187 protein-coding genes, 1 tRNA gene and 2 pseudogenes are annotated in these 216,685 nt (G+C 72.2%); 114 read left to right on the top strand and 76 right to left on the bottom strand.

Going from position 1 to position 216,685, the window contains the following annotated elements:
• Positions 1-452 precede the first annotated feature (452 nt).
• Together AC0I8G_RS09930 and AC0I8G_RS09925 are read right to left on the bottom strand one after the other, a co-directional pair.
• Positions 453-1,640, bottom strand: a complete 1,188-nt coding sequence (locus tag AC0I8G_RS09930) for an MFS transporter (RefSeq protein WP_471729760.1) — start codon at positions 1,638-1,640, stop codon at positions 453-455.
• Positions 1,637-2,044 carry a MarR family winged helix-turn-helix transcriptional regulator gene (locus tag AC0I8G_RS09925; protein WP_471729759.1) on the bottom strand — a complete coding sequence of 136 codons (408 nt, stop codon included), beginning with the start codon at positions 2,042-2,044 and terminating at the stop codon, positions 1,637-1,639. Before AC0I8G_RS09925 ends, AC0I8G_RS09930 begins: the two co-directional genes overlap by 4 nt.
• A gap of 177 nt (positions 2,045-2,221) precedes the next feature.
• On the opposite strand from AC0I8G_RS09925, the gene AC0I8G_RS09920 reads away from it, so the two are divergent.
• From AC0I8G_RS09920 to AC0I8G_RS09855, 14 genes are all read left to right on the top strand, one after another.
• On the top strand, positions 2,222-3,001 hold the full coding sequence (locus AC0I8G_RS09920; protein WP_471729758.1) for a BtpA/SgcQ family protein: 780 nt from the start codon (positions 2,222-2,224) through the stop codon (positions 2,999-3,001).
• A 29-nt stretch (positions 3,002-3,030) separates the two neighbouring features.
• Positions 3,031-4,209 carry an SIS domain-containing protein gene (locus AC0I8G_RS09915; protein WP_471729757.1) on the top strand — a complete coding sequence of 393 codons (1,179 nt, stop codon included), beginning with the start codon at positions 3,031-3,033 and terminating at the stop codon, positions 4,207-4,209.
• The gene (locus AC0I8G_RS09910; RefSeq protein ID WP_471729756.1) at positions 4,202-5,068 is read left to right on the top strand and encodes a carbohydrate kinase family protein; all 867 of its coding nucleotides are present in this window, start codon (positions 4,202-4,204) and stop codon (positions 5,066-5,068) included. Before AC0I8G_RS09915 ends, AC0I8G_RS09910 begins: the two co-directional genes overlap by 8 nt.
• Entirely contained in the window at positions 5,065-5,787 is a 723-nt protein-coding gene (locus AC0I8G_RS09905) for an aspartate/glutamate racemase family protein (RefSeq protein WP_471729755.1), read from the top strand. The genes AC0I8G_RS09910 and AC0I8G_RS09905 overlap by 4 nt, the downstream gene beginning before the upstream one ends.
• The gene (locus AC0I8G_RS09900; RefSeq protein WP_471729754.1) at positions 5,784-7,304 is read left to right on the top strand and encodes an amidohydrolase family protein; all 1,521 of its coding nucleotides are present in this window, start codon (positions 5,784-5,786) and stop codon (positions 7,302-7,304) included. The genes AC0I8G_RS09905 and AC0I8G_RS09900 overlap by 4 nt, the downstream gene beginning before the upstream one ends.
• Positions 7,301-8,206, top strand: coding sequence for a polysaccharide deacetylase family protein (locus AC0I8G_RS09895; RefSeq protein WP_471729753.1), 906 nt, complete (start codon positions 7,301-7,303; stop codon positions 8,204-8,206). Before AC0I8G_RS09900 ends, AC0I8G_RS09895 begins: the two co-directional genes overlap by 4 nt.
• A complete protein-coding gene (locus tag AC0I8G_RS09890; protein WP_471729752.1) occupies positions 8,203-9,951 on the top strand; it encodes an oligopeptide/dipeptide ABC transporter ATP-binding protein in 1,749 nt (582 codons plus the stop codon). Before AC0I8G_RS09895 ends, AC0I8G_RS09890 begins: the two co-directional genes overlap by 4 nt.
• The gene (locus tag AC0I8G_RS09885) at positions 9,948-10,808 is read left to right on the top strand and encodes an ABC transporter permease (protein WP_471729751.1); all 861 of its coding nucleotides are present in this window, start codon (positions 9,948-9,950) and stop codon (positions 10,806-10,808) included. The genes AC0I8G_RS09890 and AC0I8G_RS09885 overlap by 4 nt, the downstream gene beginning before the upstream one ends.
• A 5-nt stretch (positions 10,809-10,813) precedes the next feature.
• Entirely contained in the window at positions 10,814-11,740 is a 927-nt protein-coding gene (locus AC0I8G_RS09880) for an ABC transporter permease (protein ID WP_471729750.1), read from the top strand.
• Between the two features lie 62 nt (positions 11,741-11,802).
• Positions 11,803-13,401 carry an ABC transporter substrate-binding protein gene (locus AC0I8G_RS09875; protein WP_471729749.1) on the top strand — a complete coding sequence of 533 codons (1,599 nt, stop codon included), beginning with the start codon at positions 11,803-11,805 and terminating at the stop codon, positions 13,399-13,401.
• 88 nt (positions 13,402-13,489) lie between these two features.
• Entirely contained in the window at positions 13,490-14,149 is a 660-nt protein-coding gene (locus tag AC0I8G_RS09870) for a GntR family transcriptional regulator (RefSeq protein ID WP_380258502.1), read from the top strand.
• A 32-nt stretch (positions 14,150-14,181) separates the two neighbouring features.
• Complete coding sequence (locus AC0I8G_RS09865; protein ID WP_471729748.1) at positions 14,182-14,970, top strand: MOSC domain-containing protein; 789 nt, start codon at positions 14,182-14,184, stop codon at positions 14,968-14,970.
• Positions 14,963-15,913: a PDR/VanB family oxidoreductase gene (locus AC0I8G_RS09860; RefSeq protein ID WP_471729747.1), complete on the top strand. Its 951-nt coding sequence runs from the start codon at positions 14,963-14,965 to the stop codon at positions 15,911-15,913. The genes AC0I8G_RS09865 and AC0I8G_RS09860 overlap by 8 nt, the downstream gene beginning before the upstream one ends.
• Before the next feature lie 34 nt (positions 15,914-15,947).
• Entirely contained in the window at positions 15,948-16,580 is a 633-nt protein-coding gene (locus AC0I8G_RS09855; RefSeq protein ID WP_471729746.1) for a superoxide dismutase, read from the top strand.
• Positions 16,581-16,590: 10 nt separating this feature from the next.
• Here the strand turns inward: AC0I8G_RS09855 and AC0I8G_RS09850 are convergent, their stop codons facing one another.
• Complete coding sequence (locus AC0I8G_RS09850; protein WP_471729745.1) at positions 16,591-17,052, bottom strand: hypothetical protein; 462 nt, start codon at positions 17,050-17,052, stop codon at positions 16,591-16,593.
• Between the two features lie 61 nt (positions 17,053-17,113).
• On the opposite strand from AC0I8G_RS09850, the gene AC0I8G_RS09845 reads away from it, so the two are divergent.
• Positions 17,114-17,944 carry an alpha/beta fold hydrolase gene (locus AC0I8G_RS09845; protein WP_471729744.1) on the top strand — a complete coding sequence of 277 codons (831 nt, stop codon included), beginning with the start codon at positions 17,114-17,116 and terminating at the stop codon, positions 17,942-17,944.
• On the opposite strand, the gene AC0I8G_RS09840 is transcribed toward AC0I8G_RS09845, so the two are convergent.
• The 4 genes from AC0I8G_RS09840 to AC0I8G_RS09825 all read right to left on the bottom strand — a co-directional run bounded on the left by AC0I8G_RS09840 (position 17,932) and on the right by AC0I8G_RS09825 (position 22,398).
• On the bottom strand, positions 17,932-18,723 hold the full coding sequence (locus tag AC0I8G_RS09840; RefSeq protein ID WP_471729743.1) for an amino acid ABC transporter ATP-binding protein: 792 nt from the start codon (positions 18,721-18,723) through the stop codon (positions 17,932-17,934). The genes AC0I8G_RS09845 and AC0I8G_RS09840 overlap by 13 nt on opposite strands.
• Entirely contained in the window at positions 18,720-19,682 is a 963-nt protein-coding gene (locus AC0I8G_RS09835) for an amino acid ABC transporter permease (RefSeq protein ID WP_471729742.1), read from the bottom strand. Before AC0I8G_RS09835 ends, AC0I8G_RS09840 begins: the two co-directional genes overlap by 4 nt.
• Positions 19,679-20,611, bottom strand: a complete 933-nt coding sequence (locus tag AC0I8G_RS09830) for an ABC transporter substrate-binding protein (protein ID WP_471729741.1) — start codon at positions 20,609-20,611, stop codon at positions 19,679-19,681. The genes AC0I8G_RS09835 and AC0I8G_RS09830 overlap by 4 nt, the downstream gene beginning before the upstream one ends.
• A gap of 101 nt (positions 20,612-20,712) precedes the next feature.
• Entirely contained in the window at positions 20,713-22,398 is a 1,686-nt protein-coding gene (locus AC0I8G_RS09825; RefSeq protein ID WP_471729740.1) for a DUF7800 domain-containing protein, read from the bottom strand.
• A gap of 106 nt (positions 22,399-22,504) precedes the next feature.
• Between AC0I8G_RS09825 and AC0I8G_RS09820 the strand changes: the two genes are divergently transcribed.
• The gene (locus tag AC0I8G_RS09820; protein WP_380259904.1) at positions 22,505-23,146 is read left to right on the top strand and encodes an AAA family ATPase; all 642 of its coding nucleotides are present in this window, start codon (positions 22,505-22,507) and stop codon (positions 23,144-23,146) included.
• Between the two features lie 16 nt (positions 23,147-23,162).
• On the opposite strand, the gene AC0I8G_RS09815 is transcribed toward AC0I8G_RS09820, so the two are convergent.
• From AC0I8G_RS09815 to AC0I8G_RS09800, 4 genes are all read right to left on the bottom strand, one after another.
• Positions 23,163-23,765 carry a GDSL-type esterase/lipase family protein gene (locus tag AC0I8G_RS09815; RefSeq protein WP_471729739.1) on the bottom strand — a complete coding sequence of 201 codons (603 nt, stop codon included), beginning with the start codon at positions 23,763-23,765 and terminating at the stop codon, positions 23,163-23,165.
• 125 nt (positions 23,766-23,890) lie between these two features.
• Positions 23,891-27,706: a multifunctional oxoglutarate decarboxylase/oxoglutarate dehydrogenase thiamine pyrophosphate-binding subunit/dihydrolipoyllysine-residue succinyltransferase subunit gene (locus AC0I8G_RS09810; protein WP_471729738.1), complete on the bottom strand. Its 3,816-nt coding sequence runs from the start codon at positions 27,704-27,706 to the stop codon at positions 23,891-23,893.
• Positions 27,707-27,795: 89 nt separating this feature from the next.
• Positions 27,796-28,971, bottom strand: a complete 1,176-nt coding sequence (locus tag AC0I8G_RS09805; RefSeq protein ID WP_471729737.1) for a sensor histidine kinase — start codon at positions 28,969-28,971, stop codon at positions 27,796-27,798.
• Positions 28,968-29,735, bottom strand: coding sequence for a response regulator transcription factor (locus tag AC0I8G_RS09800; RefSeq protein WP_471729736.1), 768 nt, complete (start codon positions 29,733-29,735; stop codon positions 28,968-28,970). Before AC0I8G_RS09800 ends, AC0I8G_RS09805 begins: the two co-directional genes overlap by 4 nt.
• Positions 29,736-29,852: 117 nt before the next feature.
• Between AC0I8G_RS09800 and AC0I8G_RS09795 the strand changes: the two genes are divergently transcribed.
• Complete coding sequence (locus tag AC0I8G_RS09795; protein WP_471729735.1) at positions 29,853-31,298, top strand: GuaB1 family IMP dehydrogenase-related protein; 1,446 nt, start codon at positions 29,853-29,855, stop codon at positions 31,296-31,298.
• Between the two features lie 10 nt (positions 31,299-31,308).
• On the top strand, positions 31,309-32,124 hold the full coding sequence (locus AC0I8G_RS09790) for an alpha/beta fold hydrolase (protein ID WP_471729767.1): 816 nt from the start codon (positions 31,309-31,311) through the stop codon (positions 32,122-32,124).
• 149 nt (positions 32,125-32,273) lie between these two features.
• Here AC0I8G_RS09790 and AC0I8G_RS09785 read toward each other — a convergent pair whose 3' ends face one another.
• The gene (locus AC0I8G_RS09785) at positions 32,274-32,429 is read right to left on the bottom strand and encodes a hypothetical protein (protein WP_328292282.1); all 156 of its coding nucleotides are present in this window, start codon (positions 32,427-32,429) and stop codon (positions 32,274-32,276) included.
• 227 nt (positions 32,430-32,656) lie between these two features.
• Here AC0I8G_RS09785 and AC0I8G_RS09780 point away from each other — a divergent pair, with 227 nt between their 5' ends.
• Positions 32,657-33,370, top strand: coding sequence for a haloacid dehalogenase type II (locus AC0I8G_RS09780; RefSeq protein WP_471729734.1), 714 nt, complete (start codon positions 32,657-32,659; stop codon positions 33,368-33,370).
• A gap of 1 nt (position 33,371) precedes the next feature.
• Here AC0I8G_RS09780 and AC0I8G_RS09775 read toward each other — a convergent pair whose 3' ends face one another.
• Complete coding sequence (locus tag AC0I8G_RS09775) at positions 33,372-35,681, bottom strand: putative bifunctional diguanylate cyclase/phosphodiesterase (protein ID WP_471729733.1); 2,310 nt, start codon at positions 35,679-35,681, stop codon at positions 33,372-33,374.
• A gap of 241 nt (positions 35,682-35,922) precedes the next feature.
• On the opposite strand from AC0I8G_RS09775, the gene AC0I8G_RS09770 reads away from it, so the two are divergent.
• Positions 35,923-36,783: an alpha/beta fold hydrolase gene (locus AC0I8G_RS09770; protein ID WP_471729766.1), complete on the top strand. Its 861-nt coding sequence runs from the start codon at positions 35,923-35,925 to the stop codon at positions 36,781-36,783.
• The gene (locus AC0I8G_RS09765) at positions 36,780-38,582 is read left to right on the top strand and encodes a putative bifunctional diguanylate cyclase/phosphodiesterase (protein ID WP_471729732.1); all 1,803 of its coding nucleotides are present in this window, start codon (positions 36,780-36,782) and stop codon (positions 38,580-38,582) included. Before AC0I8G_RS09770 ends, AC0I8G_RS09765 begins: the two co-directional genes overlap by 4 nt.
• Positions 38,583-39,083: 501 nt before the next feature.
• On the opposite strand, the gene AC0I8G_RS09760 is transcribed toward AC0I8G_RS09765, so the two are convergent.
• On the bottom strand, positions 39,084-41,318 hold the full coding sequence (locus AC0I8G_RS09760; RefSeq protein WP_471729731.1) for a LamG domain-containing protein: 2,235 nt from the start codon (positions 41,316-41,318) through the stop codon (positions 39,084-39,086).
• 274 nt (positions 41,319-41,592) lie between these two features.
• Between AC0I8G_RS09760 and AC0I8G_RS09755 the strand changes: the two genes are divergently transcribed.
• Positions 41,593-42,132, top strand: a complete 540-nt coding sequence (locus tag AC0I8G_RS09755; RefSeq protein ID WP_471729730.1) for a prepilin-type N-terminal cleavage/methylation domain-containing protein — start codon at positions 41,593-41,595, stop codon at positions 42,130-42,132.
• A 134-nt stretch (positions 42,133-42,266) separates the two neighbouring features.
• Here the strand turns inward: AC0I8G_RS09755 and AC0I8G_RS09750 are convergent, their stop codons facing one another.
• The 3 genes from AC0I8G_RS09750 to AC0I8G_RS09740 form a co-directional block, all read right to left on the bottom strand.
• Complete coding sequence (locus AC0I8G_RS09750; RefSeq protein ID WP_471729729.1) at positions 42,267-43,412, bottom strand: signal peptidase I; 1,146 nt, start codon at positions 43,410-43,412, stop codon at positions 42,267-42,269.
• 83 nt (positions 43,413-43,495) lie between these two features.
• A complete protein-coding gene (locus tag AC0I8G_RS09745; RefSeq protein WP_471729728.1) occupies positions 43,496-45,157 on the bottom strand; it encodes a GGDEF domain-containing protein in 1,662 nt (553 codons plus the stop codon).
• Complete coding sequence (locus AC0I8G_RS09740; RefSeq protein WP_471729727.1) at positions 45,154-46,494, bottom strand: hypothetical protein; 1,341 nt, start codon at positions 46,492-46,494, stop codon at positions 45,154-45,156. Before AC0I8G_RS09740 ends, AC0I8G_RS09745 begins: the two co-directional genes overlap by 4 nt.
• Before the next feature lie 246 nt (positions 46,495-46,740).
• On the opposite strand from AC0I8G_RS09740, the gene AC0I8G_RS09735 reads away from it, so the two are divergent.
• The 4 genes from AC0I8G_RS09735 (at position 46,741) to AC0I8G_RS09720 (ending at position 50,242) form a co-directional block, all read left to right on the top strand.
• Entirely contained in the window at positions 46,741-47,376 is a 636-nt protein-coding gene (locus tag AC0I8G_RS09735; protein WP_471729726.1) for a TasA family protein, read from the top strand.
• A 54-nt stretch (positions 47,377-47,430) separates the two neighbouring features.
• A complete protein-coding gene (locus AC0I8G_RS09730; protein ID WP_471729725.1) occupies positions 47,431-47,646 on the top strand; it encodes a hypothetical protein in 216 nt (71 codons plus the stop codon).
• A 188-nt stretch (positions 47,647-47,834) separates the two neighbouring features.
• A complete protein-coding gene (locus AC0I8G_RS09725; protein ID WP_328292275.1) occupies positions 47,835-49,193 on the top strand; it encodes a hemolysin family protein in 1,359 nt (452 codons plus the stop codon).
• Entirely contained in the window at positions 49,190-50,242 is a 1,053-nt protein-coding gene (locus AC0I8G_RS09720; protein ID WP_471729724.1) for a hemolysin family protein, read from the top strand. The genes AC0I8G_RS09725 and AC0I8G_RS09720 overlap by 4 nt, the downstream gene beginning before the upstream one ends.
• A 51-nt stretch (positions 50,243-50,293) precedes the next feature.
• Here the strand turns inward: AC0I8G_RS09720 and AC0I8G_RS09715 are convergent, their stop codons facing one another.
• On the bottom strand, positions 50,294-50,656 hold the full coding sequence (locus AC0I8G_RS09715) for a PRC-barrel domain-containing protein (protein WP_380259913.1): 363 nt from the start codon (positions 50,654-50,656) through the stop codon (positions 50,294-50,296).
• Between the two features lie 119 nt (positions 50,657-50,775).
• Between AC0I8G_RS09715 and AC0I8G_RS09710 the strand changes: the two genes are divergently transcribed.
• The gene (locus AC0I8G_RS09710; protein ID WP_471729723.1) at positions 50,776-51,648 is read left to right on the top strand and encodes a hypothetical protein; all 873 of its coding nucleotides are present in this window, start codon (positions 50,776-50,778) and stop codon (positions 51,646-51,648) included.
• Between the two features lie 59 nt (positions 51,649-51,707).
• Here the strand turns inward: AC0I8G_RS09710 and AC0I8G_RS09705 are convergent, their stop codons facing one another.
• The 4 genes from AC0I8G_RS09705 to AC0I8G_RS09690 are packed head-to-tail and all read right to left on the bottom strand — an operon-like array spanning position 51,708 to position 55,729.
• Positions 51,708-52,646 (bottom strand): NAD(+)/NADH kinase, encoded by a 939-nt coding sequence (locus tag AC0I8G_RS09705; RefSeq protein WP_328292271.1) that lies wholly within the window; start codon positions 52,644-52,646, stop codon positions 51,708-51,710.
• Positions 52,647-52,656: 10 nt separating this feature from the next.
• Positions 52,657-53,565, bottom strand: coding sequence for an ABC transporter ATP-binding protein (locus AC0I8G_RS09700; protein ID WP_471729722.1), 909 nt, complete (start codon positions 53,563-53,565; stop codon positions 52,657-52,659).
• Positions 53,565-54,638 carry a FecCD family ABC transporter permease gene (locus AC0I8G_RS09695; RefSeq protein ID WP_471729765.1) on the bottom strand — a complete coding sequence of 358 codons (1,074 nt, stop codon included), beginning with the start codon at positions 54,636-54,638 and terminating at the stop codon, positions 53,565-53,567. The genes AC0I8G_RS09700 and AC0I8G_RS09695 overlap by 1 nt, the downstream gene beginning before the upstream one ends.
• A 20-nt stretch (positions 54,639-54,658) precedes the next feature.
• On the bottom strand, positions 54,659-55,729 hold the full coding sequence (locus AC0I8G_RS09690; protein WP_471729721.1) for a FecCD family ABC transporter permease: 1,071 nt from the start codon (positions 55,727-55,729) through the stop codon (positions 54,659-54,661).
• Between the two features lie 286 nt (positions 55,730-56,015).
• Between AC0I8G_RS09690 and AC0I8G_RS09685 the strand changes: the two genes are divergently transcribed.
• From AC0I8G_RS09685 to hrpB, 3 genes are read left to right on the top strand one after another with little or no spacing between them, the layout of a single operon-like run.
• Positions 56,016-57,659 carry a DEAD/DEAH box helicase gene (locus AC0I8G_RS09685; RefSeq protein WP_471729720.1) on the top strand — a complete coding sequence of 548 codons (1,644 nt, stop codon included), beginning with the start codon at positions 56,016-56,018 and terminating at the stop codon, positions 57,657-57,659.
• 24 nt (positions 57,660-57,683) lie between these two features.
• Positions 57,684-58,499, top strand: a complete 816-nt coding sequence (locus AC0I8G_RS09680) for a hypothetical protein (protein WP_471729719.1) — start codon at positions 57,684-57,686, stop codon at positions 58,497-58,499.
• 4 nt (positions 58,500-58,503) lie between these two features.
• Positions 58,504-61,014 (top strand): ATP-dependent helicase HrpB, encoded by a 2,511-nt coding sequence (hrpB, locus tag AC0I8G_RS09675; protein WP_471729718.1) that lies wholly within the window; start codon positions 58,504-58,506, stop codon positions 61,012-61,014.
• Here the strand turns inward: hrpB and AC0I8G_RS09670 are convergent.
• Positions 61,006-61,515: a phosphoribosyltransferase gene (locus tag AC0I8G_RS09670; RefSeq protein ID WP_471729717.1), complete on the bottom strand. Its 510-nt coding sequence runs from the start codon at positions 61,513-61,515 to the stop codon at positions 61,006-61,008. The two genes, hrpB and AC0I8G_RS09670, sit on opposite strands and share 9 nt — an antisense overlap.
• Positions 61,516-61,568: 53 nt before the next feature.
• On the opposite strand from AC0I8G_RS09670, the gene AC0I8G_RS09665 reads away from it, so the two are divergent.
• Together AC0I8G_RS09665 and AC0I8G_RS09660 are read left to right on the top strand one after the other, a co-directional pair.
• The gene (locus tag AC0I8G_RS09665) at positions 61,569-62,693 is read left to right on the top strand and encodes an FAD-dependent oxidoreductase (protein WP_471729716.1); all 1,125 of its coding nucleotides are present in this window, start codon (positions 61,569-61,571) and stop codon (positions 62,691-62,693) included.
• Between the two features lie 37 nt (positions 62,694-62,730).
• Complete coding sequence (locus AC0I8G_RS09660; protein ID WP_471729715.1) at positions 62,731-63,222, top strand: glutathione peroxidase; 492 nt, start codon at positions 62,731-62,733, stop codon at positions 63,220-63,222.
• Positions 63,223-63,232: 10 nt separating this feature from the next.
• On the opposite strand, the gene AC0I8G_RS09655 is transcribed toward AC0I8G_RS09660, so the two are convergent.
• The gene (locus AC0I8G_RS09655) at positions 63,233-63,922 is read right to left on the bottom strand and encodes a SprT-like domain-containing protein (protein ID WP_471729714.1); all 690 of its coding nucleotides are present in this window, start codon (positions 63,920-63,922) and stop codon (positions 63,233-63,235) included.
• Positions 63,923-64,054: 132 nt separating this feature from the next.
• Positions 64,055-64,126 (bottom strand) — tRNA-Arg (locus AC0I8G_RS09650).
• A 117-nt stretch (positions 64,127-64,243) separates the two neighbouring features.
• Here AC0I8G_RS09650 and argS point away from each other — a divergent pair.
• From argS to AC0I8G_RS09530, 24 genes are all read left to right on the top strand, one after another.
• Positions 64,244-65,908 carry an arginine--tRNA ligase gene (gene argS / locus AC0I8G_RS09645; RefSeq protein ID WP_471729713.1) on the top strand — a complete coding sequence of 555 codons (1,665 nt, stop codon included), beginning with the start codon at positions 64,244-64,246 and terminating at the stop codon, positions 65,906-65,908.
• A gap of 14 nt (positions 65,909-65,922) precedes the next feature.
• Positions 65,923-67,314 (top strand): diaminopimelate decarboxylase, encoded by a 1,392-nt coding sequence (lysA, locus tag AC0I8G_RS09640; RefSeq protein ID WP_471729712.1) that lies wholly within the window; start codon positions 65,923-65,925, stop codon positions 67,312-67,314.
• An 84-nt stretch (positions 67,315-67,398) separates the two neighbouring features.
• Positions 67,399-68,706, top strand: a complete 1,308-nt coding sequence (locus AC0I8G_RS09635; RefSeq protein WP_380161456.1) for a homoserine dehydrogenase — start codon at positions 67,399-67,401, stop codon at positions 68,704-68,706.
• Complete coding sequence (gene thrC, locus AC0I8G_RS09630) at positions 68,706-69,797, top strand: threonine synthase (protein ID WP_380259927.1); 1,092 nt, start codon at positions 68,706-68,708, stop codon at positions 69,795-69,797. The genes AC0I8G_RS09635 and thrC overlap by 1 nt, the downstream gene beginning before the upstream one ends.
• A 68-nt stretch (positions 69,798-69,865) precedes the next feature.
• A complete protein-coding gene (thrB, locus tag AC0I8G_RS09625; RefSeq protein ID WP_471729711.1) occupies positions 69,866-70,798 on the top strand; it encodes a homoserine kinase in 933 nt (310 codons plus the stop codon).
• Between the two features lie 345 nt (positions 70,799-71,143).
• Complete coding sequence (rho, locus tag AC0I8G_RS09620) at positions 71,144-73,324, top strand: transcription termination factor Rho (protein ID WP_471729710.1); 2,181 nt, start codon at positions 71,144-71,146, stop codon at positions 73,322-73,324.
• A 136-nt stretch (positions 73,325-73,460) separates the two neighbouring features.
• Positions 73,461-73,679 carry a 50S ribosomal protein L31 gene (rpmE, locus tag AC0I8G_RS09615; protein WP_471729709.1) on the top strand — a complete coding sequence of 73 codons (219 nt, stop codon included), beginning with the start codon at positions 73,461-73,463 and terminating at the stop codon, positions 73,677-73,679.
• Positions 73,680-73,772: 93 nt separating this feature from the next.
• Positions 73,773-74,840, top strand: a complete 1,068-nt coding sequence (prfA, locus tag AC0I8G_RS09610; RefSeq protein WP_471729708.1) for a peptide chain release factor 1 — start codon at positions 73,773-73,775, stop codon at positions 74,838-74,840.
• 132 nt (positions 74,841-74,972) lie between these two features.
• Positions 74,973-75,458, top strand: coding sequence for an ArsR/SmtB family transcription factor (locus AC0I8G_RS09605; RefSeq protein WP_380161459.1), 486 nt, complete (start codon positions 74,973-74,975; stop codon positions 75,456-75,458).
• A gap of 4 nt (positions 75,459-75,462) precedes the next feature.
• On the top strand, positions 75,463-76,539 hold the full coding sequence (locus AC0I8G_RS09600; protein ID WP_471729707.1) for a serine hydrolase domain-containing protein: 1,077 nt from the start codon (positions 75,463-75,465) through the stop codon (positions 76,537-76,539).
• A 20-nt stretch (positions 76,540-76,559) separates the two neighbouring features.
• Positions 76,560-77,420, top strand: a complete 861-nt coding sequence (gene prmC / locus AC0I8G_RS09595; protein ID WP_471729706.1) for a peptide chain release factor N(5)-glutamine methyltransferase — start codon at positions 76,560-76,562, stop codon at positions 77,418-77,420.
• Between the two features lie 67 nt (positions 77,421-77,487).
• Entirely contained in the window at positions 77,488-78,222 is a 735-nt protein-coding gene (locus AC0I8G_RS09590) for an L-threonylcarbamoyladenylate synthase (RefSeq protein WP_471729705.1), read from the top strand.
• Positions 78,219-79,403 carry an MraY family glycosyltransferase gene (locus AC0I8G_RS09585; RefSeq protein WP_471729704.1) on the top strand — a complete coding sequence of 395 codons (1,185 nt, stop codon included), beginning with the start codon at positions 78,219-78,221 and terminating at the stop codon, positions 79,401-79,403. Before AC0I8G_RS09590 ends, AC0I8G_RS09585 begins: the two co-directional genes overlap by 4 nt.
• A 146-nt stretch (positions 79,404-79,549) precedes the next feature.
• Entirely contained in the window at positions 79,550-79,987 is a 438-nt protein-coding gene (locus AC0I8G_RS09580; protein WP_471729703.1) for a hypothetical protein, read from the top strand.
• Entirely contained in the window at positions 79,984-80,223 is a 240-nt protein-coding gene (locus AC0I8G_RS09575) for a hypothetical protein (RefSeq protein WP_471729702.1), read from the top strand. Before AC0I8G_RS09580 ends, AC0I8G_RS09575 begins: the two co-directional genes overlap by 4 nt.
• An 88-nt stretch (positions 80,224-80,311) precedes the next feature.
• On the top strand, positions 80,312-81,100 hold the full coding sequence (gene atpB, locus AC0I8G_RS09570) for a F0F1 ATP synthase subunit A (protein WP_471729701.1): 789 nt from the start codon (positions 80,312-80,314) through the stop codon (positions 81,098-81,100).
• Positions 81,101-81,164: 64 nt separating this feature from the next.
• Entirely contained in the window at positions 81,165-81,374 is a 210-nt protein-coding gene (atpE, locus tag AC0I8G_RS09565) for an ATP synthase F0 subunit C (protein WP_471729700.1), read from the top strand.
• 47 nt (positions 81,375-81,421) lie between these two features.
• Positions 81,422-81,991 (top strand): F0F1 ATP synthase subunit B, encoded by a 570-nt coding sequence (locus AC0I8G_RS09560; protein ID WP_471729699.1) that lies wholly within the window; start codon positions 81,422-81,424, stop codon positions 81,989-81,991.
• The gene (locus tag AC0I8G_RS09555; protein ID WP_471729698.1) at positions 81,988-82,818 is read left to right on the top strand and encodes a F0F1 ATP synthase subunit delta; all 831 of its coding nucleotides are present in this window, start codon (positions 81,988-81,990) and stop codon (positions 82,816-82,818) included. The genes AC0I8G_RS09560 and AC0I8G_RS09555 overlap by 4 nt, the downstream gene beginning before the upstream one ends.
• Positions 82,819-82,928: 110 nt before the next feature.
• On the top strand, positions 82,929-84,566 hold the full coding sequence (gene atpA, locus AC0I8G_RS09550; RefSeq protein WP_471729697.1) for a F0F1 ATP synthase subunit alpha: 1,638 nt from the start codon (positions 82,929-82,931) through the stop codon (positions 84,564-84,566).
• A gap of 69 nt (positions 84,567-84,635) precedes the next feature.
• A complete protein-coding gene (locus AC0I8G_RS09545) occupies positions 84,636-85,544 on the top strand; it encodes a F0F1 ATP synthase subunit gamma (RefSeq protein ID WP_471729696.1) in 909 nt (302 codons plus the stop codon).
• Between the two features lie 65 nt (positions 85,545-85,609).
• The gene (gene atpD, locus AC0I8G_RS09540) at positions 85,610-87,067 is read left to right on the top strand and encodes a F0F1 ATP synthase subunit beta (RefSeq protein ID WP_471729695.1); all 1,458 of its coding nucleotides are present in this window, start codon (positions 85,610-85,612) and stop codon (positions 87,065-87,067) included.
• A 3-nt stretch (positions 87,068-87,070) separates the two neighbouring features.
• Complete coding sequence (locus AC0I8G_RS09535) at positions 87,071-87,340, top strand: F0F1 ATP synthase subunit epsilon (RefSeq protein WP_328292238.1); 270 nt, start codon at positions 87,071-87,073, stop codon at positions 87,338-87,340.
• A gap of 19 nt (positions 87,341-87,359) precedes the next feature.
• Positions 87,360-87,800 (top strand): DUF2550 domain-containing protein, encoded by a 441-nt coding sequence (locus tag AC0I8G_RS09530; RefSeq protein ID WP_471729694.1) that lies wholly within the window; start codon positions 87,360-87,362, stop codon positions 87,798-87,800.
• 14 nt (positions 87,801-87,814) lie between these two features.
• On the opposite strand, the gene AC0I8G_RS09525 is transcribed toward AC0I8G_RS09530, so the two are convergent.
• Positions 87,815-88,141, bottom strand: coding sequence for a hypothetical protein (locus AC0I8G_RS09525; protein WP_471729693.1), 327 nt, complete (start codon positions 88,139-88,141; stop codon positions 87,815-87,817).
• 391 nt (positions 88,142-88,532) lie between these two features.
• Here AC0I8G_RS09525 and AC0I8G_RS09520 point away from each other — a divergent pair.
• Positions 88,533-88,820 (top strand): annotated as a pseudogene (locus tag AC0I8G_RS09520) (STAS domain-containing protein); the annotation flags it as partial.
• 80 nt (positions 88,821-88,900) lie between these two features.
• Here the strand turns inward: AC0I8G_RS09520 and nucS are convergent.
• Positions 88,901-89,596 carry an endonuclease NucS gene (gene nucS / locus AC0I8G_RS09515; protein ID WP_471729692.1) on the bottom strand — a complete coding sequence of 232 codons (696 nt, stop codon included), beginning with the start codon at positions 89,594-89,596 and terminating at the stop codon, positions 88,901-88,903.
• Positions 89,597-89,812: 216 nt separating this feature from the next.
• On the opposite strand from nucS, the gene AC0I8G_RS09510 reads away from it, so the two are divergent.
• Genes AC0I8G_RS09510 through AC0I8G_RS09500 form a run of 3 tightly spaced genes read left to right on the top strand, consistent with a single transcriptional unit; the run spans position 89,813 to position 91,900 of the window.
• A complete protein-coding gene (locus tag AC0I8G_RS09510; RefSeq protein WP_380161470.1) occupies positions 89,813-90,115 on the top strand; it encodes a hypothetical protein in 303 nt (100 codons plus the stop codon).
• A 23-nt stretch (positions 90,116-90,138) separates the two neighbouring features.
• Entirely contained in the window at positions 90,139-91,200 is a 1,062-nt protein-coding gene (locus AC0I8G_RS09505) for a threonine aldolase family protein (protein ID WP_471729691.1), read from the top strand.
• Entirely contained in the window at positions 91,193-91,900 is a 708-nt protein-coding gene (locus AC0I8G_RS09500) for an alpha/beta hydrolase (RefSeq protein WP_471729690.1), read from the top strand. Before AC0I8G_RS09505 ends, AC0I8G_RS09500 begins: the two co-directional genes overlap by 8 nt.
• On the opposite strand, the gene AC0I8G_RS09495 is transcribed toward AC0I8G_RS09500, so the two are convergent.
• Positions 91,894-92,970: a hypothetical protein gene (locus AC0I8G_RS09495; protein ID WP_471729689.1), complete on the bottom strand. Its 1,077-nt coding sequence runs from the start codon at positions 92,968-92,970 to the stop codon at positions 91,894-91,896. The two genes, AC0I8G_RS09500 and AC0I8G_RS09495, sit on opposite strands and share 7 nt — an antisense overlap.
• A gap of 95 nt (positions 92,971-93,065) precedes the next feature.
• Between AC0I8G_RS09495 and AC0I8G_RS09490 the strand changes: the two genes are divergently transcribed.
• Positions 93,066-93,407, top strand: coding sequence for a thiamine-binding protein (locus AC0I8G_RS09490; protein ID WP_380161474.1), 342 nt, complete (start codon positions 93,066-93,068; stop codon positions 93,405-93,407).
• A 20-nt stretch (positions 93,408-93,427) separates the two neighbouring features.
• Here AC0I8G_RS09490 and AC0I8G_RS09485 read toward each other — a convergent pair whose 3' ends face one another.
• Complete coding sequence (locus tag AC0I8G_RS09485) at positions 93,428-93,880, bottom strand: DoxX family protein (RefSeq protein WP_471729688.1); 453 nt, start codon at positions 93,878-93,880, stop codon at positions 93,428-93,430.
• Between the two features lie 275 nt (positions 93,881-94,155).
• Here AC0I8G_RS09485 and AC0I8G_RS09480 point away from each other — a divergent pair, with 275 nt between their 5' ends.
• From AC0I8G_RS09480 to AC0I8G_RS09470, 3 genes are read left to right on the top strand one after another with little or no spacing between them, the layout of a single operon-like run.
• A complete protein-coding gene (locus tag AC0I8G_RS09480; RefSeq protein ID WP_471729687.1) occupies positions 94,156-94,806 on the top strand; it encodes a hypothetical protein in 651 nt (216 codons plus the stop codon).
• On the top strand, positions 94,803-95,801 hold the full coding sequence (locus AC0I8G_RS09475; protein ID WP_471729686.1) for a DUF8094 domain-containing protein: 999 nt from the start codon (positions 94,803-94,805) through the stop codon (positions 95,799-95,801). Before AC0I8G_RS09480 ends, AC0I8G_RS09475 begins: the two co-directional genes overlap by 4 nt.
• A gap of 38 nt (positions 95,802-95,839) precedes the next feature.
• Positions 95,840-96,802 (top strand): co-chaperone YbbN, encoded by a 963-nt coding sequence (locus AC0I8G_RS09470; protein WP_380259952.1) that lies wholly within the window; start codon positions 95,840-95,842, stop codon positions 96,800-96,802.
• Here the strand turns inward: AC0I8G_RS09470 and AC0I8G_RS09465 are convergent.
• Positions 96,799-98,490: an ABC-F family ATP-binding cassette domain-containing protein gene (locus tag AC0I8G_RS09465; RefSeq protein WP_471729685.1), complete on the bottom strand. Its 1,692-nt coding sequence runs from the start codon at positions 98,488-98,490 to the stop codon at positions 96,799-96,801. The genes AC0I8G_RS09470 and AC0I8G_RS09465 overlap by 4 nt on opposite strands.
• 209 nt (positions 98,491-98,699) lie before the next feature.
• On the opposite strand from AC0I8G_RS09465, the gene AC0I8G_RS09460 reads away from it, so the two are divergent.
• Positions 98,700-100,103, top strand: coding sequence for a serine hydrolase domain-containing protein (locus AC0I8G_RS09460; protein WP_471729684.1), 1,404 nt, complete (start codon positions 98,700-98,702; stop codon positions 100,101-100,103).
• A 15-nt stretch (positions 100,104-100,118) separates the two neighbouring features.
• Positions 100,119-101,558 carry an aromatic amino acid ammonia-lyase gene (locus AC0I8G_RS09455; protein WP_471729683.1) on the top strand — a complete coding sequence of 480 codons (1,440 nt, stop codon included), beginning with the start codon at positions 100,119-100,121 and terminating at the stop codon, positions 101,556-101,558.
• Positions 101,559-101,607: 49 nt separating this feature from the next.
• Here AC0I8G_RS09455 and AC0I8G_RS09450 read toward each other — a convergent pair whose 3' ends face one another.
• Positions 101,608-102,609, bottom strand: coding sequence for a LacI family DNA-binding transcriptional regulator (locus AC0I8G_RS09450; protein WP_471729682.1), 1,002 nt, complete (start codon positions 102,607-102,609; stop codon positions 101,608-101,610).
• A 142-nt stretch (positions 102,610-102,751) separates the two neighbouring features.
• On the opposite strand from AC0I8G_RS09450, the gene AC0I8G_RS09445 reads away from it, so the two are divergent.
• From AC0I8G_RS09445 to AC0I8G_RS09435, 3 genes are read left to right on the top strand one after another with little or no spacing between them, the layout of a single operon-like run.
• Positions 102,752-103,663, top strand: coding sequence for an amidohydrolase family protein (locus AC0I8G_RS09445; protein ID WP_471729681.1), 912 nt, complete (start codon positions 102,752-102,754; stop codon positions 103,661-103,663).
• A 2-nt stretch (positions 103,664-103,665) separates the two neighbouring features.
• On the top strand, positions 103,666-104,208 hold the full coding sequence (locus tag AC0I8G_RS09440; RefSeq protein ID WP_471729764.1) for a cysteine dioxygenase: 543 nt from the start codon (positions 103,666-103,668) through the stop codon (positions 104,206-104,208).
• A gap of 9 nt (positions 104,209-104,217) precedes the next feature.
• The gene (locus tag AC0I8G_RS09435; protein WP_471729680.1) at positions 104,218-105,051 is read left to right on the top strand and encodes an MBL fold metallo-hydrolase; all 834 of its coding nucleotides are present in this window, start codon (positions 104,218-104,220) and stop codon (positions 105,049-105,051) included.
• A gap of 9 nt (positions 105,052-105,060) precedes the next feature.
• Here the strand turns inward: AC0I8G_RS09435 and AC0I8G_RS09430 are convergent, their stop codons facing one another.
• On the bottom strand, positions 105,061-106,554 hold the full coding sequence (locus tag AC0I8G_RS09430; protein WP_471729679.1) for an aromatic amino acid lyase: 1,494 nt from the start codon (positions 106,552-106,554) through the stop codon (positions 105,061-105,063).
• A 206-nt stretch (positions 106,555-106,760) separates the two neighbouring features.
• Here AC0I8G_RS09430 and AC0I8G_RS09425 point away from each other — a divergent pair, with 206 nt between their 5' ends.
• From AC0I8G_RS09425 to AC0I8G_RS09405, 5 genes are all read left to right on the top strand, one after another.
• On the top strand, positions 106,761-107,741 hold the full coding sequence (locus AC0I8G_RS09425; RefSeq protein WP_471729678.1) for an ABC transporter ATP-binding protein: 981 nt from the start codon (positions 106,761-106,763) through the stop codon (positions 107,739-107,741).
• Positions 107,738-108,394, top strand: coding sequence for an ABC transporter permease (locus AC0I8G_RS09420; RefSeq protein WP_328292214.1), 657 nt, complete (start codon positions 107,738-107,740; stop codon positions 108,392-108,394). Before AC0I8G_RS09425 ends, AC0I8G_RS09420 begins: the two co-directional genes overlap by 4 nt.
• Position 108,395: 1 nt before the next feature.
• Positions 108,396-109,145 carry an ABC transporter permease gene (locus AC0I8G_RS09415; protein ID WP_328292213.1) on the top strand — a complete coding sequence of 250 codons (750 nt, stop codon included), beginning with the start codon at positions 108,396-108,398 and terminating at the stop codon, positions 109,143-109,145.
• Positions 109,142-110,077 (top strand): ABC transporter substrate-binding protein, encoded by a 936-nt coding sequence (locus AC0I8G_RS09410; RefSeq protein WP_471729677.1) that lies wholly within the window; start codon positions 109,142-109,144, stop codon positions 110,075-110,077. The genes AC0I8G_RS09415 and AC0I8G_RS09410 overlap by 4 nt, the downstream gene beginning before the upstream one ends.
• A gap of 87 nt (positions 110,078-110,164) precedes the next feature.
• Positions 110,165-111,139, top strand: coding sequence for an SDR family NAD(P)-dependent oxidoreductase (locus tag AC0I8G_RS09405; RefSeq protein ID WP_471729676.1), 975 nt, complete (start codon positions 110,165-110,167; stop codon positions 111,137-111,139).
• Positions 111,140-111,240: 101 nt separating this feature from the next.
• On the opposite strand, the gene glgB is transcribed toward AC0I8G_RS09405, so the two are convergent.
• From glgB to AC0I8G_RS09385, 4 genes are read right to left on the bottom strand one after another with little or no spacing between them, the layout of a single operon-like run.
• The gene (gene glgB, locus AC0I8G_RS09400) at positions 111,241-113,439 is read right to left on the bottom strand and encodes a 1,4-alpha-glucan branching protein GlgB (RefSeq protein WP_471729675.1); all 2,199 of its coding nucleotides are present in this window, start codon (positions 113,437-113,439) and stop codon (positions 111,241-111,243) included.
• A gap of 36 nt (positions 113,440-113,475) precedes the next feature.
• Positions 113,476-114,879 carry a maltokinase N-terminal cap-like domain-containing protein gene (locus tag AC0I8G_RS09395; protein WP_471729674.1) on the bottom strand — a complete coding sequence of 468 codons (1,404 nt, stop codon included), beginning with the start codon at positions 114,877-114,879 and terminating at the stop codon, positions 113,476-113,478.
• A complete protein-coding gene (treS, locus tag AC0I8G_RS09390) occupies positions 114,876-116,612 on the bottom strand; it encodes a maltose alpha-D-glucosyltransferase (protein WP_471729673.1) in 1,737 nt (578 codons plus the stop codon). Before treS ends, AC0I8G_RS09395 begins: the two co-directional genes overlap by 4 nt.
• Before the next feature lie 2 nt (positions 116,613-116,614).
• Positions 116,615-118,657, bottom strand: coding sequence for an alpha-1,4-glucan--maltose-1-phosphate maltosyltransferase (locus AC0I8G_RS09385; RefSeq protein WP_471729672.1), 2,043 nt, complete (start codon positions 118,655-118,657; stop codon positions 116,615-116,617).
• A 135-nt stretch (positions 118,658-118,792) separates the two neighbouring features.
• Between AC0I8G_RS09385 and glgP the strand changes: the two genes are divergently transcribed.
• The 6 genes from glgP to AC0I8G_RS09355 all read left to right on the top strand — a co-directional run bounded on the left by glgP (position 118,793) and on the right by AC0I8G_RS09355 (position 125,785).
• The gene (glgP, locus tag AC0I8G_RS09380) at positions 118,793-121,357 is read left to right on the top strand and encodes an alpha-glucan family phosphorylase (RefSeq protein WP_471729671.1); all 2,565 of its coding nucleotides are present in this window, start codon (positions 118,793-118,795) and stop codon (positions 121,355-121,357) included.
• Positions 121,358-121,781: 424 nt separating this feature from the next.
• Positions 121,782-122,828, top strand: coding sequence for a substrate-binding domain-containing protein (locus AC0I8G_RS09375; protein WP_471729670.1), 1,047 nt, complete (start codon positions 121,782-121,784; stop codon positions 122,826-122,828).
• Positions 122,829-122,902: 74 nt separating this feature from the next.
• Positions 122,903-123,928, top strand: coding sequence for an ABC transporter permease (locus tag AC0I8G_RS09370; protein WP_471729669.1), 1,026 nt, complete (start codon positions 122,903-122,905; stop codon positions 123,926-123,928).
• Positions 123,925-124,710 carry an ATP-binding cassette domain-containing protein gene (locus AC0I8G_RS09365; RefSeq protein ID WP_471729668.1) on the top strand — a complete coding sequence of 262 codons (786 nt, stop codon included), beginning with the start codon at positions 123,925-123,927 and terminating at the stop codon, positions 124,708-124,710. The genes AC0I8G_RS09370 and AC0I8G_RS09365 overlap by 4 nt, the downstream gene beginning before the upstream one ends.
• On the top strand, positions 124,707-125,108 hold the full coding sequence (locus AC0I8G_RS09360) for a universal stress protein (RefSeq protein WP_380259972.1): 402 nt from the start codon (positions 124,707-124,709) through the stop codon (positions 125,106-125,108). The genes AC0I8G_RS09365 and AC0I8G_RS09360 overlap by 4 nt, the downstream gene beginning before the upstream one ends.
• A gap of 53 nt (positions 125,109-125,161) precedes the next feature.
• Positions 125,162-125,785 (top strand): nucleoside/nucleotide kinase family protein, encoded by a 624-nt coding sequence (locus AC0I8G_RS09355; RefSeq protein WP_471729667.1) that lies wholly within the window; start codon positions 125,162-125,164, stop codon positions 125,783-125,785.
• Here AC0I8G_RS09355 and AC0I8G_RS09350 read toward each other — a convergent pair.
• The 3 genes from AC0I8G_RS09350 to add (AC0I8G_RS09340) form a co-directional block, all read right to left on the bottom strand.
• On the bottom strand, positions 125,719-126,846 hold the full coding sequence (locus AC0I8G_RS09350) for a LacI family DNA-binding transcriptional regulator (protein ID WP_471729666.1): 1,128 nt from the start codon (positions 126,844-126,846) through the stop codon (positions 125,719-125,721). The two genes, AC0I8G_RS09355 and AC0I8G_RS09350, sit on opposite strands and share 67 nt — an antisense overlap.
• Before the next feature lie 135 nt (positions 126,847-126,981).
• A complete protein-coding gene (add, locus tag AC0I8G_RS09345) occupies positions 126,982-128,013 on the bottom strand; it encodes an adenosine deaminase (RefSeq protein WP_471729665.1) in 1,032 nt (343 codons plus the stop codon).
• Complete coding sequence (gene add, locus AC0I8G_RS09340; RefSeq protein WP_471729664.1) at positions 128,010-128,987, bottom strand: adenosine deaminase; 978 nt, start codon at positions 128,985-128,987, stop codon at positions 128,010-128,012. Before add (AC0I8G_RS09340) ends, add (AC0I8G_RS09345) begins: the two co-directional genes overlap by 4 nt.
• A 32-nt stretch (positions 128,988-129,019) precedes the next feature.
• Here add (AC0I8G_RS09340) and AC0I8G_RS09335 point away from each other — a divergent pair, with 32 nt between their 5' ends.
• Entirely contained in the window at positions 129,020-129,604 is a 585-nt protein-coding gene (locus AC0I8G_RS09335; RefSeq protein ID WP_471729663.1) for a TetR/AcrR family transcriptional regulator, read from the top strand.
• On the opposite strand, the gene AC0I8G_RS09330 is transcribed toward AC0I8G_RS09335, so the two are convergent.
• Positions 129,577-130,977, bottom strand: a complete 1,401-nt coding sequence (locus tag AC0I8G_RS09330) for an NtaA/DmoA family FMN-dependent monooxygenase (RefSeq protein WP_471729763.1) — start codon at positions 130,975-130,977, stop codon at positions 129,577-129,579. The two genes, AC0I8G_RS09335 and AC0I8G_RS09330, sit on opposite strands and share 28 nt — an antisense overlap.
• A gap of 375 nt (positions 130,978-131,352) precedes the next feature.
• Here AC0I8G_RS09330 and AC0I8G_RS09325 point away from each other — a divergent pair, with 375 nt between their 5' ends.
• Genes AC0I8G_RS09325 through AC0I8G_RS09310 form a run of 4 tightly spaced genes read left to right on the top strand, consistent with a single transcriptional unit; the run spans position 131,353 to position 135,106 of the window.
• The gene (locus tag AC0I8G_RS09325; RefSeq protein WP_380259978.1) at positions 131,353-132,456 is read left to right on the top strand and encodes an ABC transporter substrate-binding protein; all 1,104 of its coding nucleotides are present in this window, start codon (positions 131,353-131,355) and stop codon (positions 132,454-132,456) included.
• 60 nt (positions 132,457-132,516) lie between these two features.
• Entirely contained in the window at positions 132,517-133,380 is an 864-nt protein-coding gene (locus tag AC0I8G_RS09320; RefSeq protein ID WP_328292196.1) for an ABC transporter ATP-binding protein, read from the top strand.
• On the top strand, positions 133,380-134,240 hold the full coding sequence (locus tag AC0I8G_RS09315) for an ABC transporter permease (RefSeq protein ID WP_471729662.1): 861 nt from the start codon (positions 133,380-133,382) through the stop codon (positions 134,238-134,240). The genes AC0I8G_RS09320 and AC0I8G_RS09315 overlap by 1 nt, the downstream gene beginning before the upstream one ends.
• Positions 134,240-135,106 carry an ABC transporter permease gene (locus AC0I8G_RS09310; RefSeq protein ID WP_471729661.1) on the top strand — a complete coding sequence of 289 codons (867 nt, stop codon included), beginning with the start codon at positions 134,240-134,242 and terminating at the stop codon, positions 135,104-135,106. The genes AC0I8G_RS09315 and AC0I8G_RS09310 overlap by 1 nt, the downstream gene beginning before the upstream one ends.
• On the opposite strand, the gene AC0I8G_RS09305 is transcribed toward AC0I8G_RS09310, so the two are convergent.
• Together AC0I8G_RS09305 and glgX are read right to left on the bottom strand one after the other, a co-directional pair.
• Positions 135,048-135,770 (bottom strand): alpha/beta fold hydrolase, encoded by a 723-nt coding sequence (locus AC0I8G_RS09305; protein WP_471729660.1) that lies wholly within the window; start codon positions 135,768-135,770, stop codon positions 135,048-135,050. The genes AC0I8G_RS09310 and AC0I8G_RS09305 overlap by 59 nt on opposite strands.
• Entirely contained in the window at positions 135,767-137,947 is a 2,181-nt protein-coding gene (glgX, locus tag AC0I8G_RS09300; RefSeq protein WP_471729659.1) for a glycogen debranching protein GlgX, read from the bottom strand. Before glgX ends, AC0I8G_RS09305 begins: the two co-directional genes overlap by 4 nt.
• Positions 137,948-137,980: 33 nt before the next feature.
• Between glgX and AC0I8G_RS09295 the strand changes: the two genes are divergently transcribed.
• Positions 137,981-139,225: a cysteine desulfurase family protein gene (locus AC0I8G_RS09295; protein ID WP_471729658.1), complete on the top strand. Its 1,245-nt coding sequence runs from the start codon at positions 137,981-137,983 to the stop codon at positions 139,223-139,225.
• Positions 139,225-140,307, top strand: a complete 1,083-nt coding sequence (mnmA, locus tag AC0I8G_RS09290; protein ID WP_471729657.1) for a tRNA 2-thiouridine(34) synthase MnmA — start codon at positions 139,225-139,227, stop codon at positions 140,305-140,307. The genes AC0I8G_RS09295 and mnmA overlap by 1 nt, the downstream gene beginning before the upstream one ends.
• A gap of 77 nt (positions 140,308-140,384) precedes the next feature.
• Here mnmA and AC0I8G_RS09285 read toward each other — a convergent pair whose 3' ends face one another.
• Positions 140,385-141,650, bottom strand: coding sequence for an ROK family protein (locus AC0I8G_RS09285; protein ID WP_471729656.1), 1,266 nt, complete (start codon positions 141,648-141,650; stop codon positions 140,385-140,387).
• A 359-nt stretch (positions 141,651-142,009) separates the two neighbouring features.
• On the opposite strand from AC0I8G_RS09285, the gene AC0I8G_RS09280 reads away from it, so the two are divergent.
• Positions 142,010-143,617, top strand: a complete 1,608-nt coding sequence (locus AC0I8G_RS09280) for a GH39 family glycosyl hydrolase (protein ID WP_471729655.1) — start codon at positions 142,010-142,012, stop codon at positions 143,615-143,617.
• A gap of 596 nt (positions 143,618-144,213) precedes the next feature.
• Here AC0I8G_RS09280 and AC0I8G_RS09275 read toward each other — a convergent pair.
• The 6 genes from AC0I8G_RS09275 to AC0I8G_RS09250 all read right to left on the bottom strand — a co-directional run bounded on the left by AC0I8G_RS09275 (position 144,214) and on the right by AC0I8G_RS09250 (position 151,663).
• Positions 144,214-145,797 (bottom strand): Na+/H+ antiporter, encoded by a 1,584-nt coding sequence (locus tag AC0I8G_RS09275; RefSeq protein WP_471729654.1) that lies wholly within the window; start codon positions 145,795-145,797, stop codon positions 144,214-144,216.
• A 644-nt stretch (positions 145,798-146,441) separates the two neighbouring features.
• The gene (locus AC0I8G_RS09270) at positions 146,442-147,425 is read right to left on the bottom strand and encodes a LacI family DNA-binding transcriptional regulator (protein ID WP_471729653.1); all 984 of its coding nucleotides are present in this window, start codon (positions 147,423-147,425) and stop codon (positions 146,442-146,444) included.
• Positions 147,426-147,517: 92 nt separating this feature from the next.
• Entirely contained in the window at positions 147,518-148,537 is a 1,020-nt protein-coding gene (locus tag AC0I8G_RS09265; RefSeq protein WP_471729652.1) for a LacI family DNA-binding transcriptional regulator, read from the bottom strand.
• A 76-nt stretch (positions 148,538-148,613) separates the two neighbouring features.
• Entirely contained in the window at positions 148,614-149,759 is a 1,146-nt protein-coding gene (locus AC0I8G_RS09260) for an ABC transporter substrate-binding protein (protein ID WP_471729651.1), read from the bottom strand.
• Between the two features lie 150 nt (positions 149,760-149,909).
• Entirely contained in the window at positions 149,910-150,731 is an 822-nt protein-coding gene (locus tag AC0I8G_RS09255) for a carbohydrate ABC transporter permease (protein WP_471729650.1), read from the bottom strand.
• Complete coding sequence (locus AC0I8G_RS09250) at positions 150,728-151,663, bottom strand: carbohydrate ABC transporter permease (protein WP_471729649.1); 936 nt, start codon at positions 151,661-151,663, stop codon at positions 150,728-150,730. Before AC0I8G_RS09250 ends, AC0I8G_RS09255 begins: the two co-directional genes overlap by 4 nt.
• 191 nt (positions 151,664-151,854) lie before the next feature.
• On the opposite strand from AC0I8G_RS09250, the gene AC0I8G_RS09245 reads away from it, so the two are divergent.
• From AC0I8G_RS09245 to AC0I8G_RS09230, 4 genes are all read left to right on the top strand, one after another.
• Positions 151,855-154,446 carry a beta-galactosidase gene (locus AC0I8G_RS09245; protein ID WP_471729648.1) on the top strand — a complete coding sequence of 864 codons (2,592 nt, stop codon included), beginning with the start codon at positions 151,855-151,857 and terminating at the stop codon, positions 154,444-154,446.
• Complete coding sequence (locus AC0I8G_RS09240) at positions 154,410-157,025, top strand: family 78 glycoside hydrolase catalytic domain (RefSeq protein ID WP_471729647.1); 2,616 nt, start codon at positions 154,410-154,412, stop codon at positions 157,023-157,025. Before AC0I8G_RS09245 ends, AC0I8G_RS09240 begins: the two co-directional genes overlap by 37 nt.
• Positions 157,026-157,520: 495 nt before the next feature.
• Positions 157,521-159,404: a carboxylesterase/lipase family protein gene (locus AC0I8G_RS09235; RefSeq protein ID WP_471729646.1), complete on the top strand. Its 1,884-nt coding sequence runs from the start codon at positions 157,521-157,523 to the stop codon at positions 159,402-159,404.
• A 206-nt stretch (positions 159,405-159,610) separates the two neighbouring features.
• Complete coding sequence (locus AC0I8G_RS09230) at positions 159,611-159,751, top strand: hypothetical protein (RefSeq protein ID WP_471729645.1); 141 nt, start codon at positions 159,611-159,613, stop codon at positions 159,749-159,751.
• Positions 159,752-159,859: 108 nt separating this feature from the next.
• Here AC0I8G_RS09230 and budC read toward each other — a convergent pair whose 3' ends face one another.
• Together budC and AC0I8G_RS09220 are read right to left on the bottom strand one after the other, a co-directional pair.
• Positions 159,860-160,633: a meso-2,3-butanediol dehydrogenase gene (budC, locus tag AC0I8G_RS09225; RefSeq protein WP_471729644.1), complete on the bottom strand. Its 774-nt coding sequence runs from the start codon at positions 160,631-160,633 to the stop codon at positions 159,860-159,862.
• A 574-nt stretch (positions 160,634-161,207) separates the two neighbouring features.
• Positions 161,208-162,536 carry an epoxide hydrolase family protein gene (locus tag AC0I8G_RS09220; protein ID WP_471729643.1) on the bottom strand — a complete coding sequence of 443 codons (1,329 nt, stop codon included), beginning with the start codon at positions 162,534-162,536 and terminating at the stop codon, positions 161,208-161,210.
• Between AC0I8G_RS09220 and AC0I8G_RS09215 the strand changes: the two genes are divergently transcribed.
• The gene (locus AC0I8G_RS09215; RefSeq protein ID WP_471729642.1) at positions 162,484-163,095 is read left to right on the top strand and encodes a TetR/AcrR family transcriptional regulator; all 612 of its coding nucleotides are present in this window, start codon (positions 162,484-162,486) and stop codon (positions 163,093-163,095) included. The genes AC0I8G_RS09220 and AC0I8G_RS09215 overlap by 53 nt on opposite strands.
• Before the next feature lie 239 nt (positions 163,096-163,334).
• Here the strand turns inward: AC0I8G_RS09215 and AC0I8G_RS09210 are convergent, their stop codons facing one another.
• The 6 genes from AC0I8G_RS09210 to AC0I8G_RS09185 all read right to left on the bottom strand — a co-directional run bounded on the left by AC0I8G_RS09210 (position 163,335) and on the right by AC0I8G_RS09185 (position 172,615).
• A complete protein-coding gene (locus AC0I8G_RS09210) occupies positions 163,335-164,000 on the bottom strand; it encodes a response regulator (RefSeq protein WP_471729641.1) in 666 nt (221 codons plus the stop codon).
• Positions 163,997-165,286: a sensor histidine kinase gene (locus AC0I8G_RS09205; protein WP_471729640.1), complete on the bottom strand. Its 1,290-nt coding sequence runs from the start codon at positions 165,284-165,286 to the stop codon at positions 163,997-163,999. Before AC0I8G_RS09205 ends, AC0I8G_RS09210 begins: the two co-directional genes overlap by 4 nt.
• 97 nt (positions 165,287-165,383) lie before the next feature.
• Positions 165,384-166,934, bottom strand: a complete 1,551-nt coding sequence (locus AC0I8G_RS09200) for an alpha/beta fold hydrolase (RefSeq protein ID WP_471729639.1) — start codon at positions 166,932-166,934, stop codon at positions 165,384-165,386.
• A gap of 596 nt (positions 166,935-167,530) precedes the next feature.
• Positions 167,531-169,429, bottom strand: coding sequence for a putative bifunctional diguanylate cyclase/phosphodiesterase (locus AC0I8G_RS09195; protein WP_471729638.1), 1,899 nt, complete (start codon positions 169,427-169,429; stop codon positions 167,531-167,533).
• An 86-nt stretch (positions 169,430-169,515) separates the two neighbouring features.
• Complete coding sequence (locus tag AC0I8G_RS09190; protein ID WP_380259821.1) at positions 169,516-170,745, bottom strand: DUF445 domain-containing protein; 1,230 nt, start codon at positions 170,743-170,745, stop codon at positions 169,516-169,518.
• Positions 170,746-170,926: 181 nt separating this feature from the next.
• The gene (locus tag AC0I8G_RS09185) at positions 170,927-172,615 is read right to left on the bottom strand and encodes an alpha/beta hydrolase (RefSeq protein WP_471729637.1); all 1,689 of its coding nucleotides are present in this window, start codon (positions 172,613-172,615) and stop codon (positions 170,927-170,929) included.
• A 160-nt stretch (positions 172,616-172,775) separates the two neighbouring features.
• On the opposite strand from AC0I8G_RS09185, the gene AC0I8G_RS09180 reads away from it, so the two are divergent.
• The 5 genes from AC0I8G_RS09180 to AC0I8G_RS09160 are packed head-to-tail and all read left to right on the top strand — an operon-like array spanning position 172,776 to position 179,459.
• Entirely contained in the window at positions 172,776-173,798 is a 1,023-nt protein-coding gene (locus AC0I8G_RS09180; protein WP_471729636.1) for a uroporphyrinogen decarboxylase/cobalamine-independent methonine synthase family protein, read from the top strand.
• Positions 173,791-174,330: a GNAT family N-acetyltransferase gene (locus AC0I8G_RS09175; protein WP_471729635.1), complete on the top strand. Its 540-nt coding sequence runs from the start codon at positions 173,791-173,793 to the stop codon at positions 174,328-174,330. Before AC0I8G_RS09180 ends, AC0I8G_RS09175 begins: the two co-directional genes overlap by 8 nt.
• 50 nt (positions 174,331-174,380) lie before the next feature.
• Positions 174,381-176,483, top strand: a complete 2,103-nt coding sequence (gene ligA, locus AC0I8G_RS09170; protein ID WP_471729634.1) for an NAD-dependent DNA ligase LigA — start codon at positions 174,381-174,383, stop codon at positions 176,481-176,483.
• Entirely contained in the window at positions 176,480-178,249 is a 1,770-nt protein-coding gene (locus AC0I8G_RS09165) for a DUF262 domain-containing protein (RefSeq protein WP_471729633.1), read from the top strand. Before ligA ends, AC0I8G_RS09165 begins: the two co-directional genes overlap by 4 nt.
• Complete coding sequence (locus tag AC0I8G_RS09160) at positions 178,227-179,459, top strand: type II toxin-antitoxin system HipA family toxin (RefSeq protein ID WP_471729632.1); 1,233 nt, start codon at positions 178,227-178,229, stop codon at positions 179,457-179,459. The genes AC0I8G_RS09165 and AC0I8G_RS09160 overlap by 23 nt, the downstream gene beginning before the upstream one ends.
• A gap of 141 nt (positions 179,460-179,600) precedes the next feature.
• Here AC0I8G_RS09160 and AC0I8G_RS09155 read toward each other — a convergent pair.
• Both AC0I8G_RS09155 and ddaH read right to left on the bottom strand, forming a co-directional pair.
• Positions 179,601-179,830, bottom strand: a pseudogene (locus tag AC0I8G_RS09155) (MarR family transcriptional regulator); the annotation flags it as partial.
• 82 nt (positions 179,831-179,912) lie between these two features.
• Complete coding sequence (gene ddaH, locus AC0I8G_RS09150; RefSeq protein WP_471729631.1) at positions 179,913-180,764, bottom strand: dimethylargininase; 852 nt, start codon at positions 180,762-180,764, stop codon at positions 179,913-179,915.
• 98 nt (positions 180,765-180,862) lie between these two features.
• Here ddaH and AC0I8G_RS09145 point away from each other — a divergent pair, with 98 nt between their 5' ends.
• From AC0I8G_RS09145 to gatB, 5 genes are all read left to right on the top strand, one after another.
• Positions 180,863-181,306 (top strand): Lrp/AsnC family transcriptional regulator, encoded by a 444-nt coding sequence (locus AC0I8G_RS09145; RefSeq protein WP_328292182.1) that lies wholly within the window; start codon positions 180,863-180,865, stop codon positions 181,304-181,306.
• A 79-nt stretch (positions 181,307-181,385) separates the two neighbouring features.
• A complete protein-coding gene (locus tag AC0I8G_RS09140) occupies positions 181,386-183,629 on the top strand; it encodes a putative bifunctional diguanylate cyclase/phosphodiesterase (protein WP_471729630.1) in 2,244 nt (747 codons plus the stop codon).
• Positions 183,630-183,640: 11 nt separating this feature from the next.
• The gene (gene gatC / locus AC0I8G_RS09135) at positions 183,641-183,940 is read left to right on the top strand and encodes an Asp-tRNA(Asn)/Glu-tRNA(Gln) amidotransferase subunit GatC (RefSeq protein ID WP_380259811.1); all 300 of its coding nucleotides are present in this window, start codon (positions 183,641-183,643) and stop codon (positions 183,938-183,940) included.
• Positions 183,937-185,481, top strand: a complete 1,545-nt coding sequence (gene gatA / locus AC0I8G_RS09130; RefSeq protein ID WP_471729629.1) for an Asp-tRNA(Asn)/Glu-tRNA(Gln) amidotransferase subunit GatA — start codon at positions 183,937-183,939, stop codon at positions 185,479-185,481. The genes gatC and gatA overlap by 4 nt, the downstream gene beginning before the upstream one ends.
• On the top strand, positions 185,478-186,995 hold the full coding sequence (gene gatB / locus AC0I8G_RS09125; RefSeq protein WP_471729628.1) for an Asp-tRNA(Asn)/Glu-tRNA(Gln) amidotransferase subunit GatB: 1,518 nt from the start codon (positions 185,478-185,480) through the stop codon (positions 186,993-186,995). Before gatA ends, gatB begins: the two co-directional genes overlap by 4 nt.
• Positions 186,996-186,997: 2 nt before the next feature.
• On the opposite strand, the gene bla is transcribed toward gatB, so the two are convergent.
• Both bla and AC0I8G_RS09115 read right to left on the bottom strand, forming a co-directional pair.
• On the bottom strand, positions 186,998-187,912 hold the full coding sequence (gene bla, locus AC0I8G_RS09120; RefSeq protein WP_471729627.1) for a class A beta-lactamase: 915 nt from the start codon (positions 187,910-187,912) through the stop codon (positions 186,998-187,000).
• On the bottom strand, positions 187,909-188,511 hold the full coding sequence (locus tag AC0I8G_RS09115) for a DedA family protein (protein WP_471729626.1): 603 nt from the start codon (positions 188,509-188,511) through the stop codon (positions 187,909-187,911). The genes bla and AC0I8G_RS09115 overlap by 4 nt, the downstream gene beginning before the upstream one ends.
• 171 nt (positions 188,512-188,682) lie before the next feature.
• Here AC0I8G_RS09115 and AC0I8G_RS09110 point away from each other — a divergent pair, with 171 nt between their 5' ends.
• From AC0I8G_RS09110 to AC0I8G_RS09080, 7 genes are read left to right on the top strand one after another with little or no spacing between them, the layout of a single operon-like run.
• The gene (locus AC0I8G_RS09110; protein WP_471729625.1) at positions 188,683-189,060 is read left to right on the top strand and encodes a hypothetical protein; all 378 of its coding nucleotides are present in this window, start codon (positions 188,683-188,685) and stop codon (positions 189,058-189,060) included.
• Positions 189,061-189,071: 11 nt separating this feature from the next.
• A complete protein-coding gene (locus tag AC0I8G_RS09105) occupies positions 189,072-189,590 on the top strand; it encodes a methyltransferase family protein (protein ID WP_471729624.1) in 519 nt (172 codons plus the stop codon).
• A gap of 30 nt (positions 189,591-189,620) precedes the next feature.
• A complete protein-coding gene (locus tag AC0I8G_RS09100; RefSeq protein WP_471729623.1) occupies positions 189,621-190,199 on the top strand; it encodes an RNA polymerase sigma factor in 579 nt (192 codons plus the stop codon).
• Positions 190,196-190,798, top strand: a complete 603-nt coding sequence (locus AC0I8G_RS09095; protein ID WP_471729622.1) for a hypothetical protein — start codon at positions 190,196-190,198, stop codon at positions 190,796-190,798. Before AC0I8G_RS09100 ends, AC0I8G_RS09095 begins: the two co-directional genes overlap by 4 nt.
• A gap of 39 nt (positions 190,799-190,837) precedes the next feature.
• Complete coding sequence (locus AC0I8G_RS09090) at positions 190,838-191,386, top strand: PadR family transcriptional regulator (RefSeq protein WP_471729621.1); 549 nt, start codon at positions 190,838-190,840, stop codon at positions 191,384-191,386.
• Positions 191,371-192,039 (top strand): ABC transporter ATP-binding protein, encoded by a 669-nt coding sequence (locus AC0I8G_RS09085; RefSeq protein WP_471729620.1) that lies wholly within the window; start codon positions 191,371-191,373, stop codon positions 192,037-192,039. Before AC0I8G_RS09090 ends, AC0I8G_RS09085 begins: the two co-directional genes overlap by 16 nt.
• Complete coding sequence (locus tag AC0I8G_RS09080) at positions 192,036-193,541, top strand: FtsX-like permease family protein (protein WP_471729619.1); 1,506 nt, start codon at positions 192,036-192,038, stop codon at positions 193,539-193,541. Before AC0I8G_RS09085 ends, AC0I8G_RS09080 begins: the two co-directional genes overlap by 4 nt.
• A gap of 142 nt (positions 193,542-193,683) precedes the next feature.
• Here the strand turns inward: AC0I8G_RS09080 and AC0I8G_RS09075 are convergent, their stop codons facing one another.
• Positions 193,684-194,847, bottom strand: a complete 1,164-nt coding sequence (locus tag AC0I8G_RS09075; protein WP_471729618.1) for a PQQ-dependent sugar dehydrogenase — start codon at positions 194,845-194,847, stop codon at positions 193,684-193,686.
• Positions 194,848-194,902: 55 nt separating this feature from the next.
• On the opposite strand from AC0I8G_RS09075, the gene AC0I8G_RS09070 reads away from it, so the two are divergent.
• The gene (locus AC0I8G_RS09070) at positions 194,903-195,820 is read left to right on the top strand and encodes a 2-hydroxyacid dehydrogenase (RefSeq protein WP_471729617.1); all 918 of its coding nucleotides are present in this window, start codon (positions 194,903-194,905) and stop codon (positions 195,818-195,820) included.
• Here the strand turns inward: AC0I8G_RS09070 and AC0I8G_RS09065 are convergent.
• From AC0I8G_RS09065 to AC0I8G_RS09035, 7 genes are all read right to left on the bottom strand, one after another.
• Complete coding sequence (locus AC0I8G_RS09065; protein WP_471729616.1) at positions 195,787-196,512, bottom strand: sirohydrochlorin chelatase; 726 nt, start codon at positions 196,510-196,512, stop codon at positions 195,787-195,789. The genes AC0I8G_RS09070 and AC0I8G_RS09065 overlap by 34 nt on opposite strands.
• Positions 196,509-197,546 (bottom strand): uroporphyrinogen-III synthase, encoded by a 1,038-nt coding sequence (locus AC0I8G_RS09060; protein ID WP_471729762.1) that lies wholly within the window; start codon positions 197,544-197,546, stop codon positions 196,509-196,511. Before AC0I8G_RS09060 ends, AC0I8G_RS09065 begins: the two co-directional genes overlap by 4 nt.
• A gap of 80 nt (positions 197,547-197,626) precedes the next feature.
• A complete protein-coding gene (cobA, locus tag AC0I8G_RS09055) occupies positions 197,627-198,844 on the bottom strand; it encodes a uroporphyrinogen-III C-methyltransferase (RefSeq protein ID WP_471729761.1) in 1,218 nt (405 codons plus the stop codon).
• 26 nt (positions 198,845-198,870) lie between these two features.
• Positions 198,871-199,185, bottom strand: coding sequence for a Rieske (2Fe-2S) protein (locus AC0I8G_RS09050; RefSeq protein WP_380259796.1), 315 nt, complete (start codon positions 199,183-199,185; stop codon positions 198,871-198,873).
• Positions 199,182-201,794, bottom strand: coding sequence for a nitrite reductase large subunit NirB (nirB, locus tag AC0I8G_RS09045; RefSeq protein ID WP_471729615.1), 2,613 nt, complete (start codon positions 201,792-201,794; stop codon positions 199,182-199,184). Before nirB ends, AC0I8G_RS09050 begins: the two co-directional genes overlap by 4 nt.
• A gap of 1 nt (position 201,795) precedes the next feature.
• On the bottom strand, positions 201,796-202,143 hold the full coding sequence (locus tag AC0I8G_RS09040) for a molybdopterin oxidoreductase (RefSeq protein ID WP_471729614.1): 348 nt from the start codon (positions 202,141-202,143) through the stop codon (positions 201,796-201,798).
• A gap of 14 nt (positions 202,144-202,157) precedes the next feature.
• Positions 202,158-203,558, bottom strand: a complete 1,401-nt coding sequence (locus AC0I8G_RS09035) for an MFS transporter (RefSeq protein ID WP_471729613.1) — start codon at positions 203,556-203,558, stop codon at positions 202,158-202,160.
• A 198-nt stretch (positions 203,559-203,756) separates the two neighbouring features.
• On the opposite strand from AC0I8G_RS09035, the gene AC0I8G_RS09030 reads away from it, so the two are divergent.
• On the top strand, positions 203,757-207,719 hold the full coding sequence (locus AC0I8G_RS09030) for a molybdopterin-dependent oxidoreductase (RefSeq protein WP_471729612.1): 3,963 nt from the start codon (positions 203,757-203,759) through the stop codon (positions 207,717-207,719).
• Here AC0I8G_RS09030 and AC0I8G_RS09025 read toward each other — a convergent pair.
• The 5 genes from AC0I8G_RS09025 to AC0I8G_RS09005 form a co-directional block, all read right to left on the bottom strand.
• A complete protein-coding gene (locus AC0I8G_RS09025; protein WP_471729611.1) occupies positions 207,713-208,072 on the bottom strand; it encodes a hypothetical protein in 360 nt (119 codons plus the stop codon). The two genes, AC0I8G_RS09030 and AC0I8G_RS09025, sit on opposite strands and share 7 nt — an antisense overlap.
• A 31-nt stretch (positions 208,073-208,103) precedes the next feature.
• Positions 208,104-209,063 (bottom strand): hypothetical protein, encoded by a 960-nt coding sequence (locus AC0I8G_RS09020; protein WP_471729610.1) that lies wholly within the window; start codon positions 209,061-209,063, stop codon positions 208,104-208,106.
• Between the two features lie 85 nt (positions 209,064-209,148).
• Entirely contained in the window at positions 209,149-210,720 is a 1,572-nt protein-coding gene (locus tag AC0I8G_RS09015; RefSeq protein ID WP_471729609.1) for a glycosyltransferase family 2 protein, read from the bottom strand.
• The gene (locus tag AC0I8G_RS09010) at positions 210,717-211,796 is read right to left on the bottom strand and encodes a HEAT repeat domain-containing protein (RefSeq protein WP_471729608.1); all 1,080 of its coding nucleotides are present in this window, start codon (positions 211,794-211,796) and stop codon (positions 210,717-210,719) included. Before AC0I8G_RS09010 ends, AC0I8G_RS09015 begins: the two co-directional genes overlap by 4 nt.
• A complete protein-coding gene (locus tag AC0I8G_RS09005; protein ID WP_471729607.1) occupies positions 211,793-212,179 on the bottom strand; it encodes a response regulator transcription factor in 387 nt (128 codons plus the stop codon). The genes AC0I8G_RS09010 and AC0I8G_RS09005 overlap by 4 nt, the downstream gene beginning before the upstream one ends.
• A 111-nt stretch (positions 212,180-212,290) precedes the next feature.
• Here AC0I8G_RS09005 and AC0I8G_RS09000 point away from each other — a divergent pair, with 111 nt between their 5' ends.
• Positions 212,291-215,119 (top strand): response regulator, encoded by a 2,829-nt coding sequence (locus AC0I8G_RS09000; RefSeq protein WP_471729606.1) that lies wholly within the window; start codon positions 212,291-212,293, stop codon positions 215,117-215,119.
• A 330-nt stretch (positions 215,120-215,449) separates the two neighbouring features.
• On the opposite strand, the gene AC0I8G_RS08995 is transcribed toward AC0I8G_RS09000, so the two are convergent.
• Both AC0I8G_RS08995 and AC0I8G_RS08990 read right to left on the bottom strand, forming a co-directional pair.
• The gene (locus tag AC0I8G_RS08995) at positions 215,450-215,842 is read right to left on the bottom strand and encodes a hypothetical protein (RefSeq protein WP_471729605.1); all 393 of its coding nucleotides are present in this window, start codon (positions 215,840-215,842) and stop codon (positions 215,450-215,452) included.
• 125 nt (positions 215,843-215,967) lie between these two features.
• Positions 215,968-216,174: a hypothetical protein gene (locus AC0I8G_RS08990; RefSeq protein WP_471729604.1), complete on the bottom strand. Its 207-nt coding sequence runs from the start codon at positions 216,172-216,174 to the stop codon at positions 215,968-215,970.
• Positions 216,175-216,373: 199 nt separating this feature from the next.
• Here AC0I8G_RS08990 and AC0I8G_RS08985 point away from each other — a divergent pair, with 199 nt between their 5' ends.
• Complete coding sequence (locus tag AC0I8G_RS08985; RefSeq protein WP_471729603.1) at positions 216,374-216,631, top strand: hypothetical protein; 258 nt, start codon at positions 216,374-216,376, stop codon at positions 216,629-216,631.
• The last annotated feature ends 54 nt before the right edge of the window (positions 216,632-216,685 follow it).

Below are 216,685 nucleotides of genomic sequence, written 5' to 3'. Positions count from 1 at the left end.
CGAGTACGAGACCATCATGACCTCGTCGGTCGCTCTGACCGCGTGACGTAGCTGTCACCTGATCATGCAGCAGACCCGAGATCGAACGCCGCGCCAGCAGTCGATGCCCCCGCTCGCCTCGTCAGTCGACGCGGATCGGGATGCGAGTCCCGTCGCTGATGCGTTCACCCGGCAACCCGTGCGCACCCGCGCCGGTGCTGCAGCCCGCGCACCTGGGTGGCGTAGGACGCGGTAGCCCTGACCTGGAGGGCGGCCAGGGCGCGTTCGTCGTTCTCGAGGGCGGTGATGACGTCGATGAGTTCGGCAGGGGCAGGCCGGCGTCGATGCGGAACTCGAGGCCCGCGAGCCGTTCGGCGAGACCGGCCACAGGTCGATGGAAGCCGAGCGGGTCGCTCGCAACAAGAGCACATCACGTGCAGTGCAAGACAAGGACAGACAGCAGGGTTCTTGGTTCAACTGTGCCAGGAGCGTCCGACACGACTGCCCCAGCTTCGCCGGGTCGTCCACAGGATCGCCGCCGCGGCGCTCAGTCCACCGACGACCACGGAGAACCCGGGCGACGTGAACTGCGCGAGGGACCCTGTCCGCAGGTTCCCCAGACCAGGTCCGGCGACCCCGACGACACCTTCCAGCGCGCTCACCCGCCCGAGCACCTCGTCCGGTGTGTGCAGTTGCACGAGGGAGCCGCGCGCGATGACCGAGACCGTGTCGGCGGCCCCGGCCACGACGAGCAGCAGCAGGGACGGTGCAGGGGAGTCGACGAATCCGAAACCGGCCAGGGCGAGACCCCACGCGACGCCGCCTCCGACGACGAAGCGCACCGGCCGCGCCGAGCCGGTGATCCGGGAACTCAGCAGACCCGCGAGCACTCCGCCCACGGCGAGGGCGGTCAGGAGGAAGCCGAACCTCGACGCGTCGCCGAACCGGGCGGCGGCGATCTCCGGGAACACGGCCACGGGCATGGCCAGGACGGTGGCCAGCAGGTCGCAGAGCAGGACGGTCCGCAGCACGGGCCGCCGCCACACCTCCGACATCCCGGCGAACGGCGAGACCCGGGCGGAACTCGCGCGAACTCCCGGCAACCTGCGGAGCAGGAACAGCGCCGTCAGGGACACGATCGCGTCGACGAGGAACGCGGGTGCGGGTCCGGTGCTCGCCAGCAGGAGCGCCCCGAGCACGGGGCCGCCCAGCAGGGCGACCTGGAACGACAGGTGCAGGAGGGCGACCCCCGCGGGGACGAGGTGGTCGGGGAGCAGCCGGCGCAGGAACGTGCGTCGGGCGGGAGCGCCGCACGACGTCGCGACGGTCTGCAGGACCACGAGGCAGAACACGGCGCCGACCCCTCCCCGGGCCGACGCGGCGGCCAACCCCAGCGCGGCGACGGCCGAGACCGCCGTGGTCGCGAGGACGACGCTCCTCCGGTCGAACCGGTCGGCCAGGGTTCCGCCCACGAGGTTGCCGGCCACGGTGGCTGCGGCGCTCGCCGCCCCGACCAACCCCGTCAGCACGGTGTTCCCCGTCTCCGTCTGCACCTGGAACAGCAGGGCGGTGCCGGCGAGCTGGGCGGTCGTCCCCGTCGCGGTGGAGGAGGCCCAGAGGTTCCGGAAACCCCGGTGGCGCAGCGGCCGGAGGTCGATCACAACCGGCGGGCGATCCGCTCGCCGAAAGGGGTGCGGGCCAGGGCCGCGTGCATCTCGTCGACGCTCTGCTGCAGGGGGTGCGCGATCTCGGCCTGCAGTTCGTCCCAGGCCGCCTCGGTGGCCCGCCACTCCGCGTCCAGGAAGTCCACGACGGAACGTGCCGCGTCGGTGAGGTCGACGCTCCGGGTCCGGGCGTCGGCGCCGGGGGAGGAGCGCACCAGGCCTGCCGTCCGCATCGCCGCGACGGTCTGGCTCATCGCCGACTGGGTCACGTCGACGGCGCCGGCGAGGGCCCGCACCGTCATCGGCCCGGCGTGGTGCAACCGCAGCAGCGGGAGGACGAACCGCGGCCGGACGTGCCCCATTCCGCGCTCGACGTAGAGCCGGGCGATCTCGTCGTCCATGGCGGCAAGCAAGCGCAGGACGGGTTTCGGGCCGGAGGGTTCCAAGGTCGGGTCGGAAGGTGTCACAGCACTGATACAACAGCACTGTCACACCTGGCGGCAACCCGCCGAACGGGAATTCCAGGTGTTACGCAGATGAAACCTCCACGAAACCTCTCCTGGTATACCGTCCAGCTCGTGTCCTCCTCGTTCCGCCTCGTCGGGGTCTTGCACCTGCCGCCGCTGCCCGGTGCCGTCAACTACGCCGGCACTCCCGTCCGCGAGATCGCCGCTCGCGCCGTCGAAGATGCCCTTGCCCTGCAACGGGCCGGCTTCACCCACGTGATGGTCCAGGACGCCAGCGACATGCCGCAGGCCGTCCGGGTCGACGCTCCCACCGTCGCCGCGCTCTCGGTGGTGGGTGCCGCCGTGACCAACTCGGTATACCTCCCCGTCGGGGTCGTCGTGGGCCACAACGACGGACCGAGTGCCGTCGCGATCGCCCACGCCGTCGGAGCCAGGTTCGTGCGGGTGAAGGTCCTCACCGGGGTCTCGATCGGCCCGACCGGCTGGATCGAGGGCTGCGCGCACGACGTCGCCGCCGTGAGGCGGCGGATCGGCGCCGACGTCGAGGTCTGGGCCGACGTCCACGAGGCCACGAGCCTCGCCCTCGCCTCCACCCCCGGGTGGGCCGCCCGGGAGGCCCGGGACTTCGGCCGCGCCGACGTCCTCGTCGTCACCCGCGACAGCGGCGTGCCCGACGCCCTCACCGACATCGCCGAGCTGCGCGAGCTCGTCCCCGACGTCCCCTTCGTCGTCGGCGGGCGCGTCTCCCTCGCCACCATCGACGCCACCGTGGCCGGTGCGGACGGCGCGATCCTCGGCAGCGCCATCAAGCGCTCCAGCGCCCCCGACGCCCGCGTCGACCCCGAGGTCGCCGCCCGCTTCGGCGCCGCACTCCCGACGGGAACCCCGTGAACGACCGAGCCAGCCAGACGGAGCCCCCTGTGACCAGCACGCCCCCCAGCCCCTTCATCGGCCCGGACAGCCCCCTCGACGCCCGCCAGCAGGAGGTCGTCCAGCGCGTCTCCGCCGCCGAGCACGCCTCGATCGTGGCCCTGCCCAGCGACCACCCGCTGGACCCGAAGCGCCGGGCCCGCGACGAGGCCACCTACCCGGAACTCCTGGCCCAGCCGGCACGGATCCGGGAGACCCTCGCCGCCAACGACGCGGCTCTCGACGAGCTCGCCGGGCTGATCGCCGGGCACGACCTCGACCGCGTGTTCGTCACCGGTGCCGGGGACTCCCTCGCGGTCGCCATCGCCGCCCGCCAGACGCTCGAGCAGATGCTCGGCGTCCCCTGCGAACCCGCGCAGAGCCTCGACCTGGCCTACTACCTCGCGCCCCTGCTCACCCCGCGCAGCCTGGTCATCGCCCTCTCCAGCTCCGGTGAGACGACCCGGACCGTCGAGGCCGCCCTGGTCGCCCAGCACGCCGGCGCCCTCACGGTCGCGATCACGAACACCCCGGGTTCGACGCTGGACGCCGAGTGCGGCCGGACCCTGCTGCTCAAGGCCACGCGGGTCGGCTGGCCCACCCAGTCCTCCACGACGGCCCTGGCGCTGCTCCTCGACCTCGCCGTCCGGGTCGGTCGGACCACCGGCCGGCCCGGGGCGGAGGAACTCGCGGCACACCTCGAAGCCATCCCGGACCTCATGGAACGCGTCATCGCCGACGTCGAGGAACCCCTCGCGGTGATCGCCGAACGGGAACGGGACGCCGACACGTTCCTGTTCTCGGCGGCCGGCCCGAGCTGGGGTTCCGCCGTCATCGGCGCGGCCAAGGTCAAGGAGTGCACCCCCGACCACGCCGAGGCGGTCCAGGTCGAGGAGTTCCACCACTACAACTCCCTCAAGGCGGGGGAGCCGATCTGGATCATCGCGCCGGCCGGCCCCTCGGTGCCGCGCGCCGTGCACACCGCCGCCGAGGCCAAGCGGTTCGGGGGTCGCGTCTACGTCATCACCACCGAGGGGGTGGCCGGGTTCGACGAGGTCGCGGACCGGGTGATCACCGTTCCGGCGGTCCCGGAGGCGCTCAGCCCGCTGGTGACCGTCCTCCCCGCGCAGCTCACCGGCTACCTCCTGGCCATGGCTCAGTTCCGAGCAGCGGAGAACCCCGGTGACTGACGCGTCGCTGCTCTGCGTCGGGAACCTCACGATCGACGACCTCGTCATCGACGGACGGGAGACGACCGCCCTCGGCGGCGACGCCCTCTTCGCCGCGCTCGCCGCGCGTCGCACGCTCACCGACGTGCGGATGCTGGCGCCGATGGGTTCCGACCTGCCGTCGACGTTGCTGGGAACCGTCGCGGAACTCGGCATCAGGGTGGAGGCCAGCCGGCCGCGGACCATCCCGACCGTGCGCAACCGCGTCGAGTACGCCGCCGACGGGTCGCGCACCTGGCACCTGCTCTGCGGTGAGGAGGCCTTCGACGTCCTCTCCGTGTACCCCGAGGACGTCACGGGTGACGCGCTGTCCGCGGACGGGATCCTCGTCTCGGCCATGAGCCTGCGTTCCCAGCTCACCCTGGGGCCGTGGCTGCGCGCGCAGACCGGCGCGACGATCTACCTGGACCTGCAGGAGGACTACGTCGCGGGGAACGAGCGGGAACTCCTGGACCTGCTGGCGACCTGCGACGTGTTCCTGCCCAGCGAGGTCGAGGCCGTCGCCCTGGCCGGGACGACCGACCTGGAGCGGGCGGCGGAGATCTTCCGCGACGCCGGCCCGGACGTCGTCGTCGTCAAGACCGCCGAACGCGGCTGCGTGATCGCCACCGCCGACCGGACGGTCCTCCTGCCGACCGAGGCCGTCGTGCCCGTCGACTCCACCGGAGCGGGCGACGCGTTCTGCGGGGGTTTCGCCGCGGCGCACGTCGCCGGTGCCGATCCGGTCGAGGCGGCGGGCGCGGGTGCCGCCGCGGCCCGGGTCGCGATCGGCGGCCACGGCGTCGCCGGTCTCCTCGCCGATCTGGGGAGCCTCGCGTGAGCCACGTCCGGATCCTGAACCCGAACACCAGCGTCGCCATGACGGAGGCCGTGCTCGCGGCGGCCCGTGCCGTCGCCCGCCCCGGCACGCACGTCAGCGCCACCTGCTCCCGCCGCGCCCCCGCCACCGTCGAGACCCACGTCGACGAGGTGTTCGGCGCCGCCGGGATCCTCGAACAGGTGGAACGGGGTGAACGCGACGGCGTCGACGGCTACGTGATCGCCTGCTTCGGGGACACCGGTCTGCCGGCCGCCCGGGAACTCGCCCGGGGACCCGTCGTCGGCATGACGGAGGCCGCGCTGCAGGCCGCCTCGCTGCTCGCGCACCGGTTCAGCGTCATCACCATGCCGCCGCGGACGATCGCCATGACGGACCGCGTCGTGCAGGAACTCGGGTTGGCGCACCGCTGCACCGTCCGTGCCGTCGACGTCTCCGTCGCGGAGATCGAGACCGGCGCCGGGCCCGCCTTCGACGCCTTCGCCCGCGAGGCCCGCGAGACCCTCGTGGCGGAGCGGGCCGAGGCCGTCGTGCTCGGCTGCGCCGGCCTCACCGATCTCGTCGACGGTCTGCGCGCGGCCCTGGGGGTTCCCGTGATCGACGGCGTCGCCGCCGCGACCACGGCGCTCGAAGGGTTGCTCGCGCAGGGCCTCACCACCTCCCGGGCGAACACCTGGGCCGAACCCGTCGGTTCCCCGGCCACGAGCGAGGTGTGGGGATGAGCGTCCTGTTCACCGACGTCCTGGTCTGGGCCCCCGCCCAGCCCTCGGCGATGGTCGGCCCCACCGACCTCCTCGTCGACGGCGACGTCATCGCCGCGATCGGGGAGCAGGCGCGGGGACTCGCCCCCGCCGACGCCCGCACCGTCGACGGCGCCGGCCACCACGTCCTCGTCCCCGGTCTGGTCAACGCGCACTTCCACTCGCCCGCCAACCACCTCAAGGGCGCGTTCCTCAGCCGTCCGCTCGAGACGTTCATGCTCTACGAGTCCCCCGCCGACCCGGCCCTGACGCCGACCCCGCGGGAGGCGTACCTGCGCACGATGCTCGGCGCCCTGGAGATGCTGCGCACCGGGACGACGAGCGTGCAGGACGACGCGTTCCTCATGCCCACCCCGGACCCCGAGATCATCGACGCGGTCATGCAGGCCTACGCCGACAGCGGGATCCGCGCCTCCGTCGCCCTGGACCAGCCCGAACTCCCCGACGCGGACAAGCTCCCGTTCCTGACCGGGGCCGACGAAGGTTTCACCCAGGCGTTGAACACCCCCGCCCCGGCCGCGGCCCCGGAACTCCTCGCGGCCTACGACCACCTCGTCGGGAACTGGCACGGGAGCCACGGCGGCCGGCTCACGGCCGCGGTCTCGATCTCCGCCCCCCAGCGGGTCAGCCCCGAGTACTTCGCGGCCCTCGACGACCTCAGCCGCCGCCACGACCTCCCGTTGTTCGCCCACTTCCTGGAGACCCGGGTGCAACGGGCGCTCTCGGTGCCGGGCACCGGGCAGGAACGCTTCGCCGGCCGCAGCCTGGTCCGCTACACGGCCGACCTCGGGCTGCTCAGCGAGCGGGTCAACGTCATCCACGCCGTGTGGGTCGACGACGACGACCTGGACCTCATCGCCGACGCGGGCGCCGTCGTGGCCCACAACCCCGTGAGCAACCTGCGCCTGGGCAGCGGGGTCATGCCGTTCCGGGCCATGCGCGAGCGGGGCATCCCGATCGCGCTCGGCGTCGACGAGGCGATCTGCGACGACACCGTGAACACCTGGGGCGTCGTCAAGGCCGCGGGGCTCGTGCACAACGTCTCGGGGCTCGACGCCGAGGACTGGCCCAGCACCACCGAGGTCCTCGAGGCCCTCTGGGAGGGCGGTGCGGCGGCCATGCGCCAGACCGGCCGGATCGGTCGCGTCGACGTCGGCGCCCAGGCCGACCTCCTCCTGCTCGACCTGCACGCCCCCGCGTTCACCCCCTTCAACGACCTCCGCGGTCAGCTCGTCTACTGCGAGAACGGCGGCAGCGTCGCCATGACCCTCGTCGCCGGTCGCGTCGTCGCCGAGGCCGGTCGCGTGGTCTCCGTGGACGAGACCGAACTGCTGGCGGAGGCGCGTGAACTGCACGCCGCCCGTCTTCCCGCTCTCCAGCGCACGTGGGCCGCGGCCGACGCCCTGCTCCCGGCCTACGACGCCGTGGTCCGCCGGGCCGCCCGCACCGACGTCGGAATGAACAGGTGGATCGCATGACGCACGACGAGGAGTCTCCCGGCCACGCCGTCTGGGACTACCAGCCCATCACCGCCGCCCCCGGCCCGGACTGGCCGGACGGCCGTCGCCTGGCCGTCTACGTCGCGCTCGGTCTCGAGGAGTACCGGTTCGGCGCGGGCCGCACCGAGGACATCGTCCCCGAGGTCGGCGCCCCCGACCTCGTGAACACCTCGTGGCGCGACTACGGCAACCGCGTCGGTGCGTTCCGGCTGCTGGAACGCCTCGAGCGCGCGGGGATCCCGCCGACCGTCCTGCTGAACACCGCCCTCTACGACACCGCCCCGGAACTCCTCGAGACCGCGCGGCGCCTCGGTGCGGAGTTCGTCGGCCACGGGATCTCCAACTCCGACTCCCTCGAGGGGATGTCCGCCGCCGGCGAGGCGGACTACCTCGCGGCCGTCGCCGCCCGCATCGCGGCGGAGGAGGGAACCGCGCCCGGCGGCTGGTCCAGCCCCTGGCTGACCCACACGACCTCGACGCTCGACAACCTCGTCGCCACCGGGTACCGGTACCTGCTCGACCTGCGCCTGGACGACCGGCCGGTACCGATCGCGACGGTGTCCGGGTCGATCCTCGCCCTGCCCTACGCCCTGGAGGTCAACGACAGCACGACCGTCGTCGGCCGCGGCGCCTCGGCCGGGGAGTTCGCCGACATGATCGTCGACGAGTTCGACGAACTGCTGGAACGCTCCGAGGAGCAACCCCTGGTCATGAGCGTCGTCCTGCACTCGTTCATCTCCGGTGCCCCGTTCCGGTTGCGCGCCCTGGACCGGGCGTTGCGGCACCTGAGCGCCCACCGCGACCGCGTCTGGTTCACCCAGCCCCGGGCGATCGCCGCGCACCTGCGTGCGGCGCAACGGGTCGGGGGAGGAGTCGCGTGAACCCCACGGCCACCGTGCGGGACCTGCACGTGTCCCTGGAACGCGACGGCGTGCGCTCCGAGGTGCTGCGCGGCGTCGACCTCGACATCGCCCGCGGTGAGATCGTCGGCCTCGTCGGGGAGTCCGGTTCGGGCAAGAGCATGCTCGCGCTGAGCGTCCTCGGGCTGCTGCCCGACGCCGCCCGCCCGCACGTCACGGGCGAGGTGCGGGTCTTCGACACCGACATGGCCCACGGCACGGAGACCGCACGGCGCCAGGCCCGGCGCAGTGCGCTCGGGGCGATCTTCCAAGACCCGATGACCTCGCTGAACCCGACGATGCGCGTCGGCCGCCAGATCGTCGAAGCCGGTCAGGACCGTCCGGGGGCGATCGCCCTGCTGGGCGCGATGGGTGTCCCCGAACCCGAACTGCGGTTCCGGGTCTACCCGCACGAACTCTCCGGAGGTCTGCGCCAGCGCGTCATGGCCGCGATCGCGATGGCGGGGCGTCCCGCCCTCGTCGTCGCGGACGAACCGACGACGGCGCTCGACGTCACCGTGCAGGCCCAACTGCTCGACCTGCTGCGCGAACTGCGCGACGACCACGGCTGCAGCGTCCTGCTCATCACCCACGACCTCGGCGTGGCCGCGCAGATCGCCGACCGCATCGCCGTCATGTACGCGGGCCGGTTCGCCGAGGTGGGCCCCACCGAGCAGGTGCTGAACCAACCCTCGCACCCCTACACGGCGGGTCTGCTGCGGTCGCGGCTCTCGCTGCAGGTCGCCAAGGACCGCCGGCTGCCCACGCTGACCGGCGACACCCTGACCCCCGCGGAACGTCTGCACGGCTGCGCCTACCGCGGCCGCTGCCCGCTGGCGGTGGCGCGCTGCACCACCGACACCCCGGACCTCGACGCCTCCCGGCCGAGCGCGGACCACGGCGCCGCGTGCTGGTTCCCGACCGAGGACGTGGCGCGGTCCGTGACCGTCGCGGCGACCGCCCCGGTGCGGGCCGCGCGGGTGTCGGACGACCTCGCGGTGCTCCTCGAGGACGTCGTCTGCACCTACACCGTCGGTCACGGGCGCCGGCGCCGCAGCGTCGAGGCCGTGCGCGGGGTGGGTTTCGGGGTCCCCGCGGGGGAGGCGCTGGCCATCGTGGGCGAGAGCGGCTCCGGCAAGTCGACGATCCTGCGAGCGATCGCGGGCCTCGTCCCCGTCCGCTCCGGGCGCATCACCGTCGCCGCGGGCGGCGCCCAGATGGTGTTCCAGGACGCCGGGTCCTCGCTCACCCCGTGGCTGAGCGTGGGGGAGACGCTGCGGGAACGCCTCGCCCCGCTGCGACTGGGGCGCGCCGAGGCCGACCGCCGGGTCGCGGCGGCCCTCGAGGCCATCTCGCTGCCGGCCTCGCTCGCCCGCTCACGACCCGCGGACCTCTCCGGCGGGCAGCGCCAGCGGGTCGCCCTGGCCCGGGCGACCATCCTGCGCCCCGCCGTGCTGCTCTGCGACGAACCGACGAGCGCGCTGGACGCCTCGCTCGCCGCCACCACCCTGAACCTCATCCGGGACATGCGGGAGGAGCTCGCCATGACCGTCCTCTTCGTCACCCACGACCTCGCGGTCGCCCGGCTGATGGGGGACCGCATCGCCGTCGTCGAAGCGGGCCGGATCGTCGAGCTCGGGGACGCCGACGCGGTCATCGGGAACCCCCGCGAGCCCTACACCCGGGCGCTCGTCGCCTCCGTCCCCGAGATCGGGGTGGTCGCGTGAGCTCCGTCCTGGTCACCCGCCGGCTCACGGTCCCGGTCGTCACCGGCCGCGGTCGCAGCGGCCGTCGGCTCGCCTGGTTCCTCGTCGCCCTGCTGGGCGCGCTGACCGTCCTCGCGGTGTTCGCCCGGTTCCTGGCCCCGGCGGCCCCGATCCAGCCGGTGGCCGCCCCGCAACTGCCCCTCGGGTCGGCGGGCAACCTGCTGGGCACCGACTCCATCGGCCGCGACATCCTCTCCCGCACCCTCTTCGGCCTGCAGACCTCGTGGTTCTCCGCCCTCGCCGTCGTCGCGATCGGGTTGCTCGTCGGTGGGGTCGTCGGGGTCGCGTCGGGGGTGGCCGGCGGCTGGGTCGACACGGTGCTGATGCGCCTCACCGACCTGTTCCTGGCGCTGCCCTCGACGCTGGTCGCCATCGCGCTCGTGGCGGCGCTCGGGCCGGGTCTGCGCAACACCCTGCTCGGGATGTCGATCGTCTGGTGGCCCTACTACGCCCGGTTGATCCGGTCCGAGGTCCGCTCGATCGTCACCCGCCCGCACGTCGAGGCCGCCCGCGTCGCCGGAGTGGGCCGGGCCCGCCTCGTCCTGCGCCACGTCCTGCCGGGGGCGGTCCCCACCGCCGTCGTCACCGCCAGCCTGGACATCGGCAACGTCGTCCTGCTGCTCGCCGGACTCTCCTTCCTCGGCCTGGGACAACCCTCGCCCGCCGCGGAACTCGGGGCGGACACCGCCGCGAACACCCAGCTCCTGCTCAGCGCGTGGTGGGTCCCCGTCGTCCCCGGCGCGGCGGTCCTGCTGCTCAGCCTCGTCGCGAACCTCGCCGGCGACGGCATCCGCACCCTGCTCGGAACCCGGAGGTGAACCCCGTGCTGCGCTTCGTGGTCCGTCGGCTCGGTGCGCTGCTCGCCGTGCTCCTCGTCCTCAGCGCCGTCGTGTTCGCGCTGCAGCAGATCTCTCCCGGGGACCCGGCCCGGGCCGCGCTGGGGGCCAACGCCTCCCGCGCGGCCGTCGACGCCGAGCGCCACCGCCTCGGCCTCGACGACCCGTGGCCCGTGCAGTTCCTGCGGTTCCTCGGGCACGCCGTCCGGGGGGACTTCGGCACCTCCTACCGGACGCACCGCCCGGTGGCGACCGACCTCGCGTCGGCGTTCCCGGCGACGCTGGAACTGGTGCTGGCCTCCTTCGTCGTCGCCCTGCTGCTCGCGACCCTCTTCGCGGCCTCGGCCGCGTTGCGCTGGCGGTTCGCCGGCGTCTACCGCGGGGTGCTGCTGGTGGCCGCCACGGCTCCACCGTTCCTGCTGGCGCTGGCCGGGATCATCCTGTTCTACGCCCGGCTGGACTGGCTCCCGGGGTCCGGGCGCGGTGAGGGCGGTCCCGGGTCGGAACTCCAGCACCTCGTCCTGCCCGCCACCGTGCTGGCCATCGCCCCGGCGCTGGCGATCGGCCGGATCCTGCGGTCGGGGTTGGAGACCACCCTGGCCGCCGACCACGTCCGCACCGCCCGGTCCAAGGGACTGGGGGAGGCGAGCGTCCTCGCGCGGCACGTGGTCCGCAACTCCATCGGCCCGTCGGTGTCGATGGCGGGCCTGCAGCTGGGTTTCCTCTTCGCCGGGACCGTCGTCGTCGAGAAGGTCTTCAGCTGGCCCGGGATGGGGAACTACCTCGCCAACAGCATCCCGACCTCGGACTACCCCGCCATCGCCGCCGTGACCCTCGTCCTCGGCGCCGTCTACGTGGTCGTGAACATCCTCGCCGACGTCCTCCAGACGGCGGCGGACCCGCGTCTCGCCTGAGACCCGGGCCGTTCACCACCCCACCCCGTCCACTCCCTCCACCCCCCACCTGAGGAGAACCCATGAGGTTCAGCTCGTTCAGCCGGCGGACGCGCACGTTGCTGGCCACCGCCGCCGCCGTCCCGCTGATCGCCCTCTCCGCCTGTTCCGGCGGGGGCAGCGACGACCAGGGAGCCGCGAACGCCGCCCCCACCGACGGGACCCTGACCGTCGGTCTGCTCGGGGACATCGGCCAGCCGCCGGACCCGGACGTCTACTACGCCAACAACGGGCTCGCGATCGTCCTCAACACCTACGAGGGGCTGGTGCAGTACGCGAACGACAAGGACTCCGTCGAGATCGCGCCGCGGCTCGCCACGTCCTGGGACGTCAACGCGGACAACACCGTCTACACGTTCCACCTGCGTGACGGGGTGACCTTCCACGACGGGACCCCCTTCACCTCGGCCGCGGTGAAGGTCGCCTTCGACCGTCGCATCGCCGTCGAAGGCGGAGCGGCGTACATGGTCGAGGGCGTCCAGGACGTCGCGACCCCCGACGACCTCACCGCCGTCGTCACGCTCAAGGCGCCGAACTCCGCGTTCCTGGACTACCTCGCCTCGCCGTTCGGGCCGAAGATGGAGTCCCCGACCGCGTTGCAGAGCAACGCCGGGTCCGACGACGCGCAGACCTACCTGCAGACCCACGACGTCGGCACCGGGCCCTACACGATCTCCGACGCGCAGCCGGGGACGTCCTGGACGCTGAAGCAGTACGACGGGTACTGGGGCGACAAGTCGCCGTTCGCGACGGTGAAACTCCCCATCTACTCCGACGTCTCGGCCCTGCAGCTGGCCTTCGACCAGGGGGACGTCTCGGCCGTCGTCGCCGCGCTGCCGTCCTCCAGCCTGAAGAAGTACGAGAAGTCCACCGACTACGCCAGCTACATGCTCCCGACCCTGCAGTCCGCGCTCGTCACGCTCAACCCCTCGAAGGACTTCTTCAAGGACCGGGACGCGCGGCTGGCGTTCCTGCAGAGCATCGACCAGAAGTCCCTCGTCGACCAGGTCCTCGGCAGCCGGTCCGAGCCGGCGACCACTCTGTACGCCAAGGGCATGATCCCCGGGGGAGCGGACAAGCAGGAACTCGGCTACGACCCGAGCATCCTGACCGCCTACGCCAAGACCCTGCCGGCGGGAACGGCCATGACCATCGGTTTCGCGAGCGGGAACACCAACGCGGAGCAGATGGCGAACATCCAGGCCGCGAAGCTCCAGGCGCTGGGCGTCAAGGCGACCGCGGTGTCCTACCCGACGTCGCAGGTCTTCGGCTGGATCAACGACCCCACGCAGGGGCCCGACGCGTTCTTCGACGGCAACAACGGCCCCGACGGTGGTTCCCCGTACATGTGGGGTCACGTGTTCTGGGACGCCTCCGGCGGGATCAACTACTTCGGGTGCGAGGTCGCCGACGTCAACGCCCAGCTCGACCAGGCGGTCGCCACCGGCGACGACGCCCTCTACGTCAAGGCCGCGGAGGAGTACGCCAAGACGGGGTGCTACTACAACCTCTCCTACAACAAGGACTGGGTCCTCGCCCAGAAGTGGCTCACCGGGGTGGCCGCGTCGCACAACATCGGAGCCAACGAGCTGGACTTCAGCAAGCTCGGCCTCGAGAAGTAGATCGCCCTCGGACCACTAGGTTCGACGCGACGGCCCGGTCCACGGACCGGGCCGTCGCGTTCGAGACGACCCCGGAAGAACAAGGTTGATGACTGCCGCACCCAGTGAGCCGCCCTCGCTCTCCCGCCAGATCCACGCGCGGTTGCGCGAACTCATCATCCGCGGGGACTACCCCCAGGGCCACAAGCTCGTGGAACGCCGCATCGGCGAGGAACTGGGCGTGTCCCGGGTTCCGCTGCGCGAGGCCGTGCCGATGCTGGAGATGGAGGGTTTCGTCGTCACCTCCCCCCAGCGCGGGGCGGTGGTGACGACCTGGAGCACCCGGCTGGTCAACGACCTCTTCGACCTGCGGGAGGTGCTCGAGGTGGGTGCGGCCGGCCACGCCGCCCGGGCCGTCGCCGCGGGTGCGTCGACCGCGGCGCTGGAGGACGCCCTCGAGCACTCCCACCGCGTCGTCGAGGAGGGTGACCCGTACCGCATCGCCGAGGCGAGCACCCGCTTCCACGAGGTCGTCGTCGAGATGACGGGCAACGTGCTGATGCAGGCCTCCATGCGGTCGGTGTCGGGGCGGGTCCAGTGGCTCTTCCACCTGACCTCCGAGCTGGACGTCCACAACGCCTTCCAGGACCACGTCGAACTCGCGGCGGCGGTCACCAGAGGTGACGTCCGGATGTCCGAGGCCCTGGCCTTCGCCCACATCGAGCGGGACCGGGAACCGTCGCTGGCCGTCCTGCGCCACGAGCGCTGAGGGGCGCCCCGGACACTCGCTACCCTGGGGTCGTGGCAGCGCGCGTCGAGGGGCTCTTCGTCTACCCGGTCAAGGGCATGACGCCGCAGCCGCTCACCCACGTCGACCTGACCGCCGGGTGCGGGGTCCCCTTCGACCGCACGATCGCGTTGGCCCGGCCGGGCGGGGCCTACGAACCCGGGCTGGGGCACGGCATCTCCAAGCGGGAGTTCTTCGTGCTCGTCGCCGAGGCCCGCCTCGCCGGGCTGAGCACCCACCTGGAACCGACGTCGGGCGTCTACACCGTCGACGTCCGCGGCCACCGGGTCCTCACCGCCGACCTGGGCACCGACGATGGACTGGCGGAGCTGCGGAGCTTCTACGCCCGCGTCCTCGACCTGCCGCCGGGCACCGAACCCGTGGTCGCCCGCGAGCCGGGACGCCGGTTCACCGACACGGCGCACGGCTCCGACCGCGCGATGGAGTTCGTCTCCTTCGTCAACCTGGAATCGGTCCGCGACTTCGCCGCCCGCGTCGGGCACGACGTCGACCCGCTGCGGTTCCGCGGCAACGTCCACCTCGAGGGTCTGGCGGCGTGGAGCGAGTTCGACCTCGTCGGCCGGGAGTTCACCTTCGGCGACGTCCGGTTCCGCGGTACCCAGCGGACCGTCCGGTGCGCGGCGACCGAGGTCGAGCCCGGCACCGGGAAGCGGGACCTGCCCGTCCCGCAACTGCTCTCGACCACCTACGGCCACGAGTTCATGGGTTTCTACGCCGAGGTCCTCGACGGCGGGACCCTGCACGACGGGGCCGAACTCACCGTGGGAGCACTCGTTGGCTGACGTCCTGGACCTGCTCGTCGCCGAACGCACCGACCTCACCCGCGACGTCACCCGGTTCGTCCTGCGCGATCCGGCCGGGGGAGCGCTGCCCGGCTACCGCGGCGGCGCCCACGTCACCGTGACCACCCCCGCGGGCCCGCGCCGCAGCTACAGCCTCGTCGACGCCGGTTCCCGGGCTCCGCACGAGTACGCGATCTGCGTGCGTCGCGACGCGGGCGGCCGGGGTGGTTCCGTGAGCCTGCACGACGACGTCCGTGTCGGCGACGTCCTCGAGGTCACCTGGCCCGCCAACAACTTCGCCCTCAAACGGGCGAAGCGCTACCTGTTCATCGCCGGCGGCATCGGCATCACCCCGATCCGCGCGATGGTCGGTGAACTGCGGGCCCGCGGCGGCGCGGAGATCGAGGTCCTCTACCTCAGCCGCAGCGCGGAGGACACGGCGTTCCTCGACGAGTTCAGCGCCGACGGGTCGCTGCTGCACCACAGTTCCACCCACGGCCGCCTCGACCTGTGGCCGTACCTCGCCGACCCCCACGGCGGCGACGCCTCCGACACCCGCGTCTACTGCTGCGGGCCGACCGCGCTCATCGACGAGGTCCTCGCCCTGACGATGCACTGGCGCCCCAGCCGGATCCACGTCGAGGACTTCGCCGGCGTCGACGCCCTCGGGGGTCGTCGGGTCCCGTTCACCGCCGTCTGGGAACCCACCGGGGCCCGGGTCGAGGTTCCCGCCGACCGCTCGCTGCTGAGCGCCCTGCGCACCGCGGGTCTCGACGTCGACTCCTCCTGCGAGTCGGGCAGCTGCGGCACCTGCCGACTGGGTCTCGTGGCGGGGGAGGCCGACCACCGCGACCTCGTCCTGACCCAGGACGACCGTGCCCGCTTCGTCATGCCGTGCGTCTCCCGGGCGCTCACCGACGAGATCACCGTCGCCCCCGCTTGACCTCCAGCGCACTGGAGGAGGCAGGGTCGTCCGCATGGCGATCACGACTGGCTACACGCTTCCGGACCTTCCCTACGACTACTCCGCGCTCGAACCCCACATCTCCGGGGCGATCATGGAGCTGCACCACGACAAGCACCACGCCACCTACGTGGCCGGGGCCAACACCGCCCTGCAGAAGCTGGCCGAAGCCCGCTCCAGCGACGACTTCGCCACCGTGAACCTGCACGAGAAGAACCTCGCGTTCAACCTCGGCGGCCACGTCAACCACTCCGTCTTCTGGCCCAACCTCAGCCCCGACGGCGGCGACAAGCCGGTCGGTGAGCTCGCCGCGGCCATCGACGACAGCTTCGGCTCCTTCGAGGGCTTCCAGAAGCACTTCACCGCCACCGCGCTGGGCATCCAGGGCTCCGGCTGGTCGATCCTGGCCTGGGACTCCATCGGGCAGAAGCTGGTCAACGTCCAGCTCTACGACCAGCAGTCCAACATCGCCCTGGGTCTGGTGCCGGTGCTGGTGCTGGACATGTGGGAGCACGCCTTCTACCTGGACTACAAGAACGTGAAGCCGGACTACGTCAAGGCCTGGTGGAACGTCGCGAACTGGGCGGACGCGGCCTCGCGCTTCGAGCGTGCGCGCACCCAGACCGTGGGCCTCATCGTCCCCTGACCGCTGCGGTTCAGCGGGAGCGGCGCCAGGCCTCCAGGGCCTCGCGCTGCTCCTGCAGCGCCTGCCTGCCGCCGGCGGTGAGCGTCGTGCGCATCGACGCGTCGATCGTGACCAGGCCGCCCGAGCGGTCCAGCACGGTCAGGACCTGCCCGAGCCGGGCCGGGTTCCCCGTGGGGCGCCCGACGCGGACGCTCTCGACCTGCGCGCGTTCCAGCCGGCGGGTGGAGAGGACGTTGTGGACGGTCAGCGTGGACCCCGACGTCGTCGCCCGGGCCCGCACCGAGCGGAGCACGAGGGCCTCGCCGACGAGGAACATCACGACGATCACCGCGACCCCGCCGGGCTGCCCCCCGCGGACGGCCTGGACGGCGAACGTCGACAGCAGAGCGAGCCAGACGACGCCGAACAACCCCAGGTAGAGGCGCCAGCCGAGGGGCACGCGCAGGTGGACGGGGTGCGGGGAGGACGTCACGGGGGACATCTCAGCACGTCAGGCTAGGCTTCCCCGCCCTCGGAGTGGCACGCTCACTCGTGTGGACACGTTGACGACGGACCGCATCGCCGGCCTCGCCGTGCGCCGGACGGGAACCGGCGAACCAGTGCTCGCCCTGCACGGGTCGGGCGGCGGGTTGCACACCTTCGCCCCGCTCGCCCGGGCACTGCCCGACTTCGAGGTGTGGCGCTGCGCGCGGCGCGGGTACCCACCGAGTCCTGACGCGCGGGGCACCCGCACCTTCGTCCAGGAAGTGCACGACGTCCACGACCTGCTGGCCACGATCCGCGCGGTCACCGAGTCCGACGTCCACCTCGTCGGGGTCGGCTACGGCGCGAGCCTCGCCCTGCACACGGCCCTGGCGGAACCCGCGGGGATCCGCTCGCTGACGGTGATCGAGCCGCCGCTGCTGCTGGTCGGTCCGCACCTGCAGGGGGTCCTCACCCGCTACCGCGGCCTCGTCGCCGACCGCGACTTCCGCGCGGCCGCCGACCTGTTCGCCCGGGAGGTCACCCTGACCCCGGAACCCGTCCTGGCCGCGTTGTCGACGCTGGCCGACCCGGACCCGGTGGCCGCGGCCCGCGAGGCCGTGGGCTGGACCCACGACCTCGAGGCCCTGGCCGCCGACGAGGTCGACACCTCCCGCTGGTCGGTGCTGGCCGACCTCGACCTGCCGATCCTGCTGGCCCAGGGGGAGCGGAGCCGTCCCCCGCTGCCCGCCGGGATGGACGCGCTCGCGGCGGCCCTCCCGCACGCCCGTCGGGTCGTGTGGGAGGACCGGTCGTCCGTCACCGGTGGAGTCGCCGGTGCCCCGGAACTCGTCGCCGCGAGCCTGCGGGAGTTCTTCCGGGTCCTGCCTCAGTCGTCCTGATGGGCGCGCATCCGGGCCAGGAAGGTCCGGGTGCGTTCCTCCTTCGGGTTCCCGATGACCTCGGCCGGGGTGCCGCGTTCCACCACGACCCCGCCGTCCATGAAGACGACCTGGTCGGCGACGTCGCGGGCGAACGCGACCTCGTGGGTCACGACGACCATCGTGGTCCCGTCGGCGGCGAGTTCCCGCATGACCTGGAGGACCTCGCCGACGAGTTCCGGGTCCAGCGCCGAGGTCGGCTCGTCGAAGAGCATGAGCTTCGGCTGCATCGCCAGCGCCCGGGCGATGGCGACCCGCTGCTGCTGCCCCCCGGAGAGCTGCGAGGGGTAGTTCTGCGCCCGGTCGGCCAGGCCGACCCGTTCCAGCAGGACGTCGGCGCGTTCGTGGGCCTGCTTCCGGCTCAGACCCCGGACCCTGATGGGGGCCTCGACGACGTTCTCCAGCGCGGTCAGGTGCGGGAAGAGGTTGAACCGCTGGAACACCATGCCGATGTCGCGGCGCTGCGCGGCGATCCGCTTGTCGGTCAGCCGGTGCAGCCGGCCGTTGCGCTCCTCCAGGCCGACGAGGTCGCCGTCGACCCAGATCCGGCCACCGTCGATGCGTTCCAGGGAGTTGATGCAGCGCAGCAACGTCGTCTTGCCCGAACCCGACGGCCCGAGCAGGCAGACGACCTCACCGGAGTTCACCTCGAGGTCGATGCCCTTGAGGACCTCGACGTGGCCGAACGCCTTCGAGACGTTCAGCGCCTTGACGAGCGGGGTCACCAGGGGGGTGCTCACTTCGCACCCCCCGGGCCCAGCGAGACGCCCGCGGCGGCCGGGCGACGGCGGGGCTGGCCGCCGTAGCCGCGACCGAACCGGCGTTCCAGGAAGTACTGGCCGACCATGAGGATGGACGTCGCGATGAGGTAGTACAGGACGGCCGCCATGTTGCCCGCCATCACCTGGTAGGTCTGGTTCTTGATCTGGCCGACCCGGAAGAACAGTTCGGCCTGCACGGGGATCGCCGCGAGCAGAGAGGTGTCCTTGAGCATGGCGATGACCTCGTTGCCCGTGGGCGGCACGATGACGCGCATCGCCTGCGGCAGCACGATGCGCCGCATCGAGAGCCGCTTCGACATCCCCAGCGCCGCGGCCGCCTCGTGCTGGCCCTCGTCGACGCTGAGCAGCCCGGCGCGGGCGATCTCGGCCATGTAGGCGGCCTCGGACAACCCGAGGCCGACGATGCCGCCGAACACGCTGCCGAACAGGGCGAAGAGCGTCGTCTGGCTCACGGTCAGCAGCCGCAGGTCCGGGGTCCCGAACCAGTGCGTCAGCAGGAAGTCGAAGGGGAACCCGATCGAGAACCCCGTCGCGAACAGCGCGCCGATGCCGCCGGTGATCGAGAGCAGCACGTAGCGCGGGATGGCCCGGTAGAACCAGGTGAACGCCCACGCGACGCCGGAGAGGACCTTGTTGTCCGAGAGTCGCAGGACCGCGAGCAGCACCCCGCCGAGCACACCGATGACCATGGCGCACACGGTGGTGAACAACGTCCCGACCAGGAAACCCCGGATGACGATGTTCTGGTTCATCACCTGGAGGGTGAAGGGCCAGTCGAACGAGTCGTTGGTCGCCAGCAGGTGCACCAGCATGAGCGCCAGCACGGCGACGACGGCGATCGCGACCCAGCGCCAGGGGTGCCGGACCTCGACGGCGTCGATCCGTCCGGGGCGCTCCTCCGAGGAGTTCGTGCTCACGACACGGAGGGGTTGACCGGGAACTCCGTCACCGCACCCGAGGCGCCACCCCAGTTGTCCAGGGCGGCCTTGTAGCTGCCGTCGGCCGCGATCGCGGTGAGGGCCTTCGAGATCGCGTCGGCCTCGGAGGTCTGGTCCTTCGGGGTGACGATGCCGTAGGGCGCGGCGTCGTAGATGTCCCCGGCGAGTTCCAGCTTGTCGCCGGTCTGCTTGACGGCGTACGCCGAGATCGGGGAGTCGGCGAGCATCGCGGCCGCGCGACCCTGGACGACGGCGGTCGTCGCGTCCTCCTGGGAGTCGAAGGACAGGACGGTGATGGTCGGCTTGCCCGCGTCGGTGCAGGCCTTGATGCGGACCGGCAGGTCGTCGTCGGACTGGGTGGTGTTCGACTGCACCGCGACGGTCTTGCCGCAGGCGTTGGCGGGGTCGATGCCGTCCGGGTTGCCCTTGGCCACGACCCACTGGGTGCCGGCGTTGTAGTACTGGACCATGTTCACCTGGGCGAGGCGGTCGGCGTTGATGGTGAACGACGAGATCGCGATGTCGTAGCGGTTGCTGGTGACGCCCGTGATGAGGGAGTCGAAGCTCGCGTTGGAGTACTCCACCTTGACGCCCAGCTTGGCGGCCACGGCGTTGAGGACGTCGATGTCCATGCCCTTGACCGTGTCGCCGTCGAGGAACTCGTTCGGCGCGTACTCGGCGTTGGTGCCGACCCGCAGCGTCCCGGTGTCCTGCACCGACTGCGGCAGCATCGCCTTCAGCGCGGCGTCGGCGCTGCCGGTCGCGCTCACGGCCGCGGAGCTGGTGGTGGAGGAGGAGTCGCTGGGCGAGAGCGAGTCCGACCCGCAGCCGGTCGCGGTCAGACCGAGGACGGCCAGGGTGCCGAGGGCCCCCAGGAACGGGCGGCGGGCGGTGGGACGAACGGGCACGGGAAACCTCCGTTGGCGGGTGTCGAGCGGACACAGTGTGGACCACGTGGCCGGGGGATGAAGCACCGTGTCCGGTGCCGCGCCCGTTCGTAACGCACTTGTCACACGGCGCGCAACGACCGGGTGAGCGTCCGGCGCAGGCGCGGCAGGCCCTGGCTGCGCCCGGCGTGGTCCACTTCGACTCCCGCGGGGCCGTCGGGGTCGAGCACGACGGTCATCACACCGTTGTCGAACCACGGGCCGTGCTCGACGTCCCAGCGCACGTCGGGCTCGCGCACCCCGGCCAGCAGGGCCAGCCCGCGGATGAACCCGCGGACGGGCGCGCGGTCGAGGATCCGGTTCGCGACCTTCATCCCGCGTTCCAGCGGGTTGCGGAACGGCGACATCACCAGCTGGTGGATCGCGGTGCGTCCCGCGTCCACCCCGGGGACGTGGACCTGCGCGGTGTAGCTGCAGTGCACGTCGCCGGAGAGCAGCAGGACGCTCGCGGGGGGCTGCTCGCGCCGGCCCACCTCGCCCAGCAGCGTCACCAGCTCGACGAACGAGCGGTGGAAGGCGGCCCAGTGCTCGAGGTCGGCGGCCTGGCGCAGCTTCTCGCCCCACGCCGCGGCCCGGGCGCCCCAGCGGCCGTCGGCGACGGCCGCGTCGAACGTCTCGGCGTGGTGGATCCCGTGCAGCAGGAACGCGGGCAGCGTGGTGGCCAGCAGCAGGTGCTGCACCGGCTCCTCGCGGTCCACGCCGAGGGCCTGGGCGCGCACCCACTCCCACTCCTGGGCGTCGGTGATGTGGCGGTCGTCCGGGTCGAGGCGGCGCGCGCAGCGGGAGTCGATGGCCACCAGCCGGGTCGCGCCGAGGTCGCGCGAGAAGCTCCAGCGCGCGCTGGCGGGGTCCGCGTCGGCGGTCGCGGCGAACTCGTCGAGGACCGCGTCGCGTTCGGTGTCGTCCTCGATGTCGCGCAGCACCCGCCAGAGCCGGTCCTGCGCGAGGTCCTCCGGGGAGAGGTTGCCGAGGTGCTGGTAGATCCAGTAGCTCGCGAACGCGCCCTTGACCCGGTCCTCCCACCACGGCCGCTCGCTGACCTGGCGACGCCACACGTCGGAGGTGTTCCAGTCGTCGCGCAGGTCGTGGTCGTCGAGCAGCATGCAGGTCGGGACCGTCGAGAGCAGCCAGCGGACCGCCTCCGGGCCCCAGGTCTCGTGGTAGAGCCAGGTGTACTCCTCGAAGTCCCCGATCTCGTCGCGGACCTCGCGCGCCCCCTCGGGGCGGCCCTCGTTGCGCTCGCGCAGCCGGTCGACGATCCCGGGGTTGGGGTCGTCGGCGTAGACCTGGTCACCGACGAAGAGCAGCAGGTCCGGGCGCGGCGTCTCGGGCTGGTCGACCATCCGCCGGGCCAGCGCGGAGAGCGCGTCGACCCCGACGAGGGCCGTGGACTCCTCCCCGTCGTCCCCGGCGCGGCGGCACGACCCGAAGGCGAGGCGCAGTTCGTCCCCGGGCGCGGGGGTGCTGATCCACGACGCGGGCCACGAGGACCCCACGAGCGGCCAGACGCCCACGTCGTCGACGCTGACCGTGTAGGGCAGCGACTGGCCCGTCGGCAGCCCGTCGACCACGACGAGGGCGAAGTGGTGTCCGTGCAGGCTCAGCGTCCGGTCCCCGCCCCGCACGGTGGAGCCGTCGGGCAGGGTGACGTCGACGGTGACGGACCCGGGGGAGTCGACCTCCACCCAGACCGTGGCTCCCGTCGCATCGACGTGGCGCAGGATCGGTCCGAGCAGGAGTTGGGGCACCGGGCAATCTTGGACCATGCCGAGAGGTCCGCGACTCGTACGCCGTGTCCACCGTCGCCCGGATGCCGAGGTCGACGGCACTGCGTGGCCGGACTCGATACCCGCTGTGACGCAACTGCTCACCGAGGGCCTGGACCTGCCCGCCGGGGTGACGTTCCTCGTCGGGGAGAACGGGGCGGGGAAGTCGACGCTGGTCGAGGGGATCGCCGAGGCCCTCGAGGTCCACGCCGAGGGCGGGTTGCGCCGCCACGCCCCCGGTCGGGCGGAGGCCGCCGTGGACGCCTCGAGCCTCGGGTCCCGGCTGGAGGTCGTGCGCGGCGTCGCGAAGGCCCGGGAGGTGTTCTTCCTCCGCGCGGAGACGATGCACCGCTTCTACAGCTTCCTGCGCGACGCCGGGTCGCCGGCGCACTCGAACCTGCACGAGATGAGCCACGGGGAGTCGTTCCTCGACGTCGTCGGCGCCCCCTGGATGCGTCCGGTCGGGATGCTGCTGCTCGACGAACCCGAGTCGGCGTTGTCGTTCCGGAACTCCCTCGTCCTGGGCGCCTCGTTCGCGCAGATGGCGGCGGAGGGCAAGCAGGTGCTCTGCGCGACGCACTCACCGGTGCTGACGGCCCTGCCCGGCGCCCGCATCCTGCAGGTCGACGAGCAGGGCCTCACCCGCGTCGACTGGGAGGACCTGGCGATCGTGAAGGACTGGCGCTTCTTCCTCGATGCGCCGCAGCGCTACTGGCGCCGGGTCCTGTGAGTCGTCGCGTGAGCCGTCACGGCTGCGGGACGCCCAGCCAGTCGTACCACCCGCTGTGCAGCACCAGCCACGCCAGCAGCCCGTAACCGGCCTGGCCCGGGTGGATCCCGTCGGAGGCGGCGAGGTCGGCGTACCAGTCCTCGTGCTCGGCGAGCGGGGAGAAGGTGTCGACGTAGGAGATCCGGCGGCGCGCGCAGACGTCGGCGAAGGCGTCGGCGAGGTCACCGATGCGTTCGTTGCGCTCCGCCTCGGAGACCGGCGTCGGGCCGACGACGAGGGTCGGCAGACCGCGGGCCTCGCACTCGTCGAGGACGTTGGCCAGGTTGAGGCGGCTGCGGGCCAGCGTCGTCCCGGCGTCGAGGTCGGCGTGGCCGAGGCCGACGACGAGGCGGTGCTCGTCGCCGCCGACGAAGCGTCGCGAGGTCTCCTCGCGCCAGCGGTTGTTCAGGTCCGTCGTCGTCTCGCCCGGCACGCCGAGCGGGAAGAGGGTGATGTCGCGATCGTCGCGCGGGGTGCGGGCCGACACGCGGCCGACCCAGCCGAGGGCGCGGGGGTCGCCCACACCGGTGACGAACTCGTCGCCGACGAGGCACACCCGCACGTCGTAGCGGCCGTTCACTTCAGGTCCTCGCTCACGCGGGTGGTGCTCCTCATCAGGGGGTCGTGCCACGAATGACTGGCGGGGCAGGCCGAGGATAGTCGCTGCCGGGGACCCCGCTGCGCTCGCCGGGCACCACGCGGCGATCAGCGGTTGAACGCCTCTTCGACGATCTGGCGCTGCTCGGCTTGGTGGCGCTTGGCCGAACCGGCGGCCGGAGAGGCGGAGGCGGGACGCGAGACGAGGCGGAGCTTCGCGTTCAGCGACGGGAAGAGACCCATCGCGACGTGCCACCAACCGCCCTGGTTCGCCGGTTCCTCCTGCACCCAGACCGCTTCCGCGTTCGGGTACTGCCCGAGGACGCGGACGGCCTGGTCGACCGGGAGCGGCGCGAGCTGCTCGAGGCGGACGATCGCCGTCGTCGTGTCCTGGCGCGCGGTGCGCTCGGCGAGGAGGTCCCAGTAGACCTTCCCCGAGCACATCAGCACCCGGGTCACCGCGGCCGGGTCCAGTCCGCCCTGGTCGTCGATGACCTCCTGGAAGGTCCCCGAGGTGAAGTCCTCCACGGAGGACTGCGCGGCCTTCAGCCGGAGCATCGACTTCGGGGTGAAGACGACCAGCGGGCGGCGCGGGCGGGCGTAGGCCTGACGGCGCAGCAGGTGGAAGTGGCTCGCCGGGGTCGAGGGGACCGCGACGGTCATGTTGTCCTCGGCGCACATCTGCAGGAACCGCTCGATGCGACCCGAGGAGTGGTCCGGACCTTGGCCCTCGTAGCCGTGCGGCAGCAGCAGCACGACGGAGGAGTGCTGGCCCCACTTCTGCTGGCCCGCGACGATGAACTCGTCGATGACCGTCTGCGCGCCGTTGAAGAAGTCGCCGAACTGCGCCTCCCACAGGACGAGCGCGTCGGGACGTTCCACCGAGTAGCCGTACTCGAAGCCCATCGCGGCGTACTCGGACAGCAGCGAGTCGTAGATCCAGAACTTGCCCTGCTCCTGGCCCTCGCGGCCCAGGTAGAGCAGCGGGGTCCACTCGTCGCCCGTGACGCGGTCGGTGAGGACGGCGTGACGCGAGACGAACGTGCCGCGGCGGGAGTCCTGGCCGGCGAGGCGGACGGGGGTGCCCTCCATGAGCAACGACCCGAAGGCGAGCAGCTCGCCCCAGCCCCAGTCGATCCCGCCGTCGGTGGACATCTGCTCGCGCTTGTCGAGCAGCTGCCGCAGCTTGGGGTGGACGGTGAACCCCTCGGGCGGGTTCGACTGCACCTGACCGATGTGCTTGAGCACCGCCGCGTCCACCGCCGTCGGGTGGGTCCTGGCGGGGGTCCGCGCGTCGGCCTCCTGCGCGGCCGGCTTCTCCAGCCCGCCGCGGCTGTCGCCGTCGACGGGACCGGACTTGGACTCCTTGGTCTCGGCGAAGGCGCGCTCGAGCTGGGCGGAGTAGTCGCGCAGCGCCTCCTCGGCGTCCTCGACGGAGATGTCGCCGCGGCCGATGAGCTGCTCGGTGTAGCCCTTGCGGACGCTGCGCTTCTTCTCGATGAGGTTGTACATCAGCGGCTGCGTCATCGAGGGGTCGTCGCCCTCGTTGTGACCGCGGCGGCGGTAGCAGACCATGTCGATGACGACGTCCTTCTCGAACGTCTGACGGAACTCGAAGGCCAGCTGCGCCACCCGGACGCAGGCCTCCGGGTCGTCGCCGTTCACGTGGAAGATCGGCGCCTGGATCATCCGGCCGACGTCGGTGCAGTACACCGAGGACCGCGAGGACGCGGGGGCGGTGGTGAACCCGACCTGGTTGTTGATGACGACGTGGACGGAACCGCCGGTGCGGTAGCCGCGCAGCTGGGAGAGGTTCAGCGTCTCGGCGACGACCCCCTGACCGGCGAACGCCGCGTCACCGTGGATGAGGACCGGCAGGACGGGGAAGGTCTTGCCCGCCATGTTGATCCGGTCCTGCTTGGCGCGCGCGACGCCCTCGAGCACGGGGTCGACGGCTTCGAGGTGGGAGGGGTTCGCGGCGACGTAGACCTTCGTCTGCTCGCCGTCCTCGCCCGTGAAGGTGCCCTCGGTGCCCAGGTGGTACTTCACGTCCCCGGAACCCTGGACGGTGCGCGGGTCCTGCATGCCCTCGAACTCGCGGAACACCTGCGAGTAGCTCTTGCCGGCGATGTTGGTCAGCACGTTGAGGCGACCGCGGTGGGCCATCCCGAGGCAGACCTCGTCCATGCCGTTCGTCGCCGCGCGGGACAGCAGCGCGTCCAGCAGCGCGATGACGGACTCGCCGCCCTCGAGGGAGAACCGCTTCTGCCCCACGTACTTCGTCTGCAGGAACGTCTCGAACGCCTCGGCCGCGTTGAGGCGGCGCAGGATCCGCAGCTGCTCCGCCGCCGACGGCTTCGCGTAGGGACGCTCCACCCGGTCCTGGATCCACTTGCGCTGGTCCGGTTCCTGGATGTGCATGTACTCGATGCCGACGGTGCGGCAGTAGGAGTCGCGCAGCACCCCGAGGACGTCGCGCAGCTTCATGTGCGCCTTGCCGCCGAAACCCCCGGTGGGGAACTCGCGGTCGAGGTCCCACAGCGTCAGGCCGTGGGTCTCGATCTCGAGGTCGGGGTGGATCCGCTGCTCGTAGGACAGCGGGTCGGTGTCGGCCATGAGGTGACCGCGCACCCGGTAGGCGTGGATCAGTTCGACGAGACGGGCCGTCTTGTTGATCTGGTCGTCGTGGCTGATCGAGATGTCCGGCGTCCAGCGGATCGGCTGGTAGGGGATGTGCAGCGCCTGGAAGACGCGGTCGTAGAACCCGTCCTCGCCCAGCAGCTTCGCGTGCACGATCCGCAGGAACTCACCCGAGCCGGCGCCCTGGATGATGCGGTGGTCGTAGGTCGAGGTCAGCGTGATGACCTTGCTGACCGCGAGGCGGGTCAAGGTCTCCTCGCTGGCGCCCTGGTACTCCGCGGGGTACTCCATGGCCCCGACGCCGATGATCGCGCCCTGCCCCTTCACCAGGCGCGGGACGGAGTGGACCGTCCCGATCGTGCCCGGGTTGGTGAGGCTGATCGTCGTGCCGGCGAAGTCGTCCGCGGTGAGCTTGCCGCCGCGCGCGCGGCGCACGACGTCCTCGTAGGCGGTCCAGAACTCCGAGAAGTTCTTGCCGCCGGAGTCCTTCACCGCGGGCACCATCAGCTGCCGCGTGCCGTCGGGCTTGGGGAGGTCGATGGCGATCCCGAGGTTCACCTGGGCCGGCTGCAGCACAGCCGGTTTGCCCTTGGCGTCCGTGGTGTAGGCCGCGTTCATCGACGGCATCGTCGCCAGCGCCTCGACGACGGCGAACCCGATGAGGTGGGTGAAGGAGACCTTCCCGCCCCGGGCGCGCTTGAGGTGGTTGTTGATGACGATGCGGTTGTCGACCAGCAGCTTCGCCGGGATCGCGCGCACGCTCGTCGCGGTGGGGACCTCGAGGGAGTCCTCCATGTTGCTCACCACGCGCGCGGCGGGGCCGCGCAGCGGGGTCACCGTGTCGGTGCGGGGGGCTGCGGGTGCGCTGTCCGTGACGGACACGTCCTTGGTCACGACCTTCGGTTCGGTCTTCGTCGGCTGGGGGGCCGGCGCCACGACCGCCTTCTCGGGGGCCTTCTCAGCGGCTTTCGGCGCGGGCGCCGGCTCCGGGGCCTTCGCCGTGGCGGGGGACTGCGAGGTCGTCGCGGGAGCACTCACCGCGGGGGTCGTGCTCGTGGCGCCGTTCGCGTGCCCGTTGCTCGTGCCGTTCGCGCCGGCCGGAGCGGCCTGGGTGGTGCCTGCGGGGCTGTCCGCGGGGGAGTAGTCCGCGAAGAACTCCCACCACGCCTCGTCGACGGAGAACTTGTCGGCCAGGTACTGCTCGTACAGCTCGTCGACGAGCCACTCGTTCGGGCCGAACGTCGCTGCGATCTTGTCCTCGTGGTGCGAGGGCTGTGGAGGCACGGCGTTGTCGCCTTCTTCCTCAAGGTTGTCATCCGACTGCGGGCGCTGCTCCACCCTATCCCCGTGTGGTATGCGCCCGCCGCCCGCCCTCAGCTCGACGCTGCGGCTTTGGTCACACCCGGTGACGTGTCCGTAACCCTGGGCAGGTTGACGTCGATCCGGCACCCGCCCTCCTCCGGGGTCGGCGCCACCCGGATCGTCCCGCCGTGCAACTGCACGGCCCAGCGCGCGATGGCCAGGCCGAGCCCCGTCCCGCCGTCGGTGCGCGCGCTCCCGCGCTGGAACCGCTCGAACACCCGCTCGCGGTCGGCGTCCGGGATCCCCGGCCCCTGGTCCTGCACGCTGATCCGCACGACCTGCCCCGCGTCACCCACCGGGTGCGCCGAGACGAACACCTTGCCGCCGGGCGGGGAGTGCCGCGACGCGTTGTCCAGCAGGTTCGCCACCACCTGGTGCAACCGCGCCGAGTCGACGTAGACGTCCAGCCCCCGCGGCTCCACGTCCAGGACGAACTGCACGTCGCGGCCCGTCATCGACATCGCCCGCGTCGCCTGGCCCAGGAAGGGCTCCAGGGCCAGGTCCTCGCGGTCCAGCGACACCGCCCCCGCGTCCAGGCGGGACAGGTCCAGCAGCTGCTCCACCAGCCGGCCCAGGCGCTCGGTCTGGGCCAGTGCCGTGTTCAACGTCTCGTGGTCCGGCTCCGAGACCCCGTCCACGAGGTTCTCCATCACCGCGTGCAGCGCCGACACCGGCGTCCGCAGCTCGTGGCTCACGTTCGCGACGAGCTCCCGGCGCTCGCGGTCGACGGCCTCGAGGTCCTCGGCCATCCGGTTGAACGCGTCGGCGAGTTCGCCGACCTCGTCGTTGGAGGTGGAACGGACCCGCCGGGAGTAGTCACCCCCGGCCATCGCGCGGGCCGCGGCCGTCATGTCGCGCAGGGGGGACGTCATGCCCCGCGCCAGCACCTGGGTGAAGACGAGGGTCACGACGATGGCGATGGGCAGGGTGTAGCGGGGTCCGATGTGGATCTCGGCCAGCCGCAGCCCGCTCCACACCAGCAGGGCGGCCACCGTCACCGAGGCCCCCACCAGCACGGCCAGCTTCGTCTTGATCGAGTGGACCGGGTCGAGCGGACGCACGTCCGGCCACGGCCGGCGCGTCGCCGTCCGGGCCGCACCGGCGCGGGCGTCGTGCGCCGCGCCGGTGATCGGGATCGGACCGGTGAGGCCGGTGCCCTGCAGGGGTTCGGGCGTCCGGGAGCTCACGGGGTCTCCTGACCACCGGTGGGTTCGAAGGCGTAGCCGACACCGTGGACGGTGCGGACGAGGTCGGCGCCCAGCTTGCGGCGCAACGCCTTCACGTGGCTGTCCACGGTCCGGGTGCCCGAGGCGTCGGCCCAGTCCCATACCTCCTCGAGCAGCTTCTCGCGGGTCAGGACCGTGCGCGGGGACTCCGCCAGGCAGACCAGCAGGTCGAACTCCGTCGGCGTCAGGTGCACCTCCGCGCCCGCGCGGCGGACCCGGCGCTGCGCGCGGTCGATCTCCAGCTCGCCGTCGGAGACGGGGAAGCGCATGGCCTCCGCCGAGGGGACGGGGGCGCCGACGAGGGCGCGTGCCCGCTCCACCCGGCGGACCAGGCCGTTCACCCGGGCCACGAGCTCACGCATCGAGAACGGCTTCGTCATGTAGTCGTCGGCCCCGACGCCGAGGCCGACGAGCTTGTCCGTCTCGTCGTCGCGGGCCGTGAGCATCAGCACCGGCACCGGACGGGCGGCCTGCACGCGGCGGCAGACCTCGAGCCCGTCGAAACCGGGGAGCATCACGTCGAGGACGACGACGTCGGGGTTCACCCGCTCGCACAGCTCGACGCCGCTGGGGCCGTCCCCGGCGGTCTCGACGGTGTAGCCCTCCGCGCGCAGGCGGCGCGCGACGGCGTCGGCGATGGTGGGCTCGTCCTCGACGACGACGGCCGTCCGCGGCGGCTGCTGGCCCTGCCCGCCCTGGGGTGCGGACGTGGTTCCGATGCTCATACCGCTCAGGGTAGGACGGCCGGGCGTCGCCGAACCCGGACGCGGCCCGGACGCCCGCTGTGTCCACGAGGCCTGCACAGGCTCTCCGCGAGGGAGGGGTCGGCCTAGGCTGTGCCCGTGCACTTCCTCGACGGCTCCCGGCCCGAGCACGACCTCACCTACAGCGACGTCTTCCTCGCCCCGTCGCGGTCCACCGTGACCTCCCGGCTCGACGTCGACCTCGCCACCGGTGACGGGACCGGGACGACGATCCCCGTCGTCGTCGCGAACATGACGGCCGTGTCCGGGCGCCGGATGGCCGAGACGATCGCCCGCCGCGGCGGGATGGCCGTGCTGCCGCAGGACCTGCCCCTCGACGTCGTCGCCGAGGTCGTCGCCTGGGTCAAGGCCCGCCACCCCGTCTTCGAGACCCCCGTCGTGCTGCACGAGCACGACACCGTCGCCGACGCGCTGAACCTGCTGCCCAAGCGCTCCCACGGCGCCGCCGTCGTGCTCGACGCCGACCGGCACGTGCTGGGTGTCGTCACCCCCGCGGACTGCGCCGACGTCGACCGCTTCACCCAGGTCGGCACGGTCATGAGCACGAAACCCGTGAGCATCGAGGCCGCGGTGGCCGAGGCCGACCTCGAGGCCGCCTTCGCCACGCTGCACGACTCCCGCCGCAGGTTCGCCCCCGTCGTGCGCGACGGGGTCCTCGTCGGGGCCCTCACCCGGACCGGCGCGCTGCGCTCCACCGTCTACACCCCGGCCCTCGACGCCCACGGCCGGTTGCGGATCGCCGCCGCCGTCGGCATCAACGGCGACGTCGCGGCCACCGCGAAGGCCTTGCTGGACACCGGGATCGACACCATCGTGGTCGACACCGCCCACGGCCACCAGGAGAAGATGCTGGAGGCGCTGCGCGCCGTCCGCGGCCTCGACCCGCAGGTCCCCGTCGTCGCGGGCAACGTCGTCACCGCCCAGGGCGTCCGCGACCTGCTGGAGGCCGGCGCGGACATCGCGAAGGTCGGCGTCGGCCCCGGCGCGATGTGCACGACCCGGATGATGACCGGCGTCGGGCGCCCCCAGTTCTCCGCCGTCCTCGAGTGCGCCGCCGCGGCCCGCGAGCTCGGCGGGCACGTCTGGGCCGACGGCGGGGTCCGCCACCCGCGCGACGTCGCGCTCGCCCTCGCCGCCGGGGCCAGTCAGGTCATGGTCGGCTCCTGGTTCGCCGGGACCCACGAGAGCCCCGGCGACCTCGCCCACGACGCCGCCGGCCGGGCCTACAAGGAGAGCTTCGGGATGGCCTCGGCCCGCGCGGTCGCCGCCCGCACCCGGGCCGACACCCCGTTCCAGCGCGCCCGCAAGGGACTCTTCGAGGAGGGCATCTCCTCCTCGCGCATGCACCTGGACCCCGCCCGCCCCGGCGTCGAGGACCTCCTCGACCAGATCACCTCCGGCGTGCGGTCCTCCTTCACCTACGTCGGTGCGCGCTCGGTCGCCGAGTTCGCCGAACGCGCCGTCGTCGGGATCCAGTCCTCCGCCGGGTACGACGAGGGTCGCCCGCTGCCTGCGGGGTGGTGACCTCCCCGTGATGCTCGAAGGCGTGCGGCGGGCGGACGGTTCGCCCGTCGACGTCGTCACCTCCGGCACCGGACCGGGTCTCGTCCTCGTGCACGGCGTCCGCGGGTCGGGCGACTACGCGAAGCTCGCCGACCGCCTCGGCGCCCGGTTCACCGTGCACCGCTACGACCGCGAGGCCGTCGGCCGCGCCGGGGAGCGCTACGCCGTCGCCGACGACGTCGCCCTGCTCGGATCGTTGCTGACCCGCACCGGAGCGAGGCTCGTCCTCGGCCACGGCCTCGGCGGTCTCGTCGCCCTGCTCGCCACGGCCGGGCTGCTGGAGCGCAGCATCGACCGCGTCGCGGTCTACGACGCCGTCCTGCCCATCGACGGGTCGGTTCCCGAGGAAGCCCTCGAGCAGGCCGCCCGGGCGCTCGCGACGGGTTCCCCCGACCTCGCCCTCGCCCACCTGGACCGCCACCTGCGGTCCTCCTCGCAGGCCGTGCGGTCGGAGCGGGTGCAGCGACTGCTCGGCGGGGTGCTGGCCCGGACCGAGTGGGGACGCTCCACCGCGGCCCGGCTGCCGCAGGTCCTCGCCGAGACCCGCGCCGGGCTGCAGTTCGACGGCCCCGCCGACGTCTACGCCGGTCTGCCCGCCCGCGCCCTGCTGCTCTTCGGGGAGAGGAGTCCCCAGCACTTCGGCACCGCGGCGCTCGCGATGGCCGAGGCCGTCCCGACCGCGACCGCGCTCGTCGCGGGTGGCTGCGGCCACGACTCCCTGCTGCGCGCCGCGCGGCGCTGCGTCGCGCCGATCGAGACGTTCCTGCTGGGGGACACCCTCTTCTGAGCGCCGGAGGGGCGACCGGGCTTCTGAGCGCCGGAGGGGCGACCGGGCTTCTGAGGGTTGCCGCGGTGACCGGGCGAGGTTGCCGTCACCGTCGTCCGGCACCTCGTCGTCAGCCCTCGGTCGTCAGCCCTCGCCCAGGCGTTGGGAACTCAGAACCAGTGCTTGCGGCCCGCGATCTCACGCCCGGCCGCGCCCAGGATGGCCAGGACCGCGCCGATCACGAGCAGGACGACCCCGATGGTGGTGAGGATCGAGATCTTGGCGAGCAGACCGACGATGAGAAGGACGATGCCCAGGATGATCATGTGGTGCCTCCAGGTGGGGGGATGAGCCTTGATCACACCGCGTGGGAGCCGGATCGGCGAACTGAGACGCCGTACCGACGTCTCTGAGCGCTTGATTCACCCCATCGCTCGGAACTGCGACGCAGGGTGATCGCCCGAGCACGGAGATGTACGACGGCTACCGTCGCGAGCGCGCGGGGCCCGTCGGCCGGAGGATGACTCCGGTGTCCCCGGTGAAGGAGTCCCCCGTGAGCCCGACCCCGTCCCCCTCGGTGATCGTCTTCGACGTCAACGAGACGCTCTCCGACCTCGCTCCGCTGGCCGAGCGGTTCCTCGCGGTGGGTGCCCCCGCGCACCGGGCCCCGCTCTGGTTCGCCACCGTGCTGCGCGACGGGTTCGCCCTGAGCACCGTGGGGGACGCGCGCCCCTTCGCGCAGCTGGGCGCCGAGGCCTTGCGGACCCTGCTGCACGACGTCGACCTCCGGAAGGATCCGGCCGCGGGTCTGGACGGCAGCCTGGAGAGCGCGGTCGAGCACGTGCTGGACGGGATGGGCCGGCTGCCCCTGCACCCCGACGTCGTCGACGGTGTCCGGGGTCTGCGGGCGGACGGCCACCGACTCTTCACCCTGAGCAACGGCTCGGTCCGGGTGGGGGAGCAGTTGCTGACGGCGGCCGGCGTGCGGGAGGAGTTCGAGGCCGTGCTGTCGGTGGAGGACGTCGGGGTGTGGAAGCCGGCGCCCGCCGCGTACGAGCACGTCCTGCGCGTCAGCGGGGCCCGGGCGGAGGAGTCGCTGCTCGTCGCCGTGCACCCGTGGGACGTGGACGGGGCGGCGCGGGCGGGGCTGGGCACGGCCTGGATCGACCGCCGCGGCACTCCGTACCCGGCGTCGTTCACCTCCCCCCGGGTGCACGCGAGGGGTCTGGTGGACCTGCGGGCCCGGCTCGCCGCCGGGGAGCGGTGAGTCACCCGGCGGTCGACGACACCTCGGCGGCCGCCGGCGAGCGGGTGGTGGACCCGTCGCGGTGGGTCAGGTACCGCGCGGCGAAGTCCGCGGCGGGGACGGGGCGGGAGAAGAGGTAGCCCTGGGCGTAGCGGATGCCGAGCGCGAGGAGCTCGTCGCGCTCCGCAGTGGTCTCCACGCCTTCGGCGATGACCTGCAGGCCGAGGTGGTCGGCCATGGCGGTGACGGCCGCCACGATCTCGGAGCGCTCCAGCACGTCGTCCTGCCGTGGTGCCCCGGTCGCGTCGGCGTCCGGGCGGGGGAAGGCGCTGACGAGCGACCGGTCGAGCTTGAGGACTTGGATCGGGAAGCGGCGCAGGTAGTCCAGCGAGGTGTAGCCCGTGCCGTAGTCGTCGAGGAGGACGAGGATCCCGGCGTCGTGCAGTGCGCGCAGCGAGGTGGCGGCGGGACCGGCACCGGCGACCTCGTCCTGCTCGGTGATCTCGAGGCGCACCGAGCTGGTGGGCACCCCGGCGTCGGCCAGCACCGCCAGGACGCTGGTCGCCAGAGCGGGGTCGTCCAGGCTCGCACCGGTCATGTTCACGCTGACCGGCAGGACGGGGCGGCCCTCGTCCTGCCACCGGCGCAGGTGGTGGACGGTGGCGCGCAGGACCGCGGTGTCGAGCTGGGTGTCGAGGTCGTTGCTCCCGACCAACCCCAGGAAGGCGTCGGGGGCGAGCAGACCGTGCACCGGGTGGCGCCACCGGATCAGCGCCTCCGCGCTGACGGCGTCGCCGCTGAGCAGGTCGACGACCGGTTGGAAGTGGACCTCGAGCCGGCCGACGTCGGGGTCCTGCGCCAGCAGCTGGCGGACGTCGTTGCTCAGGGCGTAGCGGGCGCTGACCTCGGCCCGCATGTCGGGGTGGAAGGTGGCGGCCCGTCCACCACCGGCGGTCTTGGCGGCGTACATGGCGATGTCGGCGTGGGTGAGCAGCTCGGCGAGGTCGGCGGTGGCGGGGAGCGCTCCGGTGGTCCCCGTCGTGGCGAGACCGATGCTCACCCCGACCCGGATCTGCAGGGCTCCCACGACCAGCGGGGCGCGCAGGGCGTGCAGGAGCCGGTCCGCGACGGCGTCCAGGTGAGCGGGTGCGGTGAGGACGACGAACTCGTCGCCACCGAGACGGGCGGGGACGCCGTCGCCCGCGGTGGCGGCCAGCAACCGGTCGCGCACGGCGAGGAGGAGCAGGTCGCCGACGTCGTGGCCGTGGGTGTCGTTGACCTGCTTGAACTCGTCGACGTCGAGCAGCAGCAGGCCGACCGGTGTGCTCCGCTGCTGGTGGGCCCGGGCCAGCCCGCGACGGTTCGCGAGGTCGGTCAGGGGGTCGCGTTCGGCGAGGTGCTCGGTGGCCCGCAGCACGCGGGCCGCGCGCACCAGGCACAGGCCCGCCACGAGGGCGCCGGTCACGGGGATGACCCAGGGCGGCAGCCCATGCGTCGCGCCGCCCCCACCGCCGTGGTGCGCGGTGGTGATCCAGGCGAGGGCGGCGGGGGCCAGGACCAGCGGGAGCAGGCCCAGCAGAGCGGTGGAGGCGGACCGGCGGCGGGTGAAGGTGGCGGGATCGAAGACCGCCCGCATGCTCGGGTGCGTCGCGGCGCACGCCGGCGCCAGCACCGCGAGGGTTCCCAGCAACCCCTGCGCGCTGCCGGCCTCCGCCAGCCGGCTGTTCTCCACCGCGGTGGAGAGGTCGTAGGCCAGGGAGAGCAACCCCCCGGCGAGCAGCAGGTGCGAGGCCGGGGCCAGGCCGGTGCTCGAGACGGCGAACTTCACCAGGGCACCCAGCAGGACGATGTCCACGCCGGCCACCAGGACGAAGTAGGGGGTCATCGTGCCGAGCGTGGCGAGCTGGGCGGCGACGGTGACCAGCACGGCCACCACGACGACGACGTCGAGCGCAGCGCCCGGGCTGCCCGCGCCCGCGCGGCCGCGGTGGCGGGCGGCCAGCTGCGCCATGTGGGCGACGACGACGACGCCGAGGACCTGACCCGTCCCCATGCAGACCAGGACCAGGGGGTGGTGCCGGCCGAGCACCTCCCCGGCCGTGAAACCCCCGGCCCAGGAGGTCAGCATCGCGGCGACGACCGTCCAGGGCCAGGCGCCCCGGTGGTGCCGGTGGCGACCTCGCAGGACCAGCAGGGGGGCGGTCCAGACGGCCACGAGCATCACGGGTGTGCGCAGTTGCGGCACGATCAGCGCCGCCAGGCAGACCGCCGCCACGACCAGCAGCAGGAGCCGGGTCGTCCGATCCGCAGGCTGGCTCGCGTCACCGATCACGGTGGATCGTCGGCCGCCGGAGCAGGGTGCTGAAGCGTTTCGATCGTGTCGGCCGATCGGAGGGTCCGGCCGTCCCGCGCTCAACCGCCGGCTGGTTCCGGCCGACAACTCCTCGACGCCGACCACTCGTGAGGTTCCCGTGCACCACCCGACCACCCCTCCCGACCACCCCGCGCGAACGGTCCTGCCCCGCCGTGCCGGTCACGTCGTGTCGAGCACGCCGCCGGCGCCGGTGGCCACGGTGCCCGACGCGGCCGCCGTCCTGACCCGGCACTGCGTCACCGAGGTCGGGGACCCGCACGGGCCGGTGCTGCTGCTGGCCCACGGGTTCGGTGCCGGTCAGCTGGCCTGGACGCGGCTGCTGCCCTTCTTCGAGGACCACCGGGTCGTCCTGTTCGACTACGCCGGCTCCGGGGGCACTCGGCTGGCCGACTTCGACCACGAGCGCCACGCCGAGCTGGGCGGGTACGCCCAGGACCTGCTGGAGGTCTGCGCGGCGCTGGACCTGCGCGACGTGCACGTGGTCGCCCACTCGGTCAGCGCGATGATCGCGCTGCTGGCCGCGGCCGCCCAACCGGACCGGTTCGCCTCCCTGGCCCTGCTCGCGCCTTCCCCCCGCTACGTCGACGACCCCGCGAGCGGCTGGGTCGGCGGCTTCAGCCTGGAGGACATCCACGAACTGCTGGAGTCCCTGGACAGCAACTACTACGCCTGGTCCGCGGCGATGGCGCCGGTGGTCATGGGCACCCCCGGGTCCCCGGACCTCGAGGCCGAGCTGACCGAGAGCTTCCTGGGTACGCACCCGGACGCCGCCGCGACCTTCGCGAGCGCGATCTTCCTCAGCGACTCCCGGGACGTGCTGGGGCGGGTGGAGCAGCCGACGCTGGTGCTGCAGTGCCGCCACGACGCCCTGGCCCCGGTGGAGGTCGGGGCCGCGGTGGCCGCGGCGTTGCCGCGCGGTCACCTCGTGGCGCTGCAGGCCACCGGGCACTGCCCGCACATCAGCGCGCCGGCCGAGACCGCCGCCGCGCTCCGCGCGCACCTGGACCGCCACGCTCGCCACGACGCGTCCGGTGCGACCCGTTGCGAGGAGCCGTCGTGACCGACCGCACGCTCGCGACCTGGGTCGAGCCGGCCACCGGGTCGGAAGCGCTGTGGTGGCGCCACTCCCCGTGCGCCCACCTCGTGCTGGACCCCGGGACCGGTCTCGTCCTGGCCGCGAACGACACCTTCACGGCGTGGTCGGGGCTGTCGCGCGAGGACGTCGTCGGGACGGTGTTCGCCCGGCTGCTGCCGGTCGGCGACCGCATCGTGTGGACCACGCACAGCCTGCCGAAGCTGACCACCACCGGACGCGTCGACGAGAGCGCCGTGCAGGTCCTGGGCGCGGGTGGCGTGCGGCACGCGGCGTTCCTCAGCGCGACCTCCCTGGACCGCGCAGGTGCCCCCGCCGCCGGCGCGGGGCCGGTCCTGATCGCCCTCTTCGCCGCCCGGGAACGCCGCCGCTACGAGCAGGAGCTGCTGGCGTCCAAGCGGACGGCGGAGACGTCCGAGGCCCGGCGGGCCGCCGCCGAACGCCACCTGCAGCACCTGGTCCACCACGACCCCGTGACCGGCCTGCTGAACCGCACCGGCCTGCAGGCGGTCCTGGCCGAGGCTCTCGGCAGCGCGGGGGACGAGCCGGGTCGAGCGACGGTGCTGTTCCTGGACCTCGACGGGTTCAAGGCCGTCAACGACAGCGTCGGGCACGCCGGTGGCGACGAACTGCTGAAGGTGCTCGGTGCGCGGCTGCGGGCTGCGGTGCGCGAGAGCGCGGTCGTGGCGCGCTTCGCCGGTGACGAGTTCGTCGTCCTGGAACACCTGCGCGACGAGGACGAGGCGGTCGCCCTGTGCCGCCGCCTGCTGGCCGAGCTCGCGGCACCGGTCGTCGTCCACGGGGTGGAGGTCGTCCTCTCCGCGAGCGCGGGCATCGCCTTCGCCGACCCCCTGCCCGCCGACGGGGACGCCGCGCGAGCGGCCGACGACGTCCTCCGCCGGGCCGACACCGCGATGTACCGGGTCAAGGACAACGGCCGCAGCGGCTGGGCCGTGCACGACCCGCAGGCCGGGGACGCGACCGCGGACCGCCTGCGGCTGCTGCAGGAACTGCGTGCCGCCCTGGCCGAGGGCCAGCTGCGTCTGCACTACCAACCCCGTGTCCGCCTCGTCGACGGGGTGACCACCGGGGTGGAGGCGTTGATCCGGTGGGAGCACCCCACCCGGGGGCTGCTCGGCCCGGCCGCGTTCATCGACGTCGCCGAGAACGCCGGGTTGATCCGCGAGGTCGGCGCCTGGGTGCTCGACACCGCGGTCGCGCAGGCCGCGGTGTGGAACGCCAGGTCCACCGCCGAGTCCAGCGCCGGGACCTCGAGCGGCGCGGGCGTCCAGATGAGCGTCAACATCTCGGCCCGGCAGCTGAGCGACCCCGACCTCATGCTTCTGGTGACCTCGGCGCTGGCCCGCCACGGCGTGCCGGCCTCGCAACTGGTCCTGGAGATCACCGAGACGGCGCTGATGACCGACCCGGTCGCGGCCGAGACCACGCTGAGCGCCCTGGCGGCCCTGGGCGTCCGGATCGCGATCGACGACTTCGGCACCGGCTACGCGAGCCTGACCTACCTGCAGCGCTTCCCGGTGCACGAGCTGAAGATCGACCGCTCCTTCGTCGAGTCCCTGGTCGAGCGTCCCGCCGACCGGGCGATCGCGGGGGCCTGCGTCCACCTCGCCCGTGCCCTGGGGCTGGACTGCGTGGCGGAAGGGGTCGAGACCGCCGAGCAGCGTGACGTCCTCCTCGAGCTCGGCTGCGACCTGGCCCAGGGGTACCTCTTCAGCCGGCCCCGACCCGCGGGCGCCCACCCCTGAGCGGGCCGAGGTCACGGCTGCTGCACCGGGTGGCGAAGGGGGTGCCTCAACGCGTGGTCCACGTCACTCCGGCAGGACGAGGGGCCGGGCCCACCGTCTGCGCTGCGGGTCCACCTGGGCGACCGGGCCGCTGCTGAAGGTCCTCGACGGCAGCGTGGACTGGTGCCTGCGCCGCGATCTCGCCGACGTCGACCACCTCGTCGTGGTCGACGGAGCGCACGGGGACGAGGACCCCGAACGTCACGTCGGGGTGGCGCTCCAGCGTGGACCGGTGGTGGGCACCGACCGCGCCCTCGACCGCCGGCGTCGTGCAGACCGAGCCAGGCGAACCCGTCCTCGTGGTGCGCGGTCTCCAGCGCCGTCGGCATGTCGTCCACGGTCGATCGGCGCCCGTCGGAGTGGGTCACGCCGCCGGTAGTCGGCGACGAGGGGCGTCGATCGTGAGCCCTGTCCCCCAGCGGTCCCGCCCGCGGCGGGGCCTCCCACCGCCAGGCGGTGGTCTCAGAAGTTGGAGAAGGCGTGCTCGGCGATCCGCTGGGCCGACAGCACCGTGGGGTGGACGGCGATCTCGTCGATGCTGCCGAGGAAGGCGTTGGTCGTCGGGCTGGGGGACCAGCCCGACACCTGCGCCCCGCCCCAGCGCCAGTAACCGGTGTAGCTGGTGGGCGTGACGGCGGCCCCGGCGGCGGAGGAGACGATCAGGTCGCCGTCCGCGTACAGCTTCATGGCGGGGACCCCGGCGGCCGGTGCCGCGGTGAACGTAGCCGCGACGTGGTGCCACGCCCCGTCGTTGTAGGGCTTCGCCGCGGGGCTGGTCAGCTGCGTGTTGGGCGTGCCGGCGACGACGAAGCTCAGCCGGCCGTCGTCGGCCAGGAAGACCATGCGGTCGGAGTTCATCCCGCTCATCGCCGTCGTCGAGGAACTGAGACCCAGGATCTGACCGCCGGTGGTCGTGGTGGTCCGGAACCAGCACTCGATCGTGAACGTGGTGGGGTTGAGAATGGAGAGGCCGTTGTAGCCGCCCTCGACGCCCTGGTAGGCGGTGCCCGTGCGGGTGGCGAGGCCCTGGTCGGTCCCGGTGAGGGCACCGGGGACCGCGGCCGTGGAACGCGCCGGGTCGGCGGCGAGGGTGGCGACCTGGGTCGCGGTGAGGGCGCGAGGGTAGGCGGAGACCTGGTCGGTGTAGCCGGAGAACGATCCGGTCCAGCCGCCGTTCGACCAGGCCCGGCCCAGCTGCAGACCACCGGTCGTCGCCACGGTGGCCGGGTGCGAAGCCGGCGTCCCGACGACGGTGCCGTTGACGTAGAGGGTGAGCGTCTGCGCGGTGGCGTCGTGGACGGCGGTGAGGTGGTACCAGGTGTTCGAGGTCACCGCGGTGGTGCTGCTCGTCTGGTCCACGGTCGGGCTCGCGGAGTCGGTGCGCGCCATCGCGAAGACCCAACGGTAGACGCCGCTGCCGACGTCGTCGTACTTGAGGACGAAGCCGCTCCCGGTGGTTCCCTTCTGGCTGAGCACCGTGGTCGCTACCGTGCTGGAGTTCGGCTTCACCAGCGCCGACACGGTGAAGCTCGCCGCGGTGTCCACCGGGTTCGCCGTCGTGGAGACGTAGCCGTTGGTGGTCCCGTCCAGCTTCACGGCGCCGCTGCTGCGTCCGGCGTAGTTCGGGGTCGCCCCGCTGCCGAAGGTCCCGGTGGCACCGTTGCCGGTCACGTCCCTCGTCGTGGTGCCCTTCTCCTCGTCGAAGCCCCACTGCAGGCCCGGGACACCGGCGTAGAGGGCGTCGACGTCGGAGGCGGACAGCGCCCGCTGGTAGGTGACGACCTCGTCCAGGCCGCCCTTCCAGTAGTTCACCGGGTTCCCGCCGCCCGTCTGGCGGCCCGCGACGAGGTTCCCCGCCGCCTTCCAGCCCGTCCACGTGGTGGACGTGCCCAGCGCGTTCTGCGGCGAGCCGTTGACGTAGAAGGTCCTCGTGGTGGTGCTCGCGTCGTACACGACGGCGAGGTGCGTCCAGGTCCCGGCGACCGCGGAGCCGGCGGGGGACTGCGTGGCCGACACCCCGGCCGAGGTGGTGTCGGCGGTGGTGGTGCGCAGTTCCCAGCAGGTGCAGCTGTTGCGGAACATCATGCCGAAGCCGCTCTGCGCGGAACCCTCTACCGCCAGGGCGGCGACGTCGTTGCCGGTCGCGGCGAGGTTGACCCACACCGCGGCGGTGAAGCTCTTCGAGGTGTCCAGCACCCCCGCGGCGCCTTCCACGTAACCGCCGGCCGACCCGTCCAGCAGGACCCGGCCGCCGGTGCGTCCACTACCCGCCGTCAGCGACGCGGTCCCCTTAAGGACCCCGGAGTCGACCGCGCCGGATGAGTCGGCGGCAAAGGTCGTGTCCCCGTTGAACCGCCACCAGGTCGTCGGGCCGTTGGAGGCACCGTTCAGCGTGCCCGGGTGGTTGCCCGCCGCGGCGTCGGCCACCGCCGGGGTGGCGGCGGCGGAGACGGCGTCCTCGCCCGGGTGGTACAGGGTCGGGGCGTCCTGTCCGACGAGGGCTGGGAAGGACGGGAAGACGGCCGCCGAGGCGACGCTGCTGGTGGCGGTCGTGCTCGTCGCGGTGAAGGTGGCGCCGGCCTCCCCCGGGAGGGCCAGGGTGGCGAGGAGCAGCGCGGCCACCGGCGCGACCCGGGCCCAGCGACCACCACGGCGTCGGGCCGCGCCGGTGCACCGGTCGAGGACCACCTTCGTCACGCGCCGCACCGTGCACCTTCCGTACCTGGGGGCCAGTCGCCGGTGTGAGCACTCCCCGCCGACGGTGAGGTGCCACGACGGCACGGCTCACCAGCGTGCATCGACACGACGGCGCCCCGCCTGAAGGGCGGACCCCGGGCAGGCCCCTGCCGGTCACCCCGCGGCGGGCCCGGGCTCCGCCGCGGTCATGCCGGACGGGTGGAGGGGATCCAGGACGCCTCCCGGGGTGCCGAGGGAACCGGGACAGCACTCGACGTCCCTCCTGAGGAGAACCGTGAACCGCCGAACCCGCCCCGTCGGTGACGACGGCGGCTTCACCCTGATCGAGCTCCTCGTGGTGATGATCATCATCGGGATCCTCGCGGCGATCGCCGTGCCGATCTTCCTGAACCAGCGCAAGGTGGCCTGGGGGACGGCTGCCGCCGCCGACGCCCGGTCGGCGGCCACGCTCGTCGTGTCCGCCTCGGAGGACAGCAACGTCTTCCCCGACGTGACCTTCCGCGACGACGCGGCCATCGCCGCGCTCCCCGCACCCCTGAACGAGTTCCGGCGCACGCCCTCGGTGGGCACGGCGGTCAAGGGCATCGCCGAGAACGCCGGCGGCACCGGCCCGGCGGGCTTCTGCGTCATCGCCTACCACGACCGGGCCCGGGCCTGGACGATGTACGACAGCGTCGTGGGTCCCGTGGCCCGCAACTTCGACGTGGGGACCCTCACCTCCAAGGCGGAGACCCCGCTGCTCTCCTCCCCGACGGCGCCCTGCAAGCGGCTGCGTTCCAGCTGGTCCGACCTCATGAACGCCTCACGCGGGTGAGCGGTTCACGCCGCTGAGGGCCTCCGGACCGAGGCTTCGTGGTCGAGCCCGATCGTGCCGTCGCCACCACCTGGACGTCGACCGGGGACCCGGCCCGCGGCGGCACCGGGCGTCCAGCGGGAGGGCGACCGGGATCAGGTGTTCTGCGCCTCCACGACGAGCCCGAAGGTGCTGGTCTGGCTCCGGGCGACGTTGGCCCCCCGCAGCTGGAAGGTGACGCGGTACACGTGGGTCTGCCCTGCGGCCGTGGGCGACCAGGAACCCACCCCGCTCGCCCAGGTGGTCTGGGCGAGGAAGGTGTTCAGGCGGCCGGTGAAGAGGGTGGAGGTGGCGGTGAACCCGGTGCAGTTCGCCGTCGCGGCGGCCGTCCCCTCCTGGATCGTCGTCTGGAGGTAGGGGGCGAGGGTGCCCGTGGATCCCGTCGCCGCGCGCAGCTTCACGGTGGCCCCGAGCGAGCCGTCGTAGGTGGCGGTCAGGCACGCCTCCGCGGAGTCGCCAGGGATCCAGCCGCTCACGGAGAACAGCGCGGTGGAGGGGGAGGAGCTCACCGCGACCGTCCCGGCCGTGAAGCTCTTCGTGCTGCTGGACGCCGTCACCCGGGTGAACGTGGCTTCGGCTCCGGGGGTCACGGCGAACGGTGCGAGGAGGGCCAGCGCACCGGCGACGGCGCTGACCGGCACCGTGCGACGGAACCGGCGGCGGGTCGCGCGGGGTTCGTCGTCGCGGGGTTCGTCGTCGCGGGGTTCGTCGTCCTCGGCCTCGCCGCGGGGGAGGACCAGCACGGTGCTCGCCCCGAGCAGCACGATGCCCAGCGCGATCAGCCGCGGCAGGTCGTGGGTCTGCCACCAGAAGCGGGGGAGACCCACGAAGGGGATGCGCAACCGTCCGAGGCCCTCGACCGCGGAACGTGCCAGGGGGGTGCTGTCCGCGGTGGCGTTCGCGTCGCCGCGGGTGATCAGCCGCCCCTCGTCGTCGACGGAGTCGACCCGGTGGACGAGCGTGCGGTGCACGCCGCTGGGGTCCGGGAACAGGACCACCTGCCCGGGGACGACGTCGTCGCCGTCGACGGGTGAGGTGACCACCACGTCCCCGACGCGCAGCTGGGGAGTCATCGAACCGCTGACCACGACGCTGGACTTCCAGCCGATGACCAGCGGCGCGCTCGACCACAGCAGCAGGCCGGCGATCGTGACGAGGACGGTACCGGCGACCACCTGGGCCGCGGCGTCGACGAGCACCCGGACCCGCCCCGCGCGGGGTCCTTCAGATGGACGCGTCACCCGCTGGTGGTCGACGGACTCGGCCTCGACCTTGAGCGCACCAGGTCGGGGCGCGGACCCCGCGGCCGGCCCCGACCGGCGTCTCACCCGCCGGCGGGAGCGGTCGCGCGGGGCTCGCTCGACGAGCTCGCCGAGGGGGGACCCGACACCCGGTTCCGCCCCGCGGCCTTCGCGGCGTACAGCGCGGCGTCGGCCGCGGCGACCACCGCGCGGACGTCCGCGCCGTCGCGGGGGAAGGTCGCCACCCCGAGGCTGGCGGTGATGGCCACGGGGGCGCCCTCGGCCGTGGCGATGCCGCGGCGCAGGCGGTCGGCGACCCGCAGGGCCTCCTCGTGCGTCGTCCGGGGCAGGACGACGCAGAACTCCTCCCCGCCGTAGCGTGCCGCCGTGCACCCCTCGCGCACGGAGGCTCGCAGCACCGCGCCGACGGCCCGCAGGGCCTGGTCGCCGACGGGGTGACCGTGGGTGTCGTTGAGGGCCTTGAAGTGGTCGAGGTCGAGCAGCACGACCGAGCAGTCGGTCCCCGCGGTGGTGGCCCCGGTCAGTTCTTCGACCAGGGCGCCGTCGAGCGCCCGCCGGTTCAGCAGGCCCGTCAGGGCGTCGGTGGTGGCGGCGGCGGTCAGGCGCGCCATCAGGGCGGTGCGGGCCAGGGCCTGGCCGGCGTGCGCCGCGGCCTGTTCCAGGGTGGCGACGGCCCGCCGTTCCACCCGGTTCCTCGAGGTCCCCAGGGACAGCAGCGGCGTACGCCGACGACCCCCGAGGTGCTCGACGACGAGCACACCGGTGACCTCGCCCCCCGGCATGAGCGGCACCACCACGAGGTTGCGCGCGCCCGGCAGCGTCCGGGTCAGCCACTCGTCGTGGCAGGCGTCGAGTCGCCGGGCGAGCAGGGTGCGGCGCGTGGCGAGGGCCTGCGCAGGCAGGGAGTGCACGGGAAGCCCGCCCCGGGGCGGACCGGGAGGCCGGCCACCGTCCGGGGCCCCGCCGACCACGACGGCGTCCCGACCGGGGGCGGCCGGGTCCAGGACCTGCACGAGCGCGCGGGTGGCCAGCAGGTCCCGCTGGGCCAGCTGCGACAGCAGGGTGGCCACGGCCGTCGTGCCGTCGGCGAACTCCAGGTCGAGGGCGAAGCGCCGCAGCACGTCGCTGTCGTAGCGCCGCCGGCGGAGTTCGCGTTCGTTCACGGCGGCGAGGACGGCCGTCATGAGCGTGAGTCCCCACAGCACCCCCAGCTGCAGCAGGTAGTCGGTGGTGGCCGAGCGCAGCACCGGTGCGCCGAACACCCCGACGGTGTCGGCCTCGATGACCACCAGCAGCGTCAGCGAGTGCCACAGCGCCAGCTTCACGCCCGTGCGGAAGGACGCGATGAGGGTCAGTCCCACGGCGTGCAGGACGACGACGTACCCCATCGCGCCGTCGAAGCCGTCCAGGCAGCGGAAGGCCCAGGCGAGGTAGACGCCGTCCGCGAGCAGGGTGACGCCCAGGCACCAGAGGGCGACCTGTCGCGGCAGGCGGGCGAGGGGGACACCGAGGGCCACCGCCACGGCGCAGGCCACGGCCGGCCCCAGCAGCTCGTGGAAACCGCCGGTGCGGTCGGCGGGCAGGAGCCACCACCCGAGGAGGGGCAGTGCGGTGACCACCAGCCGGAGCGCGCTGACCCAGCGCAGGCGGTCGACCAGGCTCACCAGGGCGGCGGCCGGGGTCCGCGGGGTCGACGGGCCCGAGGGCCTCCTGATGGCGTTCACGATCGTCCTCTCGGATCCGGGCGGGGTGGGGTGGGGTCCTCGTCGAACTCGCCGTCGAACTCCAGCCAGCGGTCAGGGTCGAAGTCGACGTCCTCGTCCCGGCGCAGCGGGGCGAGGGCGAGCTTGGGGTCGTCGCGGTCGAGCCGGTTCTGGATCGCGAGGAAGATCAGGACGAGCAGCAGGAGCAACAGCGGGAATCCCGCGCTGTCGGCCACGGCGTGCAGCAGCGCGCGGACGGTGGGGTTCACGGGGAGCGCGTCGACGAGGCCGCGGACAGCGCCGGCGCCCGGGAGGCGGGCGAAGATGCCACCGTCCTGGTCCCCGGCGCCCCGTCCGACCGGGCCGGCGCCGGCCGTCGTGCCCGGGGTGGGCGCCGAGGCGGGCACGACGGCCGGTGCCGGCCCGGTCGTCGCGGGGGTCGACGGATCGCCGGAGCTCACCCCGGGGTGGGCCGTCGGGGACGCGGAGGAGCCCCCACCGGTCCACGGGGTGGCCGCGGACGGGGTGGGTACCCGGCCGGGACCCGTGGCCGACCGCCCGGGGGCCGACGGGAGCCCTGTACCAGTGGTCGGAGCGGTGGTCGGAGCGGTGGTCGGAGCGGTGGTCGGAGCGGTGGTCGGCTGCACCGTGGGCACGGTCGGCGACGGTCCCGGGATGACGGGGTCGGTTGTCGGGTCCGAGGGGGTGGGGGAGGTCGGCCCCGCCGTCACGGGGCCGGTGGCCGGTGGGGTCGAGGGCACGGGCACGGGTACGGGGTCGACGGCCACCGAGGATGCGCTGACCGACCACACGAAGCGGGCGCTCGCGCCGGCCCCCTGCGCGGTGGAGGTGGGCGCGAGGTCCGCGGTGATCCGGTAGCGCGTGCTGCTGCTCCCGGCGGGGCGGACGGCGCCCTCGGCGATCCCGCCGCCGGCGCTCGCCGACGTCCGCGCGAGGTCGGTGAGGGTGCCGGTGAAGGAGGTGGTGGCCGTCGTGGCTGCGCACCCCACCCCGCGGAGGGCCGGTCCCTCCTCGACGGTCAGGACGAGGTCCGTGGCGAGCGCCCCCGTGACGTCGGCCACGACGAGGTGGACGGGGGTCGCGGTGGGGTCCACGGCGTCGACGGCCACGTCGATGCACGCCTGCACGGGACGGCCCGGAGCCAGGGCCCCCGGGGGGAAGAGGGCGCCCGAGGCGCCCTGCAGCCGGAGGTCCACCGACGTCGGGGTCGCCTGGGCGGAGCCGGAGGTGAGGTTGCCGGTGGCCACGGCCACCAGCGCCGCCGCGGCGGCCAGCGGGAGGACCGTGGCGGGTCGGGGGTGGTCCCACAGGTCGCGCAGTGCACGCGATCGCCGCACCCCATCGACCTCCTGGACCGGGGCACCCGTCCTGGTGGGGGTGCCTGTGCGGGGACGACGAGCCCGCCGATCCCTCCGGCCAGGTTGTCGGCACGCGAGCGGCGTCCTGTGAATAGCCCGAACGGGCGCGCACCTGAACGGGTGCGAAAGCTTGAGTCGCCGCCTCGCGGATCCGAAGACCTCTGCATCTCCAGTCGTGAAGCGGTTGAACCACCAGCCGCGCGACTGTCGACCGTCAGGACCGTCATGACCGTCAAGAAGCGCCGCAGTGCGTTGATCCTCGCTCTACCCCTGGGCCTCGTGGTCAGCGGCGCTCTCGTCTACCAGTCCTCCTCGGCCGCGTTCACCGCCACCGCGACGACGGCGCAGGAGTCCTGGACCGCCGGCACGGTGGTCCTCTCCAGCAACTCGTCCACCTCGCTGCCCTGGACGGCCGTGGCCGGGCTCGCACCCGGTTCGACGGACACCAGGTGCGTCGTCGTCGACTACACCGGGAACCTGAACGCGAACATCTCCCTCTACATCACCGGGTACGCCGTGACCCACACCGCCAGCGTCGAAGCGACCAACCTCGAGGACTTCCTGCAGTTCACGGTCAAGGGCGTCGACGGCAGCCACGGCGACAGCGCCGGTACCTGCGACGGGACGGTCGGCGGGGCGGCCCAGCTGTTGTCCCCGGCGATCAACGGGGACACGGCGAAGGCGCTCAGCACCAGCCGCACCACCTTCGCCACCGGCAGCCAGACGGGGACCGTCACCGCCGGGGCGAGCCACCACTACGTCACGTACCAGATCACCTACACGGTGGCCCCCGGTGCGGACAACACCGCCCAGGGGGACAACGTCAAGCTCAACTTCCAGTGGGAGGCGCAGAACGTCTGACCGGCGGCACCGCCACGGGTCGTCGCGACCCCGGGCAGCCCTCACACTGTCGTCATGGCGCGACAACCGTGGTGGCGGGCGACGAAGACGCTCGAGCAGTCCAAGCGGTCCGGGATCGTGTACCTGGCCCTCGCCGCGCTGGCGTGGACGGTGACCCACGACGGCGGCCCCTTCATGCTGCTCGTCAAGATCGCCTTCACCGTCGCGGGGCTCTACTTCCTCGCCGCCTGGTACGTCCGGCGTTCCCGGGAGCCGGAGGACGCCGGTTAGCCGTCTCCGGGCCCGTCGGGTCCCGGCCGTGACCGCGAATCCGCCCCGCCGCTCCAGCCGCGGGCCAGGGGTCCCTCGTCTACGCTTCGTGGTGCCATGAGTTCAGATGCCCGGGTCGATTCCGACCCTCCCAGTACCAGTCACCATCCACACCCGGCGTCGCCCGGAGAGCCGTGCGGGGACCACCCGTGCTGACCGAATGGCTCCTCCTGCTCGTCGGGGTCGTCCTCACCCTCGGCACCGCGGTCTTCGTCGCGGCCGAGTTCGCGTTCGTCACCCTCGACCGGTTCACCGTCGAGAAGGCCGTCGAGGACGGCGACAAGCGCGCGGCCGGTGTCCTCCCCGCGCTGCGCACGCTCTCCACCCAGCTCTCCGGCGCCCAGGTCGGGATCACCCTCACCACTCTGCTCGTCGGGTACCTCACCGAACCCTCGCTCGCCTCCCTGCTGAACGGGCCGCTGACCTCCCTCGGCCTCGGTGAGACGCTCGCCGACTCCGTCGCGGGCGTCGTCAGCGTCGTCGTCGCGGCGGCGTTCTCGATGGTCGTGGGGGAACTCATCCCCAAGAACCTCGCCCTCAGCGTCCCGCTCGCGACGGCCGGCGTCGTCGCCCCGCTCCAGCGCGGTTTCACCTGGGCCACCGGGCCGTTGCTGAAGGTCCTCAACGGCAGCGCGAACTGGTTCCTGCGCCGCATCGGGGTCGAACCCCAGGAGGAGCTCTCCGGCGCGCGGTCCGCGCGCGAGCTCGCGGCCCTCGTCCGCCGCTCCGCCGACATGGGGACCCTCGACGAGGGGACCGCGAACCTCATCAGCCGGTCCCTGCTCTTCGGGGACCAGACCGCGGCCGACGTCATGACCCCGCGGGTGCGGATGGAGGCGATCCGCCTCGACGAGACCGCCGCCGACGTCGTCTCCCGCGCCCGGACGACGGGCCACTCCCGCTTCCCGGTCACCGGGGACGACGACGACGACATCCGCGGCGTCGTGCACGTCAAGGCCGCCGTCGCCGTCCCGCCGGACCGTCGCCACGACGTCCCGGCCGCCGCCCTGATGGCCGACGCGCGCCGCGTCCCGGACTCCCTCACCCTCGAACCGCTGCTGGTGCAGTTGCGGCAGAAGGGGTTGCAGCTCGCGATCGTCGTCGACGAGTACGGCGGCACGGCCGGGGTCGTCACGCTGGAGGACCTCATCGAGGAGATCGTCGGTGACGTCTCCGACGAGCACGACCGCGACCGCGGGGGCCTGCGCCAGCACCGCGACGCGTCCTGGACCGTCCCCGGCCTCGCCCGACCCGACGAGGTCCGCGACGCCACCGGGGTCGAGGTCCCCGACGACCCCGCCTACGAGACCCTCGGAGGGTTCGTCATGTCCCGCCTCGGCCGGATCCCCACCGTCGGCGACGAGATCGAGCTCGACGGCGCCGTCCTGCGCGTCGCGCGGATGGAGGGCCGCCGCGTCGAGCGGCTGCGCCTGCGCACCCGCCAGATCACCCTGGCGGACGCCGTCCAGGCCGCCGACGCCGGCATCGCCGCGGGAGGTGCCCGGTGAGCGCCCAGGCCTCGCTGCTCCTCGCCGTCGTCCTGCTGCTGGGCAACGGGTTCTTCGTCGGCGCCGAGTTCGCCGTGCTCTCCGCCCGGCGCAGCCAGATCGAGCCCTTGGCCCAGACCAGCGCCCGGGCGCGTTCGGCGCTGGTGGCCATGGAGCACGTCTCGCTCATGCTGGCCACCTGCCAGCTCGGCGTGACGCTGTGCTCGCTGGGCCTCGGTGCGGTCGCCGAACCGGCGCTCGCGCACCTGCTGGAGCCGTTGTTCCACGCGGTGCACCTGCCGGAGTTCCTGCTGCACCCGGTCTCGCTGGTCATCGCCCTCTCGATCGTGACGTACCTGCACGTCGTCGTCGGCGAGATGATCCCGAAGAACCTCAGCATCGCCGGTCCCGACCGCGCGGTGCTGCTGCTCGCGCCGCCGCTCGTGACCCTCGGGCGCGTCATCGGCCCCGTCATCCGCGCCCTCAACGGTCTGACCAACGCGGCCCTGCGGGCGCTGGGCGTGGAACCCAAGGACGAGGTCGCCAGCGCGTTCACCGTCGAGGAGGTGCAGTCCATCGTGGCCGAGAGCCGCCGCGAGGGGACCCTCGACGACAGCGGCGGTCTGGTGGCCGGGGCCCTGGAGTTCTCCGAGAGCACGGTCGGCGACATCGCCGTCCCGTTCGCGCAGCTGCGCACGCTCTCGCTCGGCGCGTCACCGGCCGACGTCGAGGCGCTCGTGGCCCGGACGGGGTACTCGCGCTTCCCGGTGCTGGACCACGACGGGGAGCTGCACGGCTACCTGCACCTCAAGGACATCCTCTACGCCGACCCCCACGAGCACCCGGAGCGGTACCACCAGGCCGTGCCGGAGAAGCGGATCCGTCAGCTCGGCACCCTGGGGGACACGGAGGAGGTCGAGGACGCCCTCGCGTCGATGCGCCGCAGCGGTGCCCACCTCGCGCGGGTCGTGGACGCCGCCGGGACCGTCACCGGCATCGTCTTCCTCGAGGACGTCCTCGAGGAGCTCGTCGGCGAGGTCAGCGACGCCATGCAGCGCGCCCGGGTGTGACCCGGTCCGTGGTCCCGCGGTCGTTCACCGCGGGACCACGGACCAGGGGCGTCAGCGGCGGGCGAGGCGGCGGCCGCTGGGGGTGTCCAGCGGCACGTAGTCCATCCCGTAGTGGACGTAGATCTTCGGCTCGTCGTCGGGACCGAGCTCCTCGTCGGTGCCGAACGACGGGGCGGCCTTGACGTTCTCCTTGGAGAACGCGACCCGGATGTCGTGGCGACCGACGGCCGCACCGTCCAACGGGATCAGGACGGCCTTCTTGAAGCCCATCAGACCGGTCTCGACCGAGGCGAACAGCCACTCGTCGGTGGCCGCGTCGACGTAGACCGAGGCGAGGGTGCCGATCTTCGCGTCGCTGACGTCGAGGACGGGAGCGCCCTTCCACTGGTTCAGGTCCTGGACGAGGATGCTCATGGCCACACTGTGGCCGACGGCGATCACGACCGCTACCGGGGGGCGGGGCGAGCCTTCACAGGACTCACCCCGGGGCTTGCCAGGACCCACCGGAACCGGATGGGACGATGGGTCACGGCATGAGCGAACAGACCCCTGAGCGGACCACCCTGACCATCAACTGGGCGCAGATCGCCGGCGGCGCCCTCGCGGCCGTCACCTCGGCGTTCCTGCTGGCCGGGCTGAAGAGCCTCGGCTCCTACGGCACCCTCGTCGGCGCGGCGATGGGCAGCGTCATCGCCTCGACGGCCGCCGCGATCTACGGGCACTACCTCAACGTGAGCCGGGCCCGGCTCGCGGAGGCCGCCCGTCGCGCGCGGACGCGCCACCCCGGGCCGTCCCCGGTGCCCCCGGCCCAGGACGAGCACCCCGACAACCCGGCCCCGCCCGTACCCGGCGAGGACGACCCGACACCGCCGCCGGCGCCGGTTCCCCCGCCCCGCAAGCGGTTCCGGCCGGCCCACGCGGTGCTCCTCGGGGTCGTGGCGTTCGTGCTGAGCGTGGGCGGGATCTTCGTCTTCGAGCAGCTGAGCGGGCAGAGCGTCGCCGCGGAGCGCCAGGGGTCGACGGCCACGGTGAACTCCGGGATCGTGGGCAACGAGATCACCAGCACGCCCTCGACTCCCACCGAGACCCCCTCGCCGACCGAGACCGCGACGAGCACGGACACCGCGACCAGCACGGACACCGCGACGAGCACCGCGACGGCGACCGACAGCCCGACGAGCTCCGGGACGGCCACCGACGACCCGACCTCGAGGAGCACGGCGACGAGTTCCTCGTCACCGACCGGCAGCGGGTCGTCGTCCAGCAGTTCCTCGAGCAGTTCGTCCTCGGGCGAGGCGACCGCTCAGCAGGACGCCGCCGCCGTGGCGACACCGACCTCGGACAGTTCCGACGCCGCCCTCAGCCGGCCCGGCGGAACCCCCACGACCGACCCCACCGCCGGCTGAGCGGGCCCCCCGATCCGTGATCCCGCTGGGTCTCCCCGCGAGATCACGGGTGGGAGGGGTCAGCGGGAACGCGTGGACTCGTTGGGCCGCATCTCCTTCGGGACGAGCTCGAGCATCTCGTCCGGGAGCAGCGGCAGGTCGAGCAGGCTGAGCTTCACCCGGGACCGACGCCCGTGGCCCGCGGCGTCGAAGCGGATGACGTGCCCCGCGTCGCGTTCGGCGCGGACCTCGATGACCGACCCCGGCAGCAGCTCCCCGGAGGCGATCCCGTCGATCTCGACGACGGGCGGCCCGGAGGACTCCAGCAGTTCGATCCGGACGGTCTCCTCCACCCCGAGCACGATGGGCCGGGCGATGCCGGACATCGGCGCGACCGGCGTCACCAGCAGGGTGTCGGCGCCGGGGGAGACGACCGGACCGCCGGCGGCGTAGCTGTAGGCCGTCGAGCCCGTCGGGGTCGCGAGGACGATCGCGTCGCAGCGCAGGTAGCCGATGCGCTGACCGGCGACCGACAGCGCGGCCGTCACCGTCCCCCGCCCCGGGGTGCGGGCCAGGGCGATGTCGTTGAAGGCCACGGCCTGCTCGAGGGTGTCGCCCGTCCGCAGTTCGGTGCGCAGGCACAGGTGCGGTTCGACGGTGAAGTCCCCGGCGGCGATGCGTTCCAGCGCGCCGGGCAGTTCGCGGGGTTCGAGCTCGACCAGGAACCCCAGGTGACCGAGGTTCACCCCGAGCACCGGCACCCCGCGGGCGACGACGAGGCGCAGCGCGCCCAGCATCGTGCCGTCCCCACCGAGGCTGACGACGGCGTCGACGGTGGAGGCGAACTCGTCCTCGCCCACCCCGAGGACTCCCGCGGGCAGCCGGGTGACGTCGGTCCGCAGCCCGACGACCTCCTTGCCGTGCTCCGCGGCCCAGGCCACCACGAGGTCGGCCTCGGCGGAGGTGTCGCGCACGGGGTGGACGACGAGGCCGAGTCGTCCGACCGTTGCGGGCTGCATCCCCGACACGCTAAACGCCTGCGCCCCCGACACGTCCGGCAGGGCGTGCCTCGGGCGACCCGGCGACGTGGCCGCGGGTGGCGGCGTCCTGGCCGAGCCGGCTCGTCCGGGCCCGGGGGACGACCAGCGGGGTGCCCGTCTCGGGGTCGGGGATGACGACGCAGGGCAGGCCGAAGACGTCCTCGATGAGCTCGCTGGTGACGATCTCGTTCGGGTCGCCCTGGGCCACGACCCGGCCCTCCTTCAACGCCACGAGGTGGGTCGCGTAGCGGGTGGCGTGGTTGAGGTCGTGCAGGACGGCGACCATCGTGCGGTCCTGCTCCTCGTGCAGGCGCGCGCAGAGGTTCAGGACCTCGATCTGGTGGGCGATGTCGAGGTACGTCGTCGGCTCGTCGAGCAGCAGGATCGGGGTCTCCTGGGCCAGGGCCATCGCGATCCAGACCCGCTGGCGCTGCCCGCCGGACAGTTCGTCCACGCTGCGCTCGGCGAGGTCGGTGACCTGGGTGGAGGCCATCGCCGCGTCGACGGCGCGTTCGTCGTCCTTCGACCACTGCCGCAGCAACTTCTGGTGCGGGAAGCGGCCGCGGGCGACCAGGTCGGCGACGGTGATGCCGTCGGGGGCCGTCGCCGTCTGCGGCAGCAGCCCCAGCCGGCGGGCGACCTCCTTGCTGGGCAGCGAGTGGATCTGCTCGCCGTCGAGGAACACGGTGCCCTTCCGGGGCTTCAGCATCCGGGCCAGGGCCCGCAGCAGCGTGGACTTGCCGCAGGCGTTCGGGCCGATGATGACCGTGAAGGACCCGTCGGGGATCTCGATCCCCAGGTCCTCGGTGATGGTGCGATCGTCGTAGGCGAGGGTCAGGTTCTCGCCGCGCAGACGGTTCCGGGTCACGTCGTTCCGTTCTCTCGCAGTCGGGGCCATCAGCCGCGGCCCCGTCGCCACTGGGTGGCCAGCAGCCACGCCAGGTAGAGGCCACCGACGGCGCCGGTCACCACCCCCACGGGCAGCTGGGTCGGCGCGAAGAGGCGCTGCGCCACGAAGTCGCTGACCAGCACCATGAGCGCCCCGGTGAGCCCCGCGGCCACCAGTCCGGACCCGACGGCGCGGGTCAGTCGCCGGGCCACCTGCGGGGCGGCGAGGGCCACGAAGGCGATCGGGCCCGCGGCCATCGCGGCCAGCGCCGTCATGGCGGTGGCGACGACCAGGACGGTCGACCGGGTGCGGCCGACGTCCACCCCGAGGGCGCGCGACGCGTCGTCGCCGAGGTCCAGCATGGTCAGCGAACGGCTGCTCAGCAGCGCGATCGGGACCAGGACCGCCAGTCCGAGGCCCAACGGGGTCGCCTGCTCCCAGCCGCGGCCGTTGAGCGAACCCGTGATCCAGACCTGCGCCTGCTGGGCGTCCTCGACGCGGGAGCGGGTCAGCAGGTAGTCGTTGACGGCCTGCAGCACCGCGGTGACACCGATCCCGACGAGGATCAGCCGGTAGCCCTGGACCCCGCCGCGGCTGGAGAGGAGGTAGACGGCGACGGCCGTCACCCCGCCCCCGATCAGGGCGCCGAACGCGGTCTGGCTGCCGCCGCCCTGGAGGACCAGCAGGACGACGAGGGCCCCGGTCACGGCGCCGGAGGTGAAGCCGATGACGTCGGGGGAGCCGAGCGGGTTGCGCGTGACGAGCTGGAACACCGCACCGGCCATCCCGAGGGCGAGACCGACGAGCAGCCCCGTCACGACCCGCGGCAGCCGCAGACCCAGCACGATGAACCCGTCCGCCCGGCTGCCCTGGCCGAGGAGCGTGCGGACGACGTCCGGCACCGAGATCGGGTAGTCGCCGGTGGTGAGGCTGAGCGTCACCACGCCGGCGAGCGCCGCGAGCAGACCGAGGCAGACGAGCAGGCTGCGTCCCTCGATCCGCAGCGAGACCCCGCGCCCGGCCCGGACGGTGCGACCCTTCCGGGCCTGGTCGGCGGTCCGCAGCGGGGGCACGCTCGCCAGTCTCTCCGACGTCCCCGCGCTCACAGCTGGGCCAGCCGACGACGCCGGACGAGCGCGACGAGGACGGGCGCCCCGAGCACCGCGGTCACGATGCTGACCTCCAGCTCCCCGGGCCGGACCACGATCCGGCCCAGGACGTCGCCGAACAGCAGCAGCGCCGGCGCGACGACGCAGGAGAGGGGGAGGACCCAGCGCTGGTCCGGTCCGGTCAGGGCGCGCACGACGTGCGGCACGGCGAGACCGACGAAGGCGATGGGGCCCGCGGTGGCCGTGGCGGCCCCGCAGAGCAGGGTGACGGCGAGCGCCGTGAGCACCCGGGTCCGGGTGACGTTCGCGCCCAGCGCCCGGCCCGAGTCCTCGCCCAGCGCGAGGGCGTTCAGGGCCCGGGACTGGGTGAGGGCCAGCAGGATCCCGACCGCGAAGAACGGCAGCATCTGCCAGAAGGTCGTCATGTCGTGCCCGGCCAGCGAGCCGACCTGCCAGAACCGGAACCGGTCGAAGGTCGTGGTGTCGAGCAGCACCTGCGCGCTGGTGTAGGCGTACAGCGCGGCCGAGATGGCGGTGCCGGCCAGGGCGAGCCGGACGGGGGTCGCCCCGCCGCGGCCGGTGGCGCCGAGCAGGTAGACCGCGACCGAGACGACCGCAGCGCCGAGCATCGAGGCCCAGACCAGCTGCAGGCGCGAGGTCAGGCCGAACACGGCGAGCGCCGTGACCATGGCAGCGGCGGCGCCGGAGTTCACGCCCAGCAGGCCCGGGTCGGCGAGCGGGTTGCGCGTCAACGCCTGCATGAGTGCCCCGGACAGGCCCAGGGCGGCGCCGACGACGATGCCGATGAGCGTGCGGGGGATCCGTAGTTCCCGGACGACGAGGACGTCCTGGGAGCCACTGCTGCCGTCGGTGAGTGCGCGCAGGACCGTGCCCAGCGGGATCTCGCGCGACCCGATCGCGAGGCTCGCGAGCACGGCCAGGCCGAGCAGGGCGCAGGCGAGGAGCAGGGCGAGGGGGCGGTTCACCCGCCGCTTCGCCGGAGCCGGCCCGGTGCGCGCGGCGGCCGGCGGCGGCGCACTCGTGGAGGTGGACGAGGTGGACACGGAAGTGAGGTTAGCCTCTCCACCCTCCGGCCCGAAACGTGTGTCCCCGACCCCCACGACCCCGGATCGTGACGCTCCCTTCCTGTGATCGCGGGGGGCGCTGCCGATGGGAGGGGGCGACGGTCGGTAGGATGGTCGTCGGCGGACGCCAGTGCGTCCGCGGTCGAGTGTTCAGCACCGAGCCCCAGGGGCCGGAGCGCAGGTCCCTCGCACGGCCTCCGGGCCGGCGGGTGTGGTCGGGCACCACGGCCACTTCCCGTCGTGTCCGTCCTCCGAGAGGCTCCTTGTGAACTCGTCCGCGTCCCGCGGCCCCCGCACGTCCAGCTCCACCCCCCGCACCGAGGGTTCGGTGCCGCCGCCGCGCCGGCGTCGTCGCGCCAGCGGTTCGGGCACCGCGACCGACCAGGCCGCGCAGCAGTCCCGCAGCCGCCAGAACCCGAACCAGAGCCCGAACCAGAGCGCGAACCAGGCCCCGCGCCAGGCGTCCGCCGAGCGCGTCCCGGCCCAGCGCCCCGTCCAGGCCTCGAGCGGCGCCGAAGGCTTCTCCGACACGGCCGTGGAGATCGTCGAGGACGGGCGCAGCTTCGCCGACCTCTTCGTCCCCCAGCCCCTCGTCGACGTCCTCGCGAGCACCGGCGTGATCAGCCCGTTCCCGATCCAGACCGCGACGCTGCCCGACTCGATGGCCGGTCGCGACGTCCTCGGTCGCGGTCGCACCGGCAGCGGCAAGACCATCGCGTTCGCGCTGCCGCTGGTGACCCGTCTCGCCGCCTCGACCCGCCCGCGCCGCAGCAAGCGCCCGCGCGCGCTCGTCCTGGTCCCGACCCGCGAGCTCGCCAACCAGGTGTCGGCGACCGTGACGCCGCTGGCCCACGCCCTCGGCCTCAGCACCACCGTCGTCTTCGGTGGCGTCGGACAGAACCCGCAGGTCAACGCGCTGCGCGACGGTGTCGACGTCCTCATCGCCTGCCCCGGCCGGCTCGAGGACCTCATCCGCCAGGGGCACTGCCAGCTCGACGCCGTCGAGGTCACCGTCCTGGACGAGGCCGACCACATGGCCGACCTGGGCTTCCTGCCCGGCGTGAAGCGCCTGCTGGACGCGACCCCCGTGGTCGGTCAGCGTCTGCTGTTCTCGGCGACGCTGGACAACGGCATCGACGTCCTGGTCAAGCGCTACCTCTCCGAGCCCGTCGTGCACTCCGTCGACCCGGCCGTCGCGCCGGTCTCGACCATGGAGCACCACGTCCTCGAGGTCGCCGCCGACGGGAAGAACTCCCTGGTGCGCGAACTGGCGGCGGGGGAGGGCCGCACGGTCCTCTTCACGCGGACGAAGCACGCGGCCAAGAAGCTCGCGAAGCAGCTGACCGCGAGCGGGATCCCCGCCGTGGACCTGCACGGGAACCTCAGCCAGAACGCCCGCGAGCGCAACCTCGGTGCGTTCTCCGACGGCTCGGTGAAGGTCCTCTGCGCCACCGACATCGCCGCCCGCGGCATCCACGTGGACGACGTCAGCATCGTCGTGCACGTCGACCCGCCGACCGAGCACAAGGCGTACCTGCACCGCTCCGGGCGCACCGCCCGCGCCGGTGCCGGTGGTCTCGTCGTGACCGTCGCGACGCCCGACCAGCGGGGTGACGTCCGGACCCTGGCCCGCCAGGCCGGCATCTCGCCGCAGTGGACGAACGTCTCCGCGCAGCACGAGCTCGTCGGCCGTCTCGTCGGCCCGGCCGCGGCGCACGTCGACCCGGCGGACTCGCCGGTGCCGACCGCCCCGGCCCAGCCGCAGCCCCAGCGTCGGGCCAAGACCCCGACGCGCCAGCCCGTGGCCCGTCGGGGCGCGGCACCCGCCGCGGAGGCGACCGGGGCTCCCCGCCGTCGCCGTCGTGGTGGTCACGGTCGCGGGCCCGCCACGGGCGGTCCGGCGAACTGAGGCTTCCCGCCCTAGATTGCTGAGGTGGGCGGGGCGGGTGGGGTGGGCAGGCCGGGGTCGCCCAGCTGGTGGGGCTACAGCCACCCCCACAGCCGCGCCGCGGCCCACCTGTTCTTCTGGCTCCTCGTCGCGGGTGTCCTCGGAGCCCTCTGGTGGTGGTTCAAGGGCCGGCACGCGCCGGTCCGGCCGGCGGCGATCCGCATCCTGCAGGGGGTCGTCGCCGGACTGGCCGTCACCTCGATCCTGCTCGGCACGGCCTGGCGCAGCGTCACCGACCTCGGTGCCGCTCCCGTCTGCGCCGCGCCGCCGGGGGAGGAGTGGGGCTCCACCGCCGACGTTCCCGACCTCACGCCGTCGCTGTTCGCGCAGAAGGTCGCGACCTGGCCCGAGACGGGTCTGGCCATGCTCTACGCCGACGCCCGCGGTCTCACCGTGTGCCGCTACGCGGCCGCCGACTACTACGTCGGGGTCGTCTCGAAGGCGGTGGCCGGCAAGCGCACGGTGAACTTCGGGGACATGGTGATCTCCCCGCGCTTCCCCACGGTCCCCTCCGACGCGGCGAACCTCGCCGAGCACGAGTCGCACCACCGACCGCAGTGGGCGGTCGCCACGTTGCTCGCCGGCCCGGCCGCCTTCCCGGTCGCCTACGGCGTCGACGACTTCTTCTTCCCCGGGGCCCGCAACCACTTCGAGCGCCTCGCCGGTCTCCAGCTCGGGGGCTACGTCGACGTCGGCCACGGACCCGTCCTGGGGGACCGTCAGGTCGTCGCGCTCGTCGTCGTCGGGCTCGGTCTGGGGGCGGTGCCGCTCCGGCGGGTGCGGTCACGGCAGGCAGGATGAGCGGGTGCCGCCCCTCGTCCCGTCGATCCCCCACCACCTGCTCTCGGCCCTGCCCGTCGCGGCGGTCCTGCCCGAACTGATCGACGCGCTGCGCTCCCGGGGGACCGCCGTCCTGCAGGCCCCGCCCGGCACGGGCAAGACGACGCTGGTGCCCCTCGCGCTGGCCGACGCACGCACCGGGAAGGTCGTCGTCGCCGAACCCCGCCGGGTCGCCGCCCGAGCGGCCGCGGCCCGGATGGCCTCGCTGCTCGGCGAGCCGGTCGGGGCCACCGTGGGCTACGCCGTCCGCGGTGAGCGCAAGGTCTCCGCGGACACCCGCGTCGAGGTCGTCACCACGGGACTGCTGCTGCGGCGCATGCTGCACGACCCCGAACTGCCCGGTGTCGCCACCGTCCTGCTCGACGAGGTCCACGAACGGCAGCTCGACGCCGACCTGGCGCTCGGGTTCGCCCTGCAGGCCCGGGACCTGCTCCGCGAGGACCTCTGGCTGCTGGCCGCCTCGGCCACCCTCGACGTGCCGCGCCTGGCCGCGCTGCTGGACGGCCCCGTCGTGACCGCGACCGCACCCGTCCACCCGCTCGAGGTGTCCTGGTGCCCGCCGCCGCGGCCGGTGCGACCGCCCGAGGGCCTCCGCGTCGACCCGGCACTGCTGGACCACGTCGGCAGGCTCGTGGGGCGGGCCCTGGAACGCGACGGTGACGTGCTGGTCTTCCTGCCGGGGGCCGGGGAGATCCGTGCGGTGACCAACCGCTTGCAGCGCAGCGCCTCCCTCGCCGACGTCGACCTCGCCGAGCTCAGCGGCGGCCGGTCCGGGGCCGAGCAGGACGCCGCGCTCCGGCCCGGTCCCCGGCGTCGGGTCGTGCTCTCGACCGCCGTCGCCGAGTCGTCGCTGACCGTCCCGGGGGTCCGGACCGTCGTCGACGCGGGGCTCGCCCGCGTCCCGCGCATCGACCACGCCCGGGGCTTCGGCGGTCTCGACACGGTCCGGGTCTCGCGCGCCTCGGCCGACCAGCGGGCCGGTCGCGCGGCCCGCGAGGCCCCCGGCACGGTGCTGCGCGCCTGGTCCGCCGCCGACCACGGACTGCTGCTCGCCCACACCCCGCCGGAGATCGCGACCGCTGACCTGACCGGGTTCGCGCTGCTCACGGCGGGCTGGGGCGACACCGACGGGCTGCCCCTGCTCGACCCGCCGCCCGCCGGCCCGCTCGCGGCGGCCCGGGAGGCGCTGGAACGGCTGGGGGCGCTCGCGGGCGGACGGATCACCCCCTCGGGCCGGGCGATGGCCGAGGTCGGGCTGCACCCGCGCCTGGCCCGGGCCCTGCTCGACGGGGCCGGGTGGGTCGGGCCCCGGACGGCGGCCGAGGTCGTCGCGCTGCTCTCGGAGGACTCGCTGCTGCGCGGCGGTGACGACCTCGTCGCGTCGTGGCGGGCGGCGGAGGGGGACCCGGTGTGGCGGCGGGAGGTGTCCCGGCTGCGCTCCTCGGTGCCCTCGACGCACACGACGCCCCCGGGGTCCGGGCGCGGCGGTTCCACCGGCCTGCCCCGCGACCTCGCTGCGGCGGTCGTCGTCGCCCTCGCCCACCCGGAACGCGTTGCCCGGCAACGCACCCCGGACGGTGTCGCGTACGCGACGACGGGCGGAACGGGGGTCGAGGTCGCCCCGGGCAGCGGGCTGCGCGCCGCCCCGTGGCTCGCGGTCGCCGTCGCCGACCGCGCCCCCGGGCGGGCCGCCGCCCGCGTCCGCTCGGCGGCGCCGCTGACCGAGGACCTCGCCCGTTCCGTCGTGGGGGTCGAGGTCCGTGACGAGGTCGTCTGGCGCGACGGGGACGTCGTGGCCCGCCGGGTCGAGGGGGTCGGGGCGGTGGAACTGGCCGCCCGGCCGCTGCCGCACCCGCCGGCCGAGCTCGTGGCCGCGGCCGTCGCCGACGGGATCCGCCGGGAGGGGCTGCGTCTGCTGTCCTTCGGGGCGGGGGCGGCGTCGTTGCGCTCCCGGGTGGCGTGCTGCCGCGCCGCGCAGGGCGGTCCCTGGCCCGAGCTCGGGGACGAGCACCTGCTCGCCACCCTCGACCAGTGGCTCGGTGCCCAGCTGGCGGATGTCCGCTCGCGGCGCGACCTCGCCCGGATCGACGTCGTCGCGGCCCTGCGGGCGCAGCTGCCCTGGCCGCAGGCCGCCCGCCTCGACGAGCTCGCCCCGGTGGACCTGCCCGTGCCGAGCGGGCGGTCGGTGCGACTCGACTACACCGACCCGGCCGCCCCGGTGCTCGCCCTGAAGCTGCAGGAGGCCTTCGGGTGGAGGGCCACGCCACGCCTGGTCGAGGGCCGGGTGCCCGTGGTGCTGCACCTGCTCTCACCCGCCGGTCGGCCGCTGGCCGTCACCGCCGACCTGGAGTCGTTCTGGCGCAACGTCTACCCGTCGGTCCGGGCCGAGAACCGGGCCCGCTACGCCAAGCACCCCTGGCCGGAGGACCCGCTCACCGCCGTCGCGACGGCGCGGACGAAACCCCGCTCAGGCTGACGCGGAGCGCCGCGCGACCTCGGGGACCGGTCCCTCCGAGGACCACGGGAAGTCGATCCACCGGTCGGTCTCGCGCCAGGAGTACTCCGGCGCCAGCCGGGTGGTGGGCTTGCGGTAGACGACGACGGAACGGGCCCTGATCCCGGCGTCGGCGCACATCCCCACCACGACGGCGAGGGTCCGGCCGGTGTCGGCGACGTCGTCGACGACGAGGACCTCGCGGCCGGCCAGTTCGGCCAGGTCCACGGAGGGCGCCAGCACGACCGGTTCGGGCAGGCGGGAGTCGACGCCGGTGTAGAACTCGACGTTGATGGTCGCGGTCTCCTTGACCTCCAGCGCGTAGGCCAGCCCGGCGGCCAGCGGCAGCCCGCCGCGGGCGATCCCGAGGATCACCTCGGGGCGGTAGTCCGTGTCGGCGGCGATCGTGGAGGCGAGTTCCCGCACGGCCTCCCCGAAGGTCGACCAGGTGAGCACTTCGCGGGCGGAGGCGTCGGACGTCACCCGGGGAGGCTAGTCGACCCCCTCGCCCCGCCCGGGCTCCGCTGCCCGGGCCGATGGCGAGCGCAGAACCGGCCCCGGCGCATACGATCACTGACTGTGACGACTCGAGACCGGGTGGGTGGCGGGTGAGCCCCGCGCTGTCGACGGTCGACGTCGTCGTCATCGGTGCCGGGCAGGGCGGGCTCTCGGCCGCCTTCTTCCTCGACCGGGCCGGGCTCGACCCGGGTCGCGGCTACGTCGTCCTCGACGCCGACGACGAACCGGGGGGCGCCTGGCGCCACCGCTGGTCCGGCCTCACCATGGACCGCGTCAACGGCGTCCACGACCTGCCGGGTTTCCCGCTGGGGGCCGTCGACCCGACCGCACCGGCCCGCGAGGTCGTCCCCGCCTACTTCGCCGAGTACGAGCTCCGGCTCGGGCAGCCGGTCCGTCGACCCGTCGTCGTGCAGGAGGTGCGACCGGCCGGGGCCCGCCTCGTCGTCGACTCCACGGCGGGCAGCTTCGCCGCCCGCGCGGTGATCAACGCCACCGGCACCTGGACGAGACCGTTCTGGCCCACCGCTCCCGGGCGCGAGACCTTCCGCGGCCGGCAGCTGCACACTGCCGACTACCCAGGCCCGCGGGACTTCCTGGGGCAGCACGTCGTCGTCGTCGGCGGCGGGATCTCCGCCGTCCAGCACCTCGAGGACCTCTCCGGTCTGGGCATCGCCACGACCTGGGTCACCCGGCGCGAACCGGACTTCCGCGACGACTTCGACGTCGAGGCCCGTCGAGCGGCCGTGGAGGTCGTGGCCCAGCGGGTGGCGGCGGGGGAGCCGCCCGGTTCGGTCGTCTCGGCGACCGGGTTGCTGCTCACCCCGGAGGTCGCGGCGCTGCGCGACCGCGGCGTCCTCAAGCGCCACCCCATGTTCGCCCGCGTCGTCCCCGACGGGGTCCGCTGGGCCGACGGCTCCGAGCAGGCCGCCGACGTCATCCTGTGGGCCACCGGGTTCCGGCCCGCGGTCGACCACCTGCGCCCCCTGAAGCTGCGGGAACCGGGCGGCGGGATCCTCGTCGACGGCACGCGCGCGGTCCGTGAACCGCGGCTGCACCTCGTCGGCTACGGACCCTCGGCCAGCACGATCGGCGCGAGCCGGGCGGCCCGCGAGGCCGTGCGCGAGGTCCTCGCCGGCCGGTGAGGTCCTGCGGCTCCCGACCGCGGGGTACGTTCCGGCCATGACCTCGCCCTTCGACACCCCCCTCACCTCGCTCACCGGTGGCGCGCTCGACCCCGCGCAGTTCGCCGGCAAGGCCGTGCTCGTCGTGAACGTCGCCTCCCGCTGTGGTTTCACCCCGCAGTACGAGGGGCTGGAGAACCTCCAGAAGGAGTACGGCGACCGCGGGTTCACCGTGCTCGGGGTGCCCTGCAACCAGTTCAAGGGCCAGGAGCCCGGGTCGGAGGAGGAGATCGCGGAGTACTGCTCCGCGACCTGGGGCACGACCTTCCCGATGACCGGGAAGGTCGAGGTCAACGGCCCGGGCCGCGACGCGCTGTACACCGCGCTGGTCGACACCGCGGACGCCGAGGGTGCGGCCGGCGACGTGGCCTGGAACTTCGAGAAGTTCCTCGTCTCGCCCGCGGGTGAGGTCGTCGGTCGGTTCCGCTCGCGGACCACGCCCGAGGACGCTGCGCTGCGCTCCGCCGTCGAGGCCCAGCTCCCCGCCTGACCCCCCTCCCTCACCGTCCCCGCACCGGCTGAGCCAGCGGGAACGGGACGGTGAGCACACCGCGTCCGACCTGGACGTGGTACCGGGTCCGACCGAGCTTCACGATGCGGCCGGTGGCTCCGGCGAACCGCCCGACGCCCCCGACCCGCACCACCGAACCCACCGGCAGGTGCTGCGGCGCAACGACTCCGGAGGGACCGGCCTGCAGGCGGGCCCACTCCTGCCGGTAGCCGGGCGTCATCTCCGTCAGCGGGACCTCGCGGCCGCGGTGGCTCCAGCGCAGCACGTTGGCCGGGTCGAAACCCCCCGCGCACCTCCCGCACGCCACCACCCGGCTCGGCCGCTGGTGACGGGTCACGACGTGCCCCGCGCGGCAGGTCCCCGACCAGGGACCGTCGGGCCGGGGCGCGGAGGACAGCCGCCGGGCCGAGCAGCCGATGCGTCGGGCCGTCGCCCGCCACACCGCGTCGTGACCGTGGTGCGGACCCACCAAGGCGTGCGCGATCTCGTGCAGGATCGTGTCCCGGACCTCCTCGGGCGAGTGCAGCGCGGTCAGCGGTGCGCTCAGCCCGATCTCGCGCCGGTCCGCCCGGCACACCCCCGCCCGCGTCTTCGCGCGGTCCAGCACGACGCTCCAGCCGGTCAGTCCGTGCTCGGCGAGCAGCCTCCGCGCCACCACCACCGCGTCCTCCACGTCCACCCGCGCATCCTCTCCCTCGACCCGGGGAGGCATCCGAGCACGGAGCTCCGACACGACCGGCTCGGCGGACCAGAACGAAGACCGGAACGACGAAGAGGACCCCGCACGTCAGTGCGAGGTCCTCTGCTGCTGTGCCCCCGGCAGGACTCGAACCTGCGCACACGCCTCCGGAGGGCGATGCTCTATCCGCTGAGCTACGGGGGCCCGCGGTGCCCTGCGAACACTACCAGCGCCTCCGGGCCCGCTCCGACCACGCCCCGGACCCCCTGCGCCGAACGGGGCGGACCGTGGGGACCTCACGCGCCGGTAGGCTTGACCCCCGTGACTCCCGCCGAGCTCTCAGCTGCCCTGAGGGACGCCCTGACCGCGGCCGTGACCGCCGGAGAGCTGTCCCTCGACCCCGCCGACGTGCCGGCCGAGGTCCGCGTGGAGCGTCCGAAGAACCGCGATCACGGTGACTGGGCGACCAGCGTCGCCCTGCAGCTGGCCAAGAAGGCCGGCGTGCCCCCGCGCGACGTCGCCACGCTGGTCCAGCAGCGACTGCTCACCGTCGAGGGCGTCAAGGCCGTCGACATCGCCGGCCCGGGCTTCCTCAACATCACCCTCGACGCCGCGGCCGCCGGCGAACTGGCCCGCGGCGTCGTGACCGCCGGTGCGGCCTTCGGTCGGGCCGCCACCCCGAGCGGGGAGCGGATCAACCTCGAGTTCGTCTCCGCGAACCCGACGGGCCCCATCCACCTCGGCGGGACCCGCTGGGCCGCCGTCGGCGACTCCCTGGCCCGCGTCCTCGAGGCCGGCGGTGCGACCGTCACCCGCGAGTACTACTTCAACGACCACGGCGCCCAGATCGACCGGTTCGCCCGCTCGCTGCTGGCCCGCGCCAACGGCGAACCCGCCCCCGAGGACGGCTACGGCGGCGGCTACGTCTCCGACATCGCCGCCGCGGTGGTGGCGAAGGTGCCGGGGACGATGGACCTCCCGCGCGAGGAGCAGCAGGAGACCTTCCGCCGCGAGGGCGTGGAGCTGATGTTCGCCGAGATCCGGGCGAGCCTCGCCGAGTTCGGCGTCGAGTTCGACGTGTACTTCCACGAGGACTCCCTGCACGCCTCCGGGGCCGTCGACCGCGCCGTGCAGAAGCTGCGCGACCTCGGCCGCATCTACGAGTCCGACGGTGCGACCTGGTTGCGCACCAGCGACTTCGGCGACGACAAGGACCGCGTCGTCCTCAAGAGCGACGGCAACCCGGCCTACATCTCCGGGGACCTCGCCTACTACCTCGACAAGCGCGAGCGCGGCTTCGACCGCTGCGTGATCATGCTCGGAGCCGACCACCACGGCTACGTCAACCGGATGATGGCGATGTGCGCCGCGTTCGGGGACACCCCGGGCGTCAACCTCGAGATCCTCATCGGCCAGATGGTGAACCTCGTCAAGGACGGCGTCCCGCTGCGGATGAGCAAGCGGGCGGGGACCGTGGTGACGATGGAGGACCTCGTGGAGGTCGTCGGCGTCGACGCCGCGCGCTACTCGCTGGTGCGTTCCAGCGTGGACTCCAGCATCGACATCGACCTCGACGTCCTGACGAAGCGCAGCAACGACAACCCGGTCTTCTACGTCCAGTACGCCCACGCCCGCACGGCCAACGTCGCGCTCAACGCGGCCACCGCCGGGGTGCGCCGCGAGGACGCCTTCGAGCCCGCGCTGCTGACCGACGAGACCGAGTCGCTGCTGCTGGCCGCCCTCGCGGAGTTCCCCGCCGTGGTGGCCCGGGCGGGGGAGCTGCGTGAACCGCACCGCGTGGCGCGCTACCTCGAGGAGCTCGCCGGGCGGTTCCACAAGTTCTACGACGCGTGCCGGGTGACCCCGCGCGCCGACGAAGAGGTCACCGACGTCCACCGGACGCGGTTGTGGCTCAACGACGCCACCCGGCAGGTGCTGGCCAACGGCCTGACCCTGCTCGGTGTCTCGGCGCCGGACCGCATGTGATGGAGAGGATCTGAGTGGCGAACATCGCCGTCGTCCCGGCCTGGCTCACGCCGCCCGCGGACGTCAACGAACTGCTCCCGCAGCTGTGGGCGCGCACCGTCGGCCGCGACGAGGCGGGGGCCCTGCACGTGGGGGGCACCGCGGTCGGTGACCTCGCCCGGACCTACGGGACGCCGCTCTACGTGGTCGACGAACTCGACTTCCGCTCCCGGGCGGTCGCCTTCCGCGACGCCTTCGCCGACGCCTTCGCCGACCTCTGCGGCGGTGCCGACGTCTACTACGCGTCGAAGGCGTTCATCGCGACGGGCATCGCCCGCTGGATCGCCGAGGACGGGCTGCACCTCGACGCCGCCTCCGCCGGAGAGCTGGACCTCGGCCTCCGGGGCGGGATCCTGCCCGGGCGGATCGCGTTGCACGGCAACAACAAGTCGCGCGCCGAGATCTCCGCCGCGCTCGAGGCCGGCGTGGGGCGCATCGTCCTGGACTCCCTCGCGGAGATCGACCTCGTGGCCGACCTGGCCCGCGAGCGCGGTGTCGTCGCGCCCGTCATGCTGCGCATCACGGTCGGGGTGGAGGCGCACACGCACTCGTACATCGCGACCGCCCACGAGGACCAGAAGTTCGGGTTGTCGCTGGCCTCGGGCCGGGCCGAGGCCGCCGTCGCGAAGATCCTGGCCCGTCCGGAGCTGCACCTGCTGGGTCTGCACAGCCACATCGGCTCGCAGATCTTCGACATGGGCGGGTTCGAGGTCTCGGCCCGTCGACTGCTCGAACTGCACCAGAAGGTCGAACGCGACCACGGGGTGGAGCTGCCCGAGATCGACCTCGGTGGCGGCTACGGGGTGGCCTACACCTCCGAGGACAAACCGCTGCAGCCGGTGGAGATCGCCGGCCGCCTCGCCGAGATCGTCGCCCGCGAGTGCCTCGTGCAGGGCATCGCCGTCCCCCGCGTGTCGGTCGAACCCGGTCGCGCGATCGCGGCGCCGAGCACGTTCACCCTCTACGAGGTCGGCACGACCAAGGAGGTCGAGCTCGAGGGCGGCACCCGTCGCCGCTACGTCTCCGTCGACGGCGGCATGAGCGACAACATCCGCACCGCGCTCTACGACGCGGACTACTCCGCGACCGTCGCCTCACGCGCCTCCACCGCCACGGGCGTGCTCTCGCGCGTCGTCGGGAAGCACTGCGAGAGCGGCGACGTCGTCGTGCGGGACGAGTTCCTCCCCGAGGACACCACGGCGGGCGACCTGCTCGCGGTCCCCGGCACCGGGGCCTACTGCCGGAGCATGGCGAGCAACTACAACCAGGTGCCCCGCCCGGCCGTGGTGGCCGTGCGCGACGGGGCCGCGAAGGTCCTGGTGCGCCGCGAGACGCCCGAGGACCTGCTCGCGCTCGATGCCGGGTGAGCGGCGGTCGCCCGGACCGCCCGGTCCGGCACAGGTGAGAGGGTGGGGCCGGAACGTGCTGGACGAACTGAGGGGACTGCTGCGGTGGAGCCGGTGAAGGTCGCGCTGCTCGGGTGCGGTGTCGTGGGCACCGAGGTCGCGCGACTGCTGAGCACGCAGTCCGCCGAACTCGCGTCGCGCGTCGGTGCACCGCTGGAGCTCGTGGGGATCGCGGTGCGCCGCCTCGGCCGCGACCGCGGTCTCCCGATCGACCCCTCGTCGTTCACGACCGACGCGGAGGAGCTCGTCACCCGTGCCGACGTCGTCATCGAGGTCATCGGCGGGATCGAACCCGCCCGCGGGCTCATCCTGCGCGCGATGGAGCACGGCGCGTCGGTCGTCACGGCCAACAAGGCGCTGCTCGCCGCCGACGGCCCCACGCTGTACGAGGCGGCGGCCAAGAACGGCGTCGACCTCTACTACGAGGCCTCCGTCGCCGGGGCGATCCCGCTGCTGCGCCCGATGAAGGAGTCGCTCGCCGGTGACCGCGTCACCCGCGTGCTCGGCATCGTCAACGGGACGACGAACTACGTCCTGGACCAGATGGACACCACCGGCATGGGCTTCGCGGAGGCCGTCGAGCAGGCGCAGGCCCTGGGTTACGCCGAGGCCGACCCGACCGCCGACGTCGAGGGCTTCGACGCCGCCGCCAAGGCCGCCATCCTGGCCTCGCTGGCCTTCCACACCCGCGTCAGCCTCGACGACGTCCACCGCGAGGGGATCACCGAGGTCAGCGCCGCCGACGTGCGGGCCGCCCAGCTCCAGGGCTGCGTCGTGAAGCTGCTGGCCATCTGCGAACGCGGCGTCGACGCCGAGGGCAACGAGGCCGTCTCGGTGCGCGTGCACCCGGCGATGCTGCCGCGCGGGCACCAGCTCGCCGGCGTGCGCGGCGCGTTCAACGCCGTCTACGTCGAGGCCGAGTCCGCCGGTCAGCTGATGTTCTACGGCCCCGGCGCGGGGGGTCAGCCCACCGCCAGCGCGGTCATGGGCGACGTCGTCGCCGTGGCGCGGCACAAGGTCGTCGGGGGTCGCGGGCCGGGGGAGTCGGCCTACGCCCAGCTCCCCGTGCAGCCGATGTCCGAGACCGTGACGCGCTACCACGTGCGCCTCGACGTGGCCGACAAGCCGGGCGTCCTGGCCCAGGTGGCCGGCGTCTTCGCCAAGCACGACGTCTCCATCGAGGCCGTGCAGCAGCGCCAGGTGCCCACCGAGGACGGCGGTCGTGCCGTCCTGGTCGTGGTGACGCACAGCGCACCCGACGCCGCCCTGTCGACGACCGTCGACGAGCTCGAGCAGCTGGACATCGTGGACTCCGTGGCCGGCGTGCTGCGGGTCGAAGGAGGGGACGCCTGATGGCGCACGTGTGGCGGGGTCTCATCGAGGAGTACCGGGACCGGTTGCCGGTGACCGACTCGACCCCGGTGGTCACCCTCGGCGAGGGCGGCACACCGCTCGTGCCGGCGTTGGTGTTGTCGGAGAAGGCCAAGGGCCGGGTCTACCTCAAGGTCGAGGGCTGCAACCCGACGGGTTCCTTCAAGGACCGCGGCATGACGATGGCCATGACCCGGGCCAAGGAGCTCGGGGCCGAGGTCGTCGTCTGCGCCTCCACCGGCAACACCTCCGCCTCGGCGGCGGCCTACGCCGTCGCCGCGGGCATCCGCTGCGCCGTGCTCGTGCCGGACGGCAAGATCGCCCTGGGCAAGCTCTCGCAGGCCGTGGCCCACGGAGCGACGCTGCTGCAGGTGGACGGCAACTTCGACGAGTGCCTGACCCAGGCCCGCAAGCTCGCCGAGGCCTACCCCGTCGAGCTGGTGAACTCGGTCAACCCGTACCGCATCGAGGGGCAGAAGACCGGCGCCTTCGAGGTCGTCGACGTCCTGGGTGACGCCCCGGACATCCACGTGCTGCCTGTCGGCAACGCCGGCAACATCACGGCGTACTGGAAGGGCTACACCGAGTACGCCGCCGACGGCATCGCGACGAAGACCCCGAAGATGTGGGGCTTTCAGGCCGCCGGCGCCGCGCCGATCGTCAACGGTCACCCCGTCGACGAGCCCGAGACGATCGCGACCGCCATCCGCATCGGTCACCCCGCGTCCTGGACGGGGGCGACCACCGCCCGCGACAGCTCCGGCGGGCGCATCGGCGCCGTCACCGACGACCAGATCCTCGCCGCGCACCGCTGGCTCTCGGCCCGCGAAGGTGTGTTCGTCGAGCCGGCGTCCGCCGCCGGTGTCGCCGGCCTGCTCGCCGCGATCGAGGCCGGCGAGGTCGAACCGGACCAGACCATCGTGATCACCGTCACCGGGCACGGTCTGAAGGACCCCCAGTGGGCCCTCGAGCTCGCCGGCGAGGGTGCCGACGGCAAGCGGCACGCCGTGCAGCCGGTCCGGGTGCAGCCGGACGCCGTCACCATCGCCCGGGCCATGGGCCTGGACGTCTGAGCGCGCGGGTGTCGACCTCCCCACGGACGTCCGTCCCCACCCGGACGCGTGCGCTCACCCCGTTGCCCGTGGGGACGGCCGTCCTCGTCGAGGTCCCGGCCACCAGCGCGAACCTGGGCCCCGGCTTCGACGCGTTCGGCCTGGCCCTGGACCTGTGCGACGAGGTGCGCGCCGAGGTGGGGTCCCCAGGGGTCCGGGTGCGCGTCGAGGGCCAGGGCGCCGAGGCCCTGCCCACCGACGGCCGGCACCTGGTGGCGCGGGTCCTGCTCGAGGAGCTGGCCGCCGCCGGCTTCTCCGCTCCCGGGCTGGACCTGCTCTGCCGCAACGTGATCCCACACGGCCGGGGTCTGGGCTCGTCGGCCTCGGCGATCGTCGCCGGCCTCGCCGCGGCCCGCGCCCTGCTGCGCGCCGCCGGGGTCGTGCAGGAGAGCGACGTCCAGACCCGGCAGCGGTTGCTGACCGAGTCGACGCGCCGCGAGGGACACCCCGACAACGCCGCTCCCGCCGTGCACGGCGGGTTCACCATCGCCTGGACGCGGGGTGAGGACCCGACGCACCCGGACGCCGTCTCCTCGGTCCGCCTGCCCGTGCACCCCGACGTGCGGGCCGTGGTCTGCGTGCCCGCCGAGGAGCTCGCGACGTCGCGTGCCCGGGCGCTGCTGCCCGCGACGGTGCCGCACGCCGACGCCGCGCTGACCGCGGGTCGTGCGGGCCTGCTGGTGCACGCCCTGACCTCGGACCCGTCGATGCTCTTCGACGCGACCGAGGAACGCCTGCACCAGGCGCAGCGCGCACCCGCGATGCCGCGCACCGCTGAGCTCCTCGCCGCCCTGCGCGTCGAGGGACTGGCGGGGGTCGTCTCCGGGGCCGGACCCAGCGCGTTGACGTTGACGACGGCCGACCGGGTGGCCGACGTCGAGCGCATCGCGGCGTCGCGGGGAGGCTGGGACGTGCACGACCGCCCCGTGCACCAGCGCGGCGTGCAGTGGCGCGTGGATTGAGACGCACTGCAGGACAACGGGTGCAGACGTCGGCTCGGTTCGTGCGCACGACCCGCCGCCGCGTCCGAACGGGGGACGTGGAACGTCCGGCGGCCCCACGGTGTTAGAGTCGTGGACAGCACTCACGGGCAGGGCACTGGAGTCGTACCCACTTCGCACCTCGTTGTCGGGTCGTCTGCAGTTTCATCTCCTCCCTGCTCTCGAGCGCGTCTCCACGTCTGATGTGCGCCCCTCCGCGCGACCGTGGATTCCCATTCCTGCCCGATCGGGCAGTCATCGCGACACCCCGGACCCGGTTCGGCCGGCTCTGCAGGTCAGTCGCTCCGACGAGGGGGAAGGACCTTCGTGACCGACACCACAGACATCGCTGCCACCGACGGCGCGACCGCCGACGCGCCTGCGCGCCGTACCGGCAGCCTCTCCGCCCTGCGACTGCCGCAGTTGCAGTCGCTCGCCGCGGAACTCGGCATCTCGGGCACCGCCCGGATGCGCAAGGTGGACCTGCTCGCGGCCATCCGCGAGCACCAGTCCGTCGTGCCGCAGCGCGGGGGCCGTCCGGCCGCCGCCGCCGAGACGAGCACCCAGACCACCACCCAGACCGCTGAGGCCGGCGCGTCGCAGGCCCCGGTCGCCGCTGCGGCACCCGAGGTCCCCGCCGCTGCTGCGGTCGAGGCCCCCGTGGCGGAGGAAGCTCCCGCCACCCGCCCGCCCCGGACCCGGTCCCGTCGTGCGAGCTCGTCCGCCGGCGCTCCGCCGGTCGCCGAGCCCGCTGCTCCCGTGGCGTCCGAGACGCCCGCGCAGCCGGCCGTCGAGGTGCCCGCCACGCGCAACGAGCCGACGCTGGACGACTTCGTCGGGTCTCGCGGCGAGAGCCGCCCGGAGCGCCAGGAGCGCACCGAGTCCCAGGACGGCACCCCGCGCCTGTCCCGCCGTGAGCGGGCCCGTCGTGACCGGGTGCGCGAGCCCGACCAGCAGGTCGAGCTGCCGAACATGCCCCGCCGCGGCGAGAACAGCGCCCCCGAGGCCGAGCAGCGCCCCGAGCGCGCCCGGTCCGAGGCCCGCACGGAACCGCGCGTGGACCGCGAGCCGCGCGTGGACCGCGAAGCCCGCGAACCGCGGGTGGACCGCGAGCCGCGCGTGGAGCGTTCCGAGCGCACCGACCGTCCGGAGCGCCAAGAGCGCACCGACCGTCCCGAGCGCACCGAGAACCGCCCCGAACCCCAGGCGGCGTCGACCAACGGCCCCAGCGCGGGCTACGACGACGACGAGGCCGGTGGCCGTCGTGGCCGTCGCAACCGCTACCGCGACCGCAAGGGTCGCCGGGGCGGCCGTGAGGGCGCGCCCGGCGCTCCCGAGATCGACGAGCAGGTCAACGAGGACGACGTCCTGCTGCCCGTCGCGGGGATCCTCGACGTCCTCGACAACTACGCGTTCATCCGCACCTCCGGCTACCTCGCCGGTGCGAACGACGTGTACGTCTCGCTCGGCCAGGTGAAGAAGAACAACCTGCGCCCCGGCGACGCCGTCACGGGTGCCGTCCGTCAGCCCCGCGAGGGCGAGCAGACCGGCGCGCGGTCGAAGTACAACGCGCTCGTCCGCGTCGACACCGTCAACGGTGCCCCGCCCGAGCAGGCCCGCAACCGGCCGGACTTCGCCAAGCTCACGCCGCTCTACCCGCAGGAACGTCTGCGCCTGGAGACCGAGCCCAACGTCCTGACGACGCGCATCATCGACCTGATGTCGCCGCTCGGGAAGGGCCAGCGCGGCCTCATCGTGGCCCCGCCGAAGGCCGGCAAGACGATGGTCATGCAGGCCATCGCCAACGCCATCACGACGAACAACCCCGAGTGCCACCTCATGGTCGTGCTCGTGGACGAGCGTCCTGAAGAGGTCACCGACATGCAGCGGACGATCAAGGGTGAGGTCATCGCCTCCACCTTCGACCGTCCCGCCGCCGACCACACCGCGGTCGCCGAACTCGCCATCGAGCGGGCCAAGCGCCTCGTGGAACTCGGCAACGACGTCGTCGTGCTGCTCGACTCGCTGACCCGCCTGTCCCGCGCCTACAACATCTCGGCGCCCGCCAGCGGCCGGATCCTCTCCGGTGGTGTCGACGCCTCGGCGCTGTACCCGCCGAAGCGCTTCTTCGGTGCGGCCCGCAACGTCGAGAACGGCGGCTCGCTGACGATCCTGGCCTCCGCCCTGGTGGAGACGGGTTCGAAGGCCGACGAGGTCATCTTCGAGGAGTTCAAGGGCACCGGGAACATGGAGGTGCGTCTGTCCCGCCAGCTGGCGGACAAGCGCATCTTCCCCGCGGTCGACGTGCCGGCCTCCGGTACCCGTCGCGAGGAGATCCTCATGTCCCGCGAGGAGCTGGCGACCGTCTGGAAGCTGCGTCGCGTCGTCACCGCGCTCGACGCGCAGGCCTCCATCGAGCTCCTGCTCGACCGCCTCAAGAAGACCCGCAGCAACCTCGAGTTCCTGCAGCAGGTCCAGAGCTCGACCCCCTTGGTGAACAAGGACTGATCGGGAATGCCCTCCGGGGCCGTCGGGTTCCACTACCCGGCGGCTCCTGTGGGAGACTGCTTCGACACCGCAGGTACCGGCTCACGCCAGCACGAACGGCGACCCGGCACCGACTGAGCGCTATGAGGAGATCACCATGAAGGCCGGAATCCACCCGGACTACGTCGAGACCCAGGTCACCTGCACCTGTGGCGCGACGTTCACCACCCGCAGCACCGAGAAGAGCGGCGAGATGCGCGCCGACGTGTGCAGCGCCTGCCACCCCTTCTACACGGGCAAGCAGAAGATCCTGGACACCGGTGGCCGCGTGGCCCGCTTCCAGCAGCGCTACGGCAAGAAGACCGCCGACCAGTAGCCCGCTCACAGCGCCGGTCCCACCGCTTCCACGAGACGCGGAGGGGCCGGCGCTGTCGCGTTCCCGTCCGCACCTGACCCCTGGAGCTCCTGCGTGTTCGAAGCCGTGACCCCACTGCTCGACGAGCACGCCGAGCTGGAACGCCGGCTGGCCGACCCGTCCGTGCACGCCGACGCCGGACTGGCCCGCACGCTCGGGCGCCGCTACGCGGAGCTGGGGGCGGTCGTCCAGGCGCACGCCACCTGGCGCACCGCGCTCGACGACGCCGAGGCCGCCCGCGAGCTCGCCGCCGAGGACGCCGCCTTCGCCGCGGAACTGCCCGCGCTGCAGGAGGCCGCGGACGAGGCCGCCGAGAGGCTGCGCCGGTTGCTGCTGCCGAAGGACCCGGACGACTCTCGCGACGTGATCCTCGAGATCAAGGCGGGGGAGGGCGGGGAGGAGTCCGCGCTGTTCGCCGCCGACATGCTGCGGATGTACCTGCGCTACGCCGAGAAGCACGGCTGGGTGACCGAGGTCATCGATGGCACCCCCAGCGACCTCGGGGGGTGGAAGGACGTCTCGGTGGCGCTGAAGACACGCGGCGCGGCGGCCGAAGGGGTCTGGCACCGGCTGAAGTACGAGGGCGGGGTCCACCGCGTCCAGCGCGTCCCCTTCACCGAGTCCCAGGGTCGCGTCCACACCTCCGCCGTCGGGGTCCTCGTGATGCCGGAGGCCGAGGAGGTCGAGGTCACCATCGACGCCAACGACCTGCGCGTCGACGTCTTCCGCTCCTCCGGCCCGGGCGGGCAGAGCGTCAACACCACCGACTCCGCCGTCCGCATCACGCACCTGCCGACGGGGGTCGTCGCCAGCTGCCAGAACGAGAAGTCGCAGCTGCAGAACAAGGAGTCCGCGATGCGGATCCTGCGGGCCCGCCTGCACGCCGCGGCCCAGGAGGCCGCCGACGTCGAGGCCTCTGCGGCGCGCCGGTCCCAGGTCCGCACCGTCGACCGCTCCGAACGCATCCGGACCTACAACTACGGCGAGAACCGCATCGCCGACCACCGGACGGGCTTCAAGGCCTACAACCTCGACACCGTCCTCGACGGCGACCTCGACCCGGTCATCCAGTCGGCCATCGACGCCGACGAGGCCGCGCAGCTCGCCGTCTCCGACGTCTGACACCCCTCGTCTCCCGCGGAAACAACACTTTCCGCCCTGCGAAGCACGTTTCGAAGGGCGGAGAGTGTTGTTTCCGCGCGACCTCAGGTACGGATCCTTCCCAGTGAGTACGGAAGTGCGTAGGATCTACGCATGGACGACGAACGGTGGGACGTCCTCGAGAAGCGCATCGCGGCCCTGGAGGCCCGAGCGGCCGACGGGGCGGACCTGCGCGAGACCGACGAGTTCTGGGCTCTGCGCGAGCTGAAGCGGCGGGCGGAGGGACGGTCCCACGTCCTCTTCACCGGCAGCCTCACGCTGCCCACGGGTGCGCACTACGAGTGGCAGGAGACCGTCGAGGTCTCCTCCCTGCTCGCGGCGGACCCCACGGGGGCCGTCGCCGTGCTGTCCGCGCTCGCGCACCCCGTCCGCCTGCAGCTGCTGCACCGGGTGCTGCACGGCGGACGCACCGTCGCGGAACTCTCCGAGGGGCTCGGCACGTCCGGGCAGCTCTACCACCACCTGCGTCAGCTGGTCGCCGAAGGCTGGCTGGCCACCTCGGGACGGGGCGTCTACGACGTCCCGCCGGCGCGCGTCGTCCCGCTCGTGACCCTGCTCGCCACGGCCGGATTGAGGTAACCCCATGCCCGTCAACGTGTCACGCCGTTCCAGGCCCACCCTCTTCGTCGTCCTCGCGGCGGCGCTCGTCGCCGGCCTGAGCGCCTTCACCCCCGCGACACCACCGACGCCCACGGCCGACAGCACGGGGGATCCCGCGCTCGCCCGGCGGTTGCGCCTCGCCGTCGGGGACCTCCCGGGCCAGGGGTTCGCCGTGGCCGCGGGGGACGGGTCGACATCGGCGCAGGCAGCGATCGGGGAGGCTTCGCCGGGTCGTCCCCTCACCGCCACCACGCCGCAGGAGATCGGCTCGGTCACGAAGTCGATGACGGGTCTGCTGTTCGCCGACGCCGTCGAGCGGGGGGAGGTGACCTCGGCGACGACGCTGGGGGAGGTCTACCCCGGTCTCCCGGGAGAACTGGCGGTCACGACCCTGACCGAACTCGCCACCCACACGTCGGGCCTGCCGCGCCTGAGCACCCGCGCGCAGCTGCGGAGCCTCGTCACGAACCTCACCTACGGAAATCCGTACGAGTGGGACACCCCCGGGTCGTTGCTGTCCGACGCCGGTTCCACGTGGCTGCGGACGCCGCGCGGGGAGTTCTCCTACTCCAACCTCGGGTACGCCCTGCTCGGGCAGGCGCTGGCCGTGCGGGCGGGTGTTCCGTACCCGCAACTGCTGACCGACCGCGTCCTCGCGCCGCTGGGGATGACCGCCACCGTCGCCGCGCCGGACCCGCTGCCCGCCGGTCGGGCGCTGGAACGGGGTGCCGACGGGCGGCGGACCACCCCCTGGAGCTCCACGGGCAGCGTCCCGGCGGGGATCGGCGTCTACTCCACCGCCGCGGACCTGGGTCGGCTCGCCGCCGCGGCGGTCTCCGGCGACGTGCCCGGCTCGGCCGCGTTGGCCGGGTGGGGCTGGTTCCCGGCGGAGGTCGACGGGCGGACGCTGCTCGGCAACAACGGGGCGACGTACGGGGTCCAGAGCTCGATCTGGCTCGAACCCGCCTCCGGCCGTTGGGTCGCGGTCACCTCGCCCAGCGGGTCGGCCGGCGTGGACACCCAGACGATCGCGTTCCGACTGCTCGGGATCGACGTCTGACCTGCCCGTAGGGTCGGGACGTGCCGAGCGACGTGAGGGAACTGCTGCGCGACGCCGAGCAGCGACTGGCCACCGCGGGGGTGGTGTCCGCCCGCGCGGACGCCGAGGTCCTCCTGGCCCACGCGCTGCGCGTCGACCGCTCCCGCCTCGGGGTCCTCCTCGCGTTGCGCGAGAGCGTCGAACCGGGGACCTTCGAGCACCTGCTCGACCAGCGCGAGCAGCGCGTTCCGCTGCAGCACCTCACGGGCCGCGCCGGGTTCCGCGAGCTGGACCTGCACGTCGGGCCCGGGGTGTTCGTCCCGCGCCCCGAGACCGAGACCGTCGCCCAGCTCGCCGTCGACGAGACGAGGCGCCTGGTCGCGGCGGGGGAGTTCCCCACCGTCGTCGACCTCTGCACCGGGTCCGGCGCGATCGCCCTGGCCGTCGCGACGGAGGTGCCGCGGTGCGCCGTGCACGCCGTCGAACTCGATCCCATGGCGCACGCCTGGGCGCGGCGCAACGTCGACGAGTTCGCCCCGCGGGTGGACCTGCGCGAAGGGGACGCCGCCACCGCCTTCGCCGACCTCGACGGCGAGGTGGACGTCGTCGTGAGCAACCCGCCCTACGTCCCGCCGGGTGCGGTCCCCGTCGACGCCGAGGTGGCGCGCCACGATCCGGAGATCGCGCTCTACGGCCTCGGCGACGACGGACTGCTCGTCCCGCGCCGGGTCGTGGCGGCCGCCGCCCGGTTGCTGCGGCCGGGGGGCTACGCGGTGGTCGAGCACGCCGAGGTGCAGGAACGGTCGGCGCGGGAGATGTTCTCGGCGTCGCTGTGGCAGGACGTCGGCAGCCACCGCGACCTCACCGGCCGTCCTCGCACGACCACGGCCCGTCGTCGCTGAGCGTCGACACCCCGCCGATCCCGCCGCTGTCGTCCTCCCCGTGGCCGACAGTGGGAGACTCCTGCGTGTGAGGCCCCCGTTCGATTGCGCCGACCCCGTCATCCGCGAGCGCGGTCTGTCCGCAGCGCACAACGCCGTGAAGCGCGGTGAGGTGGTCGTGCTGCCCACCGACACCGTCTACGGCATCGGCGCCGACGCGTTCAACCCCGCCGCGGTGCAGCGACTCCTCGAGGCCAAGGGACGTGGCCGCAACATGCCGCCACCCGTCCTCGTGCCCGAGACCCGGACCATCGACGGCCTGGCGTCGTCCATCCCGTTCGCCGTCCGCGAGCTGATCGACGCGTTCTGGCCCGGTGCCCTCACCATCGTCTGCCGCGCCCAGCCCTCGCTGAGCTGGGACCTGGGGGACACCAACGGCACGGTCGCGCTGCGGATGCCGCTGCACCCCGTCGCCCTGGAGCTGCTCAAGCGCACCGGCCCGATGGCCGTCTCGAGCGCCAACCTCTCCGGCCACCCCGCCGCGAACCTCGTCACCGAGGCCGTCGAGCAGCTGGGGGAGTCCGTCCGGGTCTACCTCGACGGTGGTCCGGCGACGAAGGGTGCGCCCTCGACGATCGTCGACGCCTCCGACGGACCGCTGCGGGTCCTGCGCGTCGGGGCGATCTCGGAGGCGGAGCTGCGCGCCGCGGTGCCCAAGGGCTGGGTCGAGCTCGACGAGCCCGACGCCGATCCCGAGGTTGACCCCGAGCCTCGGCTCGAGACCGAGGGAACCGGAGCGAGCGCACCGCAGACGAGCGGATGAGGGCCTACCTCCTCGTCATCGTCGTGGCCGCGGCCGTCACGTACCTGACGACACCCCTGGTGCGGCGCCTCGCCCAGCGCGTCGGCGCGATCACCCCGCTGCGCGACCGCGACGTGCACTCGGTGCCCGTGCCGCGGATGGGCGGGGTGGCGATGTTCTTCGGGATGGTCGCCGCCCTGGTCGTGGCGAGCCAGGTGCCGTTCCTCTCCCGCGTCTTCCACGCCGACCCCGGACCGCTGTGGGTCCTCGTCGGCGCCGGGGTGGTCTGTGCCGTCGGCGTCGCCGACGACATCGTCCAGCTCGACGCCGTCACCAAGCTGGCGGGGCAGGTGCTCGCCGCCGGGATCATGGGCTGGCAGGGCGTGAGCCTGCTGCAGCTGCCGATCGGCGGGGTCACCCTGCTCTCGGGCCGGACCATGATGATCATCACGATCCTCGTGGTGCTCGTGTCGGTGAACGCGGTGAACTTCGTCGACGGCCTGGACGGTCTCGCCGCCGGCATCGTCGGGATCGGCTCGATCGCCTTCTTCGGCTACTCCTACGCCCTGCAGCGGGGCAGCGCGCCCGACGACTTCTCCTCCCTCGCCACGCTCATCGCGGCGATCACGGTCGGGGTGTGCCTCGGCTTCCTGCCGCACAACTTCCACCCGGCACGCATCTTCATGGGTGACTCCGGGTCGATGATGCTCGGTCTGCTGATGGCGAGCTCGACCATCGCGGCGACGAGCACGGTCGACCCCGAGGCCGTGGCGAGCGAGAAGATCGCGCCCGCGTTCTTCCCGCTGCTGCTGCCCATCGCGGTCCTGCTGGTCCCGTTCAGCGACATGGTCCTGGCCGTCGTCCGCCGCACGCGGGCGGGCAAGGCGTTCTGGCACCCCGACAAGAAGCACCTGCACCACCGGTTGCTGCAGCTCGGCCACTCCCACCGCGTCGCCGTCCTCGTCATGTACTCGTGGGCGGCGTTTCTGAGCTTCGGGGTGGCCTCCTCGGCGTTCCTCCCGCTGACCCAGGCCTTCGCCGTGGCCTTCGCGGCCGGCTGCGTCGTGCTGGCCCTGACGTTCCTGCCCGTGTACTGGCGACGCAACCGACGGATGGTGGACCCCGTGAACCCGACGGTGAGCGACGAGGAACCCACGCAGGGTGCCGTTGCGGCACCCACGTCCGAGACTTCCCGCACGTGAGCCCGGACGGTCCACGACGTGACGTAGGAGACCCTTCCGCTCGTGATAGCTTTCACGAAGTCTCCCCGGAACGTGACCAACATCCCGGGGTTGCCGCCAGTGAGCCTGTCCCACCGGACGACCCGCCGACGACGGAAGAGAAACCTTTGAGCACCAGCACCGACGCAGGAGTCCAGGCCGCCGAGGCCTTCGGCATCCTGCTCCGCCGCGCGTCCGCGGTGTCGGGTGCGGTCGCTCTGGTCTGCGTCGTCGTCGCCTGGATCTGGCGGGGGAGCGCCTCGGGGCTCTCCGCGCTGATCGGCGGGGCCATCGTCGTCGCGTTCTTCGGAGCCCGCCTGGTGGTCATGGCCAGGGTCACGCGGGCCCGGCCCCAGCTGATCATGATGACCGCGATGGTCGTCTACTCGGTCAAGGTGGTCCTGCTCGGCATCGCGATGCTGCTGCTCACCCGGGTCGACGGGATCTCCGGTCCCGCGCTGGGGTTCACCGTCATCATCACGGCGGTCGTGTGGCTGGCCGCCGAACTCCGCGGCTTCATGAAGCTGCGGATCCCCATCTTCATGACGGACGAGGTCCAGAAGTGAGCCTCGCCAAGCCGTCCGACGCGCCGTCGGCCATGCCGACGGACGCCGGCAACGGCATCACCGAGAAGATCGCCTGGAGCATCACGTCCTACCTGATCTCCGGCGCGCTCATGGGCGCGCTGGCGGGTTGGGGCCTCGACCACCTGCTCGGAACCCACTTCATCGTGGGCATCGGTCTCGTCGTCGGCAAGGCGTTGACTTTGTACTACGTGTGGCTCCGGTACGGTACGCACTGACCGCGAGACGCCCGATCACTGTTCAGGGGGCCACGCGGCCGGCACTCCGGCCCCGTACCCACGATGAAGTTCGCACGGAGGAGTTGACGTGAGCCTGCCCCTGCTGGCTGCCGCGGAGCACGGGTTCACCCCGCCCAACGCAGAGATGTTCTGGCAGCCCCTCATCGGGAGCGGTCCGTTCGCGATCACGCGTCCGGCCATCGTCTTCGCGCTGTCGGCCGTGCTGATCATCTGGTTGCTGCTCGCCGGTACCAAGCGCCTCGCCGTCGTCCCGGGCAAGAAGCAGATGGTCGTCGAGGCCGCCTACGGCTTCGTGCGCAACTCGATCGCCCGGGAGTGGATCGGCAGCAAGGACTTCCGCAAGTACGTCCCGCTGCTCTTCACCTTCTTCTCGATCATCCTCGTCAACAACCTGTTCGGCGTCATCCCGCCGATCCAGTACCCGACGATGTCGCGCGTCGCCTTCCCGCTGGCGCTGACGATCATGCTGTACCTGACCTACCACGTCGTGGGCATCCGCAAGAAGGGCTTCGCCGCCTACTTCGCCGGCGTCGTGCCGCACGGGCTGCCCAAGCCGATCATCCCGCTGGTGTTCTTCCTCGAGGTGCTGTCCATCCTCGTGATCCAGCCGGTGACGATCACGCTGCGGCTCTTCGGGAACATGTTCGCCGGTCACCTCATCCTGGTGCTCTTCATCTCCGGCGCGGAGTACATGTTCATCGACGGCGGGATCGGGCTGAAGATCGTCGGCATCCCGACCATCGTCATGGCCTTCGTCCTCACCCTCTTCGAACTCTTCGTCGAGTTCCTCCAGGCGTACGTCTACACGATGCTCGCCGCCTCGTTCATCGCCAGCGCCCTCGCTGACGAGCACTGACCAGCCCCACCCAGACCTCCGGGGCGCGGCGTGCGCACCGGCTACGAAAGGAAGACGCAGGACCATGACTGGCTCCCTCGCCATCGTCGGCTACGGCCTCTCCGCCATCGGCCCGGGCATCGGCATCGGCCTCATCTTCGCGGCCTACATCAACGGCGCCGCGCGTCAGCCTGAGGCCCGCGGCATGCTGCAGAGCATCGCGATCCTCGGCTTCGTCCTCGCGGAAGCGTTGGCCATCTTCGGCATCGCCCTCGCCTTCGTCTTCCAGGGCTGACGAGCCACCACAGGCTCGTCCACTCGTCCTAGTCCGAAGGAGGAATCGTGCTCGTAGCAGCCTTCGCTGCAGCAGGTGAAGAGGTCGTCGAGGGCAACCCGACGTACCCGATCCTGCCGCACCTCGGCGAGCTCATCGTCGGCATCATCTTCGCGATCATCATCTACGCGGTGGTCGCCAAGAAGGTCGTCCCGCGCCTCGAAGCCATGTACGAGGAACGGCGTGCCGCCATCGAGGGCAACGTCGAAAAAGCGGAGCGGGCGCAGGAAGAAGCTGCCGCCGCTCTCGCCGAGTACAAGGCTCAGCTCGCCGACGCCCGCGTCGAGGGCAACCGCATCCGTGAGGAGGCGCGCCAGCAGGGTGCGCAGATCCTCGCCGAGATGCGCGAGCAGGCTCAGGCCGAGTCCGAACGCATCACCACCGCGGCGCGCGTGACCATCGAGGCCGAGCGCGTCCAGGCCACGGCGCAGCTGCGCGCGGAAGTCGGTCGCCTCGCGACCGACCTCGCGGGTCGCATCGTCGGGGAGTCGCTGCAGGACTCCGCTCGTCAGAGCGGCGTCGTGGACCGGTTCCTGGCCGACCTCGAGCGCAACGAGTCGGGAGTGACCTCCCGATGAGTGGTGAGCTCGACTCCGGCGTCGCGAAGGCGAGCCTCGCTGCCGCGCAGCGGGTGCTCGACCAGCAGTTGGCGGCCGAAGGGGCCGACGCGGGCAAGACCGGCGAGGACCTCTTCGCCGTCACCAGCCTGCTCGACTCCTCGGTCGGCCTGCGCCGGGCGTTGACCGACCCCTCCCGCGAGGGTTCGGCCAAGGCGGACTTCGTCCGCCGCACGCTGTCCGGCCGGATCACCCCGGCTGCTCTCGAGACCGTCGTCGCGCTGGCCTCGGCCCGCTGGACGGCGGGTCGCGACCTGTCCGACGCCACCGAACGGCTCGCCGTCGTCGCGGTCGTCACCCAGGCCGAGAAGTCGGGGCACCTGGACGCGCTGGAGGACGAGCTCTTCCGGTTCTCGCGGACCATCGCCGGCAACGCGGCCCTGCGCGACGCGCTGGCCGACCGCACGGCCCCCGACGCCAACCGCGCGTCGCTGGCCTCGCGGTTGCTGCTCGGCAAGGCCTCGCCCGAGACCGTCCAGCTGGCCCGCCGGGTCGCGACCTCCCCGCGGGGTCTGCGCGCCGAGCACCTGCTGGAGGACTGGGTCGAGGTCGTGGCCCGGCGCCGCGAGCAGCTCGTGGCCCACGTGGTCTCGGCCGTCCCGCTGAGCGAGAACCAGCGCGAGCGGCTCGCCGCCTCGCTCTCGCGCCAGTACGGCCGGGCGATCCGCATCAACGTCGACGTCGACCCCCACTTGGTGGGGGGCCTGCGCGTCAGCGTCGGCGACGACGTCATCGACGGGTCGATCTCGACTCGCCTCGACGAGGCCCGTCGCCGCCTGGCCGGCTGACCACCCGCCGAACACCGCTCCCGCGCATCGCGGGGGACAATGGACTTCGAGAACCGCACGATCGACCTGACAGTCGACACCGCACGACCGACAAGGAGAGCAGGGCTTCCATGGCCGAGCTGACCATCCGCCCGGAGGAGATCCGGGACGCTCTCGACGCCTTCGTGGCGTCGTACGACCCCGGTACCGCCGCGCGTGAGGAAGTCGGCCGCGTGACCGACGCGGGCGACGGCATCGCCCACGTCGAGGGCCTGCCCTCGGTCATGGCGAACGAACTGCTGCGCTTCGCCGACGGGACCCTGGGCCTGGCCCAGAACCTCGACGTGCGCGACATCGGTGTCGTCGTCCTGGGCGACTACGCCGGCATCGAGGAGGGCCAGGAGGTGCACCGCACCGGCGAGGTCCTCTCCGTGCCCGTCGGTGACAACTTCCTCGGCCGGGTCGTGGACCCGCTGGGTGCTCCGATCGACGGTCTCGGCCCGATCGAGGCCGAGACCCGCCGCGCCCTGGAGCTGCAGGCCCCCTCGGTCATGCAGCGCCAGGAGGTCCGCGAACCGCTGCAGACCGGCATCAAGGCGATCGACGCGATGATCCCGGTCGGCCGTGGCCAGCGTCAGCTGATCATCGGCGACCGCCAGACCGGCAAGAGCGCCATCGCGATCGACACGATCATCAACCAGAAGGCCAACTGGGAGAGCGGCGACCCGAAGCAGCAGGTCCGCTGCATCTACGTCGCCATCGGTCAGAAGGGCTCCACGATCGCCGCGGTGCGCCGCAGCCTCGAGGAGGCCGGCGCGATGGAGTACACGACCATCGTCGCGGCCCCGGCGTCCGACCCGGCCGGCTTCAAGTACCTCGCCCCCTACACCGGCTCCTCCATCGGGCAGCACTGGATGTACGGCGGCAAGCACGTCCTCATCGTCTTCGACGACCTGTCGAAGCAGGCCGAGGCCTACCGCGCCGTGTCGCTGCTGCTGCGTCGTCCGCCGGGCCGCGAGGCCTACCCGGGTGACGTCTTCTACCTGCACTCCCGCTTGCTGGAGCGTTGTGCCAAGTTGTCCGACGAGCTCGGTGGCGGGTCCATGACGGGCCTGCCCTTCATCGAGACCAAGGGCAACGACGTCTCGGCGTACATCCCGACCAACGTCATCTCGATCACCGACGGCCAGATCTTCCTGCAGTCGGACCTGTTCAACGCGAACCAGCGTCCGGCCATCGACGTCGGCATCTCGGTGTCCCGCGTCGGCGGCGCCGCGCAGACGAAGGCCATCAAGGGCATCTCCGGCACGCTGAAGCTGGACCTCGCGCAGTTCCGCGCGATGGAGGCGTTCGCGATGTTCGCCTCCGACCTCGACCAGGCCTCGCGCAACCAGCTCGCCCGGGGCGCCCGCCTCGTCGAGCTGCTCAAGCAGCCGCAGTACACGCCGTTCTCCCTCGAGGAGCAGGTCGTCTCGATCTGGGCCGGCACCACCGGTCAGCTCGACTCCGTCGACGTCTCCGACATCTCCCGCTTCGAGCGCGAGTTCCTGGAGCACGTCAAGCGGAACCACGCCGAGCTCATGCAGGGCATCCGCGAGACGAAGCAGTTCTCCGACGGCGCCAAGGACGAGCTCAAGAAGGCCGTCGACGCCTTCAAGCCCCAGTTCTCCGCGGGCAAGCAGGACGCGGCCGTCCCCGGCGACGAGGACCACGGCGCGACCGACGCGGACGACATCTCGCAGGAGCGGATCACCACCCAGAAGCGCTGACGCGCTCCTGGCAGATCACGCAGCACGACCCCAGCAGGGACCGAGCGGAGCAAGGAAGAGGAGCAGGACATGGCAGGCCAGTTGAGGGCCTACCGGCGGCAGATCCGCTCGGTCCAGGCGACCAAGAAGATCACTCGCGCGATGGAGCTCATCGCCGCGTCGCGGATCATCAAGGCGCGGGCGAACGTCGCCGCGTCGACCCCGTACGCCCGGGCGCTGACCCGGGCGGTGTCGGCGGCGGCGTCGAACTCCTCGCTCGACCACCCGTTGATCACCGAGAAGTCCGAGGTGAAGCGCGCGGCAGTGCTGCTCTGCTCCTCCGACCGCGGGCTCGCCGGGGCCTACTCCTCCAACGTCCTGCGCGAGGGGGAGCGGCTCACCGCGACCCTGCGCCAGGAGGGCAAGGAGGTGGCGCCCTACCTCGTCGGGCGCAAGGCGGCGTCGTTCTACAACTTCCGTCGCCGCGCGGTGGTCGAGGCGTGGGCCGGCTTCACCGACTCGCCCAGCTACGAGGACGCCAAGACCATCGGCGACCGCCTCGTGACCGACTTCGGCAAGGAGTTCGCGAACGGGGGTGTGGACGAGATCCACGTCGTCTACACGCACTTCGTCAGCATGGTCACGCAGGAACCCCGGGTCATCCGGCTCCTGCCGCTGGAGGTCGTCGAGGGCGTGGAAGCACCCTCGGAGGGTGACCTGCAGCCGCTGTACGAGTTCGAGCCCAGCGCCGACGCGGTCCTGGACGCCCTGCTGCCGCAGTACGTGAACAGCCGGATCTACAACTGCCTCCTGCAGGCGTCGGCGTCCGAGCTCGCCGCCCGCCAGCGGGCCATGAAGAGCGCGACGGACAACGCGGACGAGCTCATCAAGAAGTTGACCCGGTTGGCGAACAACGCCCGCCAGGCCGACATCACCCAGGAGATCAGCGAGATCGTCGGCGGCGCCGACGCGTTGGCCTCCTCCGGCTCGCGCGCCTGACCTCGCGCTCGGCCCCCACCCACTTCAGCACCAACGCACGCGACGAAGGAAGCCCGAGGAGCGACATGACCGCCACCGTCAACGAAGCGCCGAGCAGCACCAGCAAGGGTGCGACCGGACGCATCGCCCGAGTCATCGGCCCCGTCGTCGACGTCGAGTTCTCGGCCGACACGATGCCCGAGCAGAACAACGCCCTCACCACCGAGGTGACCATGGGCGGGCTGACCCAGACCGTGACGCTCGAGGTGGCCTCCCACCTCGGCGACAACATGGTGCGGGCCATCTCCCTCAAGCCGACCGACGGCATGGTCCGCGGGGCCTCCGTCGTCGACACCGGTGCGCCGATCTCGGTCCCGGTGGGCAACGTGACGCTGGGCCGCGTGTTCAACGCCATCGGCGAGTGCCTCAACCTCGAAGAGGGCGAGAAGCTCGAGGTCACCGAGCGCTGGCCGATCCACCGCAAGGCGCCGAACTTCGACCAGCTCGAGTCCCGGACCACGATGTTCGAGACCGGCATCAAGGTCATCGACCTCCTCACTCCCTACGTCCAGGGTGGGAAGATCGGCCTCTTCGGTGGTGCGGGCGTCGGCAAGACGGTCCTCATCCAGGAAATGATCCAGCGCGTCGCCCAGAACCACGGTGGTGTGTCGGTGTTCGCCGGTGTCGGCGAGCGCACCCGCGAGGGCAACGACCTCATCGGCGAGATGGCCGAGGCCGGCGTCTTCGACAAGACGGCCCTCGTCTTCGGCCAGATGGACGAGCCGCCGGGCACGCGTCTGCGCGTGGCCCTGTCCGCTCTGACGATGGCGGAGTACTTCCGCGACGTGCAGAACCAGGACGTGCTGCTCTTCATCGACAACATCTTCCGGTTCACCCAGGCGGGTTCGGAGGTGTCGACCCTGCTGGGCCGCATGCCCTCCGCCGTGGGTTACCAGCCGACGCTGGCCGACGAGATGGGCACCCTGCAGGAGCGCATCACCTCGACCCGCGGTCACTCGATCACCTCGCTGCAGGCGATCTACGTCCCCGCCGACGACTACACCGACCCGGCGCCGGCCACGACGTTCGCGCACCTGGACGCCACGACCGAGCTCTCCCGCGAGATCGCTTCGCGCGGTCTGTACCCGGCCGTGGACCCGCTGACCTCCACGTCGCGCATCCTGGACCCGCTCTACATCGCGCAGGACCACTACGACACCGCGGTGCGCGTGAAGCAGATCCTGCAGCGCAACAAGGAACTCCAGGACATCATCGCCATCCTCGGTGTCGACGAGCTGTCGGAGGAGGACAAGCTGACGGTGAGCCGTGCCCGCCGCGTGCAGCAGTTCCTCTCCCAGAACACCTACATGGCCGAGAAGTTCACCGGTGTCGAGGGTTCGACGGTCCCGCTCAAGGACACCGTCGAGAGCTTCAAGCGCATCGCGGACGGCGAGTTCGACCACGTCGCCGAGCAGGCCTTCTTCAACGTCGGTGGCCTCGAGGACGTCGAGCGCAAGTGGGCTCAGATCCAGAAGGAGAACTGACCCGTGGCGCTGCAGGTCGAACTGGTGGCCGCCGACCGCTCCGTGTGGTCGGGCGAGGCCTCGCTGGTCCGCGCCCGCACGGCCGAGGGTGAGATCGGCATCATGGGTGGCCACGAGCCGCTGCTGGCCATCCTCGCTCCCGGCGACGTGGCCATCACCGGCTCGGGCTCGGAGGGGATCACCGCCACCGTCAGCGGCGGGTTCTTCTCGGTCGACCACGACAAGGTGACGATCGTCGCCGAATCCGTCGAGGTCGGCGCCGGAACGCGCTGAGAACGACCGAGGACGACGCGTGCACGAGTTCCTGCTCTCCCTGGAGATCGCAGGAGCCTGTGCGGTCCTCCTCCTGGTCGTGCTCGTCGCGGTCGTCCTGCGGCGGCGTCGGTTGACGTCGCGGCTGGGCACCTTCGACTGCTCCATCCGCCAGCCCAGAGGTTCCCGCCGTCGGTGGGCCCTGGGTGTGGCGCGGTACGAGACCGACCGTCTCGACTGGTACCGCACGTTCTCGTTGTCCCCGCGCCCGTCGTGCACCTACGCACGACGGGCGCTCGGCGTGACCCTCTTCCGCGAGGCCGAGGGTTCCGAGCTCATCGCCGTGCAACCCGGCGCGATGGTCGTCGAGTGCCGCCACGAAGGCGTGGAGATCGAACTCGCGATGTCGCACGACGCCTACACCGGCTTCGCGTCCTGGTTGGAGTCCGCCCCGCCCGGGCAGGGCGTGAACGTCGCCTAGGGCGCCACCCCTCGTCAGGTGCGCGGACCTTTGAGGATCTGGCGCGCCAACCCCGCCTCGTTCGGGAAGACCATGACCCGCGGCCCCTCCGTGGTGGGGGCGAGCGTCGCCCGGATCCCGGCGTCCACGAGGGTGCGGCGCTGCACCTCGGCCTCGACGAAGGTGCCGGGGGAGGAGACCACCTCGAGCAGGCCGTAGTCGTCGCTGGCGCCCTGCTGGGGGCGACGTTCGACGAGCGAACGGCCGTGCGAGAACGTCCACCGCAACAGCAGCACCAGCACCCCGACGACGACCAGGGCGACGCTCGGCCCGAGGGCGTAGTGGTAGCTGGTCAAGTTCACGCCCCCATCATCCCCGCCGTGTCCAGCGCTGAGGCCCCACCGCGCACCCCCGCGTCCCCGGAAGGTCACCGTCTGGCAACGGCGGAGAAAATGACCACTCAGCGGTACCCATTGGTGGCAGAGTGTGTTCGCGGGATGCTCGTTCGTCCCGGTGGCCCCAGGAGTCACACGCACGTTCCTCGCGAGCGGTACGTGTGACTTCGCCCCTGGGTGCAACCGGAGAGCGGCGTCCTGCGTCAGACCGGCGACGATCACGACGACACGACGATGATCACGACCGGCGTCCTCGGGGGAGGAACACATGGCGATCGGAATCGCGACAGCGCCCAGCGCGGCGGACGACGTGGCAGCCCGCAGGGCGGCCCGTTCGGCACCCGGCCTGGGGGCCAGCGTGCGGGAGGAAGTCCACGGCCAGGTGGTCCACGTGGTGGGCCGCCTCGACGTGCACACCGTCCCGGACGTGCGCTCGGCCCTGCACGCGGCGGTCGACGCCGGTGCGGGTGAACTCGTCGTCCACGTGGACGGCATCGTGGTGGCCGACGCCACCGGCCTCGGGGTCTTCGTGGGGGCGCACCGCCGCGCCCTGCGGGTCGGACGCCGTCTGGTCCTGCGCGACGTCCCGCTGCCGGCCCTGCGCCTGCTGCGGGTCACGAAGCTGCACCTGGTCCTGCAGGTCGACGACGAGGTCCTGAGCGCCCAGGAACGCGCCGCGGTCCGTCGCGCCCGCGCCGAGGCGATCCTGCGCCCGCAGGAAGCCGCTCAGAACAGCCGCGAGTCCACGTCGTCGATGCCGCGCAAGGCGTCGTAGTCCAGGACCACGCACCGGATGCCGCGGTCGCTCGCCAGGGTGCGGGCCTGCGGCTTGATCTCCTGCGCCGCGAAGACCCCGGTCACCGGGGCGAGCAACGGGTCGCGGTTCATGAGCTCGAGGTAGCGGGTGAGCTGCTCGACGCCGTCGATCTCGCCGCGACGCTTGATCTCGATCGCCACCGCGGTCCCGGCGCCGTCGCGGGCCAGGATGTCGACGGGACCGATGGCGGTCATGTACTCGCGCCGGACGAGGCGGTAGCCGTCGCCGAGCGTCGTGATGTGCTCGGCGAGCAGCTTCTGCAGGTGGGCCTCGACCCCGTCCTTGACCAGGCCGGGGTCCACCCCGAGCTCGTGCTCGCTGTCGTGCAGCACCTCGTGGATCGACACGATCAGGCGGTCGTCGGTCTTGGCGTGCTGGACCGTCCACGTCTGCGTGACGCCGATCTCGCGGGCGTCCTCCTCCGGCACGGAGAAGGTCAGCCTGGCCGGAGGGCTCATCCAGTTCAGGGGTTTGTAGGAGCCCCCGTCGGAGTGGACGAGGACGCTGCCGTCCGCCTTCACGAGCAGGAGCCTCGTGGCCAGGGGCAGGTGGGCGGTGAGCCGGCCCGCGTAGTCGACGGAGCACCGGGCGATGACGAGACGCACGAGGAGCGAGCTTACGAGACGCGGTGGCCCCCGCCCGACGGGTCGCTGCTCCCGCCGGCGACCCGTCGCGGGCGTGGGTGTAACGAATCGGGGCGCTCGCGCGACTACCCGTCGAACCGAGCGTGGCCACGGTGGTGTGGAGGGGACACCACCGCGGCAGCGCCCGGTCCGCAGCGAGGAGGCTCACCTCCGGGGGAGTCCGCGGGGTTTGAGACGATGTCGTCCGTGCCCCGCTCGAACCGCCGCCGGCCCGACCCGCCGCCGCGCACCCCGCTCGGCGCGGGAGTCGACCGCACCGTCTCGGGCAGCGACGGCGACTGGGTCGTGCGCGAGCTCCGCGGGACGTCCTCCACGAAGACCTACCGGTGTCCCGGCTGCACCCAGGAGATCCCGCCCGGGGTCCCGCACCTCGTGGTCTGGCCCTCCCGCGGCACGTTCAGCCCGGCCGACGGGGCCACCGAACGGCGGCACTGGCACCGCGCCTGCTTCGACGCCCGTGGACGCCGCGGCAGCTGGTGACGACCGCCGGGTACCGTGCCAGCGTGATCCCCCTCCACGACCCCGCCGTCCGTGGTTTCGCCAGCGACAACGCCGCCGGCATGCACCCGGAGGTCCTGGCCGCGCTGAGCAGCGCCAACGGTGGCCACGTCGTCAGCTACGGCGGTGACCCCTACACCCGCGCCCTGCAGGAGAGCCTGCGCGGCCACTTCGGCCCCGACGTCGTGAGCGCCGTCGTCCTCACGGGCACGGGTGCCAACGTGACGGCCCTGCAGGCCCTCACCCAGCGCTGGGAGTCCGTCCTCAGCTCCGACCAGGCCCACGTCCTGCACGACGAGGCCGGTGGTCTCGAGCACGTCGGTGGGACCAAGGTCATCGCCCTGCCGACCCGCGACGGTCTCGTGGACCCCGCCGACGTCGAACGTGCCGTCAGCGCGGCCGACAGCCTCATGCGCGCGCCCGTCGGCGCCCTGACGTTGACGCAGAGCACCGAACTGGGCACGGCCTACTCGCTGGAGCACCTCAGCGACCTCGTGGCCGTCGCGCACCGGCTCGGGGTCAGGGTCCACGTCGACGGCGCCCGGCTCTCCAACGCGGCCGTCTCCCTCGGGGTCGGTCTGGGCGAGACGACCACCGCCCTCGGGGTCGACGCGGTGTCGCTGGGCGGGACGAAGAACGGCGGGGGTTTCGCCGAGGTCGTCGTCGTCCGCGACCCCGCGACCGCGCCCGGCCTCGCGCGGCTGGTGAAACCCAGCATGCAGCAGTCCTCCAAGACCCGGTTCGTCTCGGCGCAGCTGCTCGCGCTGTTCGGCACCGACCTCTGGCAGCGCACCGCCGCGACGGCCAACGCCGCCGCCGCCCGGCTGGCCGCGGCCGTCACCACGACGGGGGTCGTGCTGACCCGCCCGGTGCAGGCCAACGCCGTCTTCGCGGAACTCCCGGCCGCCGTCGCCGCCCGCGCCGCGGCGCGGGTCCCCTTCCACGTCTGGGACCCGGAGTACTCCGAGAAGGGCGTCGAGGTGCGCCTCGTCGCGAGCTTCGACACCACCGACGGCGACGTCGAGAACTTCGCCGCGGTCCTCACCGAAGAACTCGCGCGTGACTGAGATCCGTTCCGAGACGGTCCTCCCCGCGCGTCGCGAGGACGTCGAGCTGCACACCGCCGACGGACTCACCCTCGTCGGCGAACTCGCGCTGCCGCTGGACCGCGAACCCGTCGCGACCCTGGTGACCCTGCACCCGCTACCCACCGCGGGGGGCTTCATGGACAGCCACGTGCTGAAGAAGGCGTCCTACCGGTTGCCCGCGCTGGCCGACCTCGCCGTGCTGCGCTTCAACACCCGCGGCACCACCAGCCCGCGGGGGACGAGCGAGGGGCGCTTCGACGCGGGCGACGGCGAGCGGTTCGACGTCGCGGCGGCGCTGGAGTTCGCGGAGTTCCGCGACCTGCCGCACGTGTGGCTGCTGGGCTGGTCCTTCGGGACGGACCTGGCCCTCGTCCACGGCCGTGACCCGCTCGTCGAGGGGTTGATCCTGCTGTCCCCGCCGTTGCGCTGGTCCACGCCGGGCGACCTCGAGGCCTGGGCGGAGTTCGGCCGGCCGGTCACGGCGCTCGTCCCGGAGTTCGACGACTTCCTGCGCCCCGACCAGGCGCGGGAGCGGTTCGCGCCGCTGCGGCAGGCCGAGATCGTCCCCGTCGAGGGGGCGAAGCACCTGTGGGTGGGGGAGAACTCGGTCCGCCGCGTGCTGGACGAGGTGGTCGCGCGGGTCAACCCCGCGCGCTCACCCCTGCCCACCGACTACTGAGCCGGCGCCTCGACCTCGCGCACGTCGACGGCGCGGACGTCGGTCTTGGGGCCCAGGCCCAGCAGACCCCGCAGGTCGTCGAGCTGATCGGTGATCTGGTCGCGCTGTTGCATGAGCTCGTCGACCTGCATCTGCGCGCTGGTGCGGCTCTGCTCGGCGTGCTCGCGGGCGGAGTCCACCATGTGCTGGGCCCGTGAACGCGCGTCGGCCAGCAGTTCGTCGGACTCCCGGCGTGCCGTCTCGGCCCGCAGGGCGGCCTGGGCGATCGCGTCGGCGCGGATCGACTCGGCCGCCTCGACGGCTTCGTGCGCCCGTTCCTCGGCCTCGACGGCGCGCTGCTCGGCTTCGGCGATGCGGGCCGCGGTGCGCGCGGCGGCGACCTCGAGGCGCATCCGGTCCTCCTCGGCGGCCTGTTCGCGGGCTGCGGCCAGGGCCAGTTCCTGCTCGCGCACGGCGGCGTCGGTCGAGGAGCGCAGCTCGATGACCTCCCGCTCGACCTGCGCGCGCAGCGCGGCGACCTGGCGTTCCGTGGCGGCGAGCGCCTCGGCGGCCTCGTGCTGGGCGCTCGCGGTGACCTGGTCGGCCGTGCGGTGCGCCGAGGCGGTGAGTTCGGCGGCGGTGCGCTGGGCGGCCTCGACCATGCCGTCGGCCTGGTGCTTGGCCCGGGACACGATCTCCTCGGCGTCCCGGCTGGCCTCGCCGGTGCGGCGACGTGCGTCCTCGTCGGCCTGGTTGCGCGTCGAGGACGCCTCGGCCCGGGCCTCTTCGCGCAGCCGGTCGGCGTCGCGGCGGGCCGAGCGCAGGATCTCCGAGGACTGGTCCTCGGCGAGGCGCAGCAGCTTCTCCATCCGGGAGCCGAGGCCCGCGTAGGAGGGCTTCTCGTGCTCGCGGATCTCCTTGAGGGCGTCGGCGAGCTGTTCCTCGGCCGAGCGGAGCTCGTGGTCGCGCTGGGCGACCCGGGCTCGGGCTTCGGCGAGGGAGTCGTCGAGGTGCTGCAGGCGTGCGTCGACCTGACTGCGGTCGTAACCGCGGACGACGATGCTGAACGCCTCGTGGGAGTCGGTGGACACCGTGGGGACCTCCGGCCGGATCGGAAAGGACGTCCGCAGCGTAACGGCGGGACGTCCCGCTGCGGGCGGGACACGGCGGGTCTAGGTTGCCCAGGGTGATCGTCGCCTTCTCCGTCGCCCCGTCCGGTGGTCCCGCCCCGCTGGGAGGTGAACCGGACTCCGTGAGCGCGGCCGTGGCCGACGCCGTGCTCGTCGTGCGCAACTCCGGTCTGCCGCACCGCACCGACTCGATGTTCACGAGCATCGAGGGGGACTGGGACGAGTGCATGGACGTCGTGCGCCGCGCCTGCGAGGCCGTCGGCAAGCACGGTCCCCGGGTCTCGCTGGTGCTCAAGGCCGACATCCGTCCCGGCCACACGGGGGAGATGACGGGCAAGCTCGACCGCCTCGAGGCGGCCGTCGAACGGGCCGAGGGGGAGGCCGGCCGCGGCCAGTGACCGCGGCCGGCCCGTGATCCTCAGCGGCGGCGGAACACCGCTGCGTCGAGGCTGAACCGGCCCGCGCCGGTGAAGACGAACACCAGGCCGAGGGCGGCGAAGAGCAACGCGTTCTCGCCGTTCACCTGACCGTCGACGAGGAAGCCCTGCGGGGCGTGCGCGAGCACCCAGACCCCCACCATCTGCACGAGCAGCAGGGTGCCCGCGGCGCGGGTGAGCAGGCCGAGGACCAGCAGCGAGCCGAGACCGACCTCGCCCAGGATCATCAGCCAGCCCGCGACGTCGGGTGCGGGGACGTCGAGCGAGGCGGCCATCCCGGTGGCCGTCCCGGGGTCCGACAGCTTCGGGACGCCGTGGACGAGGAGCAGCACTCCGGCGGCGAGCCGCAGGGCGAGCAGGCCGATCGAGACGGCGGCGGTGGTGCGCACGACCTGGGGACGGTCGGTGCGGGCGGCGGTGGACGTGGTGGTCATGGGTCGTTCCTCTGCGTCGGGAGGGAGTCGTTCGGGCTGAGTGGCTCAGTCACTGGTTCCGGCTCTTCGGGCGGGCACGAGGTCGTGGTGCACTCCCGTCACGACGCGGCGGGCCCCGGGGTTCACCGCGTCGGGAGTGGTCTGGACCACACCGCGTCGGCGGCGGCCGGGGTCGCTCGCGGGAACGGAGCACGCGTGCCCGACCCGTAGGGTGGCGCAGGCCCCCACCCTCGACTCCTCGACCCGATCCGCCCCGCCACGACGAAGGACCCGACGTGAGACGCCTGCTCGCCTGGCTCCTGCTCGCCCTGGGACTCGCCTGCGGTGTCGCCGGGGCCCTGGCCCTGACCGTGTTCGCCCCGGCCGACCGGATCGACGTCACCCGGACCGGCGACGATCCGGGCGTGGCCGTCGTCAGCGCTCCCGGCGTGCTCGACCTCAGCGGCTCCGAGGTGCGGCTCGGCGCCTCCGGCGGGAAGGAGGTCTTCCTCGCCGTCGCCCGCGCCGACGACGTGACCGCCTGGCTCGCCGACGCCGCCCACACCGAGGTGACGGGGGTCGGGGGTGACCTCGGCGACCCGGTGGCCGTGGCCGCCACGTCGGGCACCGGCGCGGCAGCCGACCCCCGCTCCGCCGACATCTGGCTGGCGAGCGCGAGCGGCGCCGACTCCGCGCAGCTCACCTGGTCCACCGCGGCCGACCGTGACTACGCCGACGCCGGGGGAGTCGTCGTGTTCGCCGCGACGGACGGCACCTCCGCTGCCCCGCAGCGGGTCTCGTTCAGCTGGGCGGCCGAGGGCCGGGCCGCCGAGAACCCCGCGGGAGTGCCCCTGGTCGTCGCGGGGTGCGTCCTCGTGCTGCTCGGCGCGATCGGGGCGCTGCTCCGTCCCCGCACCACCCGACCCGGAGCCCGGAGGCGCGCGTGAGGACCCGAGTTCGACGCCCCCTCCGCCTGTCGGTGGCGCTGTCCGTGGGGCTGCTCACCGGCTGCGCCCAGCTGCCCGTCGTGACCGCGCCGGCCGGCAGCGACCGGGAGCCCCTCGTCGTGCAGCCGGTGCAGGCCAACCGGATCGTCGAGGCCGCCGGCACCGTCCTGGCAGCGGCCGCCGACCCCGCGACGGTCGACCTCACCGCGCTCGCCACCCGCGTCAGCGGCCCGGAACTGGACCTCCGCACCGCCGCGCACACCATCGCCGTCGCCGGTGCCACGCCGCCGCCGAGCGGAGGGGCGGACGAGTTCAGCGCCCTCACCTCGATCCTGCCGCGCCAGGAGGCCTTTCCCCGCTGGTTCGCCACCGTCACCGACGCCGGCGCCGACCAGTCCCCCTCGCTCGTCGTCTTCCGCTCGCCCTCCGCGCGCGAGCCCTACACGGTGTGGGCGACGCCGTCGCTGCTCCCGGGGGCCTCGCTGCCGACGCTGGCCGCACCCGCCGGCGGCGTGGCCGCCGTCGCCGCCGGCGAGACGACGAACCTGCCGCTCAGCCCGCAGGCCGCGGCCGAGCACTACGCCGACGTCCTCACCCACGGTGGGGAGAGCCGGTACGCCCCCGAGTTCGCCGACGACGCCTACCGCGGCGAGGTGGCGAACGCGGCGCAGACCGAGTCCGCGGCCCTCGACGCCGCCGGCGGCAGCTTCACCCAGGAACGTTCCGTCCTGCCCGACGGGGTCCTCGGGGTGCGCACCCGCGACGGCGGCGCCCTCGTCGTCGCCGCGTTCTCCTGGTCCACCACGTCGGCGGGCCCCGCCGACGGACGCAGCGGGACGCTGGAACCGGCGCTCGCCGCCCTGGCCGGGACGAAGGACGCGCTGAGCGCCACGGTCGTGCACCGGGAGGTCGTCGTCCTGAGACTCCCACCGGGACAGGGACAGGCGCTCGCCCTGGCCGCCGAGAGCGGTCCCGTGTCGGTCACCGTCCAGTGACTTCGGCCCGGTGAGGGCCTCGTGAGAAGGTGACCGGCATGACTCAGCAGCCGACTCCTCCCGGCGCCCAGCTCAACCTGCGCGGAGCGGTGGACCTCGGTGCCCTGGCCGCTCGCAACACCCGTCGCGAGGAGGTCGCCCGGCGTGCCGCCGCCGACCCCGACGCCGTGGCCCCCCGGTCCTCCTTCGTCGTGGACGTGACCGAGGAGACCTTCACCGACGTCGTGCAGCGCTCCGTCGAGGTCCCCGTGCTCCTCGACCTGTGGGCCGAGGGCTACGACCAGGGCTCGGAGGCCCTGCAGACCCTGGTCGAGGAGTACGCCGGGGCGTTCCTCCTCGGCCGCATCGACGCCCAGGCCGAACCCCAGCTGGCGCAGTCCCTGGTGCAGTCGTTGCAGGCCAAGGCGATCCCGCTCGTCGCGGCCATCGTCAAGGGCCAGCCGATCCCGCTGTTCACCGGGTCCTACCCCAGCGCGGAGGAGATCCGCCCGGTGCTGGAGGAGGTCCTGCGCGTCGCCGAGGCGAACGGGGTGACCGGCCGTCTCGAGGGCGACGTCGAGGTGGCCGAGGAGCCCGCCGCCCCGCCGCTGCCGCCCCTGCACGCGGAGGCGCTCGCCGCCGTCGACGCGGGCGACTACGACGCCGCGGCCGCCGCGTGGCAGAAGGCGCTCGCGAACGACCCGCGCGACACCGCGGCGACCGAGGGCCTGGCCCGGGTCGGCGTGCTGCGCCGGGTCCACGGGGTCGACCTCGCCTCCGCCCGCGCCGGGGCCGCCGCGGCCCCCGACGACGTCGCCGCGCAGCTGGTCGTGGCCGACCTCGACCTCGTCGGCGGCCACGTCGAGGACGCCTTCGACCGCCTGCTCGGGATCGTCCAGCGGACCGTCGGCGAGGAACGCGACCTCGCCCGCACCCACCTCGTGGAGCTCTTCGCCGTCGTCGGCCCCACCGATCCCCGCGTCGTCAAGGCGCGCCAGGCGCTCACCCGCGCCCTCTTCTAGTCCGCCAGGCAGTCCCGGTTCGCCAGGCCGTTCCGCACCCGCGTCTCCACGGCGTCGGCCACCGCCGGCGCCGTGAGCGTGGAGGTGTCGAGGACCCGACCGCGGAACGTCGCGCGGAAGCGCCGGTCGTGGCTGACCACGACCACCGCGCCGGCGAAGGCGTCGATCGCGGCCTCGAGCTCCTCGACCAGTTGCGGGGCGAGGTGGTTGGTCGGTTCGTCGAGCAGCAGGACGTCGTGGCGGTCGGCCAGCAGGCGCGCCAGGTCGAGGCGGCGGCGGCCCCCGGTCGACAGCTTCCCGACCGCGACCCCGAGGCGTTCCCGGTCGAAGAGCCCCATGCCCAGGAGTCGGCGTGCGTTGTCCTCGGGAGTCCCCGGACGGCCCGTCGCGAACGTCGCGAGCACCGAACGATCCAGGTCCGCGTTCGTGGGGTCCTGACGGAGCAACCCGATCCGGCCCCGCCGTCGCACCGACCCCGTCGCCGGCTCCAGCACCCCGGCGAGGACGTCGAGCAGGGTCGACTTCCCGCTCCCGTTCGGACCGGTGATCAGCAACCGGTCGCTCCGTCCGAGGTGCACGTCGACGCTCGCCAGCCGTCCGGGGACGGAGACCCCCTCGGCGTGCAGCGACCCGCGGGTCGACGCGGACCCGGGCGGGGCGGTGAACCGCAGCGGGTCGGGTGGTCGGGGGACCTCGTCCTCGTGCAACCGCCGCAGCTTCTCGGCGTTGGACCGGACCCGCGACGCCAGTGCCTCCTGCACCCGCCCACCCTTGAAGTCGTACTGCATCTTGTCGTTGTCCTTGCGGTCCCGCTGGTGGTTCACGGTGCGCGCCACCGCGTCCCCGGTGCTGCCGAGCCGTTCGACCTCGGTCTCCCACTCGGCCCGGGCCGCTTCCCAGCGTCGCCGCTCGGCGGCCTTCGCGACGAGGAAGTCGCCGTAGCCGCCGGGGTAGCGCTTCGCCCCGGTCTCGTGGTGCGGGTCGACCTCGACGAGTTCGCGCGCGACGGCATCGAGGAACTCCCGGTCGTGGCTGACGACGACCGTGGTTCCCCACCGGGAGCGGAGGTGGTCCTCCAGCCAGTGGGCGGCGTCGTCGTCGAGGTGGTTGGTCGGCTCGTCCAGCAGCAGGACCTCCGGCGCCGCGGCCAGCAGCGCGGCCAGGTGCAGCCGGGACCGTTGCCCGCCCGACAACGTGGCGAGTTCGCGGGACCGGTCGAGGAACGGCAGGCCCAGGCCGGCCAGCGACTGCTCCACCCGGACGTCGGCGTCGTAGCCGCCGCGGAGTTCGAAGGCCGTCTGGACCTCGCCGTACTCGGTGAGGACCTCGTCGAGGTCACCGCCCGCGGCCATCCGTCCCTCGAGGTCGACCATCCGACGCTGCAGGGTGCGCAGGTCGGCGAGGGCCGCGTCGAGCACCTGCCCGACGCTCGTGCGCGAGGGGGCGCCGGCGTCCTGCGGCAGGTGGCCGATGCCGCCCTCCGCGGTCGCGACGACCCGGCCGGAGTCGGCGGGTTCGGCACCGGCGAGGACGCGCAGCAGGGTGGACTTGCCGCAGCCGTTCTCGCCGATCACCCCGGTGACCCGACCGGGGGAGAAGGCGAGGGTGAGGGAGTCGAGCACGACGACGTGGTCGTAGCTCTTGGTGACCTCGCGCAGGGCGAGGGAGGTCGTGGTGACGAGAGGCACGGGGGCTCCAGGGACGTACGCCGAAGGAGGACCCGCGCGACGGCAGCGGGTCCGGGGGATCGGGCACGTCAGACGAGCACCGCAGAGGCTCCTCGGGTCGGCAGCAGGACGAGGTCGATGCTGCTCCCGCCCGGCCGACGGTCGCAACCTCTTTTTCAGGGGTCCGGGGGCGATCGGGGAGGTGCGGGGCCGAGTCGTAGAGTCGCCCCGTGAGCACCGAGGCCACCACCGTCCGCCCCTCCGAGGGTCCCTCCGCAGGTTCCACGTTGCCGCGGACGTCGCCGTCCGCCCAGGGGGTCGACGCACGCGGCATCGCCGCCTTCGTCGACGCCCTCGAGAACACCCCCGGCGTCGAACCGCACAGCCTGCAGGTCCTGCGTCACGGCGCGGTCGTCGCGGAGGGGTGGTGGGCGCCCTACGCGCCGCAACGGCCGCACCTGCTGTACTCCCTCAGCAAGAGCTTCACCTCCACCGCCCTGGGTTTCGCCGTCGCCGAAGGGCTCGTGGACCTCGACGCCACGGTGCTCTCCTACTTCCCCGAGTTCGACGCCGAGGTCACCGACGACCGGGCCCGGCGGATCCTCGTCCGCCACGTCGCGAACATGGCCAGCGGCCACCGCGAGGAGACCCTCGAGCGGGCCCTGCAGCACCCCTCGGGCGACATCGTCCGCGGCTTCCTGCAGATTCGGCCCGACGAGGAACCGGGCACGCTGTTCTGCTACAACCAGCCCTGCACCTTCTCGGTGTCGGCCATCGTGCAGCGCCAGTCCGGCCAGGGGCTGCTGGAGTTCCTGCGCCCGCGGCTGCTCGAACCCCTCGGCATCGACCCCGCCGGTGTCGGCTGGTTGCTCGACGGGCAGGACCGCGAACTCGGGTTCTCGGGTTTCCACGCCCAGACCGAGGCGATCGCGAAGCTCGGCCAGCTCTACCTGCAGCGCGGGGTCTGGAACGGCGAACGGTTGCTGCCGGAGGCCTGGGTCGCCGAGGCGACGCGCTCGCACATCGACAACTCCTCCTTCAACACCAACCCCGACTGGGGGCAGGGGTACGGGTTCCAGTTCTGGATGGCCCGCCACGGCTACCGCGGGGACGGGGCCTACGGGCAGTTCTGCGTCGTGCTCCCCGAACAGGACGCCGTCGTGGCGGTCACCTCGCAGAGCCCGGACATGCAGGCCGTCCTCGACGCCCTCTGGGAGCACCTGCTGCCGGCCCTGGACGCCACGGAACTCCCCGGGGCCGACGTGGAAGACCAGCTGGTGCAACGGTTGTCGAACCTCGTGCTGCCCACTGCGGGCGGGACGCCGGCGACGGGAGAGTTCACCCCGGCCGCCGGGAACCAGCAGTCGACGCTGACCGGGGTCGTCGTCGCCGACGGCGAGGTCGTCCTGCACGACGCGGGATCGGAACTGCGGGCCGCGATCGGCGAGGGTGAGTGGGCCGTGACCGGGCCGCTGGCCGTGACGTCGACGCCGGACGGGATCGACGTGGTCTTCGTCGAGACCCCGCACCGGTTGCACCTGGGTCTCCACGGTTCGGAGTTCACCGCGACCTGGGAGACCGTCCCGCTGCACGCCTCCGCGCTCTCGATCCTGCGCAAACCCGTCCGTGACTGATCCGGTCCGTCGACGGTGATCCGGCTGCGCCGGGCCGGGGACCTCGACCGCGACGCCGTGCTGGCGATCGCGGCCGGGGCTCCCGTGGAACTCACCCCTGAACTCCGCGAGTCCCTGGTGTCCTCCCGGGCGGCCGTCCTGGCCGCGCTGGAGGGATCGGGGCCGGTCTACGGGGTGACCACCGGCATGGGCGCGATGGCCGGGATCACCCTGGACGCCCGGGCCCGGGCGAGGCACCAGGCGAACCTCGTCGTGGGCCGGGCCGTGGGGTCGGCGCCGTGGTTGCCGGAGCCTGCCGCGCGGGCGGTGCTGGCCGTCCGGTTGCGGACGTTCCTGCACCCCGAGGCCGGGGTCTCCCCGGAGTTGTGCGGGCGGTTGGTGGAGTTGCTGAACTCCGGGATCCACCCGCAGGTCCCGTGGCGCGGCAACGGGGCGGCGGGGGAGATCATCCCGCTCGCCCACGTCGGGGCCGTCGCGCTCGGGGGTTCGGGAACCCTCGACGGGCGCTCGTTGCCACCCTTCGCGTTCGGGACCAAGGAAGGGGTGGCGTTCCTCGAGGGCGTGCCCGTCGCCACCGCGCTCGCCGTCCTGCACGAGGCCGAGGCACAGACCCTGCTGGCCCAGGCGGAGCTCGTCCTCGCCGCCTCGAGCGAGGTCCTGCGCGCGAGCCACGACCCCGTGCGGGAGGGGGTCGCGCGCGGTGACGACGTCCTGGCCGGGGTGCTCGGGCGGTTGCGGTCGCGTCGGCCGGTCGGTGACGTCCACGGCCTGCAGGCCCCGCTGTCGGTCCGGGTCGGAGCGGCCGCCTGCGCGCTGGTGCACCGCCGCCGCGTCGCCCTGGGGGACGCCGTCGACCGGGCGCTGGACGGGGTGACCGACTCGCCCGCGTTCCTCGACGGCGCGTTCACCGGTACCGCCGGGTTCGCCGGGACCGACCTGGCCGCCGACTCCGACGCCCTCACGGCGGCCCTGGTCCACCTCGCGGACACCGGTGCCGCGCGCACCCACCGGATGCTCGACACCCGCCAGACCGGCCTCCCCCCGCAGCTCTCACCGCAACCGGGGGTCGAGGCGGGGCTCGTCGCCGTCCACAAGCGGGCGGTCGGGGTCGTGCACCGGCTGCGGCGCTTCGCCCTCCCCGCGGCGCTGGGGTCGGTCGAGACGTCGCTGGGGCAGGAGGACGTGCAGAGCTTCGCGCTGGAGTCCGCGGAGTGCCTGGCCGAGGGCCTCGCCGGGGTGCGCGAGGTGCTGGCCGTGGAACTGCTCGCCGTGCACCGCGCCCGGTTGCTGCGCGGGGGCCTGCCGGGCCTGTCGGGCGAGGTCGTGGCCGCCCTCGACGAGGTCGCCGCCGCGCTGGGTGAGGACGTGCGCGACCGCCCCTACGGACGCGACCTCGACCGGCTCACCGAGCTGCTGGGCCACGGCTGGGGAACCGCCACCGCCGGCGCGCGGTGACCTCGCGCCGGGACCCTCTCCGCCCGTCCGGACACCGTCGGGCCGGACGTCAGGCGCGCAGCGCCGCCGTCGAGGCGCGCACGACCAGCTCGGGCCGGAACGTCACGGGCTCGGGCACCTCGCCGTCCCCCTCGAGGGCCAGCAGTTGCTCCACCGCCGCGGCGACGATGGCGTCTTCGTCCCACGCCATCGTCGTCAGGCCGGGGGCGACGAGGCCGGCGAGCTGGTGGTCGTCGAACCCGACGACGGAGAGGTCGTCGGGGATCCGCAGCCCGAGGTCGCTCGCCGCGCGGTAGACGCCGAAGGCCAGGGAGTCGGAGAGGCAGAACACCGCGGTCGGGCGGTCCGGGACGGACAGGAGCAGCGCGGCGGTCCCGGCGGCCTGTGCGGGCGATGCCGCGGCGGGGACGACGAGCAGGTCGAGGCCGAGGTCCCCGGCGACCTCCACGGCCAGCAGTTCCGAGGGACGTCCCGGCGTGGAGGGCAGCGACGGGGTCAGCAGGGCGATCCGTCGGTGACCGAGCGCCCGCAGGTGGTCCATCGCCGTGGTCACGCCGAAGCGGTTGTCGAAGAGGACCGCTCCGCTGGCGGGGCGGCCGGGGAGCGCGTCGCCGATCGACACCACGGCCGTCGAGGGCGGCAGCAGCGACCAGTAGTCGGCGGAGGGGTCCACGGGGGAGACGAGGGCCCCGTCGACGCGCTGGGCCGCGAACCGTTGCACCACACGACGTTCCGCCGCGGGGTCGGCGTCGGCGTCGGCGATCGTGGCGTCCCGGTCGGCGGTGCGCAGGGCCCGGGTCAGCATCACCGAGAGGTCCTGCTGCCACAGGTCGCGCAGGGAACCGCTCACGCCGATCGTCCCGGTGCGCCCGCTCGCGAGCGCCCGGGCGATGGGGTCGACGTGGTAGCCGAGCTCGACGGCGAGGGTCTGGACCCTGGCGATGGTCGCGGCGGAACCGCGGGTCCCGCGCAGGGCGTAGGAGGTGGCGGCGAGGGAGAGTCCGGCCGCGTCGGCGACGTCCTGCAGAGTGCGGCGCGCTTCCTTCGGCACGGAGTGGACAGTAGTCGTGCCCGGCCGCGCCGCACGGCGAGCTCGCCCCCGGGGCAGGGACCCGACTTGACGAACGCTTGAGTGAAGCGCTTCACTCGTCGATGGGAGTGAAGCGCTTCACGGAACGAACCGAGGAGGGGCCGTGCGCACCGACTGCCACCAGCACCTGTGGCCCGCACGACTGCTCGACGCCCTCCGCGAACGCACCACCCCGCCCTTCCTCGACGGCTGGACCCTGCACCTGCCGGGGGAGCCGCCCTGCCCGATCGACCCCGCCGCCCACGACGTGGCGACGCGCGCGGCCGCCGAGACCGCCGACGGCACCGGACGGGCGCTGGTCTCGCTGTCCTCCCCGCTCGGTCTCGAGCACCTGCCGGGGGAGGACGCCGACCCGCTCCTCGCGGCCTGGAACGACGGTGCGCTGGAGCTGCCCGACCCGTTCCGGGTCTGGGCCGCCGCGGGGGTCACCGACCTCGACCCCGGCTCGCTGGCCAAGACCCTGCGCCAGGACCGCGTCGTCGGGCTGCAGCTGCCCGCGACGGCGTTCGCCGACCCGCGGGCCGTCGCGCGGCTGGAACCCCTGCTGGCCGAGTGCGAACTGGCCGACAAGCCCGTCCTGATCCACCCGGGTCCCGCCCCGGTCTGCGACACCAGCGACCTCCCCGCCTGGTGGCCGGCGCTCGTGCCCTACGTGCAGCAGCTGCACGCGTCCTGGCTGGCGTGGCACGTCGGGGGCCGGGAGCGACACCCGACCCTGCGGATCGCGTTCGTCGCGCTCGCCGGACTCGCTGCGCTGCACCACGAACGTCTCGCCGCCCGGGGTGGCGCGCTGGGCCGCCTGGACCCCCTCGTGCACTACGAGACGAGTTCCTACGGACCGCGCGCGATCGACGCCCTCGTCCGCGTCGTCGGGGTCGACCCGTTGGTGCTCGGGACCGACCGGCCCTACGCCCAACCGTTCGACGCCACCGACCTCCCGGGTTTCGGCGCGGCCTTCGCCCACGCCCTGACCCGTTCCAACCCCGCCCACCTCCTCGAAGGGACACCCCGGTGACCATCGCCCTCGAAACCCCGACCGCCCACGAAACCCCGACCGCCCCCGGCTCCACCGGTCTGCCCGCCGCACCGGGGCGCACCCTCTCCCCCCGCGAGCTCAAGGACTGGGTCGAGCGGGCCGCGGCCACCCCGCAGGCCTGGGAGCACCTCGTCCGCCACGACACCGGTGGCCGCCACTTCGTCTCCCTCTACCGCGACGGTGACGTCGACGTCTGGCTGCTGTGCTGGAACACCGTCGACGACACCGGCTGGCACGACCACGACACCTCCTCCGGGGCCGTGGCCGTGACCCGCGGTGCCGTCGTCGAGGCCAACCCGCGGATGGGTGGCGAGCCCTTCGTGCGCACCGTCGAGGCCGGCCGTTCGTTCGCCTTCGGCCCCGACCACATCCACCGCATGTCCGGTGCCGTCGACGGTTCCGTCTCGATCCACGCCTACTCGCCGCCGTTGTGGCGGATGGGTCAGTACTCGATCAGCCCCTCGGGTGTGATGCGCCGGATGTCGGTCAGCTACGCCGACGAGCTGCGCCCCCTCGACGCCTAGCCTGCTCCCGTGCCCGCACTGGACCTCGACGTCGTCTGGAACTCCGGAGCCTCCGGTGTCCCCGAACCGCCCGTCCAGGTCCACCGGGCCCGGGCGGACACGGTCGTCCTGCGCCAGAGCATCGCCACCCACTTCGAGGCGCCGTTCCTGTACCTGCTGTTCGGGTCGCGACGGGCGCTCCTGCTCGACACCGGGGCCGTCTCGGACCCGGCCGGATTCCCGGTGCGCGAGACCGTCGACGGGTTGGTCGCGGAGTGGCTCACCGAGCACCCGCACCCCGGCTACGGACTCGTCGTGGCCCACACCCACGCCCACGGCGACCACGTCGCCGGTGACGCGCAGTTCCGCGACCGGCCGGCGACGCTCGTCGTCGGCCACGACGTCGCCGCCGTGCACGCGTTCTTCGGCATCGAGCCCAGCGCCGACGGGACGTGGGGAACCGGTCGCCTCGACCTGGGTGGACGCGACCTCGGGGTGCTCCCGATCCCGGGCCACCACCCGACGTCGATCGCCGTGCACGACCCCGCCACCCGCACGGTCCTCACCGGCGACACGTTCTACCCGGGCCGCCTCTACGTCGACGACTTCCCGGCGTTCTCCCGGTCGCTGGCGCGGCTGCAGCGCCTCGTCCGCGACGCCGGGGTCGAGCACCTGCTCGGAGCCCACGTCGAGATGTCCGACGTCGCCGGCGTGGACCACCCCCGCGGCTCGACCCGCCACGACGGCGAGGCCCCGCTGCCGATGACCCCCGCCCAGCTCGACGCCGTGGTGGCCGCCGCCGCGAGCACCGGCGGGGCGCCCGGACGCCACGTCTTCGACGACGTCGCCATCTGGATCGACTAACTGGACCGATCAGCTCGGCGGCACCCGCACCAGCAGCGCCAGGTCGGCGACCCGCGCCACGACGGCCTCCACGTCCGGCCCGATCGGCATGTCGCGGGAGTCGTGCTCCAGGAACTCGTCGAACACCGCGAACAGCGCCGAGGCGCCGGGGGACAACCGGTCCGGTGCGGCCCGCAACGCCCGGACCGCCGCGAGCGCTTCGATCGCCAGCACCACGGGAGCCAGCTCCGCGGTCTGGCGCAACGCCCGCGCGCCCTGGGTCGCGAAGCTCGCGTGCTCCTCCAGCCCCAGGGAGATGCTGACCGTCCCCGACGTCGAGGGCGCCGTCGCCGGGCGCAGCTCGGCCAGCACGTCCTGCACCACGTACTCGCCGATCATCAACCCCGACGACCCGCGCGGGCCCGCCGCGAGGAACGCCCGCAGGCCGGTGTGCTCGGGACGCAGCAGCAGCGCGAGCCGCGCGGCGGACAGCGTCAGCACCCCGAAGGTGGTGGCGCGCAACGTGTCCAGGGCCGTCGCCAGCGACGCGGCGTGGAACTGGCCGTGGTGGAACACCCCGTGCGGGGAGACGAGCGGGTTCTCCCCGGGCGTCGAGGCCTCCAGCAGCAGCACGTCCTCGAGGGCCTGCGCCGCCGTGAACGCGGGCGCGAGGACCTGCGGCGCGGTGCGCAACGCGAACGGGTCCTGCAACCGCACCGGCTCGGGCCCGTCGGCGACCAGCGCGGACAACGTCGCCGCCACCCCCCGCTGACCGGGGTGCGCGCGGGCCGCGTGGACGGGGGAGGCCCACGCCTCCGGGTTCCCGCGCAGCGCGAGGAACGACAGCGCCGAGATCCCCACCCCCGCCGCCAGCAGCTGGCGCAACCGGGCCAGCGCCAGCGACGCCGTGGCCAGGGTCAGGGCGTGCGAGGAGATGAGCGGCAGCGCGTCGGCCGCCCCCAGCGCGACGGGCGCGACCCCGCCGCGGGCCCACGGCCGCTCGCCGACCAGGGTCAGCCCCAGCTCGGCCAGCGACGCGAGGTCGGAGGTCCCGATCCCGCCGAAGCGGTGCATCGTCGGCAGCGCGTCGGACTCGACCGCGTCGGCCAGGGCCCCCAGGACCGGCGGGCTGATGCCCGCCCCGAGCTGGGCGTGCGCCCCGGCCAGCAGCTGGTTCAACCGGATCAGCAGCGCGGCGCGCGTCGTCGCCTCGTCCTCCACCGGACCCAGCGAGGCCGCGTGCGAACGGAGCAACCGCAACCCGTGCGCCCGCGGGTGCTCGGCCTGCTCCTCCTCGACCTCGACGTCCTTGTTGGCGCCCACGCCCGTCGTCGCCCCGTAGACGGCTCCGCGCTCACGGGCCGCGCCCATCGCCTCGTGCAACGCCTCCAACCGAGCGAGCACGACCCGGTCCACGACCGGCCGCGCGCGGCCCGACGCCAGGTCGGCGAGGTCCTCCAGCGGCAGCGCGTGCCCCGCCACCGGGACCCCGCGAGTCGCGGGCGGGACGGCCTCGTGCTCCACTCTTCCTCCGCGGCCGGTTCGATCAGGTGCAGGTTGCGATCAGGTGCAGGTTGCGATCAGGTGCAGGTTGCGATCAGGTAAAGCCTGGTCGTGCCTGGCCGTGCCTGGTTGACCCGACCACGACCACCGCCAACCATGTACCAGCCCGAGACCACAGCACCGCAGGCGCGCCCCGTGGGCTCGTCGGTTCAACCCAGGAGCCGCCCGTGATCACGTTCGAGGCCGTCCGCAAGCAGTTCCCCGACGGGACGGTGGCGGTCGAACAGCTCGACCTCGAACTGCCCACGGGCCAGATCACGGTCTTCGTGGGCCCCTCCGGATGTGGCAAGACGACGTCCCTGCGCATGATCAACCGGATGATCGAGCCGACCGGTGGGCGCATCACCATCGACGGCGACGACGTCCGCAGCAAGGACCCCGCGGCCCTACGCCGCGGCATCGGCTACGTCATCCAGCACGCGGGCCTCTTCCCCCACAAGACCGTCCTCGACAACGTCATGACGGTCCCCAAGCTCGTCGGCCGCGGCAAGCAGCGTCAGGTCGCCCTCGAGCTGCTCGAACGCGTCGGCCTGCCGACGGCCTTCGCCGACCGCTACCCGGCCCAGCTCTCCGGCGGCCAGCAGCAGCGCGTCGGCGTCGCCCGGGCGCTCGCGGCCGACCCGCCCGTCATGCTCATGGACGAACCGTTCTCCGCCGTCGACCCCATCGTGCGCGGTCAGCTCCAGGAGGAGTTCCTCCGGCTGCAGGGCGAGCTCGGCAAGACCATCGCCATCGTCACCCACGACATCGACGAGGCCATCACGCTGGGGGACCGCATCGCCGTCTTCCGCGAGGGCGGCCACCTCGCCCAGGTCGGGTCCCCCCGGGACCTGCTGACGAAACCGGCCGACGACTTCGTCCGCCACTTCGTCGGCCGTGACCGCGGCTACCGCGGGCTCTCCTTCGAGGGCCTGCAGGACCTCCCCGTGCGGCCCGTCACCGACGAGACCTTCACCACCCTCGCCCTGGACGAGGCCGGGCGCCCCGTGGGGGTCGACGGCTTCCGCGCCGGCGACTCGCTGCGCACCGTCATCGACCTGACCCTGACCTCCCCGCACGGGATCGCCGTCCAGGTCGACGACGAGGGCCGCGCGACGGGGTTCGTGCACCACCACGACGTCGTCGACCTGCTGGAGAAGCGCCGGTGAGCTCGATCCTCGACTACCTCCGCGACAACTCCGGGATCGTCCTCGACGCCCTCGGCCAGCACGTGCTGCTCGCCGTCATCCCGCTCGTCGTCGGGGTGGTCGTGGCGCTGCCCATCGGCTACCTCGGGGTGCGGTTCGGCTGGCTCTACCACCCGATCCTCAACATCTCCGGCGTCGTCTACGCGATCCCGTCGCTGGCCATCTTCGTCACCCTGCCCTACGTGCTCGGGACGAAGATCCTCTCCCCGGTGAACATCGTGGTGGCGCTCGCGATCTACACGGTGGCGCTGATGTCGCGGACCGTCGCCGACGGTCTGCGCTCCGTCGACCCGGCGCTGACGGAGGCCGCGACGGCCATGGGCTACAAGCGGACCCGTCGCCTCCTCGAGGTCGAGCTCCCGCTGGCGGCGCCCGTCATCCTCGCCGGGGTCCGGGTCGCGGCGGTCTCGAACATCTCCCTCGTCAGCGTCGGGGCCCTGCTGGGGATCGGTGGCCTCGGGGCCCTGTTCACCCGCGGGTTCCAGCTCTTCTACACCGCACCGATCGTGGTCGGGATCGTGCTCTCGATCCTGCTCGCCGCGATCGCCGACGTGGTGATCGTGCTGTTCCAGCGGGCCGTCACCCCGTGGACCCGAGCCGGGGCGGGGGCCTGACGTGAACGACACCCCGTACCTGCTCGACCCCGCCCACTGGGACTGGGGGACCACCGGTTCGATCCCGCACCTGCTGGTGACCCACCTCGGCTACACCGCGATCTCGGTGCTCGTCGGCTTCGTCATCGCCTTCCCGATCGGGCTGCTCATCGGCCACACCGGCAAGGGCTCGTTCCTGGCCATCAACGCCGGCAACGCCGGCCGGTCGCTGCCGACGCTGGGGCTGCTGAGCCTGCTCGTGGTGCTGATGGGGCTGCGGTTCACCCCCGTCCTCATCGCGCTCGTCGTGCTGGTCATCCCACCGATCCTGACCTCGACCTACGCGGGGTTGCGCTCGGTGGACCGCAACGCCGTCGACGCGGCGAAGGGGATGGGCATGACGTCCACCCAGGTGCTGTTCCGCGTCGAACTGCCGATGGCGCTGCCCGTCGTGTTCGGCGGGCTGCGTGCCGCGGTGCTGCAGGTCGTCGCGACGGCCACCGTCGCGGCCTACGTCGGGCAGTCCGGTCTCGGTCGCCTGCTGGTCGACGGCCTCGCCGTCAACGACTACGGCCGGGTCGTCGCGGGGGCCGTCGTGGTCGCCGCGCTGGCCATCGTCCTCGACCTGCTGCTCGGTCTCGTGCAGCGCTACGTCGTCTCGCCGGGGATCACCGGGCGCGGTCTGGGCCGCGCACGGGCCACGGGATCCGTGGCAGAGTCCCCCGAAGAAGTTGAACTCGTTGGTGCTGGATCGTCGAAAGGCTCGTCATGAACCGCCGGAACCTCCTCGGACTCGCCCTGGTGGGCTCCCTCAGCGCGACCCTGGCCGCGTGCGGTGGTGGGGACGACCCGTTGTCCACGACCGACACCTCCTCGGGGTCGGCCGACAGCGCGACGGTCATCGTCGGCTCGGCGAACTTCCCCGAGAGCGAACTGCTGGCCGAGATGTACTCGCAGGTCCTCGAGAAGGCCGGCGCGAAGGTCACCCGCAAGTTCAACATCGGGGCCCGCGAGGTCTACCTCAAGGCCCTCGACGACGGCTCGATCGACTTGCTGCCCGAGTACAACGGTGCTCTGCTCGCCGGCCTCTCCGACAGCGGCAGCGCCCCGGAGGGTGTCTCCACCCCCGAGCAGGTCCTCGACGCGCTGAAGAAGGTCCTGCCCAAGGGCACCGAGGTGCTCGAGCAGTCCGCGGCCGAGGACAAGGACACCCTCTCGGTGTCCGCGGCCACCGCGAGCCAGTACAACCTCAAGACCTTCGAGGACCTGGCGCCCGTCGCCAAGGACCTCGTCTGCGGGGCCGGTCCGGAGTTCCAGGAGCGCTACCAGGGCCTCGTCGGTCTCAAGCAGCTCTACGACGTGGAGTTCAAGGAGTTCAAGGCCCTCGACGCGGGTGGCCCGCTGACCGTCGGTGCGCTCGTGGACGGTTCCATCCAGGTCGGCAACATCTTCTCCACCGACTCCTCCATCGCGACGAACAAGTTCGTCTCCCTCGAGGACACCAAGAACCTCTTCCTCGCGCAGAACATCCTGCCGCTGATCCGGTCCTCCAAGAACACCTCGCAGATCACCGACGCCCTCAACGGGCTGTCGGCGAAGCTGACCACCGAGGACCTGACCAAGTACCTCGCCGAGGTCCAGGTCGACAAGAAGCCGTCGGCCACCGTCGCGAAGGACTACCTGACCTCCCTCGGCCTCCTCTGAGCCGGTGACGTCCGGCCGCCGCGCGCCGGCGCGCAGCGGCCGGACGGGCTTGACCTGGAGTCGACTCCAGGTCCTAGCGTCAGGGGCATGACTCAGACCCACCAACGCACCCCGCAGGAACCGGTCGGCTCGGGGTTCGGTCACGACTCCACCGCGGCCGAGGTCCTCGAGGGCATCGACCTCACGGGGAAGCTCGTCGTCCTCACCGGTGGCTACTCGGGCATCGGCCTCGAGGCGACCCGGGCCCTGACCGCGGCCGGAGCCCACGTCGTGGTCCCCGCCCGTCGCCCGGAGCACGCCGCCGCGGAACTGGGCGGCATCGGCGAGGTCGCGGAACTCGACCTCGGTGATCAGGGCAGCATCGCCCGGTTCGCGAACACCTTCCTCGACTCCGGCCGCAGCATCGACGCCTTCATCGGCAACGCCGGGATCATGGCGAACCCGCTGACCCGCATCGAGGGTGGGTGGGAATCGCAGTTCGGGACCAACCACCTGGGTCACTACGCCCTCGTGAACCGGTTGTGGCCGGCGATCGCCGCGGGTGGCGGCCGCGTCGTGTCGCTGTCGAGTTCCGCCCACCACCGTTCCGGCATCCGGTGGGACGACGTGATGTTCGAGCGCTCCGAGTACGACAAGTGGGCGGCCTACGGCCAGGCCAAGACGGCCAACGCGCTGTTCGCGCTCCACCTCGACGTCCTCGCTGCGCCGCGAGGGGTCCGGGCCTTCTCGGTGCACCCTGGGGGGATCATGACCCCGCTGCAGCGCCACCTCCCCCGCGAGGAGATGGTGAACCTCGGTTGGATCGACGCCGACGGGAACCTCCTGATGGAGGGGTTCAAGACCCCCGCCGGGGGCGCCTCGACGGAGGTCTGGGCGGCGACGAACCCGAAGCTGGACGGACTCGGCGGGGTGTTCTGCGAGGACTGCGAGATCGCCCTGCCCGTCGACGCCGAGCGCCCGCGGTTCACCGTTGGAGTGGCCCCGCACGCGACCGACCCCGAGGCCGCGGCCCGGCTGTGGGCGCTGTCGGCGGAACTGACCGGCGTGGACGCCTTCGCCTGAGTCGTCCCCACGCGAACGGCCGACGGTCCGGCAGGGTTCTCCCCGCCGGACCGTCGGCCGTCGTCAGTTCCGGGTGGTCCGGGTGGTCCGGGTGGTCAGCGTCAGGCGGGGACCAGCCAGGTGACGCCGAGCGGCGGGACGCGCAGGGCGGTGGAGAACTGCTGACCGTTCCAGGCCACGTCCTCACCCTGCAGGACGCCGGCGTTCACCACACCCGACCCCGCGAACTCCTCGGCGTCGGTGTTGAGGATCTCGCGCCACGGCCCCGCGCTGGGCAGGCCGACGCGGAAGTCCTCGTAGGCGGCACCGGAGAAGTTGCAGACCGCGACGAGCGGTTTGCCGTCGGTGGACCGGCGCACGAACGAGATGAGGTTGCGCTGGTTGTCGGAACCGTCGATCCACTGGAAGCCCTCGGACGTGAAGTCGTCGGACCACAGTTCGGGCCGGTCCTTGTAGACGGCGTTCATGGTCGACACGAGGCGGTGCAGACCCTGGTGCCACGGGGTGTCCAGCAGCCACCAGTCCAGGGAGCGGGACTCCGACCACTCGGCCTCCTGGCCGAACTCCGAGCCCATGAACAGCAGCTGCTTGCCGGGGTGGGACCACATGTAGGCGAGGTACGCGCGGACGTTGGCGAGCTGCTGCCAGCGGTCGCCGGGCATCTTGCGCAGCAGCGAGCCCTTCCCGTGCACGACCTCGTCGTGGGAGATCGGGAGGGTGAAGTTCTCGGTGAACGCGTAGACGAGGCTGAACGTGAGCTCACCGTGGTGGTACTGGCGGTTCACCGGGTCCTGCGCGAAGTAGCGCAGCGAGTCGTTCATCCAGCCCATGTTCCACTTCAGGCCGAACCCGAGACCGCCACCGCTGGTGGGGGCCGTGACGCCCGGGTAGGCCGTGGACTCCTCGGCGATCATCATGATGCCCGGGGTGCGCTTGTAGGCGGTGGCGTTGGCCTCCTGCAGGAAGGCGATCGCCTCGAGGTTCTCCCGGCCGCCGTAGCGGTTGGGGACCCACTCACCCTCGTTGCGGGAGTAGTCCAGGTAGAGCATGGAGGCGACCGCGTCGACGCGCAGGCCGTCGGCGTGGAACTCCTCCAGCCAGTACAGCCCGGAGGCGACGAGGAAGTTGCGGACCTCGCTGCGCCCGAAGTTCGGGATGTAGGTGCCCCAGTCCATGTGCTCGCCGAGGCGGGGGTCGGGGTGCTCGTAGAGCGCAGTGCCGTCGAACTTCGCGAGGGCGAACTCGTCCTTGGGGAAGTGCCCGGGGACCCAGTCGATGATGACGCCGATGCCGGCCTGGTGGAGGGCGTCGACGAGGTGACGCAGCTCGTCGGGGGAGCCGAAGCGGGAGGTGGGCGCGAAGTAGCCCGTGACCTGGTAACCCCAGGATCCGCCGAACGGGTGTTCCATGACGGGCAGGAACTCGACGTGGGTGAAGCCCGCCGCGCTCACGTAGTCGACGAGCTCGGTCGCCAGGTCGGTGTAGCTCAGCCCCTGCTTCCAGGACCCGAGGTGCACCTCGTAGACCGAGACCGGCCCGTCCTGGGCGCTGCGGGCGGCGCGCTGCTCCAGCCACTCCGCGTCGTTCCAGGCGTAGGAGGACTCGGTGACGACCGAGGCCGTCGCGGGCGGGACCTCGCTGGCGCGGGCCATCGGGTCGGCCTTCTGACGCCAGTGGTCGTCGGCGCCGAGGATCTCGAACTTGTAGCGGGACCCCGCGCCCACCCCGGGCACGAAGATCTCCCAGACCCCGGAGGACCCCAGCGAGCGCATCCCGTGCTCGCGGCCGCTCCAGTGGTTGTGGTCGCCGACGACGCGCACCGCCTTCGCCGCGGGCGCCCACACGGCGAACGCCGTGCCCTCGACGGCCCCCAGCGGCCCGTTCCAGCGCTTGACGTGGCTGCCGAGGACGTTCCACAGCTCCTCGTGACGGCCTTCGCCGATGAGGTGCAGGTCGACCTGGCCCACGGTGGGGAGGAAGCGGTACGGGTCGTCGACCACGACCGGTTCCGCACCGGGGTAGGTCACCTCGACGCGGTAGTCGCCGACCGACCCGCCCGGCTGGACGCCGACCCAGACGCCGTCGTACTCGTGGACGAGGCCGACGCGGCTGCCGTCCTCGGTCACGACGGTGACGGCGGAGGCGAAGGGCTTGAGGACCCGGTAGGTGAGCGCGTCACCGTCGGGGTGGGCGCCGAGGACCGAGTGCGGGGACCAGTGCGCCCCGGCGGCGGCCCGGGCCAGGTCGTCGGCGTCGACGGGGCGGGGGGTCGGGGCGGGGGAGGGGGCTTCACTGGACATGGTCGGAGTCTCCCGTGGTGATCAAGACCTCGCCTCTCAGGACGGGTCGGCGGAGGCGGTCTGGAGCAGGCGGTGGACGGCGTCGAGGGGGATGTGCAGCCAGTCGGGCCGGTTGCGGGCCTCGTAGACGACCTCGTAGAGGGCCTTGTCGAGTTCCAGCGCGGCCAGCAGGACCGCCTGGTCCCCGGCGCGCGGGTCGGTACCGACGACCTCGGTGTAGCCCGCGAGGAACGCCTCGCGGCACGCCTCGTCCCAGCCACCGGGGTCGGGGACGGTCGAGGCCGCGTAGTCGAAGGACCGCAGCATGCCCGCGACGTCGCGCAGCGCGAGGTCGGGCACGCTGCGTTCGGCGAGCGGTCGCAGCGGCTCGCCCTCGAAGTCCAGCAGGACCCAGCCGCGGGTGGTGGAGTGCAGGACCTGACCGAGGTGGTAGTCGCCGTGGACGCGCTGCAGGGCGGGGGCGTGGGTGACGTGGCGGACGGCGTCGACGCGTGCGCGGGCCGCCTCGGCGACGTCGCGCAGCTGCGGTACGGCGGTGCACGCCCAGGCGACCCGTTCCAGCAGGCCGTCGGCGAGCGCCCCCAACCGGTCCGGGGTCGCGGTCTCGGTGGGCAGTTCCACGGCGAGGACGGCGTGGACCTCGGCCGTGGCCCGACCCAGTTCGCGCGCCTCCGGCGAGAAGTCGCGGCCCTGCGCGACGGCCGCGGTGGCGACGCGCCAGGCGTCCTCGGACCCGGCGAGGAACTCCGTCACGTGCACGAAGTGCCCGACGGCGCGCCCACCCTGAGCGTCGGTCCACTGCCCGTCCACCCAGCCCGAGGGGCGGGGCACGCGGCCGCAGCCGGCGTCGGCGAGCGCCGTCTGGACGACGACGTCGGGGTTGTCGCCCGCGGAGAGGACCCGGAACACCTTGGCGATGAGCGGGGTCTCGCCCTCGTCGGCGGAGACGACGATGGAGGTGTTGGACTGCTCGCCGCTGAGCACCTTGGTCCGGGCCGCCGCGGGGACGGGCAGACCACCGTGGGCGCTGTGGCCGTGCACGCCGAAGTCGCGCGAACCGGCGCCCTCCCCGCTGGCGACGAGGGTCAGCAGGGAGCGGGTGAAGGTCGGGTCGTGCGGCCCGTCGTAGATCCAGGCGCGGACGCCGTCGACGTCGGGCAGTTCGCCGATGAGGGCGTGCGCGAGCGCCTCGTCGGGGGCGGGCCGGACGCTGATGGGGACGGAGTAGACGGTGCGGGGGGCGTCGTCGGCCTCACCGGAGCGGACGGTGAGCGCGACGAGCTGCGCGACGCCGGTCTCGTCGAGCGGGGTGCGTTCGATGCGTTGCACGTGGGCGGCGACCCCCTTGTGCGCGAACCAGCGCTGGGCGGGCGCCCAGTCCCGCAGCAGAGCGGCGATGGCCTCGTCGGAGGCGGTGGAGGTCCGGACGTCGGCGCTCACGAGGTCACCTTCAGCCAGTAGAAACCCCGCGAGCCGAGCGTGACGACCAGCGACCCGTCGGCGTCGACCTGCCCGAAGGCGGCACCGCCGAAGACGTCGCGGACGGTGGCTCCGGCATGGCCCGGCATCCGCAGAGCGGCGGCCTGGGGGTGGTCGGAGAGGTTGTTCAGGCAGAGCACGGTTTCACCTTCCTCTTCGTGCGTCGGCTGCAGCACGCGCAGGAACGCGAGCACCGCCTCGTTGCTGCAGGAGCCTTCCTCGGGGCGTGCCTCGGCGCGCGTCGGGAGCGGCACGTAGGCCCCGCGCCCGAAGGCCGGGTGCGCCCGCCGGACGGCGAGCACGTCGCGGACCCAGTGCAGCAGCGAGGATCCCGTCGCGAGCTGCGCTTCGACGTTCACGGACTGGTAGTGGTAGACGAGCGACTGGATCGTCGGCAGGTACAGCTTGCCGGGGTCGGCGGAGGAGAACCCGGAGTTGCGGTCGGGGGTCCACTGCATCGGGGTGCGGACGGCGTCGCGGTCGTCGAGCCAGATGTTGTCGCCCATGCCGATCTCGTCACCGTAGTAGAGGCACGGACTGCCCGGCAACGACAGGACGAGGGCGTGGATGAGCTGGATCTCCGGTCGGGAGTTGTCCAGCAGCGGCGCGAGCCGGCGGCGGATCCCGACGTTGGCACGCATCCGCGGGTCCGGGGCGTACCAGCCGTACATGGCGGCCCGTTCCTCGGTCGTCACCATCTCCAGCGTCAGCTCGTCGTGGTTGCGCAGGAACGTGCCCCACTGACCGCTGGAGGTGGGGATGTCGGGGGTGGCCGAGAGGATCTCCGAGATCGGGGTCGCCCGCCCCTCCCGCAGCGCGTAGTACAGCCGGGGCATGACGGGGAAGTGGAAGCACATGTGGCACTCCGGGGCATCCTCGGTCCCGAAGTACTCCACGACGTCGAAGGGCCACTGGTTGGCCTCGGCGAGCAGGACGCGGCCGGGGAACTCCTCGTCGACCATCTTCCGCAGCCGGTGCAGGTAGTCGTGGGTCTGGGGGAGGTTCTCGCCGTTGGTGCCCTCCTGGACGTAGAGGTAGGGCACGGCGTCGAGGCGGAAGCCGTCGATGCCCATGTCCAGCCAGAAGCGGACGGTGTCGAACATCGCCTCCTCGACGGCCGGGTTGTCGAAGTTCAGGTCCGGCTGGTGGGAGAAGAAGCGGTGCCAGAAGAACTGCCGCCGGACCGGGTCGAACGTCCAGTTCGAGGTCTCGGTGTCGACGAAGATGATGCGCGCGTCGGGGTACTTCGTGTCGTCGTCGCTCCAGACGTAGAAGTCCCCGTAGGGCCCGTCGGGGTCGTTGCGGCTGGCCTGGAACCAGGGGTGCTGGTCGCTGGTGTGGTTCATGACCAGGTCGATGACGATGCGGATCCCGCGCTGGTGGGCCTCGGTCACCAGGCGCTGGAAGTCGTGCAGGGTCCCGAACTCGGGCAGCACCGCGTTGTAGTCGGAGATGTCGTACCCGCCGTCGCGCAACGGGGAGGCGTAGAACGGCGGCAGCCAGAGGCAGTCGATCCCGAGCCACTGCAGGTAGTCGAGCTTGGCCGCGAGCCCGGCGAAGTCACCGGTGCCGGAACCGTTGGAGTCCGCGAAGGCGCGCACCAGCGCCTCGTAGAAGACCGCCGTCTTGTACCACTGGGGGTCGTTCTTCAGTCCGCCGCGGTCACCGAGCCCGGCGAAGTGGAGACCTTCCACCGTCAGGACCGCACGTGGAACACGTGCGCGGGTTCCTCGTAGGGGTTCAGCCGCACGAAGTCGTGCTCGCCCCACTCGAACTCCGCACCGGTCAGCTCGTCGCGCACGGTGAAGCGTTCCCACCACTCGCGCCCGATCGCGGCCATGTCGAGGTGGACGGTGGTCTCGCGGACGGCGTGCGGGTCGAGGTTCACGACGACCAGGACGAGGTCCTCGGTGCCGTCGGCCTCGACCCGGCGACGGCTGAAGCACAGGACGTTCTCGTCGTCGGTGGCGTGGAAGACGGTGCCCCGCAACTGCTGCAGGGCCGGGTGCGCGGCGCGGGCCTGGTTCAGCTTCTTCAGGTACGGCGCCAGCGACCAGCCCTCGGCCTCGGCCTTGGCGAAGTCGCGGGGACGGAACTGGTACTTCTCGTTGTCGAGCTGTTCCTCGGCCCCCGGACGGGCGGCGTGCTCGACGAGTTCGTAGCCGGTGTAGATGCCCCAGGACGGGCTGAGCAGGGCCGCGAGGACCGCGCGCAGCTTGAACACCGGCGGCCCGCCGTACTGCATGGTCGGGGTGAGGATGTCGTGCGTCGTCGGCCAGAAGTTCGGCACCATGTAGTGCGCGGACTCCTGGGAGAGCTGCTGGACGTACTCACGGATCTCCCAGGCGGCGTTGCGCCACGCGAAGTAGGAGTACGACTGCTGGAACCCGACCTTGGCCAGGGTGTGCATCATCGCCGGCTTCGTGAACGCCTCGGCCAGCCAGATCACCTCGGGGTGCTCGGCGCGCACCTCGGTGATCAGCCACTCCCAGAACTCGACGGGCTTCGTGTGCGGGTTGTCGACGCGGAACAGCGTCACCCCGTGCTCGATCCACACGTCGACGACCCGCTTGACCTCGGCGTAGATGCCGGCGGGGTCGTTGTCGAAGTTCAGCGGGTAGATGTCCTGGTACTTCTTCGGCGGGTTCTCCGCGTAGGCGATCGTGCCGTCGGCGCGCGTGGTGAACCACTCGGGGTGGCTCGCCACCCACGGGTGGTCCGGTGCGCACTGCAGGGCGATGTCCATCGCGACCTCGAGGCCGAGCTCCCGGGCCCGGGCGACGAAGAAGTCGAAGTCCTCGAAGGTGCCCAGGTCGGGGTGCAGCGCGTCGTGTCCGCCCTCGGCCGCGCCGATCGCGTACGGCGAGCCCGGGTCGAGCGGGCCGGCGGTGAGGGAGTTGTTGGGGCCCTTGCGGTTGATCCGCCCGATCGGGTGGACGGGCGTGAGGTAGGCGACGTCGAAACCCATGTCGGCGATCGCGGGCAGCCGCTCGGCGGCGGTGCGGAACGTCCCCGAGACCCAGCGCTGCTCGTCCTCGAGCCAGTGCGCCCCCTCGGAGCGGGGGAAGAACTCGTACCAGGAGCTGAACGTCGCCAGCTTCCGTTCCACCCGCAGGGGGAAGGTCTGGGACGGACTGACCAGGTCGCGGACGGGCAGGGCGTCCAGGACGCCCCGCACGGCGTCGCTGCGCCCGGCGTCGAGACGGTCGTGGTCGCTGCGGGAGGTGTCGCGCAGGCCGTTGGCGGCCTCGCGCAGCACGTCCACGTCCCAGTCGGGACGCCCCGGGGAGGCCGCCGCGCGCTCCATCAGCCGCGCGCCCTCCTCCAGCATGAGGGCGACGTCGACCCCGGCTTCGACCTTGATGGTCGCGTCGTGGTCCCAGGTGCCGTACGGGTCCGACCAGCCCTCGACGCGCAGGCCCCAGTCGCCCTCGGTGTCGGGGGAGAGCGTCGCCACGTAGGCGTCGAGGCCGGCGTTGACCAGCGTCATCCGCGTCGAGGGGCCGTCCGCGCCGTCCGGGCGGACCAGCACCGCGGTCGCGGCGACGGCGTCGTGGCCTTCGCGGAAGACGGTGGCGCGCACGGGGATCAGCTCACCGGGCACGGCCTGGGAGGGCCAGCGGCCGGCGTCGACGACGGGACTCACCCCGAGCACCGGGATGCGCCCCACGACGGGGGTGCTGGTCGCCGTGCTCTGCACGGTCAGCGTCTCGAGGTCTGCGGCGCGGTCGGTCGTCACGGGGCGAACCTACCGAGGGCCACGCCTCCCGTCGCGCGGGAGTGTCCCGAGGAGTCGGGAGGGAGTCGGGCGGGAGTCGGGAAGGTCTCCGCGCGTCGTCGCGGTGGCGTGATCCCGGGGACTAGGGTCCGGCGCGTGAGAGCAATCAGGCGCTTCACCGTCCGCACCGTGCTGCCCGCGCCGTTGGCGCCGCTGGGTGAGCTCGCGAGCAACCTCCGCTGGTCCTGGCACAAGCCCACCCGGGACCTCTTCGAGTCGATGGACCCCGCGGCCTGGGTCGCCGTGCACCGAGAACCCGGGGCGCTGCTGGGCGCCCTCAGCACCGAACGCCTCGAGGCTCTCGCCGCCGACCCGCGGTTCGTGGAGCGGGTCGAGGCCTGCGCGGAGGACCTGCACACCTACCTGGAACGACCGGGCTGGTACGCCACGCTCGGGGCCGACGCGCCGGCGACGGTGGCCTACTTCTCGATGGAGTTCGGCATCACCGGTGCGCTGCCGCAGTACTCCGGCGGCCTCGGGATCCTCGCCGGGGACCACCTGAAGTCCGCGAGCGACCTCGCCGTCCCCATCGTCGGTGTCGGCCTGTTCTACGCCACGGGGTACTTCAAGCAGTCGCTGTCCCGTGACGGCTGGCAGCAGGAGACCTACCCGGTGCTCGACCCCGACGGGCTGCCGCTGTCGCAGCTGCGCGAGACCGACGGCAGCGCCGCCAAGGTCTCCGTCGACCTGCCCGGCGGGCGTCGACTGTGGGCGCAGGTCTGGAAGGCGCAGGTCGGGCGCGTCCCGTTGCTGCTCCTCGACTCCGACGTCGAGGAGAACGACGACGCCGCCCGGGGGGTCACCGACCGTCTCTACGGCGGGGGTGGCGAGCACCGGCTGCAGCAGGAACTCCTCTGCGGCATCGGCGGTGTGCGCGCCCTGCGCCTGCACGCCCGCCTCACCGGGACCCCGCAGCCGGAGGTGTACCACACCAACGAGGGCCACGCGGGGTTCCTGTCGGTGGAACGGATCCGCGAGCACGTCGAGCGGGGACTGAGCTTCGACGAGGCCCTGGAAGCCGTCCGCGCCGCGACGGTGTTCACCACCCACACCCCCGTCCCGGCCGGGATCGACCGCTTCGGCCGCGACCAGATCGAGCTGTACTTCGGCGGCGACAACCCGCTGCCGGGCGTGCCCGTCGAGCGCATCCTGGCGCTCGGGGCCGAGGACTACGAGGGCGGAGACCCCGGCGTCTTCAACATGGCCGTCATGGGGTTGCGGCTCGCGCAGCGCGCCAACGGGGTGTCCCAGCTGCACGGGGCCGTCAGCCGCGGGATGTTCGACGGCCTCTGGCCGGGTTTCGACGCCCCCGAGGTGCCGATCGCCTCGATCACCAACGGCGTCCACGCCCCGACGTGGGTGGCGCCCGAGGTCATCTCCATGGGCCGGCAGTACATCGGCAAGGAGATCGCCCGCGACGGGCTGGGCTTCGAGAAGGTCGGCCAGGTCCCCGACGAGGAGATCTGGCGGACCCGGCGGGTGCTGCGCGGTCGTCTCGTCGAGGACGCGCGGCGGCGGCTGAAGCTGTCCTGGTTGCAGCGGGGGGCCTCCGAGGCCGAGCTCGCGTGGACCAAGGACGTGCTCGACCCCGACGTGCTCACGATCGGTTTCGCCCGCCGCGTCCCGACCTACAAGCGCCTCACGCTCATGCTGCGCGACCCCGAGCGGCTCAAGGCGATGCTGCTGCACCCGCAGCGCCCCGTGCAGCTGGTCATCGCCGGGAAGTCGCACCCGGCCGACGAGACCGGCAAGCGCCTCATCCAGCAGATGGTCCACTTCGCCGACGACCCCGAGGTGCGGCACCGGATCGTGTTCCTGCCCAACTACGACATCACGATGGCGCTCTCGCTCTACCCCGGCTGCGACGTCTGGCTGAACAACCCGTTGCGTCCCTTCGAGGCGTGCGGGACGAGCGGGATGAAGGCCGCGCTGAACGGCGGCCTGAACCTCTCCATCCTCGACGGCTGGTGGGACGAGTGGTACGACGGCGGCAACGGCTGGGCGATCCCCACCGCCGACGGCGTGGAGGACCCCGAGCACCGCGACGACCTCGAGGCCGCCGCGCTCTACGACCTCGTGGAGAACTCCGTCGCCGCGCGGTTCTACGACCGCGACGAACGGGGTCTGCCGGCCCGCTGGCTGGAGATGGTCCGCCACACCCTGGCCTCCCTCGGCCCGAAGGTGCTGGCGAGCCGGATGGTCACCGACTACGTCGAGCAGCTCTACGTGCCGGCCGCCCGGGCCGGCCGTGCGGCGCTCGCGGGTTCCGGGGCCGCGGCCAAGGACCTCGCCGCCTGGAAGAGCACCGTCCGCCGGGCCTGGCCGTCCGTGCGGGTGGACCACGTCGAGAGTTCCGGCGTCGGCGACTCCGCCGAGATCGGCGACGTCGTCCACGTCCGGGGTTTCGTGTCGCTGGGGGAGCTCTCCACCGACGACGTCGAGGTCCAGGTCGTCCACGGCCGGGTCAACGACTCCGACGAACTGCGCCCCTCGGGCACGGTGTCGCTGCACCACGGTGAGTCCTTCGGCGACGGCCGGCACCGGTTCGAGGGGGAGTTCACCCTCCGTCAGACCGGTCCGTTCGGCTACACCGTGCGCGTCCTGCCCCGCCATACGGGGTTGGCCACCCCCGCCGAGCTGGGCCTGGTCGCCAACGCCTGAACCCCGGGTGCCTGGTCACCCCCTCCGAGGGGGGTGACCAGGCCGTGGCGAGCGGGGCCGGGGAGCCCGGATGGGTCGTGTCGACGTCGACAGGTCCGCGCCGGACCCGCCCCGCGCTTCGTGAGGGTTCCGTGTCCTGAACGTGCTTGCGTCCGCCGCGGGCGGTGTCGTAACCTCGCGTAATCCATTGCGCAATGGATTACGTCTTGAGCCACAGGCAAGGGTGCCCATGAGCGAGTGATCAGCCGTCGATCTCCCCACCGCACTCCACCGGCACCGCACGCGTGGTCGCACCCACCGCGCCCCTCGATCCCGTGTCACGAGCTCGCGGTCCGCCGCAGCGGACACCCCCACGCACCACCCGTCTCCGACGGGCCCACCCAGCAACGTCCAGACCTCGTCGAGGTCACCAGGAGGAACTGTCATGCGCGCCACCACCCGCAGAACCCGCACCATCGCCCTCGCCGCCGTGATCCTCGCCGTCCCCACGGCTCTCGCGGGCTGCAGCGCCACGAAGACGGGTGACACGGGCAGCAGCGGCGACAGCGGCGGCACCCTCAAGATCGGTCTGGTCACCAAGACCGACTCCAACCCCTACTTCGTCTCCATGCGCGACGCCGCCACGAAGGAGGCCAAGGCCGAGGGCGCGGAACTGATCGCCAAGGCCGGCACCGCCGACGGCGACAACGACAGCCAGGTCACCGCGGTGGAGAACCTCATCGCCTCCGGGGTCAAGGCCATCCTCATCACCCCCAACGACTCCAAGGCCATCGTGCCGACCCTCAAGGCCGCCCAGGCCAAGGGGATCTTCGTCGCCGCCCTCGACACCCAGACCGACGGCAACCAGGGGGTCGACGCGACGTGGGCCACCGACAACACCAAGGCGGGCGAGGAGCAGGGCGCCTACGTCAAGGCGGCCCTGGGCGGCACGGCCCCGGTCCTGGCGATGCTCGACCTGCAGCCCGGCGTCTCCGTCGGCGACCAGCGCCACGCCGGTTTCCTCACGGGCATCGGGCTCACCGACGACAGTCCCGAGATCGCCGGCAAGCAGGACACCAGCGGTGACCAGGCCAAGGGCCAGACCGCGATGGAGAACCTGCTGCAGAAGAACGACGCCATCAACGCCGTGTACACGATCAACGAACCCGCGGCGATCGGCGCCTACACCGCGCTGAAGAACGCCGGCAAGGACACGACCACGGTGCTGGGCTCCATCGACGGCGGCTGCACCGGCGTCACGGCCGTCAAGGACGGCAAGATCGCCGCGACCGTCATGCAGTTCCCCTCCAAGATGGCCGTCGAGGGCGTGAAGGCGGCCGTCGCGTTCGCGAAGGACGGCACGAAGCCCACCGTCCCGGCCTCGGGGTACATCGACACGGGCGTGCAGCTGATCACGGACAAGCCGCTGGGTGGCCTGGATGCGAAGGACACCACCTGGGGCCTGCAGAACTGCTGGGGAACCGCCTCCTGATCCCGCGCGGTCCGGCGCGGCGTCGCGCCGGACCGCGGTCCTCGACCGTGAACAGCGACCCGAAAGGCGTCCCGATGTCCGACTCCCTCCAGGTGGCGAGCGAGAAGGCGGCCGAGGTACCCGACACCTCGGGAACCCGCGCCGCGACCCTCGCGGACCACATCTTCCGCAACCCCGTCCTGGGCCCCCTGTCCGCCCTGGTCCTCGCCATCATCGCGTTCTCGATCCTCACCGAGAACTTCGCGAGCGTGGACAACTTCTCGCTGATCCTCCAGCAGTCCGTCGTGGTGGGGACCCTCGCCCTGGGGCAGACCCTCATCGTCCTGACCGGCGGCATCGACCTGGCCAACGGCGCCATCATGGTGCTGGGGACCCTCGTGGTCGCCAAGCTCGCCGCCGGCAGCACCGGGGCCCAGGTTCCCGCGCTGTTCGCGGGGCTGCTCGTCTGCGCGGCGCTCGGGCTCGTCTCCGGCCTGATCGTCTCCAAGCTGGGCCTGCCGCCGTTCATCGTCACCCTCGGGTTGCTGACGATCCTGCAGGCCGCCTCGCGGCTCTACACCAAGGAGACCGTCCTCGTCGACGAGGGGCCCCTGACGGTCCTGTCCAAGGGCGGTTACCTCTTCGGGCAGTTCCAGGTCACCACCGGCGTCGTCGTGGTGCTGATCAGCGTGGCGGTCCTGCACTACGCCCTCACCCGCACCGCGTGGGGCCGGCACGTGTACGCCGTCGGCAACAACGACCTCGCGGCCAAGCGCACCGGCATCAACGTGAACCGGGTCCTGCTCTCGGTGTACGTGCTGGCGGGCGTGTTCTACGCCCTCGCCGCACTGCAGGCGTTCGGCCGCAGCCCGGCGACCTCCCCCAACGCGTTCCCCACCGCGAACCTGGACACCATCACCGCCGTCGTCATCGGCGGCACCAGCCTCTTCGGCGGCCGCGGCACGGTCGTCGGCACCTACATCGGGGCCCTCATCGTCCTGGTGCTCCAGTCCGGTCTGACCCAGGCCGGCATCGACCCGCTGTTCCAGAACATCGTCACCGGCGTCCTGGTCATCGCCGCGGTGGCCCTCGACACCGTCACCCGGAGGAAGGCGCGATGAGCGACACCGTCTTGGAGGCCCGCGGCATCGTCAAGCGCTACGGGCACGTCACCGCCGTGGCCGGCGCGGACTTCGACCTGCGCGCCGGGGAGATCCTGGCGGTCATCGGCGACAACGGCGCCGGCAAGTCCAGTCTCATCAAGGTGCTCTCCGGCGACGTGATCCCCGACGCCGGAGAGGTCCTGCTGGACGGGAAACCGGTGCACTTCCGCAGCCCGCAGGACGCTCAGCGGGCCGGGATCGAGACCGTCTACCAGGACCTGGCGATGGCTCCCGCCCTCGACATCGCCACGAACCTCTTCCTCGGCCGCGAGCTGCGCCGGAAGGGGCCCCTGGGCTCAGTCCTGCGCATGCTCGACGTCAAGGAGATGCGCCGCCAGTCCCGCCAGCAGATGGACGAGCTCGGCATCACGACCCTGCAGTCCATCACCCAGCCCGTCGACAGCCTCTCCGGCGGTCAGCGCCAGACGGTGGCGGTCGCGCGGGCGGCGGCCTTCGGGCGTCGCGTCGTCATCATGGACGAGCCCACGGCCGCCCTCGGGGTCCGGGAGTCCCAGGGTGTCCTGGACCTCATCCGGCGCATCAGCGCCACCGGGATCCCCGTGGTGCTGATCAGCCACGACATGCCGGCCGTGTTCGAGGTCGCCGACCGCATCCACATCCACCGCCTCGGTCGCCGGGCCGCGGTCGTGCGGCCCCAGGACCACGAGATGAACGAGGTCGTCGGGTTCATGACCGGTGCGCTGCCGCCGCCGGAACCGGTCCAGGAGGTCGCGCCGTGAGCATCGTCGTCGGCTACGTCCCCGACGGCACCGGGTTCCTCGCCGTCACCGAGGCGGTGCAGCAGGCGCGCTGGCGCGGCAGCGACGTGGTCATCGTGAACACCGTCGACCGGGCCGGGTACACCAGGCCGACGGCCGCCGACGAACGCGACCTCGACGCCCTGCAGGAACGCATGACGGACGAGGGCGTCCCGTTCCGCATCGAGCACCGCGACGCCTCCTCCACCCCGGTCGCCGAGGTGATCCTGGAGATCGCCGAGGAGATCGGCGCGGAACTCATCGTCGTCGGCCTCCACCGCCTCTCCCCGGTCCGCAAGGCCCTGCTGGGCAGCACCGCCCAGCGGGTCCTGCTGGAGGCGACCTGCCCGGTGCTCGCCGTGCGCTCCACCTCGCCGTGAGCGGTGCCGGGCTCCGGCAGCGGGTCTCACGCGTCGACGACCTCGTCCGGTGCGTGAGACGGCTGCAGGCAGGCCGGGACCGGGTGCTCGTCGGGATCGTGGGTGAGCCCGGCAGCGGCAAGAGCACGGTCGCCGGAGCGGTCGCCACCCGTCTCCGGGGGGATGCCGCCGTGGTTCCCATGGACGGTTTCCACCTCGCCAACCGCGAACTGGTCAGGCTGGGGCGCCTCGACCGCAAGGGGGCGCCCGACACCTTCGACGTCGCCGGGTACGTCAGCCTCCTCGGACGCCTGCGATCCCGCGCGGACGAGGTCGTCTACGCCCCCGACTACCTCCGGGAGTTCGAGGAGGCGGTGGCCGGGGCGATCGCCGTGACCACGGATGTTCCCGTCGTCCTGACCGAGGGGAACTACCTGCTCAGCCGGGCCGGGGGCTGGTCGCAGGTCGCGCCCCTGCTCGACGAGGTCTGGTACGTCGACACCGACCCGGCCCGTCGGGTGGAGCGCCTCGTCGCCCGGCACGTCGCGTTCGGGAAGGACGAGACGTCCGCGCGCCGCTGGGCGGAGGGCAGCGACGAGGACAACGCCGCCGTGGTGCGCAGTTCCCGGGACTACGCCGACCGGGTCATCGACGGGGAGACGCTCGACGTGCCGCTGCGGGGTTCCCCGGCGTCGTGAGGCGCGTGACCGCCCGCCCCGGTGTTCTCCCAGTGCAGACCGCCGGGGCGGGCCGGCCGGTCGGGTGCGACACCCCCGCAGCCGCAGGACGTGCGGTGCGCGACGACGGGACGCAGAACTTCCCGGCGGACGGCGATCGAGCTGTCCGACCGCCGGCTGTTCAGCATCTCCACCGCCCGCTGGGCCATGGCCCGCACGGGCTGGGCGACCGCGGTGAGGGCGGGTTCGAACAGGTCGGCCCACTCGAAGTCGTCGAAGCAGACCAGGGCCGTGTCGTCGGGAACGCGCCGGCCGCTGGCCTTCAGCGCCCGGAGCGTCCCGATGGTCATGGCGTTGTTGCCCGCCACCAGCGCGGTCGGGGGGTTGCTCAGGCCCAGCATCTCCTCCACCGCCTCCTGGGCCCCGACGCTGCTGCTGCGACCGGACCTGACCAGTGCGGGATCGACGTCCAGACCCGCTTCCTCGTGGGCCAGGCGGAAACCTCGCAGACGTTCCTCGCTGGTGGTCATCCCGGGAATCCCCGTGACCATCCCGAGGCGCGTGTGGCCCAGGTCCAGCAGGTGCGCCGTGATCTCGCGGACCGGTTCGACGTTCTCCACCGCCACCTGGTCGCAGTCGATCCCCGGGTCGATGCGGTCCACGACCACCAGGGGGCCGCCGTAGCGGGCGGCGAGGCGCAGAGCCCGTTCGGGAGACCGACTGGGAGCCAGGACGAGGCCGTCGACGCGGCGGGACATGAGGTCCTCGACCACGCGGTCCTCGATGACCGGGTCGTCGTGGGTGTCGGCGAGGAGTATCGAGGTTCCGGTTCCCCGGAGGTTCCGCTCGATCTCCTGCACGATCGTCGCGAAGTACGGGTTCGAGATCGCCGACATCGCGATGCCGATGATCCCGCTCGTGCGGGTGCGCAGCGAACGGGCGAACGGGTCGCGGACGTAGCCCAACTGCTCGATGGCCTCGTGCACACGGCGTTCGGTGGCGGGGGTGTGTCGCCGGGACTTGTTGACGACGTGGGAGACGGTGGCCGTCGACACCCCGGCGAGCCGCGCGACATCCGCCATCGTCAGCGATGAGCGTCCCGACACAGTGGCTCCCAGGAGGTGGTGAGGATACGACTCGACCTCCATCATAGCGGGCCTCGTCCGGGCGGCGGGTTCCCGCGATCCCACCTCGGGAGTTTCCCGGGTGACGTCACCTCACCCCGGTGGGCCACCGCGCAGGGCGCGGATCTCCGCGCGGAGTCGTGCCTTGACGTCCTCAGGAGCGAAGGACGCCGCCACCCCGTTCAGGGCCAGCTGTTCGACCACGTCGTCCCCGAAACCGAGGTCGAGGCCGACGTGCTCGAACTCGGCCTGCAGGCTCGTGGCGAAGAACACCTCGTCGTCGGTGGAGAGGTTCACCGACAACCCGGCCTCGATCATGCGGGCGACGGGGTGCTGCGCGTCGAAGGCCCAGCCGGAGAGCAGGTGCGCCGACTTCGGCGTGCAGCAGAAGTGCACCCCGGCGGCCCGGGCGCGCTCCACGACGGCCGGGTCGTCGACGACGTGGTACCCGTGGTCGACGCGGTCCAGGTGCAGCACCTCGACGGCCTCCACCACCGACACGGCGGTCGAGGTGGCGATCTCGCCGACGTGGGCGGTGAGGCGCAACCCCGCCGCGCGGGCCCGGGCGTAGACGGGTTCCCACGCCAGCGGTGACTCGTACCCGTCGGCGGCGAGGTCGTCCTGACCGAACCCCACGACCGCGGGGTGCGGGTTCGCGAGGACGACGTCGAGGGTGGCGTGCGCGGCCGCGAGGTCGAGGGAACGGTTCAGCGCCGGCACGATCCCGAAACCGACGCCGAACTCCTCCTCGGCGCGGGTCAGGCCCTCCACCAGCCCGGCGAGCACGACCGGCCACGGCAGGCCCAGCTCGGCGAAGTTGTGCGGGTTCACGGAGTACTCGCGGTAGCGCAGGTTCGTCGTGGCGACCGCTGCCCGGACGCCCTCGTACGCGACGAGGGCCACGTCCTCGCCGGAGCGGAAGACCGCGTGCGCCGCGTTGAACAGGTCGAGGAAGTCCTGCAGACCGGTGTAGCGGGCCAGTTCCGCCGGGTCGTCGCTGGGCAGCGGCACGCCGCGTTCGCGGGCCCACCGCAGCAGCCGTTCCGGGCGGATGGTGGAGGCGAAGTGGCAGTGCAGCTCCGTCTTGGGCAGCGAGCGCAGGAACTCCGGGGTGGACGCGCTCACCCCGCGAGCCACGCGTCGACGGCCGCGACCTGGGTGGCGACGAAGTCGGCCGGGGCGGCGGAGCCCTCGAGCGAGGCCTTGGCGACGCCGGCGAGCTCCGCGTCGGTGAGCTTCAGCTCGGTGCGGGCGGTCTCGTACTCCTCGAGCAGGCCGGGGCCGAAGAGCAGCGGGTCGTCGCCGTTGAGCGAGCAGCGGACGCCGGCCTCCAGGAGGGCGGGGAGCGGGTGCGCACCGATCTCCGGGACGACCCAGAGTTCGACGTTGGAGGTCGGGCAGACGTCGAGGACGATGCCCTCGGCCGCGAGCCGGCGGACCAGCTCCGGGTCCTCGACGGCGCGGACGCCGTGCTGGATGCGCTGCGCCCCGAGCTTGTCGAGGGCGCCGACGATGCTCTCCGGACCGAGCAGTTCCCCGGCGTGCGGGGCCGACTTCAGGCCGGCCTCGCGGGCGATGTCGAAGGCCCGTTCGAAGGGGGCCGGCGGCCAGAGCGCCTCGTCGGCGGCGAGCCCGAAGGAGACGACACCGCGTCCGGCGAACTCGGCGGCCAGGACGGCGAGGGTCTCGGCCTCGCTCGTGGGGAGGCTGCGGATGGCGACGGCCATCAGACCGAAACCGATGCCGAGCCGGGTGGCCTCGGTCTGCCCGACCTCGAGCACGAAGGTCAGGACCTCCTCGGGCGTCCCGAACCGCGGGACGTAGAACATCGGGTTCGCCTGGGCCTCGATCCAGACCGCGCCCGCGAGCGCGGCGTCCTCGACGACCTCGCGGACCACCCGGGCGAGCTGCTCGCGGGTGCGGATGAACGCGACCGCGCCGTCGTAGTGCTCGACGAACTGCGGGAACGAGGTGAAACCCCGGGTGGGGGGAGCGGCCTCGCCGGCCTCCGCCGCGAACTCGGCGAGGGTGGAGGGACGCATCGCGCCCTCGAGGTGGATGTGCAGGTGCGCCTTGGGCAGCGTCGCGAGATCGCGCATGGTGTCTCCTGGTGGGTGGATACCCTGTCGGGATGGAACGGGACCGGTTGCTGCGGCTGGTGGCGGAACACGTCCTGGCCCACGGTGTCACATCGCTGACGTTGCGCGGGCTGGCCCGGTCCGTGGGTTCCAACCACCGGATGCTGTTGTACTACTTCGGCAGCAAGGAGCAGTTGATCGGGGAGGCGCTGCAGGCCGTCGGCCGCGACGCGTTCCCCTCCTTCGAGAACGCGTGGGTCGCCCTGGAGAACGGTGAGGGCGATCTGCGGGGCGACCTGCAGCACGTCTGGGACCAGATCGCCGACCCGGCCAACCTTCCGTTCCTGCGGTTGTTCTTCGAGGTGTTCGGCCAGGCCTCCCAGCAGCCCGGGTACGCGGAGCTGCTGGGGGACATCGGGTCCTGGCAGCGACCCGCCGTGGCGCGGTTGGAGCGTGAGGGGCTGGCGCCCGCGCTCGCCCGGGCCCGGGCCACCGAACTCATCGCGTTGTGGCGCGGGCTGCAGATGACGCTCATCATCACCGCCGACCACGCCGGGGTGGACGCGGTGCAGGCGCAGGCGCTCGAGGCGTTCTGCGCCCGCACCGGCGCTCAGACCGTGGTGGGTTCCGGCACGTAGCGCGCGCCCGGGTGGTCGGCGCTCAAGCGCGGCGAGGAACCCCCGATGCGTTCGCGCAGGGACCCGGAACCCGCCGGGCGGTCCTCCTCGGCGAGCAGGCGCCCGCGACGCCGGAGTTCCGGCACGACGAGTTCGCAGAACAGGCGGTGGTCGGAGGGGGAGAAGATCGCCTCGAGCAGGAACCCGTCGACGCCGGTGACGTCCATGATCTCCTCGAGCCGGTCCGCCACCTCGATCGGGTCGCCGACGACCGTGAAGCCCCGGGTCCCGCGACCCCGCAGTTCCTCGAGGACCTCGCGCACCAGGGGCCAGGTCCCGTCGGCCCGCTTGAACCGGTCGATGTTGCTCTGCCCCATCTGCCCGATGCGACCGTCGCTGCTCTCGTGGATCTGGCTGAGCGGGCGGTCGGGGTCGAGGGCGGACAGGTCGATCCCGGTGTTGCCGGCGTAGATCACGGCGGCGACCTCGTCGGTCTGCATGTCCTCGAACTCGGCCCGGCGGGCGATCGCCTCGTCGTGGGTGGCGGCGACGGTCACGGTCGCGCCGACGAGGACCTTGACCGACTGCGGGTCGCGGCCGGCCGCCGCCGCGCGGGCGCGGATGTCGGCGACGTTGGCCGCGGCGTGCGGCAACGTGGTGCCCTGCAGGAAGACGCACTCGGCCTGCCCCGCGGCGAACTCGCGACCGCGGTCGGAGCTGCCGGCCTGGAAGAGGACGGGGGTGCGCTGCACGGAGGGCGCGACGGTGAAGAACCCCGAGGAGCGGAAGTGCTTGCCGACGTGCTCCACGCGGTGCAGCTTGTCGCGGTCGGCGAAGACCCCGGACTCCTTGTCCTGCACCAGGGCCGCGTCCTCCCAGCAGCCTTCCCACAACTGCAGGGCGAGGTCGACGTACTCCTGGGCCATCTCGTAGCGGGCGTCGTGCGCGACCATCTCGGTGTGCCCGAACAACTGGGCGATCGTGTCCTGGGAGGCGCCGGTCACGATGTTCCAGCCGATGCGGCCGTTCGTCAGGTGGTCGAGGGTCGCGAAGCGCCGCGCCGTCGCGACCGGGTGGTCCACACCGGTCGAGGAGGTCAGCACGAAACCCAGCGTGGAGGTGTGGTGGGCCAACGTCGGGATGATCATCATGGGGTCGATCCCGCTGAAGTTCAGGCCGCCGGCGGCGGCCACGGCCGGCAGGTCACCGCCCACGGTGGGGTAGCCGTAGCCGTCGGCGAAGAACAGGAAGTCGAAACCCGCGGCCTCGAGGAGCTGGGCCACGTCGATCCAGTGCTGCAGTTCCCGGTGGTGCACGGAATCGCTGTACGGGTGCGACCAGCTCAGCGTGCCACCGACCTGCGGCCCCGCGACCTCGAAAACGCCCAGGTGCATCGTGCGCACTGGTGTGACCCCTCTCGTTGAACCGACTGGTTCAGATGACAGCACACCCGTGTTTCGGGCGTGTAAAGCTCGTGCGAGGTGCGTCCGCGGACACGGGGCGCGCGTGGCCGAGTCCGGCGGTGTCTCCCCGTGGGTGACCGTGCCGGATCGGTGACCACTCGTCCCCCGGTCGGCCCACCCCGGAGTTCTCGTAACACGGTTGTCACACGATGAGCCACCACGTAACCCCCCGTTCACGCGGCCGTGACAGCCCCGCAGCGCGCGGGTGCTTCAGTACCGGATCAGAGCCGAACGTCAGCCGGCCTCGTCTGTCCGCGCCGATCCGTCCCGGACTCGCAGGACACCCAAGCACCCGTGGAGCAGCTCATGAACGAATCCCGTCCGCGTCTCGTCGGCGACCGTCGCACCTTCCTCCGCGGCACCGGCCTCGGCGCCCTCGCCGTCGCCGGGATCACCGGCCTCGCCGCCTGCGGCAACGACGACGCCGGCTCGACCACCGGTTCGAGCAGCGGCGGTTCCTCCGACGGTTTCGGCGAGATCTCGGTCCAGCTGTCCTGGATCAAGAACATCGAGTTCGCGGGCGAGTACATGGCCGACAGCAAGGGCTACTACACCGCGGCGGGCTTCTCCAAGGTCAACCTGCTCGCCGGTGGCAGCTCGGGGACCGCGGCCGAGGCGATGGTCCTCTCCAAGAAGGCCCTCGTCGGTCTGTCGTCGCCGACGCTGACCGGCCCGGCCATCGCGAACGAGGACGCGCCGCTGAAGATCATCGGTGCGACCTTCCAGAAGAACCCGTTCTGCCTGGTGTCGGTGAAGGAGAAGACCCCGGTCGCGACCATCGCCGACCTCGCCGGCAAGAAGGTCGGGATCCAGACCGGCGGCAACGAGACGATCTTCGACGGCTTCTGCAAGGCCAACGACATCGACAAGTCCACCTTCACCATCGTCCCCGTGCAGTACGACCCCTCCGTCGTGGAGACCGGCGAGGTCGACGCGTTCATGGCCTACCTGACCAACGAGCCGATCCTGCTGGCCGGCCGCAAGCTCACCCCGGTCACGCTGGGCTTCGCCGACAACGGCCTCCCCGTCGTCTCCGAGACCTTCACCGTCCTGCAGGCCACGATCGACAAGGACCGCGACCTGCTCAAGGCCTTCCTCAAGGCCGAGATCCAGGGCTGGAACGACGCGGTCGCCGACGCCGCCGCCAGCGCGGCTCTCGCGGTGAACACCTACGGCAAGGACCAGGACCTCGACCTGGCCGAGCAGACCCAGGAGGCGACCGCGCAGGCGGCGCTCATCGTGTCCGAGGACACCAAGGCCAAGGGGCTCTTCACGATGACCCAGGCGCTCATCGACGAGAACATCCAGGCGCTCGAGGTCATGGGCACCAAGATCACGGCGGAGGACCTCTTCGACCTCTCCCTGCTGGAAGAGGTCTACCAGGAGAACCCGGACCTCATCACCGGCTGAGCCACCGGCTGAGTCACCCCTGCGCGGTACCCCGTCGCCGTCCTCGAGAAAGGCCAGACCGTGTCGTACGACACCCCGTCCCTGTCCGTCACCACCGGCGCCGCGGGAACGCTCTCGGCCACGACCGATCCGAAGGGCCACCCCGAGGCGGCGACGGGTTTCAACCTCCAGGGCCTGACCAAGCGCTTCGACCTGGGCCGCAAGAGCGTCCTGGCGCTGGAGCAGACGAACCTGGGGACGCGCAAGAACGCGTTCCTCTCGCTGCTCGGGCCCTCCGGCTGCGGGAAGTCGACCATCCTGCGCATCCTCGCGGGGCTCGAGACCCCCTCGGGCGGGGAGGCGCTGGTCAACGGCATGACGACGCGGGAGCTGCAGCGCGCCCACGAGCTGGGCGTCGCGTTCCAGGACTCCGCGTTGCTGCCCTGGCGCACGGTCGCCCAGAACATCCGGTTGCCCCTCGAGGTCGCCGGGGTCAGCCCGTCGAAGGGCCTCGTCGACGACCTCATCGGCCTCGTCGGGCTGAAGGGGTTCGAGAAGGCCAAGCCGGCCCAGCTCTCCGGCGGCATGCGCCAGCGCGTCTCCATCGCCCGCTGCCTCGTCGTGCAGCCCACGGTGATGCTGCTCGACGAGCCCTTCGGGGCGCTGGACGACATGACCCGCCAGCGCCTCAACGTCGAACTCCTGCGCATCTGGACCGAGAAGCCCGCGACGACCCTCATGGTGACGCACGGGATCTCCGAGGCGATCTTCCTCTCCGACGTCGTCGCCGTCATGAGCCCGCGCCCGGGCCGGGTCGTGGAGGTCGTCGAGATCGACCTGCCGCGCCCGCGCACGCCGGAGATGATGCGCACCCCGGAGTTCCACGCCTACCACGACCGGCTCTCCGAGATCCTCTTCGGCGGCGGCAGCGGGGACGAGCACTGATGGCGAGCTCGGTCCAGGAGGAGGCAGCCGTCACCGGTGTCGCCGGCGCCACGGCCCCCCGCAGCAGGCGCGTCGTCGCCGGGAAGGAGATGCCGCCGTGGGTCGGCGGCGTCATCGGCGTCGTCTCGGTCCTGGTGGTCTGGAGCCTGGTCAGCTCGATCTTCTTCGGCAGCAACGGCATCGTCCCCACGCCCTGGGGCGTGCTGCGCCAGTTCGGCGACACCGGGTTCCCGACCTACTGGAACAACCTCTCGGTCACGACGTCCTCGGCGGCCCAGGGCTGGCTGTGGGGCAACCTCGCCGCCGTCGCCATCGCGGTGATCGTGCTGCTCATCCCGCCGCTGGAGGGGGCGGCGAACCAGGTCGCGGTCATCTCCTACTGCATCCCGCTGACGGCGATCGGGCCCATCGTCCTCATCGTCTCCGACCCGGGAGCGCGGACGGCCTCGATCTTCCTCGCCGCGATCAGCGTCATCTTCACCTCCGTCGTCGGCTGCCTGCTCGGGTTGCGCGCCGCCGACCGCACCGCCCTCGACGTGGTGCACGCCTACGGCGGGTCGACGTGGACGGCGCTGGTGAAGGTGCGCCTCATCGCCGCGCTGCCCAACGTCTTCGGTGCCCTCAAGCTCGCCGCCCCGGCCTCCTTCCTCGGCGCGGTGCTCGGTGAGTACCTCGGTGGGGTGGACTCCGGCATCGGCATCATGATCATCGCGGCGCAGACCAACCTCAGGTACGCGCAGATCTGGGGCCTGGCGATCCTCTGCGGCCTCATCGCGGGCCTCGCCTACGTCGTCATCGGCCTCGTCGCGAAGCTCCTCACGCCCTGGTCCTCGACCGGTGAACGGAAGGCGGGTCTCTGATGGCCACCACGACCACGGGTGCACCCGCGGGCACCGAAGTGCACGAGAACCGCAGCAACGCCTCCGTCGCCTCCGCCGTGGGCAGGCGCATCGGGGTCTCCGTGCTCACGCTGGTGATCTCCGCGGTCGTCCTCGTCATCGCCTGGTACGCCCTGCTGCGCATCCTCGCCATCGACGAGTTCGTCGGCAAACGCCCGCTCGACGTCTACCAGTGGCTGTTCGCCGACGACAAGGCCGCCGCCAACCGCAGCGACATGTGGGGCTGGCTGAAGGTCACGCTCACCGACTCGGTCACGGGTTTCGTGGCCGGGGTCGTCGGCGCGATCGTCGTCGCGTCGCTGTTCACCGTCGTCCGCCCGCTCGAGTTCGTCTTCATGCCGCTGGCCATGATGCTGCGCTCGGTCCCGCTCGTCGCGATGGCCCCGATCATCGGGATGACCTTCCACTCCGAACTGCTGCGCGCGGCGACCATCGGCGGCGTCGTCGTGTTCTTCCCCGTCCTGGTCAACGCGGCCATCGGTCTGCGTTCGGCCTCCCCGCAGGCGATCGACGTGATCCGGGTCAACGGCGGGACGAAGTGGACGGCACTGCGCCTGGTCGCCGTCCCGACCGCGCTGCCCAACCTGTTCGCCGCGATCCGGATCTCGGTGCCCGGTGCGGTCATCGGCGCGATGCTCTACGAGTGGCTGTTCAGCGGGACCGGGTTGGGATCGGAGATCTTCCGCGCCAACGCCAACGTCCAGTACAACAAGCTCTGGTCGATCGTCGTCGTCGTGACGTTCACCTCGATCCTGCTCTACACGGTCGTCAGCATCGTGGAGACGCTGGTGCTGGCCAAGTGGGGACCCAACGCCGGACGGCGCTGACCACCGCGTCGGGTTCGGTGAGGTGCGGCCAGTGCCCGGGGGAGAGTTCGCGCAGGTCGACCGAACCCACCCCCGGGTTCAGGGCGTGCAGGGCCGCGGCGTCGACGTCGCGGCTGGAGCGCACGTGGAGCGCGGGAACCCGTAGCGCGGCCAGGAGCGGCCGCGGGTCGAGGGTGAGCACGTCGAACCACAACGAGCGCAGCGCGGCCTCCGGGGTGGCGAGGATCCCGGCCACGACCTCCTCGCGCAGTTCCGGCCGGCGAGGCCCCCACGAGGAGCGCATCGACTCCTCGAGCACGGCGCGCCACGCCGGTCCCCGCACGTCGCCTGCGCGGGCGACCTTGCGTGCCAACGCCTCCGGGGTGACGGGCACGTTGGAGTCCAGCAGCACCAGCCGCTCGACGAGCGAGGGGTGCCGCGCGGCGATCACCAGGCCGACGATCCCGCCGGTGCTGTGACCCACGAGCACGGAACCCGCCGGGACCCGCGTCGCCACCTCCTCGGCCACGGCGTCCAGGGACGCCCGGCCCGCCACCGCAGGCGCACCGTGGTGGCCGGGGAGTTCGAGCGCCCGCACGTCGAACGCCTCGGAGAACGCACCGGTCAGGAACCGGAACTGCGAGGTGTCGCAGCCGAGGCCCGGGAGGAGGACCAGCGGGTTCACGCGGTGGCGAGGACCCGCACCGACCACGGCGCCAGCCGCAACGAGCGACCGGCCGGCGTGGCCCGGTGGCGGCGGTCGGCGGTGCTGGACCAGCGGGGCTGGAAGGTCGGCAACCCCTCGACCCTCGGCAGCACGACGTCACGCTGACGCGGTCCACCGTTCACGACGACGAGGACCGAGGCCTGACCCCGGTCGCGGCCGTCGACCAGGACCTGCAGGATCCGCCGGTCCGCCTCGTGCCAGTTCTCGCCGCTCATGGGCGTGCCGTCCTCGGCGAACCACATCAGGTCGCTGCGCTGGTCGCGGATCGGCGACCCGCGCCGCACCCCGGCCTCGCGCAGCACCGGGTAGCGCCGGCGCAGGGCCAAGAGTTCGCGGACGTCGCCGAGCAGTTCACGCTGCCAGCCCTCGAGCTCCCAGTCGATCCACGACGTCTCGTCGTCCTGGCAGTAGGCGTTGTTGTTGCCGCCCTGGCTGCGCCCGAACTCGTCACCCGCGGTGATCATCGGGACCCCGGTGGAGAGCACCAGCGTCGCGAACACGTTGCGGATGGCGCGTCGGCGCAGCTCCAGGACCGCCGCGTCGCTCGTGTCGCCCTCGACGCCGTGGTTGTAGCTGGTGTCGGAGTCGCTGCCGTCGCGGTTGCCCTCGCCGTTGGCCTCGTTGTGCTTGCGGTCGTAGGCGGTGAGGTCGGCGAGGGTGAACCCGTCGTGGGCGGTCACGAAGTTCACGCTCGTGAGCCGGCCGCGCGCGACGTCGAAGGTGTCGGCGGAACCGGCGAAGCGGGTCGCGAGCTCCGGCAGGCCCCGGCCCCCGGCGACGGGGGCCGGGTGGCCCCAGGAGATCTCGCGGGCGTCGGTGAGCCAGAACCGGCGGATGCCGTCGCGGAACCGGTCGTTCCACTCGTGGACGGGGGCCGGGAACTGGCCGGTGCGCCAGCCGTAGGGCCCGACGTCCCACGGTTCGGCGATGAGCTTCGTGCCGGCCAGCACCGGGTCGGCGCCGAGGGCGACCAGGAACGGGTGGTCGGGGGAGTACCCGTCCCGCCCGCGCGCCAGGGTCGTCATGAGGTCGAACCGGAACCCGTCGACGCCGTACTCGGTCACCCAGTGCCGCAACGAGTCCAGCGCGAACTGCACGACGCGGTGCTCGGCGAAGTCGAGGGAGTTGCCGCACCCGGTCACGTCGAAGGGGCGGCCGCCGGCGTCGCGCAGGTAGTACGTCGAGTCGTCCAGACCGCGCAGCGAGAGGTGCGGGCCGTCCGGCCCCTCCTCGCACGTGTGGTTGTAGACGACGTCGAGGATGACCTCGATCCCGTTCTCGTGCAGGGCCATCACGGCGCGCCGGAACTCCTCGCGCACGGCGCCGGCCCCGGCGTCCCGGGCCGCCGCACTCGCGTACCCGGCGTGCGGGGCGTTGAACCCGAGGGTGTTGTACCCCCAGTAGTTCGACAGCCCGCGCCGACGCAGGGCGATCTCCGAGGTGCTCGCGTGCACCGGCAGCAGTTCCAGGGCCGTGACGCCGAGGGAGTTCAGGTGGGCCAGGACCGCGGGGTGCGCGAGCGCCGCGTAGGTCCCGCGCTCGGCCTCGGGCACCTCCGGGAACCGCTGGGTCAACCCGCGCACGTGCGCCTCGTAGAGGACGGTGTCGGACCACGGGGTGCGCGGTCGTTCGCCCTCGAGCACCCGCAGCGCCTCGGGCATCGGCGCGAGCACCACCCCGCGGGGGACGTGCGGGGCGCTGTCGCGGGGGTCGGCGACCGCGAGGTCCTCGCCCTCGAGGTCCTCACCGACGGTGTGCCCGAAGATCTCGGGGGTGAGGGCGACCTCGCCCTCCACGCCCCGGGCGTAGGGGTCGAGCAGCAGCTTGGCCGGGTTGTGCCGCAGCCCGCGCTCGGGGTCCCAGCGGCCGTGCACGCGCAGGCCGTAGCGGGTGCCGGCGACCAGACCGGGGACGTGACCGTGCCACACGCCGAGCTCGACGTCGGGCAGGGCCGTGCGGGTCTCGCGTCCCGCGTCGTCGAAGAGGCACACCTCGACCCCGTCGGCGTGGGCCGCCAGCACTGCGACGTCGGCCCCGTCACCGGTGAGCGTGACCCCCAGCGGGTGCGCGCGGGTCGGCGCGCCGCGACCGGGCGACGACGCTGCGGTGGGCTCTCGGTGGGTCGGGACAGGCACCGGCGCAGTCTGCCAGTCCTTAGACTGTCGGGTGTGAGCGCGTACCTGGACCACGCCTCGACGACGGCTCTGCGCCCGGAGGCGCTCGAGGCGTTCGTCGGTGAGTCCCGCCTCGGCGCCGGCAACCCGTCCTCGCTGCACTCCGCGGGCCGTCGCGCGCGGGTGGCGGTGGAGGAGAGCCGCGAGGCGCTGGCGAGCGCGCTCGGCGCCCGCCCGGGGGAGGTCGTCTGGACCTCCGGGGGCACCGAGAGCGACAACCTCGCCCTGCAGGGACTGCTGCGCGCCCGTCGCGCCCTCGACCCGGCCCGGCGGCGGGTGCTGCTCAGCGCCACCGAGCACCACGCGGTCCTCGACTGCGTCGAGTGGCTGCAGGCCCACGAAGGGGCCGAGGTGACGTGGCTGCCCGTCGACGCGACGGGGCGCACCGACCTCGACGCCCTGGCCGCCGCCCTCGCCGACGGCGGGGGTGACGACGTGGCCCTCGTCTCGCTGATGTGGGCCAACAACGAGGTCGGCACCGTCCAGCCCGTCGCGCAGGCCGCGGAGCTCGCCCACGCGGCGGGGGTCCCGCTGCACACCGACGCCGTCCAGGCCGTGGGGCACCTCCCGCTCGACTTCGCCGCCTCCGGTGCGGACCTGCTCTCCCTCTCGGCCCACAAGTTCGGTGGTCCCGTCGGCAGCGGGGCGCTGCTGGTCAAGCGCGGCACCACCCTCGTCCCCCTCGTCCACGGCGGCGGGCAGGAGCTCGGTGTCCGGTCGGGGACCCTGGACGCGGCGGGGGCCCGGGCGACCGCGGCCGCGCTCACCGCGGCGACCGCGGGCCTGCCGGCGGAGGTCGCCCGGCTCTCGGTCCTGCGCGACCGGCTGGTCGCCGGCCTGCTGGAGGTCCCCGGCGCCACCCTGCGGGGAGCCGCCGCCCCCGACCGGCTGCCCGGCAACGCCCACGTGACCTTCGACGGCTGCGAGGGGGACTCCCTCACCTACCTCCTCGACGCCGCCGGGGTCGAGTGCTCGACCGGGTCGGCCTGCCAGGCGGGTGTCCCGCAACCCAGCCACGTCCTGCTCGCGATGGGCCTGAGCGCGACCGAGGCGGCCGGCGCCCTGCGGTTCTCGCTGGGCTGGAACTCCACCGGCGCCGACGTCGACGCGGCGCTCGCCGCGATCGGCCCGGCGGTCGAACGGGCCCGGCGGGCGACGGGGTCGCGCACGGCCCGGGCGCGGCGCCGTCCGCGCACGACGAAGGAACTGGCCATGGGATCGACCGGGGGAGTGTCCTGATGCGTGTGCTGGCCGCGATGAGCGGTGGGGTCGACTCGGCGGTCGCCGCCGCCCGGGCCGTCGACGCCGGGCACGAGGTCGTCGGCGTGCACATGGCGCTGAACCGCAACCCCGGGACCCTGCGGACGGGCTCCCGCGGGTGCTGCACGATCGAGGACTCCCTCGACGCGCGCCGCGCCGCGGACCTGCTCGGCATCCCGTTCTACGTCTGGGACCTCTCTGACGACTTCGTCGAGGACGTCGTCGAGGACTTCGTCGCCGAGTACGCGGCGGGCCGGACCCCGAACCCGTGCGTGCGCTGCAACGAGCGGATCAAGTTCGCGGCCCTGCTCGACAAGGGGATCGCCCTGGGCTTCGACGCCGTCGCCACCGGCCACTACGCGCAGATCGTCACCGGGGCCGACGGCCGGGCGCAGCTGCACCGCGCCGCGGACGCGGCGAAGGACCAGTCCTACGTGCTCGCCGTCCTCGACGCCGACCAGGTCGCGCACGCGATGTTCCCCCTCGGCGACGCCCCGACGAAGGCCGAGGTCCGGGCCGAGGCGACGCGGCGCGGGCTGCCCGTGGCGAACAAGCCCGACAGCCACGACATCTGCTTCATCCCCGACGGCGACACCCGGGGTTTCCTCGCCGACCGCCTCGGTGAGGTCCCCGGCGAGGTCGTCGACGAGTACGGGGAGGTGCTCGCGACCCACTCCGGCACCTACGGCTACACCGTCGGCCAGCGCAAGGGTCTCGGGATCTCCAAGCCCGCCGCCGACGGTCGTCCGCGCTACGTGCTGAGCATCGAACCCGTCCGCCGCACCGTCACCGTGGGCCCGGCGGAACGGCTCGCGGTGCAGGCCCTCGAGGCCGTCGACGCGATCTGGAACACCGAGCCACCGCTGGGACCGGTGGAGGTCCACGTCCAGGTCCGTGCCCACGGCGAACCCGTGCCGGCCGTCGCCGAACTCGTCGGCGAGGTCTTGCAGGTGCGGCTGCGGACCCAGCTCACCGGCGTCGCGCCGGGGCAGACGGTCGCCGTCTACCGCGGGACCCAGGTGCTCGGTTCCGCGACGATCTCCGGGACGACCGCGGCCTGAACCATCCGTCCCCACCGGGCGTCCCCGAGCCTCGAAACTTGCTGCTGACCCCACGGCCGCGTCGTGGGCCAGGTGGATCAGCTGCGAGCCAGGTGCGCAGCGCCGAGCAGTTCGGCATCGGCCCCCAGCACTCCGGTCGTGATGCGCAGGGCGGTGGCCATGGTGGGGGGCAGGGCTCGACTCAGCCCCTCGCGCAGTCCCTCGATGACCGGAGCGGCGGCGGGGCCCAGAGTGCCGTCGACGATGATCATCTGGGGATCGAGCATGACGCAGACCGGAGCGAGGTGCTGGCCGACGAGACGGCCGAGGTCGTCGAGGATGCGCCGCACACCGAGGTCACCCTGGGCGGCCAGACCAAGCAGGTCGTAGATGCCGATGTCCTCCCCGAAGGTGGACCGTGCGCTGTCCAGGAGTTGGTCGGCGGTGGCGACCTTGCCGAGGCAGCCCCGAGAGCCGCAACGGCAGAGGACCCCACCGGGGTCCACGTTCAGGTGGGAGAGCTCCCCGGCGAGCCCGTGAGCACCGTAGACGATGCGGCCGTTGACGATGATCCCGGCGCCCATTCCGGTGACGAGCTTGAGGTAGATGACGTGCTGCAGTCCCCGGGCGGCTCCGAAGGCGAGTTCCCCCAGCGCGGCGAGGTTGCACTCGTTGTCCACGCTCGCCGGCACCGCGAAAGCCTCCTCCAGGGCGGGTTTGACGTCGTCGAACAACCAAGCCACCGCGGGGGGTGGGACCGGGACGGCGCTCGCAGCCGTACCCCGGCTGGTGGCGGTGCCCGTTCTGGAGTTCGCGGTGGTGGGAGGTGCGGGAGGACGTGGCGTGAGCAGCGGAAGACCGGCACCTCGCTGGTAGGGGCCCTGCCGGCCCAGGACGACGTGGCTGAGCGGGGTGCTGATCCCTGACCGGGTGCGCGCCGCGCTCAGCCGTTGCACGCACTCGGCGACGACGTCGACGCACTGCAGCCAGTCGAAGGGGTCCTCTCTCGCGCCGCTGATGCTTCCCCCGTCGTGGACGAGGCCCACGCGGATCGTGCGGGGGGTCAGGATGACGGCGCCGGTCAGGTGCGTCTGCGGCTTCAGGCGCAACCTCGTCGCGGGTCGCCCTCGACGTGGCACCTTCCCAGGCCCTGCACCGGGTCCGGCTCCCGGTGGTCCTTCTGGTCGCACCTCCTCCAGCACGCCGCGGCCCAGCAGGCGCGCGGTGGCGGTGTTCACAGTGCTCAGGGGTAGCTGTGCTGAGTGCGCCAGCTCCGCCCGGGTGAGCTCTTCCCCCTCCTCGAGCAGTTCGGCCAGCAGCCGCTCACTGCCTCGGAGACCGACGACGCCGAAGCTGGTGGGCACAGCCACCACCCTAAACACTTCCAACCGTTCTCGTTGGAAGTAGACGAGACCGTGATGGCTGAATCGTTGCTCACGGCGGACGTCGGTCGATACGTTGCGTACGCCTTCCCCAGAAGGTGCTGTGAACGGACACCTCGGGACCCGCACGGGCCTTGCGTCTCGCAGTCGAGACGACCGGTGCCCGCGGTCCTCCCCGCGGGTGTCCGCACAGCCCGTGTCACTCATCCGTGTCACCCCCTGCTCCCACCGTGCTTCGCCGGCAACCGGCGCACCAGCGGCGGAACTGCGCTGAGGCGTGGGGCGGTACACGTTCTCGGGATTGTCCACCGCATCGACAGTCGGCAGTAGAAAGGTCATCGATGAACGAGCACGAGGCCACCAGTCCGCTCAGTCGACGGGGAGTCGTCTCCGCGGGAGTTCTCGGGGCTGCCGCGAGCCTGACCGTCGGGGCATCCTCCGCCTCCGCGGCTCCTCCGGCCGGGGCTGTTGTCGCCGTCGACCTGCGTCAGCGCGGCGCCCACTTCCCCCACGTGTGGGAGAAGGCCATCGCGGGGGACTGGGCCAAACAGGCTCTGCGCCGGGACTACCAGGACCAGTTGTTCACCTGCCACGACGAGCTCGGCATCCAGTCCCTGCGCTTCCACGGCATCTTCAACACCTCCATGAGCACCTACGCCCCCACCTACAACGGCGGCCGGGCCCGCAACCCCGCCTACACCCAGGACGACTACTCCTTCTTCAACGCCGACCAGATCTACGATGCGCTGGTCGGAGCGGGCATGCACCCCTTCGTCGAGCTCAGCAGCATGCCCGAGGCCCTGCAGGCCGGCCCGCCACCGTTTCGGGGGTTGCTCTACGACTTCAACCAGATGGAACCCAAGGACTACGCGGCCTGGGGCCGGCTCGTGGGGGCCTTCGCCAAGCACCTGGTCGAGCGCTACGGCATCGAGGAGGTGCGGACCTGGCCCTTCGAGGTGTGGAACGAGCCCAACCTCTACACCTTCTTCGACGGCGATCAGGCTGCCTACTTCAACCTCTACCGCGCCGCGGCGGAGGCGATCAAGGAGGTCGACGACTCCCTGCAGGTCGGAGGGCCCGCGACGTCCTCGGGACAGTTCACCTTCGGTCCCGTCCGGGCTCCCGGTCCCCAGTACTACCGCGAGTTCATGCAGTGGGCGACCACCAACGAGGTGCCCCTGGACTTCGCCACCGCCCACGCTTACGAGACCGACAAGGGGATCGGTCCCGAAGGCCCGGCCAGCTTCTTCAAGACCAACCGTGCCGACACCCCCGACGGTCTCCCGCTCTACATCACCGAACTCAACGTCTCCTCGTCCAACACCCCGGCCCTGGACAGCTCCGACGCCGCAGCCAGCCTGCTGCGGACCGTCATCGAGAGCGACGGCGTCGTCGACGCACTGGCGGTGTGGACGTTCAGCGACATCTACGAAGAACTCACCCAGGCCGACAACCCCTTCCACGGCGGTTTCGGGCTGCAGACCATCCACGGCATCAAGAAGCCGATCTACCGGCTCATGCAGATCCTGCACGAACTCGGGGACCGGCGCCTTCCCCTCACCCTCACCGGCGCCCCCGCGACAGTAGGAGCGATCGCCGTCGCGGGATCACGACGCGGTGGTGTCGACGTGCTGCTCTACAACCACGCCTTGGCCGGCGCTCAACCTGTCCCCGCCGTTCCGGCAACGGTCACCGTGAGCCTGCAGGGGCTCTCACCGACCACCCGCGCGCAGGTGCGACTCATCGACACCGATCACACCAATCCCTACCGGGCCTGGCTGGAGATGGGTTCCCCGGAACATCCGAACCGCCGTCAGCTTCGCAACCTGGACCGCGCCAGTGAGCTGGAGTCCGGTCCGTTGACCGTGAAGACCGACCGCGGTAGCCGTACGGGGAGCCTTCAACTGACCCTGCCGGCGGAAGGCGTCGCCGCCGTTCACCTTTCCTGAAGGCACGTGGGGCTGCTCGTACGAAGCAGCCCCACCAAGCCTGAACCCCTCACGTGTGCCCGGCCTCGAAAGGGGTGCGCTGCACGGACAGGTGACAGTTGACCTGTCCCACCCTCTGGTTACCTCAAACCCTGTGAAGATCGAGCTTCTCCTGCGGGACGGCCTGGAGCACCCGCAGTGATCAGCCCTCCTCAAGCGCCAGGTCGTCGCGTGAGGCGCAGGCGAGGAGCAGCACCCACGCTCACCGATGACTGCCAGGGGAAGGTGTTCTGCGAGCACCGCGGCCTGGCCGAGCAGACCGGTCTCCTCCCTCGTCTCACCGCCGACGGGCAACCCTGATCCGTCACCGAGGTCCGGGCAGTGATCAGGAATCCCCGGACGGATTTCCCGGGTGCGCGATTCCGGAGGTGGCCACGTTGTCGCGTTCATCAGCTGTAGACAGACACCCACGCCTCATGCCCGGCAGCAACCCGGCGCGTCTGGCCAGCGGCAACGATGAGGACCACCCGGCTTCCTCAGGTAGCCGATCCTCCTCCCCACCCCTCGCCTCACCCCGTGGTGTCGCTGCTCCCGCTCCGTGGAGCATCAGTCGGCGCTCAGTCGAGGAGGACGGTGCGCTGGTCCAGACGACGCAGGACCCGATCGACAGCCTCGGGGTCGACCCCGGGTTCACGGCGAGCCTGCAGGACGGCCTGGCGGGCCGCGGCCAAGGCCTCGGCCTGGATGCCCTGCACCACGACACGGGTGCGCTGCACCGTTTCCAGACGCTCGCGGTCCTCAGCGCTGAGGGTGTCTCCGCGCAGCACCGCCTCCAGGTGGGCGAAGCGTTCGTGCAGCACGGCCGCGGCCTGCTCGGGCAGGTCGGGCAGGTGGCGGTGGTGGAGGATCGTGGCTACCGCGGCCTGGCGGGCGGTCTGCACGACGCGTTCTTCGGCAGCGTGCTCGCCGGCGGCGTCCTCGGCCATTCCCAGGACCCGCACCAGGGTGGGGAGGGTGAAACCGGGCAGCAGCAGCGTCAGGACCAGCACGGTGCAGGCGATGAGCAGGATCTCGGTGCGAGCGGGGAACGCCGCCCCGTCATCGGTGCTCCCCGGCAGGGACAGGGCCAGAGCCAGGGTCGCCAGGCCCCGCATGCCGCACCACGTCAAGACGACGGCTTCGCGGGCGCTGCGGGGGGCGGCGGTGGCGTCGGGGGAGCGGCGCACCGCGAGCACGGCTGCGCCCATCCACACCGCGCGCACGGTGAAGGCGACCAGAGCGATGAGCAGGGCGTGGATGAGCATCGTGGGCAGGCGGTCTCCGGCGTCGGTGACGACCTGGCGCAGGCTCAGCCCGACCAGGCCGAAGGCGACGCCGGTGACGAGCAGCTCGACGACGTCCCAGAAGGAACCCTGCATGAGTCGTTCCTGCGCGGCGTCGGCGCTGGTGGTGGCGCGCAGCTGCAGGGCCAGGACGACCACGGCCACCACCCCGGAGGCGTGGACCTCTTCGGCGAGGAGGTATACGGCGAAGGGCAGCACCAGGGTGAGTGCGCTGCGTCCGAGTTCTGTGGTGATGCGGTCGATGACGGCGCGAGCCAGCCACGCCACGGCGAGGCCGATGAGGACCGCGCCGAGCGCACCGAGGACGAAGCGGAGCAGCAGACCGCCGGCGCTGAGTTCGCTGCCCTGAACGGTGGCCAGCACTGCGGCCTGGAAGACCACCAGGGCGGTGGCGTCGTTGAAGAGGCCTTCGCTCTGCAGGACGGCGAGCAGGCGGCGGGGGATGCGCACCGAGCCTGCGACGGCTTCGACGGCGACGGGGTCCGGCGGGGCGACCATGGCGCCCAGGGCGATGGCCGCGGACAGCCCCAGGCAGGGGACCAGGGCCATCGCGGTGCCGGCGACGACGGCGACGGTGGCGGCGACCAGGGCGACGGCGAGCAGGGCGATGGAACGCCAGCGGGCGCGGAAGAGTGACCAGGAGGTGCGTTGGGCGGTGGCGAACAGCAGAGGGGGCAGGAACAGCGGCAGGATGAGGTGGGGGTCGATCTCGAAGCCGTCGGGAAGGCCGGGGATGACGGCTACCGCGACCCCGAGCAAGACCATCAGCGCGGGCCAGGGCAAGCGGATGCGGTCGCCGATGCCGACCAGGAGGACGGAGGCCAGCATCAGGGCGACGACGAGGATCAACGTTTCCACCCGGTGAGTATCGCGTGGGGCCAGATCACATCGTTCCTCGTCAGGAGATCGGTCAGGTGGTGACCCTCATCACCTCCATCGAGGAGCAGACGAACCTGCTGGCCTTGAACGCCACCATCGGGGTGCCCTGGTGAGGAACGGGAGCACCTGGTGCGGCGCCTGACTACTTGCCCTTGGGTGGGGGGCTTGGAGCTGATGATCTGCGGACGAGCACGCAACTTGTGTGCGAGTTCGGGCCAGGTCTCGTAGGAGGCGTCGCGGCTGGATGACATCACGTCCGGCTCTGAGAGCCTGCTCCGAAGGTTCTCGGGATCGGAATCCTGAGGGGGCCCGGCGCCGTGTTCGACGTCTCGGCCGGAGAATGCTGGAGTGTTGCTCCAGGTCGGGTGCGCGCTCTTCCGCGTGCCCTGTGCCATCGCTGCTGGTTGCGGGAGCGGTGGCGCAAAGATGCGCTACTTCCTGTCGTGCAGGAGGTCAGGGGTTTGGTGACTACCACCCCGCCGGGCTTGTTCCCGGCGAACCTGGCGCGGGCGGCAGTCGGTGCCTCCGGCTCGCTGATCACACGGTCCCTCACCCTCGGCTAGTGAAGTCGAATCCGTCACGGACGGCCGCGACCTGTTCCGAGGGTCTGCAGGACAGATGCCTCAGGATGTGGCGTCGCTCGACCGGCCCCTCACCAGAGACGCCGGGAGGGTCACCGTTGCCGGCGTTCCGCCGCTGATCTGGTTCTTCAGCAGATGCACCATCTCGCGGCACATGCGCTCGAAGGACACCTCCATCGTGGTGAGACTCATCCCGTTGGTCTCGGGGATGTCACTACCGTCGAACCCGGCCACCGCGACGTCTTCGGGGACGCGGCGACCGAGCTGCTGCAGGGCCTCGAGGGCACCACGGGCCATGACGTCGTTGCCCGCGAAGATGGCGTCGATCGCCGGCTCCTCAGCGAGGAGCTTCTCGGTGGCCAGCTGCCCACCTACCCGGGTCCAGTCGCTGAAGGCGATGCGAGAAGGGATGAGGTGGTCACCGATCGCCGCGCTGTATCCCTCGAGTCGCTGATCTACTCGATGGCGGTTCTCGGGGCCCGCGATGTAGGCGATTCGACGTCGGCCGCTCTCGTGCAGATGCTGGACCATCGCGCGCGCGCCGGAGAAGTCGTCGGTGCTGACGCTGCCGATACCCCGCAGTCCCTGCGGTGGTATCCCCGAGCTGACGACCGGGATGCCGGCCGTCTCGAGCGGGCGAAGCGACGTGGCGTCGTGGTACCAGGAGGCAAGCAGTACGCCGTCGACGTTTCCCGACAGGATGAGGTTCACTGCTCGTTCTTGTTCGATGGTGGTCTCTGCGAGGAGCAGGATCATGGACAGGCCGGCATCCCCGAGTGCGGTCGACACGCCGTGGACGATCTTGGAGAAGTTGGGATCCCCGAAGAGGCGCTCGACGTTCTCGCCGAGGAGGAAGGCGACGACGTTGCTGCGCTGAGTCCGCAGGCTGCGGGCGTGGTGGTTCATCCGGTAGCCGGTCTGGCTGATGGCCTGCGTGACCGCCCGGGTGGCGTCATCACTCACCCAGCGACCACCGTTCAGCACCCTGGAGACCGTCGCCACCGAGACACCGGCAGCGGTGGCCACATCACTGATCGTGGGTCTGCGGGTCGCTGAGCCGTCGGGCATGCCTCAGGGTACTGGTGGGCCATCACGTCACCACCATCCTGCTGCTGTGGCTACTCCTGCGTGGAGCCACGCACGATGAGCTCCGTCGGCAGGGTGACCGTCGCCGGTGGCGAACCGTTGATCTGTTCCATGAGCAACCGGGTCATCTCCTGCGTGATGCGTTCGAAAGGCTGGCGGACCGTGGTGATCATCGGCTGCGTGCTGGAGGCGGCTGCGCTGTCGTCGAACCCGGCGATGGCGAGGTCTGATGGCACGCAACGGCCGAGAGCACGAGCCACCGAGAGTGCCGCCACCGCCATGAGGTCGCTGGCCGCGAAGATCGCGTCGACGTCGGGACGGCGCCCCAGGAGCTCGGCGGCGGCCCGTTCCCCGCTCGCAGCGCTGTAGTCGCCGTGGACGATGAGGTCCTCCTCGATGCGGTCACCCATGGCGAGCCGGAACCCGTCCAGGCGGGCGTCGCCCCCGTTCATGTCACCCGGTCCGGTGATGTAGGCGATGTGACGATGCCCGGCCTCGAGGAGGAGCCTGCCCATCTGCATCGCCCCGCCGAAGTCGTCGGACTGCACGCAGCTGATGCCGCTGAGCCCTCGCGGGGGCGGTCCGGCACTGACCATGGGCAAGCCGTGGAGGAGTAGTTCCTGCAGGATCGCGTACTCGCGGTACCAGGACACGACGACGGCGCCGTCGACCATGCCGGAGGTGAGGACCCGCAGCGCCCGTTCGCGTTCGGCGGGAGTCTGCCCGACCAGCAGGACGAGGGACATGTCGTACTCGGTCAAGGCGGCGGAGACCCCGCGGAGCAGGGTTGCGAAGTTGGGGTCGGAGAAGAGGCGGTCGACGTTCTCGCCCAAGAGGAAGCCGACCGCCCCCGAGCGTCGGGTCTTCAGGGTGCGGGCATGGGTGTTGACGCGGTAGCCGATGGTCTGCACCGCCAGCTGGACGGACCGGGTCGTGCTGTCGCTGACCCACCGTTCACCGTTGAGCACACGCGAGACGCTCGCGCGGGAGACGCCTGCCGAGCGGGCGACGTCGTCGATGGTGGGTCGGCGGCGCGGTGGATCACTGATCACGGAAGGGCCCGCTCCTGGAGAGGTCGAGTGAGTCGTGAGTCTGCCCAGGCACTCCGGTACCTGGGCAGACGGGAGGTCACGGCTGCGTGAACGCGGTGTCCATCGACGTGAGCACACCGGGGATGTCGTTCTGTCCGCTGAAGAGGGCTTGCACACCGTCGAACATGGCGGGCTGGATGCTGGTGTTCGGCCACAGCTGGTCCGGCCAGCTCGCCGTCTTGTTCTCGCTGACGAAGGACTGCACGACCTGGGAGACCTGAGTGCCCTGGTCGATGTCGCCGGGCAGGGCTGCGGTGTCGCCGTAGGCGTTGGCGTAGGCGATCTGCGTCTGCGCAGACGCCAGGAAGTCGATGAACTTCTGAGCCAGTTCCTGCTTCTTGGTCGCAGCGTTGATGCCGAAGGAGGGTCCGGTCGTGGCTGAGAGCACCGTGGCGGCGGGATCGTCGCTCGCGGGGAAGGCGGCGAACGTCATCTTCGTGTCGCTGCTGCCCAGGGCTGCGATGCTCTTGGTCTCCGCGGCCACGGACACCGTGGCCAGGGTGGCACCGTCGACGACGGCTTGTTGGACCGTGGAGTAGGGCGTGCCGGAGGGTGAGGGGTTGAAGCAGCCGGCGGTGTCCATGTCCTGGTACTTCTGGAAGGCCTCTCGCCAGCCGGAGTCGGAGAAGGTGGCCTTCCCTGCCGCCTGCTGCTGCTCGAAGTCTGGTTGCGGACCGTAGACGAGGCTGGCCGTGAGGGCGTAGGGGATGAGCTGTGTGGTCCAGGCGTCACTCAACCCCAGGCCGTAGGCGACCTTGCCCGCTGCCTTCGCGGATGCGCAGAAGGCCAGCACTTCACTCCACGTGGTGGGTGGGGTCAGTTTCAAGGCGTCGAGCTGGGTCTGGTTGTAGATGCCGCCGATGGAGGAGAACGTCATCGGAACCGCGAGCAGCTTGCCGTCTCGACTGAGCAGGTCTACCGCGCTCTCGGGCAGGGCGTCCGTCCAGCCGGCGCCCGTCAGATCGGCGAGGGAGCCGTGGGAGCCGAGGACGTCGACGCTGACGTTGTTCCCGGCGCCGGGGAAGACCTGGATGATGTCGGGGGCGGTGCCGCCGGTGAGCTGGGTGGCGGTGACCTGTTGGTAGTTCTGCGGGCTGTCCTTGACGGTGACGGTCACGCCCGGGTTCGCCTTCTCGAAGTCGGCGATCACCGCCTTCATGGCGTCGCCGCCGTTGGTGCCCACGGTCAAGGTGTTGGCGGATTCAGCGCCTCCAGTGCCTTCGGTGGCGGTAGAGCAGCCAGCGAGGAGGGTGGCGGCCACGGTGAGCGCTACCGCGCACCGTCGGGGGAGTGTCGTCGTCGACATGGTGCTCCTAAGGGAGGGAGGGGGAGGTCAGCCTTTGAGGCCCGAGGCGAAGCCGCGGATGATGAAGCGCTGCATGACGAAGTAGGCGATGAGGATCGGGAGGACGGAGATGATCAGGGCGGAGAAGACCAGTGACCACTGTGCGCCGTAGAGCCCGACGAAGGAGTACACCGACAGCGGAGCGGTCGAGGAGTTTCCTCCGCTGAGGTAGAGCAGGGGGGTGAAGAAGTCGTTCCAGATGGAGAGGGCGCAGAGGATGACGACGGTTCCCGTGATGGGTCGCAGCAGCGGGAACACGACCGTCAGGAACGTCCGTTCCGGGCCGGCGCCGTCGAGTTCGGCGGCTTCTTCGTAGTCGATGGGTAGATCTCGCAGGAAGGAGCTGTAGAGGAAGATGGCGAAGGGGAGGAAGCCGGCGACGTTGATGAGGATCACCGGTAGGGGTGAGCCGACCAAGCCCAGTTTGGAGAACGACAGGTACAGCGGCACCATGGCCAGCTGCCCGGGGAACAGGAAGCCGGCGAGGAAGAGGTAGAACACTCCTCGTGACCACCGCGCTGTCCGCCGGGTGATGGTGTAGGACGCGGTGGCAGCGAGGACCACGATGAGCAGTACGGACACCGCAGTGATCACGAAGCTGTTCACCAGGCTCGGCCCCATGAGCGATTCCCGCCAGGCCGTGCTCAGGTTGGCGAACTGCAGGGGCCAGGTGAAGCCGAGGAACCCGGTGGAGGTGCTCGGGTCACGTAGGGCGACGGAGAGCAGGACCACGAAGGGGATGAAGAAGGCCACGCCGACGAGGACGAGGATGATCTCGAGGATGAGGGTTCGCCACGTGTAGCGGTTCACGTCAGGGCCTTCCGCTGGGTCAGGCGGAACTGCGCGAACGCCACGATGCCGACGATGAGGGTCATGAGGACGCCTTGGGCCAGTGCCGTCGGGTACTGCAGCAGGGTGAACGACGTCTTGTACACGATGGTGGCCATGGTCTCGGTAGCACCCGCAGGGCCCCCCTCGGTCATGGAGTAGACGGTGTCGAACTGCTTGAGGGAGGAGATGAGGGTGAGCAGGACGTTCACCACGATCGCCCCGTTGATGAGCGGCAAGACGATGCGGGTCGTGCGCCGTACCGGTCCGGCGCCGTCCAGGGCCGCGGCCTCCAGGAGTTCCTCGGGAACGCCTTGAAGGCCGGCGAGGTAGATGACCATGGAGTAGCCCGCTCCCTGCCAGATGATGGCCGCGCAGATGGCGTAGAGCGCGATGTCGGGATCCCCCAGCCAGTTCTGCTGCAGTGATCCCAGACCCACGGTCTGCAGGGTTGTGTTCAGGGTCCCGGTGGGGGAGAGGAGGTACTTCCAGAGGAAGCCGGCGACGATGGGGGTCAGGACCACCGGGAGGAAGAACACCAGTCGAAGGACGTAGCGGCTCTTCACGTTGGTGTGCAGACCCAGCGCCAGGAGCAGGCCCACGAGGTTCTGTCCCACGGTCACGATCACCGTCAAGACGACGGTGTTCAGGATGGCCCGGGTGGAGTTGGGGTCGTGCAGGACGCGACGGAAGTTGTCCAGTCCGACCAGGTTCTTCGCCCCGGCGAAGCCGTCCCAGTCGGTGATCGAGTAGCTCAGGCCTTGAAGGTTGGGCCACAAGACGATGAGGGCGTAGAGCAGCAGGGCCGGCGCGATGAACCAGATCGGGGCGCGGTGTTGACGTGGCCGGCGACGGGGCGTGGAAGAGCGGGCGCTGGTGGCGGCACCGGGGTCCACGAGTACGGGGCCATTCACGAGATCGACTTAGAACGCACGTGTCATCTCCTTTGAGGACTACTTGCCTGTAATCGATACCAGGTTGGCTGAGTCAGGACCTTAGCTGCCTCCGCGCACATCTGCCAAGACGTTCTGGGGCTCATCGTCAGATCTAGCGCACCATGCCTGTAATCGATTACAGTCCGGGGACGCTTCAAGGGAGATGTGGCATGAACCGACCCACCACCATGCGCGCCGGGCGAGACCCGTGGACCGACGACCTCGCCCCACCCGAGGCGCTCACCAGCACTGACGAAGCACGCCTGCACTTGACCTCGAGATACGTGGTGCGGGGGGATCGACCGGTCATCCCCGTCACCGGCGAGCTGCACTACTCCCGGGTAGCACGCAGCGAGTGGGACCAGCGCCTGCGGCTCATGCGCGCCGGCGGCGTGACCGCGGTCGCCACCTACGTCATCTGGATCCACCATGAACCCCGACGAGGCCAGACGTCGTTCGTCGGTGGACTGGACCTGGGAGCCTTCATCGACACCGCAGAAGCGGCAGGACTGGACGTCGTCCTACGCATCGGACCGTGGTGTCACGGCGAAGTCCGCAACGGCGGCTTCCCGGACTGGGTCCAGGCGCTTCCAGTCGATCACCGGAGCAATGACCGTGACTACCTCGACGTGGTGGGGGCCTGGTTCCAGACGATCGGGCGCCACCTCAGCCATCGGGTCCGTCCCGATGGCCCCATCGTGGCGATCCAGGTCGAGAACGAGCTCTACGACCAGCCCGATCACATCGTCACCCTCATCGACCTGGCCGAGGCGGCGGGCATCGTCGCTCCCATCTGGACCGCGACGGCTTGGGGTAGTGCTCAGCTACCGCCCGTGGTGCTGCCGCTGTACGGCGGCTATGGCGACGGCTTCTGGGTCGATGCTGATGCCCGCTGGGACCCCACGTTCCGCGAGCACTACTTCTTCAGCCACGCCTGGGACGACCCGGGCATCGGCGCCGACCTGCGACAAGAGACCAGTGTCAGCACCGGTGCGGGTGCTGATTGCGATGCCGGAGTCGATGGTGAGAACCCAGCCGGTGGCGATGCCGGAGCCGGTGGTGACGAGGAGGGGGCCGACTCCGCCCACCGGATCGTCGCGTCGAACTCACCCGATGTAGATGGTGCAAACGATGCTCATGCTGTCCGCGGGCCAGCGGCCACCTGCGAACTCGGCGGCGGCATGGCCACGGCCTACCACCGCCGACCCGTCCTCGCCCCAACCGACGTCGCGGCGATCGCCCACACCAAACTCGGCAACGGCTCCGTCTGGCAGGGCTACTACATGTTCGCCGGTGGCAGCAACGTGTGGCAGGGAATCTGCCTTCAGGAGTCTCGAGCCACCGGCTACCCCAACGACCTCCCGCAGCTGGACTACGACTTCCACGCCCCCCTCGAAGCGTGCGGCAGCCGGACGCGCACCTTCGACCTGTTGCGCGAGCAGCACTCCTTCCTCGCCGCCGCCGGACCCCGACTGGCCCCGATGAGCACGACCTTGCCTGATCGACTCCCCACCGACGCCGCAGACACCGACACGCTGCGCTGGTCATGGCGCAGCGACGGGCGATCAGGCTTCGTCTTCATCAGTCAGCACCAACCCTACGAACCGCTGCAAGACGTGGGAGCCGTTCGGTTCCAGGTCTGCCTCGACACCGAAACGGTGGAGTTCCCCCACCACCCCATCGACATTCCTGCCGGTACCCTCGCGCGCTGGCCGGTGGCCTGGTCAACCGCGGGGGCGCCGATACTGCGCTGGGCCACCGCCTCCCTGCTCAGCGTGCTCCCAGGACCCCAGCGACCTGTGCTCGTGCTGCGCGCGGAGGCAGGCATCGTCCCCACCGTCTGCTTCGAGGAGACGGTCACCGTCACCCGCGCCGGGATCGCCCTCGAGGCTCAGCAGGGAACGTGGGACCTCTGCGTCGATGACTGGAACCTCTACACCGTGGAGGGGGTGGAGACCTCGCACGCCTTGGACGTCCTCGTGCTCTCCCCCCAGCGGGCCGAGCAGACCTGGATCCTGGACTCCCCAGACGGGAGCCGACTCACGCTGAGCACCCGTGAGGACGTGTACTTCGACGCGAGCGGCGAGCTCACCGCCCGCACAGTGGATGAGGACCCCGCGCTGGAAGTCTGGGACCCCCTCTCGCTCACCTTCCGAGTCGCACCGGGCTCAGTCCCTCAACCTCGCCACACACCGTGCCCAGTCACGCTGCTACGCACGGCGCAGCCGGGTGCACCCGGCTACGGCGGGCTTCCTGCTCGACCGGGCGCCCCCACCGTGGACGTCATCAGGCGAGACGGAGCCCAGTGGCGCATCGAGATGCCTGCCTGGAGTGGGGGAGGCCGTGACGATGCCCGAGGCGCTAGCGATGCCCGGAGTGTCGGCGACGCTGAGAGCGATCACGGAGATGGGATCCTCGAGATCCAGTGGGTTGGTGACGTCGCGATCCTGGAGGTCAACGGCACCCTGGTCGCCGACCGCTTCTGGGACGGGACCCCGTGGCGCATCGATCTCCGCACCCTGACCCTGGGCTCACCCAGCGAGGGCCCACTGACCGAAGGCGCACCGACCGAGGGCGCGTTGCGCCTGAGCGACGTGACCTTGACGATCCTGCCCCTGCACCCGGCCAACCCCATCGGACTTCCTCGTGAGGCCGCGCGCGTCCGAGCTGCGACGCACGCCGACCTCCTGGAGCTCCGGTCCATCACCTATCGGGAGCGCCTGACGTGGCATCCGCTCACCCCTCCGCACCTCTCGCACTGACTCCGACGCGACTACGCGCCCGCGGACTCGAGGATCCACTGGGAGTCGCCGACCCCGCACCAGAGCTCAGCTGGTCACCTCCCCCCGATCCAGACGTCGAGGGCTATGTCCTGCAAGCTCACCCCCTCGCCGCTGCCGGCACCGGCACCGGCGACGTTGGTGGTGGCGGTAGCGGTAACGCCCACGACGATGAGCGGCCCGCGGGAAGCCACGTCGACGCACCCGGAGAGGGGCCCGTGTTGCATCTGCCTCCCTCCACCGTGCGCAGCAGCTGGCCCTGGCCGGCACTGAGTGCTCGCCAACGGCTCCAATGGCGCGTCGGTGCGCTGCAGGGCGGGCAAGTGACCTGGAGCCTGCCCGCCACAGTGGAAGCGCCACCCTGGCACCTCAGCCGCGAAGCCACCTTCATCACCCACCCCGCCTGGGTCGACGTCGGTGAGCACCTGCCTCCAGCCGTCCCGCAATTCCGCACGGTGCTCCGGCTGGGGGCGCCGGTGCTCGCGGCCCGGCTCTCGGTGGCCACCACCGGGGTGGTCACCGGGACGATCGACGGGCGGTGTCTCACGGATGAGCTGCTCGCCCCTGGGTACGCCGACCTCGCCCACCAGACACCAGCCCTGGTGTGGAACGTCAGCGACAGCCTCCACACCGGAGTCAACGAGATCACGTTGGACGTCGGGACCGGTATCGGTTTCGTCCCCCGGGTGGAGGGCCGCTACACCAAGTTCGCCAACACAGGGTTCCCTCCGGCCCTGCTGGCGGAGTTGATCGTGGAGTGCGCGGACGGTGAGCGGCACGTGGTGCGTAGCGGGACCGATTGGTCCACCCGGCTCGGACCGACGGCGATGAGCCACTGGTACGGCGGCGAAGACCGGCGCATCGACACCGGCCCCTGGGTCGAGGCCGTGGCCACTACCCGTCCTCGAGCCCTGCGGTGGCGGGCCGCGCCGCCCATCCGCGTCGTCGAGACCCTCACCCCGGTGTCCGTGGACCGACGCCCCGACGGATCTCGCGTCCTCGACTTCGGCCTGAACACCGCCGGGCGACCGGTGCTCGACCTCAGCCGGGTGCGGCCGGGAACGAAGCTCGAGCTGCACCCGGCGGAGCTGCTGGACGAGCACGGCAACATCGACCAGACATCAACCGGGGCACCCATCTTCGATTCCACCGTCGTGGGCGGGGAGAGGAGTTTCACGCCTCGCTTCACCTACCACGGTGGCCGCTACCTGCGGGTGAGCGGCCTGCCTGCACAAGCCCCTGACGATGTGACCTGCTGGGAGGTCATGCGCACCGTCAACGAGCGCGTCGGTGACTTCCGCAGCTCCGACTGGTTCCTCCAGCGCCTGCACACGATGGTCGACCGCGCCGTGCAGTCGAACATGTTCAGCGTCTTCACCGACTGCCCGCACCGCGAGAAGCTGGGCTGGATCGAACAGCTGTACCTGTGCTTCGACACCCTGGCCATGAACTGGGACGTCGAAGCGCACCTGGGTGACGCGATCCGTCACCTCAGCCAAGCTCAAGATCACCAGGGGATGGTGCCGAGCACCGTTCCCGAGCTCGTGGTCTTCAACACCTTCCCCTGGAAAGGCGACCTGGACGCTTTCCGTGACGACCCGAACTGGTCGCGCACGCTCGTGGAGCTGCCCTGGCAGCTGCACCGCCACTACGGGGCCACCGCCGCGTTGCGCACCACGTTTCCCGCCGTCCGCAGCCACCTGGACTACCTCCGCAGTCGAAGCTCGAACGGTCTTCTCGATCACGGCCTCGGCGACTGGATCGAGATCGACAGGACCACCCCGAGAGCCCTGGTCGCTACGCACGGGTGGGCGATGGCGTTGCGAACCGCCGCTCGAAGTGCGCAAGCACTGGGCGACCTCACCTCCGCTGCCGCGCTGCGCGCCGAATCGGGGGAAGTGTGGAGTGCTCTGCGCAAGCACTTCCTCCCCCCACAAGGGGATTGGGGTTCGGGCAGCCAGGCCAGCTGGGCCCTGGGACTGTCCGACCCAGCGCTCACCGCGGATGATCGACAGCGTGCAGTGAAGGGTCTGCTGGAGTCCATCTCAGCGGCGGGCGGGGCCCTCACCGTCGGAGAGATCTCCGTGCCGTGGTTCATTCAGGCACTGATGGACGCCGGCGAAGCCGATCTGCTCAACACCGTGGTCCGGCGCAGCGACGCCGCCGGCTACGGCTACCAGGTAGCCTCGGGGGCGACCGCGCTGACTGAGTCCTGGGAGGGCCCCGACGGAGCACACGGAGTGGTGTCCCAGAACCACTTCATGCTCGGGGCCATCGACGGCTGGCTCATCCAGGACGTGGCCGGCTTGCGCCAACGCGCAGGCTCCACCGGGTGGGCGGCTGCCCGTATCGCACCCACCCCCCTGACCGGCGTCGAGTCCGCTTCAGCCTCGTTCCGATCACCCCGCGGTCGCCTGGAGGTCTCCTGGCAACGGGACCAGTCCGAAGGCGGCGTCATCGTCGTCAGCTCGCCCCGGACCATCGACGTCGACGTCGTCTCGCCACCGGGTTGGCGCGTCGAACACCACCGCTTCCCTCAACGCACCACAAATCCCACCTGAGCGGGACCTGGAGACCCGAGTTCGTCGTGGGGATCTGTCTGGCCTTGCCCGGCTCATCAGACACGGTGACCCTTTAGTACAGGCTGGCTCGAACTTCACCCAAAACATCGATGCTCGAACCTGTCCGGGCGGAGTGCGCACACCTGCAGTGGTTCCGGTGCGTGTTTTGCCAACTCTCGATCCAATCGTAGATTTCCCGTGCAGACCTGCCTTGCCGGTCACAGCTAGCGGTCGAGTTCGGCCGTGTGCTTCGTTGCGAAGAACGACGTCGACACGCGTTTCCCCCACCGCCGACCCTTTGGACCCCACCGACCGGGGGGAAGCCCGGAAGATGGCTAGGCGGGGTCCACTGCCGACCTCACACCGCCATCTGAGAGTTGCTGAGTGGGTATGACCTCTTGACAGCGATTTCGCAGGTTGGGCATGATCTGGGTACAGAGGACCATGCATCGTTGTACGGCGAACGGTGGTCAGGAGATCAGGGACAGGTCCGGTGTGCCGTCCCAGGTCACGGGTTTCGATGTTTCGCTTCCACACCCCAGTGTCGTCCACATCTCAGTGTCGAAGGACGGGTGGCGCTTCACGATCCCGGTCGGCACAGGCGCTGGAAACGGTGACCGACTGATCGCCGGCGTGCAGCATCTCTGCATCAATCCAAACGGGGTAGCGGTGTTCTCGATCCTCGAGGGCACCGGTAGCACTCGAAGGGAGTCAACGATGACTGATGAGTTCAACGTGAACCGCCGTGGACTGCTCTCGGTGGGTGTCGTAGCCACCGCACTGATCGGCGTCGACGCGACCTCGACAACCAGTAGCGCCCAGGCCGTGGATGCGGGCAACGACCGCACCGACGCGGACTGTTGTGCCCGCCCGGGTCCAGAGGTCAAGACGACTGCGGGACGCTTGCGCGGACTGCGTATCCGGGACACGGACGTGTTCCGCGGCGTTCCCTATGGTCGCAGTACGGCCGGCCGAGGACGATTCCTGCCCCCCGAGCCCATGCCCTGCTGGGACGGTGTCCGTGACGCGACCGAGTTCGGCAAGTCCAGCCCTCAGACCAGCCCCGGGATCTACTGGGACCCCATCATCGGTGAGTACTTCTCCGGTGGCCGCGCGCAGGAACTCATCGATGCCGACCTCTCGACCGGCGAGGACTGCCTGGTCTTGAACGTCCTCACGCCCCACCGCCGGCATGAGAAGGCCGACCTCGCAGTGATGGTGTACTTCCACGGTGGCGGCTACGACAACCTCAGTGGATCGTTGGCGGCACTCGCAGACCAGTTCGTAGCCCAGGAGAACGTCGTTCTGATCTCCGTCAACCACCGCCTGAACGCCTTCGGCTACATGTACCTGGGGGAGCTGTCGGAGAAGTACGCCGCGGGCAACGTCGCCCTCCTTGACCTCGTCTTGGCCCTGCAGTGGGTGCAGGACAACGTCGCGGCCTTCGGAGGGGACCCGGGCAACGTGACCATCTTCGGCGACTCAGGGGGCGGCGGGAAAGTGCAGAGCGTCATGGGTATGCCTCAAGCTCGCGGCCTCTTCCACAAGGCCATCATCGACAGCTCCGTCGCGCTGACCTGGCAGAGCCGGGCGGAAGCCACCCAGGCAGCACGCAACCTGCTGGCGAAGCTGAAGATCGAAGGCGATGACGTGGACGCGCTCCTCAAGAAGGCTCCCGGTGACATCGTGGCGGCGCTCGGGGGTGAGCCTGCGACCAGGTTCGGACCCGTTCTCGACGGCTCCACGGTCACCGAAGCGACCTGGGCTGATCGGGCACCAGATCAGGTCGCCGACGTTCCCCTCATCGTGGGATCGACGGCGCAGGAGCTGAGGCAGTTCAGCACCGGGCGACCTGAGCTCTTCGACCTCAGCTGGGACGGTCTGCGTTCGCAACTGCTCGTCGCGTTGCGGTCCACACCAGGGAAGGTCGACCATGTCATCGACGTCTTCCGGGATGCTGAACCCGACGACGACCCCAGCGACATCTACTTCCGGGTGACGGCCGCGACGAGCTTCGGGGCCTGGGCGCGCCGCATCGCGGCGTTGAAGGAGGCGCAGCCGGCGTCGGTGTACCGCTACTACTTCGACTACGAGAGCCCGGTCTACGGCGGGCGGTTGAAGTCTTCGCACACCATGGGGGTTCCGCTGGCCGTGGGGCTGGTCCATGCACCGGAGTCGCGGGAGCTTTCGAACCAGATGCAGCGAACCTGGGCTGCCTTCGCGCGCACGGGTGACCCCAACAACGACCTGCTGCCGTCGTGGTCGGAGTACGTGACCACCGGACCGGGGGCCCATGAGTCCACCATGGTCTTCGACCTGGAGAGCCACCGCGAAGACGAGTTCTACGCCGCCCAGCTCGCTGCCCTCGCCAGCTTGTAGACGACAGCGCCCCGGGTCGGTCAGCAGGCGCAATGGTCGGCGCGCGCGACCGCAATCGAGCATTTTGCCTTTCCCACCCTTGCATCGGAGACGTCTGCCGTCGCCGGCAGCAGCGGTATCGCTCACGCTGCTGCCGGCTTGGGGAGGGCTGTCAGACCGTTCGGGCTTGACCTTCAGCCCGGCCGGGGTCACGAGGAAGGTTGGAAATGACACTGCGATGCCGGTGGTCCGAGGATGCCTTCGCCGAGGTCGGTGCGGCCAGCGCCGCGACCACGGCGGACACCGCTGCCGAGGTCGCGGGAGCCGCGGCGGGTCTGCAGGACCTCGTGAGCCGCTTCCGCTTCTGACTCGTGACGGTCTGATGTCCTGGCCCGGTTCGCCACCAGGCCACACCAGGGATCGAGATCGTCCGCTGGCGCCTGACTGGTCTGGGCACACGGATGGGTGGTGACGACTCAGACGTGCGGCTGACCGGTCGAGGCGCTGGTGCCACCATCGACGGGGAGTACGGCACCGGTCACGTAGCGGGCTGAGTCGCTGGCCAGGAAGAGTACCGCGGGGGTGATGTCCTCGGGTTCCCCCGGACGGCCGAGGGCGATGCGGTTGATGAATGGGGCCAGGGATTCCTGGTCGCGGCCCATGCCTTCGGTCATCTCGGTGAAGGTGAAGGCCGGAGCGACGGCGTTGAGGCGAACACCGCGGGTTCCCCAGTCCAGGGCCAGCGAACGGACGAAGTTCGACACCGCGGCCTTCGTCGCGTTGTACCCGGCCTGGCCCCAGTCCCCGCGGTCACCGGAGACCGATGACACCGCGACGAGGTTGCCGCCTGAGGCGGCCAGGTGCGGCAGGACCGCCTTGGCCAGGTGGAAGAACCCGTCGACGTTGGTCGCGCGCATCGACGCCCAGTCATCGTCGTCGAGTTCGGTGATGGGACCCGGAGAATGCGTGCCGGCGTTGCTGATGACGACGTCGATCCGCCCGAAGCGTTCGATGACGTCGGCGACCAACCGGCGGACTTGGGCGCCGTCGGAGATGTCGGCGGGTAGGGCCATGGTGCGCTCGGTCGGGTACGCGGCGAGGGCTTGCTCGAGGCGCTCTCGGCGGCGGCCGGTGATGGCCACGCTGGCTCCCGCCTGCAGGAAGGCGGCCGTGACGGCGCCACCGATGCCGCTACCGCCGCCGGTGATGAGGACGACGGAGTCGGTGAAGTCGAACTGCGCGGTGTTCATGGTGCTGCTTCCTCCGCGGTGTTGGTGGTGTGGCGTCTGTGTGGGTGTGGTTCTGCTCAGACCAGGCGGGCGCCGCCGTCAACGGTCCGGACGTCGCCGGTGCTGTCGCCGTTGTCGGCGGGGTGTGCAGCATCCCGCGGTGGGCCGGCCAGACCACGCATTGTCCACCACGTGCGCGGTGGGTCAGCCAACGCGCGCTAAGGCCTCGATGGGCGGAGGTGCTCGCTCATCATGAGCGCGACAGCACAGCCATCGTCATAGTGATGTCCGTGAAGTCGCCAGCCGTCGGGGTAGCGCTCACAAGGCGGGATGACCGTGACGTCGCGAGTTGCGGATGATCGGAGGGTCACGACCACGGACGCGTCCACGTCGCCCGACGGATGAGGGCTGACACAGCTCGGGGTTCTCGGTGCGCGCTGTGAGTTGCGGAGTGAGGCGACCTCGGCGGGGTGCGCCCCGGTGTGGGCAAGGGACCCGACGACGTGTCGGTGTACATCGACCGGTTCACAGCGGCCAGCTCATCGACGATCGGATCCATGAACAGGCCCTCCGGTGCTGCGCGGGCGGTGCCGTGTCAGGAGCGGAGGCCTCGGAGTCCGGTGCGGATCTCGTGGACGAGGATGTCGGGCTGTTCGAGGGCGGCGAAGTGCCCGCCCTTCTCCGCCTCGCTGTAGTGGATGAGGTTGGTGTAGGTGTCCTCGATCCAGGTGCGCGGCAACCGGGGGACGTCGCGCGGGAACACCGTCACCGCGACCGGCAGCGTGAGCGTGGGGCCGGAGAAGCTGCGCGTCCTGTTCTCCCAGTAGATGCGGGCCGAGGAGGCGGCGCTGTTGGTGAACCAGTACAGCGAGATCGCGTCGAGCATGGTGTCGGTGTTGAGGACGTCCTCGGCCAATCCGTGGTTGTCGGTCTTGGACTGGAACTTCTCGTAGATCCAGGCGGCCTGTCCGACGGGGGAGTCCGCCAGGGCGAAGCCGACGGTCTGCGGCTTCGTGCCCTGGAGGTGGTTGGATCCGCCGAGCTCGCCGGTGTAGAGGGCGAGGGTGTCGACCGCGTGGCGTTCATCGGGGGAGAGGGTGTCGGGGACCTGGGTGGGGAAGGCGTACTGGGTGTTCAGGTGGATACCGAGCAGACCCTGCGGTTGTGCCGCTGCCAGGACGGTCGTCACGACAGCTCCCCAGTCACCGCCTTGGGCGGCCCAGTGCTCATACCCCAGTCGTCTCATCAGCTCGGCCCACGCCTCTGCGACGCGAGCAACGTCCCACCCGGTTCCGGTCGGCTTCTGGGAGAACCCGAAACCGGGCAGGGACGGGATCACGACGTCGAAGGAGTCGGTGACGTCCCCTCCGAAGGCCACGGGGTCGGTCAGGGGGCCGATCAGGTGCAGGAACTCCACGATCGAGCCTGGCCAGCCGTGGGTCAGCAGCAGCGGCAGGGCGTCGGGGTTGGTGGAACGGACGTGGATGAAGTGGATGTCCAGTCCGTCGATGGTGGTCAGGAAGTTCGGGAGACGGTTGAGTTCGGACTCGAACCGGCGCCAGTCGTAGTCGCGTTCCCAGTGTCCGATCAGTGCTTCGAGGTTCTCGGTGCGAACGCCTTGGGACCAGTCCTCGACCGTCTCCGGGGCCGGCCAGCGCGTCGTGGCCAGTCGCTGCTGGAGGTCGAGGATCGCGGAGTCCGGGACCGCGACGGTGAAGGGGCGGATGGGGGCCACGGGTGTGGGGTCGGTCGTGGTCATGGCGGTCTCCTGAACGTTGGCGTTCCGGTGCAACGATCTGTTGCACATGCATGTGCAATGCACACTGCCGTGCAACGTAGGTGATTGCACACCACTGTGCAAGAGTGGGGAGATGCAGGTCGAGTCAGCGCACACACGATCCGTGCACGAGACGCGCAGCCGCATCCTCGACGTTGCCCGAGAGGTGCTCGGGCAGGACCCCGACGCCGGCATGGGCAAGGTCGCGGCCGCGGCCGGGGTGGTCCGGCGCACCGTCTACGGGCACTTCCCCACCCGCGCTGACCTGGTGCGCAACCTGACGGGACAAGCGGTGGCAGAGATCACCGCCGTGCTCGCGCAGGTCGACGACCCCGATCGGGCGCCTGACGCGGTGTGGGCGGACTTCGTGACCCGCCTGTGGCCCCTCGTGCACCGTTACCGGGTGCTGCTGGCCCTGCGGCGCGGCGAGCACGGTGAGGAGATCCACGCGCTCCTGCGCCCGGTCGACGAACTGCTCGCCGCCTTGGTGCGGCGCGGTCAGGGCAGCGGTGCCTTCGCAGAACACCTACCGGCCGAGGTCGTCAGCCCGATCGCCTTCTCCGCCGTGTTCACCATCGCCGGCGAGGACGCCGCGCACGGCCTCCTCGGTGTTCGCGCGGCCACGATCACCAGCCTCCTCGTCCTGGGCGTGCCGCAGGCGCGTGCCAGCGCACTGGCCAGCGCGTTGGCCGGTGAAGGCGCGTGACGTGCCATCCACCCGGGGCTGTGCCTTGACCACCGCTCCCTTCGAGCGGTCCGCCCTGGCGACTCCCACGACACCGTGACCTCCGGTGAAGGCCCCGACTGCCTCGGTGCACTGCCCACGCTGCGTGACGTTGCTCTTCAGATCGGGTCTTCAGGCTGGTTCTTTTCGTCGGGTCTTCAGGTCGGAGCCCAGCGGCGACGGCGCAAGCCGGGCAGGCTCGCGCGTGATGCGACCTCCGTTCAGCCGCCCAGCAGTCCGTGTTCGTGGACGAGCACGACAGCCTGAACCCGGTCGCGCAGAGCCAGTTTGGTCAGGACGTGGGAGACGTGGGTCTTGACGGTCTGCTCGCCGATGAAGCAGGCGGTGGCGATCTCGGCGTTGGACAGCCCGCGGCCCACCTGGAGGAGCACTTCGTGCTCGCGGGAGGTGAGCGTGCTCAGTGCCGACGGCGGTGGGCGTCGTCCGAGGTGCGCGGAACCCAGGCCGGCGGCGAAGCGCTGGGCGAGACGACGGGTCACCGAGGGGTCGATGAGGGCGTCACCTCGGGCGGCGACCCGGATCGCGGCCAGCAGTTCGACGGTCGGCATCCCCTTGAGGCAGAAGCCGCTGACGCCGGCCTGCAGCCCCCGGTGCAGGTAGGTGTCGTCGTCGTAGGTCGTCAGCAGGATGATCCGCGTCCTCGATCCTTGCGCGAGGAGTGTCTCGGCCGCTTCGAGCCCATCCATCGCGGGCATGCGCACGTCCAGGACGGCGACGTCCGGCTCGAGCCGGGTGACGGCCTCCACGGCAGCGCGTCCGTCTCCGACGTCGGCGATGCACTGGAGGTCCGGCTGGGTTTCCACTGCTGCGCGGAAGCCGCTGCGGAACAGGTCGTGGTCGTCGGCCAGGACGACGCGGATGCTCATGGCGCCTGCAGGGGGAGGGTGGCCCGGGTGGACCAGGTGCGCCCGTCGCCCGTCGGGCCGCTCGTGCAGGTCCCGCCGAAGAATTCGGCGCGTCGCCGGATCCCCGCCAGCCCGTGCCCGCCGCCGGGCGTTCCGGCAGGGCTCGCGGCGATCGGGTTGACCCCGGTGACCGCCAGGGCGAGAGGGTCCTGCTCCACGGTGAGCTCGAGTTCTCCCCGCCCGTGGCGCAGGGCGTTGGTGAGCACCTCCTGGACGATGCGGTAGGCCGCCAGCTGCACGGACTGCGGGAGGTGCCCGGGGTTCAAGCCCCTGACCTGGCAGGTCACGTCGAGGCCGGCGCGTCGGCTGCCCGCGAGGAGGTCGTCCAGGTCGGCGAGTCCGGGCTGGCGGGCTCCGTCCGCGTTCTCGCCGGCCAGCAGGTCCAGCATGCGGCGCAGGTCACTCATGGCCGAACCGCTGGACGTCTCGACGTGGTCCAGGGCACGGGTGGCCAGGTCGGTCCCGTTGCGCGAGGTACCGGCGGAGTCCGGTGCGGTGAGGGCGAGACGCCCGGCCGCGGCGTGCATGCCGATCGCGCTGACGTGGTGGGAGATCGTGTCGTGCAGGTCGCGGGCGATGGCCCCGCGCTCGGCGGCCAGGGTGCGGCTCAGCTCCTCTCGCGCCCGGCGCTGCTCGTCGGCGGCGGCCCGCTCGACCTCCTCGATGTGGCCGGCCCGTCCGGTGGTGTAGCGCCCCATCAACCACGGCAGGGCCGTGTTCGCGACCGTGGTCACCACGGCCGCCGCCACGGCACCCGTCACCACGGCACCCGCCGCCAGCTCACCTGCAGAGCCCAGGCCCTGCACGAGCTGGGTTCCCGTCATCCCCAGCGCCAGCGCCGCGAGGGCCACCCACGAGGCGCGCCCCCTCACCCACGCACCGGCGCGGTAGCCGGCCACGACCAGACCGGCGGAGTTCCCGGTGCCGAGGTCCTGGACGCCGCTGGCCTGCCACAACAGCACGGCGGTAGCGCACCGCACGAGTCCGTGCACGACCGCGACCCTCCCGGCGGTGCGGGCGGGCAGCGCGAGGGCGAGGTCGGCCAGCAGGACCGCCGCGGCCGCGATCCACGTCAGCGGCGAGGAGAGCGCCCCAGACCCGGGGACCGAGGAGATGGCCAGGGCGAACAGGACCCCGTCGCCGGCGGTGCACAGTGCGGCGATGAGGAAGGACTGCCGCCGAAGTCCCGTGTCCTCGTCGGTGCCCGCGGTGCGGACCTCGTCCACGACTTCGTCGTGCAGCGTCATCGTCGGTCCTCCTCCCGCGCTCGTCCTGCGCCCATCCTGTCGTGCCCGCTGTGCCTGTCCGCTGTGTCTGTCTGCTGTTGCCTGTCCGGGTGGGGTCTCACGTGTGGCCGTCGGCGATGAAGGAGAGGATCCGGGTCAGGCCCTCGACGGTGGTGGCGGGGGTGTGCCCGGCGCCGGGGACCTCGACGAACGTCGCGTGGGGGAACTGCGCGGCCGCCTGCCGGCCCGAGGCGCTGGGGGTGTTGGCGTCCAGGTCGCCGTTGAGAACGAGGACGGGGACGTCGGGAAGTTCGGTGCCCCGGGCGAAGGGGACCTCGGCGGTGGGGTCGTCGGGCCAGGCGAGGCACGCGCCGTTGTCGTAGTCGGCGCGGGTGGTCCACGCCGAGGCGCTGAACGGGGCGAAGTCCTCCTCCTGCAGATCTGCCTGCGTCGCGTCGTAGGCCCGCTCTCGCTCGGCGGGGCTGTCGGAGTAGTCGAACGCGCGCAGGTAGTCGTGGCAGGTGGTGGCCCAGCTCTGCGCGACCGACACCGTTGCCGCACCGGAGGAGGCGATCTCGGCGGTGGCCGTCAGACTCGCGGTCACGAACTCCCGCAGCGGCGCCAGATCTCCCGTGCGGGCCGAGGCGGCGGCAGCCGCCAGCGCCTGCAGTCCGTCGGAGTCGGGGACGCTGGAGAAGACGCGCCCGGCCACCGAGGCGAGCTGCCACTCGTCCAGGACGACGTGGTGGGAAACCCCCTCGAAGGTGATGTCCACGGAGTCGGGATGGGTGCGCAGTTGCGCCGCGAGAGAGGTGAGGTCAGCGAGCACGACGTCTCCTGAGCACGTGCCGAGGCTCTCGCAGGTCAGGGACACCGCGCGGCGGAACGCGGCGGCCCCCACGGCGCCCGTGGGGTCGTCGTTGATCGAGTAGGCCCCAGCCAGGCTGAGGGTGCGCACGTGCTCGGGGTGGCGTTGGGCGTAGACGGGCATGAGGTAGGTGCCGTAGGACAGGCCCAGCAGGTCGAGGTCGTCGATGCCGAGGCTCGCACGGACCGCGTCGATGTCGTCGGCGACGGCGTTGGTGCCGTAGTCGCCGACCCGGTCGCGCAACTGCTCCCCGCAGGTCCCGATCGCGGCGCGCTGCTGCGACAGGGTTCCGAACGTGTCGCTCGATCCTTCCAGTGCGGCGCAGGTGATCGCGTCGGAGCGGCCGACTCCGCGCGGGTCGATCAGCAGGACGTCGCGCCGGTCCATCAGCGGCTGCAGGGCCTCGGTGAACAGGGCCCCGGTGGCGTCGATGGCGGAGGTGCCGGGACCGCCGGGGTTGGGCACGATCGTGCCCAGGCCGGGTCGGGTGGTGTCGGTGCGGGGGACCAGGGCGAAGGCGACCCGGGTGCTCGCCGAGCCAGGGTCGTCGCGGTCCAGGGGGACGGTCACCGTCCCGCACGACGCGGTGGGCAGGGAGGGCAGGTCGGCGCACGGTTCGAGGGCGGCCACCGTGGACGCCGCAGCCGTCGTCGTCGTCGTGGGCGTCGCCGTGGCTGTGGCTGCGGCGGGCCGGTCGGATCCAGGCTCGCCCGGGTTCTCGTCTCCCCCGTCCCCGGCGCAGGAGGCGATCAACGCCGCCGTCATCGTGGTCGCGAGCAGGAGGGGCAGGAGCTTCTTCACGAGGGTCGTCCGTCCGGTGGAGGGGTGGTTCCGGTCGCCTCCGAACCTAGGAAGTCACCCCCCTCGTGAACGTCACGCGCGGGCGGGAGCGGTGCCTCCCCCCGAAGAGGGAGATGACGGTGCCGCGGGGGTGAGAACGGTGATCGCCGTGACCAGCTGATCGGGCCGAGGCGGAGCAGACGCGTACTTCCGGGCGAGTGCGGACAGCACCACGCCGACCCCCGAAAGATCGTGGAGGATGGTCGGGGGAACGCGGTCTGCTGCCACTCAGAACACGATGCGTCGAGAACTCGCCGCATCGTGCTGAACCGGAGAGGTGTCGAGGCCCGACGATCCTGCGGTTCCTGTCAGGAGCGCGACGTCGCCGGCGACCGCGCGCACCGCGGGATGACCGTGACGTCGCGGTCGCGACGTCGTGATGCCGTCCGGGCAGACGGCTGCGTCGGGCTACGCCGCGCCGGCGGTCAGGTTCAGGGGGCGGGGAAGGCCAGAGCGAAGGTGACGCTCCCGTCGGGATCCAGGCTGACTCCTGGGGTCGTCACCGGTGTCTCGACCTGGAACTGTCACCGGTGTCCTGCTCAGGACACCACCGGGCGTCAGGCGGACGCGACCTGCGCGGTCGGCGCCGCGGGCAGCGCGCCCTGGGCCTGCCCCGCGATGTGCGCGGGCTGCGGTCGGGCGTAGAGGTAGCCCTGGGCGTAGGTGCAGGACAGGTCCCGCAGCACCTGGGCCTGCTGCTCGGTCTCCACCCCTTCGGCGACGACGTCGAGGCCCAGGCTGCGGGCGAGTTCGATGATGCTCGCGACCAGCGTCGTCGCCGACCCGCCGTGGGTGAGGTCGGAGATGAACGAGCGGTCGATCTTCACCGTGTCGACCGGCAGGCGGCGCAGGTAGGAGAGGCTGGAGTAGCCGGTGCCGAAGTCGTCGATGGCCACGAGGACGCCGGTGGCGCGCAACCGCGCCAACCGGGCGGACACCGCCTCGAGGTCGTCGACGAGGACGCTCTCGGTGACCTCCAGCGTGAGGTGGTGCGGGCGCAGGCCGCTGTCGCGCAGCGCCGCGCGGACGGTCTCGAGGATCTCGTCGGAAGCCAGCTGCACGGCGGAGAGGTTGACGGCGATGGCGACGGGGCGACCGCGTTCGGCCGTCCACGCCGCGGCCTGGGCGGTCGCGGTGCGCAGCACCCAGGCCCCGATGGCGAGGATGTCGCCGCTGGCCTCGGCCAGCGGGACGAACTCCAGCGGGGACACCGTGCCGCGCTCGGGGTGCTGCCAGCGCAGCAGCGCCTCGTACCCCTTGGCGGAGGTCTCGTCCTCGCCCTTCCGGTAGTCGACGGTCGGCTGGTAGTAGACCTCGAACTGCCCCTGGGCCAGCGCGTTCGCGAGGTCGTCGCGCAGCGCCGCCTTGTCCTGCGCGGCCTGCGACATCCCCTCGGCGTAGGCCACGAGACGGTTCTTCCCGCTGGTCTTGGCCCAGTACATCGCCAGGTCGGCGTTGCGCAGGAGTTCCGCGGGGGCGTCCAGGCTGCTGACGGTCCCGCACATCGTCGCCGTGTCGGCGGTGCCCAGGCTGGCGTGGACGTAGATCTGCTGGCCCTGCACGGCGACGGGCTGGGCCAGGCTGGCGAGGAAGCGCTCACCGACCCGGCGGGCGGGGGCCGATCCGCCGTGGACGACGACGGCGAACTCGTCACCACCGAGACGGGCGACCAGGTCGGCACTGCGGACGGAGGCGCGCAGGCGTTCCGCGACGGCCAGCAGCAACTGGTCGCCGGCCGCGTGCCCCCGGGAGTCGTTGACGTTCTTGAAGTCGTCGAGGTCGACGAAGAGCACCCCGAGCTCGTCGCGACGGGACAGGCCGCGGGTGAGGAACTCGGTGAGCATCGTGCGGTTGGCGAGGCCGGTCAGCGGGTCGCGCAACCCCTGCTGCTCGTTGAGCCGCCAGGACGAGAGGTGCGTGACGCTGGCGGCCAGGACGAACCCGGCGTGGATCGCCATCCACCGCCAGGGGTGGGCCATGGCGGCGTGGTGGTCGTAGACGTCACCCGGGAAGAGGGTGCCGATGAGGCCGTGGTGGACGACGACGATGGCCAGCCCGACGCTGAAGGGCACCCAGTCCTGGTACAGCGCCACGAGGCCCACCATGACGAAGAAGTGGAAGTGCGCCTCGGTCTGGCCGTGCCAGAACTGCACGAGCACGGTGGCGGCCAGGAACAGGCTGACCGAGGCGGTCGCCGACCGGAGCTTGCGCGAGTAGAACGTCGGGGTCGCCAGCACCAGCGGGGCGGCGACGAGCGCGCCACCCGCGAAGCTGACCAGGACACCCTGCCCCTGGAAGGCGCCGAAGACGACCAGCGCGACCGCCTGCAGCCCGGCCACCCGCACGATCGCGCGGTGGCGGCGGTGCCACACCTCGTCCGGCAGCATCCGCCCGCGCGGCAGCAACGAGAAGACGGCGCTGGTCCGTCGACGCAGCAGATCCCGGGCGGAGGGCACCTTCCCGCATCGGCACACTCCCCGGCCGGCGCGATCCGGACCACCCGAACGGCGCAAGGAGGGGTGCCGGTGTCCCGGGGTCGGTCTCAGCTGACCAGCACCGTGACGGTGTGGATGAAGACCCCGACCAGACCGCCCACGACCGTGCCGTTGATGCGGATGAACTGCAGGTCGCGACCGACGTGGAGCTCGATCCGCTGGGCCGCGTCGTCGCCGTCCCAGCGGGCCACGGTGTCGGAGATGACCGTCGCCAGTTCCGGGGCGAAGCGGCGCACGACGTGCCCCGCGGCGTCGGAGACGTGCCCCTCGACCCGCTTGGCGAACACCTCGTCCTCGACGAGGCGGTGGCCGAGGTCGACCAGGGCCTCCTCGCTGCGGGCCCGCAGCGAGGACGTGGGGTCCTCGAGCGCCTCGAGCAGGAAACCCCGCACGCTGGACCACAACCCGGCGACGGTGTCGGCCAGGCCGGGGGAGTTCAGCAGCCGCTGCTGGAACTCGTCCGCCTTGGCCCGGGTCTCGGGGTCGTTCTGCAGCGCGTCGGCGTAGCGGGCCAGCAGGTCGTCGATGGCCTTGCGTCCCGCGCTGTCGCGGTCGGCGACGACCTCGTCGACCCAGTTCTGGGCCTCGGTGTAGACGCGTTTGCCGAGCCGGTCGTTGAGCCAGTCCGGGACCCACAGCGGTGCCCGGCCGGTGACCATCGAGCGGACGCGGTCCTCGTTGGCCCGCAGCCAGCGCTGCGCCTCGGCCAGCGTCAGGTCGACGACGGGGTGGTGGGTGCCGTCGGCGACGACCTCGCCCAGCAACCGGCCCAGCGTCGGGCTCCACGACTGCGCCCCGAGGCGCCGGACGACGACCTGGTCGAGGACGTTGGTGACCTCCTCGTCGCGCAGGATCCCCAGCGCCCCGGTGAGGACCGTCGAGGCCTCGTCGACGACGCGGGCCGCGCCGCCGCGCTCGGTCAGCCACGACCCCACCCGGCGGGGGATGCCGGCGCGCACCACCTTGTCGCGCACGACCTCCTCGGCGAGGAAGTTCTCGGCCACGAACTGCTCGAGGCTCTTGCCCAGCGCCTCCTTGCGGCGCGGGATGAGCGCGGTGTGCGGGATCGGCAGCTTCAGCGGGTGCCGGAACAGGGCGGTGACGGCGAACCAGTCCGCGACCGCGCCGACCATCGCGGCCTCGGCGGCGGCGTTGACGTAGCCCATCGCCCCGGTGTCGCCGATGGTCAGGGCGTAGACGATCGCGGCCAGCACGAGCAGGCTCGTCGCGATCGTGCGCATGCGGCGCAGCGCGGAGCGGCGTTCGTCGTCGGTCATCGAGGGCTCACCGGCTCATCCTCACCCAGGACCGCCCCTGGTCGACACCGCACACCCGCCGGCGCGGGTGTGCGGTCCGACGGTCATGACCCCATCAACGCCCACCGCAGGGCCTCCTGCCAACGGGCCGACGGCTCGACCCGGGTCCGTCGGAGGACGGACCCGGGCCGCGCGGGGTTCCTCAGATCGAGGAGCCGGCGCGGGCCGCGCGCAGCACCTTCGCCAGCAGGTCCTCCCCGGACCCGCCGGTGACCGGCGGCAGCCCGACCCCCTCGCAGGCGAGGTCGCCGGCCGGGGTCGCCCCGGTGGTCAGGAACGCGTCGACGACGTCGTCCACGCAGGCGTTGCCCATCCCGTAGATGCCGTGGTCACCCTCGTCCTCGACGGTCAGCAGGATCGAGGAACCCAGCGCCTCGTGCGTCTTCACGGCACCCTCGTAGGCGGTGGCCGGGTCGTGGCGGGACTGCACGATGAGCAGCGGCGGCAGGTCGGCGCCGTCGACCTCCGGCAGGCGCAGGTCGGCGCGGTCCCAGTACGCGCAGATCTGGGCCGACTGCCCGTAGCCCAGCAGCGGGTACTTCGCGCCCTGCTCGTCCCCGACGGCGTTCCAGTGCTCCTGGCTGCGGTTCCACGGGCTGTCGTTGCAGGTGGTCGCGGCGAACGTCGCCGTCTGGCTCTCGGCGGCCGAGGGTGCGGGGGCCAACGCGCGGGCGAGGGCGGCGACGCTCGAGCTCAGGGCCGCCGGGGCCTGCGCGTCACCGGGACCCCGCAGGTCGTGGAGGAGCTGGACGCCGGAGAGCAACCACGACAGCTGACCGAAGCTCGACTTGCCGTACATCGACTGCGCCACGAGGGCGTCGAGCACGGTGCCGTCGAGGGGCAGGCCCGGGATCTCCAGCGGCCGGGCGGCCAGGTCCGCGCGCAGCCGGTCGTAGGTCGCGACAACCTCCTCGCCGGTGGAACCCAGGCCGTAGACGGAGTTCCCGGCCGCGGCCCAGGGGGCGTAGTCCTGCTCGAAACGGCGCTGGAAGGCCATCGGCTGGTAGGAGAAGACCTGTTCGTAACCGGCGGTCGCGTCGACGGTGGAGTCGAGCACGAAGCGCCCGACCCGGCCCGGGAGCTGCGTCGCGAACTGCGTGCCCAGCCAGGTCCCGCCGGAGTAGCCGACCCAGTCGATGGTGTCGCGGTCCAGGGCGTCGCGGACCAGGTCGACGTCGAGCACCGTCTGCCGGGTGTTCACCACGTCCTTCAACGGGTCGTCCGCGCAGGCGTCCGCCGCGGCCTGCACGACCTTCGCGGTCAGGGCGAGGGCCTCGGGGGAGCGGTCGTGGGGGTCGGGGAGCGCACCGTAGGCCGAGGTCAGGTCGCCGCCGCAGGTGAGGGGCGAACTCGCCCCGGTGCCCCGGACGTCGAGGCCGATGACCTCGGTGGCGGCGAGCGCCGGGATCGAGGAACCCAGCGTGGCCAGCGTCAGACCCGCACCTCCCGGTCCGCCCGGGTTGGTGATGATGCTCCGCTGCGGGCGGGGACCTTCGTGCGGGACCCGGCTGATCGTCACCTGCAGCGGGTCGCTCTCCTCCGGGGCGTTCCAGTCGCGCGGGACGGCCACCTGCGCGCACTCCAGACCCCCGACGAGGGCGTTGAGGACCCCGATCTGCGCGGGCGTGCACGGGGTCCAGGCGAGGTCCTGGTCCCGGTAGCGCTGCGGGGTCCGCGCCTCGAACTCCCGTTGCGCCTCCTCCACGGTGGCGGGGCGCTGGATCCCCGGGGCGGAGGGTTGCGCGGCGGCGGGCTGCACCGCCATCAGCAGGGGCCCGGCGAGCGCGAAGGCGCTCACCGTGGCGAGGACGGCGGGTCGGCGGTGGGGCACGGGGTGGACCTCCCGGGTCGCCCGGGACCTCGGTGGATCCCAGGTGTCGGCTGTGAACGCGTCCATCCACCCGCACCGGCGACCTCGGCGCCACCGGCCGAGCGGTGCTCGTCGCATCCTCCCTTCGGGGGACCCGCCCCCGCCGCGCTACGGTCACGACGTGTCAGAGGACGTGTCGGAGAACGCACCAGGAACGGCCGCCGCCGTCGGATCCATGCCGGGGGAGGACCCGCGCGAGGCCGCGCGGACCGTCTTCGGTGAGCTCGGCGAACCCCCGCACGTCCCGCACCTGCCGCAGCTGCCGGCCCGGGGACCCGGGGCGGACGCGCTGGGACGCACGGCGTCGCTGCTGGTGGACCTGCACGTGGACCTGCAACCCGCGGGGTGGCGCTTCGTCGACGCCCCCGGCCGCGACGCCGGGCGGGCGGCGTCGTTCCTGCGGGCCGACCTCGACGAGCTCGCCGAGGCCGCCGACGGCTGGAGCGGCCCGCTGGCGCTCGCCGTCGTGGGGCCGTGGTCGCTGCTGGCCGCGGTCGAGCTGCACCGCGGTGAGCGCGCCGTCTCCGACCACGGCGCCCGGCGCGACGTGATCGCCTCGCTGGCCGAGGGGCTGAGGGTCCACGTCGGCGACGTGCGGCGCCTCGTCCCCGGCGCCCAGGTCGTGGTGCACGTGGAGGAACCCTCCCTCGCCGCCGTCCTCGAGGGCCGGGTCCCGACCCAGTCCGGGTACGGGACGTTGCGCTCCGTGGACCGCTCGCTCGTGCGCGACGGGTTGCGCGACGTCCTGACCGCCGTCCGTGACGCGGGCGCCGAGCCCGTCGTCCGGCTGCGGGCCGAGGACGCGCCCTGGGCGCTGGTCCGGGAGGCGGGGGCGGCCGGCCTCGCGCTCGACGTCCGCGACCTCGGCGTGGCGGGCTGGGAGTCGGTCGCGGCCGGGATCGAGGACGGGCTGCGGCTGTGGGCGGGGATCCTGCCCGTGACCGGGACCGCCCCGGCGGTCGCCGCGCTCGTCGACGTGGTGCGGGTGCCGTGGCGACGGATCGGGTTGCCCGCGACCGGGTTGGCCGACGTCGTCGTGACCCCGGCCGAGGGGTTGTCGCAGACGGACCCCGCGGCCGTGCGGGGACTGCTGACGCGGCTGCGCGAGGCGGCCGGGGCGATGGCGGAGGCCTCCGGTGACTGACCTGACCTTCCGCGAGGCGGAACCCGCCGACGTGGCCGACGTCGTGGCCCTCGTCGAGTCGGCCTACCGGGGGGACTCCAGCCGGGCCGGCTGGACGACCGAGGCGGACCTGCTGGACGGCCGCCGGACCGACGAGGCCGGGATCGCCGCCGTGCTCGCGGCGCCCGACGCGACCCTGCTGCTGGCCGAACGCGCCGGCCGGACCGTCGGCTGCTGTGAACTGCGACGGGTCGGGGAGCTCGGCTACTTCGGGACCTTCGCGGTCGACCCCGCGATCCAGGGCGGGGGCATCGGTGCCCGGCTGCTGGCCCACGCCGACGCGGAGGCGGTGCGGCGCTGGGGAACGCCCGCGCTGGAGATGACCGTCATCGCCCAGCGCGGGGACCTCATCGCCTGGTACGAACGGCTCGGGTTCGTCGCGACCGGTGAGCGGCGCCCGTTCCCCTACGGCGACGAACGGTTCGGCCGGCCCCGCCGCGACGACCTGGAGTTCGTGGTCCTGCGGCGGCCGACCGCGACGCCCCGGCCCTGACCAGTCGGCCCTGACCCGCTCGCGGGCACGTGTCGGACCTGCGCGGCAGGATGGCTCCCGTGAACGACGACGGTCTGGTCCCGCCCGCTGCGAGGCACCGCTGGGAGGAGCTCGTCGCCCGGATCGAGGGTGCGCGCTTCTCCTACTACGTGCGCAACTCCTCGCCGCTGAGCGACGGGCAGTACGACGAGCTGGAGAAGGAGCTGCGCGCGCTCGAGGACGAGCACCCGCAGCTGCGGACCCCCGACTCCCCAACCCAGACCGTCGGGGGGACCTTCTCCACGGAGTTCACCGCCGTCGACCACCCCGAGCGGATGCTCAGCCTCGACAACGCCTTCTCCACCGACGAGCTCTCCTCGTGGGCGGCCCGGGTGGAGAAGGAGGTCGGCACGGGGGCCCGCTACCTCTGCGAACCGAAGATCGACGGCCTCGCCATCGACCTCGTCTACGAGGACGGCCGCCTCGTCCGCGGCGTCACCCGCGGCGACGGTCGGACGGGGGAGGACGTGACCTTCAACGTCCGCACGATCAGCGACATCCCGCACCGCCTCCGCGGGGAGGGCGTCCCGGAGTTCCTCGAGGTCCGCGGGGAGGTGTTCTTCCACCTCGAGGGTTTCGCGGCCATCAACGCGGGGCTCGTCGAGGCCGGGAAGCCCCCGTTCGCGAACCCGCGCAACGCCGCCGCGGGGTCGTTGCGGCAGAAGGACCCCCGGGTGACCGCGACGCGTCCGCTGCGGATGCTGGTGCACGGCATCGGCGCCCGCCGCGGGATGGAGAACGACTCGCAGTCCGGGGCCTACGAGAAGCTCGCCGCCTGGGGGCTGCCGACGTCCCCGCGGGTCAGGGTCGTGGACACCCTGCCCGAGGTCGCGGACTACGTCCGGTACTACGGCGAGCACCGCCACGACGTCGAGCACGAGATCGACGGGGTCGTCGTCAAGGTCGACCAGGTCCCCCTGCAGCGCAGGCTGGGGTCGACCTCGCGCGCACCGCGGTGGGCCATCGCCTACAAGTACCCGCCCGAGGAGGTCACGACGCTCCTGCGCGACATCCAGGTCAACGTGGGTCGCACCGGGCGGGTCACCCCGTTCGCGGTGCTCGAACCCGTCCTGGTGGCGGGGTCGACGGTCGGCATGGCGACCCTGCACAACGCCGACGAGGTCAAGCGCAAGGGCGTCCTCATCGGTGACACCGTGGTGGTCCGCAAGGCGGGTGACGTCATCCCCGAGGTCCTCGGCCCGGTCGTCGAGTCCCGGACCGGTGACGAACGCGAGTTCGCGATGCCGACGCACTGCCCCGAGTGCGGGACGGAACTGGCCCACCAGAAGGCCGACGACGTCGACATCCGCTGCCCCAACTCCCGCAGCTGCCCGGCGCAGCTGCGCGAACGCGTCTTCCACCTCGCCGGTCGGGGGTCCTTCGACGTCGAGGCCCTCGGCGACAAGGCCGCGACGGCGTTGCTGGAGGCCGGGGTCATCACCGACGAGGGCGACCTCTTCACCCTCACCGAGGACGACCTGATCCGCGTCCCGCTGTTCACGACGAAGGCGGGTGCGCTCTCCGCCAACGGGAAGCGCCTGCTGAGGAACCTCGACGAGCGCAAGTCACAACCGCTGTGGCGGGTCCTCGTCGGGTTGTCCATCCGCCACGTCGGCCCCACCGCCGCCCGTGCGCTGGCCGACCGGTTCGCGTCGATGACCGCGATCGAGGAGGCGAGCTCCGAGGACATCGCCTCCGCCGAGGGTGTCGGCCCCACGATCGCGGACGCGGTGGTCGAGTGGCTGGCGATCGACTGGCACCGCGACGTGGTCCGCAAGTGGCGCGAGGCCGGGGTGCGGATGGCGGACGAACGCGACGAGACGACCCCGCGGGTGCTGGAGGGGTTGTCGATCGTCGTCACCGGTTCGTTGACCGGGTTCTCCCGCGACGAGGCGAAGGAGGCGATCCTGTCGCGCGGCGGCAAGGCCTCCAGCGGGGTCTCGAAGAAGACGGACTACGTCGTCGTCGGGGAGGCCGCGGGGACGAAGGCCGACAAGGCCGAGCAGTTGAAGGTCCGGGTCCTCGACGAGGAGGGTTTCGTCGCCCTGCTCGAGGGTGGGCCCGACGCGGTAAGGTCACCTGACCCCGAAGCCGACGGAGGTGCGCCCGCATGACCATCGATCAACCGTCGCTGTTCCGGCAGCCGAGCGCCACGACCTTCAGGATGGCTGATCTGGTCCGTCTGGTCGGGGGTGGACAGGTTCGAGTCCCTCAGTTCCAGCGAGATTTTCGCTGGAGCGGACGAGATGTCGTTCGGCTCTTCGACAGCGTGTTGCGGGGCTTCCCCGTGGGATCGGTTCTGCTCTGGAAGCGCGACGTTGCCGCGCCCGAGACTCGCATCGGTGCGTTGAACGTTCCCGCGGCTCCTGCTCGCGAGGCCTTGTGGGTGGTGGACGGCCAGCAACGGGTCACCAGCCTGGTCAACGCGGTGAGTCCCGAGGCGTATGCGCTGGATGAGAGGTTCCGTCTCGACTACTCCCTCTACCACGGTGCCATCGTGCGCCACGTCGAGAACGGCCCGGGGCTTGCGGTTCCGCTACCGACGCTCTTCGATCTGCGGCGTCTGTTGTCCTGGGTCCAAGCGCATCCGGGTGCAGCAGAATCGGTTGAAGAGTTGAACGACGTGAACGTTCGACTGCGCGAGTTCGAACTGCCGGCCTCCGTCGTGGAGGAACGTGACGAGCAGGTCCTCCGCGAGATCTTCGACCGGATGAACAACGCCGGCAAGCGCTTGCGGCGCGCCGAAGTGTTCTCGGCTCTCTACTCCCCCCGCGAGGGTGAGAGTGGAGAAGCCCTCACCATCGGCCAGGTCGCTGAGCAGATCGACGCCAACACCACGTTCGGCCGGATCGACGACGACACGGTTCTGCGTGCTCTGCTGGCTCGCCGTGGACCGAACGTCACGCGCGATGTCAACCGCGAATTCGTCCGTCGAGAAGGAGTCGACGACGAGCTGCCGTGGGGACACGAGAGTCAGCAGGACGCCTACCAGCGCGGTCTGGACGCCATGTTGGCCGTGACGTCCTTCCTGCAGTCGCAGGCCGGGGTGCCTCACTTCTCGTTCCTGCCCTACCGGTACCTCCTCGTGGTTCTCACGCGCTACTTCGCGCTCTTCCCCGATCCGCACCCTCGCAACCTGGAGCTGCTGGTCCGCTGGTTCTGGCGTGCCGCTCTTCGTGGTCCCCAACTCTTCAAAGGCAGCACCACGGGCGCGATGCGACAGTCGTGCACGATGATCCACGCCGATGACGAATCGGGTTCCGTGCAGCGTCTCCTGGACAGCGTGGAACGTGTCGAGGCGCTCCCACTGCCCTCGACGGCGAACTTCCGGACGAACGTCGCCTCGACGAGGGTTCTCCTGTGTGCGCTCTGGGAGCGCGCCCCGCGTGCCCTCTCGACGGGCGCCGCGTTGACCTTGGACGATCTCTCGAGTTCGCTGGACGACAGCGAGACCGCCGCCGTCCTCACGCTGGAGATCATCCCCCGTCGACGTGTGCCCGCAGATCTGACCGCTTCGTCGGCGAACCGGATCATCCAACCCGTCGACGACGTCGACGCCGAACTCGTCCTCGCCGGCAACGAGCTGCTGGGTTGGGTCGAGACTGCAGACGTCGAGATGGTTCTGGCCTCCCACGCGGTTTCGTCGGCCGCGTCCGACGCTCTGGCCCGTCAAGACGTCGACGGGTTCCTCCGCCTCCGGGAAGAGGAGCTCACATCGTTGTTGACCGACTTCGTGACCCGGCGGAGTGGCGTGGACTTCGACACCACCCCTCCCTTGGCTGAGTTCGATCTCGATGACGACGTCGAGCTCCGCGACGATCTCCTCGAACCGGATCGTGTCACGCCCTCGACGGCGGGTGGAACTGTTGACCCTGCTTGAGCGGCGCCACACGGTCGTCTTGCACGGTCGTCCCGTCGGTGTGCTCCACCAGTGGGGTGACTTCACGCGGTTCGTGATGGACAACGACTACTGGCGATCCACCGATCGATCCGTGCTCGGTCTGCAGTTCGAAGACGATCCCTGGCGGCAACGGAGCGCTGCGCTGAGAGTCCCCGCGTGGTTTTCGAACCTCCTCCCGGAGGGGCGGTTGCGTCAGTGGATAGCCGAGGATCGGAGAGTCGCTGCCGATCGTGAGATGGAGCTCTTGGCCCAGGTCGGCCACGATCTGCCAGGGGCTGTGCAGGTGCTGCCTGACCGAGGCGAGATCCCTCCTCTCGAGGCCGGTGTCGCGCCGGCTGCTCCGGAGACACCGGAGAGGACGGAGCGTGTGCGGTTCTCCCTCGCCGGGGTCGGTCTCAAGTTCTCCCTGCTGCAGGTCGGGGACCGGCTCACTCTTCCTGCTCACGGTGAGGGAGGTGACTGGATCGTCAAGCTGCCCGATGCGGTCCATCCCGGTGTGCCCTCGAACGAGGCGGCCATGATGTCGTGGGCTGCGCGATGCGGGATGGACGTTCCCGAGCACCGCCTCTTCCGCAAGGACGACCTGCCCTCGTTGCCGGATGTCGCCTGGCCAGGAGGAGAGGATCTCGCCTACGCCGTCCGGCGATTCGATCGTGGACCAGACCGGCAGCCGATCCACATCGAAGACTTCGCACAGGTCCGCGACTTCTACCCCGATGCCAAGTACGACGGAGACTTCGTCACCGTTGCGGCTCTGGCCTACCGGGGACACGACCGCTCCGCCTTGAACGAGTTCGTCCGCCGGATCACCTTCAACGTGGTCGTCGGGAACGGCGATGCGCACCTCAAGAACTGGTCCCTGATCTACGGAGATCGCCGCAGGGCGACACTCTCACCGGTCTACGACCTGGTGTCGACGGCGCCCTACCGGGACGATGGTGACGAGGACCTCGGATTGAAGTTCTTCGGCAACAAGCGGTTCGAGAGCGTGCGACTGAACCACTTCGATCGACTCGAGCGGCGCTTGGCGGTGGCGGGCGGGCACTTGGCTGAACTGGCCGCCGAGACGGCGCAGTTGACGCTGAACTCTCTGGACGACGCGTTGAGGGATGTCGATGACCTGCCCCTCGTTCGTGACTGGCTCTCCGTGGAGGTGCCGACTCGAGCCGGCTGGTTCGGGGCTCGTTGAGGCGGCGTCGGCGGTCGTGGCGAGCGGGCACCACCTGGGCCCCTGGCGCGGGCCGTTGAGCGCTGAGCAGCGGCTGAGGAGGGACCCGGGTGCACGGCCTGACCTGCTGCGGTCGCGCCTCACGTGTCGCGGGAACCGCCCTCGCGGGGAACGGGTCGTGTTCCTCGGGCTCCGGAACACGTTCGCGGCCTCGGCCTGGGTCATGCCGAACAGCATCCTGATTTCCATGCCGCGCACCGTCGCGGTCGCCCGGTCGCGGCTGCGTCGACCGCGGGGGATGAGCCGGGGTCGGGAGGACCTTCCCGACGGGCGCCTCGTCGGGGGCGGGTCACGAAGCCGTCGCGTTCGAGGTTCCGCAGGAGCACGTTCACCTTCGCGGACCCCGACGGGTACCAGACCACCCTCCACGACCGGGCGTGGAGGGATCGTGGCGCTGGGATCCTCGGTCCCGGTTCAGCGACGCACGACGAGCGTGCAGCACTTGGCGCCCCCGCCACCCTTGAGCAGCTCCGAGAGGTCGACGGGCACCGGCTGGTAGCCGCGGTCCGCCAGCAGGTCGGCGTAGCGCTGCGCGCGGGGGGAGAGCACGACGTGGAGGCCGTCGCTGACCGCGTTCATCCCCAGCACCGCGGCGGTCTCCTCGTCGGTGAGCAGCGCGTCCGGGAACAGCTGCTGGAGGACGGCCTGGGCGGCGGGGGAGAAGGCGCCCGGGAAGTAGGCGACGTCGGGGTGTGCGGGGTCGTCGTCGAGGACGGTGAGCGCGGTGTCGAGGTGGTAGAACCGCGGGTCGACGAGTTCCAGCGAGGTGACCTCACGACCGAGGACGCGGGCCAGTTCCGCGTGCGCGGCCAGGGCGGTGCGGAACCCGAACCCGGCGAGCAGGTGGTCGCCGACGACGAGCAGGTCGCCCTCGCCCTCGTTGGTCTCGACGGGGCGGTGCACCGGACCGAAGCCGTTCTCCTCGAGCCAGCTCGCGTACGCCTCGGCCTCGCCGGCGCGTTCGGCGTGGGTGAAGCGGACCCCGACGTTGCCCTCGGCGGTGAGCAGCGCCCCGTTGGCGGCGTAGACCATGTCGGGCAGCCCGGGGACGCCGGGGACGACGTCGACGGTGTGGCCGAGCCGTTCGTGGGTCGCCTTGAGCTCCTCCCACTGGGCCAGCGCCACGTCGGCGTCGACGGCCTGCGTGGTGTCCATCCACGGGTTGATCTCGTAGGAGACCGTGAAGTGCGTCGGGCGGCACATCACGAAGTGGCGGGGGCGGGCCACGCGGTCGGCGCGGGAGGTCTCGGTCACCGATGCGGTCACCACGTCAACGCTAGGATCCACCACGACGCAGCTCAAGACCGATCCGCTGCGTCGACGCGCAGGATCCTTGCGTATGGTGCGGCAGGACTGGAGATGCGTTGCGCGACCTCGACGACGTCGACCGTGAGCTCCTCGTCCTGCTCGCCCGGGACGGCCGGGCGACCTTCAACGACCTCGGCGCGCGGGTCGGCCTCTCCGCCCCGGCCGCGAAGCGCCGCGTCGACCGCCTCGTCGCCGACGGCGTCATCGCCTCCTTCACCGCCGTCGTCGACCCGGCCGCGCTCGGCTGGCGGACCGAGGCCTTCGTCGAGGTCCGCTGCCACGGCACCGTCTCCCCGGCGGAGCTGCGTCGGGCCTGGCAGGGGATCCCCGAGATCGTCGGCGCCTACACCGTCACCGGCCCCGCCGACGCGTTGATCCACGTCCTGGCCCGCGACGTCCAGCACCTCGAGCAGGCCCTGGAGCGGGTCCGGGACGAGGCGAACATCTCCGCCACCGACTCCGTCATCGTGCTCTCGCGCCTCGTCGATCGGGGACGGTGACCCGCGATCGTTGGTGACCTGGGTCACACAACGATCATCGGGGTTGACGGTTCCACCGGGCGCACCGATAGGTGGGACTGTGAACCGACTTCCCGGTAACGCACTGCTCGCGACGTTCGTCGTCGGCGGGGCGGGCCTGCTGGCCGACCGGGCCTCGCGTCACCTCGACGGTCGGCTGATCAGCGCCTTCCTCCTGCTCGCCATGCTCACCGGGACGCTGTTGCTGCACCGTCGGCGGCGGGACCCGGGGTTCGACCGGGGCATGTCGCCGACCACGTGGCGTGCCTTCAGCGCCGCCGGCGTCGTGCTCCTCCTGACCGCCACCGCCGACCTCGCCGTCGGCGTCCTGGACGGTCGCGGGTTCTGGACCGGCATCCCCCTCGGTCTCGGCACCTTCGTGGCCGGGCCGCTCATCATGCACGGGCTGTTCCACTGGAACTCCCAGGTCCGCCACGTCCTGGCCGGGGGGCAGGCGCTCACCTCGGGCAGCGCCGTGCTCGTCGTCGTCGCTGCGGGGAACCTGCTGCTCCCGCACCTGCCCGCCGACTTCGGCGACTGGGCCTGGTGGCAGGTGCAGGTGTGGCTGCTCACCGTCGGGATCCTGCTCGTCCTGCTCGGGACCACGCTCGTCGTCGCCCGCACCGCCGGGCTGGCCCGCGACGTGCGCATCTGGTCGCTCGGGGGGTCCCTGCTGGCCTACGCCCTCGTCGACGGCTTCGTCGCCGTCGAAGGTGGCGCCGGGTTCACCGCCGTCCAGGCCGCGGGCGCCACCGGGGTCCTCGTCATGGGCGCCGCGGTCCTGCGGGCCCGCACACCGACCCGGGTGATCGTCAACGCCGAGGTCTCCGCGGGCGGCGCGATGCTCGTCCTCGTCACGGCCTTCTGCGTCGTCGCGCTCGCCTGCGTGCACGACCTCACCCCGACGGCGATCCTCTGGGGCTCCCTCGCCGCCCTCGGCAGCGCGATCTGCCTGGCCCGTCACCTCGGCCAGCTCTCCGAACTCGCCCGGGCCCGCGTGGAGGCCCGCACCGACGACCTCACCGGGGTCGGGAACCGACGGGCCCTCGTCGACCAGGTCGAGGAACTCGCGCACGGCGGATCGGGCGCAGCCCTGCTCAAGGTGGACGTCGACGACTTCGGCCTGGTCAACGAACGCCTCGGTCACCACGACGGGGACCAGCTGCTCGTCACCCTCGCCGAGGCCGTCCGCGCCGCCGCTCCGCCGACGGCGCTCGTCGCCCGCAGCGCCGGCGACACCTTCGCGGTCCTGCTCGCGCACGCCGACGAGGCCGTGGCGCTCCGCCTGGCCGCGCGCCTCGAACGGGTCGTGCGCGAGCTGCCCACCCCCGGGCGACTGGGCACCCGCATCAGCGCCAGCATCGGGGTGGCCACCACCGCCGCCGGGGACCCCGGGACGGCCGACCTCGTGCACCGCGCCGGCGCCGCGCTGGTCCTGGCCAAGACCGGCCAGCGCGGGATCGCCTGCTACGACGGCGAACTCGAGGCCCGTGCCCGCGACCGCCTCAGCCTGATCGGCGACCTCCGCACGGCCCTCGAGGACCCGTCCCGCGCCGAGGCGGAGCTCCTCCTGCACTACCAGCCCCAGCTCGAGGTGCGGACCGGCCGGGTGGTGGGCGTCGAGGCCCTCGTCCGCTGGCAGCACCCTGCACGAGGGTTCCTCAGCCCCGACCGCTTCCTCGACCTGGCCGAGGAGAACGACCTCATGGACGACCTCACGGCGCACCTGCTGGAGCGGGCCGCCCGCGAGGTCGCCGACTGGGAGGTCGACGGCGTGCCGCTGCGCGTCTCCGTCAACCTCTCCGCCGGCTCGCTCGCCTCGCCCGACCTGTTGCCCACCGTCGACGCCGTCCTGCGGCGCACCGGGCTCGACCCCACCCGCCTCGTCCTCGAGATCACCGAGACGACCCTCATGGACGACCCCGACCTCGCCGTGCAGGTCACCGAGAGCCTCGTCGCCCGCGGCATCTCGCTCAGCATCGACGACTACGGCACCGGCTACTCCTCGCTGGCCTACCTCACCGACCTGCCGGCCAGCGAGCTCAAGCTCGACCGGGCCTTCACCCTGCGCATCACCACCGAACCCCGCACCGCCGCCATCGTCGAGGGGACCGTCGCCCTGGCCCACCGCCTGGGCCTGCGGGTCATCGCCGAAGGCGTCGAGGACCTCGAGGCCCTCGGCGTGCTGCGCGACCTCGGCGCCGACGAGACCCAGGGCTACCTGCACAGCCGTCCCCTGGCCCCCGCCGCGTTCCGCACCTGGCTCGCCGACCGCTCACGGGAGTCCGACGCGCTCCCCGCATAGACTCACCGATCGTGTCCGCTATCTCCCGTTCCGAGGTCGAGCACCTCGCGCGCCTGGCGCGCATCGACATGACCGACGAGGAGCTGGACCGCATGGCGGGCCAGCTCGACGCCGTCCTCGATGCCGTCGCCCAGGTGTCGTCCGTGGTGACCGACGACGTCCCCGCCACCTCGCACCCCGTGCCCCTGGTCAACGTGACCCGACCCGACGTGGTCCGTCCCGGCATCACCGCGGAGGAGGCGCTCGCGGGCGCCCCCGCCAGCGAGGACGGCCGGTTCCGCGTCCCGCAGATCCTGGGGGAGGAAGCGTGAGCGTCAACGAGCTCGTGCAGTGGGACGCCGTCCGGCTCGCCGAGGGGCTGCGCAGCAAGGTCGTCTCCGCCGAGGAGGTCACCCGGGCCCACCTCGACCGCATCGACGCCGTCGACGGACCCACGTCCGGGGTCAACGACAGCGGGGTCCACGCGTTCCTGCACGTCGACCACGAGGGCGCGCTGGCCCGCGCCCGCCAGATCGACGCCGACCGCGCCGCCGGCGCCGACCTCGGCCCGCTGGCCGGGGTCCCCGTCGGGGTCAAGGACGTCCTGACCACCAAGGGTCTGCCGACCACCGCCGGGTCCCGCATGCTCGAGGGGTGGGTCCCGCCCTACGACGCCACCGTCGTCCGCGAACTGCACGCCGCCGGCCTCGTCGTCCTCGGCAAGACCAACATGGACGAGTTCGCGATGGGCTCGACGACCGAGCACTCCGCCTACGGCGACACCCGCAACCCCTGGGACCCGACCCGCATCCCCGGTGGGTCCGGCGGCGGCTCCGCGGCGGCGCTCGCGGCCTTCGAGGCCCCGCTGACCGTCGGTTCGGACACGGGGGGCTCGATCCGCCAGCCCGCGGCCCTCACCGGCACCGTCGGCGTCAAGCCGACCTACGGCGCGGTCTCGCGCTACGGCCTCATCGCGCTGGCCAGTTCGCTGGACCAGGCCGGCCCGTGCGCGCGCACGGTCATGGACACCGCGCTGCTGCACGCCGTCATCGCCGGCCACGACCCCTACGACTCCACGTCGATCCCGTCCGCGGTGCCGGACGTCGTCGGCGCGGCCCGGCTCGGCGCCACCGGCGACCTCACCGGCGTGCGGATCGGGGTCGTGAAGGAACTCTCCGGTGAGGGCTACGAGGCCGGGGTCCAGGCCCGCTTCGACGAGTCCCTCGACGAACTGCGCGCCGCGGGTGCGGAGGTCGTCGAGCTCAGCCTGCCGAACATCGTGCACGCCCTCGCCGCGTACTACCTGATCCTGCCGAGCGAGGCGTCGAGCAACCTCGCCAAGTTCGACGGGATGCGCTACGGCCTGCGGGTCGTCCCCGAGGGCGAGCACGTCACGGCCGAGGCCGTCATGCGCGCCACCCGCGCCGCCGGGTTCGGCGAGGAGGCCAAGCGCCGCATCATCCTCGGCACCTACGCCCTCTCCGCCGGCTACTACGACGCCTACTACGGCAGCGCGCAGAAGGTCCGCACCCTGGTGCAGCGCGACTTCGACACCGCCTTCGGTTCCGTCGACGTGCTCGTCTCGCCGACCGCGCCCACGGTGGCGTACCGGCTGGGCGAGAAGCTCGACGACCCGCTGGCCATGTACGCCGGCGACGTCGCGACGATCCCGGCGAACCTCGCCGGGATCCCGGGGATGTCGCTCCCGGCCGGCCTGTCCGACGGGTTGCCGGTCGGGTTGCAGATCCTGGCCCCCCAGCAGGCCGACGACCGGTTGTACCGGGTGGGGGCCGCGCTGGAGGCGCGGTTGAACGACAAGTGGGGCGGGCCGTTGCTCGCGAAGGTTCCGACGTGGCAGGGGGTCTCGGCGTGAGCGTCGAACTGGTCGACTACGACGAGGCGATCGGGGAGTTCGACCCCGTCCTCGGGCTCGAGGTTCACGTCGAGCTGAACACCGCGACGAAGATGTTCTCCGGGGCGCCCACCGCGTTCGGCGCCGAGCCCAACACCCAGGTCGACCCGACGTCCCTCGGGCTGCCCGGGGCGATGCCGGTGCTGAACGCCAAGGCGCTGGAGTCGGCGATCCGGATCGGCCTCGCGCTGAACTGCTCCATCGCGGAGCGCTGCCGGTTCGCCCGGAAGAACTACTTCTACCCGGACATGCCGAAGAACTTCCAGACGTCGCAGTTCGACGAGCCGATCGCCTTCGACGGGTACCTCGACGTCGACGTCCCGGCGAGCGAGGACGGGACGAAACCCGCCTTCACCTACCGGGTGCTCATCGAGCGCGCCCACATGGAGGAGGACACCGGGAAGTCCCTGCACGTCGGGGGTTCCACCGGCCGCATCCACGGTGCCGACTACTCCCTGGTCGACTACAACCGCGCCGGGATCCCGCTCATCGAGATCGTGACGCGCCCCCTCGAGGGCGCCGGTGACCGGGTTCCCGACGTGGCCCGGGCCTACGTCGCGGTGCTGCGCGACCTGCTGCGGGCCCTCGGCGTGTCCGACGCGAAGATGGAACAGGGGTCGGTCCGCGCGGACGTCAACCTGTCCCTGCGTCCGACCCCGACCTCCCCGCTGGGGACGCGGTCGGAGACGAAGAACGTCAACTCGCTGCGGTCCATCGAACGGGCCGTGCGCTACGAGGTCTCACGCCACGCCGCCGTGCTGCGCTCCGGCGCGAAGGTCGTGCAGGAGACCCGGCACTGGCACGAGGACACCGGGGTGACCACCTCGGGCCGGGAGAAGTCCGACGCCGAGGACTACCGGTACTTCCCGGAACCCGACCTCGTCCCCATCGTCCCGGACCGGGCGTGGGTGGAGGAACTGCGGGCGTCCCTGCCGGAGCCGCCGGCGGAGCGTCGCAAGCGGCTGCACGCCGAGTGGGGTTTCTCCGACCTGGAGTTCCGCGACCTCGTCAACGCGGGCGCCGTCGACATCGTCGAGGCGACCGTCGCCGCGGGCGCCTCGCCCGCCGCGGCCCGCAAGTGGTGGTCCGGGGAACTGGCCCGTCGCGCCAACGTCGACGGGGTCGCCCTCGCCGACCTGACCGTCACCCCCGCCGACGTCGCCGAACTGGCGAAGCTGCTCGAGGACGGGAAGCTCACCGACGGGCTGGCCCGTCAGGCCCTCGAGGGTGTCCTCGCCGGTGAGGGGTCGGTGGCCGAGGTCGTCGAGCGGCGCGGGCTGATCGTGGTGCAGGACGACGGGGCGCTGAACGCGGCCGTGGACAAGGTCGTCGCCGCGAACCCCGACGTCGTCGAGAAGATCCGCGGCGGCAAGGCGCAGGCCGCCGGGGCCCTCATCGGCCAGGTCATGAAGGAGATGAAGGGCAAGGCGGACGCTGCCCGGATCCGCGAACTCGTGCTGGAACGCGTCGGCTGAGTTCAGTTCCACCCCGTGACGACGAGTCCGGCGGCGCGCGCGATGAGCGCGTCGTCGGACTCGGCGTCGGGTTCGGGGCGGTCGGAGAACACCACGAGGACCCACGGGGCCCTGCCGTCGGCGGGCCAGAGCACCGCGACGTCGTTCTGGTTGCCGTACACGCCCGCGTGGCCGGTCTTGTCGCCGACGACCCATCCCGCGGGAACCCCGGCACGTATCTGGTCGTCGCCGGTCGTGGTGCGCTGCAACCACTCCGCGAGCTGTGCGCGGTCGTCCGGGGCAAGGGCGTCGCCCAGCGCGTAGGCCTGCAGGTCCCGCCCGAACGCCCGCGGTGAGGTGGTGTCCCGGTCGTCGCCGGGGCGCACGTCGTTGACCCCCGGCTCCTCGCGGTCGGCCTGCGTGACGTCGTCGCCCAGGGCCCGCAGGTCCCGCTCGAGACCCGCCGGCCCGCCGAGTTCGTCGAGCAGCAGGTTCCCCGCCGTGTTGTCGCTGACCGTGATGGCCGCCTCCGCGAGGTCACCCAGGGTCATCCCGGTTCCGACGTGGTCTCCGGTGACGGGCGAGTACGCGACGAGGTCCGCCGCGGAGTAGGTCACCACCCGGTCGAGGTCGGAGCCGGAGTCGAGCACCGCGGCGGCCGCGAGGGCCTTGTAGGTGGAGGCGACGGCGAACCGTTCGTCGGCGCGGTGTTCCAGCGTCCGGCCGGTGCCCGTGTCGAGGGCGAAGACCCCGAGCCTGGCCCCGAACTCCTGCTCCAGGGCCGCGAACCCCGGGTCAGTCGGTGACGGGGAACTCGTGACGGCGGGCTTCGTGCTGGGCTGCGTGGTCGGAGCGGGCTCCGAGGGTGGCGTCGTGCAGCCCGCGAGCAGGACGGTGGCCGCGGCGGCGAGCGCGAGGCGGCGGTTCCCCCGGGTCATGCCTGGCGGAGACGGACGACGCGTTGCAGCACCGCATCGACGAGGAAGCCCAGGACGAGGGCGATGACGATGCCCAGCAACGCCCCGACCAGGGGGGTGGACTCGATCCACTGCCCGGCCAGCGAACCGATCGCGATCGAGTACGCGGCCCACGTGCAGGCGGCGAGGGCGCTGAGCCCCAGGAACCGGCGGCGGGGGAACTGCACCGCGCCCGCCGTCAGGTTCACGGCGATCCGCCCGACCGGCACGTAGCGGGCGGCGAGGATCGCGAACGCCCCCCGCTTCTGCAGTTCCCGGGCGGCGCGGGTGAAGGCGTGCTCGAGGCGGCGGTGGCCGGCGATCCAGCCGCGCAGGGGGGAGTGCCGCCCGATCGTGTACGTGAGGTTGTCGCCGAGGAACGCCCCGACCATGGCGCAGACGAAGAGCGCCACGCGGCTCGGGTGACCGGTGTCGGCGGCGATGGCGGCCAGGCCGATGACGACGGATTCACTGGGTAGCGGGGGCAGGAACGCGTCGAGCGCCGACAGCGCCAGGACGACCACGAGCACCCACGGGGCCCCCGCGTGGGCGGTGACGAAGGCGTTGAGCTGGTCGAACACCCCGCCAGCCTGGCACGGCCGCGGAGGGTGGGACCGGGGCGGTCCGCACCTCGACCCGCGGTGGCGACGGGAGGCCGGAGGATCGGGAGCGGTGGCCGACGTCCTGGACCGAGCGGGTGGAGGCGTTCCCCGGGACGGTCGCGACGTCGCGCGGGAGGTGATGATGGTCGGGTGATCCCGCCCCGACCGGCAGCCGCCTGGTTCGCGCTGCAGGGCCTCGCGGTGCCCGCGTGGTGGGTGGCGCTGGCGGTGTGGCCGGAGTTCCGGGCGCTCTTCGAACTCGGGGAGCGTCAGGTCCTGCAGTCGTTCCTCGTCCCCGACGTGGCGTTCGGACTCGCCTCCCTCCTCGCCGCGCGGCTGATCGTGACCGGCCACCCCTCGGCCGTCGCGGTGGCGGGGATCACCACGGGAGCGGTGGGGTACAGCACCGTCCTGACGTTCGGCCACGTGCTCGCCGCGGGCGAGGGGGCGCTCGGTGCCGTCGCGATGACCCTGGCCACCCTCGCCAGCGCGGTCGCGTTGCGCTCCGTCCCGCGGGGGGTCCGGTGAGGCTCTACCGGGTGTCGCGACCGGCCTCGCCCCGTCGTCACCTCGCCAAGACGTTCGGCTGGATGCTGGTCGTCTGGTTCCTCGCCCTCGTGGCGCTGCCGGTCGTCCTGCGGTTCGTGGAACTCCTCCTGGGGATCGAGCGTCACCTGCTGCCCGGTGGCCGCGTGCTCGGTGTCGTCGTGCTGGTGGCCGCCAGCGCCGCCGGGATCCGGTGCGCGGTCGCGATGGCGCGGGGGGAGGGGACCCCGGTCCCCTTCGACGCCGCCGCGCGGCTCGTCGTCGAGGGGCCCTACCGGTGGGTGCGGAACCCGATGGCGATCTGCGGGGTGGGTCAGACCGTCGGTGTCGCGCTCCTGCTGGGCCGGCCGCTGTACTACCTCGTGCCGCCCGCCGGGGCGCTGCTGTGGCAGCTCGCGATCCGCCCCTCCGAGGAGAGGTTCCTCGCACAGCGCTTCGGCGCGGAGTACGCCGGGTACCGACGGACGGTCCCGTTGTGGATCCCGAGGAGACCTCGCCGCGTCCTACGGTAAGAGCGCGCCGGGCGCCGGACACGAGGGAGTGTGGGGACCACCGTGCACGCCGACGCCGAGGACCGCTTCGCGGTGCTGCTGGACGACGTGCTGGAGCCCGTGCGCCGCTACCTCGCCCGGCGCACCGACGCCTCGAGCGCCGAGGACGTGCTGAGCGAGACGTTGCTGGTCTGCTGGCGGCGCCTGGACGAGGTTCCCGTCGACGCCCCGGTGGCGTGGGCCCTCGGGGTGACGCGGAACTGCCTGGCCAACGCCCGACGCTCGGAGCGTCGCCGCCTCGGGCTGCTCCAGCGGATCCTGCACCTCGACCCGCCCGGCGCCGCACCGGGCCGTGACGCGCCCGGCGCCGATGCGAGCGCGGAAGGCGCCGTCGACATCGTCACCGTCGCCCTCGGGGAACTGACGGACCGCGACGCCGAACTCCTGCGGTTGTGGGCGTGGGACGAGCTCGCCCCCCGCGAGATCGCCGTGGTCCTCGGGGTGAGCGTCAACGCCGCGACGGTCCGGCTGCACCGGGCGAAGGCGCGGTTGCGGGCCCGGCTGAGCGAGGGTGCAAGAACTCCGGGCGTGCCGGACAGGAACGGGGTGGAGGGGGGTGAGGAACCGTGACCGACGACGAACTGCGCGCTCTGCTCCAGGAGGTCGACCCGGCCCGGGACCTGACGCCCCTGTCGACCCACCACGTCCGAGCGAAGGCGGAGAACACGATGACCACCGAGACGCCGCGACGACGCGCGGCCCGGCCCCGCGGACGCACCCGCATCCTCCTCGGCGCGGGGGTGGGGGTGGTGGCGGCCACCGTCGTGGTCCTCGGGGTCGTGGTCCTCGGGGTCGTGGTCCTCGGGGTCGTGGGCCGGGACGACCCCTCCGTGACCCGGCTGACCGCCGCCGTCACCGACCCCACCGCCTCCTGCGCGGTCCTGAGCCCCGACCTGCTCATCGACCGGGACACCGCGTTCGCGGCCCGGGCCGTGGCGGTCTCGGGGGGTGAGGTCACCCTCCAGGTCACCCACCGGTACCGGGGTTCCGTCTCCGAGGAGGTGCGGGTCGAGCAGGTGGGGGACCAGTCGTCCGAGGACGGTCCGGCTCCGTTCGCGGCGGGAACCGACTACCTGCTCAGCGCCGACGGCGGCCGGCTGACCGGTTGCGGTCTGAGCGGTCCGGCCTCCCCGGAACTGCAGGCCCTCTACGACACGGCTTTCGGGTGATCGCTTCCGTCGACTAGTCACGTGGTGCATAGTGGCCCCGTGACGGTCGGCCACGCGCTCCTCGGGTTGCTCGTACCCGGGGAACGCCACGGGTACGACCTGAAACGTCGGTACGACCAGCAGTTCCCGGCCGCCCGGCCCCTGGCCAGCGCTCAGGTGTACGCCACGTTGGGCCGGCTCTCCCGCGACGGTCTCGTCGTCCAGGGGGAACCGGAACGGGACGGTGGACCGGACCGGACGGCCTACGGGTTGACCCCCGAGGGTCGGGAGGAACTCCGCCGGTGGCTCGACGAGGTCGAACCACCGGCTCCGTTCGTCGCCAACCCGTTGGCGGTGAAGCTCACGGTCGCGGTGCTCACGGCGGGGGAGCCTGCGGCGCAGGACTACCTGCGCCGCCAGCGAGCAGCGCACCTGCAGCGGATGCGGGACTACACCCGGGCCAAGACCGAACCCGGTGTGGCGATCGCGGAACTGCTGGCCGTCGACTACGCCCTGGAACACCTCAACGCCGACCTGCTCTGGATCGAGAACGCCATGGCCCGCACGGCCGTCCTGACCGAGGAGGTCACGTCGTGGAACCACACCTGAGTGCTCAGGGTCTGGTGAAGTCCTACCGCAACACCCCGGCCCTGCGGGGCGTCGACTTCGCCGCCCGCCGGGGCGAGGTCGTCGCCATCACCGGACCCTCGGGTTCGGGGAAGTCGACGTTGCTGCACTGCCTCGCGGGCATCGAGGTCCCCGACGCCGGATCCGTCGCCCTCGGGGGGCGACGGATCGACGACGCGGGGGAGGGGAAGCGTTCCCGGTTGCGGCGCAGCAGGTTCGGGGTCCTGTTCCAGTTCGGTCACCTGGTCGCGGAGCTCACCGCGGCCGAGAACGTGGCGATGCCGTTGCTGCTGTCGGGCATCCGGCGACGGTCGGCGATCGCCACGGCGACGGACTGGCTGGCCCGCTTCGACGTGGCGGAACTCGCGGGACGCCGACCCGGGGAACTCTCCGGCGGGCAGGCGCAGCGGGTCGCCGCGGCGCGTTCGCTGGTGACCCGCCCCGACGTCCTGTTCGCCGACGAACCGACGGGTGCCCTCGACAGCCTCGCGGGGGAACAGGTGATGATCCAGGTGACCCGGGCGGTGCGCGAGGTGGGGACGACGGTGCTGCTGGTCACCCACGACGCCCGCATCGCGGCCTACGCCGACCGCGAGGTCGTCGTGCGCGACGGGTTGATCGAGGCCGGCCGGTGACCGCGACGACGACGACCGTCCCGCTGCTCCACGCCGACGGCAGCGCGCGGTTCACCACCCTGCTCCGGCTGGCGGTCTCCGGCGGTCGCGCCGACCGGACCCGGATCGCCCTCACCGCAACGGGTTCCGCCGTGGCCACCGTGGCCCTGAGCGCGGCGGCGAGCGTCGCGGTCAGCGGGCCGGGCGACGGGCCCTACACCTCCGAGGTCCTGAACCAACCGGGGCTGCACGTCGGGGTCGTCACCGCGCTGGTGCTGTTGTGCCTGCCCGTCCTGGGTTTCGTGGGGCAGTGTTCCCGGATCGGTGCGCCGGGGCGGGACCGCCGGCTGGCCGCGCTGCGGTTGCAGGGGGCGACGCCGGGGGACGTCGTCCGCGTCGCGGTGGTGGAGACGGGGTTGTCGGCCGTGCTCGGGACCGTCGCCGGGCTCGGTCTGTTCTTCGTGCTCCGCGTCCTGCTCGACGCTCCGATCACCGCCACGTACGACGTGACCACCGTCGACGGCGACAGCACCACCGTCGAGACGGTGACCGGGGCGGCGCTGCCCTTCCCCACCGACGTCCTCCCGCCGTGGCCGGTCCTCCTGGTGTTCGTCCTCGCGATCCCCCTGGCGGCAGCGGTCTTCGCGACGTTCGCGATGCGCCGGGTCGTGGTCACCCCGTTCGGGGTCGACCGGTCCCAGCCGCCGGAACCCCGTCGGATCGTCCCGGCGATCCTCTTCGTGGCGGGCACGGTGGTGATGGTGACGTTCGACAGCCTGCTGCGCTTCGTCCCGCACCGGGTGCTCGCGTCGGAGTTCGCCGTCGCCCTGTTCCTCGTGCCGATCGGGTTGACCCTGGCAGGGCTCCTGATGGGGACGACGACCCTGGCCTCGCTCGTCGGGGAGTTCATCGCGCGGCGCACCGCACGGCCGGCTCTCCTGCTGGCCGCCCGCCGGATGGTGTCCGCTCCGAGCCACACCAGCCGGGCCAACTCGACGCTCCTGCTCGTCGTGCTGCTGGCCGCCTTCACCCAGGGGATCCGGGCGAGGTTCCTGGCCGAGACCGCGAACTACGGCACGACGTTCTACGCGGACACCTTCGACCTGGTGAACCTCGCCCTCGTCCTCGGGGCGGTCATCGCCGCGGCGGGTCTGCTCGTGGGCACCGTCGACGGCGTCCTCGGTCGCCGCCACGTCCTCGCCGGGCTGCACGCCGTCGGCGTACCGCGGGGCACGATCGCGCGTTCGGTCCTCGGCGAGAACCTGCTGGCCCTGGTCCCGGCGGTCGTCCTGGCCACGGCCGCGGGGATCGTGGCGGCGCGCGGGCTGTTCGGCACCTCCGTCACGTGGTCGGACCTGCAGGCCGACGGGACCTACCGCGAGGTCGTCGCCGCGGTCGGTGTCCCCTGGGGGTCCCTCGGTGGCCTCGTCGTCGTGGTCCTGGCGGCCGCGGCACTCGCCACGGTGGCTTCGTTCCCCGTCCTGCGGGTCAGCCTGCACCCGTCGGAACTGCGGGCGGACTGAGGATTCCGAGGACGACCCGACGCAACCAGGTGTGGGCCGGATCGGCCCGGTAGCGCTGGTGCCAGGAGACCACGCCGGCGATCCCACGCTCAGCACACCGGGCCGCCGCGAACGGGTTCCCGTTGCCCGGCCGGGTTCCGGGTCAGACCAGCGGGACCGTGACGAGCCGGTCGTCGCCCGCGCGGGGTTCACCGCGGAACGTGTTGGACGTGAGGATCCACAGCGACCCGTCCGGACCGACCTCGACGGTGCGCAGCCGCCCCAGGGTTCCCTCGAGGTAGGCGTCGGGGGTCCCGGTCGGGCCGTCGGGGTTCAACGGCACGCGCCACAACCGCTGACCCTTCAACGCCGCGACGTAGACCGCGTCGGGGGTCACCGCGACACCGCTGGGGGAGGCGTCGTCGGTCGCCCAGGTCTGGACCGGGGCGACGAACCGCCCGCCCCCGTCACCCGGACCCTCGACCTCGGGCCAGCCGTAGTTCCCGCCGCCGCGGACGACGTTGAGCTCGTCCCAGGTGTCCTGACCGAACTCGGAGGCGATGAGCCGCCCGGTGGAGTCCCACCCGAAACCCTGGGGGTTGCGGTGTCCGTAGGACCAGGTGCGCGAACCCGGGAAGGGGTTGTCCGCGGGGATGGAGCCGTCGGGCAGGATCCGCAGGATCTTCCCGCCGAGGGCGTTCACGTCCTGGGCGGCGGGGCGGTTCTGGGCGTCTCCCGCTCCGACGTAGAGCATCCCGTCCGGTCCGAAGGCGATGCGGCCCCCGTTGTGAATGGAGTTCTTCGGGATCCCGGTGAGGACCGGTGTGGCCTGCGTCAGCCGGTTCTGCGCGAGGGTGTACCGCACGACGCGGTTGTCCGCGCGGGCGGTCTGGTAGAGGTAGACGAACCCGTCGCTCGCGAACTGCGGGGACAGGGCGATCCCGAGCAGCCCGCCCTCGCCGTCGGGCACCACGTCGGGGACCTTGCCGTCCGGTTGCTCCGTGCCGAGGGAGGTGAGCACCCCCGGGCCGATCTGGACGACGCGGGCCTCGTCCCGCAACGTGACCAGGGCCGTGCCGTCGGGCAGGACCGCGAGACCCCACGGGACGTCCAACCCCGTCGCGATGTCGCTCGGCTGACCGGGCAGCCCCGTCGCCGCCGCCAGCGCGTCGGCCGGCGCGGTGCTCGACGTCGGCGCGGGGGCGGGCGGGTCGGAGGTGGTGGGCGTGCTGGGAGGAGCCGGTGTCCCACTGCCGTCGGAGCAGCCGGCCAGCAGGCCCAGCGCCAGGGCGCTCCCGGCGGCGAGGGCTTCGCGTCTGCTGTGCACCGGCCCATCGTCACCCGCGTCCGGCCCGCCCGCACGGCTGGGTAGCGTGCGCGGGGTGAGCACCGCACCCGTCGTCGTGAGCCTGCCCACCGAGTCCTGGGTCAGGGCCCTCGGTCCCGTCGACGGGGTGGAGGTCGTCGTCTGGGACGGTTCGTCCCCCGCACCGGAGCCCGCACCGCGCCTCGTCGTCCCCGACTACGTCGCGACGCCCGACCTCTCGACGCTGCCGGTGGGCACCGAGGTCGTCCAGCTGCTGACCATCGGCTTCGACGGGGTCGCGGAGCAGCTCCCTCCGGGGGTGCGGTTGTGCAACGCGACCGGGGTCCACGAGACCTCGACCGCGGAACTCGCCGTGGGGTTGGCGATCCTCGCGCTGCGGGGACTGGGGGAGGACGTGCGCTCGATGGCGAGGGGCGAGTGGAAACCCTCCCGCCGCACCTCGCTGGCCGACCGCAGGGTCCTCGTGCTCGGCTGGGGCGGGGTCGGTCGCGCCGTCGCCGCCCGCCTGGCCCCCTTCGAGTGCGCGGTGACCGCCGTCGGTACCCGCTCCCGGGTCCAGGACGGGGTGGAGGTCCACGCGGACTCCGAACTCCCGCAGCTGCTGCCCGAGCACGACGTCGTCGTCCTGGCCTGCCCGCTGACCGCGCGGACCAGGGGCCTCGTCGGCCCGGAGTTCCTCGCCGCCATGCCCGACGGAGCGCTGCTGGTGAACGTGGCCCGCGGCCCGGTCGTGGACACCGCGGCCCTCGTCAGGGAACTGCGCACGGGCCGGCTGCTGGCGGCCCTCGACGTCACCGACCCGGAACCGCTGCCGGGCGACCACGAACTCTGGTCGCTCCCGGGGGTCGTCGTCACCCCGCACGTCGGCGGGAACTCGACGGCGTTCCGGCCCCGCATGGTCGCCCTGCTGCGCCGGCAGCTGGAACTCCTGCTCGCGGGTCAGGAACCCGTCAACGTCGTCGCCTCGTCGTAGCGGGCCAGCACCAGCTCCACCAGGGCGGGGTGCACCCCCAGGGGTTCGGCGACGACCTCGGCCCCGGCCCCGGCCAGGCGCACGGAGAACACCCCGGGAGCCAGCAGGTACCCGGCGACCGCCACCGATCGAGCCCCCGCGGCCCTCGCCGCGGCGACGGCCGCGGCGACCGTCGGTTCCTGCGCCGAGAGGAACCCCGCCGTCACCCGACGTCCCGTCCGCACCGACAACGAGGCGACCGCGGCCTCGACGTCGGCGACCGCCCGGGCGTCGGAGGATCCGGCCGCGGCCAGGACGATCGCCCCCTCGAACTCCTCCACCGCAGTTCCCAGGGCTTCCTCCAACCGGTCGACCAGCGCCTCGGTGATGACCTCGTCCGGACCGAGGGCCGGAGCGGCGACGGCTTGGCCGTCTGTGTCCCGCAACGCTTCCGCGATGTCCACCCGGACGTGGTAGCCGCTGGAGAGCAGCAGCGGGACGACGGTGCAGCGTTCCCCGTCCGCGACCAGTTCCGCCACGACGGCACCCAGTTCGGGTTCCTGGACGTCCACGTGCGCGGCGACGACCCGCAGTCCCGGCCGGGCCACCCGGACCGCCTCTCGCAACCCCTCGACGACCGCCCTCCCCTCGAGGGAACGGGTGCCGTGCGAGCACGCGACGAGGACGGGTCCGGGGTTCGTTCCGGGAGTCATGCCACCTCCAAGCGGTAGCCGCGCTTGACCACGGTCCGCACCAGGGCCGCGTCCGGCAGGGCCGTGCGCAACCGGGCGACCGTCACCTCCACGGCGTGTTCGTCGCCCGCCCCGGGCAGGGCGGCGAGCAGGTCCTCGCGCGTCAGCACCGCACCGCGGGCGGCGGCGAGGCGGCGCAGCACGGCCAGCGGACCCGGTGCCAGGTCGAGCACCTCGTCCTCCAGCACCGCGGTCTGGGCCCGCAACCTCAGCGTCCCGCCGACCGTGGCCACGCAGTCCAGCGGGTTCTGCGCGAGGTGGGCCGTGAGGGTCCGCAACAGCGCACCCAGCCGCCACCGGTCCGGGATCAGCGGTTCGATGCCCGCACCCCGCAACGGTTCGGCCGTCACGTCGCCGACGGCGCAGGCGACGACCCCCTCGCCGCACGCCGACACCAGGTCGGCGAGACGGCCCTGACGCCGCGCGGCGTCGAGCAGGGCCACCGCCCCCGGCGCGCTGGTGAACGTCACCGCGTCGAGGCGGCGGGCGGCGATCAGGTCGACGAGGCGTTCCACCGCGACCGGGTCGGCCGGGGGCAACCACCGGTACACCGACACCCCGCGGACCCGGGCACCGGCGTCGAGCAACGGCTGCAACTGGTCCTGGTCCGCCGCCCCGTGCAGCTGCACGACGATGGAGCGGCCCTCGACCCCGCCTGCCACGAGGCGTTCGACGGCCTCCGCGGTCTGCTCGGAGGCGGCCGACCACTCCTCGCGCAGGCCGTTGGCGCGGATGACCCCCGTGGCCTTCGGGCCGCGCGCGAAGATGCGGGCCCGGCCGAAGACCTCCAGCAGCGGGGCGGCCAGCCCGGCCGCGTCGGCGGCCTCCACCCAGCCGCGCAACCCGATGCCCGTGGTGACCAGGAGGTCGTCGGGCGGGTCGGCGATGACGTCGCGGGTCTCGGCGAGCAGTTGCTCGTCCTCGGTCAGCGGGACGATGCGCATGGTCGGGGCGTGCACCACCCGGGCGCCCTTGCGCTCGAAGGTGGCGATCATGTCCGAGGACCGCCGGTCGCTGGTGATGCCGACGGTCACTCCGAGCAGTTGCGGGACCTCGGGGGCAGGCGTGGGGTCGGTCACAGGTCCGGACCGTAGGCGACCTGCGCCGCGGACGCCACGTCCGCCAACCCTTCCAAGCCCGCCACCGCGCCGACCACGATCACCGCAGGCGCCCGCACTCCTCGCTCGGCGGCGATCCCGGCGATGTCGGCCAGGGTGCCGCGGGTGGTGCGCTGGTCCGCGCTCCAGCCGTTCTCGACGATCGCGACGGGCGTCGTGGGCGACTTCCCGGCCGCCACGAGCCCCGCGCTCAACCGCGGCAGCATCGTCACCCCCATGAGGAACACCACGGTGCCGTCCAGCCTGGCCAGGACCTCCGCGTCGACGTCCTCGTGACCGCTGACCACCGTGACCGACCGCGACAGCCCGCGGTGGGTGACGGGGATCCCCCCCGCGGCGGGCACCGAGAACGCGCTCGTGACCCCGGGGACGACCTCGACCTCCACCCCGGCGGCCCGGCAGGCGAGGACCTCCTCGCCGCCGCGGCCCAGGACGTAGGAGTCGCCGCCCTTGAGCCGCACGACCCGTCGCCCGGCGCGGGCGTGCTCGACGATGATCCGGTTGATCTCGTCCTGGGGGACCGGGTGGTGGTCGGGGGTCTTGCCCACGTCGACGACCACCACATCGGGGTCGAGCTCGGCCAGCACGGCGGTGGGGGCCAACCGGTCGACGACGACCACGTCGGCCTCGGCGAGGCGCCGCCGCCCGCGCAGGGTCAGCAGGTCCACGTCCCCGGGACCGCCACCGACCAGCGTGACGCGCCCGGCCCCGGCCCGGCGGCGGCGCAACGGCGCGGCCCCGGAGTCCAGCCAGCGCGACAGCGCCTCCCGCAGGCCCCGCGCCCGCCGCGGGTCGCCGCCCGCCGTGACCGACACCGTCACCTCACCGCGTCGGACCACCGAGGGCGTCCACGCGCTGGAGGCGCGGGCGTCGTCGGCGCGCACGCACCACACCCGCAGGGCCTCGGCGGCCGCGGCGAGTTCCGCGTCCACCCGCGGGTCACCCGTCGCCGTGTGCACGAGCCACACGTCGGCCACGTCGCGCGGTGCGACCTCGCGCTGCTCCCACGTCAGGTGGGGCAGCAGGTCCCGCAGGTCCTCGCACAGCGCCGGCGCGACCACCAGGACCTCGGCCCCGGCGGAGACCAGGTCACGGGCCCGGCGGGCCGCCACGGGCCCCCCACCGGCCACCAGGACCCGACGCCCCGACACGTCCAGGTGCAACGGGTAGGTCATCACCGGGACCTCCCCTCCGTCCGGGCTCACAACTCCACGCTCACGACACCGTCGTCCCCGACCGAACAAGGATGCACCGCGATCGGGTCCTGCCCCGTCGTGGACTCACCCGTGCGCAGGTCGAAGGCGTTGAGGTGCAACGGGCACACCACCGACCCCTCGTCGACCTGGCCGTCGGCCAGCGGGCCCCCCGCGTGCGGGCACGCGGCCTGCACCGCGCTCACGCGACCGCTGCGGTGGCGGAACAGGGCCACCTGCCGCCCGTCGACGACGTAGGTGCGGCCCTCCCCGAAGGGGAGTTCGCGGACGGGGCACACCGCGTGGGTGGTGGAGGTGGTCATCGCGGCACCTCCAGGGAGTCGGGACGGGCGGTGGGCAGCGGCAGGGCGACGGTCGTCCCCCCGGGCGCCCCCGCGGGACGGCTGGGCACCAGCGGCAGGTCCACCAGCGGCAGTGAAGGGCGGAACTGGCCCTCGGTGACCGGCTCCCGGCCCTCCAGCCACGGGTCGCGGTAGTTCTCCACCGTCGCCTGCATGCGGGCGTCGAGGCCCGCGACGAGACCGTCGGAGTCCTCCAGCAGCACCTTCTTCACCCGGTCGAGGCCGAGGCGGGGGACGAACTCGTAGGTGCGTTCCAGCCAGTTGCCCCACTCCCGGTAGAACTGGATGAACCGCCCGGTGAGCGCGATGACCTCCTCGGGGGAGCCCACCGTGGCCAGCAGGTCGCCCTTGCGGACGGTGGCCCCCGCGGCGCCCCCGACGTAGACCTCCCACGCGCCGGCGCCGATCGCGACGACCCCGATGTCCTTGACGTAGGCCTCGGCGCAGTTGCGGGGACAGCCCACGACCCCCAGCTTCAGCTTCGCGGGCGTCTCGACGCCCTGGAAACGGGTCTCCAGGTCGATCCCCAGCTGGGTGGAGTCACCGAGGCCGAAGCGGCAGAAGTCCGTGCCCACGCAGGTCTTCACCGTGCGGAAGCTCTTGCCGTAGGCGTAGCCCGACGGCATCCCGAGGTCCTCCCACACCTTCGGCAGGTCCTCCTTGCGGATGCCCAGCAGGTCCACCCGCTGACCACCCGTCACCTTGATCATCCCGACGTCGTACTTGTCGGCGACGTCGGCGATCTTGCGCAGCTGCTCCGCCGTGGTCACCCCGCCCTTCATCTGCGGGACCACCGAGAACGTGCCGTCGCGCTGGATGTTGGCGTGGACGCGGTCGTTGATGAACCGGCCGTCGCGCTCGTCCTGGTCCAGGCCCTCGGGCCACATCATCCGCAGCAGCGAGGTCAGGCCCATCTTGGACTTCGCGTCCTCCACCCCGCCCGGGGCGAGCTCGCGGAACACCGCCGAGACCGACTTCAGCCGGCGCTCGCGGATCGCGGCCATGAGTTCCGGCTTGGCCATCGGGATCCCCGGGACGTACCAGTTCGCGCTCTCGTCGACGGTGAGGTTCCCGCCCGCGGCCCACTCGGTGACCTGTTCCACGAGGGTCTTGCACGAACCGCAGCCCTTGCCCGCCTTCGTCTTGGCCATGACGGCGTTGACCGAGGTGCAGCCGCCGGCGACGGCGTCGACGATCTTCCCCTTGGTCACGCCGTTGCAGTTGCAGACCTGGACGTCGTCGGCCAGTTCGCCCACCGAGGTCGCCTCGTCGGGGGAGCCGAGGTCGAAGAGCAGGCTCATGCGTTCCTCGGGCAGCGGCAGGCCCTGGTCGAAGGCCTGGGTGAGGAACGCCGTCTTGCGGACGTCGCCCAGCAGCGTCGCCCCGACCAGGCGCCCGGCGCGGATCACCACGTTGAGGTAGATCCCGCGGTGCGGTTCGGAGAACACGACGAACTCGTCGTCGTCGCGCTCGGGTCCGGGCAGACCCATCGCGACCACGTCGACTCCGGCGACCTTGAGCTTCGTGGAGGTGCGCGAGCCGTGGTACGCCGCGTCGGGCCGGGCACCCGTCAGGTGGTCCGCGAGGACACCGGCCTGGTCCCACAGCGGGGCCACCAGGCCGTACGTCTCCCCCCGGTGCTGGACGCACTCCCCGACGGCGTAGATGCCCTCGGCGGTGCCCTCCTCGCCCTCTTCGCCGGCGCTGCACTGCATGCGGTCGTCGACGACGATGCCGCGCTGGACCTCGAGGCCGGAGCGCAGCGCGATGTCGGTGTTGGGTCGGATGCCGGCTGCGACGACGACGAAGTCGGCGTCGAGTACCGAGCCGTCGGGCAGTTCCACCCCGCTGACCCGGTCGGTGCCGCGCAGACCGCGGGTGCGGACGCCGGTGTGGACGCGGATGCCCAGTTCCTCGATCCTGCGGCGCAGGACGCGGCCGGCCTCGGGGCCGAGCTGCTGGTTCATCAGGTGCTTCGGGGAGTGGACGAGGTCCACCTCGAGGCCGTGGGTCGCGAGGCCGTGGGCGGCCTCCAGACCCAGCAGGCCGCCACCGATGACGACGGCGCGACGGTGGGTGCGGGCCGCGGTCAGCAGTGACCGGGCGTCGTCGAGGGTGCGGAAGCCGAACACCCCCTCGAGCACGGAACCGTCGGGGCGGTGCAGGCCCTCCATGCTGGGGAAGAACGGCGTGGACCCGGTCGCGATGAGCAGGACGTCGTAGGGGGTCTGGCCCCCGTCGGCGTCGTGGACGACCTTGGCGAACCGGTCGATGCGCTCGACCCGGACCCCGGCCCGCAGGTCGATGCCGTTCTCCGCGTACCAGGGCAGGGAGTTCAGGAAGATGCCCTCCTCGGTCTCCTCCCCGGACAGCACGTGCGACAGCATGATGCGGTTGTAGTTCCCGTAGGGCTCGTCCCCGAAGACGGTGATGGCGAACTGGTCGGAACCACCGCGTTCGAGGAGTTCCTCGACGGCGCGGATGCCGGCCATGCCGTTGCCCACCACGACGAGGCGGCGGCGCGGACGCCGCTGGGCCGGGACGCTGGCGGTGGCGATCGTCTCGGTCACCTCAGACCTCCACGAGTCCGAGGTCGACCACGACGGTACCGGTCAGCCCGTCGGGAGCCGCGACCCGCAGTTCCAGGGTCGAGGGGGCCTCGACGTCCTCGACGATGCGCAGCGGGACGTGCACCGAACCCTTGGCGGCGATGGGGAACAGGCGCATCGTCACCCCGTCGCGCAGCAGGGCCACGACGACCATCTCCTCGGTGGAGTTCCCGCCGCGGAAGTAGACGGCCTGGGCGCGCGCCCCGTCGGGGACGGTGTAGGCGCCGAGCCCTTCGAGGACCACGGGCTTCTCCAGGCCGGCGCCGGTGAACGGGTAGGCGCCCTGCAGGAAACGGGGGGTCGAGCTCATGGGGGTGGTTCCTCTCAGATCTGGGCGCCGGCGAAGCGCTGGGCGCGTCCGGCCTTGTAGACGGCCACGGTCACCGCGGCGCACACCACGTAGAACGCGATGAAACCGACGAGGGCGGGCTGCAGCGATCCGCTACCCGAGATCGAGGCGGCGAACACGCGGGGGATGATGAACCCGCCGTAGGCGCCGATCCCGGCCGCGAGGCCGATGCAGGCCGCGGCCTTCCGCTTGGCCAGCACCATGGTCTCGGTGTCGGTGGGGTCGATCCCGGCGCGGAAGATGGCGGGGATCATCCGGTAGACCGAGCCGTTGCCGACACCGCTGGCCACGAACAGCAGCAGGAAGCTGACGAAGAACCCGGCGAAGCTGCCGGCCCGCAGCGAGACGATGACGCCGAGGGCGCCGAGCGCCATCACCAGGTAGGCCGCGATGCTCACGTTCGCGCCGGACAGCTTGTCGGCGAGGCGGCCACCGGAGGGCCTGGCCAGCGAGCCGACGAGGGCGCCGAGGAAGGCCAGCGTCAGCGGGACCTGGGGCAGCCCCAGGAAACCCCAGTCGAAGACGGCCTGCGGGAACTGGCTCTTGATCAGCAGCGGGAACACCCCGGCGTAGCCGATGAACGAGCCGAACGTCCCGATGTAGAGGAAGGAGATGATCCAGGTGTGCTTGTTGCGGATCGCGGCGGCGTAGCCGGCGAGGTCGGCCTTGGCGGTGGAGAGGTTGTCCATGTAGCGCCAGGCCAGGACCGCGGCGAGGATCGCCAGCGGGATGACGACCAGCCCGGCGCGTTCCAGGGCCAGCCCGCCACCGATGACGACGATGACCGGGATGACCAGCTGCACGACGGCGACGCCGAGGTTCCCGCCCGCCGCGTTCAGCCCCAGCGCCGCGCCCTTCTCCCGCTCGGGGTAGAAGAACGAGATGTTGGCCATGCTGCTGGCGAAGTTGCCACCCCCGACGCCGGCGGTCGCGGCGACCAGGACCATGAGCCAGAACGGGGTCTGCGGGTTCTGCACGACGATGGCGAGGCCGACGCAGGGGATCACGAGCAGCAGGGCCGAGACGATGGTCCAGTTGCGGCCGCCGAACTTCGGGACGGCGAAGGTGTAGGGGAAGCGCAGCGTCGCCCCCACGAGGTTCGGGATGGCGATGAGCCAGAACTTCTGGTTCTCGCTGAGCGCGAAGCCCGCGTTGTTCAGGGACGGGGTGACGATGGTCCACAGCTGCCAGACCGAGAAACCCAGGAACTCGGCGAAGATCGACAGCCCCAGGTTGCGCTTCGCGGCCCGTCGTCCGGTGGACTGCCACTGGACGGTGTCCTCGGGGTCGTAGTGGTCGACCCAGCGGCCGGCGCGGGGGGCGGGGATCGTGCCGACGGCGAGCTCGGAGTCGGCACGGTCGTTGGTGAGGGCCATCGCTGAGTCCCTTCAGGGGCAGTGGTGGACTGGCTTCGGGGACGAAGCTAGGCACGCCGCGTTACAGCCGGTCGCGTGCGCCGTTGCACCTGCGTGACGTTGTCCTCACGCGCGACGGGGGCCGGTGTGAGGAGAGCGCACCACGGCCGCAACACGGGGGTAACCGGGGGGCAACGGCGGTGGCGTTGACTCGCCGTCGTGACCCCCCTCGAGCCCACCGCCTCGGTGCGCAGCGCCTGCTCCTACTGCGGGGTCGGCTGCGGGATGGTGCTGGACATCACCACCGATCCCGAGACCGGGCGTCGCCGGGTCGCCAAGGTCACCGGCGACAAGCAGCACCCCGCCAACGCGGGCCGGCTGTGCACGAAGGGGGCGACCAGCGCGGACTTCATGACCGCCCCCGGGCGGTTGCAGCAGGCCGCGGTGCGCGAGGTCCGCGGCGGCGAGCCCCGCCCGGTCCCGGTGCGCGACGCCGTCGGGACGGTGGCGCAGCGGTTCGGGGAGATCGTCGAGGAGCACGGCCCGGACGCCGTCGCCGTGTACGTCTCGGGCCAGATGTCGATGGAGGCGCAGTACCTGGCCAACAAGCTGGCCAAGGGTTTCCTGCGCACGACGCAGATCGAGTCCAACTCGCGGTTGTGCATGGCCAGCGCGGGCACGGGCTACAAGCAGTCCCTCGGTTCCGACGGCCCGCCCGGGTCCTACGAGGACTTCGACCACGCCGACGTCTTCCTGGTCATCGGCTCCAACGCCGCCGACTGCCACCCGATCCTCTTCCTGCGGATGATGGAGCGCGTCCGGGCCGGCGCCAAGCTCATCGTCGTCGACCCGCGCCGGACGACGACGGCCGACGCGGCCGACCTCTTCCTGCAGGTGCGCCCGGGCACCGACCTCGCGCTGCTCAACGGCCTGCTGCACCTGCTGGTGGAGGCGGGGGCGGTCGACGAGGAGTTCATCGCCTCCTCCACCACCGGTTGGGAGCGGATGGCCGACGTCGTCGCCGACCACCCGCCGGCGCGGGTGAGCGAGCTGACCGGCATCGCCGAGGCCGACCTGCGGGCCGCGGCCGACCTCATCGCCGGGGCGGGCGAGTGGATGAGCTGCTGGACGATGGGCCTCAACCAGTCCACCCACGGCACGTGGAACACCAACGCCCTGGTGAACCTGCACCTCGCCACGGGCGCGATCTGCCGTCCGGGCAGCGGCCCCTTCTCCCTCACCGGGCAGCCCAACGCCATGGGCGGGCGCGAGATGGGCTACATGGGCCCGGGGCTGCCGGGGCAGCGCTCCGTCCTCGACGCCGCGGACCGCGACTTCACCGAGAGCGTGTGGGGGTTGGAACCCAGCACCCTGCGCACCGACTTCAGCACCGGCACGGTCGACATGTTCCGCCGGATGGCCGACGGGGAGGTCAAGGCGTGCTGGATCATCTGCACCAACCCGGTGGCCTCCGTCGCGAACCGCTCCACCGTGGTGGAGGCCCTGCAACGGTGCGAGTTCGTCGTCGTGCAGGACGCCTTCGCCGACACCGAGACGACGCCCTACGCCGACGTCCTGCTGCCGGCCGCGCTCTGGGCCGAGTCGGACCAGGTGAGCGTGAACTCCGAGCGGAACATGACCCTGCTGCACCAGGCCGCCGACCCGGTGGGGGACGCCCGCCCGGACTGGGAGCTCATCGCCGAGGTGGCGCGCGCGCTCGGTTTCGGTGAGCACTTCGCCTACGGCTGCGCCTCCGACGTGTTCGACGAGATCCGCCGCTTCTCCAACCCCCGCACCGGTTACGACCTGCGCGGGGTCGACCACGAGCGGCTGCGTCGCGGTCCCGTGCAGTGGCCCGCCCCCCCGGACGACGGCGAGGACCGGCACCCGGTGCGCTACCTCAACGACGGGGTCAGCCAGGACCTGCTCGTCCACCCCGACGGCAGCGTCCCCCGGCTGGCGTTCCCCACCGCGACCGGGCGGGCGGTGTTCTGGCCCCGCCCCTTCCTCCCGGCGGCGGAACTCCCCGACGACGACCACCCGTTCGTGCTGAACACCGGCCGGGTCCAGCACCAGTGGCACACCCTCACCAAGACGGGGAAGGTCGCCAAGCTCAACAAGCTGAACCCCGGACCGTTCCTCGAGGTGAACCCGGAGGACGCCGCACGGCTGGGGATCGCGGAGGGCGACCGCGTCGAGGTGGTGTCGCGTCGGGGTCGCGCCGTCCTGCCGGCGGTGGTCACCGACAGGGTGCTGCCGGGGTGCTGCTTCGCCCCCTTCCACTGGAACGACGAGTTCGGCGCCGATCTGGCGATCAACGCGGTGACCAACGACGCGGTCGACCCCGACAGCTTCCAGCCGGAGTTCAAGGTGTGCGCCGTGCGGTTGACCCGCGTCGAGGTGGAGGCGGGGCCGCAGGTGCGACGCGGGGAGCCGCCGGTCTTCGACGAACGCCAGAGCAGGTACCTCGACGGGTTCCTGCACGCCCTCGGCGAGGCACCCGGTTTCGTACCGGCGCTGCCGGCGTCGGCCCCCTTCGGGGAGGGCGACCGGGCCTGGGTGGACGGGTTCCTCGCGGGGACGTTCGCCGGCACCACTGCCCCGGTGGTGGCCACCTCGGCCCCCGAGCCCGAGGCCGCGCCCGACGTCTTCGTCCTGTGGGCCTCGCAGACCGGGGGAGCCGAGGAGCACGCCCGTTCGGCGGCGGCGGCCCTGGAATCGGCCGGGGTCCGGGTCGGGGTGTTCGGGATGGACGAGGTGACCCCCGACCGGCTGAGTTCCGCGGCGACCACGCTGGTGGTGTCCAGCACGTTCGGCGACGGCGGGCCCCCGGACAACGGGGAATCGTTCTGGGAGGCGCTGTCCGGTCCCGCGGCGCCGAGCCTGGAGGGGCGCACGTTCGCCGTGCTCGCCCTCGGTGACTCCAGCTACGCCGACTTCTGCGGTCACGGCCGCCGCCTCGACGAACGGTTCGCCGAACTCGGCGCCCAGCGGTTGCTGGACCGGATCGACTGCGAGCCGGGGGAGGACGATCGCGCCGCGGACTGGAGCGCGCGCGTCCTGGGCCTGCTGGCGCAGCGGAGCCCCGCGGCCCTCGTCCCCGCACCGCGAGCGGCCCCCGTCCACCCCACCCGCGGGAACCCCTACCGCAGCCGGCTCGTGCGCAACGTCCGCCTCAACGCCGCGGGTTCGACCAAGGAGGTCCGCCAGATCGGGTTCGCCCGCGACGACGGGCTGGAGTACCACGCGGGTGACTCCCTGGGGGTGTGGCCCGAGAACGACCCCGTCGTGCTCGCCGAGGTCGCCGACGCCACCGGTGTCGACCCCGCGGAACTGGCGGCCCTGGACGTGACCCGGCCCTCCCCGGGACTGCTCCGCTTCGTCGCCCAGCGCTCCCGGCGGGAGGGTCTGTCCCGGATCCTCGCCGACGGCCCGTCGCGGACGGCGGAGTGGGCCCACGGTCGTCAGCTGCTGGACGTGCTCCGGGAGTTCCCGGCCCACGCCGAACCCGCGGAGTGGCTCAACCTGCTCAAGCCCCTGCAACCGCGGCAGTACTCGATCTCCTCGGCCCCCGAGGCCCACCCCGACGAGGTCCAGCTGACCATGTCGACCGTCCGCTTCGGCGACCCGGTCCGCCACGGGGTCTGCTCCACGTTCCTCGCCGACCGGGCGGAGGGGAAGGACGTCGGCGTCTTCGTGCAGTCCGCTCCCGCGTTCCGCCCGCCGGGCGACCCGGGCGTGCCGATGGTGATGATCGGGCCGGGGACGGGGGTCGCGCCGTTCCGCGCCTTCCTGCAGCACCGGCGTGCCCACGGCGCGAGCGGCCCGAACTGGCTGTTCTTCGGCGAGCGGAGCTCGGCCACCGACTGGTACTACCGCGAGGAGTTCGAGGGCTGGCGTGAGGACGGGTTGCTCACCCGCCTCAGCCTCGCGTTCTCGCGCGACCAGCCGCAGAAGGTCTACGTGCAGGACCGGATGCGGCGCCACGGCGCGGAGTTGTGGGCCTGGCTGGAGGAGGGCGCCCACCTCTACGTCTGCGGCGACGCCGCCCGGATGGCCAGGGACGTCGACGCCACGCTGCGCGACGTCGTCGCCGAGCACGGTGGCATGGACGCGGAGGACGCCACGCTGTACGTCAAGACGATGGCCGCGCAGCGACGTTACGTCCGCGACGTCTACTGACCGGCCTCCCCGGCGCAGCCCGTCGCCGCGACCTGCGACCACTGGGTGATCAGCTCCGGGGACACGGCGAGGGCGTCGTGCCAGTCCTTCCACTGCGCGTGGGTGAGCCCGGCGGCGGCCAGCCGGTCGTCCAGGTCGGTGGTGAAGCCGGACTCGTCGGCGAAGGACTGGGTGACCACCGCGCACTGGCGCGTGAACTCCACCGCCGCGATGCGGGCGGTGACGTCGTCGGCGGCGACCGGGGTCATCCCGGGGATCGCTGCGACGGCGACGGTGCCCGTCGACGGCGCGGCGGCAGGGGTGTCCTGCGCGCCACCGGTCCCGCAGGCGCCGAGGAGGGACAGGAGCAGCACGGCGCCCAGGGTCCGTGCGGTGCGTCGGAGCTCAGGAGACGACAACGGTCACCGCTCCCGCCGCGGTGACCGGTGCCGCCGCCGTGTACGTGATGACCAGCGGCACGGTGTAGGTCCCCGGTGCGATCCCGTTCGCCCTGAACCTCATGCCGACGTAGTCGGTCGTCCCCCCGCCGAGCGCGCTCCCGCCGTTGAGCGTGGCGACGGTCCCGTCGCTGGGGTAGCTCACCTCCAGGCCGGGCGGCAGGGCACCGGCCCGGACCGTGAAGCCGGCCAGGTCGGTCTGGCCGCCGGTGAAGGACACCCGCTGGAAGGGGCTGCTGTCCGTTCCGGCCGTGAGCTGGCTCACGCTCTGGGTGAACGGCGCGCCGACGGCGGGGAGGACCGGCACGGTCACGGTCGTGGTGAGGGTGGACTGCTTGGCCCCGGCGAGCAGCCACGCGGCACGGTCACCGGTGAGGAGAGCCGTCAGGCAGGTCGTCAGCCCGGTGCACCCCCAGTACGTCGAGGTGAGCGTGACGGAGAAGTTGCTCGTCTGGGTGTAGGGGACCTTCACCTTGAACGCGGCGTAGTCCCGGGTGCCGGCGGCCAGGACGGCCGAACCGTAGAGCGAGGTGTCCGAGCCACCGCGGGTCGTCGGGTAGCTCACGGTGACCCCGGCCGGTGCGGTCACGGTGGTGGACCAGTCCACCACCGTCGTGGGGGCCTGCCAGGAGACCGACACCCACGAGGACTGGCCGGGGGCGAGCGCGGCGGTCGTCGTCGCCACCGGTGTCACCCCGAACCCGATGATGTCGGGCACCGGCAGCAGCGGCGTCGCCGTCGCCGTCGGTGACGGCAGCGGCAGCAGCGGCATCGGCATCGCGGCGAGGGCGGTCGTTCCGGAGGACACGAACGAGCAGGTGATCAGCGTGGTCAACGCGGCCGCGCCGACCCCGCGGCGGCGCCACGGGTTCTTCTGCGCTCGCGGCGTCTCGAGGATGTCGGTCATGGCGTGGTCATCGGCGGCCCGAGGCCGCCCCTGCACGGCGGCACACCGCGGTTCACCCGTGCAGTGCAGTGCGGCACACCGCGGTTCACCCGTGCAGACGAACCGGGGGTACGGACGGTGGCGACGGTGCCGCGACGGGTGCGACGACGGGTGCGACGACGGGTGCGACGACGGGTGTGGGCGCGACCGGGGCCACGGGTGCCGAGGCCCAGGGACCGGGCTGCGCGGGCTCACCGGTGCCGTCGGTGAACCCGGTGCGCGGCATCGCCGTCCACACCGGCTTGCGCCGGGTGAGCGCGAGCACGAGCCCCTGCAACCGGAACCAGGCGTGGACCTGGCGGAAGCCGAGGTTCTCCAGCAGGCCGGCGGCCAGGAGGGCGAGCAGGACCCGCCGCCCGCCGTAGCGGTGGAAGGTGAACTCCTCCACGGCGACGACGGTGGTGGACAGCAGGGCGCCCATGAGCAGCGCGAACCCGATCATCAGCCCGCCCGAGCTCCAGTCCAGGACGCCCAGGGCCGCCGCGCCCACAACGGAGGCCAGGCCGAGGACCTCCACGACCGGCCCGATCGCCTCGAAGAGGAGGAAGAAGGGCATGGCGAGCACCCCGACGGTCCCGTAGCGCGGGTTGCCGATCATCCGCCGGTGCTTCCACAGCAACTGGCCCAGGCCGTGCGACCAACGGCGACGCTGGCGACCCAGGACCTTCCACGTCTCGGGCACCTCCGTCCAGCACACGGGTTCGGGGACGAAGACCATCCGGTGCGGCCGGCCCTCGCGACGCATCCGTTCCTGCAGGGCCACCACGAGCTCGGCGTCCTCGGCCAGGGAGTGGGCGTCCATGCCGCCGACCTCCAGCAGCAGGTCGCGGCGGAAGAGCCCGAAGGCGCCGGAGATGATGAGCAGGGCGTTCGCGTCGGCCCAGCCGGTGCGGCCGAGCAGGAACGAGCGCAGGTACTCCACGGCCTGGATCCGCACCAGCCACCGTCGCGAGAGCCGCGGTTCCAGCACCGAGCCGCGCTCGGTGTGCGACCCGTTGACGACGCGGATGACCCCGCCCGCGGCCACGACGTTGACCGGGTCCTCCACGAAGGGGCGGGCCACCCGCAGCAGGGCGTCGGGTTCCAGGAGCGAGTCGGCGTCCAGCATGCAGATCAGCGGGTGGCGGGCCAGGTTCAGCGCCGCGTTGCTGGCGTCGGAGCGTCGGCCGACGCTGACCTTGCGGACCACGGTGAGCGCGTCGCCCGTCGTCGCCCGGTGCACCGACAGGATCTCGCCGTCGATGGGCAGGTCCGCCGTCCACCGCGGGGTCACCGGCACCAGCCCGTAGGCCTGCTCGACCAGCTCGAACGTGCGGTCGGTGCAGCCGTCGTCGACGAGGACGACCTCGAAGGAGGGGTAGCGCTGCCCGAAGGCGGCGGCCAGGGTGTCGAGGATGCCCGCCTCCTCGTCGTGGGCGGGCACCAGCACCGAGATGCCCGGGGTGAGAGGACTGGCGAAGAGGTGGTCGTGGCCCTCGGTGCCCTTCCACCGCCGGTTGGCCAGCACCCGGCGGGCCCCGAAGACGACGAGCGCGAGCATCGAGGCGTCGAGCAGGACGACGTAGCCCAGCACCGTCCAGTTCAGGACGCCGATGAGCTGCACGGCGAAGGCGCTCACCTCAGCACCCCCGCGGTGACACGTCGTCGCGGCGTCCGGGCGTCGAGGGCGTCGAGCGCGGCGCGGGCCGTCAGGCCGACGGTCCCTCCGCGCAGCGCGTGCTCGTCGAGACGCTCCCGACCCGCCCGGCCGAACCCGGTCAGCGCCTCCGCGCAGGTGACCGGGACGAGGCCGGTGCCGGTGGAGAGCCCCGCGGTCAGCGCGTCCAGGGTGGACGGGTCGCCGATCCGGCCCAGCGCCTCGGCCGCCACCACGCGCAGCTCGAGCGGACGTCCGGAGTTCAGGACGGAGACGAGGACGGCAGACGCGTGCGGCGACCCGATGCGGCCCAGCGCCGCCGCCGCGCTCAGGCGCAGGGCGGGGGACTCGTCGGCGTCGGCGAGAACCCGCGTGAGCGCGTCGCCGGCCACGGGATCGCTGTGCAGACCGAGCAGTTGCGCGGCGAGGGGACGGGCCTCGGGCAGGGGACCCTCCACCGCGGCACGCAGCTCCGGCAGCGCGGGGGTGCCCAGGTCCAGGAGGGCCATGCCGACGATGCCCGGCGGCAGACCCGGACGCGTGCCCAGCGCGGCCAGCAGCGGCCCCACGGCCGTGACCTCACCGGTGCGGCCCAGCGCGCGGGCGGCGCTGTGCCGGACCTCGGCGACGGGATCGCCGAGCAGCGCCACCAGCTGCGGCACGTGAGCGCCGCTGGAGACGTTCCCCAGCAGTTCAGCGGCCCGGCCGCGGCGCCACGCCGCCCGCGACGTGAGCTGGGCGGCGGCCCGGTCGACGACTCCACGTTCGACCAGCACCTCCTGCAGGAGGGTCCGGTCCGCGCCGCGCAGCTGCGGGAGCAGCTCGATGACCAGCTCGTCGAGCAGGGGGTCGGCCCCGGCGCTCGCCGGCGGTGCCGGTCCGTCGTCGGGGTCGAGCAGGGCGTGCACCACGGGCTGCAGCTCCGCGCGACGACGGACGTCGTGCGCCGTGCGTCGCGAGCGCAGGGTGTGGCCCACGCCGGTGGCGAGCAGCAGCACGACCACGAGGAGCGCGAGAACACCTGAGAGGACGAGCGCGGCCTCGTCGAGCCGGTTCACGCCGCGCTGCTGCCCGGCGGCAGCAGGGCGGTGACGCGCACGGCCAGCTCGCGGGGGCTGAAGGGCTTGACGATGTAGTCGGTGGCGCCCGCGGCGAAACCGCGTTCCAGGTCGGGTTCCTGTGCCCGCGACGTGAGCAGCAGCACGGGCGTCCGGGCGAGCTGCTCGTCCGGGTCCGAACGGAGCGTCGCGCACATCTCCAGCCCGTTCATCCGCGGCATCATCCAGTCCAGGATGATCAGGTCGGGACGCAGCTGCCGGGCCGCGGCGAGGCCGGCCTGGCCGTCCGTCTCGACCGAGACGTCGTAACCGAACCGCGTCAGCCGGAAGGCGACGAGGTCGGCGATGACGGGGTCGTCGTCCACGACGAGGACATGGGTCATGACGCTCCGATCGATGAGGGTGTCGGTACCGTTGATCGGCGCGGGCGGGCACGTACTGAAGCCCGCCCGGGCCCGCTCAAGGACACGCTCCCCGTGGCCGAGACGATCTCCATGACGCGTACCCGCCGGACCGCGACCCGTCGCGCCCGTGGTCCCGTGACGCTGAACGCGCTGATGCGTCGACCGGTGCGGGTGGCCGTGGCCGCCCTGCTGGTCGTCACCGCGATGATCGTCGCCACGAACCTCGCGGTGCTGGCCGCCTTCACGCCCCAGGCCGGCCGGGCGGTCGCCGTCTCCACGGCGCTCGACCGCGCGGAGGTGGCGATGGTCGACCAGGAGACGGGGTTGCGCGGTTTCCTCCTGACCGGTGACCGGGAGTTCCTGGCCCCCTACGAGGAGGGCGTGGCCGCGCTGCGCAGCCTGGACGCCGAGATGGCGCAGGCGACGCGGGACGACCCCGAGCTGACGTCCTGGGTGGAGCGGCTGCTCGCGGCCGAACGCGAGTGGACCGAGCAGTGGGCCGAACCGACGCTGCGGACGCCGCCGTCCGCGTCCGACTCCACCGCGATGGTCGTCTCGCTGTTGAAGGGCAAGGACCTCTTCGACCGCTACCGCGAGGTGGAGGCCGGCGCCCAGCTGGTGGTGGACCACCGGCGTGAGGTCGCCGTCGACCGCATGCGAACGGTGCTGGCGCTGGGGACGTTGGCCGGTCTGCTCGTCGCGGTGGCCGCCACGCTGCGCGTGCGCACCGTCGACCGTCGGACCAGCGCCCAGACGGGCCCACCGTTCCTCGCGCTCCGCGGGCAGCTGTCCCACCTCGCCGCCGGTGACGTCGACGCGCGGCTGGTGCCCACGGGTCCGCTGGAGCTGCGCACAATGGGCGCCGACGTGAACACCCTCGGGGACGCGCTGCGGACGCGCGGGGAGCTGGTCGCCTCCCGGGAGGCGGAGCTGGTCGCCGCGCGGGACGAGGCCGAGCGCGCGGGGCAGGCGAAGTCCGCGTTCCTGGCCACGATGAGCCACGAGATCCGCACCCCGCTCAACGCCGTGCTGGGTCTCACCGACCTGCTCCTGACCACCGAGCTCACCGAGCTGCAGCGCGGGCACCTGGAGACGGTCTCGCGCAGCGGCGACAGCCTGCTCTCGCTGATCAACGACGTGCTGGACTTCTCCAAGATCGAGTCCGGCGAGCTGGACCTGGACGAGGCGCCCTTCGACCTGGAGGCGCTGGTCTACGACGTGGCCCAGCTCTTCGCCGCCCAGGCCGCCACCAAGGACCTCGACCTCCTGGTGGACATCCGCGCGACGCAGGGACGCGAGGTCGTCGGCGACGCGCTGCGGCTGCGCCAGGTGCTGAGCAACCTGGTGTCCAACGCGATCAAGTTCACCTCCCGCGGCCACGTCGTCGTCCGGGTCACCGGCGACGTCCGCCCCGACGACCGGCTGGACCTGCGGATCGTCGTCGCGGACACGGGCATCGGCATCCCGCTGGAACACCGCGACCGGCTCTTCCGCTCCTTCAGCCAGGTCGACGACTCCGCCACGCGCGCCTACGGCGGAACGGGCCTGGGCCTGGCCATCAGTCAGCGCATCGTCTCGGCCATGGGCGGGGCCATCACCGTGGACAGCACGGCGGGGGTGGGATCGACGTTCACCGTCGTCCTCGCGCTGGGGCTGGAGCCCCAGCCGGCGGAGGGCACCCGGGTGCCCTCGTTGCGGGGCTGCCGGGTGCTCGTGGTCGACGACAACCCGACGAACCTGGAGATCCTGGACCACCAGCTCGGGCGGGCCGGCGCCGCCGTCGTGCTCGTCGACTCCGCGGAGCAGGCGTTGCAGCGCCTGAGCGCAGGTGAGGTCTTCGACCTCTGCGTGACCGACCAGCACATGCCCGTCATGACCGGGGTCGAGCTGGCCCAGCGGGCGCGGAAGGTGCCCACGGGCGAGGCGTTGCCGTTCGTCCTGTTGAGCAGCGTCGCCACCGTCCCCGCCGGGCTGGAGGGGCTCTTCGCCGCCCGGCTGCACAAGCCGGTGCACCCGGAGCGGTTGCTGTCCACCGTGCGCGGTGCGCTGGCGACCGTCCCCGTGGCGGGGTCCGCGGCCGAGCGCACCTGCTGGCGCGGCGGCGGCACCCCGGTCCCCGACGGCGGGGGGCTGCGGGTGCTGATCGTCGAGGACCACGACGTCAACGCCCAGCTGATGGAGCTGTACCTGGACCAGCTCGGGCACCGCAGCGACCGGGTCGTCGACGGCCGGGCGGCCGTGGCCGCCGTCGAGGCCTCGACCTACGACGTGGTCATGATGGACGCCCAGATGCCCGTCATGGGCGGCGCCGACGCGACCGCCCGGATCAGGGCCCTGCCCGGGCGCCAGCCGGTGGTCATCGCGGTGACGGCCAGCGTGCTCGCCAGCGACCGCGCCGCCTTCGCGGCGGCCGGTGCCGACGACTTCCTCAGCAAGCCGGTCCGCCTCGCCGTGCTGCAGGCCGCCCTGGGCGCGGTGGTCGCTGTTCCGTCGACGGACGTCGACACGCGGGTCGACCCGGCGGAGGAGCCGACTGCGGCACCGGCCGAGAGTGGGCCTCTGGATCCCGAGGTGGTGGAGGAGCTGCGCGACCTCGGCGAGGAGGGCTTCACGCAGGTCTACACGCGCTTCGCCGACCACCTCGACGCCTGGGTGGTCGAGCTCCTCACCGCCGCGGACCCGACGGCCGGCCCCGCGTCGGACGAAGCAGTGTCTGCGGCGGGGCTGGCCCACCGGCTGAAGGGGAGCAGCGCCTCCCTGGGAGCTGCCGAGCTCGCCGCGCTGTGCGCCCGGGTGGAGGGTCTCGACGCCCTCTCGGAGAGCGAGCGTTCGGAGCTGCTGACGGAACTGCCCCAGGAGGCGGCCCGCGTGGGTGTCGCGGTCCGCGCCCTGCTGCAGGGCACCCCGGTCGGGGCCTGAGCCCACCGCCCGGTGCTGCCCGGCGCCGTTCGGTGCCGAGACGGTCTGCGGGACAGCGCTTCGGGAACGTCACGTCCGCGGCGGCCGACGCGAGAGCGAGGGCCAACGCCATCGACGACGGTGCGGTCTCCGGCCCCGCGGGCCTGCGTCCGGCCACCCCACCGACGAGGACCAGCCGGCACGTCTCAGCTGCCCTGCTCAGGTGTCGGTGCCTCAGAACTCTGATGACGCTCGATGTCTCAGGACCTCGGTGGCAGTCGTAGGTCCGAGCAGGTGCCACCCACAACAGCGCGCACATCGCGGGATGACCGGAAGGTCAGTGGTCCGTGATCACCTGCAGAAGTGGATCGGCGTTGGGCCGGGGTCGCGGCGCAGAGCTTGCTCCCAGGCGTTGTCGTCGACATCGATGTGGCTGTCGAGGGAAGCGATGAAGATGACCTTGGCCGCCGCGGGCTGGTTCTCGACCCAGTCGCGGACCTGGCGGTAGGACCCTGCGACCTCGCTCATGCGGTTGCCGTCGTCCTGCCAGCTACCGCTCCAGACTTCGTCGCCAGCGGGGTCGTGGGGTGGCATGACCCACACGGTGCCGTGACCAGGCCGCGGCGGTGGGTAGGTCGTGGGCTGGCGGGCCTGTTCCAGGAGTCGGGCGCGGTCCTCGGCGGTCTGGGCGCGCAGTTCTGGTGGCAGGTAGTCCTGGTAGGGCGGACCGCTGAACTGGGACATGGGCTCAGGTTGATCGCTGAGGACGGAAGTCGCCAGCACCTGCCGGTTTCGAGATGGGCCTGTCGGCCGCAGTGCGCGGGCGGCGAGATCAGCGAGTGCTTGAAGCCTCGGTGCTTGCCGGATCGTCACTTCTGTCGGCGTCTGCGTAGGACGTCTTTGGCGACGTCGATGACGAGCCACACTAGGAGGGCGACGAGCGCTGATTCGATCGCGTCGGGCCAGTTGTTGAAAGCTCGCAAGATGAGGGCGAGTAGTGCTGCGGCTGCAAGATCGATGAAGATCGTGATGATCCAGACGCGGAAGCTTCGAGGCGTCTCGTCATCAGTGCCCATGCGTTGATCATGGCATCAGGCAGCGATTCGGTAGCGCGCTCGTACGGTCGCTGATCGAGCCCGCTTCAGCGATTCGCGGGTGATCCTCGTGCTCAGCTTGCATCCGGACATCGTCAGATGAGTGAAGTCGCCGGCCGCCCCGCGACCGCGCGCACAACGCGGGATGACCGGACGTGTGGTTGATCGGCATGCTGGGTCGATGCACCTTGAGCTGCAGGCCGCATTGACACCCGTCTTGGCTGATCTGGAGGTGCCCAGCGGAGTGACGGCGAGGGTGAGCGATGAGGAGTGGCAGGACGCGGTTCCCGGGGCGGCCAGTTGCGTGATGGTCAGCCCTGATGGCTTCGGCATGGGCGTGTGGATCTCGACCGGTCAGCCGCTGAATGCCCAGGTGACAGCGCTGGCTGACCAAGTGCAGGAGTGGGCGGTGGAGGGGGTCTGCTGCACTGATCGGTGACAACCGAGCTGGCTTGCTCCCGAGCAGGCCTGGAAGGATGTCGCTGTGCCCAAG

The organism is Kineococcus sp. AC630 (genome assembly GCF_979255925.1).
Note: the sequence above shows the minus strand (reverse complement) of the source record. Positions and strands in the feature narration are given on the sequence as shown.

What these genes read in the sequence shown, in the direction of transcription:
- AC0I8G_RS09895 (WP_471729753.1), top strand. Translation starts at nt 7,301, where the DNA reads ATGACGCACGACGAGGAGTCTCCCGGCCACGCCGTCTGGGACTACCAG.
- AC0I8G_RS09800 (WP_471729736.1), bottom strand. Translation starts at nt 29,735, where the DNA reads ATGAGCATCGGAACCACGTCCGCACCCCAGGGCGGGCAGGGCCAGCAG.
- AC0I8G_RS09060 (WP_471729762.1), bottom strand. Translation starts at nt 197,546, where the DNA reads ATGATCGCCACCTTCGAGCGCAAGGGCGCCCGGGTGGTGCACGCCCCG.
- AC0I8G_RS09855 (WP_471729746.1), top strand. Translation starts at nt 15,948, where the DNA reads ATGGCGATCACGACTGGCTACACGCTTCCGGACCTTCCCTACGACTAC.
- AC0I8G_RS09335 (WP_471729663.1), top strand. Translation starts at nt 129,020, where the DNA reads ATGGAACGGGACCGGTTGCTGCGGCTGGTGGCGGAACACGTCCTGGCC.
- AC0I8G_RS09330 (WP_471729763.1), bottom strand. Translation starts at nt 130,977, where the DNA reads ATGCACCTGGGCGTTTTCGAGGTCGCGGGGCCGCAGGTCGGTGGCACG.
- AC0I8G_RS09050 (WP_380259796.1), bottom strand. Translation starts at nt 199,185, where the DNA reads ATGACCACCTCCACCACCCACGCGGTGTGCCCCGTCCGCGAACTCCCC.
- rpmE (WP_471729709.1), top strand. Translation starts at nt 73,461, where the DNA reads ATGAAGGCCGGAATCCACCCGGACTACGTCGAGACCCAGGTCACCTGC.
- atpA (WP_471729697.1), top strand. Translation starts at nt 82,929, where the DNA reads ATGGCCGAGCTGACCATCCGCCCGGAGGAGATCCGGGACGCTCTCGAC.
- AC0I8G_RS09165 (WP_471729633.1), top strand. Translation starts at nt 176,480, where the DNA reads ATGACCATCGATCAACCGTCGCTGTTCCGGCAGCCGAGCGCCACGACC.
- AC0I8G_RS09900 (WP_471729754.1), top strand. Translation starts at nt 5,784, where the DNA reads ATGAGCGTCCTGTTCACCGACGTCCTGGTCTGGGCCCCCGCCCAGCCC.
- atpD (WP_471729695.1), top strand. Translation starts at nt 85,610, where the DNA reads ATGACCGCCACCGTCAACGAAGCGCCGAGCAGCACCAGCAAGGGTGCG.
- AC0I8G_RS09705 (WP_328292271.1), bottom strand. Translation starts at nt 52,646, where the DNA reads ATGCAGCCCGCAACGGTCGGACGACTCGGCCTCGTCGTCCACCCCGTG.
- AC0I8G_RS09870 (WP_380258502.1), top strand. Translation starts at nt 13,490, where the DNA reads ATGACTGCCGCACCCAGTGAGCCGCCCTCGCTCTCCCGCCAGATCCAC.
- thrC (WP_380259927.1), top strand. Translation starts at nt 68,706, where the DNA reads ATGGCGCACGTGTGGCGGGGTCTCATCGAGGAGTACCGGGACCGGTTG.
- AC0I8G_RS09790 (WP_471729767.1), top strand. Translation starts at nt 31,309, where the DNA reads ATGCTCGAAGGCGTGCGGCGGGCGGACGGTTCGCCCGTCGACGTCGTC.
- glgB (WP_471729675.1), bottom strand. Translation starts at nt 113,439, where the DNA reads ATGTCCAGTGAAGCCCCCTCCCCCGCCCCGACCCCCCGCCCCGTCGAC.
- AC0I8G_RS09710 (WP_471729723.1), top strand. Translation starts at nt 50,776, where the DNA reads ATGAGCGAACAGACCCCTGAGCGGACCACCCTGACCATCAACTGGGCG.
- AC0I8G_RS09925 (WP_471729759.1), bottom strand. Translation starts at nt 2,044, where the DNA reads ATGGACGACGAGATCGCCCGGCTCTACGTCGAGCGCGGAATGGGGCAC.
- AC0I8G_RS09205 (WP_471729640.1), bottom strand. Translation starts at nt 165,286, where the DNA reads ATGACGCTGCACGACGAAGTCGTGGACGAGGTCCGCACCGCGGGCACC.
- add (WP_471729664.1), bottom strand. Translation starts at nt 128,987, where the DNA reads ATGCGCGATCTCGCGACGCTGCCCAAGGCGCACCTGCACATCCACCTC.
- AC0I8G_RS08995 (WP_471729605.1), bottom strand. Translation starts at nt 215,842, where the DNA reads ATGTCCCAGTTCAGCGGTCCGCCCTACCAGGACTACCTGCCACCAGAA.
- AC0I8G_RS09715 (WP_380259913.1), bottom strand. Translation starts at nt 50,656, where the DNA reads ATGAGCATCCTCGTCCAGGACCTGAACCAGTGGAAGGGCGCTCCCGTC.
- AC0I8G_RS09005 (WP_471729607.1), bottom strand. Translation starts at nt 212,179, where the DNA reads ATGACCCATGTCCTCGTCGTGGACGACGACCCCGTCATCGCCGACCTC.
- AC0I8G_RS09350 (WP_471729666.1), bottom strand. Translation starts at nt 126,846, where the DNA reads ATGGCGGATGTCGCGCGGCTCGCCGGGGTGTCGACGGCCACCGTCTCC.
- ligA (WP_471729634.1), top strand. Translation starts at nt 174,381, where the DNA reads ATGGCTCCCGTGAACGACGACGGTCTGGTCCCGCCCGCTGCGAGGCAC.
- AC0I8G_RS09660 (WP_471729715.1), top strand. Translation starts at nt 62,731, where the DNA reads ATGACCTCGCCCTTCGACACCCCCCTCACCTCGCTCACCGGTGGCGCG.
- AC0I8G_RS09315 (WP_471729662.1), top strand. Translation starts at nt 133,380, where the DNA reads ATGGCGAGCTCGGTCCAGGAGGAGGCAGCCGTCACCGGTGTCGCCGGC.
- AC0I8G_RS09700 (WP_471729722.1), bottom strand. Translation starts at nt 53,565, where the DNA reads ATGGCCCCGACTGCGAGAGAACGGAACGACGTGACCCGGAACCGTCTG.
- AC0I8G_RS09405 (WP_471729676.1), top strand. Translation starts at nt 110,165, where the DNA reads ATGACTCAGACCCACCAACGCACCCCGCAGGAACCGGTCGGCTCGGGG.
- AC0I8G_RS09365 (WP_471729668.1), top strand. Translation starts at nt 123,925, where the DNA reads ATGAGCGACACCGTCTTGGAGGCCCGCGGCATCGTCAAGCGCTACGGG.
- AC0I8G_RS09585 (WP_471729704.1), top strand. Translation starts at nt 78,219, where the DNA reads ATGAGGGCCTACCTCCTCGTCATCGTCGTGGCCGCGGCCGTCACGTAC.
- AC0I8G_RS09325 (WP_380259978.1), top strand. Translation starts at nt 131,353, where the DNA reads ATGAACGAATCCCGTCCGCGTCTCGTCGGCGACCGTCGCACCTTCCTC.
- AC0I8G_RS09410 (WP_471729677.1), top strand. Translation starts at nt 109,142, where the DNA reads ATGAACCGCCGGAACCTCCTCGGACTCGCCCTGGTGGGCTCCCTCAGC.
- AC0I8G_RS09785 (WP_328292282.1), bottom strand. Translation starts at nt 32,429, where the DNA reads ATGATCATCCTGGGCATCGTCCTTCTCATCGTCGGTCTGCTCGCCAAG.
- mnmA (WP_471729657.1), top strand. Translation starts at nt 139,225, where the DNA reads ATGCGTGTGCTGGCCGCGATGAGCGGTGGGGTCGACTCGGCGGTCGCC.
- AC0I8G_RS09375 (WP_471729670.1), top strand. Translation starts at nt 121,782, where the DNA reads ATGCGCGCCACCACCCGCAGAACCCGCACCATCGCCCTCGCCGCCGTG.
- AC0I8G_RS09065 (WP_471729616.1), bottom strand. Translation starts at nt 196,512, where the DNA reads ATGACTCCCGGAACGAACCCCGGACCCGTCCTCGTCGCGTGCTCGCAC.
- AC0I8G_RS09510 (WP_380161470.1), top strand. Translation starts at nt 89,813, where the DNA reads ATGTCGTCCGTGCCCCGCTCGAACCGCCGCCGGCCCGACCCGCCGCCG.
- AC0I8G_RS09600 (WP_471729707.1), top strand. Translation starts at nt 75,463, where the DNA reads ATGCCCGTCAACGTGTCACGCCGTTCCAGGCCCACCCTCTTCGTCGTC.
- AC0I8G_RS09220 (WP_471729643.1), bottom strand. Translation starts at nt 162,536, where the DNA reads ATGCGGCTGCGCGTCTCGTGCACGGATCGTGTGTGCGCTGACTCGACC.
- AC0I8G_RS09370 (WP_471729669.1), top strand. Translation starts at nt 122,903, where the DNA reads ATGTCCGACTCCCTCCAGGTGGCGAGCGAGAAGGCGGCCGAGGTACCC.
- AC0I8G_RS09215 (WP_471729642.1), top strand. Translation starts at nt 162,484, where the DNA reads ATGCAGGTCGAGTCAGCGCACACACGATCCGTGCACGAGACGCGCAGC.
- AC0I8G_RS08985 (WP_471729603.1), top strand. Translation starts at nt 216,374, where the DNA reads ATGCACCTTGAGCTGCAGGCCGCATTGACACCCGTCTTGGCTGATCTG.
- AC0I8G_RS09665 (WP_471729716.1), top strand. Translation starts at nt 61,569, where the DNA reads ATGGCGAGCGCAGAACCGGCCCCGGCGCATACGATCACTGACTGTGAC.
- AC0I8G_RS09730 (WP_471729725.1), top strand. Translation starts at nt 47,431, where the DNA reads ATGGCGCGACAACCGTGGTGGCGGGCGACGAAGACGCTCGAGCAGTCC.
- AC0I8G_RS09040 (WP_471729614.1), bottom strand. Translation starts at nt 202,143, where the DNA reads ATGAGCTCGACCCCCCGTTTCCTGCAGGGCGCCTACCCGTTCACCGGC.
- AC0I8G_RS09485 (WP_471729688.1), bottom strand. Translation starts at nt 93,880, where the DNA reads ATGACCACCACGTCCACCGCCGCCCGCACCGACCGTCCCCAGGTCGTG.
- AC0I8G_RS09280 (WP_471729655.1), top strand. Translation starts at nt 142,010, where the DNA reads ATGAACGAGCACGAGGCCACCAGTCCGCTCAGTCGACGGGGAGTCGTC.
- bla (WP_471729627.1), bottom strand. Translation starts at nt 187,912, where the DNA reads ATGACCCGGGGGAACCGCCGCCTCGCGCTCGCCGCCGCGGCCACCGTC.
- atpE (WP_471729700.1), top strand. Translation starts at nt 81,165, where the DNA reads ATGACTGGCTCCCTCGCCATCGTCGGCTACGGCCTCTCCGCCATCGGC.
- AC0I8G_RS09035 (WP_471729613.1), bottom strand. Translation starts at nt 203,558, where the DNA reads ATGGCCCTCACCAACGACCGTGCCGACTCCGAGCTCGCCGTCGGCACG.
- cobA (WP_471729761.1), bottom strand. Translation starts at nt 198,844, where the DNA reads ATGACCTACCCGTTGCACCTGGACGTGTCGGGGCGTCGGGTCCTGGTG.
- AC0I8G_RS08990 (WP_471729604.1), bottom strand. Translation starts at nt 216,174, where the DNA reads ATGGGCACTGATGACGAGACGCCTCGAAGCTTCCGCGTCTGGATCATC.
- AC0I8G_RS09210 (WP_471729641.1), bottom strand. Translation starts at nt 164,000, where the DNA reads ATGAGCATCCGCGTCGTCCTGGCCGACGACCACGACCTGTTCCGCAGC.
- AC0I8G_RS09230 (WP_471729645.1), top strand. Translation starts at nt 159,611, where the DNA reads ATGACACTGCGATGCCGGTGGTCCGAGGATGCCTTCGCCGAGGTCGGT.
- AC0I8G_RS09190 (WP_380259821.1), bottom strand. Translation starts at nt 170,745, where the DNA reads ATGACCGACGACGAACGCCGCTCCGCGCTGCGCCGCATGCGCACGATC.
- AC0I8G_RS09020 (WP_471729610.1), bottom strand. Translation starts at nt 209,063, where the DNA reads ATGACCGACATCCTCGAGACGCCGCGAGCGCAGAAGAACCCGTGGCGC.
- AC0I8G_RS09310 (WP_471729661.1), top strand. Translation starts at nt 134,240, where the DNA reads ATGGCCACCACGACCACGGGTGCACCCGCGGGCACCGAAGTGCACGAG.
- budC (WP_471729644.1), bottom strand. Translation starts at nt 160,633, where the DNA reads ATGAACACCGCGCAGTTCGACTTCACCGACTCCGTCGTCCTCATCACC.
- AC0I8G_RS09875 (WP_471729749.1), top strand. Translation starts at nt 11,803, where the DNA reads ATGAGGTTCAGCTCGTTCAGCCGGCGGACGCGCACGTTGCTGGCCACC.
- AC0I8G_RS09605 (WP_380161459.1), top strand. Translation starts at nt 74,973, where the DNA reads ATGGACGACGAACGGTGGGACGTCCTCGAGAAGCGCATCGCGGCCCTG.
- AC0I8G_RS09470 (WP_380259952.1), top strand. Translation starts at nt 95,840, where the DNA reads ATGACTCAGCAGCCGACTCCTCCCGGCGCCCAGCTCAACCTGCGCGGA.
- AC0I8G_RS09735 (WP_471729726.1), top strand. Translation starts at nt 46,741, where the DNA reads ATGACCGTCAAGAAGCGCCGCAGTGCGTTGATCCTCGCTCTACCCCTG.
- AC0I8G_RS09545 (WP_471729696.1), top strand. Translation starts at nt 84,636, where the DNA reads ATGGCAGGCCAGTTGAGGGCCTACCGGCGGCAGATCCGCTCGGTCCAG.
- AC0I8G_RS09245 (WP_471729648.1), top strand. Translation starts at nt 151,855, where the DNA reads ATGAACCGACCCACCACCATGCGCGCCGGGCGAGACCCGTGGACCGAC.
- AC0I8G_RS09000 (WP_471729606.1), top strand. Translation starts at nt 212,291, where the DNA reads ATGACGCGTACCCGCCGGACCGCGACCCGTCGCGCCCGTGGTCCCGTG.
- AC0I8G_RS09555 (WP_471729698.1), top strand. Translation starts at nt 81,988, where the DNA reads ATGAGTGGTGAGCTCGACTCCGGCGTCGCGAAGGCGAGCCTCGCTGCC.